This window comes from Labrenzia sp. 5N (assembly GCF_012395805.1).
Classification (GTDB): domain Bacteria; phylum Pseudomonadota; class Alphaproteobacteria; order Rhizobiales; family Stappiaceae; genus Roseibium; species Roseibium algicola.
This window is the reverse complement of record NZ_JAAZTM010000002.1, coordinates 113487-343575: the sequence shown is the minus strand read 5'-3', so window position 1 is coordinate 343575 and position 230089 is coordinate 113487. Positions and strand designations below refer to the sequence as shown.

General features: G+C 59.4%; 207 protein-coding genes, 1 tRNA gene and 1 riboswitch (2 of these 209 only partly in view). Of the genes, 99 read left to right on the top strand and 109 right to left on the bottom strand.

Features of this window, described 5'->3' with window-relative positions; translation table 11 throughout:
• Window positions 1–341, bottom strand: the 5' portion of a protein-coding gene (locus HEP89_RS02375) for an FAD-dependent monooxygenase (RefSeq protein WP_168691266.1). It extends 1267 nt beyond the left edge of the window; 341 of the gene's 1608 nt are visible here — the first part of the coding sequence; its start codon is at window positions 339–341; the stop codon falls past the left edge of the window.
• Window positions 342–432: 91 nt separating this feature from the next.
• On the opposite strand from HEP89_RS02375, the gene HEP89_RS02370 reads away from it, so the two are divergent.
• Both HEP89_RS02370 and HEP89_RS02365 read left to right on the top strand, forming a co-directional pair.
• Window positions 433–1143 (top strand): LuxR family transcriptional regulator, encoded by a 711-nt coding sequence (locus HEP89_RS02370; protein WP_168691265.1) that lies wholly within the window; start codon window positions 433–435, stop codon window positions 1141–1143.
• Between the two features lie 257 nt (window positions 1144–1400).
• Window positions 1401–2126, top strand: a complete 726-nt coding sequence (locus HEP89_RS02365) for a class I SAM-dependent methyltransferase (RefSeq protein WP_168691264.1) — start codon at window positions 1401–1403, stop codon at window positions 2124–2126.
• 18 nt (window positions 2127–2144) lie between these two features.
• Here HEP89_RS02365 and HEP89_RS02360 read toward each other — a convergent pair whose 3' ends face one another.
• Window positions 2145–2963: a helix-turn-helix transcriptional regulator gene (locus HEP89_RS02360; protein WP_168691263.1), complete on the bottom strand. Its 819-nt coding sequence runs from the start codon at window positions 2961–2963 to the stop codon at window positions 2145–2147.
• 133 nt (window positions 2964–3096) lie between these two features.
• Here HEP89_RS02360 and HEP89_RS02355 point away from each other — a divergent pair, with 133 nt between their 5' ends.
• Both HEP89_RS02355 and HEP89_RS02350 read left to right on the top strand, forming a co-directional pair.
• Window positions 3097–3507: a hypothetical protein gene (locus HEP89_RS02355; protein WP_209014392.1), complete on the top strand. Its 411-nt coding sequence runs from the start codon at window positions 3097–3099 to the stop codon at window positions 3505–3507.
• 12 nt (window positions 3508–3519) lie between these two features.
• Window positions 3520–3840 (top strand): DUF1330 domain-containing protein, encoded by a 321-nt coding sequence (locus tag HEP89_RS02350; protein WP_168691261.1) that lies wholly within the window; start codon window positions 3520–3522, stop codon window positions 3838–3840.
• Window positions 3841–3924: 84 nt separating this feature from the next.
• Here the strand turns inward: HEP89_RS02350 and HEP89_RS02345 are convergent, their stop codons facing one another.
• The 8 genes from HEP89_RS02345 to HEP89_RS02310 form a co-directional block, all read right to left on the bottom strand.
• Window positions 3925–4725, bottom strand: a complete 801-nt coding sequence (locus tag HEP89_RS02345; protein ID WP_062490146.1) for a hypothetical protein — start codon at window positions 4723–4725, stop codon at window positions 3925–3927.
• 23 nt (window positions 4726–4748) lie between these two features.
• Window positions 4749–5540 (bottom strand): transporter, encoded by a 792-nt coding sequence (locus tag HEP89_RS02340; RefSeq protein WP_168691260.1) that lies wholly within the window; start codon window positions 5538–5540, stop codon window positions 4749–4751.
• A gap of 133 nt (window positions 5541–5673) precedes the next feature.
• Window positions 5674–7629, bottom strand: a complete 1956-nt coding sequence (locus HEP89_RS02335; protein ID WP_168691259.1) for a multiheme c-type cytochrome — start codon at window positions 7627–7629, stop codon at window positions 5674–5676.
• 146 nt (window positions 7630–7775) lie between these two features.
• The gene (locus tag HEP89_RS02330) at window positions 7776–8144 is read right to left on the bottom strand and encodes a hypothetical protein (protein ID WP_023001895.1); all 369 of its coding nucleotides are present in this window, start codon (window positions 8142–8144) and stop codon (window positions 7776–7778) included.
• Window positions 8141–8494, bottom strand: coding sequence for a hypothetical protein (locus tag HEP89_RS02325; protein WP_145903679.1), 354 nt, complete (start codon window positions 8492–8494; stop codon window positions 8141–8143). Before HEP89_RS02325 ends, HEP89_RS02330 begins: the two co-directional genes overlap by 4 nt.
• Window positions 8495–8600: 106 nt before the next feature.
• Entirely contained in the window at window positions 8601–9569 is a 969-nt protein-coding gene (locus HEP89_RS02320) for an HAD family hydrolase (protein ID WP_168691284.1), read from the bottom strand.
• Between the two features lie 110 nt (window positions 9570–9679).
• Window positions 9680–11287: an arylsulfatase gene (locus tag HEP89_RS02315; RefSeq protein WP_197923126.1), complete on the bottom strand. Its 1608-nt coding sequence runs from the start codon at window positions 11285–11287 to the stop codon at window positions 9680–9682.
• Between the two features lie 41 nt (window positions 11288–11328).
• On the bottom strand, window positions 11329–11607 hold the full coding sequence (locus HEP89_RS02310; protein WP_168691257.1) for a hypothetical protein: 279 nt from the start codon (window positions 11605–11607) through the stop codon (window positions 11329–11331).
• 216 nt (window positions 11608–11823) lie between these two features.
• Here HEP89_RS02310 and HEP89_RS02305 point away from each other — a divergent pair, with 216 nt between their 5' ends.
• Complete coding sequence (locus HEP89_RS02305) at window positions 11824–13629, top strand: hypothetical protein (RefSeq protein ID WP_168691256.1); 1806 nt, start codon at window positions 11824–11826, stop codon at window positions 13627–13629.
• Between the two features lie 126 nt (window positions 13630–13755).
• On the opposite strand, the gene HEP89_RS02300 is transcribed toward HEP89_RS02305, so the two are convergent.
• Window positions 13756–13968, bottom strand: coding sequence for a hypothetical protein (locus HEP89_RS02300; protein ID WP_168691255.1), 213 nt, complete (start codon window positions 13966–13968; stop codon window positions 13756–13758).
• 182 nt (window positions 13969–14150) lie between these two features.
• On the bottom strand, window positions 14151–14840 hold the full coding sequence (locus tag HEP89_RS02295) for a hypothetical protein (RefSeq protein ID WP_152504523.1): 690 nt from the start codon (window positions 14838–14840) through the stop codon (window positions 14151–14153).
• Between the two features lie 211 nt (window positions 14841–15051).
• On the opposite strand from HEP89_RS02295, the gene HEP89_RS02290 reads away from it, so the two are divergent.
• Window positions 15052–15705: a LysE family transporter gene (locus HEP89_RS02290; protein WP_023001887.1), complete on the top strand. Its 654-nt coding sequence runs from the start codon at window positions 15052–15054 to the stop codon at window positions 15703–15705.
• Window positions 15706–15785: 80 nt separating this feature from the next.
• On the opposite strand, the gene HEP89_RS02285 is transcribed toward HEP89_RS02290, so the two are convergent.
• The 4 genes from HEP89_RS02285 to HEP89_RS02270 all read right to left on the bottom strand — a co-directional run bounded on the left by HEP89_RS02285 (window position 15786) and on the right by HEP89_RS02270 (window position 17739).
• On the bottom strand, window positions 15786–16058 hold the full coding sequence (locus HEP89_RS02285) for a hypothetical protein (RefSeq protein WP_006933467.1): 273 nt from the start codon (window positions 16056–16058) through the stop codon (window positions 15786–15788).
• A gap of 191 nt (window positions 16059–16249) precedes the next feature.
• On the bottom strand, window positions 16250–16699 hold the full coding sequence (locus tag HEP89_RS02280) for a TIGR02301 family protein (protein ID WP_055657997.1): 450 nt from the start codon (window positions 16697–16699) through the stop codon (window positions 16250–16252).
• 21 nt (window positions 16700–16720) lie between these two features.
• Window positions 16721–17167: an NUDIX domain-containing protein gene (locus tag HEP89_RS02275; protein ID WP_168691254.1), complete on the bottom strand. Its 447-nt coding sequence runs from the start codon at window positions 17165–17167 to the stop codon at window positions 16721–16723.
• Between the two features lie 59 nt (window positions 17168–17226).
• Window positions 17227–17739, bottom strand: a complete 513-nt coding sequence (locus tag HEP89_RS02270) for a hypothetical protein (protein WP_031269690.1) — start codon at window positions 17737–17739, stop codon at window positions 17227–17229.
• Window positions 17740–17853: 114 nt separating this feature from the next.
• On the opposite strand from HEP89_RS02270, the gene HEP89_RS02265 reads away from it, so the two are divergent.
• Together HEP89_RS02265 and HEP89_RS02260 are read left to right on the top strand one after the other, a co-directional pair.
• Window positions 17854–18612 carry an SOS response-associated peptidase gene (locus HEP89_RS02265; protein WP_077290664.1) on the top strand — a complete coding sequence of 253 codons (759 nt, stop codon included), beginning with the start codon at window positions 17854–17856 and terminating at the stop codon, window positions 18610–18612.
• 78 nt (window positions 18613–18690) lie between these two features.
• On the top strand, window positions 18691–19566 hold the full coding sequence (locus tag HEP89_RS02260) for a methyltransferase (protein ID WP_077290663.1): 876 nt from the start codon (window positions 18691–18693) through the stop codon (window positions 19564–19566).
• A gap of 107 nt (window positions 19567–19673) precedes the next feature.
• Here HEP89_RS02260 and HEP89_RS02255 read toward each other — a convergent pair whose 3' ends face one another.
• The 4 genes from HEP89_RS02255 to HEP89_RS02240 all read right to left on the bottom strand — a co-directional run bounded on the left by HEP89_RS02255 (window position 19674) and on the right by HEP89_RS02240 (window position 25930).
• Window positions 19674–20105, bottom strand: a complete 432-nt coding sequence (locus HEP89_RS02255) for a glyoxalase superfamily protein (RefSeq protein ID WP_023001881.1) — start codon at window positions 20103–20105, stop codon at window positions 19674–19676.
• 418 nt (window positions 20106–20523) lie between these two features.
• Entirely contained in the window at window positions 20524–21987 is a 1464-nt protein-coding gene (dnaA, locus tag HEP89_RS02250; RefSeq protein ID WP_168691253.1) for a chromosomal replication initiator protein DnaA, read from the bottom strand.
• Window positions 21988–22933: 946 nt separating this feature from the next.
• Complete coding sequence (locus HEP89_RS02245) at window positions 22934–24214, bottom strand: hypothetical protein (protein ID WP_168691252.1); 1281 nt, start codon at window positions 24212–24214, stop codon at window positions 22934–22936.
• Between the two features lie 303 nt (window positions 24215–24517).
• Window positions 24518–25930: an FAD-binding oxidoreductase gene (locus HEP89_RS02240; protein ID WP_152511754.1), complete on the bottom strand. Its 1413-nt coding sequence runs from the start codon at window positions 25928–25930 to the stop codon at window positions 24518–24520.
• 169 nt (window positions 25931–26099) lie between these two features.
• Here HEP89_RS02240 and fabI point away from each other — a divergent pair, with 169 nt between their 5' ends.
• Together fabI and HEP89_RS02230 are read left to right on the top strand one after the other, a co-directional pair.
• Window positions 26100–26918: an enoyl-ACP reductase FabI gene (gene fabI, locus HEP89_RS02235; protein ID WP_023001876.1), complete on the top strand. Its 819-nt coding sequence runs from the start codon at window positions 26100–26102 to the stop codon at window positions 26916–26918.
• 87 nt (window positions 26919–27005) lie between these two features.
• Complete coding sequence (locus tag HEP89_RS02230; protein WP_168691251.1) at window positions 27006–27650, top strand: histidine phosphatase family protein; 645 nt, start codon at window positions 27006–27008, stop codon at window positions 27648–27650.
• Between the two features lie 152 nt (window positions 27651–27802).
• Here HEP89_RS02230 and HEP89_RS02225 read toward each other — a convergent pair whose 3' ends face one another.
• Window positions 27803–28456 (bottom strand): hypothetical protein, encoded by a 654-nt coding sequence (locus tag HEP89_RS02225; protein WP_062490119.1) that lies wholly within the window; start codon window positions 28454–28456, stop codon window positions 27803–27805.
• A gap of 213 nt (window positions 28457–28669) precedes the next feature.
• Between HEP89_RS02225 and HEP89_RS02220 the strand changes: the two genes are divergently transcribed.
• A complete protein-coding gene (locus HEP89_RS02220; RefSeq protein ID WP_209014388.1) occupies window positions 28670–29854 on the top strand; it encodes a DUF3095 domain-containing protein in 1185 nt (394 codons plus the stop codon).
• On the opposite strand, the gene HEP89_RS02215 is transcribed toward HEP89_RS02220, so the two are convergent.
• A complete protein-coding gene (locus HEP89_RS02215; RefSeq protein WP_168691250.1) occupies window positions 29845–32118 on the bottom strand; it encodes a bifunctional diguanylate cyclase/phosphodiesterase in 2274 nt (757 codons plus the stop codon). The genes HEP89_RS02220 and HEP89_RS02215 overlap by 10 nt on opposite strands.
• A 312-nt stretch (window positions 32119–32430) precedes the next feature.
• On the opposite strand from HEP89_RS02215, the gene aroC reads away from it, so the two are divergent.
• Window positions 32431–33516, top strand: coding sequence for a chorismate synthase (gene aroC / locus HEP89_RS02210; RefSeq protein WP_168691249.1), 1086 nt, complete (start codon window positions 32431–32433; stop codon window positions 33514–33516).
• Between the two features lie 140 nt (window positions 33517–33656).
• A complete protein-coding gene (gene yghX, locus HEP89_RS02205) occupies window positions 33657–34544 on the top strand; it encodes a YghX family hydrolase (RefSeq protein ID WP_031269684.1) in 888 nt (295 codons plus the stop codon).
• A gap of 133 nt (window positions 34545–34677) precedes the next feature.
• Here yghX and HEP89_RS02200 read toward each other — a convergent pair whose 3' ends face one another.
• From HEP89_RS02200 to HEP89_RS02135, 15 genes are all read right to left on the bottom strand, one after another.
• Complete coding sequence (locus HEP89_RS02200; RefSeq protein WP_023001869.1) at window positions 34678–35232, bottom strand: hypothetical protein; 555 nt, start codon at window positions 35230–35232, stop codon at window positions 34678–34680.
• Window positions 35233–35255: 23 nt separating this feature from the next.
• On the bottom strand, window positions 35256–36575 hold the full coding sequence (gene ribB / locus HEP89_RS02195) for a 3,4-dihydroxy-2-butanone-4-phosphate synthase (protein ID WP_031269683.1): 1320 nt from the start codon (window positions 36573–36575) through the stop codon (window positions 35256–35258).
• A 71-nt stretch (window positions 36576–36646) separates the two neighbouring features.
• Entirely contained in the window at window positions 36647–37756 is a 1110-nt protein-coding gene (locus HEP89_RS02190) for a class I SAM-dependent methyltransferase (protein ID WP_168691248.1), read from the bottom strand.
• Between the two features lie 14 nt (window positions 37757–37770).
• Window positions 37771–39003, bottom strand: coding sequence for a class I SAM-dependent RNA methyltransferase (locus HEP89_RS02185; protein ID WP_168691247.1), 1233 nt, complete (start codon window positions 39001–39003; stop codon window positions 37771–37773).
• 127 nt (window positions 39004–39130) lie between these two features.
• Entirely contained in the window at window positions 39131–39871 is a 741-nt protein-coding gene (locus HEP89_RS02180) for a TlyA family RNA methyltransferase (protein WP_168691246.1), read from the bottom strand.
• Between the two features lie 7 nt (window positions 39872–39878).
• Window positions 39879–40007 (bottom strand): hypothetical protein, encoded by a 129-nt coding sequence (locus tag HEP89_RS29795; RefSeq protein WP_286201017.1) that lies wholly within the window; start codon window positions 40005–40007, stop codon window positions 39879–39881.
• 33 nt (window positions 40008–40040) lie between these two features.
• The gene (locus tag HEP89_RS02175; RefSeq protein WP_168691245.1) at window positions 40041–40667 is read right to left on the bottom strand and encodes an SCO family protein; all 627 of its coding nucleotides are present in this window, start codon (window positions 40665–40667) and stop codon (window positions 40041–40043) included.
• Window positions 40668–40791: 124 nt separating this feature from the next.
• Window positions 40792–41310, bottom strand: coding sequence for a copper chaperone PCu(A)C (locus HEP89_RS02170; protein ID WP_023001863.1), 519 nt, complete (start codon window positions 41308–41310; stop codon window positions 40792–40794).
• A 38-nt stretch (window positions 41311–41348) separates the two neighbouring features.
• On the bottom strand, window positions 41349–41741 hold the full coding sequence (locus HEP89_RS02165; protein WP_168691244.1) for a hypothetical protein: 393 nt from the start codon (window positions 41739–41741) through the stop codon (window positions 41349–41351).
• 92 nt (window positions 41742–41833) lie between these two features.
• Window positions 41834–43231 carry an MFS transporter gene (locus tag HEP89_RS02160; protein WP_062490101.1) on the bottom strand — a complete coding sequence of 466 codons (1398 nt, stop codon included), beginning with the start codon at window positions 43229–43231 and terminating at the stop codon, window positions 41834–41836.
• A gap of 225 nt (window positions 43232–43456) precedes the next feature.
• Window positions 43457–45418 carry a 1-deoxy-D-xylulose-5-phosphate synthase gene (dxs, locus tag HEP89_RS02155; protein WP_051990211.1) on the bottom strand — a complete coding sequence of 654 codons (1962 nt, stop codon included), beginning with the start codon at window positions 45416–45418 and terminating at the stop codon, window positions 43457–43459.
• A gap of 346 nt (window positions 45419–45764) precedes the next feature.
• Complete coding sequence (locus HEP89_RS02150) at window positions 45765–46892, bottom strand: hypothetical protein (RefSeq protein ID WP_168691242.1); 1128 nt, start codon at window positions 46890–46892, stop codon at window positions 45765–45767.
• A 490-nt stretch (window positions 46893–47382) separates the two neighbouring features.
• Window positions 47383–47631, bottom strand: coding sequence for an exodeoxyribonuclease VII small subunit (locus HEP89_RS02145; RefSeq protein ID WP_062490096.1), 249 nt, complete (start codon window positions 47629–47631; stop codon window positions 47383–47385).
• Window positions 47632–47770: 139 nt separating this feature from the next.
• Window positions 47771–48700 (bottom strand): histone deacetylase family protein, encoded by a 930-nt coding sequence (locus HEP89_RS02140; RefSeq protein WP_197923124.1) that lies wholly within the window; start codon window positions 48698–48700, stop codon window positions 47771–47773.
• A gap of 773 nt (window positions 48701–49473) precedes the next feature.
• The gene (locus HEP89_RS02135; RefSeq protein ID WP_168691241.1) at window positions 49474–50469 is read right to left on the bottom strand and encodes an L-threonylcarbamoyladenylate synthase; all 996 of its coding nucleotides are present in this window, start codon (window positions 50467–50469) and stop codon (window positions 49474–49476) included.
• 314 nt (window positions 50470–50783) lie between these two features.
• Between HEP89_RS02135 and HEP89_RS02130 the strand changes: the two genes are divergently transcribed.
• The 3 genes from HEP89_RS02130 to HEP89_RS02120 all read left to right on the top strand — a co-directional run bounded on the left by HEP89_RS02130 (window position 50784) and on the right by HEP89_RS02120 (window position 54267).
• Complete coding sequence (locus HEP89_RS02130; protein ID WP_168691240.1) at window positions 50784–52565, top strand: acyl-CoA dehydrogenase; 1782 nt, start codon at window positions 50784–50786, stop codon at window positions 52563–52565.
• A gap of 21 nt (window positions 52566–52586) precedes the next feature.
• Window positions 52587–53330, top strand: coding sequence for a crotonase/enoyl-CoA hydratase family protein (locus tag HEP89_RS02125; RefSeq protein WP_168691238.1), 744 nt, complete (start codon window positions 52587–52589; stop codon window positions 53328–53330).
• Between the two features lie 73 nt (window positions 53331–53403).
• The gene (locus HEP89_RS02120; RefSeq protein ID WP_168691237.1) at window positions 53404–54267 is read left to right on the top strand and encodes an NAD(P)-dependent oxidoreductase; all 864 of its coding nucleotides are present in this window, start codon (window positions 53404–53406) and stop codon (window positions 54265–54267) included.
• A gap of 67 nt (window positions 54268–54334) precedes the next feature.
• On the opposite strand, the gene HEP89_RS02115 is transcribed toward HEP89_RS02120, so the two are convergent.
• Window positions 54335–54901, bottom strand: coding sequence for an NADPH-dependent FMN reductase (locus tag HEP89_RS02115; RefSeq protein ID WP_168691236.1), 567 nt, complete (start codon window positions 54899–54901; stop codon window positions 54335–54337).
• A 135-nt stretch (window positions 54902–55036) separates the two neighbouring features.
• Between HEP89_RS02115 and HEP89_RS02110 the strand changes: the two genes are divergently transcribed.
• From HEP89_RS02110 to HEP89_RS02100, 3 genes are all read left to right on the top strand, one after another.
• Complete coding sequence (locus HEP89_RS02110; RefSeq protein ID WP_023001852.1) at window positions 55037–55447, top strand: helix-turn-helix domain-containing protein; 411 nt, start codon at window positions 55037–55039, stop codon at window positions 55445–55447.
• 170 nt (window positions 55448–55617) lie between these two features.
• Entirely contained in the window at window positions 55618–57165 is a 1548-nt protein-coding gene (locus HEP89_RS02105; protein WP_168691235.1) for an ankyrin repeat domain-containing protein, read from the top strand.
• A 96-nt stretch (window positions 57166–57261) separates the two neighbouring features.
• Window positions 57262–58068, top strand: coding sequence for a mechanosensitive ion channel domain-containing protein (locus HEP89_RS02100; RefSeq protein WP_168691234.1), 807 nt, complete (start codon window positions 57262–57264; stop codon window positions 58066–58068).
• 60 nt (window positions 58069–58128) lie between these two features.
• Here HEP89_RS02100 and HEP89_RS02095 read toward each other — a convergent pair whose 3' ends face one another.
• From HEP89_RS02095 to HEP89_RS02085, 3 genes are all read right to left on the bottom strand, one after another.
• Window positions 58129–61113, bottom strand: a complete 2985-nt coding sequence (locus HEP89_RS02095; RefSeq protein WP_168691232.1) for a cation:proton antiporter — start codon at window positions 61111–61113, stop codon at window positions 58129–58131.
• 96 nt (window positions 61114–61209) lie between these two features.
• On the bottom strand, window positions 61210–62748 hold the full coding sequence (locus tag HEP89_RS02090) for a hypothetical protein (RefSeq protein ID WP_168691231.1): 1539 nt from the start codon (window positions 62746–62748) through the stop codon (window positions 61210–61212).
• A 109-nt stretch (window positions 62749–62857) separates the two neighbouring features.
• The gene (locus HEP89_RS02085) at window positions 62858–63769 is read right to left on the bottom strand and encodes a DMT family transporter (protein ID WP_197923123.1); all 912 of its coding nucleotides are present in this window, start codon (window positions 63767–63769) and stop codon (window positions 62858–62860) included.
• A gap of 229 nt (window positions 63770–63998) precedes the next feature.
• Between HEP89_RS02085 and HEP89_RS02080 the strand changes: the two genes are divergently transcribed.
• Both HEP89_RS02080 and HEP89_RS02075 read left to right on the top strand, forming a co-directional pair.
• Entirely contained in the window at window positions 63999–66161 is a 2163-nt protein-coding gene (locus HEP89_RS02080; protein ID WP_168691230.1) for a malate synthase G, read from the top strand.
• Window positions 66162–66460: 299 nt separating this feature from the next.
• Window positions 66461–68563, top strand: a complete 2103-nt coding sequence (locus HEP89_RS02075; RefSeq protein WP_168691229.1) for an EAL domain-containing protein — start codon at window positions 66461–66463, stop codon at window positions 68561–68563.
• A gap of 94 nt (window positions 68564–68657) precedes the next feature.
• Here the strand turns inward: HEP89_RS02075 and HEP89_RS02070 are convergent, their stop codons facing one another.
• The 3 genes from HEP89_RS02070 to HEP89_RS02060 are packed head-to-tail and all read right to left on the bottom strand — an operon-like array spanning window position 68658 to window position 72980.
• On the bottom strand, window positions 68658–69869 hold the full coding sequence (locus HEP89_RS02070) for a mandelate racemase/muconate lactonizing enzyme family protein (protein WP_168691228.1): 1212 nt from the start codon (window positions 69867–69869) through the stop codon (window positions 68658–68660).
• Window positions 69870–69879: 10 nt separating this feature from the next.
• Window positions 69880–71367 (bottom strand): aldehyde dehydrogenase family protein, encoded by a 1488-nt coding sequence (locus HEP89_RS02065; RefSeq protein WP_168691227.1) that lies wholly within the window; start codon window positions 71365–71367, stop codon window positions 69880–69882.
• Window positions 71364–72980 carry a GMC family oxidoreductase N-terminal domain-containing protein gene (locus HEP89_RS02060; RefSeq protein WP_168691226.1) on the bottom strand — a complete coding sequence of 539 codons (1617 nt, stop codon included), beginning with the start codon at window positions 72978–72980 and terminating at the stop codon, window positions 71364–71366. The genes HEP89_RS02065 and HEP89_RS02060 overlap by 4 nt, the downstream gene beginning before the upstream one ends.
• Window positions 72981–73159: 179 nt before the next feature.
• Between HEP89_RS02060 and HEP89_RS02055 the strand changes: the two genes are divergently transcribed.
• Complete coding sequence (locus HEP89_RS02055) at window positions 73160–74053, top strand: LysR substrate-binding domain-containing protein (RefSeq protein ID WP_168691225.1); 894 nt, start codon at window positions 73160–73162, stop codon at window positions 74051–74053.
• 357 nt (window positions 74054–74410) lie between these two features.
• Here HEP89_RS02055 and HEP89_RS02050 read toward each other — a convergent pair whose 3' ends face one another.
• Window positions 74411–76783, bottom strand: coding sequence for a fatty acid cis/trans isomerase (locus HEP89_RS02050; RefSeq protein ID WP_168691224.1), 2373 nt, complete (start codon window positions 76781–76783; stop codon window positions 74411–74413).
• Window positions 76773–77003 (bottom strand): hypothetical protein, encoded by a 231-nt coding sequence (locus tag HEP89_RS02045; RefSeq protein WP_208984440.1) that lies wholly within the window; start codon window positions 77001–77003, stop codon window positions 76773–76775. Before HEP89_RS02045 ends, HEP89_RS02050 begins: the two co-directional genes overlap by 11 nt.
• Window positions 77004–77205: 202 nt before the next feature.
• On the opposite strand from HEP89_RS02045, the gene HEP89_RS02040 reads away from it, so the two are divergent.
• The 5 genes from HEP89_RS02040 (at window position 77206) to HEP89_RS02025 (ending at window position 81154) form a co-directional block, all read left to right on the top strand.
• Window positions 77206–78531 (top strand): FAD-binding oxidoreductase, encoded by a 1326-nt coding sequence (locus HEP89_RS02040; RefSeq protein WP_168691223.1) that lies wholly within the window; start codon window positions 77206–77208, stop codon window positions 78529–78531.
• Between the two features lies 1 nt (window position 78532).
• Window positions 78533–79855 (top strand): FAD-binding oxidoreductase, encoded by a 1323-nt coding sequence (locus HEP89_RS02035; protein ID WP_168691222.1) that lies wholly within the window; start codon window positions 78533–78535, stop codon window positions 79853–79855.
• Window positions 79856–79906: 51 nt separating this feature from the next.
• The gene (locus tag HEP89_RS02030; RefSeq protein ID WP_197923122.1) at window positions 79907–80539 is read left to right on the top strand and encodes a GNAT family N-acetyltransferase; all 633 of its coding nucleotides are present in this window, start codon (window positions 79907–79909) and stop codon (window positions 80537–80539) included.
• A gap of 69 nt (window positions 80540–80608) precedes the next feature.
• Window positions 80609–80731, top strand: a complete 123-nt coding sequence (locus HEP89_RS29790) for a hypothetical protein (protein WP_286201016.1) — start codon at window positions 80609–80611, stop codon at window positions 80729–80731.
• 9 nt (window positions 80732–80740) lie between these two features.
• Window positions 80741–81154, top strand: a complete 414-nt coding sequence (locus HEP89_RS02025; protein ID WP_209014411.1) for a ClbS/DfsB family four-helix bundle protein — start codon at window positions 80741–80743, stop codon at window positions 81152–81154.
• Here the strand turns inward: HEP89_RS02025 and HEP89_RS02020 are convergent.
• The 5 genes from HEP89_RS02020 to HEP89_RS02000 form a co-directional block, all read right to left on the bottom strand.
• A complete protein-coding gene (locus HEP89_RS02020) occupies window positions 81136–81864 on the bottom strand; it encodes a GNAT family N-acetyltransferase (RefSeq protein WP_197923121.1) in 729 nt (242 codons plus the stop codon). The two genes, HEP89_RS02025 and HEP89_RS02020, sit on opposite strands and share 19 nt — an antisense overlap.
• On the bottom strand, window positions 81845–82165 hold the full coding sequence (locus tag HEP89_RS29785; protein WP_075281439.1) for an antibiotic biosynthesis monooxygenase: 321 nt from the start codon (window positions 82163–82165) through the stop codon (window positions 81845–81847). Before HEP89_RS29785 ends, HEP89_RS02020 begins: the two co-directional genes overlap by 20 nt.
• The gene (locus HEP89_RS02010) at window positions 82162–82692 is read right to left on the bottom strand and encodes a MarR family transcriptional regulator (protein ID WP_062490054.1); all 531 of its coding nucleotides are present in this window, start codon (window positions 82690–82692) and stop codon (window positions 82162–82164) included. The genes HEP89_RS29785 and HEP89_RS02010 overlap by 4 nt, the downstream gene beginning before the upstream one ends.
• Before the next feature lie 174 nt (window positions 82693–82866).
• Window positions 82867–83844, bottom strand: coding sequence for a J domain-containing protein (locus tag HEP89_RS02005; protein ID WP_023001831.1), 978 nt, complete (start codon window positions 83842–83844; stop codon window positions 82867–82869).
• Window positions 83845–84041: 197 nt separating this feature from the next.
• Window positions 84042–84455, bottom strand: coding sequence for an RT0821/Lpp0805 family surface protein (locus tag HEP89_RS02000; protein ID WP_077290634.1), 414 nt, complete (start codon window positions 84453–84455; stop codon window positions 84042–84044).
• 135 nt (window positions 84456–84590) lie between these two features.
• Here HEP89_RS02000 and pdxH point away from each other — a divergent pair, with 135 nt between their 5' ends.
• Complete coding sequence (gene pdxH, locus HEP89_RS01995; protein ID WP_031269667.1) at window positions 84591–85226, top strand: pyridoxamine 5'-phosphate oxidase; 636 nt, start codon at window positions 84591–84593, stop codon at window positions 85224–85226.
• Between the two features lie 43 nt (window positions 85227–85269).
• On the opposite strand, the gene HEP89_RS01990 is transcribed toward pdxH, so the two are convergent.
• The 3 genes from HEP89_RS01990 to HEP89_RS01980 form a co-directional block, all read right to left on the bottom strand.
• Window positions 85270–86244: a magnesium transporter CorA family protein gene (locus HEP89_RS01990; RefSeq protein ID WP_055658081.1), complete on the bottom strand. Its 975-nt coding sequence runs from the start codon at window positions 86242–86244 to the stop codon at window positions 85270–85272.
• Between the two features lie 276 nt (window positions 86245–86520).
• Complete coding sequence (locus HEP89_RS01985; RefSeq protein WP_023001827.1) at window positions 86521–86664, bottom strand: hypothetical protein; 144 nt, start codon at window positions 86662–86664, stop codon at window positions 86521–86523.
• Window positions 86665–86951: 287 nt separating this feature from the next.
• On the bottom strand, window positions 86952–87389 hold the full coding sequence (locus tag HEP89_RS01980) for a hypothetical protein (RefSeq protein WP_023001825.1): 438 nt from the start codon (window positions 87387–87389) through the stop codon (window positions 86952–86954).
• Window positions 87390–87578: 189 nt separating this feature from the next.
• Between HEP89_RS01980 and HEP89_RS01975 the strand changes: the two genes are divergently transcribed.
• The gene (locus HEP89_RS01975; RefSeq protein ID WP_077290633.1) at window positions 87579–88577 is read left to right on the top strand and encodes a DUF1499 domain-containing protein; all 999 of its coding nucleotides are present in this window, start codon (window positions 87579–87581) and stop codon (window positions 88575–88577) included.
• 12 nt (window positions 88578–88589) lie between these two features.
• Here the strand turns inward: HEP89_RS01975 and HEP89_RS01970 are convergent, their stop codons facing one another.
• Window positions 88590–89492: an MBL fold metallo-hydrolase gene (locus HEP89_RS01970; RefSeq protein ID WP_077290632.1), complete on the bottom strand. Its 903-nt coding sequence runs from the start codon at window positions 89490–89492 to the stop codon at window positions 88590–88592.
• A gap of 170 nt (window positions 89493–89662) precedes the next feature.
• Here HEP89_RS01970 and HEP89_RS01965 point away from each other — a divergent pair, with 170 nt between their 5' ends.
• From HEP89_RS01965 to phoB, 9 genes are all read left to right on the top strand, one after another.
• On the top strand, window positions 89663–90148 hold the full coding sequence (locus tag HEP89_RS01965; RefSeq protein WP_077290631.1) for an SRPBCC family protein: 486 nt from the start codon (window positions 89663–89665) through the stop codon (window positions 90146–90148).
• A gap of 244 nt (window positions 90149–90392) precedes the next feature.
• The gene (locus tag HEP89_RS01960) at window positions 90393–91748 is read left to right on the top strand and encodes an ATP-binding protein (protein WP_077290630.1); all 1356 of its coding nucleotides are present in this window, start codon (window positions 90393–90395) and stop codon (window positions 91746–91748) included.
• Window positions 91749–91951: 203 nt separating this feature from the next.
• Window positions 91952–92902 carry a substrate-binding domain-containing protein gene (locus HEP89_RS01955; protein ID WP_023001819.1) on the top strand — a complete coding sequence of 317 codons (951 nt, stop codon included), beginning with the start codon at window positions 91952–91954 and terminating at the stop codon, window positions 92900–92902.
• A 354-nt stretch (window positions 92903–93256) separates the two neighbouring features.
• Complete coding sequence (locus tag HEP89_RS01950; RefSeq protein ID WP_023001818.1) at window positions 93257–94297, top strand: substrate-binding domain-containing protein; 1041 nt, start codon at window positions 93257–93259, stop codon at window positions 94295–94297.
• A 65-nt stretch (window positions 94298–94362) separates the two neighbouring features.
• Complete coding sequence (pstC, locus tag HEP89_RS01945; RefSeq protein WP_023001817.1) at window positions 94363–95832, top strand: phosphate ABC transporter permease subunit PstC; 1470 nt, start codon at window positions 94363–94365, stop codon at window positions 95830–95832.
• Window positions 95832–97184, top strand: a complete 1353-nt coding sequence (gene pstA, locus HEP89_RS01940; RefSeq protein WP_168691220.1) for a phosphate ABC transporter permease PstA — start codon at window positions 95832–95834, stop codon at window positions 97182–97184. Before pstC ends, pstA begins: the two co-directional genes overlap by 1 nt.
• A 47-nt stretch (window positions 97185–97231) precedes the next feature.
• Entirely contained in the window at window positions 97232–97993 is a 762-nt protein-coding gene (gene pstB, locus HEP89_RS01935) for a phosphate ABC transporter ATP-binding protein PstB (protein WP_228869519.1), read from the top strand.
• 31 nt (window positions 97994–98024) lie between these two features.
• Window positions 98025–98720, top strand: coding sequence for a phosphate signaling complex protein PhoU (phoU, locus tag HEP89_RS01930; protein ID WP_023001814.1), 696 nt, complete (start codon window positions 98025–98027; stop codon window positions 98718–98720).
• Window positions 98721–98800: 80 nt separating this feature from the next.
• Window positions 98801–99502 (top strand): phosphate regulon transcriptional regulator PhoB, encoded by a 702-nt coding sequence (gene phoB, locus HEP89_RS01925; protein WP_023001813.1) that lies wholly within the window; start codon window positions 98801–98803, stop codon window positions 99500–99502.
• Between the two features lie 325 nt (window positions 99503–99827).
• Here phoB and HEP89_RS01920 read toward each other — a convergent pair whose 3' ends face one another.
• Complete coding sequence (locus HEP89_RS01920; RefSeq protein ID WP_023001812.1) at window positions 99828–100364, bottom strand: GcrA family cell cycle regulator; 537 nt, start codon at window positions 100362–100364, stop codon at window positions 99828–99830.
• Between the two features lie 441 nt (window positions 100365–100805).
• Here HEP89_RS01920 and HEP89_RS01915 point away from each other — a divergent pair, with 441 nt between their 5' ends.
• Genes HEP89_RS01915 through HEP89_RS01905 form a run of 3 tightly spaced genes read left to right on the top strand, consistent with a single transcriptional unit; the run spans window position 100806 to window position 103928 of the window.
• Window positions 100806–102002 carry an aspartate aminotransferase family protein gene (locus HEP89_RS01915; protein WP_168691219.1) on the top strand — a complete coding sequence of 399 codons (1197 nt, stop codon included), beginning with the start codon at window positions 100806–100808 and terminating at the stop codon, window positions 102000–102002.
• The gene (argF, locus tag HEP89_RS01910) at window positions 102002–102931 is read left to right on the top strand and encodes an ornithine carbamoyltransferase (RefSeq protein ID WP_023001810.1); all 930 of its coding nucleotides are present in this window, start codon (window positions 102002–102004) and stop codon (window positions 102929–102931) included. The genes HEP89_RS01915 and argF overlap by 1 nt, the downstream gene beginning before the upstream one ends.
• A gap of 10 nt (window positions 102932–102941) precedes the next feature.
• The gene (locus HEP89_RS01905) at window positions 102942–103928 is read left to right on the top strand and encodes an Hsp33 family molecular chaperone (RefSeq protein ID WP_023001809.1); all 987 of its coding nucleotides are present in this window, start codon (window positions 102942–102944) and stop codon (window positions 103926–103928) included.
• Between the two features lie 117 nt (window positions 103929–104045).
• Here the strand turns inward: HEP89_RS01905 and HEP89_RS01900 are convergent, their stop codons facing one another.
• Window positions 104046–104693 carry an alpha/beta family hydrolase gene (locus HEP89_RS01900; RefSeq protein ID WP_168691218.1) on the bottom strand — a complete coding sequence of 216 codons (648 nt, stop codon included), beginning with the start codon at window positions 104691–104693 and terminating at the stop codon, window positions 104046–104048.
• A 115-nt stretch (window positions 104694–104808) separates the two neighbouring features.
• On the opposite strand from HEP89_RS01900, the gene HEP89_RS01895 reads away from it, so the two are divergent.
• On the top strand, window positions 104809–105654 hold the full coding sequence (locus tag HEP89_RS01895) for a sterol desaturase family protein (protein WP_077290626.1): 846 nt from the start codon (window positions 104809–104811) through the stop codon (window positions 105652–105654).
• A 31-nt stretch (window positions 105655–105685) separates the two neighbouring features.
• Here the strand turns inward: HEP89_RS01895 and HEP89_RS01890 are convergent, their stop codons facing one another.
• Both HEP89_RS01890 and HEP89_RS01885 read right to left on the bottom strand, forming a co-directional pair.
• Window positions 105686–106567: a transporter substrate-binding domain-containing protein gene (locus HEP89_RS01890; protein ID WP_208997765.1), complete on the bottom strand. Its 882-nt coding sequence runs from the start codon at window positions 106565–106567 to the stop codon at window positions 105686–105688.
• Window positions 106568–106747: 180 nt separating this feature from the next.
• Window positions 106748–107197 carry an Lrp/AsnC family transcriptional regulator gene (locus HEP89_RS01885; RefSeq protein WP_077290625.1) on the bottom strand — a complete coding sequence of 150 codons (450 nt, stop codon included), beginning with the start codon at window positions 107195–107197 and terminating at the stop codon, window positions 106748–106750.
• A 150-nt stretch (window positions 107198–107347) separates the two neighbouring features.
• Between HEP89_RS01885 and HEP89_RS01880 the strand changes: the two genes are divergently transcribed.
• Window positions 107348–107554 (top strand): DUF1127 domain-containing protein, encoded by a 207-nt coding sequence (locus tag HEP89_RS01880; RefSeq protein WP_055658103.1) that lies wholly within the window; start codon window positions 107348–107350, stop codon window positions 107552–107554.
• A 40-nt stretch (window positions 107555–107594) separates the two neighbouring features.
• Here the strand turns inward: HEP89_RS01880 and HEP89_RS01875 are convergent.
• Window positions 107595–107668 (bottom strand) — tRNA-Gly (locus HEP89_RS01875).
• Between the two features lie 169 nt (window positions 107669–107837).
• On the opposite strand from HEP89_RS01875, the gene HEP89_RS01870 reads away from it, so the two are divergent.
• A complete protein-coding gene (locus HEP89_RS01870) occupies window positions 107838–108638 on the top strand; it encodes an ion transporter (RefSeq protein ID WP_168691217.1) in 801 nt (266 codons plus the stop codon).
• Between the two features lie 232 nt (window positions 108639–108870).
• On the opposite strand, the gene HEP89_RS01865 is transcribed toward HEP89_RS01870, so the two are convergent.
• Together HEP89_RS01865 and HEP89_RS01860 are read right to left on the bottom strand one after the other, a co-directional pair.
• Window positions 108871–109419, bottom strand: a complete 549-nt coding sequence (locus tag HEP89_RS01865; RefSeq protein ID WP_168691216.1) for a YigZ family protein — start codon at window positions 109417–109419, stop codon at window positions 108871–108873.
• A 6-nt stretch (window positions 109420–109425) separates the two neighbouring features.
• The gene (locus HEP89_RS01860) at window positions 109426–110562 is read right to left on the bottom strand and encodes a 2'-deoxycytidine 5'-triphosphate deaminase (RefSeq protein WP_051990224.1); all 1137 of its coding nucleotides are present in this window, start codon (window positions 110560–110562) and stop codon (window positions 109426–109428) included.
• 138 nt (window positions 110563–110700) lie between these two features.
• Window positions 110701–110780: riboswitch (SAM riboswitch) on the top strand.
• A 45-nt stretch (window positions 110781–110825) separates the two neighbouring features.
• On the opposite strand from HEP89_RS01860, the gene HEP89_RS01855 reads away from it, so the two are divergent.
• Window positions 110826–112025: an O-succinylhomoserine sulfhydrylase gene (locus HEP89_RS01855; protein WP_168691215.1), complete on the top strand. Its 1200-nt coding sequence runs from the start codon at window positions 110826–110828 to the stop codon at window positions 112023–112025.
• Here HEP89_RS01855 and HEP89_RS01850 read toward each other — a convergent pair.
• Window positions 112022–112639, bottom strand: a complete 618-nt coding sequence (locus HEP89_RS01850) for a CDP-alcohol phosphatidyltransferase family protein (protein WP_168691214.1) — start codon at window positions 112637–112639, stop codon at window positions 112022–112024. The two genes, HEP89_RS01855 and HEP89_RS01850, sit on opposite strands and share 4 nt — an antisense overlap.
• Before the next feature lie 210 nt (window positions 112640–112849).
• Between HEP89_RS01850 and apaG the strand changes: the two genes are divergently transcribed.
• Window positions 112850–113251 (top strand): Co2+/Mg2+ efflux protein ApaG, encoded by a 402-nt coding sequence (gene apaG, locus HEP89_RS01845; RefSeq protein ID WP_023001798.1) that lies wholly within the window; start codon window positions 112850–112852, stop codon window positions 113249–113251.
• A gap of 13 nt (window positions 113252–113264) precedes the next feature.
• On the opposite strand, the gene HEP89_RS01840 is transcribed toward apaG, so the two are convergent.
• The 3 genes from HEP89_RS01840 to HEP89_RS01830 all read right to left on the bottom strand — a co-directional run bounded on the left by HEP89_RS01840 (window position 113265) and on the right by HEP89_RS01830 (window position 115311).
• Complete coding sequence (locus tag HEP89_RS01840; protein ID WP_168691213.1) at window positions 113265–113669, bottom strand: hypothetical protein; 405 nt, start codon at window positions 113667–113669, stop codon at window positions 113265–113267.
• Window positions 113670–113778: 109 nt separating this feature from the next.
• On the bottom strand, window positions 113779–114879 hold the full coding sequence (locus HEP89_RS01835) for an alpha/beta fold hydrolase (protein WP_168691212.1): 1101 nt from the start codon (window positions 114877–114879) through the stop codon (window positions 113779–113781).
• A gap of 18 nt (window positions 114880–114897) precedes the next feature.
• Window positions 114898–115311 carry a tellurite resistance TerB family protein gene (locus HEP89_RS01830; RefSeq protein ID WP_023001795.1) on the bottom strand — a complete coding sequence of 138 codons (414 nt, stop codon included), beginning with the start codon at window positions 115309–115311 and terminating at the stop codon, window positions 114898–114900.
• A 322-nt stretch (window positions 115312–115633) separates the two neighbouring features.
• On the opposite strand from HEP89_RS01830, the gene HEP89_RS01825 reads away from it, so the two are divergent.
• Window positions 115634–117292 carry a lysine--tRNA ligase gene (locus HEP89_RS01825; RefSeq protein WP_075281420.1) on the top strand — a complete coding sequence of 553 codons (1659 nt, stop codon included), beginning with the start codon at window positions 115634–115636 and terminating at the stop codon, window positions 117290–117292.
• 81 nt (window positions 117293–117373) lie between these two features.
• On the opposite strand, the gene HEP89_RS01820 is transcribed toward HEP89_RS01825, so the two are convergent.
• From HEP89_RS01820 to HEP89_RS01805, 4 genes are all read right to left on the bottom strand, one after another.
• A complete protein-coding gene (locus HEP89_RS01820; protein ID WP_168691211.1) occupies window positions 117374–118177 on the bottom strand; it encodes a pyrroline-5-carboxylate reductase dimerization domain-containing protein in 804 nt (267 codons plus the stop codon).
• A 225-nt stretch (window positions 118178–118402) separates the two neighbouring features.
• Window positions 118403–120379 carry a methyl-accepting chemotaxis protein gene (locus tag HEP89_RS01815; RefSeq protein WP_168691210.1) on the bottom strand — a complete coding sequence of 659 codons (1977 nt, stop codon included), beginning with the start codon at window positions 120377–120379 and terminating at the stop codon, window positions 118403–118405.
• A 227-nt stretch (window positions 120380–120606) separates the two neighbouring features.
• A complete protein-coding gene (locus HEP89_RS01810) occupies window positions 120607–121548 on the bottom strand; it encodes a thermonuclease family protein (protein ID WP_168691209.1) in 942 nt (313 codons plus the stop codon).
• Between the two features lie 18 nt (window positions 121549–121566).
• Window positions 121567–122250: a helix-turn-helix transcriptional regulator gene (locus HEP89_RS01805; RefSeq protein WP_168691208.1), complete on the bottom strand. Its 684-nt coding sequence runs from the start codon at window positions 122248–122250 to the stop codon at window positions 121567–121569.
• A 152-nt stretch (window positions 122251–122402) separates the two neighbouring features.
• On the opposite strand from HEP89_RS01805, the gene HEP89_RS01800 reads away from it, so the two are divergent.
• Both HEP89_RS01800 and HEP89_RS01795 read left to right on the top strand, forming a co-directional pair.
• A complete protein-coding gene (locus HEP89_RS01800) occupies window positions 122403–122747 on the top strand; it encodes a DUF952 domain-containing protein (protein WP_168691207.1) in 345 nt (114 codons plus the stop codon).
• Window positions 122744–123838 carry a quinone-dependent dihydroorotate dehydrogenase gene (locus HEP89_RS01795; protein WP_168691206.1) on the top strand — a complete coding sequence of 365 codons (1095 nt, stop codon included), beginning with the start codon at window positions 122744–122746 and terminating at the stop codon, window positions 123836–123838. Before HEP89_RS01800 ends, HEP89_RS01795 begins: the two co-directional genes overlap by 4 nt.
• 12 nt (window positions 123839–123850) lie before the next feature.
• Here the strand turns inward: HEP89_RS01795 and HEP89_RS01790 are convergent, their stop codons facing one another.
• Window positions 123851–125203 carry an MATE family efflux transporter gene (locus HEP89_RS01790; protein ID WP_168686007.1) on the bottom strand — a complete coding sequence of 451 codons (1353 nt, stop codon included), beginning with the start codon at window positions 125201–125203 and terminating at the stop codon, window positions 123851–123853.
• A gap of 181 nt (window positions 125204–125384) precedes the next feature.
• Here HEP89_RS01790 and HEP89_RS01785 point away from each other — a divergent pair, with 181 nt between their 5' ends.
• Entirely contained in the window at window positions 125385–126332 is a 948-nt protein-coding gene (locus tag HEP89_RS01785) for a histone deacetylase (protein WP_168691205.1), read from the top strand.
• A gap of 11 nt (window positions 126333–126343) precedes the next feature.
• Here HEP89_RS01785 and HEP89_RS01780 read toward each other — a convergent pair whose 3' ends face one another.
• The 9 genes from HEP89_RS01780 to HEP89_RS01740 form a co-directional block, all read right to left on the bottom strand.
• Window positions 126344–127390: a hypothetical protein gene (locus HEP89_RS01780; RefSeq protein WP_168691204.1), complete on the bottom strand. Its 1047-nt coding sequence runs from the start codon at window positions 127388–127390 to the stop codon at window positions 126344–126346.
• 123 nt (window positions 127391–127513) lie between these two features.
• On the bottom strand, window positions 127514–127789 hold the full coding sequence (locus HEP89_RS01775; RefSeq protein ID WP_031269649.1) for a DUF6460 domain-containing protein: 276 nt from the start codon (window positions 127787–127789) through the stop codon (window positions 127514–127516).
• A 561-nt stretch (window positions 127790–128350) separates the two neighbouring features.
• Window positions 128351–129472, bottom strand: coding sequence for an AraC family transcriptional regulator (locus HEP89_RS01770; protein WP_168691203.1), 1122 nt, complete (start codon window positions 129470–129472; stop codon window positions 128351–128353).
• Between the two features lie 149 nt (window positions 129473–129621).
• Window positions 129622–131832 carry a 3-hydroxyacyl-CoA dehydrogenase NAD-binding domain-containing protein gene (locus tag HEP89_RS01765; protein ID WP_168691202.1) on the bottom strand — a complete coding sequence of 737 codons (2211 nt, stop codon included), beginning with the start codon at window positions 131830–131832 and terminating at the stop codon, window positions 129622–129624.
• An 18-nt stretch (window positions 131833–131850) separates the two neighbouring features.
• A complete protein-coding gene (locus tag HEP89_RS01760) occupies window positions 131851–132234 on the bottom strand; it encodes a cupin domain-containing protein (protein WP_168691201.1) in 384 nt (127 codons plus the stop codon).
• 2 nt (window positions 132235–132236) lie between these two features.
• Window positions 132237–133445, bottom strand: a complete 1209-nt coding sequence (locus HEP89_RS01755) for an acetyl-CoA C-acetyltransferase (RefSeq protein WP_023001780.1) — start codon at window positions 133443–133445, stop codon at window positions 132237–132239.
• A gap of 27 nt (window positions 133446–133472) precedes the next feature.
• Window positions 133473–134111: a glutathione S-transferase gene (locus tag HEP89_RS01750; RefSeq protein WP_023001779.1), complete on the bottom strand. Its 639-nt coding sequence runs from the start codon at window positions 134109–134111 to the stop codon at window positions 133473–133475.
• A gap of 104 nt (window positions 134112–134215) precedes the next feature.
• On the bottom strand, window positions 134216–136012 hold the full coding sequence (locus tag HEP89_RS01745) for an acyl-CoA dehydrogenase C-terminal domain-containing protein (RefSeq protein ID WP_055658134.1): 1797 nt from the start codon (window positions 136010–136012) through the stop codon (window positions 134216–134218).
• A gap of 331 nt (window positions 136013–136343) precedes the next feature.
• Window positions 136344–136805, bottom strand: a complete 462-nt coding sequence (locus HEP89_RS01740) for a MerR family DNA-binding transcriptional regulator (protein WP_023001777.1) — start codon at window positions 136803–136805, stop codon at window positions 136344–136346.
• A 422-nt stretch (window positions 136806–137227) separates the two neighbouring features.
• Here HEP89_RS01740 and HEP89_RS01735 point away from each other — a divergent pair, with 422 nt between their 5' ends.
• The 5 genes from HEP89_RS01735 to HEP89_RS01715 all read left to right on the top strand — a co-directional run bounded on the left by HEP89_RS01735 (window position 137228) and on the right by HEP89_RS01715 (window position 144747).
• Window positions 137228–141298, top strand: a complete 4071-nt coding sequence (locus HEP89_RS01735; protein ID WP_168691200.1) for a peptidoglycan-binding protein — start codon at window positions 137228–137230, stop codon at window positions 141296–141298.
• Between the two features lie 72 nt (window positions 141299–141370).
• A complete protein-coding gene (locus HEP89_RS01730; RefSeq protein ID WP_168691199.1) occupies window positions 141371–141640 on the top strand; it encodes a hypothetical protein in 270 nt (89 codons plus the stop codon).
• A gap of 78 nt (window positions 141641–141718) precedes the next feature.
• Window positions 141719–142648: a sulfite exporter TauE/SafE family protein gene (locus HEP89_RS01725; RefSeq protein WP_031269647.1), complete on the top strand. Its 930-nt coding sequence runs from the start codon at window positions 141719–141721 to the stop codon at window positions 142646–142648.
• Window positions 142645–143427 carry a TIGR02186 family protein gene (locus tag HEP89_RS01720; RefSeq protein WP_023001774.1) on the top strand — a complete coding sequence of 261 codons (783 nt, stop codon included), beginning with the start codon at window positions 142645–142647 and terminating at the stop codon, window positions 143425–143427. The genes HEP89_RS01725 and HEP89_RS01720 overlap by 4 nt, the downstream gene beginning before the upstream one ends.
• A 189-nt stretch (window positions 143428–143616) precedes the next feature.
• A complete protein-coding gene (locus HEP89_RS01715; protein ID WP_062489968.1) occupies window positions 143617–144747 on the top strand; it encodes an AI-2E family transporter in 1131 nt (376 codons plus the stop codon).
• Here HEP89_RS01715 and HEP89_RS01710 read toward each other — a convergent pair.
• The 4 genes from HEP89_RS01710 to HEP89_RS01695 form a co-directional block, all read right to left on the bottom strand.
• Window positions 144744–145031 carry an antibiotic biosynthesis monooxygenase family protein gene (locus HEP89_RS01710; RefSeq protein WP_062489967.1) on the bottom strand — a complete coding sequence of 96 codons (288 nt, stop codon included), beginning with the start codon at window positions 145029–145031 and terminating at the stop codon, window positions 144744–144746. The genes HEP89_RS01715 and HEP89_RS01710 overlap by 4 nt on opposite strands.
• A 111-nt stretch (window positions 145032–145142) precedes the next feature.
• The gene (locus HEP89_RS01705) at window positions 145143–146096 is read right to left on the bottom strand and encodes an AraC family transcriptional regulator (RefSeq protein ID WP_077290608.1); all 954 of its coding nucleotides are present in this window, start codon (window positions 146094–146096) and stop codon (window positions 145143–145145) included.
• Window positions 146097–146146: 50 nt separating this feature from the next.
• On the bottom strand, window positions 146147–146884 hold the full coding sequence (gene pdeM / locus HEP89_RS01700) for a ligase-associated DNA damage response endonuclease PdeM (protein ID WP_023001770.1): 738 nt from the start codon (window positions 146882–146884) through the stop codon (window positions 146147–146149).
• The gene (locus HEP89_RS01695; RefSeq protein ID WP_168691198.1) at window positions 146881–149385 is read right to left on the bottom strand and encodes a ligase-associated DNA damage response DEXH box helicase; all 2505 of its coding nucleotides are present in this window, start codon (window positions 149383–149385) and stop codon (window positions 146881–146883) included. The genes pdeM and HEP89_RS01695 overlap by 4 nt, the downstream gene beginning before the upstream one ends.
• 53 nt (window positions 149386–149438) lie before the next feature.
• On the opposite strand from HEP89_RS01695, the gene HEP89_RS01690 reads away from it, so the two are divergent.
• From HEP89_RS01690 to HEP89_RS01675, 4 genes are all read left to right on the top strand, one after another.
• Complete coding sequence (locus tag HEP89_RS01690) at window positions 149439–150428, top strand: DUF4189 domain-containing protein (RefSeq protein WP_168691197.1); 990 nt, start codon at window positions 149439–149441, stop codon at window positions 150426–150428.
• A gap of 92 nt (window positions 150429–150520) precedes the next feature.
• Window positions 150521–151543 (top strand): ligase-associated DNA damage response exonuclease, encoded by a 1023-nt coding sequence (locus HEP89_RS01685; protein ID WP_168691196.1) that lies wholly within the window; start codon window positions 150521–150523, stop codon window positions 151541–151543.
• A 52-nt stretch (window positions 151544–151595) separates the two neighbouring features.
• Window positions 151596–152039, top strand: a complete 444-nt coding sequence (locus HEP89_RS01680) for a DUF4440 domain-containing protein (RefSeq protein ID WP_023001766.1) — start codon at window positions 151596–151598, stop codon at window positions 152037–152039.
• Window positions 152032–153432, top strand: a complete 1401-nt coding sequence (locus tag HEP89_RS01675) for a right-handed parallel beta-helix repeat-containing protein (RefSeq protein WP_168691195.1) — start codon at window positions 152032–152034, stop codon at window positions 153430–153432. Before HEP89_RS01680 ends, HEP89_RS01675 begins: the two co-directional genes overlap by 8 nt.
• A 47-nt stretch (window positions 153433–153479) precedes the next feature.
• On the opposite strand, the gene HEP89_RS01670 is transcribed toward HEP89_RS01675, so the two are convergent.
• Window positions 153480–155597 (bottom strand): DEAD/DEAH box helicase, encoded by a 2118-nt coding sequence (locus tag HEP89_RS01670; RefSeq protein ID WP_075281402.1) that lies wholly within the window; start codon window positions 155595–155597, stop codon window positions 153480–153482.
• Between the two features lie 394 nt (window positions 155598–155991).
• Between HEP89_RS01670 and HEP89_RS01665 the strand changes: the two genes are divergently transcribed.
• Together HEP89_RS01665 and HEP89_RS01660 are read left to right on the top strand one after the other, a co-directional pair.
• A complete protein-coding gene (locus HEP89_RS01665) occupies window positions 155992–157647 on the top strand; it encodes a cisplatin damage response ATP-dependent DNA ligase (RefSeq protein WP_168691194.1) in 1656 nt (551 codons plus the stop codon).
• A gap of 163 nt (window positions 157648–157810) precedes the next feature.
• Window positions 157811–158353 carry a hypothetical protein gene (locus HEP89_RS01660; RefSeq protein WP_168691193.1) on the top strand — a complete coding sequence of 181 codons (543 nt, stop codon included), beginning with the start codon at window positions 157811–157813 and terminating at the stop codon, window positions 158351–158353.
• An 80-nt stretch (window positions 158354–158433) separates the two neighbouring features.
• On the opposite strand, the gene HEP89_RS01655 is transcribed toward HEP89_RS01660, so the two are convergent.
• Window positions 158434–159303: a thioesterase family protein gene (locus HEP89_RS01655; protein WP_023001760.1), complete on the bottom strand. Its 870-nt coding sequence runs from the start codon at window positions 159301–159303 to the stop codon at window positions 158434–158436.
• Window positions 159304–159758: 455 nt separating this feature from the next.
• Here HEP89_RS01655 and HEP89_RS01650 point away from each other — a divergent pair, with 455 nt between their 5' ends.
• Both HEP89_RS01650 and HEP89_RS01645 read left to right on the top strand, forming a co-directional pair.
• A complete protein-coding gene (locus HEP89_RS01650; protein ID WP_023001759.1) occupies window positions 159759–160442 on the top strand; it encodes a response regulator transcription factor in 684 nt (227 codons plus the stop codon).
• A gap of 265 nt (window positions 160443–160707) precedes the next feature.
• Complete coding sequence (locus tag HEP89_RS01645; RefSeq protein ID WP_168691192.1) at window positions 160708–163200, top strand: EAL domain-containing protein; 2493 nt, start codon at window positions 160708–160710, stop codon at window positions 163198–163200.
• 44 nt (window positions 163201–163244) lie between these two features.
• Here the strand turns inward: HEP89_RS01645 and HEP89_RS01640 are convergent, their stop codons facing one another.
• Window positions 163245–166766 (bottom strand): PAS domain-containing hybrid sensor histidine kinase/response regulator, encoded by a 3522-nt coding sequence (locus HEP89_RS01640; RefSeq protein ID WP_031269641.1) that lies wholly within the window; start codon window positions 166764–166766, stop codon window positions 163245–163247.
• Window positions 166767–167040: 274 nt separating this feature from the next.
• Between HEP89_RS01640 and HEP89_RS01635 the strand changes: the two genes are divergently transcribed.
• The 5 genes from HEP89_RS01635 (at window position 167041) to HEP89_RS01615 (ending at window position 171671) form a co-directional block, all read left to right on the top strand.
• Window positions 167041–168213, top strand: a complete 1173-nt coding sequence (locus tag HEP89_RS01635) for a pyridoxal phosphate-dependent aminotransferase (protein ID WP_168691191.1) — start codon at window positions 167041–167043, stop codon at window positions 168211–168213.
• A 77-nt stretch (window positions 168214–168290) separates the two neighbouring features.
• Window positions 168291–169478 (top strand): PAS domain S-box protein, encoded by a 1188-nt coding sequence (locus tag HEP89_RS01630; RefSeq protein WP_168691190.1) that lies wholly within the window; start codon window positions 168291–168293, stop codon window positions 169476–169478.
• 7 nt (window positions 169479–169485) lie between these two features.
• Entirely contained in the window at window positions 169486–170103 is a 618-nt protein-coding gene (locus HEP89_RS01625) for a response regulator (protein ID WP_023001753.1), read from the top strand.
• A gap of 142 nt (window positions 170104–170245) precedes the next feature.
• Complete coding sequence (locus tag HEP89_RS01620) at window positions 170246–170602, top strand: response regulator (protein ID WP_062489950.1); 357 nt, start codon at window positions 170246–170248, stop codon at window positions 170600–170602.
• A gap of 355 nt (window positions 170603–170957) precedes the next feature.
• Window positions 170958–171671: a helix-turn-helix domain-containing protein gene (locus tag HEP89_RS01615; RefSeq protein ID WP_023001751.1), complete on the top strand. Its 714-nt coding sequence runs from the start codon at window positions 170958–170960 to the stop codon at window positions 171669–171671.
• Window positions 171672–171802: 131 nt separating this feature from the next.
• Here HEP89_RS01615 and hemN read toward each other — a convergent pair whose 3' ends face one another.
• Window positions 171803–173176, bottom strand: coding sequence for an oxygen-independent coproporphyrinogen III oxidase (gene hemN, locus HEP89_RS01610; protein ID WP_168691189.1), 1374 nt, complete (start codon window positions 173174–173176; stop codon window positions 171803–171805).
• Between the two features lie 92 nt (window positions 173177–173268).
• Between hemN and HEP89_RS01605 the strand changes: the two genes are divergently transcribed.
• Both HEP89_RS01605 and HEP89_RS01600 read left to right on the top strand, forming a co-directional pair.
• Window positions 173269–174015 (top strand): glutathione S-transferase family protein, encoded by a 747-nt coding sequence (locus HEP89_RS01605; protein WP_209014376.1) that lies wholly within the window; start codon window positions 173269–173271, stop codon window positions 174013–174015.
• Window positions 174016–174115: 100 nt separating this feature from the next.
• Entirely contained in the window at window positions 174116–175165 is a 1050-nt protein-coding gene (locus HEP89_RS01600; RefSeq protein ID WP_075281397.1) for an AbrB family transcriptional regulator, read from the top strand.
• Window positions 175166–175228: 63 nt separating this feature from the next.
• Here HEP89_RS01600 and HEP89_RS01595 read toward each other — a convergent pair whose 3' ends face one another.
• On the bottom strand, window positions 175229–176551 hold the full coding sequence (locus HEP89_RS01595) for an aminotransferase class I/II-fold pyridoxal phosphate-dependent enzyme (protein WP_168691187.1): 1323 nt from the start codon (window positions 176549–176551) through the stop codon (window positions 175229–175231).
• Between the two features lie 101 nt (window positions 176552–176652).
• On the opposite strand from HEP89_RS01595, the gene HEP89_RS01590 reads away from it, so the two are divergent.
• Entirely contained in the window at window positions 176653–177534 is an 882-nt protein-coding gene (locus tag HEP89_RS01590; RefSeq protein WP_077290597.1) for a LysR family transcriptional regulator, read from the top strand.
• 23 nt (window positions 177535–177557) lie between these two features.
• On the opposite strand, the gene HEP89_RS01585 is transcribed toward HEP89_RS01590, so the two are convergent.
• Entirely contained in the window at window positions 177558–178463 is a 906-nt protein-coding gene (locus tag HEP89_RS01585; protein WP_077290596.1) for a DMT family transporter, read from the bottom strand.
• Between the two features lie 393 nt (window positions 178464–178856).
• Here HEP89_RS01585 and ccoN point away from each other — a divergent pair, with 393 nt between their 5' ends.
• From ccoN to HEP89_RS01540, 9 genes are all read left to right on the top strand, one after another.
• Window positions 178857–180512, top strand: a complete 1656-nt coding sequence (gene ccoN / locus HEP89_RS01580) for a cytochrome-c oxidase, cbb3-type subunit I (protein ID WP_075281394.1) — start codon at window positions 178857–178859, stop codon at window positions 180510–180512.
• A gap of 14 nt (window positions 180513–180526) precedes the next feature.
• Entirely contained in the window at window positions 180527–181261 is a 735-nt protein-coding gene (gene ccoO, locus HEP89_RS01575; protein ID WP_077290595.1) for a cytochrome-c oxidase, cbb3-type subunit II, read from the top strand.
• A 5-nt stretch (window positions 181262–181266) separates the two neighbouring features.
• Window positions 181267–181422, top strand: a complete 156-nt coding sequence (locus HEP89_RS01570; RefSeq protein ID WP_006933670.1) for a cbb3-type cytochrome c oxidase subunit 3 — start codon at window positions 181267–181269, stop codon at window positions 181420–181422.
• A 3-nt stretch (window positions 181423–181425) separates the two neighbouring features.
• Window positions 181426–182304 carry a cytochrome-c oxidase, cbb3-type subunit III gene (ccoP, locus tag HEP89_RS01565; protein WP_023001742.1) on the top strand — a complete coding sequence of 293 codons (879 nt, stop codon included), beginning with the start codon at window positions 181426–181428 and terminating at the stop codon, window positions 182302–182304.
• 171 nt (window positions 182305–182475) lie between these two features.
• Window positions 182476–183939 (top strand): cytochrome c oxidase accessory protein CcoG, encoded by a 1464-nt coding sequence (gene ccoG / locus HEP89_RS01560; protein ID WP_075281454.1) that lies wholly within the window; start codon window positions 182476–182478, stop codon window positions 183937–183939.
• Between the two features lie 10 nt (window positions 183940–183949).
• Window positions 183950–184462: a FixH family protein gene (locus tag HEP89_RS01555; protein ID WP_023001740.1), complete on the top strand. Its 513-nt coding sequence runs from the start codon at window positions 183950–183952 to the stop codon at window positions 184460–184462.
• A gap of 10 nt (window positions 184463–184472) precedes the next feature.
• Window positions 184473–186719, top strand: coding sequence for a heavy metal translocating P-type ATPase (locus HEP89_RS01550; protein ID WP_168691186.1), 2247 nt, complete (start codon window positions 184473–184475; stop codon window positions 186717–186719).
• A gap of 7 nt (window positions 186720–186726) precedes the next feature.
• Window positions 186727–186879 carry a cbb3-type cytochrome oxidase assembly protein CcoS gene (gene ccoS / locus HEP89_RS01545; protein WP_023001738.1) on the top strand — a complete coding sequence of 51 codons (153 nt, stop codon included), beginning with the start codon at window positions 186727–186729 and terminating at the stop codon, window positions 186877–186879.
• Window positions 186880–186951: 72 nt separating this feature from the next.
• Window positions 186952–187623 (top strand): class I SAM-dependent methyltransferase, encoded by a 672-nt coding sequence (locus HEP89_RS01540; RefSeq protein ID WP_168691185.1) that lies wholly within the window; start codon window positions 186952–186954, stop codon window positions 187621–187623.
• A gap of 30 nt (window positions 187624–187653) precedes the next feature.
• On the opposite strand, the gene HEP89_RS01535 is transcribed toward HEP89_RS01540, so the two are convergent.
• Window positions 187654–187854, bottom strand: coding sequence for a hypothetical protein (locus HEP89_RS01535; RefSeq protein ID WP_023014640.1), 201 nt, complete (start codon window positions 187852–187854; stop codon window positions 187654–187656).
• 257 nt (window positions 187855–188111) lie between these two features.
• Here HEP89_RS01535 and HEP89_RS01530 point away from each other — a divergent pair, with 257 nt between their 5' ends.
• The gene (locus HEP89_RS01530; protein WP_168691184.1) at window positions 188112–188642 is read left to right on the top strand and encodes a response regulator; all 531 of its coding nucleotides are present in this window, start codon (window positions 188112–188114) and stop codon (window positions 188640–188642) included.
• A 33-nt stretch (window positions 188643–188675) separates the two neighbouring features.
• On the opposite strand, the gene HEP89_RS01525 is transcribed toward HEP89_RS01530, so the two are convergent.
• On the bottom strand, window positions 188676–189116 hold the full coding sequence (locus HEP89_RS01525) for a hypothetical protein (protein WP_139314026.1): 441 nt from the start codon (window positions 189114–189116) through the stop codon (window positions 188676–188678).
• Here HEP89_RS01525 and aroQ point away from each other — a divergent pair.
• Complete coding sequence (gene aroQ / locus HEP89_RS01520; protein WP_055658186.1) at window positions 189103–189546, top strand: type II 3-dehydroquinate dehydratase; 444 nt, start codon at window positions 189103–189105, stop codon at window positions 189544–189546. The two genes, HEP89_RS01525 and aroQ, sit on opposite strands and share 14 nt — an antisense overlap.
• Window positions 189547–189591: 45 nt before the next feature.
• Here the strand turns inward: aroQ and HEP89_RS01515 are convergent, their stop codons facing one another.
• From HEP89_RS01515 to urtA, 8 genes are all read right to left on the bottom strand, one after another.
• On the bottom strand, window positions 189592–190344 hold the full coding sequence (locus HEP89_RS01515; protein WP_023001732.1) for a sugar transferase: 753 nt from the start codon (window positions 190342–190344) through the stop codon (window positions 189592–189594).
• 279 nt (window positions 190345–190623) lie between these two features.
• A complete protein-coding gene (locus HEP89_RS01510) occupies window positions 190624–191931 on the bottom strand; it encodes a UDP-glucose/GDP-mannose dehydrogenase family protein (protein WP_055658191.1) in 1308 nt (435 codons plus the stop codon).
• A 327-nt stretch (window positions 191932–192258) separates the two neighbouring features.
• Window positions 192259–193545 carry an ArgE/DapE family deacylase gene (locus HEP89_RS01505; RefSeq protein ID WP_168691183.1) on the bottom strand — a complete coding sequence of 429 codons (1287 nt, stop codon included), beginning with the start codon at window positions 193543–193545 and terminating at the stop codon, window positions 192259–192261.
• Between the two features lie 175 nt (window positions 193546–193720).
• The gene (gene urtE, locus HEP89_RS01500) at window positions 193721–194416 is read right to left on the bottom strand and encodes an urea ABC transporter ATP-binding subunit UrtE (protein ID WP_168691182.1); all 696 of its coding nucleotides are present in this window, start codon (window positions 194414–194416) and stop codon (window positions 193721–193723) included.
• A 114-nt stretch (window positions 194417–194530) separates the two neighbouring features.
• Complete coding sequence (urtD, locus tag HEP89_RS01495) at window positions 194531–195277, bottom strand: urea ABC transporter ATP-binding protein UrtD (protein WP_023001728.1); 747 nt, start codon at window positions 195275–195277, stop codon at window positions 194531–194533.
• A 4-nt stretch (window positions 195278–195281) separates the two neighbouring features.
• Entirely contained in the window at window positions 195282–196520 is a 1239-nt protein-coding gene (gene urtC / locus HEP89_RS01490; protein WP_062489924.1) for an urea ABC transporter permease subunit UrtC, read from the bottom strand.
• The gene (gene urtB, locus HEP89_RS01485) at window positions 196517–198139 is read right to left on the bottom strand and encodes an urea ABC transporter permease subunit UrtB (protein ID WP_168691181.1); all 1623 of its coding nucleotides are present in this window, start codon (window positions 198137–198139) and stop codon (window positions 196517–196519) included. Before urtB ends, urtC begins: the two co-directional genes overlap by 4 nt.
• A gap of 240 nt (window positions 198140–198379) precedes the next feature.
• A complete protein-coding gene (gene urtA / locus HEP89_RS01480; protein ID WP_031269634.1) occupies window positions 198380–199666 on the bottom strand; it encodes an urea ABC transporter substrate-binding protein in 1287 nt (428 codons plus the stop codon).
• A gap of 299 nt (window positions 199667–199965) precedes the next feature.
• Between urtA and HEP89_RS01475 the strand changes: the two genes are divergently transcribed.
• The 3 genes from HEP89_RS01475 to HEP89_RS01465 all read left to right on the top strand — a co-directional run bounded on the left by HEP89_RS01475 (window position 199966) and on the right by HEP89_RS01465 (window position 205180).
• A complete protein-coding gene (locus HEP89_RS01475) occupies window positions 199966–203355 on the top strand; it encodes an ATP-binding protein (protein WP_168691180.1) in 3390 nt (1129 codons plus the stop codon).
• On the top strand, window positions 203345–204259 hold the full coding sequence (locus HEP89_RS01470; RefSeq protein WP_168691179.1) for a DNA-binding response regulator: 915 nt from the start codon (window positions 203345–203347) through the stop codon (window positions 204257–204259). Before HEP89_RS01475 ends, HEP89_RS01470 begins: the two co-directional genes overlap by 11 nt.
• A gap of 198 nt (window positions 204260–204457) precedes the next feature.
• Window positions 204458–205180, top strand: a complete 723-nt coding sequence (locus HEP89_RS01465; protein WP_168691178.1) for a FadR/GntR family transcriptional regulator — start codon at window positions 204458–204460, stop codon at window positions 205178–205180.
• Between the two features lie 109 nt (window positions 205181–205289).
• On the opposite strand, the gene HEP89_RS01460 is transcribed toward HEP89_RS01465, so the two are convergent.
• From HEP89_RS01460 to HEP89_RS01425, 8 genes are all read right to left on the bottom strand, one after another.
• On the bottom strand, window positions 205290–206096 hold the full coding sequence (locus HEP89_RS01460) for a sulfotransferase family 2 domain-containing protein (RefSeq protein ID WP_286201015.1): 807 nt from the start codon (window positions 206094–206096) through the stop codon (window positions 205290–205292).
• Window positions 206097–206199: 103 nt separating this feature from the next.
• On the bottom strand, window positions 206200–206910 hold the full coding sequence (locus HEP89_RS01455; RefSeq protein ID WP_168691176.1) for a ThuA domain-containing protein: 711 nt from the start codon (window positions 206908–206910) through the stop codon (window positions 206200–206202).
• Window positions 206907–207782: an NAD(P)-dependent oxidoreductase gene (locus tag HEP89_RS01450; RefSeq protein ID WP_168691175.1), complete on the bottom strand. Its 876-nt coding sequence runs from the start codon at window positions 207780–207782 to the stop codon at window positions 206907–206909. The genes HEP89_RS01455 and HEP89_RS01450 overlap by 4 nt, the downstream gene beginning before the upstream one ends.
• On the bottom strand, window positions 207782–209293 hold the full coding sequence (locus HEP89_RS01445) for a sugar ABC transporter ATP-binding protein (protein ID WP_055658210.1): 1512 nt from the start codon (window positions 209291–209293) through the stop codon (window positions 207782–207784). The genes HEP89_RS01450 and HEP89_RS01445 overlap by 1 nt, the downstream gene beginning before the upstream one ends.
• Complete coding sequence (locus HEP89_RS01440; protein WP_023001717.1) at window positions 209290–210291, bottom strand: ABC transporter permease; 1002 nt, start codon at window positions 210289–210291, stop codon at window positions 209290–209292. Before HEP89_RS01440 ends, HEP89_RS01445 begins: the two co-directional genes overlap by 4 nt.
• 11 nt (window positions 210292–210302) lie before the next feature.
• Complete coding sequence (locus HEP89_RS01435; RefSeq protein ID WP_228869438.1) at window positions 210303–211334, bottom strand: ABC transporter permease; 1032 nt, start codon at window positions 211332–211334, stop codon at window positions 210303–210305.
• 29 nt (window positions 211335–211363) lie between these two features.
• Window positions 211364–212161, bottom strand: a complete 798-nt coding sequence (locus tag HEP89_RS01430; protein ID WP_168691174.1) for an SDR family oxidoreductase — start codon at window positions 212159–212161, stop codon at window positions 211364–211366.
• 80 nt (window positions 212162–212241) lie between these two features.
• Window positions 212242–213201, bottom strand: a complete 960-nt coding sequence (locus tag HEP89_RS01425; protein WP_031269629.1) for a sugar ABC transporter substrate-binding protein — start codon at window positions 213199–213201, stop codon at window positions 212242–212244.
• Between the two features lie 300 nt (window positions 213202–213501).
• Between HEP89_RS01425 and HEP89_RS01420 the strand changes: the two genes are divergently transcribed.
• The 8 genes from HEP89_RS01420 (at window position 213502) to HEP89_RS01385 (ending at window position 223195) form a co-directional block, all read left to right on the top strand.
• Complete coding sequence (locus HEP89_RS01420; RefSeq protein WP_228148059.1) at window positions 213502–215256, top strand: extracellular solute-binding protein; 1755 nt, start codon at window positions 213502–213504, stop codon at window positions 215254–215256.
• A 12-nt stretch (window positions 215257–215268) separates the two neighbouring features.
• A complete protein-coding gene (locus tag HEP89_RS01415) occupies window positions 215269–216075 on the top strand; it encodes an SDR family oxidoreductase (RefSeq protein WP_168691173.1) in 807 nt (268 codons plus the stop codon).
• A 66-nt stretch (window positions 216076–216141) separates the two neighbouring features.
• On the top strand, window positions 216142–217440 hold the full coding sequence (locus HEP89_RS01410) for a Xaa-Pro peptidase family protein (protein WP_168691172.1): 1299 nt from the start codon (window positions 216142–216144) through the stop codon (window positions 217438–217440).
• Between the two features lie 54 nt (window positions 217441–217494).
• A complete protein-coding gene (locus HEP89_RS01405; RefSeq protein ID WP_168691171.1) occupies window positions 217495–218490 on the top strand; it encodes a thiamine pyrophosphate-dependent dehydrogenase E1 component subunit alpha in 996 nt (331 codons plus the stop codon).
• A gap of 11 nt (window positions 218491–218501) precedes the next feature.
• Window positions 218502–219500 carry an alpha-ketoacid dehydrogenase subunit beta gene (locus HEP89_RS01400; RefSeq protein WP_168691170.1) on the top strand — a complete coding sequence of 333 codons (999 nt, stop codon included), beginning with the start codon at window positions 218502–218504 and terminating at the stop codon, window positions 219498–219500.
• Window positions 219490–220833, top strand: coding sequence for a biotin/lipoyl-containing protein (locus HEP89_RS01395; RefSeq protein WP_168691169.1), 1344 nt, complete (start codon window positions 219490–219492; stop codon window positions 220831–220833). The genes HEP89_RS01400 and HEP89_RS01395 overlap by 11 nt, the downstream gene beginning before the upstream one ends.
• 16 nt (window positions 220834–220849) lie before the next feature.
• Window positions 220850–222280 (top strand): NAD-dependent succinate-semialdehyde dehydrogenase, encoded by a 1431-nt coding sequence (locus tag HEP89_RS01390; RefSeq protein WP_077290579.1) that lies wholly within the window; start codon window positions 220850–220852, stop codon window positions 222278–222280.
• 9 nt (window positions 222281–222289) lie between these two features.
• Window positions 222290–223195 (top strand): 2-oxo acid dehydrogenase subunit E2, encoded by a 906-nt coding sequence (locus HEP89_RS01385; RefSeq protein WP_168691168.1) that lies wholly within the window; start codon window positions 222290–222292, stop codon window positions 223193–223195.
• Window positions 223196–223462: 267 nt separating this feature from the next.
• Here the strand turns inward: HEP89_RS01385 and HEP89_RS01380 are convergent, their stop codons facing one another.
• Window positions 223463–224101: a TetR/AcrR family transcriptional regulator gene (locus HEP89_RS01380; RefSeq protein ID WP_168691167.1), complete on the bottom strand. Its 639-nt coding sequence runs from the start codon at window positions 224099–224101 to the stop codon at window positions 223463–223465.
• Between the two features lie 145 nt (window positions 224102–224246).
• Here HEP89_RS01380 and HEP89_RS01375 point away from each other — a divergent pair, with 145 nt between their 5' ends.
• The 6 genes from HEP89_RS01375 to HEP89_RS01350 form a co-directional block, all read left to right on the top strand.
• The gene (locus HEP89_RS01375; protein WP_168691166.1) at window positions 224247–225080 is read left to right on the top strand and encodes a xanthine dehydrogenase family protein subunit M; all 834 of its coding nucleotides are present in this window, start codon (window positions 224247–224249) and stop codon (window positions 225078–225080) included.
• The gene (locus tag HEP89_RS01370) at window positions 225077–225577 is read left to right on the top strand and encodes a (2Fe-2S)-binding protein (protein ID WP_168691165.1); all 501 of its coding nucleotides are present in this window, start codon (window positions 225077–225079) and stop codon (window positions 225575–225577) included. Before HEP89_RS01375 ends, HEP89_RS01370 begins: the two co-directional genes overlap by 4 nt.
• Window positions 225574–227955 carry a xanthine dehydrogenase family protein molybdopterin-binding subunit gene (locus HEP89_RS01365; protein ID WP_168691164.1) on the top strand — a complete coding sequence of 794 codons (2382 nt, stop codon included), beginning with the start codon at window positions 225574–225576 and terminating at the stop codon, window positions 227953–227955. Before HEP89_RS01370 ends, HEP89_RS01365 begins: the two co-directional genes overlap by 4 nt.
• A 48-nt stretch (window positions 227956–228003) precedes the next feature.
• Window positions 228004–229059, top strand: a complete 1056-nt coding sequence (locus HEP89_RS01360) for a C4-dicarboxylate TRAP transporter substrate-binding protein (RefSeq protein ID WP_023001700.1) — start codon at window positions 228004–228006, stop codon at window positions 229057–229059.
• 76 nt (window positions 229060–229135) lie between these two features.
• Window positions 229136–229699 (top strand): TRAP transporter small permease, encoded by a 564-nt coding sequence (locus HEP89_RS01355; protein ID WP_023001699.1) that lies wholly within the window; start codon window positions 229136–229138, stop codon window positions 229697–229699.
• On the top strand, window positions 229696–230089 hold the beginning of the coding sequence (locus HEP89_RS01350) for a TRAP transporter large permease subunit (RefSeq protein WP_168691163.1). The gene runs 935 nt beyond the window's last position; only the first 394 of its 1329 coding nucleotides appear in the window; its start codon is at window positions 229696–229698; the stop codon falls past the right edge of the window. The genes HEP89_RS01355 and HEP89_RS01350 overlap by 4 nt, the downstream gene beginning before the upstream one ends.

The following is a 230089-nucleotide window of genomic DNA, read 5'->3' as shown; positions in this document are numbered from 1 at the left end:
AATTCGAGGATCTGCCTGCCGCGATAGAAGCTGCGGCCTGTGGTCCAGCCGAGTGATTTTTCCAGAAAGGGCTCGACTGCGCCAAGCCGGTCGAGAATGTGGTAGCTCTGACGGGCGATACAAATCGCGCGGCTGCCGTCGTTGAAGGTGGACTTCGCATCCAACAGGACGCAAGCAATTCCTTCGCGGGCAGGTGCCAGCGCTGCGGTCATTCCGACCGGCCCCGCTCCGGCAATGGCAACACGTGCAGGCCGGGTCAGATGTGCACGGTCCGTCGGCGCTTCGAAATGCGGATAGGTGAAATAGAGCGAGTCCGTTTCGGCACGTCCGGCTGGCCTCATTTGAGGATCCTCCCTGATTGTTGGCGGAAGATTAGGAGCCTTGCCATCTCGCGTCTGTCCCCTTTCGGGGAGGACATGCTATCAGCATTTCATGAGCACTCCGGACGGACACACCACTGCCTGTCACATTGAAGCCTGCCTCGCGGATCTGGGCACGGATCGGTTTGCCCAGACCTTTGTCTCGTTTGTCGAAACGCTCGGTGTCGACCAGATCATGGTTTTTGCAATCGAGCACGCGCAGGCTCGCTGCCTGCTGTCGTGGCACTTCAGCCGCTCCGTCATGGCCGGAAAACTTGCCGAGACCTATCTCGACGGTTGGTTTCTCAAGGACCCTCTGTTGCCCGATCTGGTGGTGTCACCGCCTCAGTCCGTGACCTTGAGCCGGCTCGCCGAGATCGAGGGCCGGATGAGCGCAGACTACCGGAAGCTCTTTTTCGAAAATCCCGGCATGCTGGCAAAGACGACATTGCTTGCGGTCGGAGAAAGACTGCGCCTTTTCGACAGCCTCTATCAAAGCGATCCTGCCGCTCCCCTGTGTGATCCGGATCTTGCACGCCTTGCAGGCCGTCTGGCTCTGCTCCATTTCGAAAAGGCATCGGACACGGATCTGCCACCGCCTTTGGCGGCGCTCAGCGAGCGGGAGCGTTCGGTGTGTCTGGGCATCCTGTCCGGTCGCAAGGCGGAGGCGATTGCAGCAGATCTCGACGTCGCTCCCTCGACAGTCATCACATACCGCAAACGCGCCTACGCAAAGCTTGGCATTGCCTCCAGAGCCGGCCTCTTCGCAATCTGCGGGAAGTAGCTCCATCTCGCCAGGGCGAGCCGCGTCAGAGACCTGCAACTCGTTGACAGGCACCAAGGGCGCTCCTAATGATGCTCTCATGTGCGAAGAAGATACTCATATCGTTTCCCGGTTCGCTTGCATCCCAATAGGCGGGATGCAGGCTGATTGTGTACGCTGAGTTTCAAGCGTTTCGCGCACCTGCACCCCCGCCGGATCGGGCGGGGCTTTGCCTGTTGCGGTGCGCGCCGTCCATCGGCACTCTGATGGAGAAATAAATGGCACAAAACATCTATGACGAACCGGCCTTTTTTGAAGGCTACAGCCAGCTGCCCAGGTCGCAGTTCGGCCTTGACGGGGCTCCCGAATGGCCCGCTATCCGGGCACTGTTGCCGGAAGCAAATGGGCTGCACGTTGCAGATCTCGGCTGCGGTTTCGGCTGGTTTGCCCGCTGGGTCCGCAGCGCTGGTGCTGCGCATGTACTCGGTTTCGACCTGTCTGAAAAAATGCTTGCCCGTGCGCGGGACGAAACCGAAGACGATGCGATCGTTTACCGGACTGCTGACCTGGAAACCCTGAACCTGCCTCAGGCTGCCTTCGACCTGGTCTACAGCTCGCTCGCCTTTCACTATATCGAGGACTTCAACCGGCTGGCCGGAGAGATCTTCAGATCACTCAAGGCAGGAGGCAGTTTCGTCTTCAGCATCGAACACCCGATCTTCATGGCACCAGCAGAACCTGGATGGATCGAACTGAACGGCCGGAAGTCTTGGCCGGTCAACCAGTATCTTCGCGAAGGAGCACGGGAAACCAGTTGGCTGGCCGATGGCGTCGTCAAATACCACCGTACCATCGGCACCACGCTCAACACGCTGATCGCGGCAGGTTTCACGGTTGATCATGTGCTGGAATGGTTCCCCGGCGAAGAGCAGATCGAAGCCATGCCATCGTTGGCGGAAGAGATGGAGCGCCCGATGATCCTGATCGTCAAGGCACGCGTTTGAGGTCGGAGCGCGGGCGGTTCAGGAACGGCCGCCCGCGCTTCCAGCGCTCAAGGCGCTCATCTGCCTTGCCGTTTCCTCGTCTGCGGGAAAGAACGCCTCGATGGCGATTTCGGACAAGGTAACATCCACGGCCGTGCCGAACACCGTCGTGGTGCTCAGGAAGCTCAAGGTTCCGTTGGGGCCTTGCAGATAAAGCGGAACGGCGATGCGTCCTTTCTGTGACGGTACCTCGGTCCGTGATTTGCGCGACCGGTCCGGAGCCATCTCGGCGAGTTCCTCCCTGAGCGCGGCAAGCTTCGGGTCGGCGGACTGATCTACCTCATGTGCGAGGCGTGCAAGAATATGGGCGTGCCATTCACCGAGGTTGAGGATGCGTTGGGCCAGACCATCAGGGTGCAGGCTGAGGCGAAGCACATTTACCGGTGCTTCCAGCAGGTGCGGCGCGACGCCGTCCAGCAGGGCAAAGATCGCCTGATTGGCGGCCTGCAGCTCCCAATGCCGGTTCACGGCAAGGGCAGGGTGGGGCAGATGTCCGTCGAGGATCTGCCGGACAACAGCGGTTGCCGCGGCAAGTTCAGGCTCATCCAGCCCGTGCTGCGGATATTGCGGGGCATGGCCTGCCGCAACAAGAATGGCATTGCGTTCACGCAAGGGGACATCCAGCTGTTCGGCAAGATGCATCACCATGTCCCGGCTTGGACGAGACCGTCCTGATTCCAGAAAACTTAGGTGGCGCTGAGAGATATCCGCTTCACTGGCCAGTGCAAGCTGGCTCATTCGCCGGTGTTGTCGCCACTGGCGCAGCAGGTCACCCGCCGTTTCCGCTGTTCGTTTCATGAGCATTACCCTGCCGGTGCAGTTTCGAAGATTCAATTACCTGCGAAGTAATCGACTTCAGAACATCGATTGGCAATCCTCTTGTCATCGCCACTTGCAGTGTGCGGGTGGATTTCACGAGTGGAGACAGATGATGACCAAATTGAATTCAGGTGTTCCGTTACAGGTGGTTCTGAGGTTTGACGCGCTGACCTGTGCGGTGATGGGTGTCCTGCTGGTCGGCGCATCCGGATGGATTGCCGGGCTAACGGCACTTCCAGGCGAGCTCCTGTTCTGGGCAGGTCTGGCCTTGTTTCCGGTAGCGGTTTTCATGGGAGTATTCGCATTTGCCGGTCAGGTGCCTGTCTGGGCGTCAAGCCTGGTAGTTGCCGGCAATCTTCTTTGGGTGCTGGCCAGTTTGCTGCTGCCGTTGACGGGCCTGTTTGCGCCCAACGTGCTGGGCTGGGCGTTCCTCTTGGCGCAGGCCGTCGTCGTGCTCTGCTTCACCTGGCTGGAGTGGAAAGCCGCAAGGCTTCAGCTCGCCATTGCGCAACCGCTAGCTTGAAGAGGCCGGACCATGACCTGTTACGCCATCGGCCATCTGCGCGAAATCGAATTGGGGCCCGACATCGTGGCCTATCTGGAAGGGATCGACGCAACGCTGGCACCCTTTGACGGCCGCTTCATCATCCATGGTGGCGAGAAACATCAGCTGGAAGGCGCGTTCCAGGGGGACCTCATCGTGATTGCCTTTCCTGACCGGGTACGGGCCGAGGCCTGGTATGCATCGCCGGCCTACCGGACGATCCTGCCGCTGCGCCTGAACAAGGCGGTGGGCGAGGTGTTCCTGATCGAAGGTGTCGACGCGGATCACAAGGCAACGGACGTGCTTTCGTGATCTTCCGACGAAGTCGCAGCACGAAAAGGAAAGGCCGGTCCCGATGAGGAACCGGCCTTTTGACTTGTTGTCCTTGCCTGCGTCCTAGAAGCTGATGGCAACTCCCATCAACGGGCCGTGTGTGACCGTGTCATAGCTGAAGGCGGATCGGCCGGACTTGTCGTTGTCGTAATCGACGCCGGTTGCCTTGTATTGCAGATGCAGCGCGACACGATCGTTGAAGTGATAGCCGACACCGCTTTGCAGACCCCAGGTGAAGTCCGACACCAGGCCAAAACCACCGACGTTACCGCTGCCGAACAGCGACCATTTGGGTGCCACGAATACCTGCCCGCGAACGCCGATCACCGGATCGATCCATTGTTCGGTGATTGTTCGGGTAAAGGTGTTGGCCGGCGTGTTGGCACTGACCTTCAGCTGATTGTACCACCAGCGACCCCCGGCATAGGCTTCGGCCCAGTTCCGGTCCTGACGCCAGAAGCGGTAGCCGAAGAAGGCTTCGGTCACCAATTGCTTGACGCCAGCATCGATACTGCCGCCGACACGTGGGAAACTCCGGCCCTTGCCAAGGTCCATGTAGGCCACGTCCAGTGTTGCGCCGAAACGATTGTCGTAAAGCGCCTCGAAATGACCCATCGCCCCGAATTGTAGGTTCTCGAAAATGGTTCCGGGGGAAACGTCGAGCGACGTGTCGGGCAATCGGCCGATACGGCTGTTTCCCTGAATGGTCGGGGCAAGCAGGTAAGGCGCGATGACGAACTTCCACGCTCGGTCGACACGCACATCCGGTGTTTCAACCGGAGCAGGCGCTTGTGCCAGATCGGCAGCCTGAGCACCCCCGGTCAGCAGGCTGGCCAAAATCAGTAGAAATGCAGCTCTTTTCATATTACCCCGCCCCTGTTGGGTGCCTATTTCGGGAAAAGAAAGGTCACTGCAGCCCGCGCGCCGAAGCCCTCGGGGCCGTTGTCGGAACTTGCGGCATAATACCGAACACCTGCCTGAAAGCTGATGGGTTGCTTGTCGATGGTCACAAGTTTGGCAACCATGGCGTTGATCGGCACGGACCATTCGTCCGACGTCCAGTCATAGGTGCTTTCCGAGTTCAGCGTGAAGGTCCAGGCGTCGTCGGACGTGTAGGACAGGAACGGCTGCAGGAAGGTCGAATTGACGTCGCTACGATTATCGTCACCTGCGTATGACCAGACGTGGTTAACTAGCCCGCCATAGGTCCATGGGCCGGATTGACGCAGCACAACGCCCGTCGGACCGGCGCCCCATTTGCGGGTGCTCAACAGGTCGTCGATACCTGTGGGCAGCAGCAACACCGGACCAAGGCCCCAGATGATCCCGCCGGACGTTGGCTCCTTTGGCGAAAAGAAGAGGCTCTGCGTCGTGTCGCTGAGACCGAACTGCGTGCCTGAATTTCCGGCAATGTCGTCCTGCCAGACAACGGGCAGGATCGTTCGAGAGATCAGGTTCCAGTCCTCGTTGAGCGAGAACGGCACCACGGGCTGTATGTTGAGCGTGACCTTGTTGCCGTCGGCAGGGCCAAATCCGTGATCGTAATTCCATTGAAACGGGACGCTGATGAGCGACGCCACGGGATTGGAGAGCTTCTTGGCAAGTTCGGAATCCTGAGCGCCCGCCGGTGTCATCTGGAAGAAAAGCGCCAGAGCGCACAAGGTAACCAGCTGTTTCATGGTCTCATGCCTTCCATGCTCAAGAGGACTGCCCTTGCAGGGGCCTGATCATCCATGAAACCCAGAAGCTCCTTCCGGGTTTTGTGGATGTACTTCTGGAAATGGCAATCAGGAGTATAGCATGCTTTTCGTCTTATTGCTGTGAAAGCTGTTGCCTGTAGGATTGCAATGTCGGGTCCGAAGGATTGGCAACCAGGGCCTTTTGCAGACTGAGCTGCGCTCCCGCCATGTCACCGACCGCCATCTTGATGCGTACCTGCATCACCCAGGCATTGATCATTTGCGGATCCAGCAGGGTGACTTCCTCAAAGGCTGCTATGGCTGCAGGGATATTGCGAAGAACGAGCGCGGTTCCACCAAGTACCAGCTGGGTCTCCGGAAAATCCGCCTTGTTCGCGAGTGATTGCTGCCATTCGGTTGTGGCTCTGGAGGCAGCCTCGGCCATTTGGTTCGGCATATGGGCAATGGGGGCGCCGATCATGAGACGGGCCGCGGCAATCCGGACGGCTTTGACCGGATCACTCAAGGAAGGAATGATCCGTGGAAGCCGCTGGGTTGGCGGAACTGGCTGCTGTAATGCCAGCGCTCCGGCGCGGACGATTGGCTCCGGATCTGCCAAGAGGTCGGTGACGGCCTCGGCGATCTCCGGTGTCGCAACAGGCAACAGCAGGTCCAGCGCGCTCGCCCGCACGACCCCGGGGTAACTCGCTTGATGGGCGACCGCCAGAAGGTCTGCGGCGTTCACGCCCGGGTTCTGCCGTGCCGCCGAAAAGATCTCTGCAAAATGCGGCCCACGGTGACGACTGTCCGGAAACCGCTTTTCAAGTTCTCCGGTGGCCCAGGCGGCGGACTTGTCGGTGTGGCAGTCGTTGCAGGCATTCGGCGTGCCGAGCTTTTCCGAAAGATCCGGCCGTGGAACGCGGAAGGAATGATCTCTTCGCCCGTCGATACCCATATAGACGCGCTCGATCATGTGGCAGGATTTGCACTCGGCGCCCGGCGTCTCCGGTTGATGGAAATGATGGGAAGGGTCGTCATAGAGCTTGCCCGTCAGCGACGGAAACGCCTCGTTGCCTGCGGGACTGTGGCATTGTGTGCAAACGGCGTTGCCTTCCGCGCGCAATTCTCCGCTGTGTGGCTCGTGGCAATTGCTGCAGCTCACGCCCTTGGCATACATCTTTGACTGCAGGAACGAACCGTAGACGTAGACCTCGTCAAGGATCTGCCCATCGGCGTGATAAAGGCCTTCGCGAAGTGGCGATAAACGGTACGCGTCATGGAACGGTGTGCCAGGCACCGGATTGCCGTCCTCAAAGGCTTCGCGGCGCGAATGACAACCTGCGCATTGCTGGATTTCCGCTTCCGGCTGGCCTTTCGCAAACACCGGCAGAAGACCGGTCGGTCCGGTTCCGGGGAAGGGGCTTTTACCGTAGGTCTCCGGGTCTTTCGCCCAGGCAAGATGGGCCGCACCTGGTCCGTGGCAGGCTTCGCATCCAACGCCGATTTCCGCCTGCCGGCTGGAATAGGTTCTGGTGCCGGGGTCGTAATTCTTTTCAAAGCCGGTGGCGTGGCACTCGGCGCAGCGGGCATTCCAGTTCTTGTAAGGTCCGGTCCAGTGCAGCCCGTCCTCAGGCGGGGGAGCATCGTCTCCGTAAAGGTGATACCAGCGCTTGTTCTGCTGGTCCCAGACCACGTCGAAAGACTGAACCCGTCCCGGTTCCGTCTCGACAAGATACTGTTGCAGCGGTGCAATTCCGTCGACGCCGATTACCTTGAATGTTTGGGTTTTACCCGGAACGTCGCTCGTCTCGATGAAATAGTCACCGTCACTGGTAAAGAAGCGGCTGGTGCGCCCCTTGTGCGTGAACTGCGAATTGTCGAAGTCAGCGTCGACAGTATCCGGTCCGGGCTCCATCCATGCCTTGGAATGGTGTGAAGCGCGCCAGGCGTCGGCTTCCGCCTCGTGACAACCGGTACAGGTTGCTGTGCCGGCATAGTCCGGGACAGCGGCAGAAAGGTTTTCGGCTGCATGGGCGCTCTGGAACCAGAGCACGGCAAGGAGCGCGACGAGCAATCGGGTGAACAACATTCTGGACGCTCAAACCTTTCCGTCAAATCCGCTGGGTACAACGAGACGTCTGTTTCTGCCGGCACTGCCTGATGCTTGGGCAAGCTCCATGCGGAGGAGCTGCCGTGCTCCGGCTGCTTCTCCGCACGGCTTCGTCTCGCCGATGCCTAGTCGAGGTCTGAACAGGGAACGACGTGTTTCTGGCCGGCAGCATCCGTTACCTGGCAACCATTGTCGCTGTTCGAGCTTGCGATTGCAGATCCGACCAGTGCACCGGTTGCTGCGCCAACGGCCGCTCCGGCCAGGTAGCCGCCAGTCGGGCCGTAATAGGGGCGGCCGTAATAGCCATGGCTGCTGTTGTTTTCCACGACCACGTTGTGGCCGCCATGATATCCGCCGTGATATCCTCCATGGTAGCCCCCGTGATAACCGCCATGGTACCCGCCGCGGACAACGTCATGGGACATTGCAATGCCACTGCTGCCGAGGAGCAGGGCAGCGCCAACACCAAGAAGTCTGATCGTGCGAAGCCTCATTCCTTTTCCTCCAGTTCAAGCGTTTCCTTGACGTCTTCCCAATAGGCGAGCCGCTCTTCACAATTGATGCTCTCAAGATCGCGAGCAGCGCCAAAACCGACAGAGGCTGCATAGTCGTAGGCAGCATCTTCACCGTGGTCGTAAAGGACGTGCACAAACAGGTGGCGGGCCTGGTCTCGGAACGCCTTTTTCTGGTCGTCCGGAGTGCAGGCATAGGCATTGCCGACATCCAGTCCGAGTGTCCGCATGCGCTCTTCCATGCGTTTTTGAATCTTTTGGGGGTCGTGCGCCAGCGCCGGGCCGGCAAATGCCAATCCTGTCATGAGGGCGAGGCAAAAAATTCTTTTCATGATCTATCCTTGCAGCTTGCATCGCCCCGGTCCGGCCATTCAGGCATTTGTCCCGAAAGCGGTGCAATCCAGTTGCTGTTCAATTCATGTGTCTTTTCCGGCAAATCTATTCCGGAAAGATCTGCTTCCAATCGTCTTTCATGCTGATGATATGCCAACCTTCCTTCGGGGCGTCGTCCAGCCCCTTGTTCAGCGACCCGAAATGGGTATCACGATCATAAGCATATTCTCTATCTGCATCATCATGATGGACAAACATGCCGAGGCGCTTGCCGGAGCCTGCGGTCGTGTACTGCAGCATCTGATAATCGCCGTCGGAGTTGCCGAAGGCTGCCAACGGGCGTTTGCCTATGTGGGTCAGGATGCCGACAGGCTTGCCAGCCTTGTCGTCGACAAAGGCAATCTTGGGTGTCCGCATCAAGGTGGGAACGCCGTCAACGACCTTGTATTCGGTGACAATCGATGAGCCGACCACCTGTTCGGTTGGTATCCCGTAAACGCTCTCTGTCCATGGGCGCATGAATTCGATGCCGCCACCGGAAACGATGAAGGTCTTGAAGTCGTTGGCACGCAGATAGGCGAGAAGTTCCAGCATCGGCTGATAGACAAGCTCGGTGTAGGGCTTGTCGAATTTCGGATGCCTGGCAGTTGCGATCCAGTCGGTGACCGTCTTTTCGAACTCGGCGGTGCTCATGCTGGCATGAGTGACAGCGAGGATCTCCATCAATCCCTTTTCACCGGCCTTGCCGAGGGCTTCCATGTCGTTTTCGAGAACGGCCTGAAAAGGCTGGGTCGTCTTCCATTCCGGGTGGTCCGGTGCCATTGCCTTCACCCGGTCGAGCGCGAAAGCAAGCTGGGTGTACATGGGGTGCTCGACCCACAAGGTGCCATCATTGTCGAAGGTTGCGATCCGTTCTCCCGGTGCCACGAAATCCGCGCCACCTTCGCTCGTTACGGCTTCGACGAATTCAACGATCGCCTGCTTGTTTGCACCATCGTTCCACGATGGCAGCGGGTCGGTCTGTGCAAGGGCACCCGATATCCAGACACTCGCTCCCAACAGGCAGGAGACCATTGCGCCGAAGAGGAATTTGACCTTCATAGCTGCACCCTTCCACTTATGTGTTGTTCAAAGCGATGTCCGCCCCGGACCAGGCCGGGGCGGAGACTATTCAGCTTCGAAAATCAGTTGCCGGTCGGCAGGCCGATCGAGAAGCCGTCCTTGGCAAGAGCCTCCTGGACATATTTGAACCGCTGATACTGGCTGAGCGTGATCGGGCCTGTATAGGTTTCCGACTGCAGCTTGCGTGGCGGATATTTGATGTAGGACTTCATGAGTTCCGTCACCTCATTGTTGATCACCGGCAAGTACCAGGTGCGTTCGGTGAAGTTGTTCATGAACATGTCGTAGCGCTCCTGCGGATCGTCCAGCAGGTTGAACACCTGCGGAACAGTAGCAACATAGCTGTCGGGACCCTTCCAGCCAAGGTTGCTGTCGACTGCCAAGCCGCCGGTGGTTGCGCCATCGTCGCCGCGCAGGTTGAACACGGCCTTGTAGTTGCCGACACGCGCTGCCCCGGGGGAAAGCTCGTTCTCGGTGAAATAGAACCAGGCTTTGCGGCCGGAATCTCCGGAACCTTCCCATACAGGTGTCATGTCGTAGCTGTCGAACATGATCGGCTGGCCTTCGCGGTCCTCGGTCGGCAGCGTAATGCCGGCGGCAGAAGCGAAAGTGGCCATCAGGTCGAGACCGCCGACAACAGCGGCACTTTTCGTGTCCGGTTTGACGTGACCAGGCCAGCGGACGATTGCCGGAACGCGGTTGCCGCCTTCACGCACGGTGCCTTTGGTGCCGCGGAACGGCGTATAACCGGCGTCCGGATAAACGTCCTGCCAGGCGCCATTGTCCGTGGTCCAGAAGACGATCGTATTGTCGGATAGGCCGAGCTCGTCGAGTTTATTGACCAGATTGCCGATGCGGCTATCCAGCTCGACGACGGAGTCTGCATATTTGGTCTTGGAGATTGATTTTCCTTCAAACTCCGGCGCCGGCATGTTCGGCTGGTGCACCTTCATGAAGTTGACGTTGATGAAGAACGGCGTGTCCGGTTTCTTGGCGGCTTCTTCGAGAAACTCGAGCCCCGCCTTTTCGACGTAGCCATCGAAATAGGGAATGCCGACCACACCCTTGTCCGGCGTATCGACGTATTGGCCGTTGATCTTGAAGTCTTCTGTCGGCTTTTCACCGGCCTTGCCGGAGAGCGACCCCTTTGTGACCTTCGCAAACATCTCGCGCAGGTCCTTCGGCATGTCCGGGAACCAGGTCGGATCGGCATAGGTGTAGGCGTTGAGGTGATAGAGACCGACGTATTTCATCACGTCGTAGCCCTGCGCATTTGGCAGCGCGTAGTCCGCTTCACCAAGGTGCCACTTGCCGGTGAAATAGGTATCGTAGCCAACGGTTTTCAGAACCGACGCCAATGTCCACTCGGCAGCGGGAAGGCCGCCACCCTGGCCCTGGAAGGCCACCGTCGTCATGCCGGACCGGTTGGGAATACGGCCTGTCTGCATGGCGGCACGTCCCGGCGTGCAGCTGGGCTGGGCGTAGAAATGCGTGAACATCATGCCGTCGTCAGCCAGCTTGTCGATGTTCGGCGTCGGCATGCCGCGGGCTTCACCGCCCAGATACGGGCCAGTGTCGCCGTAGCCGGTGTCGTCCGACACAATGAAGAGGATGTTGGGCTTCTTTGCGTCTTGCGCGAAGGCGACACCTGACAGCGCTGTGCAGGCCATGCCTGCGACCGCCAGTCCGGTTACTATTCTGGTCAACATACCTAATGGCTCCTTTTTGGACCATTCGTGGAGTAGGCCGGGGACGGCCCGTCGATAGGTGCACTTCCAGTCAGGAAGCTTGAAATTTCCCGTTCAAGTTCTTCAATCACGGAGCGATAGTCGGCAGCCTTGGCTTCATCGTTCTGCCAGCGTTCGAGGGCGCAACATGCGGTTGCGTAGTCCTCGCACAGTGACAAGAAGGCAGGATGAGAGTTGCAGAGGCGGCGGACAGCAAGTTCGTCCACGTTGAAACGACGCATGATGAGAGCTGCTGTCGGCATGACGACATTGCCCCGTTGTCGATGGCTCCAGGAAAATTCCTCCAAGATTACGTACGGGATTCAAGCCGGTTACAAGGTATGAACAGGTACGTACAGGAGTCTGAGGTGGTGTGTTCACCAAGATTGTCGGCTATAGTGCTTCTTACGGAAGACAGAACTCATGGCGATGGACTATCGTTCAACTAAATTTATTGTCCGGCACTTTCAGGAGGAAAGATGCGGTCAGGCAGGCAACAATTAGTTGCAACGGGTGACGTGGAGGAGTTCGATTGTCCGGCCCGCGTTCGGGAAGAACTTTCCCGTGTCCTGCAAAGCGATCATTTTCACGCAACGCCCAAGCGCCGCGCCATGCTGACGTTCCTGATAGAGGAGGCGTTGGCCGGGCGCGCGGACACGCTGAAGGGCTATGCTATCGGGTTGGCCGTCTTCGGTCGTGACGAGAACTTTGACCCGCAATCAGACCCGATCGTTCGTCTGGAGGCCCGCCGCCTGCGGCATGATCTGGACAGTTACTACATTGCCGAAGGCGCGCGGAATCCGATCCGCATTTCCATTCCCAAAGGCCAGTATGCGCCGAAGTTTCATGACAATCTGGCCAGTGTGACTGCACGGGACGGCTCGACTACCGGCAACGATGAGACGGCAGGTTCTCATGCGCCGGAAGAGGTCAATGCGTCACCAAGATCTGTGCGAACCTCATCCAGGTTGCCCTGGTTGGTTGCCGGGGGAGCGGTCCTGTTCGCGCTTCTGGTGCTGGGGGCAGCAGTCGTGATGCGCTTTCAGCCGGTACAGCAGGAGCGTCTCGAGGCCTCCCAACCTTCCGTGATGGTTCTTCCATTCAGCGTGACGTCGACGGATCCGGAACAACAGATCCTGGCGGCGGGTATTGCCGAGCAGATCATGACTGCATTGAGCCGGTTTCCGGACTTCCGGATCTTTTGGCCACCATCCGGCAGAAAGGTTGGCGAAACCTTTGATCCGGTTGAAATCGGTCAGCAGGAAAACGTCTCCTTCCTGATTTCCGGGTCTGTCGTCTCGGAAGGCGAGATCGTCCGTGTCGCTGCGAAGCTGGTGCACAGCCCCAGCAAGCGGGTGCTCTGGTCTGGCAGCTACGATCGCAAGCGCAGCCGAACAACCTTGCTGGAAATCGAGAAAAGCATCGCTTCGGAAATTGCGACGGTCGCCGGTCAGCCCTACGGCGTCATCAAGTCGGAACTTGCGAGCAACCTGCCCGCCGGAAGTGAACCGAGCAACGACAGTTTCGAGTGCGTGCTGCGAGGCTACGTTTACCGCAGGAACTTTTCCAGGCAACTGCATGCGAAGGTTCAGGAGTGCCTGAACCGCGCCGTCAAGCGGGATCCGGGTTATGTAGAAGCCTGGGCGATGCTGGGCTGGCTCTATCTGGATTCCGCGCGCTTCGGTCTGGCTGCAGAGGGAGACAAGGAACTTGCCTTCGACCGCGCCCTGGACGCCGCGTCACATGCCCTGAGCCTTGATGGCAACAACATTCTCGCACTCAAGGCGCTTTCCTCGATCAATCATTACATGGGAAATATCGAGGAAGGGGAAAGGCTCGCCAAGAAGGCGCTCGATCTCAATCCCAACGATCCGGACACGCTGGCTCAACTGGGCTGGCGACTGGCCGTGGTGGGCAAGTTCGAGGAAGGCATTCCTTATCTGGAAAAGGCGATCGAACGTACGCGGAACGCGCCTGGATGGTATTTTCACCTGATTGCCATAAACCACATGCTGAACGGCCGCTACGCCGAGATGCTGACAGCAGCGAAGAAGGGTGTTCTGGATGGATCAGGGGTGAGCTGGTGCCTCGTTGCTGTTGCCCAATCGAAACTTGGCAACAAGTCGGCAGCTCGTGCTGCGTTGGAAAAGATGGCGGACGTTTCTCCCGGCCTGGGCCGTGACCCAGGTACTTTCCTGCGCTCCCATCAGGCGAGCGAGCGGATTGTCAGTTCCCTGATGGCAGGACTGAAAGAAGCAGGCTGGACCGCCGCTGCCGGACAGTGAGGTCCGGCGATTTTTTGAAATCAGTCAAGGTCGCCCACCGGCGAAGTAGCTCGGAAGCTTTCCGGAACGTTTGTGCTGTTTGCGGCAGGCGTTCCGGAAAGCGGGTTTTGATCAGGTTCCGGGCGCTTAGCAGCCCGGTGTCATCGAAGTGCCTTCGGACATTTCGCCTGTGCAAGCGTCCGGGTCACCATCCGGGCCCTGGTCCACTGAACTCAGGCCGCCGATCGGAGGTGCTGCGCTACCGTTCTCCAGACCATCGCCGGACTGGTTGCTGGATTGGCAGCCGCCCAGGGCCAGAAGCGAAATCAGAAAGGCAGCAGAGAAAAATCTTACAATCATATTGGTCACTCGCATGCGCCGCAGATGGCGGGAGTTGGAAGGCGGGGCGCAAGTACGTGCTTTTCGCGTAATGAACTTCTTGCGCTCGTATTGATTGTCACGATTTTTTGTTTTGCTGCAATAGCCCCATCGGTACAGGCGCCCGATTTATCTGGCGGTTTGCGTTCTGAGGGGGGCTATTGTCAGTCACCGGCCACGAAGTAATGAAGCGTGCCGTCAGGACCGATGCCGACGCGATAAAACGTCCAGGCGCCGAAATCCTGCATTTCAGCAAAGTCGCCTGCGGTAACGATCCGGAACAACTCCACTTTCTGATCGGGTGTCAGATCGTGAAGGGGGTAACGGGCAAAATACGGCCAGAGATACATTTCCTGGGGTGTGCCTGCATCCACATGCAGGAACCCTGCATCCATGATGTCGGCGAGAATGGCCAGGATCTCGAAGCCTTCGCCGTCACCGGAGATTTCCTTCAGAAAGTCTATCGGGTCGTCGATTTGCCCGAACGAGACCGTAGGCGGCAGTTCGTTGCTCTCGAACACCATGCGCAGCCGTTCCATGTTGCCCGAAAGCGCTGCTTCCTTCAGCTGGGCCTGCATGCGCTGCACAGGCTTCGGCAGATAGGACGTGCTGTAGAGCACCTGAGGCAACTCGGCGCTGGCCGGCGCAGGTGCTTTGGAACCTTCTGCGGCTGCCGGCTCTCCAGCTTCGGGCGCTGCCAGGTCTTCCGCCGGAATTGCAGGTGCATTTTCAGGCTCGGACGGCGCAACCGGAATTGTTTCCACCTGGACAGTCTTGGCGAAACCCGGGGCTGCGAGCGCTGTGCCCGCCAGAAGACCGGCGGCAATAACCGCAGCCTGATAAATCCGACTCATGAAAGTTCCTCGTTTATCCGCACCTGCCGGTCCCCGTCGTATAACACTGGCACAAGCAGGCATCGCCCCGCGCCTTTCCTTAAACAATTCATGCGAGACTGAAAACATCGGGACTGGAATTTCCTCTTGTCTTGTCACGACGCCGCGGGGCCGCTATCGAGAGGTCCGTTCGCTTTAAAAGTAATATCAAGGGTCTAGAAAAGGACCGGCCGTGTCGTTTTTCGAATATGCACTGATCGGGTTTTTTGTTGGCATTATCACAACAGCCCCGGTTGGTCCTGTAAACATCATGGCCATTCAACACGCCGTGCATGGCGGGTTTCGACAGGGTGTCTTCGTGGGGCTGGGGGCTGTCGTTGCCGACACCATCTTTGCGGCTGCTGCGATTTTCGGCATCTCCGCTGTCACCAATTTCATTGAAGGCCAGTTCGACCTCATCGAGATCGTCGGCGGAGCTCTGCTGATCATTTTCGGCATCAAGATCTGGAACACCCATCCGCATCTGACCAGGAACGGTAATCCGAGAGAACATGGATTTTTGGCCGATGCCACCGCAGCCTTTTTCATGGCGATCACCAATCCGGGTGCAGTGCTTGCCTTCGTGGCGATATTTGGCGGTCTCGGAGACTATCGCCCCCAAACGGGGGATCATTTCGGCGCATTGGTGATGGTTGCCGGGGTTACGGCAGGGGCGACCACCTGGTGGGTGCTGGTCTCGGCGTCCGTTTCACACTTCAAGTCGCGCATCGACGATCTCTGGCTGGATCGTGCCAACCATATTGCCGGATTTCTGCTGGTCGTGTTCGGCGCGCTGATCTACCTCAAGCTGGCGCTCGAAGCGGCAGGCGTTGGGCTGATCACGTAGCACGGGCCTGGCGTAAATACACCTGAATCAAAAAGGCCGGGCAACCGGCCTCTTCAGAATGCGTGTCGTGAGCGTGCGTTTTACTGAAGTACGCGGTTCACGGTGTAGTCGCCCTGCAGGATACGATCCGGCAGGCCTTCAGCCAATTTGGCCACGGCATCTTCACCATAGGCAGCAACCAGATCCGCAAGTGCAGTGAACATCGCCGCGTGAGCGACGGCGTCCGCATCTACACCATTGGCGATGGCTTCGGCCCAGGCGTCGGAAATGAAGCCGAGTGCAGCACGTCTGATGTCTTCGTCTTCAGCAAATTCGGCTTCCATTGCCGCGTCGGCGTAATCGTCGTTTATCATTCGCTTCCTTACCGGTCCTTCCCGAACGCAAGAGGGACAACTCCCGCGTGTTCCTGCCCCGAATCTTGAGTAATGATCCTAGCACGGCGAACCGCGCTGATAAGTAACCGTGAACGCAAACTTAACGGCCACCCACAAATTTGATTCAAAAGGTTAACCAACTCGTAACGATTTGAAGATTTCTGCGAAAATTACCGACCATAGCGACTGGTGACGTCGCTGATGATGACCTCGCCTTCGCTCAAGTACTGTCCCATTGCGAGACGGGCAGCCTCTGTGCACTCTCGGTAAGCAACTGAGAAACCACGATAACCCTGGTTAAATCGCTCAATGAACCTTCGGCGGCGATTCTCGTCCAGCGTTTCAGCGTCGAGAAAATCTTCCATGCGGTCACGCCAGCTCGGGTTATCGCTTTCCTTGCACAGCGGTCGCAGGAAATGCAGCGCTCCGAATATCTCCGACAGACGCATGAGCTGCTGTTCGTAAGGGGGCGCGTCGACCGCGGTTTCCTGCGCCGATACAACCTGCACCGGACTCATGGCCCCAAGGGCCAGAACAACAGCAGTCCGGGACAGGAAAACTTGCATTCGGCGTTTGATCATGAGCGGATCATGCTGAACCCGGCGCTGCACCGCAAGCATTATGGCAAGTTGATCCAAAGATTAGAGGTCTGGTTGCTTGGCTGAAGGGATAGCCAGGTGCCGCCGAATGCGGTCCGGCGTACCGGGTGTGGTCAGCAGCCCGTCGAGATCTGCCAGGTCGACCCAGTCGAGCGCGGCGGCATCATCGGCGGCAACTGCGGTTCCCGATACATAAGGCCCACAAAAGACAGTCAGGATGAAGTGAGTGACGACACGGCCGTCATCATCTCTCTGGATGGAATCGAAGGTTTCGACAGGCTCGCCGATTTTAGCAGTGACACCAGTTTCCTCCAGCAGTTCACGCGCGGCCGCTTCCTGAAGGGTCTCGCCAAGCTCGATCACTCCACCAGGCAAACTCCAGTGATCCTTGAAAGGAGGCCTGCCGCGCTTCACCAGCAGGGCACGGCCATCACGATGGCACAGGACACTGACACTGGCGCGTGGTGCTTCCGGATAAAACCTGGACATGGAACCTCGGCGGGCGGAAAGACGGCTGATTCTGTCCGGGCACAATAAGCCGCAAGACGCTATGCGAACAGGGCGTCGATTTCCGCCTGAGCGCCTTCGCCTTCGTGCTGGGTCGCTTCGGGTTCCACATGGCCGTGGATGACGGCGCCGGCAACGGCTATCAGCGGCTTGATTTCGTTCGTGGCCCGGTCGGCAATGTCAGTCGCAATCATTGCGGGATCCGGTGTCTCGCGCAGCTGGTCCTGAATCTTGCCCACGAGCCTGTTTATGCCCGCAACCTGTTTTTCCAGGTGTTCGCGCAAGAAGTTCGGGGCGGCATGATAGGCCATGATGGCCAGGTTCTTGTCTTTGAAACTCGAGTTCTCGAAATGGCCCTCATAGTCGAGCGGCTCCCACTCCAGAACATCTTCGGCGCAATCCGGCATATCCGGCAGCATTTCCAGAAGCATCATGACTTCATTGAAATGGTTGAGATAATCGGTCGCCAAACCGGTTTGGGGATTAATGTTTGCCTGTTCCAGCCTTTCGGCTGCCAGCTCCCCGGCGCCCAAAACTGGATGCAAACATTCCATACCGGTCCCCCTGTTATTGACTTGGGGTCTACGGTACTTCTTTTTTATTTCCAATTGCCTAACTTGGCGGAACCCTGTTTGCCCCGCTTCAGGGGTCCCAACCGGAGAAAAACGATGTGCGGCCGCCTGGCTCTGACGACACCACCGGACGCTGTGCGCAGCTTCTTCGACTATGTCGATCAGCCCAATTTTCCGCCGCGATACAACATTGCGCCAACCCAGCCGCTGGCCATCGTGCGGCAGACGCTCGACGGCACGCGCCGTTTTCATCTTGTGCGTTGGGGCTTGATGCCGCCCTGGGTCAAGGACCCGGCAAGCTTTACGCTTCTGATCAATGCCCGGGCGGAAACAGCGTCGCAAAAACCGTCGTTCCGCAATGCCATGCGTCATCACAGGTGCCTCGTGCCGGCGTCCGGCTTTTACGAGTGGCGTCGCACGCCGGAAGGCAAGCAGCCTTTCTGGATCCGTCCGGCGAAGGGCGACGTCATGGGCTTTGCCGGCCTTTGGGAAACCTGGTCGGATCCCGATGGCGGTGACATCGACACAGGCGCAATCCTGACGATCCAGTCCAACCGGATGATGTCTGCGATCCATCACCGGATGCCGGTGATCCTGAAACGGGAAGATTTCGGAACGTGGCTGGATGTTGCCAACGTCGACAGGCGTGAAGCCGAAAAGCTGCTGCAGCCGGTAGAAGACGATTTTCTGGTCGCGACGCCGGTTTCCAACCGGGTGAACAAGGTGGTCAATGACGATGCTGATGTGCAGCGCGAGATATCGCCGGAGGAAATGTCGGTGCCCTTGAAAAAGGTTGCCAAGCCGTCAGCTGCGGAGAAATCGCAGGAGGACAAGAACCAGCTCGATCTGTTCTGAACCGTCGCAGGCATCAGAATTGCCGTGCAAAAGTCGGCTCATGGCTGTAGGGCAGGGGCTCAGCCGCAAGGATGGATCATGAGCAACGACGACACGCCTGAATTTGAGCTAGACGAGGCCTTGGAAGAGGACGCATCGGAGAACGAAGCGTTGGCCGAAGCCTATAATCGAGGTCTCGCCCTGCAGAAATCGGGCGATCTGGCAGGTGCCGCGCAGGCCTATCGCGAAGCCTTTGCGCTGGATCCGGACGACCCGGGCGGCGTCAGCATTCGTCTGGCGGCAATCGGCGCGGAAGCCGCCCCTCAGAAAATGCCGGATGCCTATGTCGCGACCCTATTCGATCAGCACGCAGATGTGTTCGACGACATTCTGGTCGATGAGCTTGGTTACTGCGTGCCTCTGCTGGTTCGCGATCTCGTCCAGAAGCTTGAGATTGGCCCATTCGATCGATTGCTCGACCTCGGCTGCGGCACGGGCCTTACAGGTATGGCTCTTGCCGATTGCACGGGCCACCGGACCGGCGTCGATCTCTCCGAGCGGATCGTTGAACTTGCCTATGACCGGGAAGTCTATGACGACCTTTATGTGGGCGAGGCCGTCGCATTCCTTGAGGAGTTCGAGGAAGACGATGGCTCTCGTCCCGGCTGGGACATGATCGCGGCAACCGACGTGTTTCCCTATCTGGGGGCGGTTGAACCATTTCTTGCCGGTGCAGTTGACCGTCTGAAACCGCGCGGTTACCTGGCTTTCTCCACCGAGACCCTGTCTGAAGAAGCACTTGAAGGGCGTCCCTACATGGTCGGGCCGAAAAGCCGGTTTGCGCAAGGGGAAGGCTATATTCGCTCATCTCTGGATGCGGCGGGCTTCGACATTCTCGCAATGGACCCCATCACCGTTCGTCTCGAGGACGGAGACCCTGTCCCCGGGCACCTTGTGATTGCGCGGCTGCGCTAGAGCCCATGCGCTGAAGAGCATTTCTTCGGTTCGATATTCAACGGGAAGGCCAGGGATCATCTGCCGTTCCATCGTGGCCGATGGCACGGCAGACTATCGCCTTTCCGCTAGTCAGCCCTTTGCATGCGCAGATAGGGTTCACCGTCGGACGTTCGCTTGACGGCGACACCGTCACCGTTGATCAGAACGACGACCCGACTGCGAAAAGCAGAAAAACTGTCGAAGGTGACCACATCCACGGGCGTGTCGAACTTGATGGTCACCCGGTATTGGCCTGCCGGACCAACCCGTGTCAGCGACAGCACCTCTCCTTCGAAAGGCTGCTTCATATAGGTGCCCGAGACACGGTTGCCGACGGCAAACTGCATCTGGTTTGGTCTGGCGGCTGTCGCGGATACGGTGTTCCAGTCCTTGAAGCCGTATTGGGCGGACAGGAGTTCGAGCGCCTGGCTGTGGGAGATATCCTGCCCCTTGGCAGCTAGCGCGGCGCGCAGGCGCTTGGCCTGTGCTTTGAGATTGGCAACGCTGGGCAGCGTCATGGGATTACCTTTCCAAGAAAGGCAGGCGGTAAGGTGTTCGCCAATTGGCGGCGACCCGTCATGGGGCCCGCGTTGCCATCAGCCTGCACTGTCTCGTGAAGGTCGATCAAAGTTGCAAGATGACTTGCGCAAGGGAATTCACCATGGCCGAAGCCTGCGGGCGGCCGGTTCCCTCAAACCGGCGCAAGGCATACGCCCCGGTTCCAGGTCTGTCAACGCGGCAAAAAGAAAGCCGCTGGCGCGGCTTCAAGGAGAGGGAGGTTAAGATGAAACACCCGGCGGTTCTTGCCGCCTGAGTTCGACCGCGCCCCGTCGGACGCAGAAGGGTGATTGCCCTGAATTGGGGGCAGGGCAATCGCGGAGACGGGCAAGCCCGCCGCCGCAGGTTTTCCGAGGGAGGGGTGTCCCCGGAAACAGATCAGGCGTGGACCAGCCGCTTCAGGAGTTCGACTTCCTGTGCAAGGGCCTTGTCCTTGGACACCATGTCCTCGATCTTGCGGACCGCATGCAACACGGTGGTGTGATCACGGTTGCCGAACCGCCGGCCGATTTCCGGCAGTGAGCGTCCGGTCATCACCTTGGTGATATACATCGCGATCTGGCGCGGACGGACCAATGTGCGCGCCCGGCACGACGAGAGGAGGTCCGCCTTGGTAACGCTGAAATGCTTGCACACCACCTGCTGGATCTCTTCCACCTTGATGGAGCGCGGCTCGCCGATCCGCACCAGGTCGTGCAGGGTCTTTTCCGCCAGGTCCATCGTCACCGGCTGTTTTGTCAGCTGGTTGTGAGCGAACAGGCGATTGAGAGCGCCTTCCAGGTCGCGGGCCGAAGCGATCACGTAGCGCGCGATGTAGTCGGCTACATCTTCGGGAACGGAGAAGCCCGGATGTGTGCGACGCGCTGCGGTGATCCGCTTCTTCAGGATATCGTGGCGCAGCGCATAATCGGTTGACTGGATGCCGACGACTTCACCTTTCTGGATCCGGTAGCGCAGCGCATCGCCAAGCGTATCGAGGTCTTCAGGCGAGCGGTCGGCTGCCATGATGATCTGGGTCGGCGACTCCATGAGCAGTTCCAGCGTCTTGCTGAACTCGTCCGCGGCCTGCTTGCCATGCAGGAACTGGAGATCGTCAACCAGGAGCAGGTCGATGGAGCGCATTGCCTGGCGCAGCACCGGGAAGGCCGGCGTTCTGAGAGCAGGCACCAGGTGGTACATGAAGAATTCAGCCGACAGATAGGCAACCTGCCGTCCCGTCTTGCGAGCTTCGGCCGCCGCTGCCTGCAGCAGGTGGGTCTTGCCGATGCCGGTGGACGAATGGATATAGAGCAAGTCCAGCGTGCCCTGGTGGCCGGCAGCCATCTGGCGCACGGCGGCACAGGCAAGGCTGTTCGAAGCGCCTTCGGCAAAGGTGTCGAAGGTCAGTTTCGGATTGAGAGACGCACCGTTCAGGAAATCCGCCGCCGCATCCTCGTTGCTGTCCGCAAGGCACGGAATGACCGACATGCCATGGGACGCGCCGAATTGGGGCGTGCTGCTGAAGGGGCCGGGACGGCCGCTGATCCGCCGGGCGGAGATCGCCTTGGGGGCAAGACCGACATTGAGTTGACGAGGACGCAGAGCACCGCGAACGGTTAGCTCGATACGGTTGATATCGTCCTGCTCACGTTTCCAGAGTCCGACGAGCTGCTTCTCGTAGTTGTTCTGGATCCAGTTTTTCAGGAAGCGGGTGGGTACCGACAGGCGGACTGCATCGCCCGTGGTTTCTTCGTGGTTTACTCTGCCGAACCAGTTGGAAAATACATCGTCACCGAGCTCGTTTCTCAGTTCCTTTTTCACACGATCCCATTGATCCGAACCAGCTAAGTTCTGAACCTGCATTGTGGCCTCCATTGGAGGGACCGTTTGGAACCGCTCCCCCCCGTGCACTGTCTATGAGCAACGACGTTCCGCCTCGCTGCCCGTTTCTTTCGTTAGGTCTTTTGCCCATTTTGGGTCTCCAGACCGGATGGCTTATTAGCGCCTATGAAACACCATTAACCTTTTGCTTACCATATTTACAAATAGCTTATTTTTATGAGGTCATAGACGTTTCATATTGTAATTTTTGTAGATGACGGGCACTGCGCATGTAAATTTTACATAGCGAATCTTGCGTTTCGTCATCGTCAGGACATGCCGCAAGTCCCGACCCAGTTTTTCTCCTGTCGCTGTTTCCGCTCTGCCTGTGAGCTTGAAGACGATTTTAGGAAAAATTTAACTTTTCAGGATTTTTTCTGCGAGTTTTCAAAAGGACGCTGTCAAATTAAGAAGTTTAGCCAAGGAAAAAGCCGGCTTAAATCGAAAGATAATGTCGTTTATGACAGGGGTGCGTACGCGCCGGTTCACCCGTGACATGGTGACTGAATCGGCTAACGTTCCACCTAACCGGTCTGGCAGGTCCGTATGGTGGTGGAAGCTGGGGAAAATGGGGGGCCTGAAAACAGGCTTTATGACCGGCAAAACCAGAACCCGGACCTGGTTGCCGTTCCCGTAAACTGCTGACAGATCAGGATCCTGACCGTATCAATGCATACGTTGATGGGGCATTCGTATTTGGCAGATCGAACGAACCTTATCCCCAGCACCGAAGAAACTTCGGCAACCTGCCAGTTTTGACAATTGATCCCTTGAGGCTGTTGCGGGCGGGGCAGGCCTCCCCGGCACTAGGTGCTTTTACATAGCTGAGACCTGGCGCTTTCCAAGTAGAGATCAGTAAATCACGAAGTTCGGCTACGCCGACGTGGCAAAACCGGCTTGGGGTGCGCCGGCTCCGCAGCTTGTCAGCTCAAGTTGTCGTCTTGAAAACATTCGCAACAGTCGAGAACAGATTGTTTCTGTTCGTGTGCACATCTATCGGAAACTTTGGGCCGGTGTTTGCCCAGATGGGCGCGTCGTTAGGCAGGCCGGGACCCCGTTGCACCGAAACGAGGCCAAAGCCGTCGTTGTCCCAGTATCCGTTGGGGAAACCGGGCGCAGGCGGACCGCCCCACCAGGTGTAGATGTTGGGGGCTTCAGGCTGGTTCCACAGTTCATCGCAATATTCGAAGTAGTAAAGCCCGATACAAAGCGGATGAGCAAAGGCCTGAGGCAGCATTTTCTGCGCAACTTGCGCCGCCTTGCTGCAGGTCTGATCGTCTGCATAAATGGTTCCGGGGTTGTTCGGGTCCCGGTGACTGGTTGCCGGCATGCCCCACTCGGTGAAGAGAACGGGTTTCAGCGCCTTTGGCGGCAGGCTGCCGTAGTCCTTGAAGATGCTTTCAAAGGTCTCGGTCTGGTAGGTGTTGACGCCCCAGAAGTCGATGCTCGGGCAGTTCTCCATGTAGGAGGACGCCTTCAGGGGAATGTTCGGGTCGTCGTGGGTGGCCATGCCGGCCAGCTTGCCAGGAGCTTCTTCCTTGACGATGGCTGCCATTGTCTCCACCTGGCCCCACCAGAAAGCGGCCCAGTCCGGATTGTTGTAGCAAACGTCGGCGCCGTCCTGTTCGTTCTGAATGGTGAACCCCATCACCGCCGGATGATCTGCTACGGATCTGACGGTCTCCCGCAGGACATTCGTCCAGTAATCAATCTCTGTTTTTGAGGCCTGGTCGTATTGGGTCTTCCAGAACATCGTGGCAGGCAGGGGGACGCCGACCAGGACGGACCGGCGCATCTTTGCTTCTGGTGGAGCAGACTTGTCCCAGGCCAGGTCCAGAAAATTCTTATGCGTGAAATAGTGACCGTTGTTCCAGGGGGAAGGGAAGGTTCCGTTGCCTTCCAGCTGCCGTGACAGCATGCAGTAGACCCGTAGTGCATTGTTGTGGAGGTTTCTGAAATTGGGGAAGTCGCGGGACAGCAAGGGTGACCAGCTGGAAATGAAAGTGGAGCCTGCTTCGAAGTCGTCCCAATACCAGTCACCCAGGGCGGGGGCGTAGGAGTTGGAACCGTTGATTGGGGCCGGGGAATAGCAGACCCCTTTCAATTTGACCTTCTCGGTCGTGGGCTGCTGTCCGTCTTCGGTGAGTTCGCAGTAAAGATTTGCGGTTCCATTGCTGTCGACGGAACATGTCCATTTGGTTGTCGTCATGGTGGGTCGCCTGAAATAAAGGGTTTTTGCGGAAGTCTTGCGCTCAGAAATGAGATACTTTTTCGTGCAATCTAACAATAATGCAACCAAAGAGTGCTGAATAAAGCTTTAAGAATACATCCCTCATTGAAGCGGATTTGGAATGCAGGCCACGCTGGCAAAGCCGCTTTGACTTGAGAGGTTCGGACAGCAAAAAAATGCCGGCGCTTTTGGCACCGGCACTTCTTGTTTGTCGAGATCTGCCGATGACCGGCTTTCAAACCTGCGGACGTGCTGTCTGCCCTCAAGAGCAGGCCAAGCGCCCTAGAGGACGCGGCCCGGGTTCAACAGTCCCTTGGGGTCGAATGCGTCCTTGATCCGCTTCATGAGATCCAGCTCAATCCCCTGCTTGACGTCCTTCAGGAGATCGCGCTTGAGGCGGCCGATGCCATGCTCTGCGGAGATGCTGCCGCCGAACTCGCCGACGATGCCATGAACAATGGTGTTCATCTCATCCCATTTCGCCAGGTAGTCTTCCTTGTCGGCGCCCACCGGCTGGCTGACATTGAAGTGGATGTTGCCGTCGCCGATATGACCGAACGGAACAGGCCGGCATCCGGGCACGAAGTCCTCTACCGCGGCCATGGCCTTGTCCAGGAAGTCCGGGATCGAGGCAACCGGCACGGAAACGTCATGCTTGATCGAGCCACCCTCGGGCTTCTGCACTTCCGACATGCCGTGGCGGATGTGCCAGAAATCCTGAACCTGAGTCAGGTTCTGGGCAAAGGCGGCGTCTTCCACCAGGCCTTCTTCAAATGCTTCGCCGAGAATGCTCTCCATCAGGTCCCGCACCGGAAAGGCTTCAGAACCACTGGACAGCTCCATCAGCACGTACCAGGCATGTTCGCCCTCGAGCGGGTCTCGTGCGCCTTCCAGGTGGCGCAGGCAGAATTCGACGCCAACGCGCGGCATGATTTCAAAGCCGGTCAGAACCGGTCCGGCCTGTGCCTTGGCAAGGGTGAACAGCTTGAGGGCGGCGTGCGGGTCCGGCAGGCCGACAAAAGCGGCCTCCAGCTTCTTGGGCCTGGGGAAAAGTTTCAGCGCTGCGGCTGTAATGATGCCCAGAGTACCTTCACCACCGATAAATAATTGTTTCAAATCATAACCGGTATTGTCCTTGCGCAGGGTTCTGAGACCGTTCCAGATCTCCCCTGTCGGCAGCACCACCTCGAGGCCCAGAACCAGATCGCGCGTGTTGCCATAGGCCAGAACGGCGGTGCCGCCCGCGTTCGTGGAAATGTTGCCGCCGATCTGGCAGGAGCCCTGAGCCCCGAGCGCAAGCGGGAACAACCTGTCGACGTTTTCAGCTTCATTCTGAAGCGTCTCCAGCACGACACCGGCCTCGGCCGTAATGGTGAAGCCGGCCGGATCTACCGCACGAACCTTGTTGAGGCGTGACAGCGAAAGGACGATTTCATCCCCGGTTTCCTGCGGAATCTGGCCACCGACAAGGCCGGTGTTGCCGCCTTGCGGCACGACCTTGAGATCGTTCTGATACGCATAGGTCATGACGGCGCTCACCTCTTCGGTGCTGCCCGGGCGCAGCACCATGGGAGTGACGCCCTGATACAGGTCGCGCCATTCGGTGAGGTAGGGAGCCTGGTCGTCCGGACTTGTCAGAACGTTGGCTGCGCCGATCATCTCGGCGAAGCGGTCGGCATGGGCAGTACGCTCCATGAGCGGGGTCCTCGTGAAGTTTGACAGTAAAATTCGGGCGCCAACATAGTGTCTGAAAGCGCTGGCGTCGACGGTTCATTCCGTCACCGTGTCTCTTGAAGGAACAAACCCCTTGTGCCATAGGAAGCCAGCCCGCTGGGGTGGTATTGGAATTCTTTCGGAGACGACGATGGCGGAAACGCGCGGACTGATGAATGGCAAACGCGGCCTGATCATGGGTGTGGCGAACAACAAGTCAATTGCCTGGGGCATTGCCAAAGCACTGGCCGACGCGGGAGCTGAACTGGCTCTGACCTACCAGGGTGATGCGTTGAAGAAGCGCGTGGAGCCACTGGCAGACCAGTTGAACGCCATTGTTGTCGGCCATTGCGACGTGACCGACGGCGCCTCCATCGATGCGGTCTTCAAGACGCTGGAAGACAAATGGGGCAAGATCGATTTTCTCGTCCATGCCGTTGCCTTCTCCGACAAATCCGAATTGACCGGCCGTTTCGTCGATACGTCTTCCGATAACTTCGCCCGCACCATGGACATTTCCTGCTACTCGCTGACGGCTGTCACCCAGCGCGCCGAGAAGCTGATGCCCGACGGCGGCTCCATTCTGACGCTGACCTATTACGGCGCCGAGAAGGTTATGCCGCATTATAATGTCATGGGCGTTGCCAAGGCCGCGCTGGAAACCAGCGTGAAGTATCTGGCGATGGACCTCGGCCCGCAGAACATTCGCGTCAACGCGATTTCCGCCGGGCCGATCAAGACCCTGGCTGCCTCCGGTATCGGCGACTTCCGCTACATTCTGAAGTGGAACGAATACAACTCTCCTCTGCGCCGCACGGTGACGATCGAGGAAGTCGGCGACAGCGCGTTGTTCCTGGTGTCAGACCTCGGCCGTGGTGTTACCGGCGAGATCCAGCACGTCGACTGCGGCTACAACATTGTCGGCATGAAGGCGGTGGACGCTCCGGACATTTCCGTCGTCAAGGATTGACCGTTTCGAATGGCCGGTTTCGCACCGGCCATTTTCATATTGTCCGGCCCCGCCCGCCAGGGGTGATCCCGCATTCCGGAAACTGAAATGACATCTGTGCTGAGTGCCCCGAAATCCGACCTGCTGCCCAAGCTGCACGATCCGGAGTTCCTGATCTTTGTCCGCCATGGCCAGACGGACTGGAACTTCGAAGGGCGCATGCAGGGGCAAAGGGACATTCCGCTGAACGACACGGGGCGCGGCCAGGCCAGCGGCAATGGCAAGCGTCTCAAAGCGTTTCTGGAGCAGGAGATGATCGATCCCGCCGGTCTGGATTTCGTATCCTCACCGCTCCACCGCACGCGCTCGACAATGGAGTTGCTACGCCAGTCCATGGACCTTCCGGTGGAGGCCTACCGCCTTGAGGCCCAGCTCAAGGAGATCACCTTCGGCGACTGGGAAGGCTTCACGCTGGAAGAACTGGCAGAGGAAGAGCAGGATCTGATCCTGCAGCGCCGCGCCGACAAGTGGGGCTTCGTTCCCCCAAAGGGCGAAAGCTACAAGATGTTGGCCGAGCGCATCGGGCGCTGGCTGGTGACCGTTGATCGGCCTTCGGTCGTCGTGTCGCATGGCGGTGTCTTCCGCGTTCTGCGCGGCCTGATGGAAGGGCTGGATACGGTTTCCGTTCCCAAGCTGGATGTGCCGCAGGACAAGGTCTTTGTCTGGCGTAATGGCGCTTTCGAGATCGTTTGACAGCCCCCTTATCGGCGTTCGATTGTAGCTTGCGACAAGCTGTTGCAGGTCTGCATGCGGGAAAGATCTGTCTGCGGAAATCACCAATCAATCCATAGAATAAGCCGGAACCAATCCGCCATATCAAGGATCTGCGGCATTCCTCCATTGGCTCAGTAGATACCCTGGGCATACAGGGAAATCTTCGCTTTTGCGACAACGCTATTGGCAGCTTGTCCCATGAGGGTGGCGTAATTCCTGAGCGTCGCACGGTCGGCCTTCTGCTTGTTGGTGCAGACAAAGGTCATCACGCTTCCCCATTCCCGTTCCGGCTCGTAGCCGAACTTGCTCAGGCCATAAAGCTCACGCCCTGTCACGATGAAGAAGCCGCGTCCGTAATCGTAAATTTCACCCGGATTGCGGATCTTGGTAACGAGACAGAATTTCTTGTGGGTGTGAATCGCCCCCAGGATCCAGCAGTCGTTGATGCACACCGACCAGCGGGCAAGCTTCTGGACATTGATCGGTAGACCGGGGGTCAGGTTGAAATGCGTCGGATCTTCCAGGTTGAAGCGCCGGTAAAGCTGTTGGGTCTGCGCCAGTCTCCCGACATACATCTCGCCACCGGAACGGGCGACCTTGTCGTAGACGGCCCACGCGGTGTGTCTTGATATGTGTGACAGGCTGATCTTGCTGTTTGCATCGCCAGGTGATTCAAATTGGGTCCGGTTGGTGTCCCAGGGGTTCTGCCTCAGTTCGTTCAGCTCATAGTGATTGTAGGAAAGTGTCAGTAGATCCTGATCGAAAGCGGTTCTTGAATACGTCATTTCGGTTTCCTCTGGTACAACGTGCCATGAGCGTTTGCTGTTCGAAATGTACGCATGTGAAGGCCGCTTTACGTGTGACCTTGGGCACTGCAAAGGAACCCCCGACCATCCGTGCCTCGGGCTTGTTCAGTGACGGTGATCGGGCGAAGCAGCTGCGGCGTAGATGTTTACAGCGATTGCAAGGGAACCTGGAGACAATCCGGGTCAGGTGCCGTGTCCGCCAATGAATTTTATAGCGAACTGCCAAGCTTTTCAGATTTCAGCACGGTCGGGGATCTGGCCGATTACCGGCCGGTGCCGGACGACTGGTACGTTCTTGCTGCCGACATAGTTCGCTCCAGCGATGCGGTCGCACAGGGCCGGTACAAGGAAGTCAACATGGTTGGCGCCGCGGTGATCGCCGCGGTGTTGAACCGGATCGGCAGCGACCGTGTACCGTTTGTCTTCGGTGGAGACGGCGCGATGCTGGTCGTGTCCGAACACGATGTCGTGGCAGCCAGCGACGCGCTGGCCGGTGTTGTCGGTCTGGCACGCCAGGTCATGGAGCTGGAGCTGCGCGCCGCTGCGATTCCGGTCGCTCATCTGCGGGATCTTGGGGGCGACGTCCGCGTGCGCAAGTACCAGCTCAGCCCGGGCAATCACCTGGCCATGATCCTGGGGGATGGCCTGGCCGTCGCGGACAATATTCTGAAAGATCCGGAAAAAGCGCAGCCGTTTGAGATCTCTCTCCCCGATGCCGCGTTACCACCGCTCGATGGGCTTTCCTGCAGATGGGAACCGCTTCCTTCACGAAATGGACACATCGTTTCCCTGATCGTCAAGCCGACCGGACGTATTCCAATGCAGGATGTCCTGCGGGGGCTGGCCGATAAACTCGGCTATGATCCCTCGAGGGATGACAGCCGGATGAGACTTGCGGACAAGACGCGTCTTCGTTTTCGCTTTCCACCAACCGGTACGCGTCATGAGGTGCGCCTGGGATCACCGGGAAAAGACTTCCGCGGATGGGCAAAGGCGTTGCTGGAGGCGATGGTCTTCGTCATCAGCTATCACACGGGCTGGCGCATCGGCCCTTTTGACCCGAAACGATACTTTCCCGAACTTGGCCTCAACACTGACCATCGCAAGGTCGGCGACAGCCTGCAGCTCGTGCTGGATCTGACACCGGAGCAGTTTGCAGGGGTCGAAGACTATCTGAAAGCTGGCTACGCCGCCGGGGATCTGGTGTTCGGGCTGCATGTGTCCACGTCCGCCCTGATGACCTGCTTTGTCGAGGATATCGGCAAAAGCCGGCATATCCATTTCGTCGACGGGGCTGACGGCGGGTTTTCTCTGGCAGCTGCCGAATTCAAGAAACGGCAGGCGAACATGGTGCCGAAGGCGGTCGGTCAGGCCTGACTGCGCAGCGGGCCGTGTCGTTCCAGGGCGGGCATCGGGTGTGCAAAATTCTGTTTCAGGATCATCATCGCAAGGTCGCTGTCGGGAACGGCCTTTGATATGAGGAACCCCTGGATGACGTCGCAACCGTGGCGTTTCAGCCAGTCACGCTCGGCTTCGGTTTCCACACCTTCGGCAAGGACACTGATGTCGAGGCTCTTGGCAAGATTGATCAGCGCACTGGTGAATTTCTGCAGGGCGGGATCGGCATCGACGCCGGAAATGAAGCTCCTGTCGATCTTGACCCGGTCAACCTTCAGATCGCGCAGGCTCGAAATGCTTGAATGGCCGGTTCCAAAGTCGTCCAGTTCGATGAAGAACCCCAGTTCCGACAGGCGGGCGATATTCTGCTTGATGGGGGTGGCCGTGATTTCGTCGATCATCACCGCTTCCAGGATTTCCAGGCTGACATCTGCAGGCTGAAGTCCCAGGTCAAGCACCTGCCTGTGGAGCGCATCCACCGCCTTGGCGCTTGTCAGCAGACTGGCGGTCACGTTCAGGCCCAGATGTATGGCTGGCCTTGTCTTGCCGCTCAGGCTGGCGGCAAATTTCAGCGCCCGGCTGCGCACGGCCTCCTCGATCTCCTCCAGATACCCGACTTCCATTGCGGCGGGCAGGAAAGAGCCTGGATACCGGATCTCGTCGTCATCAATCCACCGGGCGAGGGCTTCTGCACCCACAACTTCGCCCGTGTGAATATTCACCTGCGGTTGGAACCAGGCAACGATATTGCCGTTCTTGAGCGCATTCTGCAGCTCTTTGGCAATCTCGTCGCTTTCCTCGAAGGCAGCGCGCATTGCAGGGGTGAAGCGATCGAACTTGCGCGGCCCCTTTTGCTTGGCCGCTCTCAGGGCCAGAGCCGCATCGGTCAGCAAATGATCGAAGACCTGCTCGCCCGGACTGCTGATGAAAATGCCCGCATTCGCCTCGATCGCCGATCTGTTGTTGCCGATGATCCGGTCGGTCGCAATCTCCTGGAGAAGTGTGAAAGCCAGTTGCTCGAACTGCGCCGCCTTCTTGAGGCGCGGACGCAGAAACAGGAACTCCGTTCCGCCTGTCCGGCACAGGAAGTCTTCCGGTTCCGCGTGCTGGGTCAGCTGTTCGGCCACCTGGCGCAGAAGTGAATCGCCGTTGTGGTCCCCGAACCGGTCGTTCACCTTCTTGAACTGGCGCAGGTCTATCAGGATTGCGCCCGTGCGCGTTCTCGGCTCTGCCGGTGGCAGGTTGCGTATCGTATTCAGAAGGGCGCGGCGGTTCGGCAGTCCGGTCAGGGGGTCGTGAAATCCGAGATTTTCGAATTCCTGCTGCGTCCGGTCGGCAAGTGCGCGCGACAGGGCGATGGCAATTGCAAAGGCCGCTACAATGACCAGTCCGCCGACAAGACCGGCCAGGGCAACAGCAAACAGCGTCTCTGACCGCTGCCTCTGCAGGTCCATCAGGAGATAATCGACGGTGGATTGCCAAAGGTCGAAAGCGGCACTGACCAGAGCTGGCTGCATCTCCACCACAGGCTGGGCGATGACATCCGCCCCCTTTGAGGCTGTGATAGTAGAAGAGAGCAGTTTCGAGCCTGCGGTCTGAAAGGCGACGTTCGTTGTCCGGAAGGCTCTCGCCTGTTTTTGCAAGAGATCGGCTTGCTCACCGGTCAGGTCGTTAAAGTAATCAACCGTGTCCCGCGATGCCCCGTCGGCGGCAATCTTGTACTGGCCTCCCTGCACGGGGATCAGCATCTTGTCCCAGACATTGATCTCGCCCCGGCTGGAAATGCTTTTCGCATTGCTTGCCATGATCGCGGATTCGATCACGACGGTCGGCATGGTGTCGGTGATCAGATGCGGAAGTTTTGCGGTCTCGAAAGATGAAGTCGAACTCAGCCTGGTGACCTGGGAGATCATCGAGGCGAGGATACGGGCCTGCCGAAGCGCGAGCGGAATGTTGCCTTCGTTCAGGAAGGTGTCGAGCGGCTGAACGAGGTCGGCGGAAAGCTCATCTCCCCCGAGTGTTTCCAGGCGTTCGCGCAGTTGGACCGGCGTCTCCCTGATCTTGCCGGTGAGCGCTTTTTCCTGCATCAGCGGCCCGAGTGCCTCGATCAGGTGCAGCCCGGCCAGGCTGTGGTCGATCGAGTTGACCTTCTCGAATTTATTATGAAACCAGAGTGAGGCAAAGAGCAGGCTGGGTGCCAGCAGAAATACGATCAGTCCAGTCAGCCAGCCCCTGATCCGCAACGTTTTGCCTCTTGGTGTTTATTAGATCCCAACGTGTAATAACGGTAGAGGTTTAAGGATTAGCAAATCAAGGGTCGAATTTTTGCGAACGGTTCGCGCGATTTCCTAGGTCGTTAATTCAAGACATCGTGAAACGCGTACCAAGGACGCCAGCTTCCATTCGAAATCTACTTGCCTTTAATTTTGACAAGGGTGGTGGACGAATGGACTTGCCAAAAATACCTGTATTCCCGGCTGCGGGCTTGAGCTTGCGGGCGCGATGGCGTATCGCTCGGCGCCTGACAGTTCAATTGCAAGCCTCGGTCACCGTTCATGTCGCATAACAGTTTTGGTCATCTTTTCCGGGTCACCACCTGGGGCGAAAGCCACGGTCCCGCTATCGGTTGCGTGGTGGACGGCTGCCCGCCGCTCATTCCCCTGACGGAGACCGATATTCAGGGCTTCATGAACAAGCGCAAGCCGGGCCAGTCCCGCTTCACCACGCAGCGGCGCGAGCCGGATGAAGTGAAGATCCTGTCCGGCGTCATGGTTGACGAGGACGGTATCCAGAAAACGACCGGGACGCCGATTTCACTGTTTGTCGAAAACACCGACCAGCGCTCCAAGGACTATTCGGAGATCAAGGACCGGTTCCGTCCCGGCCACGCCGACTTCACCTATGACGCCAAATATGGCATCCGCGACTATCGTGGCGGTGGACGATCCTCGGCGCGCGAAACTGCCATGCGCGTTGCCGCCGGGGCCGTCGCACGCAAGGTATTGCAGGGCGTAACCGTTCGCGGCGCTTTGGTGCAGGTTGGGCCGCACAAGATCGACCGGGCCAACTGGGACTGGGCGGAAGTCGACAACAACGCCTTCTTTTCTCCGGACGCAAAGGCCGCCGCATTCTGGGCAGACTATCTGGACGGTATCCGCAAGGCCGGGTCTTCCGTCGGTGCCGTCATCGAAGTCGTTGCTGAAGGTGTCCCCGCCGGTTGGGGCGCGCCGATCTACGGCAAGCTGGACACGGATCTTGCTGCTGCGATGATGTCGATCAATGCGGTCAAGGGGGTCGAGGTCGGCAACGGGTTCGATGCCGCAAGCCTGACCGGTGAAGACAATGCAGACGAGATCCGCCTTGATGATGTCGGCCGGCCCGTCTTCCTGAGCAACAATTCCGGCGGTGTTCTGGGCGGGATCTCCAACGGCGATCCCTTGGTTGTCCGGTTCGCGGTCAAGCCGACGTCATCGATCCTCACCGAGCGCAAGTCCATCACCAGCAAGGGTGAAGAGGTCAACGTCATGACGAAGGGCCGGCATGACCCTTGCGTCGGCATCCGCGCGGTGCCGGTCGGCGAAGCGATGATGGCTTGCGTTCTGGCGGACCATTTCCTGCGTCATCGCGGCCAGATCGGCTGACGGGCAACTTCGCAGCGTTACAACTCGTTACAATTCCGGAAGGCAAGGGCCATGGACCTTGCCCGTCATCTCTCTAGTTTTATCTCCAGCATGACGTCTCATGCATTTCAGGGAGTAATGACATGAATGAAATGACGCCTGTGCGCCGTATGACGGCAAAGGATTTTCCTCAGGAGCTTCTGGATCTTTATGATTTCTACGCGCATGGAAAGATTACCAAGCGCGAGTTCATGAACGGGGCAGCAAAATTCGCGGTTGGTGGACTGACGGCGGCCATGCTGCTGGATCAGCTGTCGCCCAATTATGCGCTGGCACAACAGGTTGCTCCCGATGATGCGGGGATCGTCACCGAACGCATCACCTACCCGTCACCAAACGGCCATGGCGAGGTCAACGGTTATCTGGTGAAGCCCGCAGGTGCGACCGGCAAGCTGCCGGCGGTGCTGGTCGTGCATGAGAACCGCGGTCTCAATCCTTATATCGAGGATGTCGCGCGCCGCCTCGGCAAGGCCGGGTTCATGGCGCTGGCGCCGGACGGACTGACATCGGTCGGCGGTTATCCGGGCAGCGACGATCAGGGCCGCGAATTGCAGCGTACGGTCGATGGCACCAAGCTGATGAACGATTTCTTCGCCGGTTTCGAGTATCTCCTCAACAGTGACGACAGCACCGGCAAGGTTGGGGCGGTTGGTTTCTGCTACGGCGGCGGTGTGGTCAATGCAATTGCGGTCGCCTATCCGGAGCTTGCCGCGGGCGTGCCTTTCTATGGACGTCAGCCGGATCCTGCAGATGTCTCCAAGATCGAAGCGCCCCTGATGCTGCAATATGCCGAGCTGGACGAGCGTATCAATGCGGGCTGGCCGGCGTATGAGGAAGCTCTGAAGGCCAACGGCAAGACCTACGTGGCGCATATGTACCCGGGCGTGAACCACGGCTTCCATAACGATACAACACCGCGCTACGACGAAGAGGCTGCAAAGCTCGCAGAGCAGAGAACCGTCGACTTCTTCAAGGAAAACCTGATGTAGGGTTGCCTGGGTCTGCTCGTCTCATTTCATCCTGGTTCCGGCTTTGCCCGGCCAGGATGATCACGATGAGCAGGCTTGGTTTGGTCGTCTTCCAATAAATTGCGGCCCGGCTTGGTGCCGGGGCCGCGATATCTCAGACAAACTTGAAGGCGCGGATGCGGCTCAGGATTTCTTCCGGGTCGGCTGCAAGCGTGTGAAGGTTGATCGCAATCAGCTCCCGGCCATGCTCGCGCGGCGTGCGCTTCCAGTTGCGCATCATGAACTTTTTCCAGACCGGAAAGGTCTGTGCCTTGGTGACGGCGTCATCCAGTGAACGGGTCAGGAGGACGTCCAGCCGGACCAGCTCGATGTTGCGGACGGACGTCCGTTTGACGTCCGTCATCCGGATTGCGGCCCAGTCGATGAAACCGATGCGTTCCACATAAAGCCCGTCTTCGTTGGCGCCGAGCTGTGGCTTGCCTTTTTCGATCATCGGATAGTGCCAGAAGGCAATTGCGAGCGGGGCGAGGGCGGCGAGGGCCAGCAAGGGAAGATTGCCGACAATCCCGATCACGGCGAACAGAATGCCGAGGATGAGGCTGCCGTAGACAATGCTTTCGCTCTGACTGCGGTTAAAGCCGACGGTGAAGGGCACCGGTGTCGGCTTCACGTTTTCCTCTTGTTTGACTGCCTCTTTCTTCGCCGCCATGAATGGCCCCTTCCGAAGGATCCTCAGGTGTCGAGGATCTCTGTTTCGTCAATCTTGATGTCGAAGCCTTCCAGCCCAACGTAATGACGCTCACGGGAGGCCAGCAGGCGAATTGAACTGACGCCCAGGTCCTTCAGGATCTGTGCACCAAGCCCGACCTCACGCCATTGTTCCTGTCTAGCTTGTGCGGAGCTGTGTTCCTCGGAATCAGCGGCTTCAAAGTCGGATCTCGGCCGCTTGGACTGACGGGCAACGCCCACCGACCCTTCGCGGAGATAGACGATGACACCCCGACCGCGATCCGCAAAGTGTTTCATGATCTGGTCGAGTGGCTGGACGTCTCCGAAGACATCATCGAGCACGGATTCCAGTTGCAGGCGCACCGGCACGCTGCGGCCGTCCAGAATGTCGCCGTAGACGATGGCCAGATGGTGCATCGGGTCATACGGGGTGGAATAGGTGGTGGCATAGGCCGGGCCGAAAACCGTGTCGACGGGCTGTTCGTTGACCCGTTCCACCAGTTTCTCGGTACGCTGGCGCCAGGCGATCAGGTCCGAAACGGAAACCATCTTCAGGTCGTGTTCGGCTGCAAACTCGGCAACCTGCTGGCCGCGTTTCACGGTGCCATCGTCGTTCACCAGCTCACTGATGACGCCAACCTGCTCCAGTCCGGCGAGACGGCACAGGTCGACGGCAGCTTCCGTATGGCCGGAGCGGATCATGACACCGCCTTCCTTGGCCACCAGCGGGAAGATGTGCCCGGGGCGGACGAAGTCATCAGCGCCGACATTGGGGTTTGCAAGTGCGCGTACGGTAGAGCAGCGCTCTTCGGCCGAAATGCCGGTGGTCAGACCCTGGCGGTAGTCCACGGAAATGGTGAAGGCGGTCGCAAGCGGAGCATCATTTTCGGCAACCATAGGGTCAAGACGCAGGCGCCGTGCATGGGCAACCGTCATCGGCGCACAGATGATGCCTGAGGTGTGACGCACCATAAAGGCCATCTGTTCCGGCGTGACCTTGGCGGCGGCAACAATCAGATCGCCTTCGTTCTCGCGGTCGTCATCGTCAGTCACGACCACCATTTCTCCACGTTCGAATGCGCGGATTGCTTCTGCGACACGGGCCTGGGACACGGGATGCTCCTTGGTTGTAGACAGTCCGAGAAAGTCGTTGGGGGTTACGGCGCCATTGGTGGCAATGGCGATCTTGCGGGCCATATCCCGCGAGACCCAGACATTGGGGTCATTGCATAGGGCGGTTACGGAGGCAGGCGACAGGTTGGCGCGGCGCGCAAAGGCGCTGCGGCTTTCCCCTGTCTGCAAGAGCCATAGATCCAATCTCATGGCGTTCGATATACGCCTGATTGTTTTCAGTCTCAAGAGAAGGAATGAGATTTTTCAGTAATACTGAAAGATCAGTCGCTTTTGATAAACTCCGCGACGCGGGAGACAAAGGCAGGCACCATCCAGCTCTCTTCGAGCCCTGCCGCCTTGGCGATACCCGTCAGGTCTTCGCTGAGATAAGAGGTAAAATAGGGCTCGTGGAAAAGCTGCGGAAAGACCGACAGAAGGCCGTCATATTCCGGCACGTCTCCGGTTTGCAGGCTGTCGACGAAAAGGAAGGAGCCGCCGGGTTTCAGAACGCGTGCGACCTCCGAGATGACCTGACGCCGGATTTTCGGCGGCAGTTCATGGAACAGGAAGACGCAGGATACGACGTCGAGAGAATTGTCCGCAAACGGCAGGGTTTCGGCCAGGCCGCAAATATAGCCGGCACGGCGCGACGGCAGGCGCTCACGGGCAACGTTCAGATAGGGTTCCGACAGATCGAGCCCCGTGCCCTTGAGGCGCGGAAATGCGGCCAGGGCGGGCCGCAAGAGACCGCCGGTGCCGCAGGCGATATCAAGATACGAAACGTGGCGTTGGTCCTTGCGGCGCAAGATCCTGGCGAAGGGTACCAGGGCCCGTCGACGCATGGCGGCAGTGGCACCTGAAAAAAGCACATCCACCTGGAAGTCATAGAGCCTGGCACTCTCCTCCGACAGCCAGCCATCGGTCTGAAAATGAAAGTTCTGCCGGTAATAGCGCGGCAGTGCTGCGGCAAACCCCTCGGTGGAATTGATCTCCTGATGTGCACCGCTTGCGCGACGGCGTGCCACCTCCGGCACGTCCTTGAAGAAGGCACGGCTGGTCGCGATCAGCTCGCCCGGCGTCATGGTGCCATCGGAAGGCAGCGGATAAATCCCGTCCTCGACGGACTTCAGATCATCCGCAAACAGCTTGACGATGTCCGACAGCATGCGCCGCTGGCTCGGCACCGGGCCGGTCGGCACCACCTTCGGCGTTTCCGGAAGCTGTTTCTGGAGATCCCGGTTCATCCGCCGCATGGCTTCGGAATGAAGGGTGTAGAGCGCGACCCGGCTGCCCTGGTAAAGCGCATAGCGCGTTCGCCGGGCAAGGCTCAGGAGCGGCGGCAGGCTGCGGGTTCCTTTGACAGGTCCGAATTCCTCATCCGCCGCGCTCATGGCTCACTCCCCGATCAAGGTCTGGTCAACACCGCCACTGCTTCAATATGGGGCGAATAGTGGAACTGGTCCACCGGTGTGACGCTTTGCAGCACGTAACCGCCGTCGAGCAGGATGCGCAGATCCCGGGCAAGCGTCGCCGGATTGCAGGAGACGGCAACAATCGTCTTGACCTTGGATAGCGCCAGTTGCTCTGCCTGGGCTTGAGCGCCTGCGCGCGGCGGGTCGAAAACCACGGCGTCGTAAGGCTCCAGCTCTTCCTTCACCAGCGGCCTGCGTGACAGGTCTCGCCGTTCAAAGGTTACCTTCTTCAGGCCTTGGGGTTTGCGCAGGGCCTTGTCAAAGGCGGCCAGTGCCGCAGCATCGCCTTCGACCGCATGCACATTTGCCTGTCGGCCGAGCCTGAGCGCGAATGTGCCGACGCCGGAGAAGAGATCTGCAATTGTCTTGGCCTTGCCGACACCGTCAATTACCAGCTTGGAAAGCGCATGTTCCGCTGCCAGCGTCGCCTGGGCAAACCCGCCGGGCGCGGCAACAATGCCGATGCCGCCCATGTCGAGCAGCGGCGGGCGCAACTCCAGAATGACTTCACCGTTGACCGAAAGCCGCGCAAGGTTCTGATCGACGACCTTTTGCGACAGGGCTGGAATCTTGCGCTCGTACCCCTTGTCGGCCTTGTCGAGAGCCACATCCAGACCGGTGGTCGTTACCAGGACGGTCATCCGCAGTTCACCCTTTTTCGGAAGCACTTCCGAGGCAAGGGACTTGAGGCCGGGCAGCGCTTCAACGATGACCGGGTCGAGCACCGGGCATTCGGCGATATCGACCAGCCTGTGGCTGGCCTTTTCATGGTAACCGAGCAAGGTGTGGCGTCCGGCGCGGGTAGCCGTCAGTACAGCCCGGCGGCGACCTCCCATGGTCGCAGCTATCGTTCCGGAAACTTCGGTCTCGTTGCCACGGTCGCGCAAGGCCTTTTCGACCAGCCCGCTTTTCCAGACAAGGTATGGCTCTTCCGCAAGGTGCTGCACGGAACAGCCGCCGCAGGCGGAGTAATGACGGCATACGGGTTCGACCCGGTCCGGTGACGGCTTTTCGATCACAGGCTTTTGGGCGCGCCCGTCCAAGACTTTCGCCCGGACGATTTCCCCGGGCAGGGCCCCTGCCACGTAGATCGGCCCGGTCTCCGTCTCGGCAACGCCGTCGCCGCGGTGACCGAGCGTGGTGATTTCAATCTCTCTCTCGCTCATGGGCGAGCGATAACGCCAAGTAGGGGTTTGGGCAAGTCTTGATCATGGGACGTGCATTCCGCTCCCTTGATGGAAACAGGCTTTTACGCTTTCACCAGACGTCGAAGGAGATGAAAGGCGACAGCCCTCAGTCGGCTTTCTTTCCGTAGAGCAGCCATTCCGCATTGCCGTCACCACCCTTGACCGGCGAGGGGACGAGGTCGCCTGCATGCCAGCCGGGAATGGTGCCCAGCCATGCTTGCAGGGATTTTGCGGTCTCTTCGGCAATTGCCGGATCGACCAGACCGCCTTTGCCGATTTTGTCCTTGCCCGCCTCGAATTGCGGCTTCACCAGAAAGACGCCTTCAGCACCCGGTGCAGCCAGCGCAAGAGCGGGAGGAAGGGCAAGCTTTAGCGAGATGAAGCTGACATCCGAGACAAGCAGAGCCGGGGCGTCTCCTCCAAGGTCCTGTAAGGTCAGGTCCCGGGCGTTGAGGCCGTCGCGTGCGGCCACCTTCGGGTCTGACTTCAGACTGTCGTGCAACTGACCATGCCCGACATCGATGGCGTGAACCTTGTTGGCCCCACGTTCCAGCAGAACCTGGGTAAATCCGCCTGTGGACGCGCCGATATCGAGGCAGATCCGGCCTGCGGGGTCGACCGTGAACCGGTCGAGGCCTTCGATCAGCTTCAGCGCGGCCCGGCTGACATAACCGGAAGCGGGATCTTCAACCGTGATGCTGGCGTCCGCCGAAGTCTTCTGCGCCGGTTTGGTGCATAGATGACCATCGACGCTCACCGTTCCGCGCAGGATTGCGTCACGCGCCCGTGCGCGGCTCGGAAAGACACCCGTATCGACAAGATGCTGATCGAGGCGTTGTTTGGACATGCAGCCTTCAGAAGCAGCCGGCAATCGCCGAGATCAGGCGGTCGGCATAAACCCGCTCACCGGCGTACAGCCACAGAAACGCCGAAAGCGCGACGAGGCCCGCCGCGACGGCGGTCAGTCCCATGAACAGCGGCATGCGCATCGTGTCCGGCTTGCTCCAGCTATCGCCTCAGGAAGAGGCAGGCGCGTTGTCGATCAGCCTGCGCAGCTTCTTCAGGGCATTTTCCTCCGCCTCACCATAGGCAATGGTTCCGACGAACTTGTTGTCGGCGCTCATCAGGTAGACGGCAGCGGAATGGTCCATCGTATAGTCGCCATCGTCAAGTGGCACCTTCTTGGAATAGACCCGATACGCCTTCAGCATCGCATCGATCTGTTCCCGCGAACCGGTCAGCGGAACGATACGCTTGTCGAATGCCCAGACATAGTCACGCATGACTTCGGGCGTATCGCGTTCCGGATCCACAGTGACGAAAGCATAGTTGAGCTTGTCCGCATCCGGTCCGAGTTCGGCCATCCAGCCCTGAAGTTCGGAAAGCGTGGTCGGGCAGACGTCCGGACAGAAGGTGAAGCCGAAGAACATCACCGTCGGCTTGGTGGAGAAGGTCTCGTCGGTCACCGTTTCGCCGGTGCCGCTGACAAGTTCGAACGGGCCGCCAATGGCCGCAAGCGGCTCGATCAAGGCACCGGTGCCATTGTTGCCGGCAGTCTGCTGATAGACCAGAACACCGGACACGACAGCGAGCACGGCAACAGCAGCCCAGGCCACATACCGGAAGAGTTTCAAACCAGACATCGGTTTCGTCCTGCTTTGGCCAGAGCCTTCAGTGCCGGCTTCGAGACGGGCTGGCGGCTCTGACGCTTGAAAAAGAAATTGCCGGGCGTTGTCTCTTCATCGAGACAGCGCCCGCTGACGGGGCTCAGTTCTTGCCGTGATCCATCTTGCTATGGTCCATCGCACCATGCGCAGCTTCGCCATCAGGTGCCTTGGCGCCCATCTTGGCAACAGGAAGTTCAATGGCAACGTCCCCGGCCTTTTCAAAGGTCAGGACAACCGGAATACTGGTGCCTTCTTCGAAGGATTGGTTCAGGCCCATGAACATGATGTGGAAGCCACCCGGTTGAAGCGCAACCGTTTCGCCGGCCGGGATGTCGATGCCATTTTCCATCTTGCGCATTTTCATCACGCCGTCAGTGACTGCCATCTCGTGGATTTCCACCTTGGCGGCAACATCTGAACTGACCGCGACAAGGCGGTCTGTGTCGGTGCCGTTGTTGACGATCTCGACGAAACCGCCACCAGCCTTTGCTTTGGGCGGTGTCGCGCGGGTCCACGGTTGGGTCAGCGTCAGTTCACCAACCTTGTAGTCACTGGCAAGGGCGGACAGGGAGACAAGCGAAAGGGCGGCTGCAGCCGCAACGGATTTCCAGAGTTTCATAATGCTATTCCTTGAGGTCTGAGAAGTTGGATATTCTTTCAGATCAAGGAAGGGGGAGCCCTGATGGCAGTAGCTCGATAAGGAACGGCCAGAACAGCCTGTTGCCCTGCCGGAACACGTTCAGTGGCGGAAATCTCGGGTGACAGGTTCACAGGGGCGAAAGCACTCGCAAGGCAGGGCGCGATAGCGCAGCCATGAGCACAGACCGGGCCGCATTGGCAGGTCAGCGGGTTGTGTGGTCCAGGAAGACTTTGTTCCTGCCCGGAGGGCTGGCAGAGACTGGTAAGGCCCGCTGCAACAGCTGTGTCCGGCGTCAGCGCGCTGGCGAGAACCAGCAGAACAAGCCGCATTGCAAAGGCAAGGGTTGCCAGCGCCACCAGAGGGTGGCGCTCTTGCCTCAGCTGTTGCAGCTTTGTGATGCGCGCATTCATGCTAGCGGCTATAAGCCGGTTGCAATGCCGTGTCGAGGGGCGAAACCGCGCAGGTGCATGGGCTGACGCCTGTCACCCGCGGCGTGGCGGTGTCAGCTCTTTGGCGATGTCTTGTCTGCAGTCGCATCCGGCGCTTCTTCCGTTGCGGCGCCTTCAGCGGACGCGTTGTTTTCTTCTGCCTCTGCATCGGATGACGATTCGAAATTGTAGATGTCGTCTTCGTAGGCGGGGAAATCTTCAGGCGCGATGACGTATTCTTCTGCTGCTGCATCCAGCGGTTCAGCCGAGATAACCGAACCGACCTGTGCCGTGGAGGCGTATTCGAAGTCGGTCTTTTCTTCCGCTGTCGGTGCCTGACGGGTCAGGACGCGGGCAAGGATGAAGATCACCATCAGGATATTCGAACCGATGATCATGATGTAGAGCCCGGACGGGCCGGTGTTGCTCATGATCATCGAGGCGGCCAGCGGCCCGATGATCGATCCGATCCCGAACGACAGCAGCATGCCGGACGAAGTGGCGACAAAGTCTTCCGCTGCCGCGTGGTCGAAGGCGTGTGCAACCGCGATTGCATAAAGCGGTTGGACGACCATGCCCATGGCCACGGCGCTCAGTATGGCAACCGTGAAGTCCTTCGGCGAGAAGAACACGATAGCAGCCGAGACCGCAGCGGTTGCGATCCCCAGCCCTGCGATCACAAGACGCCGGTCAATGCGGTCGGACAAACGCCCAACCGGCCACTGTGCGATAAGCCCGCCGCCGACGATGGCTGCCGCATAAAAGGCGGCTTCCTTGGTCGAGAGGCCGATCTGGGACCCATAGAGCGAAGACAGCGTCAGCAGAGCTCCTTGCGAACTGCCGATAAACAGCACGCCGATGAAGGCGGCAGGGGAGTTCTTGTAGAGCTTGACGGGCTGGAACCGCACCAGCGTGATCGGCGCAGGTTGGGTCGAGGTGGTCAGCGATACGGGCATCACCGCAAGGGACACCATTACCGAGGCAATCGCGAAGGGGATGAAATCGGCAATATTCATCGATGCGATCGAGATCTGGCCCAGCATCAGGGCGCCGAACAGGATGACGATGTAGAACGACATCACCGTGCCGCGGTTCTCGTTGGACGCGCTTTCGTTGAGCCAGCTCTCGACGATCATGTAGAAGCCGGCAAGGCTGAAACCGGAGATCATGCGGATGATCATCCAGGCGTAGGGATCGATGAGCACGGGATGCAGGATTGCGGCGGCCGACATCAGCGAAACAAGTGCGGCAAAGGCACGAATGTGCCCGGCCCGCATGATCACCAGAGGCGCGCCGAGACAGCCAAGCACCATGCCGAAAAAATAGGCCGAAGAGACCAGACCGATTTCGAAGTCGGTGAAGTAAAACCGTTCGGCGGCCAGCGGCAGCAGTGTCGTCTGCAGACCGTGCCCGAATATGAGCAGGGCAACGGACAACAAGAGAGCGGACACGGAAAGAAGGGTCTGAGCCATGGCTGCATCCTGACGATGGATCGCCGCAGCTCCAACAGAAGCGTCGCGGCCGGTATCGTGCTCCAGAAATAAAACAAAAGCGCCGGATTGATCCGACGCGTCTGTTTCTTTCGACCAGCCTTTTCAGGTATGGCGGCCTGTGTCAATCAGGTTTGAAACCCGCTCCCCAATCGACTTTGTCCATTGCAGCATGTCGCGTGCTGGAGCCGGTAGCCTGAAGACCGGTCAGGCGCGTTGCGGCGCGCTGACGGAGGCCGTTCCGAGTGCGGTGAAGACGGTCTTCAGGATGCCGTCGCAGGTGAGGCCTGCCCGGGCATACATCAGGTCCGGCTTGTCGTGGTCGAGATAGGCATCCGGCAAGGCAAGGGCCCGCACTTTCAGTCCGTTGTCCAGCAAACCTTCCTCGGCAAGCCGGGTCAGCACATGGCTGCCGAAACCACCGGCGGAGCCTTCTTCGATCATCACGAGAACTTCATGCTCGCGGGCAAGACGGCGGATCATGTCCATGTCGAGCGGCTTTGCGAAGCGGGCATCTGCGACTGTGGTCGAAAGACCGGCCGCATCCAGTTCGTCCGCAGCCTTGAGGCATTCACTCATGCGGCCACCGAAGTTGAGAAGGGCAACCTTGGTGCCCTCCCTGCGGATGACCCCCTTGCCGATTTCAAGCACGCTGCCGCGTTCCGGCATCTCCAGGCCGACACCTTCGCCGCGCGGATAGCGGAAGGAGATCGGGCCTTCGTCATAGGCAACGGCAGTTGCCACCATGTGGCGCAGCTCCACTTCGTCCGAAGCCGCCATGACGACAAAGCCGGGAAGACAGGTCAGGAAAGCGGTGTCGAAAGCGCCGGCATGGGTCGGGCCATCCGCACCAACGAGGCCTGCACGGTCAATCGGGAAACGCACCGGCAGACCCTGGATCGCCACATCGTGGACAACCTGATCATAGGCGCGCTGCAGGAACGTGGAGTAAATCGCGCAGAAGGGCTTGAAGCCTTCGGTGGCAAGACCCGCAGCAAAAGTGACCGCGTGCTGTTCGGCGATACCAACGTCGAAGGTGCGTTTCGGATAGGCTTCGCCGAACAGATCAAGGCCTGTTCCGTCCGGCATGGCAGCTGTAATCGCGACCACCTTTTCGTCCGTTTCCGCTTCCTTGATCAAGGACGTCGCAAAGACGTTGGTGTAGCTGGGCGCATTGGCCTTCGGCTTGGACTGCTTGCCGGTGACAACATCAAACTTGGCAACGCCGTGATACTTGTCCTTCGCCCCTTCGGCAGGAGCATAACCCTTGCCCTTCTGCGTGACCGCATGGATCAGGATCGGGCCATGGTGGGTGTCGCGGACATTCTTCAGAACAGGCAGCAGGTGTTCCAGGTTATGACCGTCCACCGGACCGACATAATAGAAACCGAGTTCCTCGAACAGCGTGCCGCCCGTCCAGAACCCTCGGGCATATTCTTCAGCCCGAGCCGCTTTTTCGAACATGGGTTTGGGCAGGTTCTTCACCAGGTTCTTGGCCGCATCGCGCAAGGTCTGGTAGGTCGGGCCCGAAACGAGCCTGGCCAGATAGGCGGACATGGCGCCGACCGGCGGCGCAATGGACATGTCGTTGTCGTTCAGGATGACGATGAGGCGCGAGCCGAGATGGCCGGCGTTGTTCATCGCCTCGTAGGCCATGCCGGCGGACATGGCGCCGTCACCGATCACCGCTATGACGTTATTGTTTCCGCCTTTCAGATCCCGTCCGGCGGCCATGCCAAGGCCTGCCGAGATCGACGTCGAGGAATGGGCTGCACCAAACGGGTCAAAGTCGCTTTCGGCGCGTTTCGTGAAGCCGGACAGGCCATCGCCTTGGCGAAGCGTGCGAATGCGGTCGCGGCGTTCCGTCAGGATCTTGTGCGGATAGCACTGGTGGCCGACGTCCCAGATGAGCTTGTCTTCCGGCGTGTTGAACACGTAGTGCAGCGCGACAGTAAGTTCCACGACGCCAAGCCCGGCGCCCAAGTGTCCGCCAGTAATCGACACGGCGTCAATCGTTTCCGCACGCAACTCTTCGGCGAGCTGCTTGAGTTCGCTTTCATCGAGCAGGCGCAGATCGGCCGGGGACTTGACCTTGTCAAGAAGCGGGGTATCGAGCTTGGAAGTCACTCTGGAGATAGCTCCACGATTTGAAACATGGCGGGCAGGCATACACCAACCGGATATAGGGCGCAAATCGGGCAGGGGGTATGCGCCAAATTGGCCTCATGATTTCGGTCGAAAATTTACCACGTCTTCGCCCCAAAAGACTTAAGACGGTGTTTGGCAGAAACCGTGCAATTTTTAGTGAAAATACGCGCAATCACCCCTTTGGGTGATGCAAAAAAATCAGAACTGGCCTACGGATTGGGTGTGGTCGATGGGGCCACGTGCACAGTGATCAACTGGGAGTCGTAATCCACGGCTCCATTTTTTTGTGCGTTGGCCGCATTCCGGTTGCTGAAACAATAATGATAGCAAGTGGCTTCAACACAAAAATCTGCGTTCCTGAATACTTTCAAAACAGGCGGGCGATCCGGTGGACGAGCCGTGCGAGTTGAAGTTGTGTGTGCGCTCCGGTCTTTTCGTAGATCCGTCGCAGGTGTGTTTTTGCAGTGTTCTGCGTGATGCCGAGATCCTGGATCGTGGTGCTCAGTGCGCCGGTCATGGTCAGATGCCAGGCCAGACGTGCTTCGGAATGTGAAAGTTCGTAGTGATCCTGAAGGCAAATTTCGACCTCTTCCGGAGGGTCTTTTGATGTTGTCGTGCGGATCAAAAACAAAGGTTGTGCGCAGGCGTCCGGCGGCAGGCTCGGGCACGAAACGGTCTCCAGCGATACCCGGCAGACAAGCCCGCTCTCCGGTGCGGGGCAAAAAAGGACACTTGTCGGGTCTGCGATGCCGCCGTCTTCGTAAGTCGCCAGTTGTTCCTGAAGGGCAATCTCAAGGCGTCTGCTGTTGATCGCCAGCTGCCATTGCCGACGGACGGCGATATCCAGTTCGTTCAACCTTTCCAACCCTTCTGAAGTTTCGGCAAGTATCACCCGGTTGGCGTCGACAAGAACCGCAGCGCTCTCCTGTTCCAAAAGCATCAATTCCTGGAGCTGGTTTTCGAGCCGTTGTTTTTCCAGTTGGAAATGCAGATCGAGTGCGGGCAGCAGCGCACTGACGAGGGTGTGAAAGGTCGCGCTGGCCCGGTCCGCGTCAATCCTTTCGGTGCTGTATCCTCTGAAAAGGCAGCCAAACAGGACGGAAGAGTGTGCAGTGCGCCTGACTGGGGTAACCAGCCCGGGAGCATTTTTCAGCCAGTTGCCTGCCATATTCGCATCGCCGTGCGAAGTTTCCTGCGATCCGGTGGCGGGGGCGGATGCCGTCTGTCGATGGTTCGCCAGGGATGTCTTTGAATAGGGGTAGAGCGGGGCGGCTTCGGTGAGCAGGAACTCGAATGCGGAGTTGCCGCTCACCGTTTCAATGCGGCTAAAAAGGGTCGCGAGCTCTCTGGCCTGGTCTTCGCCGCCAAGGGACCTTAACGGTGTCCCGTCTCCATCGTATTCGGCAAGAAAGGTTCTGCAGTTCAGTTTGCCGTCGATGAAGTTCAGTACCGGATTCCAACCTTCAGATTGCAACGGACGCTTGAGCATCCGCATAAGTAGTTCTACGTGATCGCGTTGGCTGAGTGCCGGCATGCTCTGCTGCGTCTATTAATGATTACATTGTCAGGATTCTGTTTTGACAATATTTTTATCAACTTATCGAATAAATGGCAATAAAACCGGAGATAGTAACCTAGGGTACGGGTGATTGCCTGGTCGTTGAATAGTGGAGAAATTGTTGCGTCAGGGTCGTGATGGAACTCGAACTTACTTCAAAATGAATAAAGGTGAATGCTGGCTGGTGCTGGTAGATTGACCGCAGTCGACTTCATTGTCTCGGTAAAGGTGGCCGACACATCAACGAGGCGGCGCGCTCGCAAAGCCGGCGACATTCCGGTTGGCGATTGAGCAGCCGCAAGCCGGTCAAGACGATGAGGGATGACGTAAGCTAAAAGCGTCCGCCGGCTGAACAAGCCACGTATAAGGGGGCTGATCGCGATTTGACGGTATGCGTCTGGTCGGACTGGAAAATGACCTTGTCGGATTATTGCGGGTCGAGTGCTTCGGTGCCGCTGGCTTCGCCATTTTGACCCAGTTGGATCTTCTCGACCTTGGCTTCCGCCGATTTCAGGAGTGTGTCGCAATGTTTGCGCAGCGCATCACCGCGCTCGTACATGTCGATGCTTCGCTCCAGCGGCACGTTCCCTTGCTCGAGTTCCCGCACAATGGTTTCCAACTGCTTCAGCGCTTCTTCAAAGGAAAGGCTGGCAATATCGTTGGCAGCATCGGTCATCGGTCGGATCCCGTTTGTCTGGATGGCATCTGGTCTTGAGGGAAACTTGCGGTCTGAGGGCCGAAGGTCAAGGTTTCATTTGGGCCTTCAGACGGTCATCCCCGTGCTTTTCGGTCTTGCTGCGCCGAAGCGGGATCGCTTAACCCGTCATCAACGTCATGACATGGGCTGCGACCGATCGCGCCAGGCCCTCGAGATCGTATCCGCCTTCAAGGATGGAGATCAGGTGACCGTTGCTGTGGGCATCGGCAACGTCCATCAGCGCCCGCGTTGCCCAGGCAAAGTCGGCTTCGACCAGATTAAGGCCCCCAAGCGGGTCGCGCATGTGCGCATCGAAACCTGCGGAAACGATGACCAACTCCGGTGCGAAGTGATTGAGGCGAGGCAGCAACAGGACTTCGAACGCTTCCTTGAAGCCGGTTCCATCCTCCCCCGGGGCCAGAGGTGCATTCACGATCGTGTTGGCTTCTCCGGTCTCCGAGGCGGCCCCCGAGCCCGGATAGAGCGGCATCTGGTGGGTGGAGCAATACATTACCGTGGGATCGTCCCAGAAAATGTCCTGCGTGCCGTTGCCGTGGTGAACGTCGAAATCGACGATGGCCACCCGCTCCAGTCCGAACTTTGCCTGCGCATAACGCGCGGCGACCGCTGCATTGTTGAAAAAGCAGAAGCCCATGGCGCGGTCTTTTTCCGCGTGGTGGCCCGGCGGGCGTGAGGCGGAAAAGGCGTTGTTGACCTTTTTCGTCAAGACCTCGTCGACAGCACGGCATGCACCGCCAACGCCGCGAAGCGCTGCTTCCCAGGTGCCGGGCGACATGGTGGTGTCCGCATCAACCCGGGCTGTTCCTTCCGCCGGCGCCAGCCGGTGGATCTGGTCGACGTAGCTCATCGGGTGGGCGCGGGCGATGTCCTCAACGGTTCCCATGGGGGCAAGATCGCGTTCCACGGACTGGAATTTTTCGTGCTCCAGGATCCTGTCGATCGCCCGGATCCGGTCCGGTCGCTCCGGGTGCCCCACAGGTGTCAGGTGGTCGAGATAGGACGAATGATGCAGAAGCAAGGTAGACAAGGGGGCGTTTCCGGAAGGTGGATTGTTATCTTTTGTCGGCTCTGTATCAGAACGGTTGCCGGACAGGCTGTCAATTCCCGCATTGGAATAACGACTGCGGCAAAATTGGTGAGCCGCGGAAAGGAAAGCCGGGAGTTCGGGCGGGGCATTGAGCAAGTCAGATCGGACCCAACTCGAACCCCGATACCGGTTCCACCTCGGCTTGTCTCGCATCGAGGGAGGCGCATTGAGCGCGTTTGAGGCAAGTGACCTACATGAGGCAGCAGACTGGGCCAGTGTCGCACGCTTCCTGGTGTACCGGCTTCCGCTTCGGCTGGTCGGACTTGGGTCATGGAAAGGGAAGGTCAAAAAAAGGGGCCGGCTCTTTGCCGGCCCTTACCGAGGTGCGAGCACCGCAATGCCCGAGGGGAGGTCCGCTGCATCTCAAATCTGATTCTTAAACTACGTGATTCCAGTAAGGGAATGCGAGCTTTTTACCGTAATCCATTTGGGGCATGGTGTTGATAAGTTTGCAGTAGAGGGTCGTATCTCGATAGATATTGTATGATTTGCTTAACCAAAATCGAGTTGCGACGGCGACGGTTGCTTGTCCGTTAAAGCGGAAACTTGCGTCTCTTTTCGGTTAACTTAAGGCGATCCGGATTCAGCTTGAATTTTAGCGCCTGCTTCCGAGTTGCTGTTTTTTAAGGCCTTTTGTTTTGGTGCCGAAGAATGCGCCAAAACATTGCCGGATGAATTTAGCCGGCTCATTCCATCGCAAGTGTTGATCGGGGTCAGTCGCGCGGTGCTGCCGCACGGCGCAGCCGATCGTTGATCGCTTCGCCCAATCCAAAGCTGGGGATAAACTGCACCTTGATGACGCGGACACCCTTGGCGTCCAGAAATCGCATGGCGCGAAACAGATTTGCGGCAGCTTCAGCAAGGTCACCGGCCGGGCTCAGGTTGAATTCAGCCTGTGCACGATCTGCCCCTGGCAAACGATCAGCCCCGAAGGAGAGCAGTCCGTCTGCGGCGTTCACCTCGCTGGCGTTCAGTATCATCGCAGCGTCGGGGGCATAGTGAGACGTCAACATGCCGGGGGCCGCGGGAGCGTCCGGCCGCATGTCGGGGCTGGCGCCTTGCAGCGATTGGCCAAGTACGCGTTCGATGTCCTCGCGAGCAAGGCCGCCTGGCCGCAACAGGCGCGGTGTGCCGTCAACCAGGCCGACAATGGTGGATTCTATACCGACGGCACAAGCGCCCGCATCAATGACGAAGCTGAGCGAAGGGCCGAGATCGGCAACGACGTCCTCTGCGCGCGTCGGACTGATCTTGCCCGAGCGGTTTGCGCTTGGCGCGGCGAGAGGCCTGCCGGTCTTTTCTGCCAGAAATCGCATCACCGGACCGACCGGCACCCGAAGCGCAACAGTCTGAAGTCCGGCAGTGGCCAGATCGGAAATCGGGGAGGCCGGGCGTTTGGGAACGACCAGCGTCAAGGGGCCGGGCCAGAAGGCTTCAGCCAGTGCAAGTGCGCGTTCGTCGAAAACACCATGTTCCAGTGCTGCATCCAGCGTCTGGACGTGGGAGATGAGCGGATTGAACTGGGGCCTGCCCTTGGCGGCAAAAATCTTCGCACAAGCCGTGCCGTTGGTGGCATCGGCGGCAAGGCCATAAACGGTTTCGGTCGGCACCGCCACAAGGTCACCCGCCATCAGCGCAGCGCACACCGCATCTGCTTCAGGTGCTTCCTTCCAGTCAGGTGCCGCGATGTCGAGCGTCCAAGTCCGCATGTGCCTCACTCGCTTGCGTACCCGGCAGCCGAGAGCTGCCCGGATGTGCGAAGATTTCGGTTCCGACAGTGACGGTACAATGAGTTCCGGAAGGGCTCGAGCCGACCGGACATGTCATTTCCGCAATTGACCAAAAAGACGATGACCTGCCGCTGCGATACGGGTTGACGTTAACGTCAACGGGTCTATTGTCCTTTCAAACCGCTGTCGATAGCGCCTTTTGCGGAGTAGCCTTGCCGCCGTCAAGCTCGGAACAGCGAAAACCGCCATCCGGCGGCAAGAAACGAAAGCCAATTGGTTTTGGGAGGACCTGAATGTATCGCGCACCCGTCGATGAGATTGCCTTCACTCTGAAACATGTCTGCGGTCTGTCCGACTTGCAAAAGAGTGCCCGTCATGCCGAACTCGGCGACGATCTTGTCGATGCCATCCTGACCGAGGCGGGCCGGTTCGCCGCCGAGGAAATCGCGCCTCTCAATGCAGTTGCCGACAAACACGGCACACCGCTTGCCGATGGCAAGGTGTCTACTCCTCCGGGGTGGCGCGAAGCGTATCACGCATGGATCGAGGGAGGCTGGAACAGCCTGACTGCCGATCCGGAGTCCGGCGGCCAGGGCCTGCCGGTCATGATGTCGGCGGCGGCTCTGGAAATGTGGAACTCCGGTTCAATGGCATTCGCCATCGGACCGACCCTGACCATCGGCGCTATCGAGGCGATGGAAAAACACGCTTCGGAAGAGCTCAAGGAAAAATACCTGGAGAAGCTGGTTTCCGGCGAGTGGATGGGCACCATGAACCTGACCGAACCGCAGGCAGGTTCGGATCTGAACGCGCTCAAGGCAAAGGCCGAGCGTCGGGACGACGGCACCTACCGCATCTTCGGCCAGAAGATTTTCATTACCTATGGCGACCACGATCTTACCGACAACATCGTTCACATGGTGCTGGCACGCCTGCCGGATGCGCCCGCAGGCACCAAGGGCATTTCGCTGTTCCTTGTGCCGAAGTTCCTGGTCAACGACGACGGTTCCTTGGGCGAGCGCAACGACGTGAAAGTGGCCGGTGTCGAACACAAGATGGGCATTCACGGTTCGCCCACCTGCACCATGGTCTATGGCGACGAGGGCGGTGCCATCGGCTGGCTGGTCGGTGAGGAAAATCGCGGTCTGGCCTGCATGTTCACGATGATGAACAACGCTCGCCTTGCAGTCGGTATTCAGGGGCTTGGCGTGGCCGAGCGCGCCTATCAGCATGCGCTTGCCTACGCGCTGGAGCGCAAGCAGGGCAGGGCTCCCGGCGAGACCGGCGAAGGCATGAGCCCGATTGCCCGCCATCCGGATATCAAACGCATGCTGCTGGGCATGAAGGCGCGCACGCAGGTTGCCCGCGCCATCTGTTACGCCTGCGCCCACGCCATCGACATGTCGAAGATTGCTGAAGACGAAGCTGGTAAGACCTTCTGGAACGAGCGTGCAAGCCTGCTGACGCCGATCGCCAAGGCGCTGCCGACCGACTTCGGCGTCGAGGTTGCTTCACTGGGTATTCAGATACATGGCGGCATGGGCTTCATCGAGGAAACCGGCGCCGCACAACATCTGCGCGACGCCCGCATCGCCCCGATTTATGAAGGCACCAACGGAATCCAGTCCATCGACCTGGTCATGCGCAAGTTGCCGCTGTCCGGCGGTGAGCACATCAAGGGCTTTATCGCGGAACTGCAAACGGTGGCCGACGAGGTTGCTGCCTCCAACCGCCCGGAATTCGGTGCCGCCGCGGATCGGCTCTCGGCCAGTATCCGGGATCTCGAGGACGCAACGAGCTTCATGCTGAGCGCGCAGGCGGATGGCAGGGTCGGCGATGCTCTGGCCGGGGCGACACCCTATCTGCGGTTGGCCGGACTGACCCTGGGCGGCGCGTTGCTTGCCAAGGGGGCGCTTGCCTCGACAGGTGAACCGGCACAGCGGCTGTCAGAACGTACGCTGCTTGCCCGCAGTTTCTGTGAAACCACAATGGGGGAAACCGCCGGTTTGAAGTCGGATATTCTTCTGTCCGCCGAAGCCATTCAGGCGTTCGACGCCGAAGCCCTGGCGTCCTGAACCGCCTGATCGGAGTAGATGATGATCCGCAAGTCCCTTGAAGACGGTGTCCAGACCCTGCGTCTGGACCGGCCGGAAAAGAAGAACGCCCTGACCGGGCAGATGTACAGTGATCTCGCCGAAGCTCTGGAAACAGGCAACACGGATGCGGATATTCGCTGTCATCTGATCTGCGGCCTGCCGGAAGTTTTTACCGCCGGCAACGATATTGGCGACTTCCTGCAATACGCCGGCAAGACCGGACTTGGTGAAACACCGGTCGTCCGGTTCCTGAGGGCTCTGGTTCGCAACGAAAAGCCTTTGGTTGCCTCGATAGACGGTATCGCCATCGGTGTCGGCACGACCTTGCTGATGCATTGCGACATGGTGTTTGCCAGCCCGCGCGCCCTCATCCGTTCCCCCTTCGTCGATCTTGGGCTTGTTCCGGAGGCGGGGTCCAGCCTTCTCGGACCACAGATCATGGGGCCGGCCCGGGCCTTTGAGCTGCTCTGCCTCGGCAACGCCTTTTCGGCCGAAAAGGCGGCACAGGCCGGACTGGTAAACGAGGTTGTCGAAGGTGACGTTGACGCGGCAGCACTTGTCTGTGCGAAGGAAATCGCCGCAAAGCCGCCCGAAGCAATGGCGCTTTCCAGAAAGCTTCTGCGCGGCGACACAGCTCAGCTGTCCGAGCGCGTAGAGGAAGAAATCAGGATCTTCGCCAGCCGGCTGAGTGCGCCGGAAACGATAGCTGCCTTCCAGGCTTTCATGACGAAAAAGAAGGCCTGAGCCACGTTTGCTCGGATGAGAGAATTTCAGACCGCAAGGTTGTCGCCGGAGAGCGGCATACGGAGGAACCACCATGTCCCTGAAGGGCAAGACACTTTTCATCACTGGCGCGTCGCGCGGGATCGGCAAGGCAATTGCGCTGCGGGCCGCGCGTGACGGAGCCAACGTTGCGGTTGCCGCCAAAACCGCCGAGCCACATCCCAAACTGGAAGGCACGATCTATTCCGCTGCCGAAGAGATCGAGGCGGCAGGCGGCAAGGCACTGCCGGTGCTGCTCGACGTGCGCGACGACGAAGCGATCAAGGAAGCAATGGACAAGACCGCGGCGCATTTCGGCGGGCTCGACATTCTGGTCAACAACGCCAGTGCCATTCAACTGACCCCGCTGCAGCAGACCGACATGAAGCGGTTCGATCTGATGCACCAGATCAACACCCGTGGAACGCTTGCCTGTTCCAAGCATGCCATCGAACATCTGAAACAGTCCGACAACCCGCATATCCTGATGCTGTCGCCCCCTCTGGACATGCAGGAGAAATGGTTCGCGCCCTTCACACCCTATTCGATCGCCAAATACGGAATGAGCCTGGTGGTGCTGGGGCTGGCGGGCGAGCTGCGTTCCAAGGGGATTGCGGTCAACGCGCTATGGCCACGCACGACCATTGCGACGGCGGCGATCAAGAACATCATCGGTGGTGACAAGATGATGCAGCAGAGCCGGACGCCGGACATTCTGGCCGATGCAGCCTATGAGATCTTCACCACACCGTCGAAGGAATTTACCGGACAGTTCGTCATTGACGACACGTTCCTGGCCAGTCGCGGTGTCACCGATTTCGACAAGTATCGGGTGGACCCGAGCCTGGCACTGGCACCTGATTTCTTCGTACCTGACGAGAGCAAGGCGCCGTGCGATCTGGGGCCGGTCAAGAAGTAGAACCTGGTCTTCCAGACTGTTCAGAAGATCTAGGGGCCGCCGGATGTCGATCCGGCGGCCTTGTCATTTAACCGCGCATGGTTTTCAGGGCGGTCGCCCACTTGGTCAGCTCGCCCAGAAGCTGGGTGGCGCCTTCGCTCATCTTGTCGTTCGGCGTGAAAACGCTTTCGTCGTTGATGAATTCGGGGAAGAAGGGAACCGGAACCACCTGCGGCAGAGCCATCACGTTGACGTTGCCAAGCAGCTCGCGCAGCGTCTGCGACGCGCGCAGGCCACCGGAAATGCCGCCGTAGCTGATGATGCCGGCCGGCTTGTAGTTCCATTCGCGGTAAAGCACCTGCACGGCATTCACCAACGATGCCGGCGCGAAATAGTCGTATTCCGGGGTCAGGAACAGGAACGCGTCTGCGTCGGCGACAATGCTGCTCCAGCGCTTGGTGTGGTCGTGGGTGTATTGCTGGGCGGCTGGATGCGCCGGCTCGTCCAGAAGCGGCAGGTTGATGTCGGCGAGATCGATGCTTTCCACCTCGAAGCCGCCATGCGCTTCGGCGGCACTGGCTGCCCATTTCGCGATCGTCGGCCCGACGCGGCCAGGCCGGGTCGACCCGGAGATGATCTTCAGTTTCAGCGACATGATGAATTCCTTAAGAAACAAAAGCTTGGGAGGAGTATCCAGACGATACCTCGGTATACGTTGGATACTGGTATGAAATGATGTAAGACTGAGCCGACCGCAAGACGGCACTTTTTGGAAACCGAGGTATCCTTGATGAAACCGCTGGCGAAACCCGTCGAAGAGCTGCCGCGCGAACAGCTGCCGCACCACGAGGATCCGCGCTGCGTGCCGGTACGAAGACTGCTGCAAACTGTCGGCAGCAAATGGTGCAGCCTGGTGGTTGCCCATCTTGAATATGAGCCGCGCCGGTTTTCCGATCTCAAGCGGTCGATTGGCGGCGTGACCCAGAAATCGCTGACAGCGACCTTGCGGGAACTTGAAAAGGACGGCCTGGTCAACCGCGTCGTGACCCCCAGCATTCCCCCGCGTGTCGACTATTCGCTGACGCCGCTCGGCAGGACGCTTCTGGTGCCGCTGAAAGCGCTCACCAACTGGGCGATCGAGAACGAAGCGGCTGTCTCCTCGGCTCGAGAACGGTTCGAGAGGGAGAACGGTCCGGACTGACCTCCGGGGTTGCAATCCGTTGTGTCCTCATGCAATTTGGCGTTGCCGACGAGGGCGGCTGCCGGATCCGCGGAAAGCGAAAGCACCCTGACTTCTGACGACATATGCCGGTTTTTCACCTGCGCCCGACACCAGCGGATCGCCCGGGCTTTCGACACAGGAGAAAAGCCATGTCCGCAGGACCTGCAACTTCCCTCGACGACTTCAAGAAATCCGCACGCCGTCTCAGAAAAGCCTTTCTGAAAGGCGAGGCGGGAGCCACTGACCGTGTATCCGCCCACGTAGACCCGGCAAAGCCCCTTCGCCATGCGGATTTTCTTCATGTCATTGCCCGTGAAGCCGGTCATGACAGCTGGCCGAAGCTGAAATTCACCCTCGAAGCAGCATCCCTGAGCAGGGAAGAGCGGGCAGAGCGTTTGAAACAGGCGCTCTATTTCGGCCAGCATTGGGTTACGGAAAAACTGCTTGCCGATGACCCGACGCTGAAGGACGACAATTTCGGTCTTCAGGTTGCTCTGTACGACCTCGACGCCGTTCGCGGGGTGGTGGCAGCGGACTCTGCAGCCGCCACGCGCCTGGTCGGTGTGCGCTCGCCGATCCTGCATCTGGCATTTTCGAAGGAAATACATCGGCGTCCGGAACGGGCGGCAGACATGATCGCCATTGCCGAACTGCTGGTCGCCAACGGAGCGGATGTGAATGACGGTTACCCGGAAAGGCCGGGCGACAAACACATGCTGTCCGCACTCTACGGCGCGTTGTGTCACGCGGATAATTTCGAACTTGGACGTTGGTTGCTGGACCAGGGAGCCAGTCCCAACGACAACGAAAGCCTCTACCACGCCACCGAGCTTGAGCATCCGCGTGCACTCGAACTCCTCCTGAAGCATGGCGCGCAGCCGGATGGGACCAATGCCTTGCCGCGCGCACTCGACTTTGACGATGAAATCAAGGTCCGTCTGCTTCTGGAAGCCGGAGCCGATCCGAACATCACCGTACCGGACCATCCGAGCGGCCAGCCCATGAACACGATTCCTTCCCTGCATCAGGCAGCCCGGCGCGGTTGCTCGGTGAAGATTGTCGAGCTGTTGCTTGCCCATGGCGCTGATCCGGACACGGTTTGGGACGGCCATACCGGATACGCCATGGCATTGATTTACGGCAATCTGCCGGTCGCCAAATACCTGGCGGAGAAAGGTCATGCGCACAAGCTGGACCGGAACGAACAGGTTCTGGCCTCCTGCGCCGAGGGAAAGGCAAATCCGGGTAGTCTCGATATTGCGCGTCTGAGCAAGGAAGACAAAAGCCTGCTGACGCGGCTCGCCTTCATTCCAGGCAAGCTGGAACACATGAAGGCGCTGATTGCGGCCGGGTTGGACCCGAATGAGCCCGACGACATGGGGCTGCCACCATTGCAGGTGGCAGGCTGGAACGGCCTTGCAGATGAAATGGCCTATTTCCTCTCGCTTGGACCAGATCTTACCCGCAAGAACCGCTTTGGCGGTGATGCTCTCGACACTGTCGTCCACGGTTCGGAATTTGCCCCGAAACGCCGTGAAGCCGATCACATCGCCTGTGCACGCCTGCTGCTTGAGGCCGGCAGCTTGCTTGATCCGCGCTACATCAGCGGATGCGGCAACGAGGAAATGGCACAGTTTCTCGAGGAGTGGCTTGCTGGTTCAGCCGATGAAGCCGGCTCCCCGGCAATATTCCGGTAAGTTACAGCAATCTCAGGGTGCATTGCTGGTCAGTGCCCAAAACTGCTGTTAGTACTTCCACGTATTCAAGTGATTGTACGGGAACGGAGGGACTTCATGGAAAGCGCAATCGACCAGGTGAGCGTCTATACGCCACTGATCATCAACGCAGTGAAAGCCATCATCGTTCTGGTGATCGGCTGGTTTTTGGCCGGCTTCCTGTCGAGCATCGTCAAGAGCAGGATCGTGGCTCATCCGCGCATCGACGACACGATCGGCAGCTTTGCTGCATCCATCGTTCGCTGGCTGATCCTGCTCATCACGGTTATCGCGGTTCTGCAGCTCTTCGGTATTCAGGCCACCAGTCTCGTTGCCGTGCTGGGCGCCGGTACACTGGCCATCGGCCTGGCGTTGCAGGGAACATTGAGCGACATCGCCGCAGGCGTGATGCTGATCATCTTCCGGCCCTACAAGATAGGCCAATATGTTGATATCGGCGGAACGTCTGGAACGGTGAAGGATCTCAACATCTTCGTCACCGAGCTTGTGACGCCGGACAACGTTCAGATCATCATGCCGAACGGCAAGGCCTGGGGCACGGTCATCACCAATTTCTCGGCGCATTCCACCCGGCGTCTCGATCTGACCTTCGGCATCGACTATGGCGACGATATCGACAAGGCGGTGCAGATCATTCTCGATGTCGCCAACGCAGACGAGCGCGTTCACAATGATCCGGAGCCCTGGGTCCGGTTGACCAATCTGGGAGACAGTTCGGTCGATCTTGGCGTCAGGCTGTGGTGTGATGCCGGAAACTACTGGGAACTGAAGTTCCACATGCTGAAGTCGGTCAAGGAAGCGTTTGATGCCGGTGGCATCTCCATTCCCTATCCGCATTCTGTCGAAATTCAGAAAGCTGGATAATACGGCGTACCATCGCCGCAGGGGAACGTCCGCTGCGGCGATTGTGTTCCGATCAGAGGCCTATGCCGTCTCGCGGGTCTTGGTCTTAGGCTTTCGAGTTTCCTCAGGCTCGCTCGTGGCGGCGGCCTCTTCAGTTGCTTCCGACTTGCCCTGGTTCGGCGTTGATGCGTCCGCTGCAGAAGCTTCGAAGCCTTTCGAGTGTGGCTGCGTGCCTTCAGCGCCACCCTTTTCCGGTTCCGCATCGGCAGAGCCGGCGTCGCTCTTGGCGACTTCCTGTACTTCTTCGTCGTGGCTGTCTTTGTCCGTCTCCAACTGAGACGGCTCTTCGGGCGTCGCAGTGACGGTATCCGCCGCGCTCAACTTCTCCATGAGCGACGGGTCATTCTGCGCGTCCGCCTCATCGAAGGTGAGAATTTCGGTTTCTGTTTCTCCTGCATCAGGCTCCGCAAGAACGGTCTCCGGGGACAGCTCCTCACCGGTCTGGTTACTGGTTCTGATCTCGGTGAAAATGGGAAAGACAGGGTCTTCCATTTCCGTTTCACCGTCGTCCAGGTTCATCAGCTGACGCCGTTTGGTCAGCATGGCAACGTGGTTGCGCAAGTCCTCGTTTTCGGCCAGCAGCGCCTTGAAGTCCTGCGCCCTGAGGCTGAGCAACTGGCAATACCCGAGTGCGACGACATCCGCGCTGCGGCGGCCGCCGGTCATCAGCGCGATTTCACCAAACACGTCACCGCGGCCAAGACGGATGTTGTGGCTGGGTGCACGCACTTCCACAGCGCCGGACGCAATGAAATAGGCAGCATCACCGCGGTCGCCCTTGCGGATCAGTTTCTCGCCCGGTGTGGCGAACTGCGGCCGCATCATCCGGCGAATGGCCTTTTGCTGCTTGCGGGTGAGGTCCGCAAACAGCGGATGCGCGCTGACGAGTTCGCGGGTCTTCAGGCCAAGATCGAGTTTAGGCCGCGTGTGACAGGCTTTTCGGGTCCGCTCGACATCCCGCAGAAGGTCGCGATGCAGTTCGGTGCCGATCAGCATCTGCTCCTTGGCTTCGTCATAGGCGGTTTCTTCCAGCCGGACGCCGGCCTTGCGCAGGAACTGTCCTTCCAGGGCGTCGGCGTAGTCCGGATACTGCAGGCGCAGGGCATCGATGGCTGCAAGGGTCTCGTCCTGCCGGATCGCCAGAGTGTCCTGCAGAATGTCGGCAACACGGTCACCGAGCAGGGGGCGTATCCGCTTGTTGTTGAAGTCGACAAGCTCGTCGGCAAGGATCCGGTAGACCAGCAGGAATTCGAACCGGTCGGCAAGACGGATGGCCAGTGGCCGGGCAATCCTGAGCCGCCGCTGCAGTGTCTGGGCGAGGCGGAAGCCGAGGCCGAATTTCAACGGCTGACGCGCAGCCTGATTATAGCCGGACCGGCCGTCGCTTCGTGTCAGGTCGCCGGTACGTCCGGTCAGGGCCAGGAACCGCGAAACAGACCGTCCGGAGATGGTCTTTTCGTGGAAGTGCTCCAGCACGAGCTGCTGTTCCCGGTCGGCCAGGGCGATCAGGCCAATGCGGACGCGGTCCCAGTCCTTCAGTTCTTCCAGCTTGTTGGTTTCCGCAGCTGCGGCTTCCGCACGGCTCTCGTAGTCTTTCAGCACATCGTCCGTGACGCGCGGTGCAATGTGATAGTTGCGGGCGGCGGTTTCCAGCTCGTGCCGGACGTCTGACAAAGCCAGGGCCAGGAACTGTGTTCGCAAGGCCTCGTCGCGGGCATTCAGCTTGTCGAGACCGAGCAGCCGGATCAGCGGCTTCAGACTGGTGCCGTAAACCAGCAGCGTGAACAGGACGAAGCCCGTCGCCAGTTTGGTGACGAAGACCGACACTTCGTCCGAGAGCATCGCATGCTCGGACACGCTGAGCGCCAGCGTCAGCGTGACCGCTCCGCGCATGCCGCCCCACAGGATCACTGTCTTGTAGCGGTCGTTGACCGCCTGTCCCATCCGGAAAACGCTGAGCACTGGCAGCAGTCCGAAGATGACGACCGCACGGGCGGCCAATGCGGCGACGATGACGACGAACAGCAACAGGATGTCGACAGGCGTGAAGCCTTCCACGAAACGCGGGATCAGGATGGCGGACAGGAGGAAGATGAGCGAAGCAGCCCAGAAGGAGATCTGCTCCCAGACCGCATGGAGAAATTGCCAGCTGGCCGGCTGAATGCGGGCCGGGCCGTAAAGGTTGAACACAGTGCCCGCACAGACGACGGCAACAACGGCGGAAACATCAACGAACTGGTCGCTGAGCACATAGGTGCCATAGGGCAGTGCCAGGCTCAGGGTCACCTGTGCCAGCGGAATGTCGCGCATGATCGGCAGAAGGGAAACCGCGATCCGGCCGAGCAGCGCACCTACGATGATGCCACCGGCGAAAGAGCGGCAGAAGGCAATGGCGGCTTCGCCGACGGTCATGGTCTCGTGACCGGCCAGCATGTGCAGCAGGATGACGAAGATCACGATGGCGGCAGCATCGTTCAGCAGGCTCTCGCCTTCCACGATGCGGCCGAGCCGCGCGGGCGCGCCAATGTCCCGGAAGATGGCGACAACGGCAACCGGGTCCGTCGTGGCGACAATCGAGCCCAGCAGCAGGCAGGCGATCAGCGTGATGTCGGTGAGCGAAAACAGCGTTGCCAGCGGATAAAGGGCAAAGCCGATGAAGGCTGTTGCGACGAAGACGGCGACAACCGCCATCAGCAGGATCGGGGCAATGTCCTCGACGATCCGTCGAACTTCCAGGGTGAGGGCGGTTTGAAACAGAAGGATGGGCAGAAAAATGTAGAGGATCATCTCCGAATCCAGCGGGGGATTGATGAAGACGTCCGCAATAGCGTTGAAGGCATTCGTTTCGGCAGTGTAGCGCAGATAGATCGCCAGAATGCCGATCATGGTGCCGACCGTGGCCAGCAAAACGCTGGGCGCCAGCCCAAGCCGTCTGGCAAGGGGCTGCAGCAGGGAAATCGTAATCAGGAGCAGCGCGAAAGCGCCTGTAATTAATGGAGTTTCCATGTCGTTATGGTGCACCGCGATTGCGGCAATTTCAAATTGGCCATCCAAAATTATTGCCGCCACGGGCAATAGGGCACAGGATTACGCGCAAATGCGTTAACGTCCGAATGCTTTTCGGAACGGCCATGTAAGAAATCTCACCCAGTCGCCGATAAAGAGCCAGATCATCGCCGGAACCAGCATGATCAGTGCAAACGGCAGGAAGAAGACGATCTTCACGAGCTTGAGCGGCAAAGAGGGAGCATCGGCGGCAGCCCGGTTCCCCAGCACGAAACGCCAGAAGCGGTTCCACCAGCGCCAGAGATACCAGCTCATGAACAGCGTTACGACGGAAAGGACCGAGAGCAGGATCAGATCGAAATTTGATATCCAGGGTATCCAGCGACTTTCGACTTCTTCCGTGTGCTCGGGGTCCTCGCCATTGCGGTGAATGGTCCTGACACTTGTGCGCAAGCTTGCGTCCAGCAACCAGCCTGCGAGCGAATAGTCGTCTCCGGCAGTGGCAGACACCTGAGGCGAGGTCGTTACGGGGGTCGCCTCCGGGCTGAAACGGCTTGCGGTAACAAGGCGGAAGTTTCGTTCATCGGCAGCGTGGATCAGCGTCGTGCTGTTCGGAGGCGAAAGTGCCTTGAGGAGCTCCGCCTGTGTCATTGCCGACTGCGCGACCTCGAAGCGTTTTTCGAGCGCTGTTCTTGAAAACCAGCTTTTGCCGGGCTGCACCAGTGACTTGCTTTCCACAAGCATCAGGTTGACCCGCTGGCTTTCAGCCGCCTTCTGAAATGCGTCGAGGTCGATTTCCCGCACGGACTTGCCGTCACGCACGCTGAGCTGAGGCCGACCGGTTTGCGGGTGCGGTGTGATGCGGCCGGTGACAACCAGCGTCCTGTTTTTGTACTTCGCCAGGCTGGAGGCCAGAATGTCGGCATTCAGATCGGCAATCATGTCTCCAAGACCTGAAGCATTGACTGCTTCGGAACTGTTGAACCGCGCCATCTTGAGATCCGCGCGTTTAACCGGCCGGGACAGGAACCTGATGTTTCCGTCGAGCGCCCTTGCAGTTGCCGGGTTGATCAGGACGTCTGGAGAAAGCGCAACCGCAAGCCGTGTGCCATTTGAAGTGCTGATCGGTTTCAGGTGGTAGGTCTTGCCATTTGGCCTCACCATCACCGCCCGGGCTTTGGGGGGGAGGCTATCCAGTTGGTCCCGAAGTTTGAAAAAATCGGTTTCCCGAATCGCAAGTTGCAGGGCGTCGGGCACAGGAGCCTTGCCCGGGAGATCACCCGCCAGTGGCCGGTGGGTCTGTCTGGCGGCATCATCCAGGGCATTCGGCAAGTCGTGCAGGGAGGCGAGCTGAAGGCTTTTCCCGTCAGGCGTGACAAGCTGCCAGGCGTTGCCTGGTGCCGGCATCAGGGCAAGGGATGCAGCACCAGTGACCTTGGGCAACCGCTTTGCAAGGGAAGCGCCTTCATCGAGAAGATGCTTGGGCGTGTCGATATGCTTGCCTGCGGACCCGGCCGCATCGCCTGCTTCCCGCGCAAGCCGCGACAACAGCCCGGCGTCGGCGGTCGAGACAACACACAAGGTGGCTGCCACGAGGGCAAGCACGCGGAGAGAACCTTTGAAACTGCGCAACACGCCTGAAATCCCGGTCAGATAGAAAAGGTGTTTCCAAAAAACTCAAAACGGCAGCAAGGATAATGGGCCTTGACCCGGTTGCAACTGGGTCGGCACTGTGCCGATCCGCTTAACCTGCCTTGCGCTCCGACAGCCAGATGCCGCCGATCACCAGCGTCAGAGCGGTGCCGTGGTACCATTTGAACGGTTCTCCGAGGATGGAGACCGCCAGTATGGCGGCGAAGATCGGCACGAGGTTGATAAAGACCCCCGCGCGCGCCGGTCCGATCAGTTCAACACCTCGCATGAAGAAGATCTGCGCGAGGCAGGAGGGAAACAGCGCGATATAAAGGACCACGAGCCAGCCCTGGAGTGACGGCCACTGAACGGTGCCGGCAGCGATGTCGTATGCAAGTCCGGGCAGAGATGTGATGGCCGCAATGCCGGACAGAACCGCAAAGAAGGCCAGTGGTGAGACCTGGGGCCGGTCACGCAGGGCAAGCGTATAGCCGGAATAGAGCACACAGGCGATCAGCATGACGCCATCGCCCGGATTGACGGCAAGCGCCAGCAGTACGTCCAGGCTGCCCTGGGCGGCAATCAGCGTCACCCCGGCAAGTGTCAGCAGAATGCCGATCACCTGCAGGGCTCGGATCCTGCTGCCGAAGGCAATCATGGAACCGATCAGAACAAGAATCGGGACGGATCCCTGGATAATGCCAAGGTTGACGGCCGTGGTTTCCGTCGCGGCGATGTAGAACAGGGTGTTGAACCCGATGAACCCGAAGACCGCCATCAGCACCATGCGGAAGGAATAGGGCCGCATCAGGGGCCACTCCGCACGTATGTGCCGCCATTGCAGCGGGACCAGGATGCCGGCAACGATCACCCAACGCAGGAACACCACCACCATCGGAGACACTTCCCCCACCGCAAGGCGACCGGCGACGGTATTGCCGCCCCAGAACAGCGTGGTCAGGGCCAGCATCAACAGGGCGTTGCCGTAGGTCAGGTCGCCTACACGTTTAACCAGCGAAAACATGAAAACCATTGCGTGGAAGATGGATTGGAAACCCATCGGTAACGGATTGGCGGGCGCAGGCAAAGGGCTATCTTTTTGTATACCGACTTATACTGTTGGAGATAATGATCTGGATCTTTTCCAAAATGGAAAAAGTCATCCAATCGACCCGGCAATTGACGATTGCGTGTTAAGACCCCAAAACACGGGCTAATATCAGACATTCAAGTTCGTTTAGGGGAGCTGACAGATGACAGGCCGCGTCGATGCCCATGGATTGCAAGTTGCCAGGGTTCTTTATGACTTCGTCAATGAAAAGGCCCTTCCGGATACCGGCGTCGATCAGGACCATTTCTGGAAAAGCCTGTCCAGCCTGATCCACGATCTGGCACCGAAGAACCGGGCACTGCTGGCAAAGCGCGACAGCCTGCAGGAAAAGATCGATATCTGGCACAAGGCCAACCCCGGTACTCCAGACATGGACGGCTACAAGACCTTCCTGACGGAAATTGGTTACCTGGTGCCGGAAGGTGCGGACTTTGCCGTTGGTACCGCCAACATCGATCCGGAAATCGGCTCTGTCGCGGGCCCGCAGCTTGTCGTTCCGGTGATGAACGCGCGCTATGCGCTGAATGCCGCCAACGCCCGCTGGGGCTCTCTTTACGATGCACTTTACGGCACCGATGCGATGGGCTCTTTGCCGGCAGGCAAGGGATTTGATCCGGCACGCGGTGCCGAGGTGATCGCCTATGCACGTAAGGTCCTGGATGAGGCTGCACCGCTGGCTGATGGAAGCTGGTCCGACGTGACCGGATTTGCCGTTGAAGGCGAAGCTCTGGTTCTTTCCACCAACACAGGCTCAACGAGCCTTGCCGACGGTTCGCAGTTTGCCGGCTATTCCGGGGACAACGCGGCTCCCTACAAGGTCCTGCTGGTCAGAAACGGTCTGCACCTTGAAATCGACATTGATGCGCAGCATCCGATCGGCAAGACCGATGCCGCCCACATCGCCGACGTGATCCTGGAATCGGCCATGTCGACGATCATGGACTGCGAGGATTCCGTTGCCGCTGTCGACGCGGAAGACAAGGTCGTCGTCTACACCAACTGGCTTGGCCTGATGAAGGGCGACCTGGAAGAAACCTTCGTGAAAGGCGGCGAAACCGTTACCCGCCGCATGAATGGCGATCGCAATTACACCGCTCCCGACGGCTCCGCGCTGTCGCTGCACGGTCGCTCGCTGCTGCTGATCCGCAACGTCGGCCACCTGATGACCAACGATGCCGTGCTCGACAAGGACGGCAACGAGGTGCCGGAAGGCCTCCTCGACGGCATGATCACTTCCCTGATTGCGCTGCACGACATTGGCCCGAATGGCCGGGAGCTCAACAGCCGTGCGGGTTCGGTCTATATCGTCAAGCCGAAGATGCACGGACCGGAAGAAGTGGCATTCGCCTGCGAGATCTTCAACCGCGTTGAAGATGCGCTGGGCCTCGAGCGCAACACGCTCAAGATGGGCATCATGGACGAGGAACGCCGCACCACGGTGAACCTGAAGGAGTGTATCCGCCAGGCCAAGGACAGGGTGTTCTTCATCAACACCGGCTTCCTCGACCGGACCGGCGATGAAATGCACACGTCCATGGAAGCCGGCCCGATGATCCGCAAGGGCGACATGAAGGCCGCGACCTGGATTAGCGCCTACGAGAACAACAACGTCGATGTCGGACTTGCCTGCGGCTTGCCGGGCCACGCGCAGATCGGCAAGGGCATGTGGGCGATGCCGGACCTGATGCATGCCATGCTGGAGCAGAAGATCGGTCATCCGATGTCCGGAGCGAATACGGCCTGGGTTCCGTCACCGACCGCTGCAACGCTCCACGCGCTGCATTATCACAAGGTCGCCGTGAAGGATCGTCAGAACGAGCTGAAGAGCCGCGCTTCCGCCAAGCTGGAAGACATTCTCTCCATTCCTGTTGCCGAACGTCCCAACTGGGCTCCGGAAGACATTCAGGCAGAACTCGACAACAACGCCCAGGGCATTCTGGGCTACGTCGTCCGCTGGGTAGAACAGGGCGTTGGCTGTTCGAAGGTGCCGGACATCAACGATGTTGGCCTGATGGAAGACCGCGCAACGCTGCGCATTTCTTCGCAGCACATCGCCAACTGGTTGCACCATGGCGTTGTCGGCCGAGAGCAGGTTCTGGAGACCATGAAACGCATGGCCGCTGTCGTTGACGGCCAGAATGAAGGTGACCCGCTCTACCGGCCGATGGCGGCGGATTTCGACGGTTCGGTCGCCTTCCAGGCAGCTTGCGAACTGGTGTTCGAAGGCACCAGCCAGCCAAATGGTTACACCGAGCCGGTGCTGCATCGCCGCAGGATCGAGTTCAAGGCGAAAACCGCAGCCTGACATTTGTCACCAGGTCTTGAAGTTTCGGCCGCCGGGAACGATCCCGGCGGCCGAAATCGTTATGATCCCCTGTTCCCGCAGAGCGTGTTTCTTCGTTTTGTGCTGCGCAATACGGGAATGGTAAACGGGTAAAAATCGAAGCAAACTGTCGACGATCGAAGAGACGCAGTCATCTCAAAAAATCTCAAGCATTTACAATCGGTTAAAGCGATTTACCAACCGTTATCCATATTGCGGGGGATATAGGTGTTTTTACGACTTTAGAGCAGAAAAACGGTACCTTGCATCATCTGGAGTTGATGATGCTAACCGTCCTGTCTTGCATAGCTTTCGAGCACGACCCGTTGTTTGTTGCCCTAGCGGTAATAATCCTGACGGTCGGTGCCGTTTTGACTATGCGGCTGTTCGCGCGTGTCCGGCGGACACAGGGCGATCTCAAGTATCTCTGGCTGCTGTTGTCCGGCCTGATCGCCGGCGGTACGATCTGGAGCACGCACTTCGTTGCCATGATCGCCTATAAGAGCCCGTTCATTCTGGGTTACGATCTCAAACTGACGGCCTTCTCGCTGGTTATCGCCATTGCCGGCACGACAGCAGGACTTCTCGTCAGTAGCATCTCCCAGCGCTCGGCACTTATCGAGGTCGGGGGTGTCATCTTTGGCGCCTCTATTGCGGCGATGCATTTCATCGGAATCAAGGCGCTTCAGATATCCGGCATCATGATGTTGTCGACGCCTTTCGTGGTGGTTTCCGTCGTTTTGGCCTGCGTCTTCTGCCTCATTGCCACAAGCCGTGTCGCCCGCCCGGTGACACGCTACTGCAAATACGGGGCTGTACTCAGCCTGATCCTGGCAGTAGCCAGCCTGCACTTTGTTGCGATGGCTGGTGTCGAAATTCTGCCCCTGCGGCTGGATGGCAGCGTCAAGGACCTTGTCTCCAACCAGTTGATCGGCATCTCGGTGGCCTTCACCATGAGCGTCCTGTTGCTGTCGGCGATGATCACCTATTCGATCGACAGTGCAAACTCCCAGGTTGCCGAAAGCAGGGTCAACCACATTACCCATCACGACCCGCTGACCGGTCTGCCGAATCGCCGGGCACTCGACCGCCATCTCGATAGTTTCCTGACAAGGTATGCTGCCGACAATGCCCGGGTCGTCGTGCTCAACTGCAGTCTGAGCCGGTTCAAGGAAGTCAACGAAGTTCATGGCCATGCGTGCGGAGATGCTCTGCTGCGGCACGTTGCCAAGCATCTGTCGGAGAACCTGGAGGCCGACGAATACATCGCCAGGAACGGCGGCGTCGAATTCGTGATCGTCGGCAAGCCGGTCTATTACCGGGGCTACATCCTTGACCTTTGCAAGCGCATCCAGAAGCTGGTCGCTCAGCCACTGCTATGGCAGGGCGAAGAAATCCGCGTCAGTTGCAGTGTCGGCTACGCGAACTATCCCGATCACGCGTCGTCGGGTGCGCAGCTGATCGAAGCCGCGGAGCGGGCCATGCACCGTGCCAAGGCTGCCGGCGGCAATGCCGCGCTTTGTTATGACGTCGAGCTGGATCAACAGACCCGCGAGCGCAGCGCCCTTGCCATGGACCTGCGCAATGCCCTGAAGAACGGCGAGTTCGAGCTTTATTATCAGCTTCAGAACGATGTCATGACCCGGGAAGTCACCGGCACGGAAGTTCTGCTGCGCTGGAACCATCCGCAGCGCGGCATGATCCCGCCGTTCGAGTTCATCCCGATTGCGGAAGAGACCGGCCAGATCCGTGAAATCGGCGCCTGGATCATTCGCACCGCCTGCCGTGAGGCAGCGTCCTGGGACAACCGGGTCAAGATTGCGGTCAACGTGGCGCCAGTGCAGCTTGCCGACAGCAGCTTTCCGGATGTCGTTGCCCACGCCTTGAAGGAAAGCGGCCTGTCACCGGAGCGTCTCGAACTGGAGATCACCGAGACCGGCATCATCGCCGACACATCGCACGCGCTTCAGATCATCCACCAGCTGAAACGTCTCGGTATTCGCATCGCCATGGACGACTTCGGCACCGGCTATTCGTCGCTCGCCACACTGCAGGCCTTTCCGTTCGACAAGATCAAGATCGACCGGGAGTTCGTCAAGGATCTCGGGGGCAACAAGCAGTCAGAAGCGATCGTCAAGGCAACGATCATCCTGGGTGAAAGTCTCAATATTCCGGTGCTGGCCGAAGGTGTGGAAACGGAAGACCATCTCGGCTTTCTTGCTTCGCAAGGGTGCAACGAGGTTCAGGGCTTCCTGTTTGGCAGGCCCATGCCGGTGGCCGACGTCCGCCGTGCCTTGATGGCATCAACCGCCATCCGGGTCGAAGAACCGGTTCCGCCCGCTGAGCCCGCGCAGGACATGACCCTGATCAGCAAGGTGGCCTGAGGCAACCTTTTTTCCCGTCACCCCATGGCTTGACCATGAGATGACAAAGGCAAGGGCCGGGCAAAGGAATACCGCCTTGCCGGCCCTGATCCCATTAGAGCGGCAAAGCCGGGCTTTCCTGAAACCCGAGATGCAGTTCGTTGCCGGTATAGGGATGGGCCCGCGCGACGTCTTCGTTCAGATCATGACCGAGACCCGGTTCGCTTGACGGAATGACATAGCCGTCTTCCCATCGAATAGGCGTCTTCAAGAGGTCGGCATAGAACCCGTCGAAGGTCCGGATGGATTCCAGCAACAGGAAATTCGGGCTGCAGGTTGCCAGCTGGATGTTTGCGAGCGCCACCAGCGGTCCGCAATAAAGGTGAGGGGCGATCTGCGCTGACCGGCATTCCGCCATGGCGGCAATCTTCTTGGCTTCCAGAAGGCCGCCGACGCGGCCGAGGTTCATCTGCAGGATACTGGCCGCACCGGTTTCAAGCACGCGGGCGAATTCATACTTGGTACACAGACGCTCACCCGTCGCAATTGGCATGGATGTAAACCGCGCAACCTCGGCCATGTCTTCCGGCTTTTCGGGCGGGATCGGTTCTTCAAACCAGAGCGGATCATAGCCCTCTATCCGACGTGCAAGCCGCTTGGCTCCGGAAACGGTGAACTGTCCGTGGGTACCGAAAAGAAGGTCGGCCCTCGTGCCGACGGCATTGCGGATCTGCCGGCAGAAGGCTTCCGAGCGTTCCAGATCGTCAAGGCTCGGCTGGTGGCCATCGTAGATCGTATAGGCTCCAGCCGGATCGAACTTCACCGCCGTGAAACCCTGGCCGACGGCCTTGACCGCCGCTTCGGCCGCCATGTCCGGATCGTTGTAGACATTGGGTTTCGCGGGGTCCGGATAGACATCGCCATCGGAGGGATAAAGGTAGGTGTAGGAGCGCAGGCGCTCATGCACCCTACCGCCCAGAAGCTGATAGGCCGGCTTGCCGGCGGCTTTGCCGATGATGTCCCAGCAAGCCATTTCCAGACCTGACAAAACGCCCATCACGGTCACATCAGGTCGTTGCGTATATCCGGCACCATAGGTCTTGTGCCACAGCTTCTCGATATGATGCGGATCTTCGCCCTCGAACTGGCGCTGGAACACGTCCTTCGCCATCTCGGCCACCAGGTGCGGGCCGAAGGTGGCGTTGTAGATCTCGCCATAGCCTGTGATGCCGCAAGCGGTCACCAGCTTGACGAAGATGAAGTAGCGCCCGCCATGGCGCGGCGGGGCGTTTTCGACGACGAAGGTCTCGATTTGGTCGAGTTTCATGGTGGTCCGCTTAGCTCGCGTTGCTGATCGTGATGGACTTTACCTTGGTATAGGCGTCGAGGCCTTCCCAGCCCTTTTCGCGGCCGTAACCTGATTTCTTGTTGCCGCCGAAAGGCAGCTCAAGCCCACCGGCCCAGTAATCGTTGACCGACACCTGGCCGCAATCCATTGCGCCGGCAACCCGCATCGCCCGCCCGACATCATTGGTATAGACGCTGGCAATCAGTCCGAAGTCCGTGCCGTTGGCAAGGGCGACGGCTTCTTCCTCGCTTTCGAACAGTTGCACCGACAGGACCGGGCCGAAGATCTCTTCTTGGATTGCCGGATCGTTCGGTGCGAGGTCTGCAATTACCGTTGGCTGGAAGAACCAGCCTTTGCCCGTCTCTGCGTCGCCGGTCGAGTCGCCGCCGGTCATGATGTTGGCACCGCGCGCCTTTGCGGCATCCACATGGGCCTTGATACGGGACAGGTGCAGCTCGGAATTGATGGCGCCCATGTCCGGAGCCGTCAGTCCGTGACCGGTCCTGATCTTGGCGGCTCGTTCGGCAAGGATGGAAAGCACTTCGTCGCGGATCGACTTGTGCAGGATCAGCCGGGATCCGGCCGAACAGATCTGACCGGCGTTCGAGAAGATTGCCCAGTAGGCTCCGTCGGCGACCTTTTCCGGATCGGCGTCGGCAAAGGCGATCAGCGGTGACTTGCCGCCAAGTTCCAGCGTCAGGCGGGTCACATTCGGGGCAGCCATCTGTGCAACATTGATACCGGTGGTGACGGAGCCAGTGAAGGTCAGCTGCTTGATGCGTGGATCGCGCGCCATCTGCGCGCCGACGTCACTGCCCAGGCCGGTGACCACATTCACCAGCCCTTCCGGCACCCCGGCCTCGCAAAGCAGTTCCGCCATGACCAGCGCGGTAAAGGGCGTGGTCTCGGCCGGCTTGGCAACAACGGAACAGCCCGCGGCAAGGGCAGGGGCGACACCGCGCGCGAAGGTCGAGGTGGGATAGTTCCAGGGAATGATGTGTCCTGTAACGCCGACCGGTTCGCGCACGGTGAAGGCGGTATAGGCCGGACCAAGATTGACCGATCGGCCATCGAGCTTGTCGGCAGCGCCGGCGTAATATTCGAAAAGGCGTGCGGAGGACTGAACGTCACCTTGGGCCTCCGCCAGCGTCTTGCCGCTGTCGACCACCTCTATCACGGCCAGCCGGTCTGCGTTGTCGCGGAAGACCCGGGCAACATTGTTGAGGATACGGCAGCGCTCTGCCGGTGAGACTTGCCGCCAATGCAGGGCTGCTTTCTCGGCAGCGTCGATGGCGTTATCCATATCGGTGTCGGACCCGAGAGAAAATTCGGCAAAGGCTTCTGCCCGGCCCGGATCGAAGCTTTCCATCTTCTTGTTCGAGGCCGGAGTGCGTTTGCCGGCTATGAAATGCCCGTCGGGCAAGGCATCCAGCTTGCCGGTGGTCAGATAGTCTTGGGCGATGTCCTGAACGGTCATGAGAGGGCTCGCTTCTGGTCTTCTAGAATGAGATCGGCTCCCTTGAGAGCCAGCATCATGGTCGGGGCGTTGGTGTTGCCGGAGGTTATGTTCGGAAAGGCGGAGGCGTCGGCAACGCGAAGCCCTTCAATTCCGTGCACCTGCAGCCGGCTGTTGACGACGGTTGTCTCGCGGTTCTCGCCCATGCGGCAAGTCGATACCGGATGGAAGACGGTGCTGGCCCGGGTGCGGAAGTCCGCCAGGATGCCGTCGCCGTCGAGTTCTCCGAGGTTCGGAGCGATGGGGTGCTCGACAAGCGCGCTCAAGGCCTGGCTTGCCATCAGCTTCTGGCAGAGCTTGCCGCCGTCGATCACGGTCTGGCGGTCTTCCTCGGTCGCCAGCGAATTGGGCTGGATCGAAGGCGCCGCACTGGCATCGGCACTTTTGATGTCGATGCGGCCGCGGCTCGTCGGGCGGGCCGGCTGTGCGCAAATGATGAAGCCGTTGAACGGATCGATGCTCAGCCGTGTCTTGTCCTTGTAAGGCCTCAGGCGATAGCTGATCGGATTGAAATAGAGCTGCTGGTCCGGCCGGTTCAGCTCGGGACGCGAGCGCAGGAATCCGCCGCACTGGTTGACGGATAGAGCCAGAGGACCCTTGCGGGTTGCTGCATATTGCATGGCGGACAGGGCCTGGCCCAGCAAGGGACGCAGGATCGCATTGAGTGTCGGTTCCTTGGCCCGGAAGGTGAAGTTCGCAGCCAGATGATCCTGCAGATTGCCGCCGACATTGTCATTGGCCCGGATCACCGGAATGCCGAGCTCATTCAGCAACCTTCCCGGGCCGATGCCGGAAACCTGAAGCAGTTGCGGCGAACCGATTGCGCCCGCCGCCAGGATGACCTCTCGGCTGGCAAGCAGGGTTTCCCCGCTCAGGAGTTCGACGCCGACAGCCGTTCTTCCTTCAAACAGGATGCGGGCAACCTGGGCCTGTGTCCGGACGCTTAGGTTCTTGCGGGCAAGGGCAGGATGGAGATAGGCGCGTGCGGACGAACACCGGCGGCCATCTTGCGTGTTGATCTGGTAAATGCCGCCACCTTCGGGAGCATCACCGTTGAAGTCGTCACTCCAGGGCAGGCCCACTTCGCGGATCGCGGCAAAGAAGTGCCGGTTCACCCTGTGGATCTGGTCGGACACATTCTGGATATGGATCGGTCCCTCGCCTTGCTTCACACCCTCGCAGGTCACCCGGGTTTCAAGGCGCTCGTAAGTTGCCTTTACATTCGCCCAGCCCCAACCTGCCGCGCCGGAGGCCTCCCAGTCTTCGAAATCGCCAGGCAGACCTCGGCAATAGACCATGGCGTTGATCGAGCCGGAGCCACCCAGCAATCGACCGCGGGGCCAGTAGACACTGCGCCCGCCGAGGCCTTCGTCTGGTTCGGTCATGAAGCGCCACGTGCGTTTTGGGTCGGAATTCAGCTTGCCATAGCCGAGTGGCAGCGACACCCAGGGTGAGGCATCGGACCCACCGGCCTCCAGCAGCAGAACACGCGTCTGCGGATCTGCGCTCAGGCGTTCCGCCAGGATACATCCGGACGAGCCGGCTCCCACGATGATGTAATCGACCTTGTCCATGATGCGCTGCCGGTTGACCGCTGTTTCGGAGAAGTGTCTGCGAGGATGGAAAATTCCTGAAACGAAAAAATATTTGGTATAGCTTTGAAAAAATTTGAAGGAGACGCTTGTTGCACAGGTGCGAATTCGTTTCAGAAAATGAAAACAGTTTCCGCATCTGATGATGGAAGGAAGACGAAATGGCCTACAGCCTGCCACCACTCATATGGCTGCGCGCCTTCGAGGCGGCTGCGCGCCTGGGGAACTTCACCCGGGCGGCGGAGGAGCTGCTGATCACTCCGGCTGCTGTCAGCTACCAGGTTCGCCAGCTGGAACAGCTCCTCGGTTACCCGCTGTTCGACCGTGTTCACAGGGAACTGGCCCTGACCAGACTGGGGCAGACTTACCTGCCGACGGTCGAGAAGGCGTTTTCGGATCTTTCCATCGCCACCGTCTCGGTGTTTGGCGAGCGGGACAGGCAGCCGGTTCGTTTTCGCTGCCTCAACAGCTTCGGCCAGCTCTGGATGATCCCGCGTCTGCGCGCTTTTCAGGAGGCACACCCGGGCATCGACCTGCAGATGATCTCGGCCTCCTGGGCGGAAACTCTCAGCCCGGAACTGTTCGACATCGATATCCGCTTCGGCGACGGCAGCTGGACTGACGGAGTGGTGGCGTTTCTGTTGAACGACCCGATCATTCCGGTCTGTCATCCGGATCTGGCGCTTGACCCTGGCAAGCGTGAAATCGAGGCGCTGGCGGAAGCAACCCGGCTCGACATCATGGGCGTGATCGACACCTGGGAGAGCTTCTTCCGCAGCCACGGGCATGCGGTTCCAAAACGCAACGGCCTGCAGGTCGACCAGACCCTCTCGGCCCTGGAACTGGCTGCTCTCGGCCATGGACACGCTCTGGTTCTGGAAACGCTGGCCCAGCCGTATCTCGACAGCGGCCGGCTGATCCGTTCATCGGACAAGAAGATAAAGAGCCGGCACAGCTACTATCTCGTCACCGACGGCTCGCGTCAGGCACTCGGCCCCGACGCCCAGATCTTTTGCGACTGGATGTTCCGGGAACTTGGCGGCGAAGCGGGATGAGGAACTTGTCCAGGGACACGAACTGCTTGCCTGGTTGATCGCAACGAACTCCGGTTCATTCTTCGAGACGCCGCTCCTCAGAGTTTGGTTTGAAAGTATCAGAGGACGCAGTTGACGTGGGTCGTGCAACGATCTTGCGCCCTTCTCAGTTGTCATCCCCGCGAAAGCGGGGATCCAGTAACCTCATGAATTTGCTTTGGAAACTTAATTTTTACCTCATGGCGTGCTGGTTTCCCGATTTCGCGGGAATGACAAATGTGGTTGTGGCAGTCGCCGCGGGAACCACTTTCGGATCAGACACTCAGGATGAGGAAGAGAGTTTGGCTGAGCAAAAGCTCATCCGCTCAAGCTGCAAGATTAATCCAGCGAGAAGGTGAACTCGAACAACCGGTCAATCGGGTCGAGCGGTTTGGGGTCGCGGTATCGATTGAGGTCCAGCAGGCCCGCCTGAAGGGTGTCCTGGTCTTTCAGGGCGGTCTGGATCCGGTCGAAGTCGGTCCAGAATTCCGGGTCGGTTCTGCGGACGCCAAAACGGTCGACAAGCTTGAGGAAATCATCTTGTGACCTGATCTCCCGAACCGTCTCCACGAAGGCCGGCAGCTGATCCTGTTTCACCTTGAACATGAAATTCGGATAGCTGCTGAACTGGCCGGGCACGACCGTCACGCTGTCGTTCTGGGGTTCGCGGCGCAGATCCTCGTTGAAGATGAAGGCAACGTTGCTGTGGGCCATGTCATGCACCAGGGTAAAGACCTGCGTGTCCCGTTCCGTTTCCACGAGCAGAACAGAGATATCAGGCAGGAACTTTGCATATGGCGCAGGTTTCTGGGCAAGCGGGCGTAGTTGCCCGGCAGGCGTGTCACTGGACGCACAGGCATTGCCGGTGCAGCGGTTGATAGAGTCTTGTTCAGCCCACAGGCCAGCAGGTTCGCGCAGCAGCTCGGTGAGGAACTCCTCCTTGGGATCGCTGGTGGAAAAGTCGATACCTGTTGGAGACCTGGTGTCGAGCGCGCTTTCCTTCCAGAGATCGACCATGCTGACAAGCGGACCCTGATACCAGCTTTCGTGCAAGGGTTTGCGCACTTGTGGCGGCAGGAACGACAGGAAGGTTCGCTCTCCTTCACGGCGCAGGCTGTCCATATAAAGGCGTGTCGTGAGTTGGTGTTCCACGTTGCCGAAGACATCGAACCCGGCAACGAGATTGTAGTAGATCCGCTCGAACAGCGGGAAATCGATTACCCAGGCGGTTTCGGGCACCGCGCCGACGAAGCCTGTCACCACTGAGGCGGAAGAGAAATTACGGTAGACGGTCAGACGGGCATCGACTTCGGAACCGTCACCTTGCCAGATGTCACCGTAGTCGGGGCCGCCTTCCGCCAGGAACTTGCGTTCATACCGCCCCTTGCGAAACTCCTGATACTTGACCGGTCCGAGCGACAGGAAGCCTTCCAGACGCTTGGACAGTTTTCCCTTTGACTGGGCGACCGGCAGTTCGAGGATCGGGGTCGCGGCTTCCAAGAAGCTCGGGTCGGTGACGGAGAGATCGGCGTCGGGTGTCAGGAAGGAGACCCAGAAACGGTCCTCGATCACGTTCACCGCGACCTGGCCGTAGCAGACCGGACCACGAATGAAAGAGCGGACAAAATAAAGCGCTTCGTCCAGCAGGAACTGGTAGCGGCTGCGGGCAGGAATGGCGCGGAAGGTCGACAGCGGGTTGCCGCCTGCAGCCGTTGAATAGGGCGGCAGGCTCGCAATCTCCCAGTCGCTTTTCAGGAACAGGTCTTCATAGCGCTTCAGGCGTTTGGCGCCGATCTCATAGACCATGTGCTCCTTGTGCAGGATGGTGCCGTCAATCGGGATGAGCCTGTAATGAAAGGGGCCACCTGGATCGTCAAAGGGGCGGCGCGAGGCAATCTCATCTGGAGGCGAGCCGGTCGCGGTTCTGGAACGGATTACGCGGAAGAAACGGTTCTGGTCATCGCCTTCCAGGTGCAGATGGGCCAGGAACAGATGTTCATAGATATAGCGCGCGACAAGTTTCGACCGTTTGTCGCCGCGGTTGAAGAACGTTTCGACGGTGCGCACCGACTGTTCGACACTCTGTGGCAATCCTTTGCCGGCGTCCGGCGCAGGTGCCCCATCCCTGGCCCAGGACAGCAGGGTCTCGTAGTCACCATCTGCAAGCGGCGCCATGGCAAAGGGCATGCCGCCCTGCGGGTGTTCCTTGAGATAGTCCTTCACCTTGCCGGGTATGGCGCAGGTGTTTGCACGCAGCGTCGAAATGTCGATGTCGTCAGGAAGCGGCGCTCCGAGCTTGAACGAATTCTTGCGGCCGGCCAGCAGCAGTTGTTCCAGAACGGATGGCCCGTCCTGTGCACCGACAACGTCGAAGAAACCCTTGGCGCGCCAGCCCGGAACAGACTTTGCATCGATCCCGAGGCGTGTCATCGGAGCATCTTCCAGACGCGAGGAATCGTAGACCTTCTGCTTGCTTGCTCCGCGCATCCAGCCCGCGGCGGATGACAGCTTGAGCTGACAGGGCGCGTCATAGCAGCCGTGGCAGACGACGCAGCGCTTGTTGAGGACATCGAGAGCTGACGTATCCTCCTGCGCCGATGCAGCACCAGCACAGCAAATCAGAAGTATGGCGCGAAACGCCTGTTTCAGGATCCGAGGCCAGAGAGCCTGAAGGCGGCCGGCCGCAATCATGCCGGAGACATCAACCTTCATCGTCTTCCATCCGTGGACGGGTCACCCGGCTCGGGTCGTCAGGCCCCTTGTAGTTGAACAGGTACGCCCAGGCGGCATAGGCGGTGATTGCCGCCATGATGTAGACCCAGGTGATATTGCCGAATGCATATTCCACACCGGTCCAGCCGGCGCAAAAAGCGACCAGAACAATTCTGCGCCAAAGCGCATCAAACCAGGGATGTTCTACGGGACCAAACACAGTTTTGCCTTCCTTTTGCGTCATCTGAGCCGAGCTGCCCGGGCTTGCTGACGTAGCGGGAGCCTCAAGAGCTTGCAAAATCAGGCAAAACTTGCCTGCCATCACCTGATTACACCTTGAAACTGGCTGCTGAACAAGGGAATGTGGCGTACCACTCCCGGCCACGGAAATTCATGTTGATAAGAGGAGCCTGGCTTCCGACATGCTGACTGCGCTTGATCTCCTGACAGCTAATGACACGCCAGGTCAACACCCACCTTCCTATTACGCTGCAACTGCCAACAGGCAAACGGCTCACCCGGTTCTCGATGGCTCACACACCTGCACGGTCTGCGTCATCGGTGGCGGTTATACGGGGCTATCGGCTGCATTGCATCTGGCTGAACGGGGTGTTGACGTCATCCTCCTGGAAGCCAACCGGATCGGGTGGGGCGCCTCGGGCCGCAATGGCGGCCAGGTCGGTTCCGGCCAGCGCATGGACCAGACGGTTCTGGAAGAACGCCATGGCAAGTCTCACGCCAGATTGCTGTGGGACCTTGCCGAGGATTCCAAGGTGCTGGTCAAGGACCTGATCATCAGGCACCAGATCGCCTGCGACTACACGCCGGGGATACTGCATGCCGATCACCGCAAGAGTTTTGTCGAGGAAAGCCGGGACTATGTCGAGCATCTCAGGCTCGTCTACGGCTATGAGGACATTCGCTTTGTCGGTCCGGATGAAATCGGCGAACAGGTCGGCAGTCCCCGGTATTACGGCGGCTCTCTGGACACGGGCGCAGGCCATCTGCATCCGCTCAATTTCGCACTGGGTCTCGGGCAGGCAGCCGAAGCGGCAGGGGCCAGGATTTTCGAGGAAACCAAGGTCACCGGCATTGACGGCCAGGGCACGGGACGGATCACCGTGAGGACGGGGCAGGGCGACGTTCGTGCAGAGCACGTCATTCTGGCGTGCAACGGTTATCTCGGCCGCCTTGACCGGCAGACCGCCGCGCACGTCATGCCGATCAACAATTTCATCGTCGCAACGGAGCCCTTTTCGGAAGACGAGGCGCAAAAGATCATCCGCAACAATGTCGCCGTGGCCGACAGCAAGTTCGTCATCAACTACTTCCGTCTGTCGGCAGACCGCCGGCTGCTTTTCGGTGGCGGTGAGAATTACGGCTATCGCTTTCCGGAAGACATCAAGGCCTTCGTGCGCGAACCGATGCTGGAAATCTTCCCCCAGCTCAGCGACGTGGCCATCGATTACGGCTGGGGCGGTACGCTGGCGATTACGCCCAAGCGCATGCCCTATTTCGCAAGGATTGCACCCAACATGCTGACCGCAGGTGGGTACTCCGGCCACGGGGTTGCCATGGCAACCCTTGGTGGTCAGGTGCTGGCGGAAGCCGTGACGGGAACTGCGGGTCGCTTCGACGTCTTTGAGAAACTGAACGTACCGGCTTTCCCCGGCGGTGACCGGCTCCGCTTCCCGCTTCTGGTACTTGCCATGACGTGGTTCTCTCTGCGGGACAGGCTCGGGTTCTGAGATGCCGCAGAGCCGTACAGAAGCGCGCCGGACGATCGGCAGTTACTGGGAAGCCAGCGTTCCGCAGGTCAAGCTGGACCGGCAGCTCATCGGCAACGCGCTTTTCGATGTTGCGATTATCGGCGCCGGGTTCGCCGGGCTGAGCGCAGCGCTACGGCTCGCGCAGGCAGGCGTTTCCGTGTGCGTTCTGGAAGCGGAACACGTTGGTTACGGCGCTTCGGGCCGCAACGGCGGATTTTGTTGCCTGGGTGGTACCAAACTCGATGAACGCCGCCTCATCAAGAAATTCGGCCTCGAGGAAGCGCGCCGTTTCGTTGCCTATCAGGTCGCGGGCGTCAATCTGGTTGCCCAGAGGCTCGACAGCTGGGGTGTTGACGCCGACCGCCATTCCAATGGGGAAATCTATCTTGCCCACCGGCGGAAGGATTACGCCGGCTTTCAGGCGGAAGCAGTGTTCCTGAAGGAGAACTTCGGCATCAAGGCCCGGGTGCTTTCCAAGACGGACCTGGACGCGGAAGGCTATGGCGGGCCAACATTCCACGGCGGACTGCAAGTACCCTACGGCTTTGCACTCAATCCGATGGCCTATGTCCAGGCTCTGGCGGATCAGGTGCGCCGAGCCGGCGGCAAGATCTTCGGCAAGTCGCCGGTGACTGGGATGACCCGGGACAATGACCGCTGGCAACTGGAGACCGAACACGGCTTCATTCGGGCCCGGAAGGTTGTCCTGGCGGGTAATGGTTATGCACGCGAGGATGCGCCCAAATGGCTGCACGGGCGTACACTGCCGGTCATGTCGTCAATCCTGGTGACCCGCCCCCTGAGCGAGGGTGAACTCGCCGCACAGGGCTGGACCTCCGACACCATGGCTGCCGACACTCGTAACCTTTTGCATTATTTCCGCCTGTTGCCCGACCGGCGGTTCCTGTTCGGAACGCGCGGCGGCATCTTCGAAAATGCCCAGTCGCTCGCGGCGATGTACAAGCGTGCAAGGTTGGATTTCGACGAGATGTTTCCTGCCTGGGCGGGCATTGAGGCCGAACACAGCTGGTATGGACATGTGTGCCTGGCGCGAAATCTGACCCCCTTCGTTGGGGAAGTGCCCGGTCTCGGCGGCGTCTATGCCGCAATGGGGTGGCACGGCAGCGGTATAGCAATGGCATCGATCTCGGGGGAGAAAGTCGCCGGTCTGATCCTGGGCAAACTTCAGCCGGAAGATCTGCCGGTTGCCCTGCGCCGGCCTTTTGCAAGGTTTCCCCTACCGTCACTGCGCAAACTCTATCTTCAGGGCGCTTACTGGTGGTACGGCTGGCAGGACAGGTAAACCGCAGATCTGCATTCGCCATGATCCGGGACCATTGAAGACAGAAATCGGATGCTTATGACTGATACCATGATCGTTCGGCAGGCCGAGCTTCGGGACCTGGAAGCCGTTTACGATATCTGCCTGAAAACCGGCCAGGCCGGGCGCGACGCGACGGATCTTTATTCTGACCCCGCATTGATCGGCCATATCTACGCAGGGCCCTATGTGGCTTTGAAAGGTCCCATCAGCTTTGTCGCTGAAGATGATCTCGGCGTATTCGGTTATGCCGTCGGCGTCAGCGATACACGGGCTTTCGAGCGCGAACTGGAGCGGGAATGGTGGCCGGCTTTGCGGGAACGTTACCCGGAACCGGTGCAGCAGGAAACCGAGCAGTCAGCAGATGATCAGCGGATCCGCACGATCCACAATCCGTCGCCCGTGCCACAGGCCGTCATCGATGAATATCCGGCGCATATTCACATGAACCTCTTGCCGCGTGCGCGCGGGAGGGGAGTTGGCACCAGGCTGCTGGACGCCTGGATTGCCGCTGCAAAACTGAAGGGTGTATCGGCTGTTCATGCCGGGGTGAGCGCAGCCAACGAAGCCGGGCTCGCTTTCTGGACAGCACGGGAGTTCCGTCCGGTTCTGACAGTCAGCAACAGCGGATCTCATGGCACCATCTGGTGCGGGCGAAGCTTGTAGTCGCCACGGGCCAACAAAGCTTTAGCTCCGCATAGTTCGCACTGAATGTTGTGGTCACGGGAGAGCGGAATGCCTGCAACCACGAAAACGGAATTGCTCGCCGCAAGCGAGAGCGAGTTTTCAAAGCTGCAAACGCTCCTCGATGACCTGCCCGCGATGCTGCGCCTTGAAAAGGATGCGGACGGCATATAGCCAAAGGATATCGTCGGTCACCGGGCCCACTGGATAGACCTGTTTCTGGGCTGGTACCGGGACGGCCAGGCCGGCAGGCCGGTCTGGTTTCCGGCCAAAGGCTACAAGTGGAACGAGACACCCAGATACAATGCCGACTTGCGGCAAAAGCAATCCGGTCTTTCCTGGCGATCGGTGCGATCCCTTCTGGAGGGAAACCACGCCGAACTGCTCGCCCTCGTGGAAAGTCTGGAGAATGGCGAACTCTACGGCGAACCGATGAAAGGCTCCAACAACAAGTGGACGACGGGACGCTGGGCGGAAGCCGCCGGTCCAAGCCATTACCGGTCGGCTTCGAAATATCTTCGCCAACGTCTCGCTCAGTTTCAGGAGGAAAGAGACCGGCGCAATTCCGATGTGAGGGATCAGTCCGGGTCGATCTGAGCCTTGCGTCTGACAACGGCTACGTTGACCTCCCGCCATATCTCGAAACCCAGCTTGCGGTAGAGGGCAATTGCTCCGTGATTGTCCGCGTAGGCGTGAAGGAACGGAATGTCGCCGCGGCTTCTGATGACTTCAGTCACATGAAGAGAGAGCTCGGATGCCAGGCCTCTGCCTCGGAAATCGGGATGAGTGCAGATCCCGCTGACTTCCGTATAGCCGTCGAGGTTGATCCTGCTACCCGCCATTGCAGCCAGACGGCCGTCCAGCCTGATGCCGAAGAAAGTGCCCAGCTCCGGCGTGCGAGCGGTGAACGGACCCGGTTTTGTAAGCGTTGCAAGCTCGACCATCTCCGGGACATCGGTTTCGTCCAGCTGCACGATTGAAGTCGATCGGGATGGGCCTGCTGACGGGGAAACTTCGACCATGAGAACACCCAGCGCGGTGATCTCTGCCTCAAGTTCATGGGGCAGGGCGATGTCGTCCGCCTGCAGTATGAAAGCCAGGTCGTCACCCGGTTGAATCAGTTCCGCCAGCGCGGCCAGAGCTTCGGGCGAGTTGTTCGCCGCTGCCGCAAAGGGGGAGATGGCCGGATCGAAACGGCGGGCAAGGTCGCCCCCCTGGCTGAATTGCGCATGCCGGGAAGTCAGGGCTGACCAGACAACCCGCTTCAGAAGGCTGTCCCGGCTCGGTTCATTCGTAACTGCGTGCATCTTCGAGCTCATAGTGTTGTGAAATCAGATCCCATCGCTTCAACACGTCCCGGGCGGCATCGGGCACATAACAGCGCTCGTAATCCGGGCCTTGAAACGCGATGATGTCGTCAAGCGAGCGGAAACTCATGATGGTGATGAACTCCACCTCGGTTTCCAGGTTCCTTCGAAGGACCTCGATGCCGAGATAGCCGGGAATGGCTTTCGCCTCGATGCCCGGAATGACCTGTGTCGTGAGAACATGGGCATAGGTGTCGGCCATGCCGGGGTCCGTCCAGCCATGCCAGATGCGCTTGATCATCGTTCAAGCTCTGGGGGCGTTTGCAGAGAGTTCCAGTCCTGCAACGGCCTGTCCTTGCAGCGGACGGAAAGCGGCCTCGTGCAAAGGGCATCCTCCAGACCTGCAAGCTGGTCAAGCAAAGGACCTTCCAGACTGTTGCAGGCATCGGCAACTGCCAGTGTGATCGCGGGCCAGAGCGTTTCTTTCAGATGGGCGACGAGGGCTACTCCCTTGTCGGTCAGGCCGATTGTCGTCACGCGACGGTCCTGTTGCGAGGCAACGGATTCAACCAGTCCATCCGACTTCATCTTGTTGATCGTTCTGGTAACGCCCGGTTGGCTCTGGCCAAGGGTCTTCGCCAGATCGCCGATACTCAGCGGGCCTTGCCGGTCAAGTGCGGCAAGAACGGGGTTGTGCGGCGTCGGCAGACTGGTGTCGGCAAGCTCGGCCGCAACGATCTGCGTTTGTGCCTGCAGCATTTCCCCGATCCGTTTCAGCCGGCTGCCCAGGGTGGCATAGCCAAGCGCGCGGACGACATCTTCGCTCATGGGTCACTCCATTTACATAACTTGATATATAACTAGTTATATAAATTCGCAAGACCTGGTGGGTGAAGAACTTGGAGACTGACCTAAGGCGGAGATGTGGAAGGTTGAAAAACCTCGCCCTACCAGTAGCACTGGCGGGGCGAGGTGATGGTCAACAGTTGACGAAGAAGCAGCCTAGTCGAATTCCGGTCCGCGTGCGCGGTACGGAGTGATTTCCTTCCAGGCCCGCATCAGCGTGTCCAACTCGTCGTCGCCGTGCGGCGGCATTACGATCTGCAGCTTGACCAGAAGGTCGCCATGACCACCGGTCTTGGTCGGAAGGCCTTTGCCCTTCAACCGCATGGACTTGCCGCTGGAGGCATTGGCCGGAATGGTCAGGTTGACGGCACCGGACAGGGTCGGCGTACGCACCTTTGCGCCCAGGACAGCTTCATAAAGTGTCAGAGGCAGGTCGAGGTGGAGGTCGGATCCCTTCACTTCGAAAAGCTTGTGAGGCTTGAAACGGATCTCGACCAGGGCGTCGCCTGCAGGGCCGCCGTTTTCCCCGGGGTGCCCCTGGCCCTTGAGCCGAATCTTTTCGCCTTCGACCACCCCCTTGGGCAGGGTAACATTCACCGTCTTGCCGCTTGGAAGCGTTACCTGGGTCTTGCCGGAGTTGACGATGTCCTCCAGCGAGGCGCGGGCGACGATTTCCGCATTGGCGCCTTTTGTCTTGGGCGGCGCCTTCGCACGGGCGCCTCCGCCGAAACCTGCGCCGGGTCCAGCGCCTGCACCTGCGCCGGCGCGTGCACGGCCACCACCGAAACTGCCGAAAATGTCGTTCAGAATATCGTCGAAACTGCCGCCGCCACCAGATGTCTTCTGGGTGCGTGCACCGCCGAAGTCTTCATATCCGGAAAAGCCGTCAAAACCATGCGCCTGATAGCGCTGCTTGCCCTCCGCATCGATTTCTCCGCGGTCGAACTTGGCACGTTTTTCCTTGTCGCCGACAATTTCATAGGCCTGATTTGCTTCGGAAAAACGCTGTGCGGCCGTCGGATCATCCTTGTTCTGATCCGGATGGTATTTTTTGGCCAGCTTCCGAAAGGCCTTCTTGATTTCGCTCTCGCTGGCAGATTTTGCCACCCCGAGAACGCTATAGGGATCACGCATTCGTCTCACCAGGTTCCTAAGATTTTCCGGCAGGCTGCCCCGCGCACTGCTCCGTTCGGCGAGCCGAACACAAGCGTGCAAGTTTAGCAGGTCATGCTTGACCGGACTTGTCCTCTATATCGGGATGGATAGGAAAAAATTCCAGACCCCGAATTCGTCTTGAGGACCTTCCGGTTTTAGCGGTTTTTTGACGGGGTTCAAGCTTCGGCGACAGTCAGGCTGGTGACCGCGAATTTTTGCGTGATGTCCCGGCAGGCCGTGCCGGAGTACAGCTTGATGCCGACGATGGTATTCGCCGTCGTCTGAAAGCCGAGACAGCCTGTCTCGCTGTAGGTGGAGGCATTGATGTTCGACAATGTGCCGGAATTGCCGCTGATCGCGTTGAGCCACGTCAGTGACAAGGCCTGCGTCGGCGTTCCGGCGGCAAGGTCCTGGCTGATAGTGTCGAGGTTCTGCGCGATCACAGACCGGTCGTCCTCGTTGATATCGGCATAGGCGACGTCGGATGCGGACGGAATGGAGCCGGTCAGGACTGTCGGGGAATCGATGTTGTTGCTGCCCACCGGAACGGACAACTGGCTACAGCCGCCAAGTGCGGTTGCAATGGCCATGCAAAGTGCGGCTAAGGGTTGGATCTTTATGTGCCCGGCAGTATATGAACGCATACGATACATTTTTCAGGCAGCCCCCCGGTCCGGCTTATTCGAGCCGCACTAAAGGCTGTCGTTTCCTTCGACAGGTTACCGATGACAGACCTTAAAGATCCCCCTGAAGAGTTAACAAAAGGTGACTTTACAGAGGTAGTGAAGCCATTTGAGCTTTTTGCAGAATGGCTTGAGGACGCCAGGGCTTCGGAGCCCAACGATCCCAACGCACTGGCGCTATCGACCGTCGACCCAGACGGCCTGCCGAATGTGCGGATGGTTCTGCTGAAGGACTTCGACGAACGCGGCTTTGTTTTTTACACAAATTTCGAAAGCGCCAAGGGGCAGGAGCTGCTCTCCGCCGGCAAGGCTGCCATGTGCTTCCACTGGAAGTCCTTGCGCCGGCAGGTTCGCATTCGTGGCCTTGTCGAACAGGTTTCGAACGAGGAAGCGGACGAGTACTACCGCTCCCGGCCGCGCGGCAGCCGGATCGGTGCCTGGGCGTCCAGGCAATCGCGGCCGCTGGAAAGCCGTTTCGCGCTGGAAAAGGAAGTGGCGAAATATACCGCCAAGTTCGGTATCGGCGACATTCCGCGGCCCGACCACTGGTCAGGCATGCGCCTGGTGCCGGTTTCCATCGAATTCTGGCACGACCGGCCGTTCCGGCTTCATGACCGCGTGCAGTTCACCCGAACTGGCGCGGATCAGCCATGGTCCAAGGCGCGCCTTTATCCGTAACGCGCCTGCGACAGGGGCTGAAAGTTTCAAGATGCCGGACCGGTTAAAGCAGGCGTTTCCAGCGGAAGAACAGGAACGTCAGCCCGACTGACGACACCATCAGGCCCAACGAGAACAGGAACCCGAGCTGCCAGTTCAGCTCGGGCATGTTGGCAAAGTTCATGCCGTAGATCGATGCGATCAAGGTCGGTGGCAGGAAGATCACGCTGACGACCGTAAAGATCTTCGAGATCTGGTTCTGCTCCAGCGTGACAAGGCCGACCGTTGCGTCCAGCAGGAAGGACAGCTTGTTGTCCAGTGCGTCGCCGTGTTCCTTGATGGAATGGATGTCCCTGCCGAACATCTTGCAGTCGGCTTCCTGCTCTTCGTTCAGGTTCAGACGTTTGGCATGTGTGCTGAGGTAAAGCATCATCCGCGACAGGCTGGTGCAGACATCGTGCATCTTGGACACATGCAGTCCGATCTGCCCCAGTTGCTTGATGGCGATCTGATAGCTTGCGGTCTTGCGCATGTTGAGGCCGTCGCCGAACACCTGCACTGCCAGTTTGTCATACCGTGCTGACGCGCTTTCCATTTCATCGGCACACCGGTCGACGATGATGTCGAGCATCGTGAAGAGAACAGCCGGCCCCTTGTGGGCGATAGTCGAATCAGCCTGAACCTTGCGCGACAGAAGGGCGATGGATTTCGGTTCGCCATAGCGCACAGTCACCAGCCGCTTGGCATTGACGACAAATGTGACAGACGAAAGCGCCGGGTCGATCATCTGCGTGGCGATCGGAAGCTGCGCGGTCATCACCACGGCGCCGGGTTCCAGGTAAAGGCGTTCGGAGGTTTCGATGGAGGCGATCTCGTCCCGTGTCGGGATTTCCGCGCCCATCAGCTTTTCTGCTGCCTTTTGCTCTTCCTGCGTCGGGGCGATCAGGTCGATCCATACAGACGTGGTCGGAAGGGGGGCGCCGGAGGCAAGCTCAAGACGCTCCAGACCTTTGACGGTCGGGCAGTAGGCAATGATCATGCAGGCAATCTCCGCCGAAGGACACGGAGCGTGCCCTGTTCGGCGGCAGTTTGCCCAACAGATCGGAAGACGGCAACCGTCTGAAGAAAGTGATTTTGCGGCACCCCGGCGGGGCTTGGCCGCTTCAGGATGGCGGACATTCAATCGTCACCGATTGTATGTCCGAACGCTATCCTGGACCGGTCACGCCGGCCGTCAAACAGCGTCTCGAAACAACATGGCAAGCTGGCCGTCACCAGCGGCTTGCCGCGTCTTCGGACGCTATAGCGCAGCGGCTCAGTTCTTCTTTTTGGCCACCGTGCCCGAATTCTTGCAAAGGGCAGCTGCATTGAGGGCTGCGATGCCGACGGGCTTGTAGAGGTTCACCAGTTTCGCATCGGCGCTTTGCTTCGGGGCAGGGCGGGCAGATTGCTCAGACATTTGTCTCGTCCGTTGTCTTTTCCAGTGCCCGCTCTCTGGGTTAAAGTTTACTTGGCTCGCGGGCGGTGTGCATGTCGTATCCAATTGCGGCAAACGGAAGGCAGAAAACACGCCTTTCAGCCGGTTTTCGCAATGAATGTGAAAAAGCATGCGCTTATTGGCGGAAATCGGCCAGTCAAAAACAATAACAAGATGTAACGAATCCCGGCCGGATTTGAAGTAATACAGTAAGGATTTATTTACGAATTAGGCCTGCCAGTCATTTGAGCAAGTATATGACTGCCCATTCATATGAAATAGCTTCTGTGATTCCGTAGTGGAGAGCCCCGCAAGGCACTGCAGAATCCTAGCAGCGATCGCGCGTAGCTGAGCAGTACCGTCGTGGCACAAAGGCCCAGTCCGGCCAGCATCAATGCAGAAGAGATCGAAGCTCCCAGAAGGATCATCAGGCCTCCTGTGCCGAGGCCTATGACCAAGAGGGCAATGGTTGTCCGCAGGTAATGATAGTGGGCTTGCAGCCAGCGTCCGCCCGGTTCGGCATAGAGGATCGCAAATGCCAGGGCGATGGGCGACAGGAGTATCGTCAGAACCAGCAGGTGGCACAGGCAGATATTGGCAGAGCCTGGCCGAAACAAGCCAAATGGTGAAAACGCCTTTTGTTTTCCGTCACCGGCAGCGCGGTGTTCCTGTTCGCTCGCCGTATGACGGGACCGCAATCCGGTCATGCCTTACCCCGATTTGCAACTGTATTTCCGGCGTGTCTTGCTTGCACGTTTATCGTTTGCCCAGAAGGAATGTATGATGTGTTCGCTGTCGAAGTGAAGTTCATTTTTGACAAATTGGCTGTAAACGAAGAAACAATCAGGTGGACACCTTGCCGCGCCGATGCGGCAAGCCAGGCGAGATAGGATCTCATGAAGCGCTACGCCGTCTATAAAACAGCTTCGGCACCGGCCAGTCGCACGACCGGCTCCGTGGCGCTGGCGCTTGCGGCAATTGCTTTTCTGGCAAAGCGGTTCGGCCTGATCGACGCGGATGTGTTTGTCCTGTCTCTGATTGCAGCGGCTACGATTGCGCTCGCTGCCATCCTGCTTGCCCTGTTCGGCTTCCACCGGATCTGGACTTATGGCGGACCCGGCGTGCCGGCGGCGCTCACAGGTTTGTTCCTGGGGCTGCTGGCGCTTGCGACGCCCGTGCTTGTGGTCGGAATGCTGGTCATGCACGCGGGAGCGAGCGACCTGGCCACCAACCGAGCCGATCCACCCGAACTTGAAACAAATGTGGCTTCAAGCGAACAACCTTTTCTCGACTGGCTGAACATCGCGCTTGTTGAAGACGTCTGGCCGGCCGTTGCCGCTTATACGGGTGCCGCGCCGGGCATGACTGCTATGGCCAATTCGGCGGAAGACCGTCTTTACCCCGATATCGTTCCGCGCCGATACCGCATTTCTATCGCTCAACTGCATGCGGCGAGTGTCAAGGCGCTTGAAGGTCTGAACTGGCAGGTCGTTGATGAATTGCCGCCCGATCTCCTCGATGCACCGACCTATCTGCAGGCTGAGGGCACTTCGCAGATCCTGGGATTGAAACACGATATCGTACTGCGCGTCCGGCCGGATTCGGTGGGGGCCCTGCTTGACGTTCGTTCGCGTTCGCGCACACCGCTGAAGGACCTGACCGACAATGCGGACCGCATCCGTCTTGTCTTCAGCGAGATCGACCGTGTGCTTCTGGAAACATACGGCGATCTGGCGCGGCTTTCGGTCGACGAGACAGAGCTGGAAGAAGACCTGCCGGCCGAACCGGTTGAAGACTTGCGCGAAACCATTCCGTTGCCGAGCTTCAAACCCTATTTCGAGGACGAGGATGCGCCGGTTGCCGAAGGTCTGGATGCGGTCGATCTGGAAGGCTGATCGCTTGCAGGCTCAGCCGGTGAGGCGATAGCGGGCGGCAAGAGACAGCTCCGGACTGGCCTCGACGCGGCCTCTGTCCGCAAGGTCCTCCAGGTGCGCGAATACGGACAGACCTGCTGCCGGGTGCAACGCCGGATCAACCGCTGCATAGAGCACCGATACGATTTCCGGAATCGATCTTTCGCCTTTTGCCAGTTCATGAAGGATAGAGGCTTCCCGGTCGTGCCTGTGCCGCTTCAGGTCGCGGACGTAGTCGATGGCATTGCGAACAATACCGCCGTGTCCGGGTAGATAGACGGTTTCGGAACGGGCCAGCAGTTTGTCGATCGAGGCCATGTAGTCCCGCATGCTGCCGTCGGGTGGGGCGACGACCGATGTTGACCAGCCCATGACGTGATCGGCGGACAGCAGAACCGGTTCCCCGGCAAGAGCAAAACACAGATGGTTGGACGTGTGGCCGGGCGTGGCGACGGCTTCAAGCGAAATGCCTGCGGCCTCGAACATCTCGCCGTCTTCCAGCAACCTGTCGGGCGCGTAGTCCTTGTCGCCGCTGGCGTCGAGTGGATTGACCTCGTTTTCAAGAAGCGCTCGTGCCGGCCGGTGCGGCCCGCACCCGATGATCTCGGCACCGGTTCTTTCTTTCAACAGCCGTGCGCCCGGCGAATGATCCACATGCGTGTGGGTGATCAGGATCGCCTCGATGACTGCGCCTTGTGCAGCCTTCAAGATGGTGTCGACCTGGCCTTCCAGGGCAGGCCCGGGGTCAACGCAGATCAGCCGACTGGTCCCCAGCAGATAGCTGTTGGTGCCATGAAAGGTGAAAGGCCCCGGGTTGTTTACCGTTAGCCGGCGCACGCCCGGCATCAGCTCGACGGCAGTTCCATATTGCGGATCGAACGTGCGATCGTGCTTCATGATGTCTCCAGTTGGTTCCGCCAGGGGCGACAGTTTCGGCAGGTTCTGCCTCGGTCTTTACGTCATGTATCTGACGTTTGAATCGGCTAGGGAAGCGGTACTTTGCCAAGCCGGGTCCAAATGTGAAACAGTGCGTTTTGGGTTGGAAAGAACGAATTTGACGGAAAATCATGACACATGACACCGAGTGCCGGGTTGAAGGCATGTTGAATCTGCCGCGGAGCCAGGCGTTTTCACTGTTTGTCGACCGGCTTGATCTGTGGTGGACATCGCCTTTCAAGGATGCGGGCGACGGCAAGGTTCAGGCGGGTATCGATCCCTACGCGGGTGGTAGCTGTTATGAGATCGACAGTGAAGGCCAGCACAGGGTCTGGGGAACCGTCCTCTCGCTGGAACCGCCGCTTTACATTCGTCTGGCCTGGCAGGTCAGCCGGGATGGCGAGGAAGTTGCGGATCCTGCGACGGCAAGCCGTGTCATGGTGAACTTCCGCGAGGCCGGGGACAGCACGCGCCTTGAAATCGTTCACAGTGAGTTTCTGAGACATGGCGAAGCGGGAGCGGAATATCTGGAACGCATGCGCCAGCCTGATGGCTGGCCGCGTATTCTGGACAACCTGAAATCCGCCGCCAGACATCCCTTGCCTCAAAATCGGTGATTGGTGCGGGTATTTAGCGCCGGTTCGGAAGTTTCGGTTCACCTGACGCGAACAGCGTTGGTGGGTCGGAGCCCATTTTCAGGGGTGTATTTGATTGTCGCTTGGCTGACATGCTTTCCGTGTTAGGGGAGTGGTCCGATGCTGCCCCGATCTCCCTATTCCGGCCTTGCACATTTACTGAGACGTCGAAATAGTGTCTGCACTCGGGACACCTAACCGCTGAAACGAATTCGCTCGACCGTCCATGACCCAACCGCCTTCGCCAATCGAAGAACCTGCTGAAGACCGGCAGGCCGCATCGCCGCTGACCCGACTTGGCGAAGCCCGCTGGATTCTGCTGTTCGCGTTTGCTGCAGCCGCAGGCGCGGTCATCGTCCATGAAGTGCCGTTGACGACGGCGCTGCTCGCCATGGCGGCAATTGTTGTTGTGGCCTGTTTCGTGCCGCGCAAGTCTTCGAGCCGCAGGGTCAAGCTGAATGCCCAGCGGGAAATCCGCAGGATGTGGCCGGGTACGGGCATGAAGGTCACTGTTGATGCGTTGCCGACACCCTGCTTCGTTGCCGACGGGCGGGGCATCACCCGCTATGTCAACAAGCAGGCGCTGTCGATTTACGAAGGCGTGAAACCGGGGGATCCTCTGTCCTTCTCGCTCCGGGCTCCTTCGCTGCTGGAAGCGTTCGACCGTGTCTGCACAACGGGTGAGGCCGAGAAGATCAGCTGGATCGAGAAGGTGCCGACCGAAACCTGGTACGAGGCTCATATCTCGCCGATCTACATGCCCGGAAGCGCAGGCCTGGAAAAGATGCCGAGCTTGCCGGACTTCATTCTGGTGGTCATTCAGGACCTGACAGAAAATCGCCGGCTTGAACGCATGCGCACGGATTTCGTCGCCAATGCCAGCCATGAACTGCGCACGCCTCTGGCCTCGCTCACCGGATTTATCGAGACCTTGCAAGGTCCTGCGCGCAACGATCCGGAGGCGAGAGACAGGTTTCTGTCGATCATGCTGGACCAGGCGGGGCGTATGCGCCGGTTGATCGACGATATCCTGTCGCTGTCGCGGATCGAGCTGAAGGCGCACGTCCGGCCCGCAAATGCTGTCGATCTGTCAGAAATCGTCCGGCATACGACCGATGCGCTGTCTCCACTGGCCTCCGACATGGGCGTCGAGATCCGGCTTCAGCTCCCGGACACTCCCGTGCGGATCAGGGGCGACAGGGACGAGCTCATCCAGGTGACGGAAAACCTGATCGAGAACGCGCTGAAATACGGCCATGACGGCAAGTTCGTCGACGTCGGTCTTGAAAGACCGCAGGCGCCGCAGGATGCACTGACCTGGCAACTTTCGGTACGCGACTACGGCGAGGGCATCCCGCGTGAGCATCTGCCGCGCCTGACGGAGAGGTTCTACCGGGTCGATGTCGAATCGAGCCGGGCGATGAAGGGGACGGGCCTCGGGCTTGCCATCGTGAAGCACATCCTGACACGCCACAGGGGCCGGCTGGAGGTGGAAAGCGAGCCGGGGCAGGGGGCGACGTTCAAGGTCAGTTTGCCTGCCATGGAGAACGTTGAAGGTCTGCCCGAGAAGATCTCCGCCTGATGCCGGATTGGCGACTGTCGTATTCCTGAGACGCGAGACTGCTAGAGACTTGCCACTGCAAGATCGGAAAAGTCTTTTGTGACCGGTCAGGCGATCCGCCGGAAGGAAGGCCTGTCTTGCCGGATCGCGCCAGCATTTTGTCCAGGAGTTTTAACGTGCCGATGTATTTTTCAGCCCGCGCTGTGTTGTGTGGCGTTTTTTGTTTGGCATCCCTGACCGCCGAAGCCCGTGACCGGTTGCTTATCGTCGGCTCGTCAACGGTATTTCCGTTTGCGACCGCGGTCGCAGAAGCAGTCGGCAGCAACGGCGTAAAGTTCCCGATTGTCGAATCCACGGGCTCAGGCGCCGGTTTCAACCTGTTCTGCAAGGGCGTTGGTGAACACACGCCGGACATCACCAATGCATCCAGGCGCATGAAGCCTTCGGAACTGGACACCTGTCTCGCAAACGGCGTCACGCCGGTCGAAGTGGAAATCGGTTATGACGGCATCGTGCTGGCCAATTCGCGCAATGGCCCGAAATTCACCCTGACCGTGGAGCAGATTTTCGAGGCGCTGGCCGAGAAACTTCCGAAGGACGGACAGCTTGTCGACAACGGCAACCTCGCCTGGTCTGACATTGATGCGGACTTGCCGAATGAGGAAATCGAGGTGCTTGGACCGCCTCCGACCTCCGGCACCCGTGATGCGTTCGAGGAACTTGTCATGGAAGAAGGCTGCAAGTCGGTCAAGGATCTGGAAAAGGACGGTTGCACCCGCATTCGCCGGGACGGCAGCTTTGTCGAAGCGGGCGAGAACGACGACCTGATTGTCGGTGCTCTGGAGGCCAATCCCGTGACGGTCGGCATCTTCGGCTATTCCTTCCTGATGCAGAACCGGGACAAGATCCAGAGCGTTGGCGTCAACGGGGTCGAGCCGACGTTCGAAAAGATTGCCTCCGGGGAATACCCGGTGTCCCGCCCGCTGTTTTTCTACATCAAGAAGGAACATGTCGGCCTTATTCCTGGCATGGAGGAGTATGTGGCTGCCTTTACCAGCGAAGAGGCCTGGGGCGACGATGGGTATCTGGCGAGCAAGGGACTGATTCCCCTGTCTGCCGAAAAACGCAGGCAAGAGGCGACCGACGCAATGGCGTTGCCGGCCTTGCAACTCTGATCGAGCCGAACCGGGCAATGCAAAACCCCATTCGGCCGCTGCGGCAGGTGCCTGAAAGCTTCCCTGATCAGGCATGACGCTCGCCAGATGGATAAAAGGGATGCCTGTCAGCTTTGCCGAGGCAAGCGAGAGCTGCACCATGTGCACCTCGAGACGGGTTTTTGTGACCCTTTGCGACATAAAACCGTCAAGGAACAGGTTTTCTTGAGTAATTTCAGCATCTTAAATTGTCACAAAACTGAAAAGGAACTGTCATAGAACTCTCATCCGTGGAGCCTAGGTTCCCCGCATCGCTCGTGCACATCCAAGCGCGGTGATCATCTAGAAACCTTGACATTCAAAGGGAGTGGTCAAGTGAAATTTACGACCCTCGTTAGCGCAACTGCTCTTGCCGTTGCTTCCACTGCATTCGTTGGTTCGGCTCAGGCTCGCGACCAGGTGCAGATTGCTGGTTCCTCCACGGTTCTTCCCTATGCTTCCATCGTTGCTGAAGCATTCGGCGAAAACACCGATTTCCCGACACCGGTCGTTGAATCCGGTGGCTCCTCTGCTGGTCTGAAGAAGTTCTGCACCGGCGTTGGCGAAAACACCATCGACATCGCAAACGCTTCCCGCGCTATCCGCGAGAAGGAAATCAAGGCTTGTGCCGAAGCTGGCGTGAAAGACATCATCGAAGTCCGCATCGGCTACGATGGCATCGTCTTCGCTTCCCAGAAAGACGGCCCGGCTTTCAACGAATTCACCCAGGTTCAGTGGTTCAACGCTCTGTCCCCGAAAGTCCTGAAGGACGGTCAGATCGTCGACAACCCGTACACCAAGTGGTCCGAAGTTGACGCTTCCCTGCCGGACGCGGAAATCGCTGCTTTCATCCCGGGCACCAAGCACGGCACCCGTGAAGTGTTCGAAGAAAAAGTTCTGGCTGTTGGCTGCGAAGAATCCGGCGCTCTGAAAGCCATGATCGACGGCGGCATGTCCGAAGACGACGCTGAAGACGCCTGCATCGCAGTTCGCACGGACGGCAAGTCGGTCGACATCGACGGCGACTACACCGAGACCCTGGCTCGCATCGACTCCAACCCGAACGGCGTTGGCGTTTTCGGCCTGGCGTTCTACGAAAACAACACCGACAAACTCAAAGTGGCAACGATGGCCGGTATCGCTCCGTCCACCGAAACCATCGCCAAGGGTGAGTACCCGGTTTCCCGTCCGCTGTTCTTCTACATCAAGAAGGCACACATCGGCGTTATCCCGGGCCTGAAAGAATACGCTCAGTTCTTCGTTTCTGACGAAATCGCTGGCCCGGACGGCCCGCTGGCCCAGTATGGCCTGGTTTCCGATCCGGAGCTTGCAGCTACGCAGGCTTCCATCGAAGCCGAAGAAACGATGGGCAACTAAGCACATCTTTCCGGAAGGGCGGCTTCGGCCGCCCTTTCTTTCTTCTTTGCCGGTTGGGTCGCCCTATGTCACTTCCATATATTCTTATTGCGCTGCTGGTTCTGGCTGTCGCCGGATACATAGTCGGCCGCGGAAAAGCCTTAAGTTCTGCCGGAGGGGATGTGCGAGAGCTCCATTCCCTGCCTGGTTATTACGGCTGGAACGTCGTTGTTTCGATATTGGTTCCTGCCCTCCTGCTGCTCATTGCGTGGCTGATCTTCCAGCCCATCATTCTTGACAGTCAGGTTTCCTCCAAGATTTCCGAAGAGACCATTGCCGCAAGTTCACTCGACCTCGTCATGAGCGACGTCGTACGTGTTGCCGAGGGTCTCGACCTTGCCGTTTCTCAGGGCGCCATGTCGGCCGACATGGCGTCTTCCATCCGCACCGATCTGACCGACGTGCGCAGCCGTCTCGGCGAGATAGGTGTCGCGCTCGGTTCCGAAGTGACCGCCGAAACGTTGCGGGCCGCGCAGACATACCGCAGCATCTCGGGTACAGGCCTGCTGTTGCGGACAATCGGCGTTCTGGCGGTCGGCCTGATCGGTTTCGCTGTCGGTGTTCTGCGCACCAACAAGGATTTCCGTGCCCGCAACGTCGTGGAAACGGTCGTCCGCTATATCCTGATTGCAGCAGCCTCGATCGCCATCCTGACGACTGTCGGCATCGTGCTGTCGCTGATCTTCAACACGGTTGAGTTCTTCCGGCTCTATCCGGCCGCGGATTTCTTCTTCGGCCTGACCTGGGCGCCGAGCTTCGGCGGCGGATCGGAGCTGGGGATCGTGCCGCTGATCTGGGCGACCATGTATATCTCCCTGATCGCACTCGCCGTTGCCGTACCGATCGGTCTGTTCGCTGCCATCTACCTGTCTGAGTATGCAACGCCGCACGTACGCGCGGTCGCCAAGCCGCTGCTCGAGATCCTGGCCGGTATTCCAACCATCGTTTACGGTCTCTTCGCGCTGCTGACAGTCGGGCCGCTTCTGATGAACGTCTTCGGCTCCGGCGGTGCGCTTGGCGTAAGCTGGATGTCCGGTGCTTCCTCGGTGTTCACCGCCGGCGCTGTCATGGGCATCATGCTGATCCCTTTCGTCAGCTCGCTCTCCGACGACATCATCAACGCTGTGCCTCAGGCCATGCGTGACGGTTCGCTCGGGCTTGGTGCCACCCATTCGGAAACCGTGAAGCAGGTCATACTGCCGGCGGCCCTGCCGGGGATCGTCGGGGCCATCCTGCTCGCGGCCTCTCGCGCCATCGGTGAAACCATGATCGTTGTTCTGGGGGCCGGCGCGGCTGCCCGCCTCAGCATGAACCCGCTCGAAGCGATGACCACCGTGACCGCGAAGATCGTCAGCCAGCTCACCGGCGACGCCGACTTTGCCTCCCCGGAAGCCCTTGTCGCCTTCGCACTCGGCATGACCCTGTTCGTCGTGACCCTGGGGCTCAACATCGTCGCGCTCTACATCGTGCGCAAATATCGGGAGCAGTACGACTAATGACCGACACGACCCTTACGCCACCGTCGGGCAAGACCAGTGCTCCGACCCCGCACAAGACCACGTCGATCCTCGAACTCGATCCGCTGACCAGAAAGCGCAACGCCGCTGAAGCGCGCTTCAAGCTCTACGGCATCATTGCCATCGGCATCGGCCTGTTCTTCCTCGTTGCGCTGTTGTGGGCAATCCTGTCCAACGGCCTTGGCGCCTTCAGCCAGACCTTCCTGAAGGTGGATGTCCCGCTCAATCAGGAGCAGATTGCCGAAGCGGAAAAGTCGGTGGTCAAGACGTCCAAGTACCGGGCCATCATCGATGACGCCTTTGCCAAGGAACTCGCCGGTGCAAACATCACCACAGACATGTCGGCAAAAGACCTGCAGAAGCTGTTCTCGTCGGGTGCTGCCGCCACGGTCCGTGACTTTGCGCTTGCCAACCCGGACAAGATCGGTTCGACGGTAACCTTCGAGCTGATCGCCTCATCCCGTGTCGACGGCTACCTGAAGGGCCGCGTCAAGCGCGAGGATCTTGCCGAAGACAAGAACCTGGATGCCGCACACCTGGATCTGGCTGACCAGATGCAGTCCGCCGGCATTCTGGAGAAACGCTTCAACTGGGCCTTCATCACCGGAACCGATGCTTCCGACAGCCGTCCGGAGCAGGCCGGCATCGGGGCGTCCATGATCGGGTCGCTGTTCATGATGCTGGTGGTGCTGTTCCTGTCGCTGCCGATCGGCGTGGCCGCTTCCATCTACCTGGAAGAGTTCGCTCCGCAGAACAAGTTCACAGATCTGATCGAGGTGAATATCTCCAACCTGGCCGCCGTTCCGTCCATCGTGTTCGGTATTCTCGGTCTGGCGGTGTTCATCCAGTTCATGCATCTGCCGCAATCCGCACCGCTGGTCGGTGGCCTGGTGCTGACGCTGATGACACTTCCGACGATCATCATCTCCACCCGCGCCTCCTTGAAGGCCGTTCCGCCGAGCATCCGCGATGCGGCCCTTGGCATTGGCGCCTCCAAGATGCAGTCGATCTTCCACCATGTCCTGCCGCTGGCAATGCCGGGCATTCTGACCGGCACGATCATCGGTCTGGCACAGGCGCTTGGGGAAACCGCTCCGCTGCTCCTGATCGGGATGGTCGGCTTCATCGCCTCCAATTTCCCGGACGGTGTGGCTGCCGGTTTCTTCTCTCCGAACTCGGCCATGCCGGCCCAGATCTACGAGTGGGCGAAACGCGCCGACCCGGCTTTCTATGAACGCGCTTGGGGCGGGATCATCGTGCTGCTGGTCTTCCTCATGACCATGAACATTATCGCTATCATCCTGCGCCGCAGGTTTGAACGCCGCTGGTAAGGATTGCTCCGATGAACGAGATGCCGAATTTTGAACAGGCGAAAACCATGACCGACAGCAAAATTTCCGCGAACAAGGTGCAGGTCTATTATGGCGATACCCACGCCATCAAGGACGTGGACATCGAGATCCAGCCGCGGTCCGTGACTGCCTTCATCGGTCCGTCCGGATGTGGCAAGTCGACGTTCCTGCGGACGATCAACCGCATGAACGACACCATCGACATCTGCCGTGTGGAAGGGTCGATCAAGATCGACGGTGAAGACATCTACGATCCCAAGGTCGATCCCGTACAGCTGCGTGCCAAGGTCGGCATGGTTTTCCAGAAGCCGAACCCGTTTCCCAAGTCGATCTACGACAACATTGCGTACGGTCCGCGGATCCATGGTCTGGCCCGCAACAAGTCCGAGCTTGATGAAATCGTTGCCTCCAGCCTGCAGAAGGCCGGGCTTTGGGAAGAAGTCAAGAACCGTCTGGACGAGCCGGGCACCGGCATGTCGGGCGGTCAGCAGCAGCGTCTGTGCATTGCCCGTGCGATTGCCGTCAGCCCGGAAGTGATCCTTATGGACGAACCGTGCTCGGCGCTCGACCCCATCGCGACCGCGAAGGTGGAAGAGCTGATCGACGAACTGCGGGAAAACTTCACCATCGTGATCGTGACCCACTCGATGCAGCAGGCTGCCCGTGTGTCTCAGCGTACCGCGTTCTTCCACCTGGGTATTTTGGTGGAGGAAGGTCTGACGGAGGACATCTTTACCAATCCGAAGGACAAGCGTACGCAGGACTATATTACGGGCCGCTTCGGCTAAGCATTTTTTAGGTTTCTGAAGGGGACACAGGATGTCTGAACATACAGTCTCGGCTTACGATGACGAACTGACGGCCATGGCCGGCAAGGTTGCCGAAATGGGTGGTATTGCCGAAAAGGCTTTCGCCGATGCGGTGTCCGCGCTGGTGTCGCAGGATCTGGAGCTTGCCAAGGCGACGATCAAGGGCGATGTCCGGCTGGACAGCCTTTACAACGAACTTGAAGTGAAGCTGATCGAGCTGATCGTCCGCCGCCAGCCGATGGGGCAGGACCTGCGTGAAATCACCGCCGCAACGCGCATTGCCAATGACCTGGAGCGTGTTGGCGATCTTGCAAAGAACGTTGCCAAGCGCGTCATCGCCATCGACAGCGACTTGCAGTCGAAGAAGCTTGCGATCGGTGTGGAGCACATGACGGAACTCGCTCTTTCGCAGCTCAAGCAGGTGCTGGATGCCTACGCCCGGAAGGATGCGGAAGCCGCCCGCCGGGTTCAGGAAGCCGACGCCGAGGTCGACGCGATCTACACGTCGATCTTTCGCGAACTCCTGACTTACATGATGGAAGACCCGCGGGTCATTACCCAGTGCGTCCATCTCTTGTTCTGCGCAAAGAACATCGAGCGCATCGGCGATCACGCGACGAATATCGCCGAGAACGTCTACTACATGGTCACTGGCGAGCGTTTGCCGGAAGACCGGGCAAAGGTCGACGAAACAGGCGCGGTCTGACCCGCTGGTAATCGTCGGATTTGCAGAAGATCTTAACGGCCGGCGCTTCGGCGCCGGTTGCGGTAATTGGAGCGAGATGTATGCCGAAGGTGCTCATCGTTGAAGACGAAGAACCGCTCAGCCTTCTTTTGAGATACAATTTGGAAGCGGAAGGGTACTCGGTCGAGTCCTGTGTCCGGGGTGACGAGGCGGAAATCCGCCTGCGGGAAAGCCTGCCGGATCTGTTGCTGCTCGACTGGATGCTGCCGGGCCTGTCCGGAATTGAACTGTGCCGCCGCCTGCGGGCGCGCGAGGATACCGAGCGCCTGCCGGTCATCATGCTGACGGCACGCGGTGAGGAAGCAGAGCGCATCCGCGGCCTGTCGACCGGTGCCGACGACTACGTGGTCAAGCCTTTCTCGGTACCGGAATTGATGGCCCGCGTGCGCGCCATCCTGCGCCGGGCAAGCCCGGAAGTGGTGTCCAGCATGTTGCGGTCTGGCGATATCGAACTGGATCGCGAAACGCACCGTGTTCGCCGCAACACCAAGGAAATACACCTGGGGCCGACGGAATTCCGCCTGCTGGAATTCCTGATGACATCGCCTGGCCGTGTCTTCTCCCGTGAACAACTGCTGGATGGGGTCTGGGGTCACGATGTCTACGTGGACGAACGCACTGTCGATGTTCACGTCGGTCGCTTGCGCAAGGCTCTGAACAAGGGCAAGGCGAAGGATCCTATCCGTACCGTCCGTGGTGCCGGATACGCCTTCAATGACCAGTTCACCTCTGCCACTGCCTGAGCGCAACTTGCAGAATGGAATTAAGGAGCCCGCTTTCAAGCGGGCTTTTTGTTTCTCAGCGGTTATGTGCCTTTCGCGGAGCAAGGTTCTCTTCTGCGACCACCCCATCAGTTGTGTCGGTGTCGGGGCTGATCCTGCAGTCACTGTCGTGGCGGAGCGGTCAAACAAGGTTTGATTTGATGGAACGGAAACTGCATGGATCGGTGCCGTGATTAAGCCGTGGGAGGTCACTGTTCGGGGTCGGGCATCTGGTCAATGGAAGGCCCAAACAAAAAAAGCCCGCCAGATGGCGGGCTTTCTCATGAATTGCTTCGGTGCGCGGTTATCAGCCTGCCTGAGCCATCGTCTTGCGGTCGCGGCGGCGGTCGGCGACCGGCTGATACGCGATCTTGCAGTGATGAGCGCAGTAGGGGACGCCGGCATCGGACTGGCGGCCGCAGAAGTAGAAGTCGTCGGTTGCCGGGTCGCCAATCGGCCATTTGCAGGTCCGCTCGGTCAGCGTCAGGATGGTTGCCCGCTGCGAGATCGGAACGAGCTCTGCAATCGGCTCTACGCGTGGCTTGGCGGCCACCACTGGTGCAGGCGAGATGTCTGCTTTCAGGGCCGTCGCGCCGATCGACTGCGGATGTGACGTCGTCGGTTTCTTCGGCGCTGCACCCGTTGCAGGAGCTGCGGTGCGCGGCCGGCGCGGCTTGGCGCTTGAAGAGGTGGACTTGGCGCGGCCGGACAGGCCAAGGCGGTGCACCTTGCCGATCACGGCGTTACGGGTAACACCACCCAGTTCGCCTGCGATCTGGCTTGCGCTCAAGCCGTCGCCCCAAAGCTTTTTGAGAAGCTCAACTCGTTCGTTTGTCCAACTCATTGCCGCACCCTTTAGTTTGACCGTCCTGCGGCCATTAACCCCGTGTTAAGCATGCGCAAGCACGCTTAATGCTGGCAGATCTAGTGCCTCTTGGTGATTTGCCTCACGAGATCTCGTGTCTGATTGCTGAGAGGTTACAATAACGTTAATTTGTCAGGCAACCACTCGACCCAAACCAGTTGGGGATGAAACGACTTTTCCCCAATTATGGCGAGGTCATTGAGAATTTTATGAAATCCGCCCTCCGCAGCACATGAAATGTCTTGTGCGCCATTTCCATTGACAGTGCATGGTACCGGCAGTGTATAAGAAAGCCGCTGCGTGCCGCCTCATCGGGGCGGCACGTTGCGTTTTGGCCCTTCGGCATCTTTTCAAGGTGACGGCCCGGCGTCGGGGCGACGCAGGGGACAGCAGGGGCGTTTAAAGGAGACAAACGAGGTTATGTCCGCGACTGCACTATTCGGAAATTACGCAAGATCGAACCTTTCTTTCGATCATGGGGAAGGCGTCTGGCTGGTTACCACCGATGGCCGACGATTCCTCGATTGCGGTTCCGGCATCGCGGTCAACGCACTCGGTCATGCCCATCCGCATCTGGTCAAGGCATTGCAGGATCAGGCAGCCAAGCTGTGGCATACCTCCAACCTACACCAGATCCCGGATGGCGAACGACTGGCGCAGCGCCTGTGCGCGGAAACCTTTGCCGACAAGGTGCTGTTCGTGAATTCCGGTGCGGAAGCGATGGAAGCTGCCATCAAATGCGCGCGCCGTTATCATTATGACAACGGCAACCCCGAGCGGTTCCACATCGTGACCTTCGAAGGCGCTTTCCATGGCCGGACCATCGCGACCATCGCGGCTGGCGGCCAGGCGAAATATCTTGAAGGCTTTGGCCCGAAGGCTCCCGGTTTCGACCAGGTGCCGGCAGGAGACCTGGATGCGCTGAAAGATGCCATCGGTCCGCAAACGGCCGCGATCGCCATCGAGCCCGTGCAGGGCGAAGGCGGGATCCGCGAAATTCCGGCCGATTTCCTGCGTGCGCTGCGCAAGATCTGTGATGACAACGGCATTCTGCTGATCTTCGACGAGATCCAGACCGGTGTCGGACGGACCGGCAAGCTGTTCGCTCACCAGTGGGCGGGCGTGGAACCGGACCTGATGGCAATCGCCAAGGGTATCGGCGGCGGGTTCCCGATGGGCGCATGTCTTGCAACGGCAGAAACGGCAGCGGCGCTGTCCCCCGGGACCCACGGCACCACCTTTGGCGGCAATCCGCTGGCCATGGCAGTCGGCAATGCCGTTCTGGACGTCGTTCTGGAAGACGGGTTCCTGGAAGGTGTCCGTCAGAAGGGGCTCAGCTTCAAGCAGAAGCTGGCCGGACTGGTGGATAGCCATCCGGACGTTCTGGCCGAAGTACGCGGCAACGGCCTGATGCTCGGTCTGAAATGCGTGGTGCCGGTGGCAGATTATGTGCTTGCAGCCCGTGAAGCCGGTCTGCTGGCAGTTCCTGCCGGCGATAACGTGGTGCGCATCATGCCGCCGCTGACCATGAGCGAAGAGGAAATTTCCATTGCTGTCGAGCGCCTGGAACAGGCTGCTGTCGCCATGGAAGCGAAATTGGCGGAAGGAGCGGCCTGATGACCGCAAACGGAACCTACCGGAACTTTCTGGATCTGACGGACTTCGAAGGCGACGAATTGCGCGCCATCCTGGACACCAGCCGGAAGATCAAGTCGAGCCGCAACGGCGTGCATCGCGGCCAGGGTCCTCTGGCCGGCAAGGTGCTGGCCATGATCTTCGAACAACCGTCGACCCGTACGCGCATTTCCTTTGACGTCGGCATGCGCGAGCTTGGCGGCGAGACCTTGATGCTGACCGGTGCGGAAATGCAGCTCGGCCGCGGAGAGACAATCGCCGATACGGCGCAGGTGCTGTCGCGCTTCGTCGACGCGATCATGATCCGCATCCTCGATCACAACGACCTGCGTGAACTTGCAGAAAATGCGACAGTGCCGGTGATCAACGGCCTGACCAAGCTCTCGCATCCCTGTCAGATCATGGCGGATCTGTTGACCTTTGAAGAGCATCGCGGTTCGATCAAGGGCAAGAGCGTTGCCTGGACCGGTGACAGCAACAACGTGCTGGCTTCCTGGATTCATGCCGCGCCGCGCTTCGATTTCGAATTGCGCATCGCGACGCCGGGCGAACTGGCGCCGCCGATGGACCTGATTGAAACTGCTCGTGCCAAGGGTGGTTCCATTCAGGTCACGACGGACCCATATGAGGCAGTCAAGGGGACCGACTGTGTCGTGACCGACTGCTGGGTGTCCATGGGTGATGACGATGCGGAATCGCGTCACAACCTCCTCAGCGCCTATCAGGTCAACAAACGCCTGATGGCTGAGGCAAACCAGGACGCCCTGTTCATGCATTGCCTGCCGGCCCACCGGGGTGAGGAAGTCACCTCGGACGTCATGGACGGTCCCAACTCCGTTGTGTTTGACGAAGCCGAAAACCGGCTCCATGCCCAAAAGGGCATTCTGGCCTGGTGCTTCGGCGCAGCATAAGGCAAGCCAAGTGGCACTTAATCTTGATGAACTGGGCATTACGCCTGCAGGGCTGGACGCTGTCCGGCCCTTTGCCGTGGAAGGGCTCGACGTGCGCGGCCGTGCGGTCGCGCTTGGTCCTGTCCTGGAAAAAATTCTTGACCGGCATGCCTATCCGGAACCGGTCTCGCGCCTGCTGGCGGAAGCGATCGTTCTGACCAGCCTCTTGGGCACGTCGCTGAAATTCGACGGCCGCTTCACGCTGCAGACGCAGACGAAGGGACCGGTGTCCATGCTGGTCGTCGACTTCAAGTCACCCGACGCAATCCGCGCCTGCGCAACCTTCGATGCTGCTGAAGTCGCAGCGCTGATGGCTGATGGCAAGGCAACGCAGGAGGCCCTTCTCGGGCACGGACATCTGGCGATGACCATCGACCAGGGAATGCACATGCAGCGCTACCAGGGACTGGTGGAGCTGGATGGTGTGTCGCTGGAAGAAGTCGCACGCCGGTACTTCGAGCGATCCGAGCAGATCCCGACAGAAGTTCGTCTTGGTGTCGGTGAACTGTTCACCCGCCAGGAAGGCGAGGGTCACGTGAAAACCTGGACAGCCGGCGGGATCCTGATCCAGTTCCTGCCCGAAGCGCCGGAACGCATGCGCCAGGCTGACATTGATCCGGGCAATGCCCCGGAAGGCACGAGCCCGCACGAGATTGACGAGGACGATGCCTGGGTGGAAGCCAAGGTACTGGTCGAGACGGTCAAGGATGTCGAATTGACTGATCCGGAAGTCAGCGTGGAAATGCTGCTCTTCCGGCTGTTTCACGAACGCGGCGTCCGCCTTTTCGAGCCGCAGCCGCTGGTCGACAAGTGCAGCTGCTCTCGCGAGAAGATCGAGAATGTTCTCGCCGGGTTCAGCGACGACGACGTCGACCACATGACTGTCGACGGCAAGATCATCGTCACCTGCGAGTTCTGCAGCACCAGCTACGAATTCGACGGCAAGCCCGGCCAGTAAGCCGGACTGTCATCAAATTCAAAAAGCCCGGATCGGAAACGGTCCGGGCTTTTTTCCTTGCTGCCTTGCGCGAGAGCCCTGGACTTGCGCTGCGCTTGTCCGGGTACGTAGTGGGCCCTAACTCGTGAGCCGATCCACGAATGCCCTGACTGCTTCGGCTGCCAGTTTGATGTTGCCGTCGAGTGTCGCCGGCGACTTGCCGCGCGGTCCGAAGTCGTGGTTGCCGTCTTCCAGATAAGTCAGGCTGACATGAGCTGGCAAGGTGACTTCATCGAGTTCCGCCTTCGAGCCGAACGGATCCCGGTCGCCCTGGAGAACCAGAACCGGCCGTTTGGCGTCCTGCAGCGGCTGGAGCCGCCACTCGGCATCGGCCTTGCCGGTCGGGTGGAAAGGGTAGCCGAAACAGGAAACGCCCTTGGCGCGGCCAGGCAGCGAGCCGCCGCCTGCCAGCATCGCGGCGACCCTACCACCCATCGATTTGCCGCCGATCAGCAGAGGACCGTCGCTCTGGCTGAGGACTGATTGCAGGGCGGTCTGGAACTCGGCAATCAGCTTGTCGGCGCGGGGCGGCGGTTTTTTCGGGCCTCCCGTCCGGCGACCGGCCATATAGGCAAATTCAAAACGTGCGGCCGCAATGCCTTGGCTCGCGAGGGCTGCCGCGAGCTTGTTCATGAAGGTTGAGTCCATGGCTGCGCCAGCACCATGGGCCAGCAGCAGTGTTGCCACAGGTGGCGTTTCGGGGCGGTTCCAGAGAAAGTCGGTCATGATGATGTGATCTGTCGCAGCGGCAAGGAATGATATCAGGAGTATTGTCGTATCGCCCTATCGTGCCATCGGGACCGTGGCAAGCAGCATTAGTCAGGACGTTTCAAAAGACCCCATGTTTGACCAGATCGACATCAACCAGGTTCGCATGGCCTGTTTCGGCGGCATCTTTCTGATAATGGCGCTGTTGGAGGCGGGCTTGCCACGGCGGCGCCTGAAGAGCAGCCGTTTGAAGCGCTGGCCGACCAACTGGGGCATTGTTCTGCTTGATGCCCTTCTGGTGCGGCTGTTCTTCCCCATCGGCGGCGTCGGCCTTGCAATGCTGGCACAGGAAAAGGGTTGGGGCCTCTTTGCATTTCTCGGCTGGTCGGGTGTTGTGGCCGGTCTGATCACCTTTGTCGTGCTTGATCTTGCGGTGTGGTTTCAACACCTGGTGTCGCACAAGGTTCCCCTGTTCTGGCGCATTCACCGCATGCACCACGCAGATAGTGAGGTGGACGCTACAACCGCGCTCAGGTTCCACCCGATCGAAATTCTGCTGTCCTTCCTCTGGAAAGGGGTGGTCATCATCGCCCTCGGCGGTCCTGTTGAAGCCGTGCTGATCTTCGAGATCGTTCTCAACGGCTCTGCGGTTTTCAGCCACGCCAATGTCCGCTTGCCGCTTTGGCTGGACCGCCCCTTGCGGTTTCTGATCGTCACTCCGGACATGCACCGCATTCATCACTCGGTGCTACCGCACGAGACGGATTCCAACTACGGGTTCTATCTTTCGGTCTGGGACCGTCTGTTCGGAACCTACGTGGAAGATCCCGAGCAAGGACAAGAGACGATGGAAATCGGGCTCGGTGCCGCGCTCACGCCGCGTGCGCATTCGTTTCCCTTCAGCCTGGCGATCCCGTTCCTGAAAAATCCGGACCGCCGGAAGGAGGCGCGTGTCGAGGACGCGAAAGGCAAAAGCTGACCTGGTTCTTTGTCGGGAATGGCCGGAAAGGTCAGAAGAAGCTCATGGGAAAATAGCGCAGGTAAAGCTCGCGGTAGATGCCCTTCTGGTGAAGCTGGCGCAAGGCGTAGGTGAGGGCCGCAGCCCGTTCCGGATCGTCCTGGCGGGTCGCAATGGCCATGCCTTCATCAAAATAGCCCGGCTCCAGCCACGGGCCGCCGGCAAAGGCACAGCAGCCATCTGCAGCTTCGCTCGGCAGCCAGAAGGACAGGTTCAGGCCGTCGCCGAACAGAGCATCGGCCGAACCGCCCTTGACCGCCTCGCGTGTCGCCTCTGCGGTTTCCAGACTGATGATCTCGGCATCGGGAAAGAAGCGCTTGGCAAACGCCTCGTAGCGGGACCCTGCTTCAACGGCTATCCGCTTGCCGGTGAGAGCCTGCTCGTTGAAATCGGACGCGTTATACGCCCGAACCACAAACCGCGCCGGCAGCTTCAGATAGTCCTCGGTGAAGTTGAGGCGGCGCGTGGAGGGGAGGCTGCGCGACAGGCCGGAGATAATCGCGTCACCTTCTTCTTCGTCCAGTGCAGGCAGAAGAACCTCGAAGTCCTTGATGCGCAAGGCGCAGGAACTTCCAAGCTCCTGGCAGAGAGCCCGTGCGAGATCGACATTGAAGCCGGTAAGACGGCCATGCTGGTCACGGAACACGAAGGGCGGATATCCGTCGGTTGCCAGAAACTGGATCTTGTCCGGAATGGCATTTGGCCGGTCGTGGACGGCTTTCGGATCCCAGAAATTGGGAACGCGGACCGAAGCCTCCTGGGCTGAAACCGACAGGACGCCGAGCGCCAAAGTACCAAGCGCCAAAGTGCCAAGCGTCAGCAGCCCGGCTGCAACGCGGCAGATAATCTTGAGAAGTGGCAGTGAAGCTGGCACGCGGACGTCTCGTTCCGTATCAAGTCATGGTCGGCAATACGCGCCGGGAATCGCGCAGACAGAATATCGCGAACCGGCAGCGCTTGTCAGCCCGCTCCGTCGAAGATGTCACGAGGCACTCCGAAAACAAACGCGAGAACTCTGACAGGCACAGCGTTGGCTGAATTCCGCGGAGTGCAGTCAAGTCCCCGATTCCGGATCGTAGGAGCGCAGGACGACGATCGTATCGAAGCCCTTGATGTCGTCTTCATAGAAATGCGCCTCGGTGAAAGTTGAATAGGCTTCCATGGAAGAGCACTGCACGGTGAGTACCAGATCGGCCGGACCCGTGACGTGGTAGATCTTTTTCACTTCCCGAAGCTTCAGCAACTTCTGCCGCAACTTCGCCATACGTTCCGGCTGTCCACGCGACAGCATCAGCATCACTAGCAAGGTAACGGAGGCGCCCGTTGCCTCCGGTGACACGATGGCCACTTCCCGCTCGATAGCCCCGACTTCTCTCAGGCGTTGCACCCTGCGCAGGCAGGCGGCAGAAGACAGGCCAACTTTCTCGGAAAGCTCCTTGCCGGTCTGGCGGGCATCGAGACTGAGCAGATGCAGCAGCTGATGATCGAAATCGTCCAGATCCATGTTGAAAAGTCCTGTTCGGCGTAATTGTGCGGTAGTTTATCTCAAAATCGGAATTTTTGCGAATTTATCGCTCAATTTTGAGAATTTTGCGCACTGTCCGTAGAGGCTTTTTCTAAACTTACTCCTGTCCGTTGGAAAGGAGCAAAACAGATGACCGATCACCTTGTACCTCTGCACCTGGCGCGCGTCCGTAGAGCCGGTCTCGTTGCTGCCGTCTTGCATTTCGCGCTGAAGTGCCTGCGCCGTCGGCGCGACATGGCGCACTTGGCGGATCTGCCCGACTATCTCTTGAAGGATGTTGGCCTCAGCCGCGCAGATGTCCGGAAAACCCCGCAGGTCGGCGAAACGCTGCGCTGAAGAAAAGCCACTGGGAAATTCAGGAATTGGATTGGTTGTTTGGAGCGGGTGAGGGGAATCGAACCCCCGTCTTAAGCTTGGGAAGCTTCTGCTCTACCATTGAGCTACACCCGCCGAACCTGATGAGCTTTCTGCGCCGACTTGCCCGACCTGTCAAGCACGCTTGTCTGATGGTTCGATGCTTTTCCAGAGCGCTGCGATCTTGCGCTGCGACGCTGAAATCGCCATGTTCCGGCCCGGGCAGTGCGGTACGCACGAAAAGACATCAAACCGGGTCATATATATGCGAAATCAGGTCAGGGCGCTGGTCACCTCACGCAACTGGGAAGTCTGCATCATCGGCGTTATCGTTTTGAATGCGTTGACGCTCGGTCTGGAGACCAGTCCTGCTGTCATGGCAGAGGTAGGCAGTTTCCTCAGGCTGGTCGATCAGGTGATCCTGGGCATTTTCGTCGTTGAACTGGCTCTGCGGCTCTATGCCCATGGCCTGAAGTTCTTCAAGGACCCCTGGAGCCTCTTCGACTTCAGCATCGTTGCAATCTCGCTGATGCCGGCAACAGGCAACCTGTCCGTTCTGCGGTCGCTGCGAATTTTGAGGGCTCTGCGCCTCATTTCCGTCGTACCGTCCCTGCGCCGTGTTATCGGCGGGCTGGTGGCCGCCCTGCCGGGCATGGGCTCCATCGTCGTGTTGATGGCGCTGGTCTTTTACGTCTTCGCCGTCATGGCGACCAAGCTCTATGGCGAAGCCTTTCCGGAATGGTTCGGCAACCTCGGCGCATCGCTCTACACGCTGTTCCAGGTCATGACCCTGGAAAGCTGGTCCATGGGCATCGTGCGTCCGGTCATGGATGTCTATCCCTATTCCTGGCTGTTCTTTGTCCCCTTCATCCTGTGCACGGCCTTCACGGTGCTGAACCTCTTTATCGGTATCATCGTCTCCGCCATGCAGGAGGAACACGAGGCTGAAGCCGACGCCAACCGCCAGGCCATTCATGACGACACAGGGCTGATCCTGGAAGAGGTCAGGGCGCTTCGAGCAGAACTGAAAGAGCTGAAGGCGGAAGCCGGCAAGACGCGGACGTAAGGCGGCGCGGTGGACTGAAGCAGAGGCATCAGCCGATGAACCGAGAGCTATCCACGATCCGAGGCGTCGTCCCTTGGCTGAACCGTGGGAACCAAGACACTCCGTCTCCTGAACCAATTGTCTCTTTGTGACCAAGATCCCCGTATGGATTGCCGGATCAAGTCCAGCAATGACGACCGGGGGAGGGGCTGGCCCTAGTGACTTGGAAGGAGTGACGGGACGTCGACGCTCTCTAAAGTTCAGCCAGAACCTCTTCCGGCCCTTCGACGGTCAGCGTCACTCCGTCTTCGGTGTAGTCGCGCGCCATGACGGTGAGGCCGAGGGTCTCGATCCGCCGTTCCAGTTCCGATCCGGACGCAAAGTCTGCGCGAACTGTTTTCGACAGTATCTTTTGAAACAGTACCAAGTCGGCGTTGTTGATCGCATCCTGCGCTGCGCCGGAATAGGCCCGGGCCAGGCCCCCACCGCCGAGTTTCGTACCGCCGAAATAACGCACGATCAGAACAGCGCAGTTGATCAGGTCTGCCCCTTGCAGCACGCGCAATGTCGGCATGCCGGAGGTGCCAGCCGGTTCACCGTCGTCCTTGCCGCTCTCCTCAATCCGGTCGTCTTCCAGAAGTCTCCGGTGCGCCGTGACGATGTGATTGGCCTTCTTGTGTTCCTTGCGCAGCTCTTCCATCCGCCGGTCGAACATGTCCACCGGCACCAGATGCGCCAGAAAGCGGGACTTCCGGTCTTCCAGAAATCCTTCAAACTCACGGGTGACGGTTTTCAAGGCCATCGGCGGTCAGGCGGGTGCCTTGAAGTGCTTGGACAGCTTGAGTGCCTGGCCCTGATAGTTGGAGCCGATGCCTTCACCGTAGAGTGTCGCCGGGCGCTCCGCCATGTGTTCATAGACCAGACGCCCGATGGTCTGGCCGTGTTCCACGATGAACGGGACATCATGTGAGCGGACTTCAAGAACCGCGCGCGAGCCGACACCACCGGCACTGGCGTGGCCAAAACCGGGATCGAAGAAGCCTGCATAATGGACGCGGAATTCGCCGACGAGTGGATCGAACGGCACCATTTCGGCCGCATAGTCCGGCGGTACATGCACAGCTTCCTGGCTGACCAGAATATAGAATGCATCCGGATCGAGGATAAGTTCCGCCCGTTGGCGGCGATAGATAGGTTCCCAGAAATCCAGGACGTCCTGCGCGCCGACGACATCGACATCGATCAGTCCGGAGTGTTGCTTGGCGCGATATCCGATCAGGCTGTTGGGTCCGGTCCCTTCCAGATCGATGGAGAGCTGCACACCGTTGCCGATGCGCTCGTTGCCGCCGCTCATCAATGTGTGGGCCTTGTGCACCTCTTCCAGTTCCGCATCGGGAATGAGCGATTGACCGCGCCTGAAACGGATCTGGCTGAGGCGGGACCCGGACCGCACGAGGATCGGAAAGGTCAGAGGCGAGATTTCGGCATAAAGCGGACCGGTGTAGCCGGCCGGAATGGTGTCGAAGGCAAGGCCGTTGTCTGTGATGACGCGGGTGAAGACATCCAGGCGGCCAGTCGAGCTTTTCGGGTTGGCAGTTGCCGAAATATCGGGAGCCAGGGCGAGGCTTTCCTGCAGCGGCACGATATAGACGCAGCCTGTTTCAAGGACGGCACCTTCGCTCAGGTCGACCGTGTGCAGTTTCATCTGCTCAAGCCGAGCCGCGACCTGGATGTCGGGGCCCGGCAGGAAGCTGGCACGCACCCGGTAGGCTTCCTTGCCCAGACGCAGGTCGAGGCTGGCAGGCTGTATCTGACCGGTGACAGGCGGCGCGTCCGCTGAAATCTCTCCGGCGGCGAACATGGCCTGGATTACCCGTTCCGGCAGAATGCCGTTTGCTGTGAGAAGTGCGCTTCCGTTCAAGACCTGACCCGCTGTGACGTTCATGAAGATGTTCCGCATTATGCTGGTCTATGGTCATTAAAGGATCGGGCCGCCCGCGCCAACAGGCATTCTGGCAGAACGGGGCTTTTGAGAGGATCGTGCGCAAGACAATTGACCTGTGCCTGCTTTTCCCGTAGGACAGGCTCACTTCGTGGTGATTTGGGCCGGCCGGCTTGCAGCCACGTTAAACAAGTTGCTAAAAAGGCCGGAGGTGAGAACCCCGGTCTTGAGGCTGGGGTTTTTTGCGTTTGGAGCGAATGAAAGACATGACTGAGACCACCAAGACCGGAAACAAGAACTGGCGCCCTGCAACCACTCTGGTTCATGGCGGCACCATGCGGTCACCGTTTGGTGAGACCTCGGAGACCATCTACCTGACCCAGGGCTTCACCTACAGCGGTGCCGAAGCTGCCGAGGCCAGGTTCAATGGCGAGGACCCGGGTTATGTCTATTCCCGCTATGCCAACCCGACCGTCACCATGTTCGAGGACCGTATCAAGGCGCTTGAAGGGGCCGAGGCCGCGCGGGCAACCGCCAGCGGCATGGCGGCCGTCAATCTGGCGCTGATGGCAGCGGTAAGGGCAGGCGATCACGTGATTGCCGCCAAGGCCCTGTTCGGCTCCTGCCGCTATATTTGCGAAACACTGCTGCCGCGCTTCGGCGTTGAAAGCACGCTGGTAGACGGAACGGACATCGAGCAGTGGAAGGCGGCTGTTCGGCCGAACACCAAGGCCCTGTTCCTGGAAAGCCCGACCAACCCGACGCTGGAAGTCATCGACATCGAGGCCGTGGCACAGATCGCCAAGGAAGCCGGTGCCCGTCTGATCGTCGACAACGTGTTTGCGACCCCGCTGTATCAGTCGCCGTTTCAGCTCGGTGCCGATGTGGTCGTCTATTCGGCCACCAAGCACATCGATGGCCAGGGCCGGTGCCTCGGCGGTGTGATCCTGTCGGACGAGGAATGGATCAACGACGAGGTCATGCCTTTCATCAAGCATACCGGTCCGCACATGAGCCCGTTCAGTGCCTGGGTCCTGTTGAAGGGCCTGGAAACGCTGCCGCTGCGCGTTGCGCGCCAGACGGAAACGGCGGGCAGGATTGCCGACTATCTGGCAAGCCAGTCCAGGGTCGCGCGGCTGATCTATCCGGGCCGGGACGACCACCCGCAGGCCGATGTTGCCAAACGCCAGATGAGCGGCGGATCCACTATGCTGGCGATGGAAATCGAGGGCGGCAAGGAAGCCGCGTTCCGTTTCACAAACGCGCTGGAAATCGTCAAGATCTCCAACAACCTGGGCGACGCCAAGAGCCTGATCACCCATCCGGCGACGACCACGCACCAGTCGATTGGCGAGGAAGCGCGCGCGGAACTCGGTATCACCGATGGTATCCTGCGGCTTTCAATCGGTCTGGAGGATCCGCAGGATCTGCTGGAAGATATCGAGAAGGCGCTCCAGGCGATCTAACGGCCTGTCTGCCGCAGCGCCTTCACGCCAATGAGCACCCGGGCGCCGGCGGACACGACGCATATCGCGGCAAAACCGTAGGCAAGCGCAGGAAACCAGGCGGGGACCAGGGCCATCAGCAGGAATAGCGCGATGGTCTCGGTGCCTTCGGCCAGCCCGCCTATGTAATAGAGCGATTTGGAGCCCTGAGCGTCGGTGGTCAGCTTGTTCTTCTCCGCCATGATGGCAAAGGCCAGAAAGGCCGAGCCGTTCGCGTAGAAGCTGGCAAGAAGTGCCACCGCCGGCAAAGCGTTGCGGGCCGGGTCCTGTATGGCAAAGGCCAGAGGGATTGCGCTGTAGAAGAAGAAATCCAGTGTGATGTCGAGGTAGCCGCCGAGATCCGTCTTGGCCGTTGCCCGGGCCAACGCGCCATCGAGACCGTCTGCAAATCGGTTGACCGCGATCAGGAACAAGCCGATCAGGGTATGACCCGTTGCGATAGCGATGGCTGCCCCCATACCGGCGGCAAAGCCCGCCAGCGTCACGCTGTTGGCGGTAAGCCCCGTGCCGGCAAGGATCAGGCCCAGCCGGTTCAGCGGCGGATCGATCAGCGGGCGCAGGTGGGCATCGAACATGAAGAGATCACTGCTTTGGGTCTGACAGATGGTGTTCTTGCAAAATCCGGCCTCAAATCTCAAGCAATTCCGGCCTCATATGTCACAACCCTCTTTCACGCTTGCGTCATTCGCCCTATAAGCCCCTCCTGAACGAGCGGGCACCACCCGTGGAAGTCGCTTCGGACCGGTCTATTTCAAGGTTCGCAGTTCTGAAATTAAGGAAAAGCCGTGTCTGGCAGTTACACCGCCATCACCCAAGGGATCGAAGTCTCCGTCGAGCCGTTTTATCTGGACGATGAATCGCGTCCGGAAGAGAGCGAATATATCTGGGCGTATATGGTCGAGATCCACAACGGTGGCAGCGAACCGGTGCAGCTGAAGACGCGTTACTGGCAGATAACCGATGCCAGAGGGCGCCAGGAAGAAGTCAGCGGCGAGGGCGTGGTCGGCGAACAGCCGGTGATAGAGCCTGGCGAGACCTATGAGTATTCGTCGCACTGCCCGCTTTCGACCGACAGCGGCATCATGGCCGGGTCCTACTCGATGGAACGTCCGGACGGCTCCATGTTCGACGTCGTCATTCCGGCGTTTTCACTCGATCTGCCGGATGCGATCCACAGCCTGAATTGAGGCTATCAGCCGATCAGATACTCAGCAGTCCGCCGACAAAGCCGATCAGCAGCCACAAGATCCACTTGCGGCGGTTGAAGGCCGTCAGCAACGTGACCGCTAGTATTCCGAAGATCAGATAGAGGATATGGCCGGCAAAGCCGGTGCCGAGCACCCATGCGAAAAGATCCGGATCCCGGTTCTTTGCCAGATGGAAATGGTCTTCGGCAAACATCACCAGCGCGTCGGCTGCAAGGCCGCAGACAAAGCCTGCAAAGGCAAGCATCATTCGCGTGCCCCAGTTCGCCTGCTTTGGAGCGGTGCGAACCTGCACGTACCGGACAGCATAAGGCATGGGGCGCTGTACGCGCAGCCTCTGGCGGCGTCGCCTCAGTGGATAGCGCACACTTGTCCGCTCTCCGATTGCCTGATTGCTCATGTCCCCGTCTCCGCACTGAAGGACCCGCAGGTCCCGGCAGCCCACAAGCGTGCTGTCCCCGCTCCGGTGATAAGGTGCTGCGGATTGAAGGACCGAAAACAAAAAGGGTTCAATTTGATCGATTTGGTGAAGTTGAAAGGCTGTTTGCTGTTGAGGCCTGTTCCTTGATCCAGATTGTTATGGTGTCCAGTGCGCCCGGTGCGTAGGCACGGCGTCCCAGGACCATGAACAAGGCCTTCGACCAGGAAGGCATTTGCCCCTTGAGCTGGTAGTTGAAGGCTTCCGCCCGCAACAGCGCATGGGTTGCTTCCGGGACGATCACGAAGCGGTTGGCGGGATTGTTGTCCGTCAGCATCTTTCGATAGATGCCGGAATTGAAATGAGGATCCACGTTGAGGTCCTCTGCTCCGTGCAGTGTCAGAACGGGCGAGGAGATACGGGCAAGGGAGGCGGTGGAGTCGGAGGCCGCATTCTGGCGCGCGAAGGTGAAGCGATCTTCCGGCATCGGAACCCTGTCCATGCCGCTGTCGAGATAGTCCTGATAGGAAAAATCCCGGTCTAGAAACTTTTGTCCGTCTTTTGCGTCCTGCGCCAAGGCCTTGTCGATCGCCTTGCTGTCTGCACCTGCAAGCTCCAGCCTGCGCCGGGTATAATAACCAGCCTGCCGCAACCAGTTGACAGCTCCGCCGACAATCACGAAGAAATCGCCCTGTGCTGGCTCTTCCGCCAGAATGGGCAAAACCCACCCCGCCTGGGAAAAGCCGAGAAATCCGGCTGGAGACGTCTTCAATTCGGGCTGTTCTTTGGCGGCCGCAAGGGCCGTTGCCGCGAGGCGGGCTCGCTCTTCCATGGAAAAGGAAAGCCAGTTGCCCTGGCTTTCGCCGACGCCAGGCTTGTCCCAGGAATAGACGGCAAGACCGCTGTCCAGAAGACGGCTGATGAGAGGCATGTACCCACCGCCGGAATAGCGGTCCGCTGGCCCGTCCCCGTGAACGATCAGGACCAGAGGCGGGTTTGCGTGCCCAGGATCTTGCAGGTGGGGCAGATGCAACGTTCCGGCAACGGAATGTCCGTCGAAGGAAAAGGCAATCGGCCGGCTTTCGTATTCAGAAAGATCGAAATCCTGAAGGCCCTGGAAGATCAGGAAAACACCTGCCAGGACGGCTATCGATACCGCCCCGGCCCAGGCGAGGGCCTTCGTTGCTTTCAAATACCTGCTCCGTGAGGATCAGATGGTCCGATGACGGGCAATCGCACCACGCTCGATTGCGGCAACGGTGAGTTTGTCGAGTTTGAAGCGGTCACGCAGAAGCTGAAGGATGCGCAATTCTTCCTTCTCGACGTGGAGATCGGCAGCCGCGACTTCAACCCCAAGCGCATATGCAGTGTCGTAAAGCTTTGCCGGCAGGACGTCGCCAACCAGCTCCAGCACCAGCTGCAAGCCGTTGTCTTCCTGCAGGATGTCGCCGCAGCGCTGGGCTGCCGGGATGATCCGGTTGCCGTCATAGCCATTGAAAACGGGCAGCATCTTGATCATGTCGCCGATGGTGGCCAGTTCGTTGTCGGTCATCTGGTTGTCCGACGCCGAGACGATAACCATCACGTAGATAAGGGCTTCCTGTACGCTGATCGGCTCGTTCATAGACACTATTCATTCTCCCGTAGCGCCAAAAGACGGAAAATTTCTTCTTGATCGTGCGCCCGATGTAACGGGTTGGAAGACAAGCTTCAAGTCACCGGTATGAGACAATCGATTGACCGGCGTGATCCGCTTTTTTCCGGCGCGATATGTCCTCAGGCGGAAAGAGTGCGCAAAGCCCGAGATTTCGGTCAACTTAGCTGTGTTCATGTGATTGCACATAGAGGCGCGTTGATCTAGTGTCGCGCCGCAGCAACCGGCCGAAAAGTCAAAAAAACGACCGGGTTGCATTCCATCCATTCTCATGAACAGAACGACTTGAAAAATGACCGATCAATCCCTGCCTCCGCTTGACCTTTCGCAAGAGTTTGTCGAGGCGGCCACGAAATCGAAAGCGTGGCCGTTCGAAGAAGCGCGAAAACTGGTCAAACGGATCGAGAAACGGGGAACGGACAAACCGGTTCTGTTCGAAACGGGCTATGGCCCGTCCGGTCTCCCGCACATCGGCACCTTCGGCGAAGTTCTGCGCACCACCATGGTGCGCACGGCGTTTCGGCTGCTGACCGAAGACAAGATCCCGACGCGGTTGCTTTGCTTCTCCGACGACATGGACGGCATGCGCAAGATCCCGGAAAACGTGCCGGACCGCGCAGCGCTTGAGCCATATCTGCAGATGCCTCTGACGGCGGTGCCGAACCCCTTCGGCGGCGACTATGAAAGCTTTGCCGAGCACAACAACGCCATGCTGCGCCGGTTCCTGGATACCTTCGGCTTCGATTATGAATTTGCCAGCGCGACCGAATACTACAAAGCCGGCAAGTTCGATGACGTGCTGATCCGGGCGACCGAGAAGTACCAGAAGATCATGGACGTGATGCTGCCGACGCTCGGCGCGGAACGTCAGGCGACCTATTCGCCCTTCCTGCCGATCTCGCCGACGTCCGGCCGCGTGCTCTATGTGCCCATGAAGGACGTCAATTCGAAGGACGGCACCATCACCTTTGCGGACGAGACGGGCGAGGACATCACGCTGCCGGTCACCGGCGGCAAGGTGAAGCTGCAGTGGAAGCCCGACTTCGGCATGCGCTGGGCTGCGCTTGACGTCGATTTCGAGATGTTCGGCAAGGATCATATGACCAATGCGCCGATCTACGACAAGATCTGCAACATCCTGGGCGGGACCGCTCCGGAACACTTCGTCTACGAACTGTTCCTGGACGAAAAGGGCGAGAAGATCTCCAAGTCCAAGGGCAACGGTCTGACCATTGACGAGTGGTTGACCTACGCTGCACCGGAGAGCCTTGCGCTCTACAATTTCCAGAAGCCGAAGACGGCCAAGAAGCTCTATTTCGACGTCATTCCGAAGGCGGTCGACGAATATTACACCTTCGTCCAGAAGTACGAGCAGATGCCGGTGGAGCAGAAGCTTCAGAACCCGGTCTGGCACATCCATTCGGGCAACATTCCGAAGATCGACATGCCGGTGCCCTTTGCCATGCTGCTGAACCTTGTGTCCGCCTCCAACGCGGAAAACAAGGACGTGCTGTGGGCGTTCATCTCCCGCTACGCTCCGGGCGTGACGGCGTCGACCCATCCGGAACTGGATGCGCTTGTCGGCTATGCGATCCGCTACTTCGACGATTTCGTCAAACCAACCAAGTCGTTCAAGGTGCCGGACGATGTCGAGCGCACTGCGCTGGAAAAACTGGACGAAACACTGGCCGCCCTGCCGGCCGGTGCGGATGGCGGTGCCATCCAGGATGCGGTGCTGGACGTCGCCCGGTCCATCGAGCGTTATCAGGACCCGTCCAAAAAGGGTCCCGATGGTGGTCCTGGCGTGTCCGTCGTCTGGTTCTCTGCGCTTTACCAGCTTCTGCTCGGGCAGGAAAAGGGACCGCGCTTCGGGTCTTTCGTTGCTCTTTACGGCATTGCCGAAACGCGTGAGATGATCCGCAAGGCACTGGCTGGCGAACTGACAGCCTGATTATCAGACTTCAGGAAAAGCGGCGCACCAGCGCCGCTTTTTTTGTTTTCAGCTGTGCTCTCCGGCGGAAGAAGCGCGGTATCAGTCTTTGCCGGCAATAGTTCTGACGCGCTCCGTACTGGCGTCCAGCCCTTCACTGATCAGATCCGAAACACCCAGTTCCTTCAGCTTGACGAGACCGGCGGCAGTCGTTCCTGCGTAGTCGATCATCTCCTGAACATGTTCCGCCGGAGATCTGGTGTCACCGGCCATGATTTGCCCAGCCGACAGGATCAGCTGTTTTGCGGCGCGTTCGGCAATATGCCTGTCGACACCGTTTGACCTTGCATAGTCAACAATGCAGTCGGCGAAGAAGGCCGCAAATCCCGGTACCGGACCGGTTATGGCGGTGAAGACCTCGATCTGCTGTTCGTCCTGGACTTCATCACTCGGGCCGCAGGCCGACAACAACGACTGGACGAGGTCCCTGTCTTCCTGCGAAAGCGACGAAGCCGCACACCAGGGGGAGTAGGCCAGCTGCTTGCCCGCCGCCGGGCTCGACATGGCACGAACGACCTTTTCCGAGCCTGTGAGGGCTTTGAGCCTCTCACGTGAGACACCCGCCATGACCGAGAGCACCAGTTTGCCGGGCGCCGAAATGCTGACCGTTTCGACAAGCGCTGGCGGAACGGACAGAAGGATGACCTCACAGGTGTCAGCCAGAAGCTGATTGGATGCGGTGAAGGTGATCTCCGGCCAGCTTTCGAAGCCTGTGGCGGTTCCGGATCGATTGGATATCCAGAGCTGACGAGGTTTGACACAGCCGCTTTCCAGCCAAGCCGTTGCGATGGCGCTGCCGAGTTGCCCGGTTCCACCAACGATGCCGACCTTGATTTCTCCAGTCATGAATACTCCAGATCCGGGACTTCCGAAGTCCGGAGCCTAATACCAATCAGGAAAAATAAGAAACCGACGGATCGCAATTGAGCAGAGGTTTGTCAGCAAGTCTGCCTGCATCCAGTGGTGTGAATGGCTGTAGCAGCCGTTCATTCAAACGTGCATGGCGATAAAGCTGGATAAGGTGCCCATGGGCACCTTATCAGGGTTGTCTGCAGGCGTTTCCCGCGAAGATCATTTGTTTTCGTCGAAGAACTGGACGCCTGCCCTGGTGCCATCCACCCAGATGATATGGCCAAGCCGTTCCTTGCCATCGCATCGGATGCAAACGGTCTTGCCCGCCTTGGCATCCCTTATGCCCTTCAAGCCCACACCGGTCACGGACACGTTTTCCAGCTCCACTGTCTGGGTTCCCCCGTCCAGCAGAACTTCGGCCTTCTTGCCGACGTCCTGTCTTGGCGACTTGCGGGGTTCTGCATCCGCCAGATCGGTTTCCATGGCGGCGGCAAGAACTGTAAGGCCCTTGAGAACTTCCTTGCTGGCCTTGTCCAGGTCAACGAGTGCCGCGAAAGCTTCCGTGGAATTGCCTTGTTCAGTGGCATGCAGCGCCCGGTGACCCGCTTCGTGAACCGCCTTATGAGGAGCGATCAGGTTGCGGAACGCTGGATGTGATTTGATCTTCTCGTTCTTGATCGAGTCGTACCATTTGCCAAGACGGCAATGATGATGGTCGGGCATGCCGGAAGTCGCCCAGTCGTCGTGGCCGGTCACCGTATCGACGACACGTTTCTTGAAAAGGACGTGGTCGATCCGAGCCATTTCCAGCAAGGACTTGTCAGAGTTGGCATCAAAGAAGTTTTTTGCTGCTCCGCTGAAACTGTCGTTGCTTTGTTTCAGAACGCGCTGCATGGCACCGAGTTGCTGATCCGTATTCCGGTTCGATTCAGCGACATTGGCGACGTTGCGAGCGATTTCGTGGCTGGCTTCTTTCTGCTGGTGCAGGATGCCCGTTATCTGGGTGACCCGTTCGGAGACATTGCCAACCATCCCGTCGATGGATTGCATGAGTTCATTGGCGGCCGCAATGGCATCCTCGCCATTCTGGATGGCGCCTTCGGAGCTCTGGATGGCTGTCTGGATCGTTTCCATGCCGGCAGTCAGTGCTTCGATCCGCTGCGCGATGTCTTCCGTCGCCTTGCCGGTCTGCGAGGCGAGGGTTTTGACTTCCGAAGCAACGACGGCAAAGCCTTTGCCGGCTTCCCCTGCACGGGCGGCTTCAATGGTGGCATTCAGCGCCAGAAGATTGGTCTGGTCTGCGATGGATTGAATGACCGATAGGAATTCGCCGATCTGCGATGCAGCTTCGCTGAGGTCTGACAGGCTCTGCGCGGTTTGCCGGGACGTTGAGGAAATATCGCCGATAGCACTCGACACGGCCGACATCTTGTCCAGGCCATCCTTGGCGGCGTTGTTTGTTTGCACGGCTTCGTTGGCCGCGCCTTCGCTGTTTTCGGAAATCTGGCCGATGGAGGCGACAAGCTGGTCCGCCGCGGCGGAAATCGACTGGCCGTTCGCGTTGGCTTCCTGGGTATTGCGCGACAACAACGCCATCGACATCACGATTTCGTTCAGCTCGCTGATGGTGTTTGCGGTCGTGCGCAGGTTCTCCAGCCCGATCGTATCCCGCATTTCAGCGTCTTCAATGCGGCGCTGTTCCGTTTCGAACGCACGTTGTGCAAGGATCATGTCCAGAAAGAACCGTGTCACCACGGCCTGCATCTCGGCAATCATCGCCTTTTGCGAAAACCGGTGCTTCTTGACAATGACAGGAAGGATTTCGTTCAACAGCCGGCCAAATGCGGACATCAGCCATTCGGCCTTCAGCCCGATCTTTACGTGAGCCTGACCGATACGCGCAGCCTGTCCGATGAACTCCAGGTCCGGGTCGTGATTGAAGATATATTCCCAGTGTTTGGTTTGCGCGTTTTTGAGAGGAACGGTGTTCTTCTCATGCGTTCCCATTTTCTGGCGCAGCTCTTCTTGCGAAAGGAGCTCTACGTAAAAGCGATCCAGAATGGCCGGAAGGTGTTTTTGAAGGGTGTTCCAAGCCGTCTGCGCAGAAGCTGTATTGCTTCCGGAACTGGACATGAACTTGATATATTTTGTGATATTGTCAGTTTCGACAGTGTTCTTGGGGGCAGGTGTGCTCATATTTCTTTGGTCCTCGTCACGGACTGATAATGTTTGAGCCACTTTCCCTTAAGGGCGTAAATATTGAACTAATTGTACTGATTGATTTGTCTATGTATTAACCCTATTCGCCGAAGGTATGAGCTGCTTCGAGGCGCTCGCAAGGATTTTTCAGCAGCAGTGAGAGGCGGTCGGTTGAGGAGGAGAAACTAAGGCTTGCTTCAACGCGAAGCGGTGCCGCTCCAGCCCTACTGCACCGGCCGTTCTACTTGCGGGTAATCCTCGATTGCCAGTTGACCGTCCCCCGGCTGTTCCGGTTCGGTTCTCAGGCTCCATTCGACGATTTCCGGGGCAAGTTCCTCAAGGCCTGGCAAGGCAGACGGCACTTCTGTTTCCAGTTCGCTCGTCGGCAACTCGTTCAGCCATTCCGATTGCCACTTGCCGACTTTTCTGTCTCTGGCCTTTTCGGCAAGTTCCATGAAATCGGCAGGTGCGTCCGGCGCCGGATCCGCCCAGCCATAGCGGACAAGACGCTTGCTGAGGTCCATCGATCCGCGGGTGCAGGTTGCCAGAATCTGTTGCGGTCCGGTCTCCTCGATCTTTTCGCATACCACCTTCAATTGCCGCACCAGTCCTCTTAAGAAAGTGCGCGCCCTGGCACCGCAGGGCCAGGTGCCACCGAGACGGGAAACACAGGTTTCGTCCGATTTCAGCGGAACGATATGGGCAAGCGTCACTGTCAACCGGTCCGACTTGATGCGTCCGCCGTCGAGAACCTGCACGCGCATCAGCTCCAGTGGGCCATCCGGAACCGGTTCAATCGGTGGATCCTTCAGTTCCAGGTAGCGTTTGGAAGGTTCGATACGTTTGAGGTCACCCTGTACCTGCGGTGCCGATACCCCCTCCGGCGAAACGTTGCGAATGTCGTTCGGCAAAGGCGCAGCGGCGACGACGACGGGTTCACTTTGTGTCTGTGCCGGTTTCTGCGTCTGAGCTTGGGGAGGGGACGACTGCGGTGCGGGCTCGGGCGTCTTTGCCGGCTCGCTTGTTTCCTTGGCGGCGCTGGTGATGCTGCCTGCCGCTACCTGCTCGTCCTGTACGGACGGCGGGTCTGCCAGGAGCAGCCAGGCGAGCAGACCACCTGCGGTGGTCAGCACGATTGCTGGCGTTATGAGAGGCCGAAGCTTCATCAAATGTGTGCTCGCAGGTTATTGGCTCGCCCAGATAATACGGGCAGTCCACTCGATTGCCGAGTGCTGAAAGCGCACTGACTGTGAATTGTCCCCGATTGTGCAAACCGCCAGGTCTTCGTCGCCTGTCTCCTGCAACGTGTAAAGCGACAACCGGCCACTGTTGAGCTTGATGGCAAGCCTGTCACCGGTGCGAAGGGGGGCGCCGGGAGCAACCACGACGATATCGCCGTTTCTGTAAAGGGGATGGAAGTCTTCGGTGCTGACCTGCAGCGCAAAAGCAGCGCCGATTTGGGGAAAGCTGAGACTTTGCCACGTCGCGCCAGCTGGCCGGCCGGCACTGTCGAAGGCATTTCGGTCCGAGGCAGCATCAAACCCTGCAAGGGGCACCAAAGCTGGCGCAGCGTCGGTTGGCCCGCCCGGGGTTTCGACCCTGGCGGCAAACGTGTTCAAGGCTTCGCCGGTGGCGGCCAGCACCTTGGCAAGCGACTCTGTCGATGGCCACCGTGGGCGTCCGTCGCCCGCAACGCGTTTCGACGGGTTGAAAGCGGTCGGATCCAGTCCGGCACGCCGAGCCAGGCCGGACGGCGAAAGCCCGTTCTGCGAGGCGAGGGCATCAATGGCCGCCCAGACCTTTTCATGTGAGAGCACGGCTGCCGTTTCTCCGTATTGGCGCGACAGGAATAAATACCTTTCGCTCATATGGGTTTTCCCGACCAAAATTCAAAAGAAACAGGCTGGAGTCCCTTGTGCCGCTTGTTCGCTACGGTTCGGATGAGTAGTGTCCCGACCGGCTGAGCATGCGCCGGGCCTTTGCCTGCCATGCCATCCCCGGCAAGAGGCAAGGCAGACAGATGAACCTGATTTTCAAGATCGTCCCGAAATCCATGTGGCAGGAGGCAACCGACCAAGGCGTCTTCAAGGGCGCGCCGGTGGACCTTCAGGACGGCTTCATTCATTTTTCCGCCGAGGATCAGGTCCGGGAAACCGCTGCAAAGCATTTCGCGGGCCAGCAGGATCTGTTGCTGGCCGCCTTTGATGCTGATGGGTTTGGCGACTTGTTGAAATGGGAAACTTCCCGGGGCGGGGCCCTGTTTCCCCATCTCTATGGCTCGCTGGACCCGAAGGTCGCACTCTGGGTGAAGGAACTGCCGCTTTCACCGGACGGGTCACATGACTTTCCGGAGCTGGATCAATGATACCGCCTTTCCTTGAAAACGTTGCGCTGAGAGGCCTGCAGTGCCTGGACGCCGAAACCGCGCACCGTGCGACTGTTGTGGCTTTGAAATCCGGTCTGATGCCGCCGCGCCGGAAGGTGTCTGACCCGCGCCTTGCAGTGAAGCTCTGGGATCTGACCTTTCCCAATCCGCTCGGAATGGCTGCAGGGTTCGACAAGAACGGCGAAGTGCCCGATGCGCTGCTGAAGCTGGGGTTCGGATATACCGAGGCAGGGTCGGTTACCCCGAAGCCGCAACCCGGCAATCCGCGGCCGAGGGTGTTCCGCTTGCCCGCAGACGAAGGCGTGATCAACCGCTATGGATTCAACAACGAAGGCCACGCAGCCTTGCGCCAGCGGCTTGAAGCCCGCCGGCGGTTGACAGGAATTGTCGGCATCAATGTTGGTGCCAACAAGGACGCAACCGACCGGATTGCCGACTACGTCGCCGGCATCACCGCATTCGCCGACTTGGCGTCTTATTTTACCGTCAACATTTCTTCACCCAACACACCGGGACTGCGCGACCTGCAGGCCCGGTCCGCACTTGCCGATCTGCTGACCGCCGTGATCACGGCGCGGGACGAATGCACGCAGACGTTTGGGCGCAAGGTTCCTGTGCTCTTGAAGATCGCGCCGGACGTTGCTGATGAGGACCTGCAGGATATCGTCGTGGAAGTGCTCGCCAAGAGCGTCGACGGCCTGATCGTCTCCAACACGACGATCGGACGAGACGGCCTGAGCGGCAAGGGGCCGGCACAGGAAACCGGAGGCTTGTCGGGCAAGCCCCTGTTCCGGAAATCGACCATCATGCTGGCGCGCGCACGCAAACTGGCCGGACCGGACCTGCCGATCATCGGTGTCGGCGGTATCGACAGTGCGGAAACCGCCTGGACCAAGATCACGGCGGGGGCTGACCTCTTGCAGCTCTATTCGGCCCTTGTGTTCAAGGGTGCGGGGCTGATTGACGAGATCCTGAGCGGCCTTTCTGCAAAACTGGACCAGCACGGGATTGCGTCGCTGCGCGACGCGCGGGATGCCAATGTCGATGCCTGGGCATCGGAAACGGCCTAGATACAGCTGTTCTTATGCGTTGCCGAACGTCTCGGCTGCCCGCTTTCTGCAGGCGGCCAGCAATGTCAGGCCACGCGTTCCGAAGAACAGCAGGAAGGCGAGCCAAAGACCGTGGTTCCCCAGGATGGGGAACAGAAGGTAATAGGCAGCCAGGTAAACGACGAGCGACAACAGCATCATGTTGCGCATGGTCGATGACCATGTGGCGCCGATAAAGACCCCGTCCATCTGGAATGCCAGCACTCCGAAGACCGGGGTCAGTATCGCCCACACAAGATAGGTCGACGTTACCTGACGGACATCTTCTGCCGTCGTCATGAAATCGATCATGTACTGCCCGAAAAACCAGAACAGCGTCGACAGGATCCCCGCCAGGGCAAAGCTCCACAGTGCTGTCAGTTTCAATGCGCGGTCGAAGGCGGGCCGGTATCTTGCCCCGACCGCGCGGCCCGCAAGCTGTTCCGCCGCAGTTGCCAGACCATCCAGAAAGAACGCAGCCAGCATGATGAACTTCTCAAGCAAAGCGTTTGCGGCCAATACGGTGTCACCCTGGTCTGCCGAACGCGCCGTGAAAAACGCGAAGGCGAAGAGAAGGGTGAAGGAGCGGATCATGATGTCCCGGTTGACGGCCATCATGCGCACCAGCAGGCGGCGGTCGAAAATCACCTGAAGAGCCGGCCAAGACGTCTTGCCGGTGGTGAAGACGACCAGGCAGACGCCCAGTGCCGTTGCCGCGATTTCACTCAGGACAGTTGCCAGCGCGACACCTTCCACGCTCCAGCCGAAACCGATGACGAACCAGACACTGAGGCCGATGTTGAGCCCGTTCAGAACGAGCTGAAGCACCAGCCCTGTTCCTGCGCGCCCGAGGCCGATGAACCAGCCGAGCATGGCATAGTTGGCAAGGAGAAAAGGGGCACTGTAGACGCGGATGTCAAAGTAGCGGCTCGTTGCGGCCTGCACATCCGCACTGCCCCCCAGGAACCAGAGCCCGATTTCCCGCAAGGGAGCTTGCAAGAGGATGACCAGCAGACCGCCGATGGCCGCAATCACGAAGGCGCGCAGCAGTGTCGCCCTGACTTCTTCCTCGTTCTGGGCGCCGAAAGCCTGGGCTGTCAGGCCTGTCGTCCCGGACCTCAAGAAGTTGAAGGTCGTAAACACCAGGTCGAAGATGATCCCGCCTATGGCGATCCCGCCAAGCAGGGCCGGGTCGCCAAGGCGGCCGATCACGGCCATGTCGACGATGCCGAGCAGGGGCGTCGACAGATAGGCGAGTGTCATCGGAATGGCGATGGCAAGAACAGTGCGGTGGGTAACCGCAAACGCCAGTTTCGGCCGCTCGCCGGTTGCTGAAAGTTGGGACATCGATGGCTCGCTTCGAGAGGAAGACCTTCATGTCTGCCTTGCCTCGGCACGTCAATTCATTTCGGCACATACCGGGTATTCACGGACATGGCTGCCGAATTTGCACTGAGCCGTAAAATTCGGATCTGCTGTGTCGTTCAAAGGGTGCCCGTAGCGCCGGCGCGCCTTATATTGCGCACAGATGACCCTGCCTATCGTTCACCATCCGGCCTACTGCGCCGACCTTCCCGCCAATCACCGGTTTCCGATGGACAAGTTCCGTGCCGTCGCCGAGTTGATACGGCAGGAAGGGCTTCTCGGCGACAGCGCCTTTTTCAGGCCTCGTCCCGCCCCCTTCGAGTGGGTCGCACTCGCACATGATCCTGCCTATGTGGATCAGGTCTTCAATGCCCGGGTGCCGGAAAAGGTGGCGCGGGAAATCGGTTTTCCGATGCGCGAGGACATCGCCCTGCGGGCGCGCTGTGCAACGGGCGGGACTGTGTTGACGGGATATCTGGCGCTGGAACACGGCATTGCCTGCAACACCGCCGGCGGCAGTCATCATGCCCGGCGTGCACACGGAGCCGGGTTCTGCGTCTTCAATGACGTCGCAGTTGCCATCAAGGTGTTGCAGGCGGACGGCGCCATCCGCAAGGCGCTGGTGGTCGACCTGGACGTGCATCAGGGAGACGGCACCGCGGACATCTTTCAGGGCGACCCGGATGTCTTCACTTTCTCGCTTCACTCGGAAAAGAACTACCCCGTGCGCAAGGTCCCCTCCCATCTCGATATAGGTCTTGCCGATGGGACGAGTGACGAAGTCTATCTTGCTGTTCTGGAAGAGGTTCTGCCTGATCTGCTGCGCCAGGGGCCCTGGGACATCGTTTTCTTCAATGCCGGCGTCGATCCGTATTCTGGTGATCGTCTCGGCAGACTGTCGCTGTCACGCGACGGTCTTTGCAGGCGTGACCGCTATGTCATCGAAACGGTGCGAAAGGCGGGCGTGCCGCTGGCAGGAGTTCTGGGTGGAGGCTATTCGACGGATATCGACGAATTGGCCGATCGCCATGTGACACTGCATCGAACAGCCAAGGCTGTGATGGCTGAAGATTTCACTATGGTTGCGGCGCATGAACAGGTGGCCGGCTAAAGCCAGCCGGTTCATACCAGGATATCGGACACCTGCGGGGAGACCGATGTCGAACCGGTTGCGGTCGAAACCCCGTCCGTACCCGCAGGGCTCGCGGTGGAAGCCGGGTCTGGCTGCGCGCTGAAATTTGAGGCCCTCAGTGCCTTGACGCCGTCCTTGAGATCGGCACGGACGTCTTTCAGATCTTTTTTTGTGTCGCGCTCATCGCGCTTGAGCAGGCGTTCTATCTGTTGGGCAAGAGATTTGATGTCCTCAGCCATCTTGGCGAGGGCTTCCTTGTCGCCCTGCAGCCCGGACCTGCGGCTTGCGGCGAGTGCCTTGTTCGTTTCCTGTTGCTGTTCTGTGTAGGTCAGGACAGCCGCTTTCAGGTCTTCCCGCCAGCTGTCCGGTTCCTGTGCGCCTGCGGAAGAACCATCCTGCTCCACTCCGGTCTGAGCCTGACCCGTCGCCTGGCTCTCCGGTCCCGAAGTCGCAGCACTCGTTTCAGATCCGGATACCGGAATTTGTGTCTCGGGACTGCTCGCTGCCGCAGACACAGTCTCGACCAATGCGGAGGTTGCATTAACCTGCGTCCCGGCACCGGTTATGATATCTGCTGTGGCGGCGATGTTTGAAGCACCTGAAAGAACACCCGTGCCGACGCCTCCACCGCTCAAGCCCTGACCTGCCGACTTGAGGTCCTGGGAGGCGGACTTGAACTCCTTGGAGATCTGTTTCAGCTCCTTGAGCAGACGCTTGGCCTGCTCCGGCGTTGCGAACCGCAGCATTTCCTTGAGCCGTTCGATGCGCTTCTGGACCATCTCGATCTTTTGCCTGCGCATCGCATCCTTGTTGTTCTCTACCGAGCGGGCGAGGCCGTCGCTGAGTTCAACAGAATCCTTGTAGGTTTCGAAGAGGGATTTTGCCTTGTCCTCGTCGTCGGCCGAACCGTTGGCCCCCAGAAACGTGGTGAGCGTTTGTGCGGCAGCAAGCGAACCTGAGCGATTGCCCGCACCAGAACCCGCGCGGGCGTAGGCCTGGTAGGAGGCAGCAAATTTCGATGTTGCGATGGCGGACATGCAAGGGCCCCTTAAGGCTCGGGGAAGTTCCGCCAGTTTCAGTTAATTATGATTAAGAAAAGGTTAATTTCCCGCAAGGGTTGCGTGCTTGCCTTAAGTGACAAACGCAGGCCTCTGCCGGGACTAGCGGTTCCGACCCATGGCCAGAATGCGAGTAACCAGCCAGATCGGGACAACCACCATTGCACCGATAACCAGATACTTGCCCAGGCGTCCAAGGGCGTTGAAGCCCATGTTCCACAGGCGTTCGACAAAATCGATCGACATGGTGATCAGGTCGAGCGGGTCGAGGTTCAGCGCGGACAGGATAATGCCGACAACAAAGGACAGGAACACAAGCCGCAAAAGCACCTGGGCTGGTGAACCTCCCAGAAAACGGCTCAGGCCGGTGTCGGACATATGTGTCTCCTGCATGACGTTGCTAGTATTCCTAGCCCAGAAGTTAGGAATATTCGGTGTCGATTACAATGAGGCCTGGCAAGCACGGCGGCAACTCCAGCTCGTGCGACGGCCGTTTGTAAAATTTCTTATTAATTAAGTTTGGTGTCGTAATTCGTAAAGTTCTGTTCGCTTCCTGCCAAAGACGCAGCGGCCCTGTTGGCGTATTAAACTTTCAGGAATGTGCATCTAGATCGTTTGCGGCCACCCACAACCGCGACGGTCTGCCTTCCTCTACCTGCGGTGAAAGACAGCCGCCGGACCGGCACAAGTGCTGAACCGGCAAAAAAGGCGCGCACACTGCAGGATGGGCCAGCCGCCATCGACCCGTCCTGTTCTTCATGCAAATGAAAGACCAGCCGATAGCGGTATTGGTGGGTTTAGTCGAGTGTTCTCGACGGAACCGCCGGCAACAAGAATGATCTCTGGCACGGTGGTGACAAGCCCGTAACCGCCGTGCCGCAATTCTCAAGCCATCACAGCCTCGCGGTGACCAAGCCCTGTGCAGGGCTGGAAACAAAATCATTTTGTGGCAGCGGATTGCCGAACAGCGGAGGGTGTCGCCACCGTGACCCTGGAGCGCTGCAGCGGTTGCTTGCGCTCTGTCGTGGATTTAGCAGATGCAGGAGATCTGGAGCGGGGTGCATCCCGAACCTTCTTGGGGGAGACGCCAAACCATGTCTTCACGGCGCGCGAAAAGGTACTCAGTTCCGAAAAGCCGAGGAGATAGGCGATCTCCTTCATCGGAAGGTCCGTTCCCAGAAGATATCGTTCGGCTGCGGAACGCCGAACTTCCTCGCTTAGCTGACGGAAGCTGGTGCCTTCCTTTTCCAGAAGCCTCTGCACCGCCCTCTGCGACATGCCAAGTTTCGCTGAAATGAGCGGCAGGGTGCATGTCCCGGTCGACAGGCTGGCGGAAACTTCATTGGCAATGCGCGACAGCGGAGATTCAAACTGGCCGAACCTTTCCAGTTCCGAATTCGCAGACGTCAGGATGATCTCGTAAAGGTGGGCGTCGTGGCGCCGGAGCGGGCGGGAGAGCAACGTTTTCGGAAACGAAATCCTGTTGCGGGTCGCGCCGAACTTGATCCGGCCCTGATATTTCTTCTGAAAATTGGACGTGCAATTTGGTTGTGAGGTCGCGAGCTCGATAAGGATTGGCGGCGCTTTCATGTCGAGTGCATGTTCAATCTGCTGGGTCGCCCAGCCGATGCGTCCGAACACGTTCTGTCGCCATTCACCGCGTCCTTCAAGAATAGGCCATTCCACGAAGCCGCCGGTTTCGTCTTCCTCGAAAATTACCCGATAGGCATTGGTTCTGATCGGACTGAACTTCGCCCAGGCCTGACAGGCTTCCCTGAGTGACGGAGCGCAGGCAAACAGATAGTCGAAGATTGAAAAGCAGCCGATGTCGATCGTGTTGAACAGATCGAACATGACGGCGTCATCGCCCAGAACATTGGCGATATGTTCAAAAACGGCATGCCAGGCGGCTATCGGCACGGTACCTTGCGGATCGTCCAGGCTGGCGAGATCGAATTCATAGTCCCTGGCCATTTGAGGCCAGTCCAGATTGGCGTTCGAACAAATGTCGCGCAGAACGCGGAAGACATCCGAGCGCGCCCATTCGCCATCTAGCGGCATTCGTATCTCCAGCCTGCCCATGCTTAATTCCAAGCAGAACTGTGCATGACAAGTCACGCCGGATCAAGTTTTGTCGTAAAATGCTAACAATTGCTGGCGAATGCGATAGGCCGATGCCGCTCCCGTTCGGAAGCGGCATCGGTTGTCGATCAGGCTGCGTCCTTGACCTTCGCTTCGGCTTTCGGCGGGAATTTGCCGTAGAACGTCTCATTTTCTTTGGCCATATCCTTCAGCAGCTTGTTCGGCTTGAAGCGCGGTCCCCACTTGCGGGTGAACTTCTTGCACAAGTCGACAAAGGCCGGCGTGCCCATCATGTCGATATAGCTGAGCGTACCGCCGGTATAGGGTGCGAAGCCGAAACCAAGGATGGAGCCGACATCGGCTTCACGCACATCCGTCAGGCACTTTTCCTCGAAGATGCGGGCGGTTTCGAGCGCCTGCATCACCAGGAGACGCTGCTTGAGTTCTTCGATGTTGAAGCTCTCTGCAGGTTTCGGCTGACCGGTGACTTCCGGAATGCCGGGCCACAGGCTCTTGTCCTTGCCCTTGTAGTCGTAGAAGCCCTTGCCGTTCTTGCGGCCAAAACGCTCCTGCTTCACCACCATCTCTTCCAGGATGTTGTCGAGTGGGCCTTCGACATATTTGACGCCGAGGTCCTTGCGAGTTGCGGAAACGATCTTCCAGGCAAGATCCAGCGCCACTTCATCGCCAAGCGACAGCGGTCCGACCGGCATGCCGGCCATCTTGCCAGCATTCTCGATCATCGCCGCCGGAACGCCGTCCGCCAGCATCATCAGGCCTTCGCGGATATAGGTCATGACGACGCGCGAGGTGTAGAAGCCGCGGCTGTCATTGACGACGATCGGGGTCTTCTTGATGGCCTTGATATAGTCGAGCGCCATGGCAAGCGCGCGATCGGAAGTGCGCTTGCCGAGGATCACTTCCACCAGCATCATCTTGTCGACCGGCGAGAAGAAGTGGATGCCGATGAAGTTCTTCGGCCGCTTGGACGCCTGCGCCAGGGAGGTGATCGGCAGGGTCGAGGTGTTGGAAGCATAGATGGCACGAGACTTCATCACCGCCTCGGCCTTCTCCGTCACCGCCTTCTTGATCTCGCGATCTTCGAAGACGGCTTCGATCACCAGATCGCAATCTGCCAGGGCTTCATAATCGACGGTGGCGGTGATCTTCGACAGAAGCTTATCCTTCTGTTCTTCGCTCGCCCGGCCACGCTTGATCGCCTTGGTGATCAGCTCTTCGGAATGAGCCTTGCCCTTGTCGGCGGCTTCCTGGTCGCGGTCGATCAGGACGACGTCGATGCCCGCCTGTGCCGTGACATAGGCAATGCCTGCACCCATGAAGCCTGCGCCGAGAATGCCGATCTTGCGGATCTTGTTCGGACGCTGGTCCACCGGGCGGCGGGCCAGCTTGTTCAGCTCCTGCATGGAGACGAACAGCGAGCGGATCATGTTGGCGGCTTCCGGGGCCTGCAGCACCTTGGCGAAGTAGCGGCTTTCCACTTGAAGCGCGAGATCCATCGGCAGCTGCAGACCTTCGACGACGGAGCGCAGCAGGTAGCGGGCACCCGGATAGTTGTCATAGGTCTCACGGCGGTAGATCGCATTGGCGGCCGGCCAGAACTGGAAACCGGCGGGAGAATAGACCTTGCCGTTCGGCAGCTTGTAACCCTTCTTGTCCCAGTCCTTGACCGGGTCGAGGCCTGCCTTCAGCATCTTCTTGGCGGCGGCGACCAGTTTCCTGGTCGGGGCGACTTCATCCACCAGTTTCATCTGCTTGGCCTGCGGGGCACGCAAGGTGCGGCCCTGCAGCAGGAACTGCATGCCCTGCTGGCCATCGGTCATGCGCATGACGCGCTGCGTGCCGCCGGCGCCCGGGAAGAGGCCAACCTTGACTTCCGGCAGACCCATTTTCAGGCCTTCGTCAACGACGCGGCCATGACAGGCCAGCGCCAGTTCGGTACCGCCGCCCATGCAGGTGCCGGCAACGGCGGCGACGAAGGGTTTGCCGCAGGTTTCCAGCTTGCGGTAGACCTGAGACAGCTTGCGCGATCCTTCGAACAGAGCCTTGGCCGCAGCTTCCGCGTCGTTACCGCGCTTGATGTGGAAGTCCTTCAGAAGCCCTTCCAGCATGGTCAGGTCGGCACCACCGGAAAAGGCGGACTTGCCGGACGTGATCACGGCCCCCTTGATGGCGTCGTCACTTGCCACCTGGTCGACAATCGCATCCAGCTCGTCCATGACCGACAGATCGATGACGTTCATCGATTTTTCCGGCATGTCCCAGGTGATCAGGGCAAAACCGTCCTCATCGGTTTCAACGGTGAAATTCTTGTAGCTCATTTGATGGTCCTCCTCGGGTCAGGCGCCGGTCGACTGCAGATGGGCGCGCTGTTGCGCAGCCGTCTTCGTGCCGTCGACGACAACGTCGCCGGTGTGTTTGGTCTCTGCGGGTTCGAACAGCATCACCCAGCATTCGTCTTCTGCGAGCGGATTGTGCTCGACGCCCTTGGGCACGACGTGCACGTCGCCGGCGTTCAGGACGACATCGTCCCGGTCGCGGTAGCGGATGGTGAGGCTGCCCTTGATGATGAAGAAGAGCTCGTCCTCGTCCTGGTGGTCGTGCCAGACGAACTCGCCTTTCAGCTTCGCAAGCTTGACGCTCTGGTCGTTGACGTCGGCCACCACACGCGGCGACCAGTAGTCAGTGATCTGGGCGAATTCCCTGTCGATGTTGCTGATCATGATCAGACCCGCTCGATGATGGTCGCTGTTCCCATGCCCGCGCCGATACACAGCGTGACGAGGGCGGTGTTGAGATCGCGGCGTTCCAGTTCGTCGAGCACGGTGCCAAGGATCATGGCGCCGGTGGCGCCGAGAGGATGGCCCATGGCAATCGCACCGCCGTTGACGTTGACCGTTGCCGGATCAAGATCGAAGGCTTGCTGGTAACGCAGGACGACGGAGGCAAAGGCTTCGTTGATCTCGATGAGATCAATGTCCTTGATGTCCATCTTGGCGTTTTTCAGAAGCTTTTCGGTAACATCCACCGGACCGGTCAACATCAGGGCCGGTTCGGAACCGATATTGGCGAAAGCCTTGATGCGGGCACGCGGCTTCAGGCCGGAGGAACGGCCTGCGGTGCTGGAACCGATCAGAACGGCGGCAGCTCCATCGACAATGCCGGAGGAGTTGCCGGCGTGGTGCACATGGGTGATTTTTTCGATTTCCGGATGGGCCTGGATGCCGACCGCATCGAAACCGCCCATGTTGCCCATCATTTCGAAGGAGGGGTTGAGCGAGGCGAGCGACTGCATGTCGGTTTCCGGCCGCATGTGCTCGTCCCGGTCAAGAATGGTGATGCCGTTGACGTCCTTCACCGGCACGACGGATCCGGAGAACCGGCCATCTTCCCAGGACTTGCCGGCGCGCTTCTGGCTTTCCACCGCATAGGCATCGCAGTCATCGCGCGAAAAACCGTATTTGGTGGCAATCAGATCAGCCGAGACGCCCTGGGGCATGAAATAGGAGGGGATGGCCACCTGCGGCTCGATCGGCCAGGCACCGCCGGAAGCGCCAAGGCCGACACGGCTCATGCTTTCCACGCCGCCGGCGATTACCAGCTTGTGCTGGCCTGCCATGACCTGGGCCGAAGCCATGTTGACCGCGTCGAGACCGGAGGCGCAGAAGCGGTTGATCTGCATGCCCGGAACCGACTTGTCGTAACCGGCCGCAAACACCGCCGCACGGGCAATGTCGCCTCCGGCTTCCCCGACCGGGTCGACACAGCCCAGGACGACGTCGTCCACCCGGGTCGTGTCGAGACCGTTCCGGTCGCGGATCGCTTCCAGCGCGGTGGCCGCAAGCCGGACGGCGGGCACTTCGTGCAGCGAACCGTCCTTCTTGCCGCGTCCGCGCGGAGTGCGCACGTGGTCGTAGATATAGGCTTCGGGCATCAGATCCTCCTCTAGATCGGATTGGCCTCAGGTCTTATCCGGCAAGGGATGGCCGGGCATGAGGTCGTAAGGATGTTTCCAGCCGGGCAGAGCCTTGATCCGCCCCAGCCACTTGGTGACATTCGGATAAGCCTCGAGATCGATCCCGAGCTCACCTTCGTAAAAGAGGTAGCTGCACAGCGAGAAGTCCGCGCTTGTCGGCTTCTTGCCGATGGCGAAGTCATTCTTCGCGAAATGCTTGTCCAGGATGGCAAGGGCGGATTTCGACCGCCCGTCGAGCCATTTGACCACGTCCGTCTCGCCGGTCTTCATCAGCGTGCGCAGGAAGCGCAACGGACCGAGCAAGCCAGAAACCTTCTGGTTGTCGAAAATCGTCCAGCGCAGGATTTCCCGCCGCTCTTCATCGTTTTCCCAGCCAAAGGCGCCGAACTTCTCGGACAGGTCGTCCATGATGACGGCGGACTGGGTCAGGATGTCATCACCATGCACAAGCACCGGCACTTCACCCATCTCGTTCAGCGTGTCCCGGAATTCTTCGGTTCGGGTGGCCCCGTTGAAGAAGTCGACCCACTCCGGCTTCCAGTCGGCGCCGCACAGCTCCAGCATCAGGGCCACCTTGTAGGAGTGTCCCGACTGGGCCATGCAGTGAAGAACGTATTCAGCCATAACTTGAAATTCCCCTCGCAAATCAAATTGGAACGCGACTATAGCCGCCGGTTTCGATTTGCGGGCTCAAATTTCCGCCATCAGCGAGCTGGCTCCCGGACGCTTTAAAAAGCGTCCGCGGCAACCGACATCATGGTTTCGGACCCGGACGAGATTCGGGCAAGATGCGCGCCCGTTTCCGGCAAGGTGCGTTCCATGAAGAAACGCCCGAAGGTCAGCTTGGTTTCCAGCCATTCGGCCTTTTCGCCTGCGCCTTCCGCGACCTTTTCCTGAATGGCCTTTGCGATCTTCGCCCACATGTACCCAAGGGCAACAAGCCCGAAGAGGTGCATGTAGTCGACGGAGCCGGCGCCGGCGTTGTCCGGGTTCTTCATGGCGTTGTTCATGAACCACATGGTCGCGGCCTGAAGATCGTCCATGCCCTTCTTCAATGGCCCGGTGAAGGCGGCAAGGGCTTCGTTGTCCTTGTTCTCCTTCAGGAAGGTATTGACCTCGTTGAAGAAGCTCATGACAGCCCGACCGCCGTTCGCGGGCAGCTTGCGGCCGACGAGGTCCAGTGCCTGGATGCCGTTGGCACCTTCGTAGATCATGGCAATACGGGCATCGCGAACGAACTGCTCCATGCCCCACTCGCTGATGTAGCCATGGCCACCGTAAAGCTGCTGGGCATTGACCGCATTGGCAAATCCGGTGTCGGTCAGAACGCCTTTGAGCACAGGTGTCATCAGCCCCATCATGTCGTCGGAGAACTGCTTGGACTTTTCGTCGTCCGACCTGTGCGAGACATCGCCATGAAGCGCGGTCCAGATGACGAGAGCACGGGCGGCCTCGTTGAACGAGCGGATTTGCATCAGGGTACGGCGTACGTCCGGATGCACGATGATCGGGTCGGCGGGCTTGTCCGGGTTTTTCGGTCCGGTGAGGGCGCGGCCCTGGATGCGATCCTTGGCGTAGATGACGGCATTCTGATAGGCGACCTCCGACTGGGAGAGCCCCTGAACCGCAACGCCGAGGCGGGCCTCGTTCATCATGGTGAACATGGCGCGTAAGCCCTTGTTCTCTTCGCCAACCAGCCAGCCGGTGGCATCGTCGTAGTTCATCACGCAGGTGGCGTTGCCGTGAATGCCCATCTTGTGCTCGATCGAGCCGCAGGAAACGCCATTGTTGTCTCCCACCGAGCCATCGTCGCCGATCGCGTTACGGGGCACGACAAACAGCGAAATGCCCTTGGTGCCTTCCGGGGCGCCCTCGATGCGGGCCAGCACCAGGTGGATGATGTTTTCCGCCATGTCGTGCTGACCGGCTGAGATAAAGATCTTGGTACCGGTAATCTTGTAGGAGCCGTCGGCTTGCGGCACCGCCTTGGTGCGGATGAGGCCGAGATCCGTTCCGCAGTGCGGTTCGGTCAGGTTCATGGTGCCGGTCCAGGTTCCGGCAATCATGTTGGGAAGGTATGTCTGCTTCTGATCATCCGTGCCGTGGATCGTCAGGGCTGCAACGGCCCCTGCGGTCAGGCCCGGGTACATGGAAAAGGCCATGTTTGCCGAAGAGGCAAATTCATTGAAGACGGTGGTCAGAGTATGTGGCAGGCCCTGTCCGCCGTAATTCGCGTCCGCCGACAAGGTACCCCAGCCGTTTTCGCAAAACGCCTTGTAGGCTTTCAGAAAGCCTTTTGGTGTCGTGACCGTGCCGTCGTCGTTGCGCGTGCAGCCTTCGCTGTCGCCGGTCTGGTTCAACGGCTGGAGAACTTCTTCCGCGAACTTGCCACCTTCGCGCAAGATCGCTTCCACAAGGTCGAGAGGTGCATCGGAAAAACCTGGCAGGTTGGAATATCGGTCATAGCCGAACACGTCCTTCAACAGGAAAAGCGTGTCATCGACGGGAGCGGTATAGCTCGGCATGGAAATCCTCCCAGATCTGCCGTTTATGTCTCGACCTTACGTTTCCGTAAACGTCACCTTGTGGCCTATATACGCGTGTTGTTATTGCCCGGCAAGTGGTGTCCCAACGGAAGGGTTGTCAAAAAAATACGCCTAAAACATGCTGATGGGAATGATTTCCGAAGGTTCCGTACGCGAAATCGTGTTGCGACTTGTCGTTTTTGGGGAATTTCACAGTTTTGGAAAAAGGGCGTCAATTCTCGCAAAAATTGCAAGTTGGTGGACGCACAAACAAAAACCGCCGGCGTTGCCGCCAGCGGTTTCAAAACTCTGAGGTCGAAAGGAAAGGGACTTATGCCTCTTCCGCTTCCTTGTGCTTCAGCATGCCGGAAACGATCTCGACAGTGCGTGACAATTCCTCGATGGCCTGTTCGATGTCCTTGCGCTGATCTTCCAGAACGGCGATCTGCTCGTTGAACTTGGACAGCGCGACGCGGAGCTGCGTCACCTGACCGTCGCGCAGGTCGTAAAGGTCGAGCATGTCGCGGATCTCGGACAGGGAGAAGCCAACGCGTTTGCCCATCAGTACCAGTTTCAGGCGGGCACGGTCGCGGCGGTTATAGACGCGGTTCAGGCCGTCGCGCTTGGGGTTGAGCAACCCCTTGTCTTCGTAAAAGCGCAGCGTGCGCAGGGTGCAGTCGAATTCTTTCGCCAGGTCGCCGATTGTGAACTGGGTTTTCTTTGTGCTGTCGTCGTTTGCGGACACAACGTCCACAAGATCGTCTTCATTGAGGATCGAAAGCGCTTCGCTCATAGCAGTTTGTTCTCGTTTTTCAGCCGTTGTCCGGCTCATCGTTGATGTTTTGCAGTTTTCGAAACCCGCTCCGAAGACATGATCTCCAGTGCGTTCTCAGGCGATGCGGTTGTGTGCACAGTGGCTCAGCCGGTTTCTTGCGCACTGTTTAGCTTACGTTTGCGTTAAGGTCCAGTCACGTAAGGTCGCAGGGGAAAAATTCGTTAACGCAGCGTTTGCCGATTCGCGTCACCCTGATCGCGTGAACATCGGATTTTCATTCGAAAACAGTCTGTTTTCGCATTTAGCAAGGCCAATTAACGGCCTGTTTACCCTAAAACGACAAAGTCTTTCAAAACGCTGTGCCTGTCCCGTCCTCGACGGAATCATGGCGCAGCCTGTTTCATCAGCGGTCTGAATGACCGTCAGCCCAGGGTCAAGAGATGCCGGCTTGGAAGAAAAACGAGGCAGGACGCCGCGGCCGTGATGCGTATGAAGGCGACGACTTTTACGATGCACCACGCCGCGAGCCGGCGCGAAACCGCATAGAACGGTTGACGCGCACTGCAACGGCGCTTGGCAAAAATGACCGTTATCCCTCCGAGGAACGTGACGAGGATCTCGACGCCGTGGCCGACGAGCTGGACCGGCTACTGGCCGACCAGGCGGAACCACGCCGGCCCGAAGTGCGTCGGCCGGAGCCTCACCAGTCTGCGCCGCGCCGCAGGGTGCCTCGCCGCGAGCCGGGCATTGATGAAGTCATGGGTGCGCTCGACCGATTGGACGAACAGGTGCAGGGGCTTGCGAGACCGGACCCGCGGGAAGACTATCGTCAGGAGCATCGCGCGGACTACCGGGATGAGCCGCTTCGGCCGGCGCCGAAGCCACGTCCTCGCCCGGGAAGCTATGCCATCGACAATCTGCCGGCTGACGAACCCTATTATGACGAGGACGATGCCTACGAAGCGCACTATGCACCGCAGCCCTCTCGCCAGCGCGACCGGGACGTACGCTCCAGAAGCGAAGCGTCCATGCATATCTACAAGGATCTTGGCCGCCGCATCGACGCATTGAGAGCGCCGCAGGAACAGGCCTTCAATCAGGTTCGCGATGAGCTTGGTTCGCTGCGCGAGGCACTTGGCGGCCTGTCGCGCGGCACCAACGAAACCGTGAGCCGGCAGAATGCGGAACTGCGTCGCCTGTCCGACATGGTCGAGCGTCTGCGTGCCGACAAGAAGAACGACCAGCTTGCCCGAGAGATCCGCAAGGAAGTCGCTGACCTGAAGGACATGGTCGGCCGCACGAACGTGGAAGGGGCACTCCAGACCCTGGAGCACGGATATGCCCATATCCTGCAGCGCCTTGATGAATTGTCCCGTGCGTCTGTGGATCCCCGCGTCCTGCGCGGTGTGACCGCGCGCCTCAACGAAATCGAGGACGCCTTCGCCGCCCTGCCGCGGTCCGAGCACATGATGGTGCTGGAAGACCGGGTCGTCAGCATTGCCGAACGTATGGAAGAGCTCCTGCAGCGCAAGGGCCATGCCGATATCGAACCGCTTCGCGCGGAACTGCGTGAAGTGCGCGGCTTTGTCGAACAGATCGATATCAAGGGTCTTGTCGAGGGTATCGATGACCGGATGAAATTCGTGTCCGGCCGCCTCGACGATCTGGAAGTCCTGGCACGGGAACAGCGCGGCCTGGACAGCCGTCTGTCCGCCATGGAACAACGCATGCCCGAGCCGGAAACGATCTCCAGGCTGCAGGGCCGCCTGGAAGACATCGTCGGCATGATGGCCGACGACCGTGCAGCTCCGGTGGACACTCAGCATCTGGGTCAGGTTGACCGGCGCCTCGACGAAATCGTTGACCGTCTCGAGAGGATGGAGCAAGCAGGTCCGCTTCCGTCGACCGACACGGGCGCCTTTGCAGCGCTGGAACAGCGTCTGGAAACGATCTCCGGCAAGATCGACGCGATCGAAAAGAAATCTGCGCGCCCGGTGCCGGTTCTGGATGCAGCCGCGATGCGGTCCGGCGGCAATGCGCCGGACACCAAGTTCATGGCCCAGCTTCAGGAGCGGTTGAACGATCTGACTGCTCGTCTGGATCAGCCGAAAGACACGGTCACGACATCGGACCTCGACAAGCTGCGCGCGGAGATCGGATCCATGCGTGCCAGCGTGTCGGCACCGGCATCGACAGAAGCGCTCGAACAGCGGATTGCCGATCTGGCACAGATCGTGTCGAAGGGTGCCGAAGTTACCGACGACAGCCGCTTCGAACAGCTTGGAGCCAAGGTTGCCGCGCTCGCGGAACAGATCGAAAGCACGTCCACTCAGGCGTTCAGCATGGAGCAGTTCTCGCCGTTCCTGGAGCGGATCGAGAAGGGCCTGGAAAAAACCCGCTCAGACGTTGTGGGCATCGCCCGCGAAGCGGCAAGGGAAGCGATCGAAAGCGCACCGGCACCGAGAAACGGCCAGTACGATCAGGCCATCACGGAGCTTCAGTCCGATCTGAAGCGGTTGCTTGACGCTGCTGAAGGTACTGACGAACGGACGCGGAACACTTTTGACGGGGTCAAGTCCGTGCTGGGCTCGCTGACCGAGCGCCTGGACAACCTGGAACGTGCCGACCACTTCGGTGAAACGCCGGCCTCCAGCTTCTCCCCGATCAAGGTTGATGAACCGGCCCCGTTGTTCTCCAAGGCCCCACAGGCCAGGAAGACGGAAGGCGAGCAGCAGCCCGCTGATGCATCGCAGGCACCGCGAGCCGATGACCGGACCCGTGATCGCAAGGCAGACTTCATCGCAGCTGCCCGCCGCGCAGCACAGGCAGCTTCGGCGGAAGCTGCCCAGCTGGAAAAGCGGCAGAAGGTAACGGAAGAACCTGAAGCTGCCGACGAGGAACGCGGCAAGGCCCGTGTCGGCTGGCTGCGCAACGTTCTCAAGCGCGACAAGTCCGCTGCGAAGGAAGACAAGGCCGAACCGGTCGGAGATCTGGAGCTGAATGCCGAGGACGTTGCCGATCAGGCGTTTGAAACCCAGGATTCTGCCGTTCTGCCGGGTGATCGCCCGGCGCCGGAAGCTCCGCAGGCCTCCAGCGGCCGGCGTCGGGCCATTCTCTATACAGCTGCCGCCGTTGTCCTGTTGATCGGAACACTGCAGGTGTTCCGCCTGGCAACCGGTAGCCCGGAAGAGGCCGATCAGCTTGCCGCGAACACGCCGGAAACCGTTGAAGCGGTTCCTGCGCCGGAAATGGCAGACGCTGCTCCGGTACAAGCCGACGTTCAGCCGGACGTTGAGGTTACTAGCGAGGTTGCTCTGGCAGAAAGCCGCGGCGTCGGATCTGCGGCCGAAGGCGCAGAATCCGTGCCTGTCAGCGCGATGCCGGACGAGACAGCCGACACGATGTCAGAACAGGCCCCGGCTGTTGCATCAGCGCAGTCCGCGCCGCCGCAAACGACACCGGTCACCGAAAGCAACAATGTTGAGGCTGCTTCCGCGTCCGGTCCGCTTGCCCCTGAAACCGAACTGGCGTTCGCGCCGCCCGCAGGCGTTGCAAGCAGCTTCGGCGAAGCAGGTGAAAGCACTGTGTCCGGGTTCCAACCGGCAAGCGAAGCCGGCGCTCCGGCAAGCCTCCTTGCAAACCTGCCGCCGGAAGGCGTTGGCCCGATGGCGCTGCGTAGCGCTGCTGCCAGTGGCAATGCGGCCGCAGAATTCCTGGTGGGTGTGAAATTCACCGAAGGCAGCGGTGTATCGGCGGATCTGTCCAAGGCAGCAGTCTGGTATCAGAAAGCGGCCGACAAGGGTCTCGCACCTGCCCAGTACAGGCTCGCAAGCCTCTACGAAAAAGGCCGTGGTGTCGACAAGGACCTGCCGAAGGCAAAGGCCTGGTATTCCAAGGCGGCCGAGGCCGGTAATGCGAAGGCCATGCATAACCTCGCGGTTCTTTATGCCGAGGGAGGTGGTGAACAGCCTGACTATGCAGCTGCTGCCAAGTGGTTCGAAGAAGCCGCCAATTTCGGCGTCAAGGACAGCCTGTTCAACCTGGGCATCCTCTATGCCGGAGGCATCGGCGTCGATAAGGACCTGGTCGCCAGCTACAAATGGTTCGCGATTGCGGCTGATCAGGGCGACCCGGAAGCAGCCAAGCGCCGCGACGATGTCGCCAACATGATGGACCAGGAAACCCTGGCCAATGCTCGGCTCGCGGTCGAAAACTTCAAGCTGAAGACGCCGAACGCAGCGGCCAACAAGGTGACGATGGAGCCGGGTTGGGTGGACAGCGCTACATTGCCGGCGGAAAAGGTGTCGATCCAGGCGCCCGACAACACGGCCATGGTCAAGGAAGCCCAGGACAAGCTCAACTACCTTGGTTTTGACACCGGTACCCCGGACGGCCAGATGGGTCCGCGCACCCGCAGCGCGATCCGCGCCTTCCAGCGGAGCATCGGAATGCCGGAAACCGGAGAAGTCGACAACCGTCTGCTGGACGAGTTGAAGAGCCAGGCGATCTAGACCATCCCTTGGTGTATCCGGGGTGGGCGCGACAAACGGCGACCTGATGAAACGAACACCCAGCCAGGCCAGATGCCCGGCTGGGTGTTTTCACTTTGCGGCCCGCATTGTTTTTTCACGGTGACACGAAATGGAATTTTCTTCGGTAACGGCGCTACAGGCAATTTGCCGATGGAAAAGGCAGAGCCCGAATGCGGTCAGATATTCGAACGTGAAGCCCTATGGGCGTGGTTTCAAAAACAGACCGGAACGCGGGATATTTGCGCAACGCAATGGTCGAATTCCGCCTGGCACTTGTCTAAAATCGGCGAACCGAACCAAACCGACCTGCTGGCCGGTTGACATGCCGGACTGTACAGGTCTTTAACCATTTCATCGTAATCTTTACGCAGTCATTTCTGCAGTTTTCCGGTTGATCCCGTGCAATTATACCTGCCCATAGCCGAGATTCCGGTGAATATCTTCGTGATATTCGGCATGGGCGGCGCCGTGGGTTTTCTGTCGGGGCTGTTCGGTATTGGCGGTGGCTTCCTGCTGACACCGCTTTTGATCTTCTCCGGTATCCCGCCCGCGGTTTCCGTTGCCACTGTCACCACGCAGGTGGTTGCCTCTTCGTCATCGGCCGTCGTCACCTATTGGCGACGAAAGGCCATCGACCTGAAACTTGGCACAATCCTGCTCTGCGGCGGTGTCATAGGGTCGTTTATCGGCGTCATATTGTTTGAGGTTCTTCAGTCCATCGGTCAGCTGGATGTCGTGATTTCGCTGTCCTATGTGACGTTCCTGGGCGCCATTGGCGGCCTGATGCTGTTCGAATCCATCCGTGCCATCCGTCGGCGCAAGTCCGGCGTTGCGCCCAAAGCCCGCAAACCCGGTCAGCATAACTGGATCCACGGGTTGCCGCTGAAGGTCCGTTTCCGGCGCTCCAAGCTTTATGTGAGCATCATCCCGGTTGTCGGCCTTGGCGCGATCATCGGCTTTCTCGGCACGATCCTGGGGATCGGCGGCGGCTTCATGATGGTGCCTGCGCTGATTTACCTGCTGCGCGTGCCCACCAGCATCGTCATCGGCACATCCCTGTTCCAGATCCTTTTCACAATGGCAGCTGCAACCGTGTTCCATGCCATGGGCACGAAGACTGTCGACATCGTTCTGGCCATGACGCTGATGGTCGGCGGGGTGATCGGAGCCCAGTTCGGAGCTCGCATGGGCCAGAACCTGCGCGGCGATCAATTGCGTCTGCTGCTTGCGCTTCTGGTCCTGGCTGTCGGCTTGCGCTTTGCGGTCGACCTGCTGCTGACACCGGACGATTTCTATTCCATCGCGATCCGGAAGGGGGCAGGGGCATGAGCCGGCTGATCCTGCTTCTGTCGATTGTCGTTGGCCTGGTAACCGGCGCTGCTGCCCAGAGCCGGCCGAACCAGGAACTGGTGACGTCCCTGTCCTCGGATCTGATTTCGATCCAGTCCAATTTCACGGGCACGGAAATCGTCATCTTCGGGCAGGCAAGCAACATCGAGCGCCAACCCAACGATCCGAGCGGCTATGAACTGGCCATCGTCGTGGAAGGACCACCGCAGGACATCACCACGCGGCGCAAGGGCCGTTTTCTGGGCGTTTGGGTGAACCGGGAGGCCGAGCGGTTCCAGAACGTCCCTTCCTACTACGCGGTCGCCAGCACCATCAATATCGGCAACCTTGCGAACCGCACGGTTCTTGACGACCTTGGCATCGGCCTCAACCACATCAACCTGGCTGTCTCGGGCGTTTCCAATGTCGCTCTGTCAGACAGGGATGATTTTCGCCGCGCCTTCGTCCGGCTGCGGGAGCAGATGGGTCTTTACTCGGAACAGCAGACCTCGATCACCTTTCTGACCGACACAATGTTCCGAACAAATATCCCCCTGCCAGCCAACATCCCCGTGGGCGACTACAAGGTCAAAAGCTTCCTCTTCCTCCACGGCGAGGTGGTGGCCCAGACGGAGCAGACGCTGGCTGTTGCCAAAAGCGGTTTCGAACAGGTCACCTTTGAATTGGCGCAGTCCTATCCGTTCTTCTATGGCCTCCTCGCGGTGTCACTGGCCATTTTCACAGGCTGGCTCGCCGGTGTGATCTTCCGCAAGGACTAGGCAGACCCGATCTCGGCCCGCCCGATTTCGTCTTCTCGAGCCGATTGTGTCCTACCGGGCTTACCCATCTGACTGAACGCCGAATGTTATCGTCGGAAACCGCATGTTCGCGCACTTTCCGCTGGCGCTTGCCGCCGCCGCGGCTATTCTCGAGTCCAAAGATTTTTCAGGCTGTTGGGGCAGGCGGACATGACAGAAGAACCCTCATCCACACCACGGGTGGAAACAGTTGTGAAACCTGACCCGACACTGGATGCAAAGGTCATCGATATCGCCATCCGCCTGGGCGTTCTGGGGCTCTTTGCCTATTTTTCACTTCAGCTCGTCGCGCCGTTCTTTCTGTTCCTGGTCTGGGCGGTTGTGCTGACGGTCGCACTCTATCCGGTGTTTGACTGGCTCGTCGCCAGGCTTGGTGGACGAAAGGTTCTTGCAGCAGTCCTGATCACGCTCTGCTGTCTTGCAATCGTGATCGGTCCCGTTGCCGTGTTGATCGTCAGTCTCGTGGACACGCTTCAGGGCTGGTACCACGGCATGGCGAACGGCGTCCTCAAGCTGCCGCCCCTGCCTGAGAAACTCGCCGGGTTGCCGGTCGTCGGTGCCAAGATTTCCGAGATCTGGCAACTCGCCGGTCAGGGGCTGGAACAACTCCTGGCCAAGGTCGGGCCGACGCTGGTTCCGGCCGGCAGCCGCATCCTCGGTGTTCTGGCTTCGCTCAGTGGCAGCGTGCTGTTCTTCATCGTCTCCATCGTACTCGCAGGCTGCCTGTTTGTGCCGGCCCCGTCTCTGGCAAAGGGCAGCAAGCTGTTTGCCGACCGCATCATCGCGCCGCGCGGATCGGAATTTGTCGATCTGGCCGGTGCCACCATCCGCAACGTCTCGCGCGGTGTCATTGGTGTTGCTGTCGTCCAGGGGCTGCTGACGGGGATCGTGCTGATATCGTTTTCCGTGCCGCTTGCCGGCGTCCTGACCTTCGTGGCGCTGATCCTGTGCATCATCCAGATTGGTCCGGCACTGGTGATTATTCCCACGATCATCTGGGCCTGGAGCTCCTGGGAACTGGTGCCGGCACTCCTGTTCACCGTGCTGATGGTTCCGGTGATGCTCATCGACAATGTCTTGCGGCCAATCCTGATGTCCCGTGGCCTCAACGTGCCGATGCTGGTGATCCTGATCGGCGTTCTCGGCGGCACCATTGCCTATGGCTTGATCGGTCTCTTCCTCGGGCCCGTCATCCTGGCGGTGTTTTACGAACTGATCATTGCTTGGGTGAAGGCAGGCGAGAAAAGGCCGCCTGAAGTGACGACCTTGCCCGATCGCTAGAGCGTCTGAAAATAGCCACTTACCGGATCTTCGGCGAGATGACCGGAAATCATGGCCCAGGTTCCATCAGCAATGAGTCCGTCGATATGTGCCTTGTGGATTGCTTCGTTTTCCCAGCTTTCGACAAGCGTGAAGCGGCATGCATCGTCCAGGTCCTTCAGAACCTCGACACCCTGACATCCGGACACGCCCGGAAGCTCGGCCGAAACCGAGTGCATGATGGTTTCAAACGCCTCTTGCCGGTCCTTGAGAGCCTTGAATTGAACGACAACTTTGATGGCCATGGGGGATCCTTTCCGCGTCGGCTGTATGTTGCCGGCATGGGATAAACAGCCAAGGTAGCTGGCGACAGATCCATTCCTGCTGAACGGCTGCCCGATCCTGCGGAACTTTCCTCAAGTACCGTTCTGGCGAGGCGGGTCCAGAGTTTCGGCATATTGGCGCGGAGCCAAACCGAAAGCCGATTTGAAATCACGCGTGAAGTGAGACGTGCTTGCATAGCCGGCAGCCTCGGCTGCACGAGCCACGCTGGCGTTTGACGTCAGTAGGTGTTGCCGGGCGCGGTCGAGACGTACCTGCTTGCGGTATTGAAGCGGGGACTGACCGAACAGAGCAGTGAAACCATGTGCGAAATGGGAGGGGCTCATGGCAACTTCGGCTGCGATTTCGGCAATCGTCAGCTCCGGTTGTGCCGCATGGGTCTCGATATAGCGCAAGGCCTTGACCAGCCTTTCATCCCTTGCACTAACCAGGGTCCTCAAGACGCCAAAGGCGTCGGACCGCAGGATCCGGTAACAGATTTCCTGCAGGCACAGCGGTGCCAGCACATGGCAGTCGGCCGGATCCCGAAAAGAGGTGACGAGGCGCAGCAGCGAACCGGCAAGTTCATCGTCCAGCGGTTCACAGGAGATAAGCGCGCCTTTGGCCGGGGAAGACGCATGGGCATCGGTTTCGGCAAGGCGAACCAGTGTTTGAGCAATCAGCTCAGGTGACAATTGCAGTTTGAGGGCCAGATAGGGCTTTGCCGGTGTGCCCTCGACAACTGCGCTGTAAGAAGCGTCACCATGAAACGCGATCACGTGGCCGGGGTCATTGACGATCTGCTTGTCACCCAGGCAAACGCGTTTCAGCCCGGATACGGCAACGGCGACCGAAAGTCCCTTGTTCCGGCCACGGTGATAGGGAAGGCATTCCGACAGTTTCAAAGCCCAGACGGAGCCGAGTGGGGACGGAGCGACCCCTTCCGTTTTCGCAAACTTCCGAACGGCATCACTCAGTGCAGCGATTGCTGGCGAAGCACTGTCGGTATGGACGGAGTGGCAAGCTTGTACGGGAGAATTCGTCAGCATAGCTCTGGCTTAGCCAACGGCAGCCATGAGCACAAGCGGCAGATGAAGTGTCAGTCCCCGACCAGACGGCTGGCAGTAAAGGGGAACAGGCGGTCATTACCGAGCATGAAAACGGAAAACTGCCGTCGCCGGAAGAGCATGCCATAGGCTTCATCGGTGACATTGAGGCCGCCGGTCAACGCGCCAAAGGCGGGCAGGACAAGACGGGTGCCGTCGGTAACGAAGCAGGCCCGCCGGATCGAGCGGCCGAAGCGGCGCACGCGGGCGGCCGGATGCAGATGTCCGCAGATTTCTCCTGCGGTCGACGTGGAACCGACCTTCTCGATTGGTTCGTGCCGGAAGGTCAGCGGGCCGATGGTGATTTCGTCAACCGTTACACCGCACAGGCGCACCGGTGCAATCGGATCGTGGTTTCCCGTGACCCAGATCCATTCACGGCCGAGCTGAAGGGTCGTCAGCATCGCGCGGTAGGGCGCTGGCAACCGGTCGGAGCCGTCGGGATCGTGGAAACTGTCGCCGAGGCAAATGACGCAAGCCGGATCGAAGGCATCGATTACGCCGGCAAGTTTCTCCAGCGTTGCTCCGGTGTCATAGGGCGGCAGCATCACGCCGCGCCGGGCGTAGCTGGACCCTTTTTCAAGATGGAGATCCGCGACGATCAGGGTGGACTCGTCCGGCCACCACAAGATCCCGCTGTCGTGCAGACCGACCAACTGGCCGTTGATCTGAATGTCATGACATACCGGCGCAGCAGCATATTTGCGCAAATGGGATGTCAGGGCACTCATTCCATAGCCTCCAGTACGAGTTCTTCGGCGGCCTCTGCCAACAGCGTGTCCATGGCCTCCCCGTAGACCGGTTCCTTCCCTATTTCCAGGAGAATTGGCACGGCAAGGGGAGAGACGTGCGGGAGTTCAGTATGCGTGATTCGTCCGCGGATCCGGGCAAGAAGTTCCCCCAAACGCGAGATATCCAAAAGTCCTTCGGCGGCGTCGTTCCAGGTTGCCTTGAGTAATATGTGGTCTGGTTCATGGGCTCGCAGCACGTCATAGATCAGGTCCGAGGATACGGTTACCTGCCGGCCTGACTTCTCCAGCCCCGGATGGCGGCGTTCGATCAGACCGGCAATGACGGCACAATTACGAAACGTACGTTTCATGAGGCTGGATTCGGCAAGCCAGGCATCCAGATCGTCGCCGAGGATGTCTTCCTCGAACAATCGGTCGAGAGGAATTCTGCCGGAAGAAAACAGCAGAGACAGGTCTCCGAGGCCCCATATGGCAAGCGCATAGTCGTTGGCGACGAAGCCGAGCGGGTTCGCACCCAGCCGCTCCAGACGCTTGGTCAGCAGCATGCCAAGTGTCTGGTGCGCCAGTCGTCCCTCGAACGGATAACAGACCATGTAGTGCTTGTTGGCGCGCGGAAACGTCTCCACCAGCAAGCCGTCCCTTGCAGGCAGGACGGATTTCTCCCTCTGGATGTTCAGCCAGTCGCGCACTTGTTCGGGCAGCGCCTTCCAGCTCTCGGGTGTCGCCAGCATCGTGCGGACGCCTTCAGCGAGATAGGTGGAGAGCGGAAATTTTCCGCCCATGTAGGACGGGATCATCGGATTGTCCGATGTGGTGCGCGAGACATAGGCCTCGTTTTCGCGGATGCCCTCGAAACGCACCACCTCGCCGCCGAAAAGAAACGTGTCGCCCGGCGCCATCTGCTCCAGAAAATACTCTTCCATCTCGCCCAGAACCCGGCCGCCCCGGCCAACGGGCGTCCTTCGTCCGGAAGCCTTGGAGCGCACCAGCCGCACCTTCAGCATCGGGGCTTCGACAATGGTGCCGACATTAAGCCGGTATTGCTGCGCGATCTTCGGGTGGGAAATCCGCCAAAGCCCGTCCTGGCCTTTCCGCAGCTTGGCATATTGATCGTAGCTTTTCAGTGCGTAGCCGCCGGTGGCGACGAAATCGAGCACCCGCTCGAACGTCTCCCAGTCGAGATGCCTGTAGGTTTCAGAGGAACGTATTTCATTAAAGACATCCAACGCATCCAACGGGTCTGCGCAGGCAAGGCCGAGCAGATGCTGGGCAAGCACATCGAGTGCGCCCTGGCGCAGCGGCGGCGTGTCCTGATCACCGCGCATCGACGCGGCAAGGGCGGCCTGACACTCGAGCACCTCGAACCGGTTGGAGGGGATGAGGATCGCCTTTGACGGTTCGTCCATGCGGTGGTTGGCGCGGCCGATCCGCTGGGCAAGGCGGCTGGCCCCTTTCGGCGCGCCGATGTTGACCACCAGATCGATATCGCCCCAGTCGATGCCCATATCCAGCGAAGAGGTGGCAACCACGGCCTTCAGCGCACCGGAGGCCATGGCCGTTTCGACTTTCCGCCGCTGGCCGACATCAAGCGAGCCATGATGCAGCGCGATCGGCAGCGTGTCTTCGTTTATGCGCCAGAGTTCCTGAAACACCATTTCGGCCTGGCTGCGCGTGTTGACGAACAGCAGCGATACGTTGTGTGCCTTGATCAGCTTGTAGATGTCGGCAATGGCATAACGCGACGAGTGGCCGGACCAGGGAACGCGTTCTTCGCTCTCCAGGATCGAGATGTCGGGCTTGGCGCCACCGGCAACCTCAACGACATGAGACAGCGCCCGGCCATTCGGGTCGGGCTGATCGACAAGATAGGCGCGCAGGTCATCCGGTTCGGCGACAGTTGCCGAAAGCCCGATGGTCCTGAGGTTCGGGACAAGACGCCTCAGCCGTGCCAGGCCAAGTGCCAAGAGGTCGCCACGCTTGGAGGTCACCAGCGCATGCAACTCGTCCAGAATGACGGTTCGAAGCGAGGCAAACATCCGTGCCGAGGCTGGATCCGACAGAAGCAGGGCAATCTGTTCCGGCGTGGTCAGCAGAATGTCCGGTGGATTGAGCTTTTGCCGCTGGCGCTTGTGAGAGGGCGTGTCACCGGTGCGGGTTTCCAGCCGGACGGCAAGATCCATTTCCGAAACCGGAGCCTCCAGGTTGCGGGCAATATCGACCGCAAGTGCCTTCAGCGGCGAGATGTAAAGTGTGTGGATGCCATTGCCCGCGGAACCGGGTTTGCGCTTTCCCCGCGCTTCCAGTTCCACCAGGCTGGGCAGAAAGCCTGCCAGGGTCTTCCCGGCGCCCGTTGGCGCAATCAGCAGGGTGGAATGGCCCTGTTGCAGATGATCGATCAGTTGCAGCTGATGGGGCCTTGGAGCCCATCCCCGCGAGGCAAACCAGCTTTGGAATCTGTTTGGTAGCAACTGCACGTCCATGGCTTTGGTTTTAGGCCAGGGATGGGTGAAAGGCGAGGGGGAATGTTCCTTGATTGTTCAGCTTGTGTTCAGGTGACCTATGGTCAATTCTGCGCGAATATGACCTAAGGGAGGTTCTTTTGAAAGCATTGGTATTTATGGGACTTTTGTCAGTAACCGTTCTTTGTGCAGGTGAAAGCGCAAATGCTTCGGAAAGCCTCAATTATCGTTGCAAACTCGGCAATGAGTTCGTCTTCATTGAAACGATCCCGGAAGAGGGACGCGCAATTCTCGAGGATATCAACGGCAAGACAATCCTGGTGCCGGACGGGCGGGGTGGTTACTTCAACGATGACGAGGAAATCTCTTTTGAGCAGGCTAAAGCCGTTCCTGAACTCTGGCTTGGCGATGTGTCGCATAACTGCGAAATAGCGGCGCCAGATTCCATCGGCCAGAGCCAGGCAAGCAACGCTGTTGGAAAAAATGAAACGCAATTGAATCTCCAGGGCCAATCTCGGGGGGGCAAGTTGCGCGCAGGTCCGGGAACGAATTTCGCGCAGGTCGGCAGCCTTTCGGAGGGGACCTGGGTCACCATCCTGAAAAACAGTGGTGTTCGAATGGACGGCTACGACTGGTTTGAAGTTGTGGCCGACAGCGGATTGCGCGGTTTCCAGTGGGGCGGAATCATGTGCTCCAACGGCTCGAAGATTGCCGGTGTCTATCAAGCTTGTGGTGCGCAGGCGTCTGCGCAGCCGGCCACGAAAGTGGCTCAGCAACTCGGTAGTGGCTGGATGGCGTTTGCCCTGGCTCCTGGCGGAGCCTTTGGTCATGGTGCTGCCCCCACCAGGGCAGCCGCGGAACAATTCGCCATGCAATATTGCGGCAACAATCAATGCCGGATTGCGGACGCCACCCAGGCAAGGTGCCATGCATTGGCCGTTTCACCTTCCAGCAATGGCATTGGCGCTGGCGACAGCGAACAGGCAGCGATGAACTTTGCCATGGGCTGGTGCTCGAACAGCGGCGCAAGCGGCTGCCGTATCGAGTATTCCTATTGTCAGTGAGCCACTTGCCAGTGAACCACGACGCCATGGCCATGCGACCTTTTCGCCGAATGGCCATGGCACATCCGCAAATCAGACCTATCTAGCGACGGATGTCCGATCTTCTGACGCTGACACCCGAAGGCCTCTATTGTCCTGAAGCAGGTGTCCATATCGACCCCGTCCGCCCGGTCGAAAGGGCGGTCATCACGCATGGCCACGCAGATCATGCGCGTTCGGGTCATGGCGCGGTGCTGGCAACGGGCCAGACCCTCGACATCATGGCAATCCGGTATGGCGAGAACTTCTGCGGATCGGCGCAAGCGATCGGATATGGCGAGACGTTGAAACTTCGGGATGTCGAGATCTCGCTGCACCCTGCAGGTCATGTACTTGGCTCTGCCCAGGTCCTGCTGTCATCTGCCGGGCGGCGAACCGTCGTATCGGGAGACTACAAACGGCAGGCAGACCCGACCTGCGCGCCTTTCGAAGTGGTGCCCTGCGATACCTTCGTTACCGAGGCGACCTTCGGTCTGCCGGTGTTTCGTCATCCCCCGGCGCGAGAGGAGATTGCCAAGCTGCTGTCGTCGCTGGAGCTGTTTCCGGAGCAGACCCATCTGGTCGGTGCCTATGCGCTCGGCAAGGCGCAACGTGTTCTCGCAGAATTGCGGGCGGCCGGTTACCAAAAGACGGTCTACCTTCACGGCGCATTGGAGAAGCTGACGGCCTATTACCGAAGCCAGGGGATCGAACTTGGCGATGTCGAACCTGTCGGCCAGCGCGGCAAGGAGCTTGCCGGTGAAATCGTTTTGTGTCCGCCCGGCCAGCTTTCGGACCGTTGGTCCCGCCGGTTCGGCGACCCGGTCGCGGCAATGGCCTCGGGGTGGATGCGCGTTCGGGCGCGGGCGCGTCAAAGAGGGGCAGAGTTGCCTCTGATCCTGTCCGACCATGCCGACTGGGACGACCTTTGCCGCACCATTCTGGAAACGGGTGCCGAGCAGATCTGGGTGACCCATGGCGCGGAGGAGGCACTTGTCCACTGGTGCGAATTGAATGGACGAAACGCCCGCCCGCTCAATATGATAGGCTATGACGACGGCGAGGACGCCGACGTTGCGCGGGCCGCACAAGGCTGATCCGGCCCACGCGAAATTGCGGCATTTATTTCCTTTTGGGGGAGAGGCAGTCATGGCGGACGACGGTGAATTTGCAGGTGCCGGCAACGGCCAGACAAACGGCGCCGGAGCTGGTGCCAACGGCGAAGCCGAAGAGGCGATTGCACAGCTCTTTGACGACTATCAGGCCGGCTTCAACGATTATGACATCGACAGGATCTGCGACTGCTTCGCCCTGCCGACCATCATCTGGCAGCACGAGAAGGGGCATGTCTTCAACGACGACGAAGAGTTGATCGAGAACATCGAAGCGCTCCTTCAGGCATTGGAGAAGGAAGGCGTGTCCCATTCGGACTTTCACGTCGTATCCAGCCACGTGAGCGGCTCGGTCGCACTGGTGACCCTCGACTGGAGCCAGGAAACGGCGGACGGCGAAGCCGTGTTCGAGTTCACCTGCCATTATCAGCTTATCCAGGACGGAGCGGATTGGGTTATTGCCTGCATCGTCAATGAATAGAACGACGGGCCGGAGGGCAGGGTGCCTTGCCCTGCCGATCCTTTGCCTGCTTTCGGTCCTGTCGGGAACCGCAGCGGGCGAAACGCAGGCTATCTATGGGGCATTGACGCCAGCATCGGAAACCTTGCGAGCCTGCACACTTCCGGAGATGACGCCTGGCAAGGTGTTGCTGGAGACCGATTGCCGTTATACGGAACCGGTCGTCATCTCCTCCGACAACATCCTGCTGGATTGCCGCGGTGGCACCATCACGGGCATGCACCGGCGCGGCATTACCATTCGGCCAGGCCTGAAAAACATCACCATTCGCGATTGTCGCCTCGACGATACCGGCGGCATCCTGATTGAAGGTCAAACGCCGTCGGATGACGCGGCGGCGCGGGACGAGGCGCGGGCAAATTCGTCTCAAGGGGTTGTTCTCGACCATCTGACCATCACCAAGTCCTACATGACAGGCGTCTTTGTCGATCACTACGTCGTCGGCGCGACGATCCGTAATTCCATCGTTGCCGATGGTCACCATGTTGGCATCTATTTGGAGCATGGTTCGCAGAAGAACGTCGTTTCCGGCAATCTGATCCGCAACAATGGCCTCTTCACCAACAAGGGCATCCGGCGCATCGGCCCGACCCGCCGAGAAGGCCTGTCCGTGGATGGATCCGCGTACAATCTGATCGAAAACAACATCTTCGACAGCAACGCTTTCGGTGGCATCTTTCACTACAAGAACTGTTGGGAGTTCCACACCACCAACCCGGAAAGCCGACCGCGCCTGCAAGGATCGGACGGCAACGTCATCCGCGGCAATGTCTTTCGGAATATGGACATCGGCATCTGGGTTGCCTCGCGCCAGGCGCGCGATCTGGTGATGTGGGACTGCGGCGACAAGAGCCCTTACGACAGTCCGGTTTCACTGGCCCCGATGATGGGCGACCGCCCATGGGGGCAGTCCGACACTTTTCTGGGGTATCACTTCAACCCGGAACTCATCGCCGGTTTTGTCGACAAGAACGCGCTTGCTCCCAGATGGCCGTTTCCGATGGAGCTGCACCTTTACGAGGATTTCGCCGAAGACAACACGTATCAGGACAACTGCTTCGAGAACCTTGTCACGGGCATCCGGATCGAGGACGATGGCAACACGGTCCGGGACAATCTGTTTGTGGGAGACTTCGAATACCTTTATCTCGGCAGTCCGTTCCGGGCAAATATGCTGAACCGGCCGATAGAGGGAACAGTGATAGAAGGCAACAAGAATGCCTCGCCCTCGTCGCGAAGCTTCCTGCAGAACAGCTTTCTGGCCGCTGACGAGCACAAGGACACTGTCATCGTCCAGCCCGATGCTGGTTCATCCGTGCCTGCGCCGGATACCTGCAAGACAGGACAGACCTAGACCGGTTCAAATGAAAAAAGCCGGTGACAGGGGTCACCGGCTTTCTGTCAGGGCTTTGTTTTCGAGGCCTTGCGCTCGGCGCGCGACGGCTTGTTTTTCTTTGCGGCCTTTTTCTTTGGCGGCGCGGAGTTGGCCGCCGACCGGGTCCGCGGCTTGCGCCGGTCGCCGTCCGGGCCATCCGCGGCACGTTCCTTGCGCTTGGGAGCGCGGTCGCCGCCGTCGAGGTCGCGCGCCAGTTCCTTGGTGTTCAGAGGCTCGTAGGCAGGGTGGTGCGGCACGAAATCGTCGTCACCGGACCGGCGGCGGGATTTGCCACGAGGTCCGTCAAACTTGCCGCGCGGCCCGTCGAATTTGCCTTTGGGACCGTCGAACTTGCCTCTGCCTTCGCGCTTCGGCCGGCCGGATTTCATGCTGTCTTCGGCACCGAGGCTTTCATAATCCGGTGCATCTGCACCACGCGGACGGCGCTTGGGCGGGCCGGAACGGTCGGACCGGTCACGGCGGAAGCCGTCTTCCTTCGGTGGGGCAGGGATCTTGCCGCCACGTGCATCAAGCAGTGTGATGGTGGCATTTTCCTCGCCAGTGCCTTCGCGCTTGACCACATCGGCGAAGCGCTGGCCATGACTGCCGGCGATTTCGAAGTAGAGCTCGTTCTGGAAGATCTTGATTGCGCCGACTTCCTTCTTGGTGACGTGACCGGCACGGCAGATCATCGGAAGGATCCAGCGCGGTTCTGCGCGTTGGCGGTGGCCGAGCGACAGCGAGAACCAGATGCCGTCTTCGAACTTGCCGGTGATTTCCGCGTTGCGACCGCCGCGCGAGCCGGCGTCCCTGCCTCGAAGCGAGGTCTCATCGAGATCGGAAACTTCTTCCGGAGCGGGCAGACGCGACTGACGCAGCTTGACGAAGGCGGCAGCAAGCTGTTCCGGGCTGTGCAGCGCAAGCAGCTCGTTCGCGATCGCCAGTTCTTCTTCTTCCAGTTCCACCTTGAGTGCGGGATCGGCCAGAAGCCGTTCCTTGTCCTTGGCACGAATGTCGTCTGCAGTTGGAGCACCCTTCCAGGTCGCCGTGATGCCGGCAAAATGCAGCACGCGCTCTGCCTGGCGGCGGCGCGGGAAGGGAACCATGAGCACACAGGTGCCCTTGCGGCCGGCACGGCCCGTACGGCCGGAGCGGTGCAGCAGGGCGGCCTTGCCTGTCGGCAGGTCGGCGTGGATCACCAGATCGAGGTTCGGCAGGTCGATACCGCGTGCAGCAACGTCAGTTGCCACACACACACGGGCGCGGCCGTCCTTCATTGCGGCCAGTGCGCTGGAGCGCTGTTCCTGGCTGAGTTCACCGGAAAGGGACACGATGGAGAAACCGCGGTTCGCAAGGCGCGATGTCAGCCGGCTGACAGCTTCACGCGTCGAGCAGAAGACGATTGCCTTTTCCGCTTCATGCTGGCGCAGCACGTTGATGATGGCGTTTTCGCGCTCGTTCGGGGCAACCGGATGCGCGACGTAGTCGATATCGCCGTGCTGTTCGCGAGCGTTGATGGTCGACAGTCGAACGGCATCTTTCTGGAAGCGCTTGGCGAGTTCTGCAATCGGCTTTGGAACCGTTGCTGAGAACATCAGCGTGCGCCGGTCCTGCGGCGCGGTGTCCAGGATGAATTCCAGGTCTTCACGGAAGCCCATGTCGAGCATCTCGTCGGCTTCGTCGAGCACGACAGCCTTGATCTCCGACAGGTCCAGTGCGCCACGTTCGATATGGTCGCGCAGGCGGCCAGGCGTGCCGACGACAATATGAACACCACGTTCCAGCGTCCGCCGTTCGGTGCGCGGGTCCATGCCGCCGACACAAGAGGCGGTTACGGCGCCGGCTTCATTATAAAGCCAGGTCAGTTCTTCCTTCACCTGAAGGGCAAGTTCGCGGGTCGGTGCAATGGCCAGCGCGATGGGAGCGCCTGCCTGGCCGAGACTGTCCTGTCCGTCAAGCAGCGTCGGGGCGAGTGCGAGGCCAAAGGCAACGGTCTTGCCGGACCCGGTCTGCGCAGATACCAGAAGGTCGGCTTCCGGCGGAGCGTCGCTTAGAACGCTTTCCTGCACGGAGGTGAGGTTTTCATAGCCACGTTTCGCCAGCGCGGCCTTCAGCGCCGGGGCGAGAGAAGTCAAATCGGTCATAGAAATCTTTCAACTGCTCCGGATCTTCTGCATGCCAGTCAGCAGTCTACCGGATAGGGCCATCCAGTTATCGGCCCATTGATGGCCGCGGCTTATACAGGCATTTTTCCTTGCCGTCCATCCCGCATTTTTCAGGCGTGAAAGTGGTGCACTGGCAAAAACTGCAGTGATTTTACACAGTGCGCCAGGTACCGAGCGATGACACAAGCGCACTATTGTTCCTCGTACCCGGTCATCTTGTGGGGCATTGACCAATTATCTTATGCCGTTGCTAAATTGAACTGGGCCCAGAGCCGGTCTTAGCTTTCAGCCCGCATTGAGCTGGTAAGCTGAATTTTTTGTCTTTGACGTAAGGGCTTGCAGTCCGGGCGCTTTCGCGGTTCGTATAGCGCTTATGCTGGCTTTTTCCCATCTGCTCGACCGGCTTTCGCTGGAACCCAGGCGCCTCGCCAAGGAAGCGCTCCTGATCCGTTATTTCCGGGAAGTCGCGGATCCGGACCGGGGCTTTGCCCTGGCCGCACTGACAGGCGGGCTGAGTTTCAAACACGCCAAACCGGCCCTGCTCAGGGCTTTGATCGGCGAGCGGACGGACCCGGAGCTGTTCGCGCTTTCCTATGATTTTGTTGGTGACCTGTCCGAGACCATTGCGCTGATGTGGCCGCAGGCAGCAAACGGAGAGGTTGCCCTGAAAGAAGCTGCCCCCAGCCTGTCCGAAGTGGTCAAGCGGCTGGAAGGGGCCGGAAAGAGCGAAGTGCCCGGTTTGCTGACCGACTGGCTGGACACGCTGGATGAGACCGGCAGATGGGCCCTTTTGAAACTGGTGACGGGCGGTTTGCGCGTCGGGGTATCTGCGCGCCTTGCGAAAACGGCAGTGGCAAAGCTCGGTGGACTGGACGTTGCTTCCGTAGAGGAGGTCTGGCACGGGTTGGGGCCCCCCTATGAAGCACTGTTCGCCTGGGCGGAAGGACTGGCCGGACAACCGCAAACATCCGATCCCGCACCATTCCGGCCGGTGATGCTGGCGCACCCCCTGGACGAGGACAGGGACACGGAGCTGCTGAACGCGGAGGACTTTGCGGTCGAGTGGAAGTGGGACGGCATTCGCGTTCAGGCGGCAGCCGGTCTGACAGAGCGTGGCGACCGCGTACGCCGCCTGTTCAGCCGGACCGGTGAAGACATATCCAGGGCCTTTCCCGATATTCTGGATTTGCTGACATTCGACGCCTGCATTGATGGCGAATTGCTTGTGGTATCGGACGGTCAGGTGCGTCCTTTTGCAGATCTGCAAAAACGCCTCAACCGCAAGACCGCCGGGCCAAAGCTGATCCGTGAATTCCCGGCAGCGATCCGTGCCTACGACCTGCTCAGTGTCGGCGGAACCGATTTGAGGGAGCAGCCGTTTGCAGAACGGCGCAAGGCGCTTGAAACTTTTATCACCGGATTGCCGGAGGGAAGCATCGATCTGTCGCCCATGGTGAAGGTAACCGGATGGGAGGAAATCACCTCCGCGCGCGCCGATCCCCATGCCCATCTGCCTCCTGCCGACGCCGATGCCGTTGAAGGCTTGATGCTGAAGCGGTGGGATGCGCCCTATGTCACCGGCCGGCCGAAGGGATTGTGGTTCAAGTGGAAACGGGAACCCTACCTGATCGATGCCGTGCTGATGTATGCGCAGCGCGGCCACGGCAAACGCTCATCCTTTTATTCCGACTATACCTTCGGCGTCTGGCGTGACGGGGAGGCGGGAGCCGAGCTGGTTCCGGTCGGCAAGGCGTATTTCGGCTTTACCGATGAGGAATTGCGTGAAATCGACCGCTATGTGCGCAACAACACCATCAACCGGTTCGGACCGGTGCGGGAAGTCGTTCATAGCGCTGAAAAGGGGCTTGTGCTGGAGGTCGCCTTTGAAGGGCTCAACCGGTCCACCCGGCACAAGTCCGGCATTGCCATGCGATTTCCTCGCATTTCCAGGCTGCGTTGGGACAAGCCGGCAGCCGAGGCCGACAGGCTGGAAACGCTTCAGGCAATGTTGCCAGGTGAAGAAGGGTAATTCGGTGTTCGACAACTCGCTTTTGAAAACCCGCCCTTAAGTCGTGCTTTGGCCATGGAAATATGGCACCCATGGCAAGATACAAACGGCCAGACGCTTGTGCCCCTGTTTCAACTGAAATGCTTGGGGCCAATAGCGCGAGGCCGGCAACCGGAGAGGCAATATGACGATCCGCAACAAATATCTGGCTCCCGTGTTCAGCGGGCTGGCCGTGGCCATTCTTCTGGCTCCAGCAGCTGTCGCCCAGGACAGTGTCGCCCCTGAAACCGCAGACGCAGTGACAAAGGGACAGTCGGACCGCTTTTCCCTGGTCAGGGTGGATGAGGATATCCTCAGGGTGGACCGGCAGAACGGGACCGTCTCCATTTGCAAGGAGCAGAGCGACGCCTGGCGCTGCAATCCGGTGCCGCTGGCAGAAGATGCCTATCTTGCTGAAATCAACGAGCTGGCCGGTGAGGTGGATCGCCTGACAGCCCGTGTGGAGGAGCTGGAAGGCAATGGCGTAAAGTCCGACAAGCAATTGCCGCCCGGTTCCGCACTTGATCGCCCAAAAGCACCCGGCTCCAGTCAGGGTGGACGCAGCCCATCGACAACCGAGGAAGATGAGGAACTGGAAAAGGTTCTGACTTTCACAGAAAGCGCCATGCGTCGTTTCTTTGGCATGGTTCGCGATCTGCAGAAGGACTTCGAAGGCGAAGCCAACTGATCGCCTGAAGTCGGGATAAAAAACAGCGTGTCCCTGCCAGGGGCACGCTGTGTCCGGCAAAGTTCCTTGGCCGGGAGACGTCAGTCGATCAGCATCTTGTTGATGCTCTGATAGGCTTCATCCGGCTGTTCCACGGCAACACGCCTGGTCAGATCCATCGTTAGCGCGACAACATCCAGGACGGCGGCGAGACGGTTCGTCCGTGTTTCAAACAGGTGATGGCGCATCGAGAAGGTCTTTGGATTGACGCCGGTAAAGCCGGAAACCACCAGCATTGCGTCGCCGGTCTTCAGCGGTGTGATCCATGTCAGCTTCATTTCAACGGCCACCCGGCCGAAACCGTTTTCCGTCAGATAGGCGTGTGTCATCGGCGTACGCTGCCAGACATGGGCTACGCCGTCCGTGCAGCAGGACAGCGCAAATCTGTCGTCGGCCTTGCCGTCCGGACCGATATCGCGGGGCAAAACGGTCCCCCGGTAGACGATCTGGGCACCTTTCGACTGCAGGGCCGCAAGCGTCGCGCGCGCATTTGCCGGTCCGGCGGAAATCCCCCTTGGTCCAGCCTCTGCAATCATTGGCGTCTGGAAGTCGCGGAAGCGCTGGCGCAAGGTCTTCGCGGCGCTGGCGCTCGGCTCATATCCGTCGAGAGCTGTTGCCGAAAGCGTTCCCGTGGCGGCGTCGCGCATTTCGTGAATGACAGTGAGCATATGCGGGCCGTCAAAGGCGATGCTGGAGTGAACCGTGATCAGGTCTCCCGTGCGCATCTCCTTGTGGTAGCGCACGTGGCGCACCCGGCGAGCCCCCACCACGGTTTCGCTCAAGCCGGTCATTAGCCGGAACTGGCGATCTGCTTCCTCGAAGCGGCTGAAGTAGAACTGGACGTTCAGATGATCGTTTTCGTCACATTCCCAACGGTTCACAAATGAAAACAGCGTTGCCTGAATTGTCATAATTGCTTCGTGCACTCAGTGATTTTTGATTATGTGATGTGTATTGGACAGGTCATTTGTTGCTGTCTTTGCATTGATTATCAACAAGAAATGTAGATTCTGGAAAATTAGTTCAGGCAACGTTGAGGAAGTGGGTAAAATGAAAAGATCAACTGCGGCGGCGTGATTTAAACTTTAGGTTGTTTTTGTTGGTGGTTCTAACTTGACTATTTTTATTGCGCGTAAAGGCAGCCTATTTGCCGTGCCAACAGCGAATGCGCAGCGCGTGAACATGGAGTGTTGGTCAAAAGCATGGTTTGACTTGCGCGTAACCCATGTTGCAAACATACTTCACAATGGCCGCAACAACGGGGCTTCGCCACAAAATCAAGAAGCGAGCGGGTGCAGGATGACTGCGACGCATGGCTCTGGCGGAACCTGCGGGCCAAACGGACCGTTGAGGGAGGAATAACAACGTGTCGGCGACATCGTATCGGTTCATCATCGCGGATGATCATCCCCTGTTCCGGGGTGCTCTGCGTCAAACGCTCGAAACACAATACCCCGATGCTGTGATCGAGGAAGCCGGTGCGTTGGAGGACGTTACGGCCAAGCTGGAACAGGATGGCGAAGTCGATCTCATCCTGCTTGATCTGTCCATGCCCGGCATGCGCGGTTTTTCCGGGCTTATGTACTTGCGGGCCCAATATTCCGGCGTTCCTGTGGTGGTGGTCTCGGCCAATGAAGATCCGCAGGCCATCCGGCGCGCGGTTGAATTCGGAGCTTCCGGCTTCATTCCGAAGTCTCACGGGATCGATGTCATCCGTGAGGCGATTTCGGAGGTCATGTCCGGCAACATGTGGACCCCGCCGGATGTCGACCTTGCCGCCGACGATGGCAGCGGTGATCTGGTCCAGCGCCTTGCAACGCTTACCCCCCAGCAGGTTCGTGTCCTGATGATGCTGTCCGAAGGTCTTCTGAACAAGCAGATTGCCTACGAACTGTCCGTTTCGGAAGCGACCGTAAAGGCCCATGTATCCGCGATCCTGCAAAAGCTTGGCGTGGAAAGCAGAACCCAGGCCGTTATTGCAGCGTCCAAGATCGAGGCCGGGCAGTGGCAGGTTGGCGGCGAAACCGCCGAGGCTGCCCAGGCTCAGTAACGCCTGGCACACGCGCCACGTTACTTTCTGGCTGCTCCACCTGGAAACGGTCTCCAATGCGGGAGACCGTTTTCTGCTTTGCGTGCTGAGATCGACCTGCCCGGATGCAATTTCTGTAGGCCTTCAGGGCGAGCTTTCCAGTCAGGATTGCAAAAACATAGCGGAATCCGGACCACCGTTTTTACCGTAATTTCAGGGAATGGCTGTAACCGTCATTGCTGCGGGGCGCTGCCACGCAGAGTGCGAGTAGCCACCCGGAGAGAAAATGCGGTCCAGCTTCAATTGGCGACTGATCTTCAAGACGATCGGCATGGCCTTCGTGTTGCCCGGTCGTCAGCTCAAGGTGGACTTCCAGTCTGACGCGGACACGCAGACCGGACAGCAGGAAAGCAATCCTGTTCGCGCCTTCATGCTCGCGTTCGGTCACCCGGTGGTCGACGAACTCCTCGCCCGCAAGGTACGTGCAGCGCAGATCGCAAGTATCGCGCGCCTGACACCCTTTATCGTGCTGGCAAACGTCGTCAACGTAATCGTCATTACGCTCGCGTTTCAGCACTTCATGCCGTTCAGCGTCATTGCCGTCTGGATTGCGGCCATTGGAGCTTTTCTTGCCTACACCCTGTACAAGTGGCTGAAAGCGAACAGGTCGCCAATTCATCTTGCCTCGCGGCGATCTCTGAACAAGGCGGTCTTGCACGCGACGATTTTCAGTGGCCTTTGGGCGGTCGTTCCAGTTGCCGCATTCGGCTATGGCGATCCGGACGGCATCTGGATTGCCTCCTGCGTCACCACCGGCATGCTGTGCGGTGGCGGTTTTACGCTGGCAACCGTGCCGCAGGCAGCCTTTCGCTGGGTCGCAATCCTTTTCCTTGCATCGCTTGTATCGTTTGCAATCGGACGCAGCGCGGAGCTGTGGCCGCTGGTCTTCCTGTTGAGCAGCTACACGCTGGTGGTGGTCGGCAGCGTTGCTTCGGCAGGCTGGCTGTTTGCCTCCCATTTCCTTGCCGAAGCCGAGCTGGAACAACGCGGTGAACTGATCGCTCTGCTGCTGAACGAGTTCGAGGAAAAGTCCAGCGACTGGCTCTGGAAATCGGATAGCCACGGCAATCTGCATTCCATTTCCGACCGGTTCTTACATGCCAGTGGCCGGGACCGGGCGGAACTGGAAACCATGCGCATGGTCGATCTGGCCTATTCCCTGGACGAGAACGATGCGCGGTCAGCCGTGACCAGGCTGGAAAATGCCATGAAGCGTCAGCAGGCCTTCCGCGAAATCGTCATCGGGGTGGACGTGAACGGCGAGGAGCGCTGGTGGTCCCTGGCAGCACGTCCGGTCTACGACGACCATGGTTCCTTTACCGGTTACCGCGGTGTTGCTTCCGACATCACCGAAGCCCGCAGGGCAAGCGCCCTTGTTTCTCACCTGGCCGAGCACGATTCCCTGACGGGGATCGGCAATCGGAGCTGGTTCCTGAAACAGGCCGAGGCGCAACTGGAAGAGCAAAACCAGAATGGCCAGAACACACTGACTCTCTTCCTCATTGACCTCGACAATTTCAAGGTCGTGAACGACACCAGCGGTCACCCGGCAGGGGATGAACTTCTGCGGCAGGTCGCAAGCCGGTTTACCGCCCTTGGCGAAGGCAGGACGATGCTCGCGCGTTTCGGTGGCGACGAATTCGCCGCGCTCGGCCGTTTCGTCAGCGATCAGGCAGCTCTTGCATTTGCCGAGGAACTGGTTGCCGTGACACGCAAGCCTTTCCGGATTGGCCGTCGCGACTTCGCCATTGGTGCCACCGTCGGGTTCACCCGTCTGTGCGACAGCAAGGACACTGTCGACGATCTGATGCGCAAGGCTGACATTGCGCTTTACAAGGCAAAGGAAGGCGGCCGGGGACGGTCGCTCGCCTTCGAGCAGGACATGGAGCGTGAGGTCCGCGAGCGCCGCGAACTGGAATCGGATCTGCGCGAAGCATTCGAATACGGCAAGCTCAATGTCGATTTTCAGCCAATCGTGGACGCCCGGTCCGGCAAGGTGGTGTCCAGCGAGGTCCTGCTCCGCTGGCTGCATCCCGAGCGTGGTGAGGTGCCGCCGGACGTGTTCATTCCGATTGCCGAACACGCCGGTCTGATACTGCCGCTCGGCAGCTGGGTTCTGAGGAAAGCCTGTGCAGCAGCAGCCCAATGTCCCGAGCTGGAGAGCGTTGCGGTCAACCTGTCGCCGGTCCAGTTCATGGATCCAAATCTGGTGGAACAGATCCTGACCGTGCTGCAGGAAACGGGGTTCCCGCCGGAACGCCTTGTCCTGGAAATCACCGAATCCGTGTTCCTGCGCGACTTCGGCACAGCATCGATCAAGCTTCAGAAATTGCGTGACCTTGGTATCCGCATCGCGCTGGACGACTTCGGCACGGGCTATTCGTCTCTTTCGTATCTGCGGCACTACAAGTTCGACAAGATCAAGATCGACAAATCCTTCGTCGATGAGATCGGCGAACGCAGCGACGGTCTGGCGATCATCTCTGCAGTCATTGCGCTTGCGCATAACCTTGGTCTGGAAGTCACGGCAGAAGGCGTGGAGCGCCAGTTTCAGGTGGATGCTTTGCGCACGCTCGGCTGCGACACCATGCAAGGCTATTACTTCGGCAAGCCGGATCCCAATCCGATGCGGGTTGCCCAGATTCGCAGGGAAGACTGGCAGGACCGTTCGCCGAGCACCGCGCCGAAGAACCCTGGAGCGCTCCGCTCCGCTTCCTGATGCATTTGTGCCGACAACGTCCGGATCCCGGGCTCCAACCCGGCTTATTCGGCCGCCTGTCCTGCCTGGCAGCGGGCCAGATGGGCACGCAGGGCAGCCGGTTTCAGCGGCTTGTTGAAGAAGGCGATGTCCTTTTCCTCGGCTTCCGTGCGCACAGGGCGGCTCCGGTCCGCGGTGATCAGGATCGCGGGGATCTGGCGACCGAATTTCCATCTCAGTTTCAAGATCGCCTCGATACCCGTGCCATTGTCGAGGTGATAGTCCGCCAGTATGACGTCCGGCGTTAGGCCGGCTTTGCTGAGCTCGTTTGCCGCCTCCACGTCATCGGCAGCTGCAATCACCTTGCAGTTCCAGTTCGTCAGCAGGTGGCGCATGCCGCTCAGGATGTCCGGCTCGTTGTCGATGGCCACAACGCAAAGACCATCAAGCTGGCCAGCCATGGTTGGGGCCTGCGGAATGGGAACGAGATCGGGCATGTCCGCGGAACGAGGCAGTTCGACCGAGAAGCACGAGCCCTTGTTGGCTTCCGAGCGGAGTTCAACCGGGTGGTTCAGAACGTGGCTGATGCGCTCGACGATGGACAAGCCTAGCCCCAGCCCCTTGGCAACGCGCATGCCGTCATCCAGCCGGTGAAACTCCTGGAAAATCGCCTTCTGCTTGCTTTTCGGGATGCCCATGCCGGTGTCGTGAATTTCCACTATCACCCGATTGCCGCGTCGGCGGCACCCCACAAGGACGCGGCCTGACTGAGTGTATTTCAAGGCGTTCGAAACGAGGTTCTGCAGCAGGCGCCGCATAAGGCGTCTGTCTGTCCGCACCGAAAGGGACGTCGGCACGATCCGCAGTTCCAGCCCCTTTTCCTTGGCGACAGGCTGGAAATCGAGATCGATTCCGCGCAGCAGTTCGTCCAGCCGGAAGACCGTCGGTTCCGGTTTCAGGGCGCCGGTGTCGAGCCTGGAGATATCGAGGACAGCGCCGAGAATGTCCTCGACCGATTCCAGTGCCATTTCCACATTGCGGACTAGCGAGCCGTCGTCGCCGTCCTTAAGCTTGTCGACCAGAACCGAGGCGTAAAGACGGGCGGCATTCAGAGGCTGCAGGATGTCATGCCCGGCTGCTGCCAGGAAACGGGTCTTGCCGATATTGGCTTCTTCCGCGGCGTGGGTGGCCTCCACCAGGCGCTCGTTGACGTGGGTGAGTTCTTCAGTGCGTTCCCTGACCCGGCGTTCCAGCGTCTCGTTGGCGCGGGCGAGCGCTTCTTCCGCCAGAACCCGTTCGGTGATGTCTGTATAGGTGGTCACGATGCCGCCGTCGGGCATAGGACTGATGCGGACTTCGAACACCGCTCCGCTTGATTCCAGTTTTTCCTGAAAGGTTTCCTGGATCAGCACCAGCTTCTCGATCCGGTCGGCGACGATCGCCTCCACAGGCCCGGGGCCATGCTCGCCCCGTTCCGCGTTGAAACGCAGGATCGCATCCAGTGTCGTGCCGACCTGACCATATTCGGCAGGCAGTCCCAGCAGGTCGCGGAACTGCCTGTTCCAGCAGATCAGACGCAGATCCCGGTCGAACACTCCGATGCCCTGGCGCACCTGATCGAGTGCCGTCTGCAGCAGGTCGCGGTTGTACTGAATGGCGATGGAGGCGTCGTCGAGCAGCTTCACTGCGCCCTTGGTCGACGGGTCGTGCCGCTTGAGCATCAAGGTCAGCACAAGGCGCGACGAGGCCGCGCCAATGGCACTTGCCAGAAGCTGCTCGGAAAAGCGCAGCAGGTTGGCGTCCGCCAAAGTTTTTGGATCGAGTTCGATACCTCGTTCGCTCGCAAACCGCCGGAACGAACGGGCCGTCCGTTCTTCGCCGAGATAGCGCGCGACGGTTGCCTGCAAGTCTCCGGCGGTAACGGACGTACGCCAGTAACGCAGGCTGGGGGAGGGCGCGAACTCGGCCGGTACGAAGACGTTTGCCTGAAGGGTTTCCGCAGGCAGAGGCTTTCTCAGGAAGGAGCCGCCTACAAACAGGACGATGTTGACGAATAGGCTCCACAGGGTGCCATGGATAAACGGATCCATGGTGATCCCGAGCAGGGCTTGGGGGTTCAGTTCGCTAATGCCGAACGGGCCGGTTTCCAGGAAGCCGTCGGAAATCAGGCCGGATTTGGCGAAGGTCGGCAGAAGCAGCGTATAGGCCCAGAAGACAAACCCGCCGCTCAGCCCGGCGATGGCCCCCAGAGACGTGGCCCGGCGCCAGAAGAGGGCGCCGACGAAAGCGGGAGCGAATTGCGCGATTGCGGCGAAGGACAGAAGCCCGATGGAAACGAGCGCCGCGGTATTGCCGGCCGCCTTGTAGTAGGCATAGGCCAGCAGAAGGATGCCGAAGATGGCGAGGCGGCGGATCGTCAGCAGCCGGTCGCTCATGTCCTGGCCGCCGATGTTGACGATGTCGTCCTCGCTGTGCCGGCGCAGCAGGAGCGGCACAACGATGTCGTTGGAAATCATGATGGCCAGCGCAACCGTCGCCACGATGACCATGGCCGTTGCCGCCGAAAGGCCTCCTATGAAGGCAAAGAGGGCAAGCCACGGGTGTCCGGCGTCTATGGGCAGGGCCAGAACGAAGGTATCCGGATTGACGTCCTGTCCGAAGCGCAGCAGGCCGGCAGCTGCAATCGGGATCACGAACAGGTTGATCAGCACCAGATAGAGCGGAAACATCCAGGTCGCGCGGCGCAGCTCGGCGTCTGAATTGTTCTCCGTCACCGTGACGTGGAACTGGCGCGGCAACAAGAGCACCGCAAAGGCCGACAGGCACGACATGACGAGCCAGTTGCCGATGTTCAGCGGTTTTTCGAAAATCTGCGCGACTTCAGGCGCTTCCGAGATGGAACGGATCAGGTCGACCGGGCCGTCGAAAAGCGAGTAGGTGACCCAGAAGCCGACCGCGAGAAAGGCAATAAGCTTGACCACCGCCTCGGCTGCGATCGCCAGCATCAGCCCTTCCTGGTGCTCCGTCGCGTCAATGTGTCTTGTCCCGAACGCCCAGCTGAAGATGGCCATGCCGAGGGCAATCAGCAGGGTGACGTCATCGAACACCGGCGTGAAGATGTCACCGGGGGAAATCAGCGGGCCGATCATGGTGGTGATCGACAGCGACACGGCTTTCAGCTGCAGGGCGATGTAGGGAATGACGCCAATGACCGCAATCAGTGTGGCAAGTGCTGCGACCGATTGGCTCTTGCCGTACCGCGCACCGATGAAATCGGCGATCGACGTGATGCTTTCTGTCTTGGAGATCTGGATGATCCGCTGCAGCAGCGGGTATCCGAGCGCGAAAACAATCAAGGGGCCGATATAGATGGTCAGGAATTCGATGCCCGTCCGGCTGGCATTGCCGACTGAGCCGTAGAAGGTCCAGGAGGTACAATAGACCGAAAGCGACAGGGCGTAGATGAAGGGGCGGCCGCCCGTACGCGACGAATACCGGCGCGGCATCCGGTCGCCGAAGCTGGCGATGGCGAACAAGCACAGGATGTAGGCCGTTGCGGCCAGTATCACGAGCCATCCATGCAGCATGATCTGGTAACCGTCCTCCCGAGCGGCATGGGGTCCGTCGGCCTCTTGTCGGGCCGGCTCGAACCTGTTTCCCGGCAACCCCTTACGCTGCCTTGTCCGATCCGACCACAGCCAAATCGATCTGTCTATTCGCCTTGCGACTGATCTGCTTTCAAGGCTTTCCCAAGGTATGTGAATTGATCACCTTCGGTGAAGTCTTCTTCACATCCTTTCATGGAACATTGGCAAGCAAACCCGATAAGGTGGCGCCAATTGACAATGAAGGATCTGCCACGTGACCAGCCTGATCGAGCGATTGAGCCCGGAAGCCAGAACCGCACCTGAAAGCGGTATCGTCGAAGTTTTCAATGCCGGACGTGACCGGAAAGATCTGATCCCGCTCTGGGCAGGCGAAGGCGATCTGCCGACGCCCGAGTTCATCCGCGCAGCCGCAAAAGCGTCGCTCGACCGGGGCGAGACGTTCTACACCTACCAGCGCGGCATCCCGCAGCTGCGCGAGGCACTGGCGGCCTATCATCAGGATCTTTACGGCAAGCCTTTCTCGCCGGAACGATTCTATGTGACCGGATCGGGCATGCAGTCCATTCAGCTGGCCGTGCAGGCGGTTGCAGGAGCCGGGCGCGAAGTGATCGTGCCGACGCCGTCCTGGCCGAACATATCGGCTGCCATCGAAATTCACGGGGCGCGTTCGGTCAGTGTGCCGATGCGGGAGGAAGATGACGGCTGGCGGCTGGCCATCGAGGACGTCGAAGCAGCGATCACACCGCAGACGACCGCTCTCTTCCTGAACTCGCCCTGCAACCCGACCGGATGGGTTGCAAGCGAAGACCTCTTGAAGGCTTTTCTTGAGCTTGCGCGAAAGCATGACCTTTGGATCATCGCGGACGAAATCTATGCGCTGTTCTATTACGGGGAAGGGGAGCGTTCGCCCTCCTTCTACGATATCGCCGAAGAAGACGACCGCATCATCTTCGTGAATTCCATGTCCAAGAACTGGGCAATGACCGGGTGGCGGGTCGGCTGGATCTCGGCGCCGCCGGAACTCGGCCAGGTGTTTGAAAACCTGATCCAGTATTCCACGTCGGGTGTTCCGTCTTTTTCGCAGTGGGGGGCCGTTGCCGACCTGACCGAAGGGCGCACGTTCCTGCAGGAGCAGGTCGCACGAGCTCGCAAGGGGCGTGACTGTGTTCTCAAGGGATTGCAGGGCCTTAACCGCGTGAAGGTGCTGCCGCCCGACGGCGCGTTCTATCTCTTCTTTTCCATTGAGGGCGTCACGGACACACGCAACTTTGCGCTGGACCTTGTTCGCCAGACAGGTGTGGGTCTCGCACCGGGCACTGCGTTCGGCAAGGGCGGTGAACATCACCTAAGGTTATGCTATGCCCGGCGCGAGGATCACCTGGAGGAAGCAGTGCGTCGAATTAGCACTTGGATACCAGAGATTTAGAGCCCTGACGGGTTGCTGGCCTACGGGAAAACCCTTAAACCTAGACGGGACGAGAATTCCATTTGGGTGCGGGGACGGTGGGCGACGACGTTTTAGATCACGATGATGACAATGCAGCCGTAACGGAAGCGCGTCTTGCCAGTGTTTTCGATACCGCGGCCGACGGCATTGTCGTGATCAATGATCGTGCGCAGGTGCTGGCCTTCAACAAGGCCTGCGAACGGCTTTTCGGCTATGAAGCCGCCGACCTTCTGGGGCGCAATGTCAACAGGATCATGCCTGCAGAATATGCCAACGCGCATGATCACTACGTGAACAACTATCTCACCACCGGTCATAAGAAGATCATCGGTATCGGCCGCGAGGTCCAGGCCCGCCACAAGGACGGCACGGTCTTTCCCATCGAGCTGTCTGTCGGTGAGGCATGGACACCGGCCGGACGACAATTCATCGGCATCCTGCGCGACCTGCGCTCGCGCCGACAGATGGAAGACCGGTTGGCCAAGACCCAGGCACAGCTTCTCCACATGACCCGGATCAGCGCACTGGACGAAATGGGCGCGGCGATTGCGCATGAGCTCAACCAGCCGCTGACCGCTGTACTGCTTTACCTGCAATCCGTATCGCGCAAAACCCGTGCCGATAAATCCCTGGATCCCTTCATCATCGAGGTTATCGACAAGGCGGTACGCGAAGCCGAGCGGGCGGGAGAAATCATCCAGCGCATGCGTCAACTGGTGGAAAAGAAAACGCCCAATCGCCAGTCGATCGAAGTGCGGGACTTTGTCACCAGCTGCCTGGAAATGGCGGAACTCGGCAGCGGCAATGGCAGATCGATCATGAAGGCCGAGATCGCAAGAGGGCTGCCGCCACTGATGGCCGACCCGGTGCAGATTCGGCAGATTCTCATCAACCTGCTGCGCAATGCGCGCGAAGCGGTCTGCGATCAGGCCGACCGCAAGGTGGTGCTGGCCGTATGCCGGAATGGAGATCGCCTGGAATTTCGGGTTACGGACAACGGCCCGGGCGTTCCCGAAGAGCTGGTTGACAACCTGTTCCGGGCCTTTACGGGTGCCAAGCACAAGGGGGTTGGTCTGGGCTTGGCGATATCCCGTTCGATTGCTCAAAACCATGGTGGTGATTTGCGTCTGGAAAAGGGGGCAAACGGACGAGGAGCCTCCTTCGTGTTGTCCCTGCCAATAGACCCGCCCGAAGAAGATATTGCAGAAAGAGCCGAAACGAACGGTTCGAAAGAAATGAGCTGAGGAAGTGATGGACATGAAAGCTGACGCGGAGGCCATATACATCGTTGATGATGATCCGGCGGTGCGCGACGCCCTGTCGGTGCTTTTCAATATGGAAGGCTATGTGGTCGAAACCTTCTCGGATGGCGACACTTTCGTGCAGTCTGCAAGCAAGGCTGTTCCTGCCTGTGTCATGCTGGATGTCCACATGCCTGGGCGCTCTGGTATCGAGATTCTCAAGGCGCTGAATGCCGAACACTATCCGGCGCCGATCTTCATCATTTCCGGCCAGGGCGACATTCCGATGGCTGTTGAAGCCATCCGCAATGGCGCCTTTGACTTCGTCGAGAAACCGTTTTCCGCTGAAACCGTGCTGGAGCGGGTGAAGGAAAGCATCGCCATCACCAAGCAGCGTCAGGACGAGGTCGTCACGGCCTCCTTCCAGGGAGCGGATCTGCTGACCCGCCGTGAGTTGGAAGTCCTGAAGGAAATCACCGACGGAGCTTCCAACAAGGAAGCCGGCCGCACTCTTGGAATCAGTCCGAGAACGGTGGAAGTGCACCGGGCGCGGATCATGGAAAAACTGGGTGCACGCAATGCGGCGGATCTCGTTCGCATTGTTTTGGGCCACTCCGCCTCGGGATAAGCCGGGTTCAGGTGAACGGCTGGAATGCATTTCCGGATGACCGGCATGCCGAAACGTATTTCTGCGTACATCCGGCAAGCAAAATATCGCGTATGTATGATTGATCGTCTGCGTTGGGGGCAGGCTTTGAGGATCTACATTCGTGGTTGTTCACATTGTTGAAGATGATGAAGCAGTCGCCGATGCATTGGCGATTGCGCTCGAAGATCTCGATCATCATCCGATAACTTACAAAGATGCGGAGAGTTTTTTCGCCGGCGGTATTCCTTCGTCGGACGATTGGGTGATCGTGGACATCGGCCTTCCCGACAGATGCGGCACGGATGTCGTTCGTGAACTCATGGGCCTGCCAACACCTCCGAGCATCCTTGCCATTTCCGGCAAGTCGCGAGTGAACCTGTTGCAGCAAATTCGTGAGCTTCCGGGGCTCAAGGTCCTGAGGAAACCGCTGTCGATAGACATGCTGACGGCGGCCATGGCTCAGAAGGCGATCATCTGACCTCTCCGCCTGCTTGACCCAATTTCAGAAAATTGAGTGTGCGAGATTGAGCGCTGCCGATTTTGGCGGCCGTTGGCTTCACGCGCCTGGAACGCGCAGGCGGTCCCGGCCTGATTAGACCTTAGTCGGCTGCGGCGTTACGGCTCATATGTAGTTTATCTTACGCAGTCGACCGAATTACGTTGTGTGCACTCCGCGTTTTAGAGTGCATCCTGCAAGCTGCGGGGTGTCGGACGGGACACCTGCAAGCAGTGGTCGATTTTTCGAGCGGTGCGGAAATGGAAGCACCAAGGAATGGAGATCACCCGCTGACGTAGCAAATGAAGGCCGTGCCACAGGCACGAAGGAGGGACATATGGCTTATTTCGACGCGGGTACCCCCGGCCAGGGCGCAGCACCAAGAATGACAGGTGCTCCCATCTGCACACCCAGCAAGACATCGTTTTCGGAATTTGGCGGCAAGGCTGTCCAATACGACACCCATGCGGTGATCTATTACGAAGGCGATCCCGCAAAGCGGCTCTATGAGTTGGTGAAGGGCTCGGTGATGCTTTACAAGCTGCTGCCGGACGGACGCCGCCAGGTTGTCGAAGTCCTTCGTCCCGGTGACATTTTCGGTCTCGCCGGCAGTGACGAGAACGACTGCACCGCCGAAACACTCACCAATGCCGAAATTCAGGAAATCGATCTGAAGCAGGTCGAACGTTCCGATGCGCTTCAGCGCACGCTCACCAGATGCCTGACCAACCAGATGCGCGTGCTGCACGAGCATGCGGTTCTGCTTGGCCGCAAGTCCGCCGTCGAACGGGTTGCAAGCTTTCTGATGCATCTCGTTCCGGATCGCGGTGGTGTCGGCTGCGTTGGGCCGATTGACGACAGCGACGACGGGTTCGACCTGAGACTGCACATGACCCGGCAGGAAATCGCCGACTATCTGGGTCTGACCATCGAGACTGTCAGCCGCGTTGTGTCCGATCTGAAACGCCGGGGCGTTATCCGCGTCGACCGCGCCGACCAGATCCATCTCAACAAGGTCTGCAGCCTCTGTCAGATGACAGGTATGCACTGACCCGTTGTTTAATAGTCGACCTGGAAAGGGCTGCGATTTTCGCGGCCCTTTTTTTGTTGTCGATCTTCGGCGATCCGTAAGCTGGCAAGTTCGGTAGTCAGCCCCGAGGTCTCGCCTCGGGGCCATTTTCTTCAAACCGCGGCAGAATGCCGAGCCTTGCCACTTGCCTGGCTCGCCGCCAGGTAGGCGTCAAAGGCGGCGGCTGCGAGACGTACGTAAGGCCGTCCGGCCTCAGTTACCTCAACCCTGGCAGTTTCATTGCCCACTTCCAGATGGACCAGGCCGTCGGCGGCCAGGTCCTGCAAGGCATCGAAAGCATCGTTCAAGTGACTTGTCGGCAGGCCGAAAGCACGGCAGGCCGGCACGAGATCGCAGGCATAGTTGGTCATCAGCTCTTCGATGATCCGTGCCCGCAAACGGTCGTCGGCAGAAAGCGCCAAGCCCTTGGATACCGGCAGTTCGCTCGCCATGATTGCCCGGCGCCAGTTGCCGACATCAGACATGTTCTGAACATAGCCGGCAGACAGACGTCCGATGGAGGAGACGCCGAAGCCAACGAGTTGTTCGCCCTGATCCGTCGTATAGCCCTGGAAATTGCGCTTCAGGGAGCCGTCCGAAAGGGCGATGGCCATGCTGTCGTCCGGCCGGGCAAAATGATCTAGCCCGATGGCGACATAACCGGCCTTGAGCAGTTCCGCGCGGGCGAGGTCCGCAAGGGCCAGCCGTTCGGCGGCATTCGGCAAGGTGCTTTCGTCAATCAGGCGCTGGTGCTTGCGCATCCAGGGCACATGGGCATAGCCGAACAGGGCAATGCGCCCGGGTGCCAGCGAGAGCGTCTTTTCCACCGTATCGAGTATCGTTTCCGGCGACTGGCCGGGCAATCCGTACATCAGGTCGAAATTGAGCGCGGTGACATCGGCTGCTGTCAGAAACTCTACGGCCTGTTTGACGACCCTGTAGGGCTGAAGACGGCCGATGGCCTTTTGAACGTCGGGATCAAAGTCCTGAACGCCAAGGCTGGCACGGTTTACTCCGATGATGGCCAGCGTCTCGGCGAGCTGTTCCGTAACAAGCCTCGGATCGAGTTCGATGGCATGTTCCAGGTCCGGTGCAAGATCGAAATTGACACGCATCAGGCCGGTGAGGTCGATCAGGCTCTGCCGTGGCAGAAGGCTGGGTGTGCCGCCGCCCCAGTGAATGTGCCGGACAGGACCGGCATTCGGCATGTGCCCGGCAACCAGATTGATTTCCTGGCCGAGTGTCGCTGCGTAGGCCTTGAGCGGCGCATCCTGACGGGTCGCCTTGGTATGGCAGCCGCAATAATGGCAGAGCTCACGGCAATAGGGGACATGCAGGTACAGCGAAAGCGAGTCCTGCGGCGAAAGCGCCTTGAGCCAGTCCGCGTAAACGCCGGCCGTTACGCCGTCATGAAAATGCGGTGCTGTCGGATAACTTGTATAGCGCGGTACGTTGCGCATGGCGTAGGAGAGCGGATCTTTCATCATGTGTCGATCTATCCGCCCTTCCCCCGGTCGTGCCTTGATATCGCTCAAGTCCAGCCGTTTGAAAGACACGCAATTCGATGGAGAGCTTTGGGGTGACCGATTTGCTTGTCGCAACTGAACCGACCCGGAAACCTGAGGGTCTGGAGCGCTATCGCCTGCACGGTTCGCCTGACAGCGCCAATTTCATTGTCAGGATGATATTGGAAGAACTGGGCCTGCCCTATGACTACGTGGCTGTTGACAGGTTGATCTCCGAACAGAATTCGGAAGCATATCGGCGGCTCAATCCTCAAGGTTTGATCCCGGTTCTGGAAGTGCCGGGTCAGGATGCCCCCATGTTCGAAACCGCCGCGATCGCCCTGCATCTGGCAGACGCGCACGGCTGTCTGGCCCCGGAGCCGGCCTCTCCACAGCGCGGCCGCTTCCTGAAATTGCTGTTTTTTCTCTCAAACACCCTGCATTCCGACCTTCGGATCTCCTTCAAGCCGGAAAGATATGTTCGCGAACCGGAGACGGCCTTGAGCCTTCACGCCGGGCTGACCCGCCGGATTGCCGGCAGTTTCGCGCATCTGGAAACTGAACTTGCCACTTGGAATGGACCATTTCTCATGGGGCAGGACATTTCCATCCTCGACCACTATCTTGCTGCCTGTGCCAGGTGGGCGCAGATCTATCGTAATGATGGCAAGTGGTCCCTGGCGGCGACGCCGCACCTGCGCGCCCTGTGCGAACGGCTGGAAATGCGCCCGGCGATACACAGGGCCTGTGAACTGGAAGGAATTGAGGGTAAACCTTTCACGGAGCCCCGTCCTGTACAGTTGCCGGGGACAACCGCCTGATAAAATACAGGCCGTACATGTTGATCCATGCAATCAACCATGCGCTGGCCGATCAATCCATTTATAGCTCAAGGAGCCATTCCAAGCTCAACGGTTCCCGATGCCTGCCAATTCGTTTCAATCTGCCGCCGGAAGACTTGCGGTCACACTTCTCATTGCCGCTGCCGGAGGAGCAACATTCAACCTGTTCGGGCTTCCCGCGGCATGGCTGTCGGGAGCCATGGTCTTTGTTGCCATCGCAACGCTTGCGCAAGTGCCGACGCTCATGCCGGTCCCGCTGCGAGATGCGCTCTTCGTCATGATCGGCATCTCCATGGGGGCGGGTGTTCATCCCGATATCGTTGACCGGGTAGCGGAGTGGCCGGTGTCCATGGCCATGCTGATCGCTGTCATGGTGGCGGTCACGTTCGCGGGCTACGCGGTTCTGCACTACGGGGCAAAATGGTCCAGGGAAACGGCCTATTTCGGCGCCATTCCCGGTGCACTTTCCTATGTCATAGCCCTTGCCACCGAACGAGGGGCGGACCTTCCCCGCATCGCTTCCAGCCAGTCCTTGCGTCTGTTCGTTCTGGTGGCGGTGCTGCCTTTCGCCGTTGTGTCCTCAGCAGAACCGGCGGGCGGTGGCAGCGGCACGATTTATGTCTCCGGTCTCAAGGACTTCCTGATCGGGATACCGCTCTGCCTCGCGGCAAGCTGGCTTGCCATCAAGGCCAGAGTTCCGGGGGGCGGTCTAACGGGTGCGTTTTTCATGAGTGCCGGCCTCAATGCATCCGGTCTCTTGGTCCTTGTCCTGCCGGGTTACATCGTGCTGCCGTGTTTTGTCATGATGGGCGCTCACATCGGTTGCCGCTTTGCCTCCATGACACTGCGCCAGTTTCTCAGCGTGCTCGGCGCATCCATGGCCGCCTTTGCGGCGGCGTTCCTGACCTCGCTTGCCGGGGCGTGGATCGTTGCCGAACTGGTGGACATTCCCTTTGGTCAGGCCCTGCTTGCCTATGCGCCGGGCGGACTTGAGGTGATGACGCTGCTCGCATTCATGCTGGATCTCGATCCCGCCTTTGTGGCTGCGCACCAGATCGCCCGCTTTACCGGAATGGTCCTGCTGCTGCCTTTCATCACCGGACTTGTTCTGGGGCGTCGAAGCAACTGATCCTGCTTGGCGGTCCTGAGTGCGGAACAAAGAACCGCCGATCTGCAGGTTGAGTGACGCTTCTCAAGGGTGGATGAAGTGGAGCGTGTTGAAACTCTGGCGCCATTTGGCCACGCGTCCTGACATCGCTGCCGGATCGTTCGACCGCAGCGCTTCGGCTATCAGTTTGGCCAGCTCTGGCATGTCGACCGTCGTCATGCCCCAGCGGACCAGTTCCGGTGTTCCGAACCTCAGGCCGTTCATGTCACCGGCGACGGGAGCTATCGGCAGTCCGATTCCGCATGCCAGAAACCCTGCCTGGCGAAGCTTCTTCGAAGCTGCCTGACCGCCGCCGAGGGCTGCCGCTTCCAGGGCAAACTGATGTGAAGCGGTTGTCCCCTTGGCGGTAGTGAACACCGGCATTCCCTCTGCTTCGAGACCAGCGGCGAGCGCACCGGCGCTGGCGGCCATTTCGGCAGCGTAGGCCTTGCCGAAATCGCGCCAATCCAGAAGGGTGATGGCGAGCGCGGCAGACTTTGCAACGTCAAAGTTGGCTGTCAGCCCTGGAAAGGCAATCTTGTCGAGCTTGTGGGCAAGATCCTGATCATTGCTGACGATCAGCCCGCCAGCGGGACCCCCCAGGCTCTTGTAAGTGCTCATGGTCATGAGATGTGCGCCTTCCGACAGCGGGTCGGAAAAGACGCCACCGGCAATCATGCCACACTGATGGGCTGCATCGAACAGGACAAAGGCGCCGACTTCATCGGCGATGGCCCGAATTTCTTTTACCGGGTGCGGGAACAGGTTGAGGCTCATGCCGATGGTAATCAGCTTCGGCCGAACCTTCAGGGCCAGGGCGCGCAGACCTTCCAGATCGATCGTGTAGCCGCCGGCATCGACCGGTGCTTCGTGGATATCCAGGCCATAAAGACCGGCACAGCCCGGCGCATGGTGAGTGACGTGGCCACCGACGGACGCAGGCGGTGCGATGATGGCGTCGCCCGGCTTTGTGGTTGCCATGAATGCATAAAGATTTGCCAGCGCGCCCGAGGCGACCCGGATTTCCGCATAAGCCGACTGGAAGATTTCGCAGGCAAGGTTCGCTGCGATCACCTCGATTTCCTCGATGGCTTCGAGGCCCATCTCATATTTGTCACCCGGGTAGCCGAGCGAGGGACGGGACCCCATGCCGCTTGCCAGCAAGGCTTCGGCGCGCGGGTTCATCACGTTGGTCGCGGGGTTGAGATTGAAGCAGTCTTTCTCGTGGATGGTCCTGTTGGCCTCGGCCAGCGCTTCGATGCGCGCGGCAATTGCTTCGGATCCGAGAGGCGAAGTTGCCTGGGTGATCTCGTCGATACGGGTGGCAGCCACAGCGGGGAGCCAGGGGCATTTGTCTTGCGCGGTCATGTCGGAACTCCGGTTCTATTTGGACAAAGTGTCCATCTCCGCTTGTGTTCGCGCAAATCAGATTTTAGAAATTCAAGGGCTAGAAAAAATAGGCCTTGCAGATGTCGGTAGCTCCTCCCGTCCCCAGACTGCCTTCGCTGAACGCACTGAGAGCGTTCGAAGCGTCCGCGCGCCTCGGTGGGTTTGCACAGGCCGCGGCGGAACTGCAGGTTACACCCGGAGCCGTAGCAGCGCAGATCAAGGCGCTGGAGCAGGAGATCGGGGCGGCCCTGTTCGTGCGGCATGCCAAGGGGGTCCGCCTGACGGCCGCTGGTCAGCGGGCACTGCCGGGTTTTGTCGCCGCATTCGACCAGCTTGGAACTGCGGTGCGCGACCTGAGGCGTGATGCTGCGCCCGGCAGGATACACATCGCGGCCCTGCCGGCGCTGGCGCAGCTTTGGCTGGCCCCCAGACTGCCGCAGCTACGCGAGAAGTTGCCGGAGATCGACATTTCGGTCACAGCCCTTGAAACACCGCCGAACCTGAAGCGGGTGCCATTCGATCTCTGCCTGTTCTACTGCGACAGCCTTCCGGACAACGGGATCGCGTTTTCGGGAGACGAATTGCTGCCGGTCTGCACACCGGCGCTTGCAAAGGCGCTCAAGCAGCCTGGTGATCTGAAAGAGGCGGTTTGTCTGACGGACACGGCCTGGGCAGACGATTGGCGGATATGGGCGGATGAAGCTATGCCGGGCGAGGGGTTTGCGCCACGCGGACCTGTCTTCTCGCTTTATGCTCTTGCGGTCGAAGAAGCACTGAACGGCGCAGGCGTTCTGATGGCGCATCGCTCACTTGTCGCAGATCAGCTTGCCGCCGGCACCCTGGTGGCGCCTCTTGCAGCAGTTGTCCCGCTACAGCGTCAGATCTGCCTGTGGGCCCTTCCGGCAAGCCGGGGCAAAGGTGCGGCCGGTCAGGTGCTGCAGGCCTTGCGCCAGATGGGCTAGGTGCCTGAAAGGCTGTTCCTGTTTCAAGTGCGCCGGGTCTTCGCCTTGTTGCCGCGCCACAGGATGAACAGTCCCGATCCGACGATGACGGTGCAGCCAACCAGCATCTGCGCGTCGATCCGCTCGTTGAACCAGACGGCACCGAGCAGGACGCCGAACAGGAGCCGCGAATAGCGGAACGGTGTGACGGTGGCGATTTCTCCGGTGCGCATGGCCTTCATCAGGGCGCTATAGGCAAAGACACCACAGAAGACTGCGGTTCCAAGGGCGAGAAGGGCGGTTGTGTCAGGCACCACGAAAGCGGACCTGTCCCAAAGACCATAGACAAGACCGGCGATTATGATCGTCAGGAAACCGTAGAACCCGAGGATATTGGTGCTGAGGGTCGCCGGCGCAGCGCGGCTGGCAAGGTCGCGGCCGGAGAAGCCAAGCATGCCGATGACGGCCAGGACCGAAAGCAAAGAAAAGCTTTCGCTGGTCGGTCGGAGCACGATCAGGACGCCCACAAGGCCGATAAAGATTGCTGTCCACCTGCGCCAGCCGACCTTTTCGCCAAAGAACAGGGAAGCGCCCAGCACAACGAATATCGGTGTTGCCTGGAGAATGGCAGTGGTCGAGGAGAGCGGCGTCAGGGCCAACGCCAGAACATAGAACAACCGGCCGACCAGTTCGAAGGCGAAGCGAACTCGCATGACAGGCGAGAAAACGTCCCGGTTGAGAACTTTCTCGCCTGTGACAGTGGCAAGTCCGAAGAAGGTAATGGTTCCACCGACGCCGAACAGCACCAGGATTTCCGCCACGGGCAACTGTGCCGCAGCCTGCTTCACGAAGGCATCTTCCAATGCGAAGGCGGCCATCGCAGCCACCATCCAGAGGCTGCCGATGATATTGGGATGGAGGCTTGCGCCATTTTGAGATGCAGCGTTCAAGGGAGGGGTCCCGTGTCGAGGTGGAAGGTCGTCAGCGGCAGATCAGGGGCTATCGGACGCGCCAGAAAGCATCGCCCTTCAGCGGAAGGAAGAACGGCGTAACACGTTTCCCGGTCCTTGGCTTCGGAAAACCGCAAGACCGGCAGATGAGCAAGGGTGCCAGGACATTGCCGCAAACCGGCCAATGCCCCTCAGGCCGGCGTCACATCCCTTTCACGGCGTGCCTTCATCTTGCCCGCGACAATTTACGCAATGCAATCTGACCTTTGGAGGCTGTTCCGACATCGCCAATTGCTGGCATGTTGATATGAATCAACGCGGCATTTTCAGAGTCGTGTGCATGGTCGTGCCATCGTTGGCACCTTGTAACGATTTCAAGACTGGGGCGCTAAAATGGCACAAAACAAGGCCAAAATGATCTCGCTCGAGGAAGGCGGCTTCGCCATCTTCCTTGTGCTGCTTGCGTTTGCCTGCATCATCGTGGCAGGCAAGACATTCGATCAGGTCATGGCATTCCACGCTGGCATAGGCGCATTGTTCGCCGCCGTCAGCGTGTTTCTGATTTTCAAGAACTACTTCGATGACGGCGGGGAAGTGATTCCGGCCGAAATCGACGGCAAACCAAACTACAACATCGGACCGATCAAATTCGGTGCGGTCGCGGCAATGTTCTGGGGCATTGCCGGTTTCACGGTCGGTTTGATCATCGCTCTTCAGCTGGCCTGGCCTGCGCTGAACTTTGATTTGCCGTGGACCAATTTCGGGCGCCTGCGCCCGCTGCACACCTCCGCGGTGATTTTCGCCTTCGGCGGCAACGTGCTGCTGGCAACATCCATGTATGTGGTCCAGCGTACCTGCCGCGTACGCATGCCCGGCAAGATCCTGCCCTGGTTCGTGATCCTGGGTTACAACGCCTTCATCGTGATCGCGGGAACGGGTTATCTGCTCGGCGCGACACAGAGCAAGGAATATGCCGAGCCGGAATGGTATGCCGACCTGTGGCTGACCATCGTCTGGGTGGCCTACCTGCTGCTGTTCTTGGGTACGCTCTGGAAGCGCAAGGAACCGCATATCTACGTGGCCAACTGGTTTTATCTGGCGTTCATCGTCACGATTGCCATGCTGCACATCACCAACAACCTGACCATTCCGGTCTCGATCTACTCGACCAAGTCCTACATCGTCTGGTCGGGCGTTCAGGACGCCATGGTGCAGTGGTGGTACGGCCATAACGCGGTGGGCTTCTTCCTGACCGCCGGCTTCCTTGCCATCATGTACTACTTCATCCCGAAGCGCGCGGAGCGGCCGGTCTATTCCTACCGTCTTTCCATCGTGCACTTCTGGGCGCTGATCTTCATCTACATCTGGGCAGGTCCGCACCACCTTCACTACACGGCTCTGCCGCAGTGGGCGTCTACGCTGGGTGCAACCTTCTCCATCATCCTGTGGATGCCGTCCTGGGGTGGCATGATCAACGGCCTGATGACGCTTTCGGGTGCATGGGACAAGTTGCGGACCGACCCGGTTCTGCGCATGATGGTGGTTTCGGTCGCCTTCTACGGCATGTCCACCTTTGAAGGTCCGCTGATGTCGCTGCGCTCGGTCAACTCCCTGTCGCACTACACCGACTGGACCATCGGTCACGTGCACTCCGGTGCTCTGGGCTGGGTTGGCTACATCTCGTTCGGCGCGATCTACTGCCTGATCCCGTGGCTCTGGAACAAGCGTCAGCTGTATTCGCTGAAGCTCGTGAACCTGCACTTCTGGCTGTCCACGATCGGTATCGTTCTCTACATCACCGCGATGTGGGTGTCCGGTATCATGCAGGGCCTGATGTGGCGCGCCTACGACCAGCTCGGCTTCCTGGAGTACTCCTTCGTGGAAACCGTCGAGGCGATGCATCCCTTCTACATCATCCGTGCTCTTGGCGGTGCGCTCTTCGTGCTCGGCGCTGTGATCATGGCCTACAATCTCTGGATGACCGTCCGTCACGGCGAGGCTGAAGAAGCCGATGCCACGCCGGCTGGCTCCCTGGCTCCGGCCGAATAAGGGAGGGACAGACTATGTCTGCATGGAAAAAACACGAAGTCTTTGAAAAGAACTCCTTCGTTCTCTTGATCGGCATTCTGGTCATGGTCGCCATCGGCGGCCTGGTCGAGATCGCTCCGCTCTTCTATCTGAAGAGCACGATCGAAAAGACCGAAGGCGTGCGGCCCTATACGCCGCTCGAACTGGCCGGACGCAATATCTACATCCGCGAAGGCTGCTATCTGTGCCACTCGCAGATGGTGCGTCCGATGCGCGATGAAATGGAACGCTACGGTCATTTCTCGCTGGCTGCGGAATCGATGTACGATCATCCGTTCCAGTGGGGGTCCAAGCGTACCGGTCCAGATCTGGCCCGCGTCGGTGGCAAATACTCCGACGACTGGCATGTGGAGCACCTGAAGGACCCGCGCTCGCTGGTTCCAGCGTCCATCATGCCCGGCTATCCGTTCCTGGCTGAAAACCGCCTCAACACCCGGGACATCGAGTCTCACCTGACGGTCAACACCGTGATCGGCGTGCCTTATACCGAAGAGCAGATCGCAAATGCCGCATCTGACATCCTCGGTCAGGCGAGACCGGATACGGAAGCGGCCGATGGCTTCGAGGAACGCTGGCCGAATGCCACGATCCGCGATTTCGACGGCAACCCGAGGGAAGTGACCGAGATGGACGCGCTTGTCGCCTATCTCCAGGTTCTGGGTACCATGGTCGATTTCTCGATCTATGACGACAAGGCAAACGCGAGGTAAGGGCGATGAACGAGACATACTCAGCATTCGCAGGCTTCGCACAAACCTGGGGCCTACTCTACTTCATGATCCTGTTTGGCGTCGTTCTGGCCTACGCATTGTGGCCGAAGAACCGGAAAAAGTTCGACGACGCTGCTCAAATCCCGTTTCGGGAGGACTGATCCATGGCAGACACACATAACAAGGAAGTCGACCAGATCTCCGGGGTCGAAACCACCGGCCACGAATGGGACGGTCTGAAAGAACTGAACAATCCTCTGCCGAAATGGTGGCTGTATCTGTTCTACGCCTGCATTGTCTGGGCGGTGATCTACTGGGTTCTCTACCCGTCCTGGCCGCTGGTCTCCAGCTATACCACCGGTGTACTGGGTGCCAACCAGCGGACCGAGGCGATTGCTGCCTACGACAAGGGTATCTCCGACCGGTCGGTCTTTGCCGACAAGATCGTGGCAGCCTCGCTTGAGGACATCTCCACTGATCAGGAGTTGCTGCAATTTGCCCGGGCCAACGGCCAGGCAGCTTTCGGTGACAACTGTGCACCGTGCCACGGTTCCGGCGGCACGGGTGCGGAAGGTTATCCGAACCTGCAGGACGACACCTGGATCTGGGGTGGCACGCTGGATAACATCCACACCACGCTGGAATTCGGTATCAGGTCCGGTCATGACGAAGCACGCATCGGCGAAATGCCAGCCTTCGGCCGTGATGAGCTGTTGAGCCGCGAGGAGATCAATCAGGTTGCCAACTTCGTCGCATCCCGCGCGGGACTTGAGACCGACGAAGGCGTCGATCTGGCAGCGGGGCAGACCGTCTATGACGACAACTGCGCAGCCTGCCACGGCGAAGACCTGAAGGGCATTCAGGATGTCGGTGCGCCGAGCCTGCTGTCTGCCAATTACCTCTATGGCAAGTCGCTGGACGCCATCAAGGCGCAGATCAACAATCCGCGCAACGGCGTGATGCCGGCCTGGGTCGATCGTCTCGATCCGGCGACCATCAAGTCGCTGACGGTCTACGTCCACTCCTTCGGGGGCGGGCAGTAGAACCTGCGGATCTGGTGCGACAAATGCGCCAGATAGCCTGAACGATTTGATCCGGCGCAAAGTGTGACGCTTTGCGCCGGTTTATTTTGAGCACTCGCTGCTAATGGTGGGTGGCGAATGATTTTCCAAAGATCCTATTGGGGCAGGATCGCGTTGAAGAGGACGGACGGTATGTCTACGGACACCGAGACGCATGAGGGCGCGCAATCCGATGAATGGTTTGCATCAGCCAAAAAGATCTATCCCATGGCGACGCACGGCCTGTTCCGCAGGATCAAGTGGGCGCTGCTGTTCATCACGCTGGGCATCTATTATTTCCTGCCTTTCATCCGGTATGACCGCGGCCCGGATGCTCCAAGCCAGGCTGTTCTTGTCGATATGGAAGGCAGCAGGGCCTATTTCTTTTTCATCGAGATCTGGCCGCAGGAAGTTTACTACCTTACCGGTCTCCTGATTCTTGCAGCGCTGGTACTGTTCCTGATGAACGCGGTCGCAGGACGCGTCTGGTGCGGCTATCTGTGCCCGCAGACGGTCTGGACGGACCTGTTCCTCTGGGTCGAGCGCAAGGTGGAAGGCGACCGGCGCGAGCGCATCGTGCTGGACAAGGACCCCTGGACCTTCGACAAGGTCCGCAAGCGCGTGACAAAGCATTTCCTGTGGCTGATGATCGCCTGGTGGACGGGCGGTGCGTGGGTGCTTTACTTCAACGACGCACCGACCTTGGTATGGGAACTCCTGACCTTCCAGGCACCGATGATTGCCTATGTCTGGATCGCCATCCTGACCACGACGACCTATCTCCTCGCAGGCTTCATGCGGGAGCAGGTGTGCATCTACATGTGCCCGTGGCCGCGCATCCAGGCTGCCATGACCGACGAGAAGGCCCTCAACGTCACCTATCGCTGGGACAGGGGCGAGCCGCGCGGTTCCCTGAAGCAAAACAAGAAACTTGCCGATCAGGGCATGCCTGCTGGCGATTGCGTGGACTGCTACCAGTGCTTCCAGGTCTGCCCGACCGGTGTCGACATCCGCAAGGGCATGCAGCTCGACTGCATCCAGTGCGGCCTGTGTATCGATGCCTGCGACAACGTCATGGAAAAGATCGGCAAGCCGAAGGGACTGATCGGCTACGATACGGACGAAAACATCCAGCGCCGCCTGGAAGGCAAGGAATCGGTCTACGAGATCGTCCGCGTCCGAACGGTCATTTATGTCGGCATCATCGCCGTGGTCTGCGGTATCATGCTGTTCGCACTGCTCAATCGTGATTTCGCCGATATCAGCGTTCTGCATGACAGAAACCCGGTGTTCGTCGAGCAGTCTGACGGGTCCGTGCGCAACGGCTATACCGTGCGTCTGTCGAACAAACGCCGCCACGAGCGCCATTTCATGCTGCATGTGGAAGGCATGCCGGCCAACACGATGGTGGAAGCCGTCGGTACGGAGGACACCTTCGCCGGCCGTCCGATCATCTCTGTCGGTCCTGACACGACCCGGGAAGTCCGTATTCTTGTGACATCGCCGCCCTGGGCAAAGATGCCACATTCGACGCCGGTTACCTTCCGGATCACCGAAAGCGTCATGGGCGAAGTGGTCACAGCCAAAGACACGTTCAAGGCACCGGAAAAACCTTGAGGAGCAAAGAATGACGATGGTTCAATCGAACATGAAAGATCCCAAGGCGATCACCGGAAAGACGGTCCTGGTCTGGCTTCTTGCCTTCTTTGGGGTGATCTTTACCGCCAACGCCGTGTTCATCTATCTCGCGCTCGGGTCTTTCCCGGGCGTGGTGGTGGAAAGTTCCTATGAAGCCGGACAGGCCTACAACCAGGAAATCGCGGCCGCCAAGGCTCAGGCAGACCTGAACTGGCAGGTCTCGACCGAATTTACCCGCACCAGCAGTGCGGATGGCAAGCTGGTCGTCACGGCCAACGACGCGCAGGGAACGCCGCTTTACGGGGTGGTCCTTCATGCCCTTTTGCGCAATCCGGTTCATGACGACGCCGACGTGAAGGTCGATTTCACGGCTGACGGCGGTGGGCGCTATGTCGGAACAGTCGAGAACCTTGCCGACGGCAACTGGACACTCATCCTGGAAATCGAACAGGATGGCGAACGGAAATTCCGGTCCGAGAACCGGATTTTCGTCAAGAACTGAGGCACGTACCGTGACGGTCCATCAGCGTGATTGGCAGGCATTCGTGACGCCGGGCGAAGACGGTGCGGTCCACATGGACCTTGCCGTCGACGGCATCACCTGCGCTGCCTGCATGGGAGACATCGAGCGAGGTCTGAAACGGCTTCCGGGCATCCGGATGGCACGCGTCAACCTGACCAGCCAGCGGCTCGCCGTCGACTGGTCGGAAGACCAGACCGGGGCTGACGAGATCGTCGCCGAGCTGGAACGTCTCGGATACAAGGCCCACCCCTTTGATCCGGCAAGCCAGAAGGAGCGTCAGGACAAGACCGGCAAACAATTGCTGCGCTGTCTGGCGGTTTCCGGCTTTGCCGGCATGAACATCATGCTGCTGTCCGTTTCCGTGTGGTCGGGCAATGCCACGGACATCACCCCGGAAACCCGGGATTTCTTCCACTGGCTGTCTGCGCTGATCGCCTTGCCGACGGTTGCCTACTCCGGGCGGCCGTTCTTTCGCAGCGCCTTCAACGCCCTGGCTGCCGGCCGGTTGAACATGGATGTGCCGATCGTGATCGGCGTGACACTGGCGGTCGCCCTGTCGGTCGTCCAGACCATCCAGCACCAGCATCATGCCTATTTCGAATCCGCCGTCATGCTGTTGTTCTTCCTCCTTGTCGGGCGGTATCTCGACCACAACATGCGGGGGCGGACGCGGTCCTTTGCAGAGAACATCGCCGCGCTGAAGGCGGAAGTTGCCGCGCTGATCCATCCCGATGGTGCTGTCCGCGAAGTTCCGCTTTCAAAAATCGCCGCGGGCGACCTGGTTCTGGTATCGGGCGGCGAGCGGGTGCCGGTGGATGGTGTGGTTGAAACCGGTGTTTCCGAGATCGACCAGAGCCTCGTGACCGGTGAAAGCGTGCTGGTGCCGGTTGCGGCCGGTCAGCGGGTCTATGCCGGTACCTTGAACGGAGCGGGGGTGTTGCAGGTCCGGGTTCAGGCTGCTTCCGGCGCGACGTTGCTGGATGAGGTCAACCGCCTGCTGGAAGCTGCATCCCAGGCCAAATCCAAATACGTGCGCATTGCAGACCGAGCCGCCCGCCTATATGCGCCCCTGGTGCATGGCGCGGCTGCGCTGACATTTCTTGGCTGGTTGCTGGCCGGGCTCGACTGGCAGCCAGCCCTGATCATCGCCATTTCCGTCTTGATCATCACCTGTCCCTGCGCGCTCGGTTTGGCGGTTCCTGCTGTGCAGGTGGTGGCATCCGGGCAGCTCTTCCGGTGTGGAATCCTGCTCAATTCGGGCGATGCCATCGAACGGTTGTCGGATATCGACACCATCCTGTTCGACAAGACCGGTACGCTGACGCTTACCGAGCCGGATCTGTGTAGCTCCATCGATCCAGATGACGAAACGCTTGCACTGGCCGGACGCCTTGCCCTGGCAAGTCGGCATCCCTTATCGGCAGCCCTGGTCAAGGCAACAGGAGCGCTGCAGCCTCTGCCGGACGTCAGCGAGATATCCGGGGCGGGTCTTGAAACCCTCGTTGCCGGACGGCGTCTGCGGCTTGGCAGCCCGCTGTTCTGCGAAGCATCCGACGAACAGGTCGAGGCCGCACTGCAGTCGAACCCGGGTGCCTCTCTGCTTGCTATCCGCTTTGGCGCGGATCCTGCCCGCCTGTTGGCCTTCCGGCAACGGCTGCGGCCGGATGCCAGGGCGGTGATCGATCAGTTGAAATCAGCCGGCTACGCGCTTGAAATTGTCTCCGGGGATACGAAACCTGCTGTGGCCGATTGCGCGGCTGTGCTGGGTGTATCGGACTGGCGCTCGGGCATGAAGCCCGCCCAGAAAATTGCACGTCTCGAAGAACTCCAGGCCAGTGGCCGCAAGGTCCTGATGGTTGGCGATGGCCTGAATGATGCTCCGGCGCTGGCCGGGGCGCATGTCTCGTTGTCGCCTGTCTCGGCCGTGCATCTCAGTCAGGCCGCTGCAGACGCCGTTTTTCTCGGTGACAAATTGCAGCCGGTGGCCGATGCGCTCAGGCTGTCGAAACGGGCAAGGACGGCAATCGAGCAGAACCTCTGGATTTCGGTCGTCTACAACATCATTGCCGTGCCCATTGCCGTGGCCGGTTTCGTCACACCTTTGATGGCGGCGGCAGCGATGTCCGCTTCCTCGCTGGCAGTTACCGCAAACGCGCTCAAGCTGCGCTGGGGAGAGGGCGGCAGGAACGCGGGAGCGAACGCCCCCACAGTGCGACAGCAACAGGCCGCTGAATGAGATCAACATGGACGTTCTGATCTATCTGATACCGATTGCACTGCTCCTGGGTGCGCTAGGGCTTGGGGCTTTCCTCTGGTCCTTGAAAAGCGGCCAGTATGACGATCTCGAAGGTGCCAAATGGCGCATCCTTGACGACGACGACCTGCCAGACAAGTAGTTGCCGGCAATCTTGACTTTGTGTTCCCGTGCGCCTAGCCCCATGCATTCCTTTAGGTAACTGGAGCTATGCATGGATTCGTTTCCGGACGCGCACAAACCGGGCTACGCCGTTTATTCCAGAACGTCGCTGGCCATCTACGATGCCCTGGTGCTGGGTTTGTCGAACCGCTGGATCTGGCGTTGTCCGAGCTCTCATCTGGTCGCGCTCTATGACCAGCATGTTTCCGCCAATCACCTGGATATCGGCGTGGGCACCGGTTACTTCCTGGACAAGACCAGGTTTCCCGTTTCAGATCCAAGGGTGACGTTGCTCGATCCCAACCGGGAGTGCCTCGACAAGGCTGCCGCCAGGATTGCCCGTTTGAACCCCGTCACCGTTCAGGCAGATGCACTCGTGCCGTGGCCAAAAGATATCGGCAGTTTCAAGACCATCGGCCTCAACTACGTGCTTCATTGCCTTCCGGGAACCATGACTGAAAAGGCAGTGATTTTCGATCATGCGGTACCGCATCTCGAAGAAGGGGCAACGGTCTTTGGCTCCACCATCCTGCAAGGCGATGCGCCGCGGTCCGGTGCCGCCCGCAAGCTGATGCAGATCTATAACCGCAAGGGTGTCTTTTCGAACGAAGCCGACACGCAGGACACTTTGCGAGCGGAACTTGAAAAACGCTTTGCCGAGGTGAAGATTGAAAGGATCGGGTGCGTGGCACTCTTCAGTGCCCGGAAGCCGCGCCTTGCCTGAGCCCTGTCGCGGCAAGGCACAACGGGCGGCTTAGGAGAGGACGTTGGACAGGGCCATGCCTGTGGCAAGCAGGACGAGCCCTATGCCGGCAAGCAGAAGGAGATTGTCTCTCAGTCTTGCATTTGTGCCGAGGTCGGACGGTTCATGCTCCATAGGGAGCGGATCGTCTTCCCCGAACGTTTCAGGATCCCGGGACATGGTTCTTACAATCGTTTGCAAAAGGCTGCTCATTCAGTTCGATTTCTTGCCTGAAAGATGGGGGCGTACAATTGAAAGTCCCGTTAATATCGAACCGGCCAAAAGATTAATTGAGCGCAATATTACCAATAGGTGAAATCCCTCAGTGTATTGCGAGTAATTTCTCAGCCTTTCCGAAACTATTCAAAGTCGATGCCGCGTCGGCGGATGATTGTGGGCCCCTCGCGGCCGGAGACTAACTCATTGTTCAGACTTTCATGGCAAAGGTTAAGTCAAACAAGGAGGACTAGGTGAGCCTGGATCTTGCCTCTCTGACATTCTTGCTGGTCGAAGACAGTGCTTACATGCGGACCATCCTGCGCACCATGCTGCAGGGGTTCGGTGCGCGGCGCATTGTCGAGGCTGAAGACGGCGCGTCCGGCCTTGAAGCCATGGACCGGGCGAACCCTGACATCCTTATTCTGGATTGGGTCATGCCGATCCTGGACGGGGCGGACATGGTGCGCATGATCCGCAGTCCGAACAATCCCTTCGCCTATATCCCGATTATCATGGTGACCGCTCACACCGAGCGTAGCCGGATCGTGGAAGCGCGCCGACTCGGCGTACACGAGCTGCTTTCCAAGCCGATCTCGGCAAAGGCACTGTATCAGCGCGTTTCCAGCGTGATCCTGCACCCGCGCGATTTCATCAAGACGGCCACCTATTTCGGCCCTGCTCCGCGCGAAATCCGGAACCGCCAGAAGATCTGGCAAGGTGGCCCCGGCCAGCCGCAACCGCAGGGCGGCGAAGGCGACGGTAACCTCACCGCGATCGGTTAAGCGTAAAATTCAGCTGAATGTGATGTGGGCGCGTCAGGCGGCCGACTGTGCTGCCGCGCGATTTTCCGCTGCCGCATAAGACGATGCGCCTTGAGCTTGGGCACTTTCTGCCGCTTCGGCAAACTGCGCCAGAACGTCAAGATCAACCGTGTAGTGGTCGAGCAGGAACTGGGAAAGAACATCGATAGGGAGATGATGATAGCCTTCGATGGCGGCCATCAAAGCTTCAAGTGTGTCCAACCGTTCGCGGAGTTTAATCATGGTTACCCGATGAGCCGATTTTTTCTCACACTGGAGTTTTATAGTTAATAATGCGTAAAACCGAGCGTCGCAAGGATGCGGGACCGCGGTATCACCTCCGATAACAATCGTCCACAAACTTTTGCCGGAAATCTTCGAATTTCTTGGTAAAAATCGCCAGTGCGGGGCAAGTTGTCGACGAAGGTCTAGGGAAAATTCAATGGCAAAAATCATCTATGTTCTGAACGGTCCGAATCTCAATCTGCTCGGCAAGCGGGAACCGGAGATCTACGGGGCTCAGACCCTGGATGACGTCCGTGCGATGTGTGAGGCCGCCGCTGCGCCCAAGGGGCTGGAGATTGCATTCCATCAGAGCAATGCCGAACACGTGCTGATCGACTGGATCCATGAGGCGAGGGAAGCGGCCGCGGGTATCATCATCAACCCAGCGGCCTATACGCACACGTCGATCGCAATTCTGGACGCATTGAATACCTGCACCTGCCCGGTGATCGAGGTTCATGTCTCCAACATCCACAAACGGGAAAGCTTCCGGCACCATTCCTACGTTTCAGCCCGGGCGGATGCGGTGATTGCTGGCTGCGGTGTGGAGGGTTACCTGCTTGCCCTGCAGCGCATGGCGACTTTGTGCGCAGACGCATGATCCTGAGTCTCCGCCAGTGACACTGCTTGAGGATTTGCCGGCGGTTCAGTAGCCGTTGCCGTTGAAGAATTCCCTGGCGACCGTCGTCGCGAGGATTTTGACATCAAGGATAACCGACTGACGCTCGATGTAGGCAAGATCATAGGCCAGCCGCATACGGGCCGCATGAGGGTTTTTGGTTTCCCCGCGAAAACCGTTGACCTGTGCCAGGCCTGTGATGCCCGGAAGCACCTTGTGGCGGTCCATATACCTGGGGTGGAAGTCCTCATAAGGCATTCCGGCGGCCAGCATGCCGGGCACATGCGGTCGGGGACCTACCAGGGACATCTCTCCCCGCAACACGTTGATGAGCTGCGGCAATTCATCGAAGTTGCTCTTGCGCAGGAAGGCGCCGATCAATGTGACGCGCGGATCGTTGGCAACGGTTTGCGAAATCCCGGAGCTGTCGCACTGGTTGGCATGCATCGTCCGGAACTTGAGAACGGCAAACTTCTTGCCATTCAAACCGTAGCGCCACTGACGGAAAAATACCGGTCCGCGGCTTGTCAGTTTTATTGCAACCGCGAGTGCAACAAATAAGGGAAAAAGCAGTAGAAGGCCGGCACTTGCACCGGTCAGGTCAATACATTTCTTCAGTCCGGATTGAATCACTCCGCGTGCCGGGCGGAGGTCGCGGGAGGCACGGTTTGTCGCATCGAGCAGGTCGGGGTGCGGATAGCCCCACGTCGCGAAGCCGGCAATATTCATTGCTTCGCGGCCGTGATCATCTGCTTCGTAAGATACTGTTTCGTCTGCCAAGATATGCCAGCCTCAACCCGATTTACGAGACCACTTGATGTGCGCCAGCAACCTGTCTGGAGGCAGTCGCAATCACGATCGTATCGTTAAAATTTGGGTAACAAGATCGGGAAAATTGTTATCCATTAAGGGTTTGGTTACCATAGTGACGCGACGGGAGCAATGTTCCGACGTCAAAAGTGATGTGAAATTTAATTAATTTTTAAAAAATTGAACGCCGGGCTAGGGTTAGCCCGACATTCGCATTGAATATTAAATTCTGAGGTGGGAACCGGCCGCTTAGTAGCTGCGGCCGACGCTGGTGTACTCGAAGCCACGGGCTTCCATGTAGTCCGGCTTGTAGATATTTCGCAGGTCGACAACCTTGGGTGCAGAGACCAGAGTTTTGACGCGGTCGAGGTCAAGCGCGCGGAACTGATCCCACTCCGTAACGATTACAACCACGTCTGCGTTCTCGATGGCATGATAGGGGCCATCGCAGAACATCACACCCGACATGACCTTCTCGGCTTCTTCCATGCTGGCCGGGTCGTAGGCACGGATCTTGGCACCGGCAGCCTGCAGTTTTTCCACGATGTCGATGCTCGGAGCTTCGCGCATGTCGTCCGTATTGGGCTTGAAGGCGAGGCCAAGCAGCGCGATCGTCTTGCCGCTTACGTCGCCGCCCATGAATTCGATCACCTTGTCGGCCATCTTCTTCTTGCGGGCCGCGTTCACCTCGATGACGGAATCGACGATCTTCAGATCGGACTGTGCATCCGCGGCGATCCGCGAGAGGGCAAGAGTGTCCTTCGGAAAGCAAGAGCCGCCGTAGCCAGGGCCGGCATGCAGGAACTTGCCGCCGATGCGGTTGTCGAGGCCGATACCGCGCGAGACTTCCTGGACGTTTGCCCCGACTTTCTCACACAGGTCTGCAATTTCGTTGATGAAGGTGATCTTGACCGCGAGAAACGCATTGGCCGCGTATTTGGTGAGTTCCGATGTGCGGCGGCGGGTCACGATGATCGGGGTTTCGTTGAGATACAGCGGGCGGTAAAGCTCACGCATCACTTCGACCGCGCGCTCGTCATCGGTCCCGACCACCACCCGGTCGGGGCGTTTGAAGTCGCTGATGGCGGCGCCTTCGCGCAGGAATTCCGGATTTGAAACGACGGCGAATTCTGCGTCAGGGTTGGTCTTGCGGATGATCGCTTCCACTTCGTCTCCCGTGCCGACCGGAACGGTCGATTTGGTGACGATCACGGTGAAGCCCTCGATCAGCCGTGCGATTTCCTCTGCCGCGGCATAAACATAGGAGAGATCGGCATGGCCATCGCCTCGGCGGGTCGGCGTGCCGACGGCAATGAAAACGGCATCCGCTTTGCGGATCGCTTCTTCAGGAGCAGTGGTAAAGAAAAGGCGTTCTTCGGCAACGTTCTTTGCAACGAGTTCCTGCAAGCCAGGTTCATAGATCGGGATCTGTCCGTTGTTCAGGGCGTCGATCTTGCTTGCATCCTTGTCGATGCAGGTCACGACATGTCCGAAATCGGCAAAACAGGTTCCGGACACCAGACCGACATAGCCGGTCCCAATCATTGCAACACGCATTTTAAATTTTCCTGCTTCTGGGTGGTCTTCAGGCGTTAGTCAATCACCATAAGCCCGCTAGGTGCTGCCCGAATTACATGGACCGACAGCAAAAGACCAGTTCGTTGAAATCGTATTGTTTGAAATTTTGAAATTCTGCTCCGTACACTACTCTGAACAGGGACAGGATGAGGCGTCTGCAATTGCCTGAACGCGTCCCGGTCATGAAGACTAACGGAACGACACAAAAAACGGGAGCATTTTTCTGGCTAAAGAGGGGATGTGCTCCTCCGGAAGGAAGGCCCTGTGCGAAGAAGGGCCTCCTCATTTCGGTGCAACTGAACTGGCCTACGTCGGTGCGATCCCGCACCAGGCAGCGGTAAACAGGGCGATCGTCTTCGTCACTCTTTTCAGCGACGGCAGGTTCACGCATTCGTCTATGCCGTGAATGTTCTTTGTCAGCGGGCCATAGGTGAGGGCGGGAATGCCGCAATGGTTCACGTAAAGAGCCGCATCCAGATAGCAGGCCATGATCGACCGTTTGAGCGCAGTTCCGGACGTGATCTTGTGTGCGGCGGCGAGCGCATTTTCCGCATCGCTGCCTTCGGCAAGAAGATATCCTGCCTGACATGTCCCGATCCATTCGAGCTTTGGATTGGCTTTTTCAAGCCGGGGATCCTTCGTACCAAGCGTTTTCAGCATCTGTTCCAGGCTGGCCATCCGGTCTTGCGGGGCGTCACCCGGATAAAATCCGATCCGGCCTTCGAAACGGCATTCAAACGGGATGGACGCCGGCCATTCGCCGCCGTTGATGGTGCCGATGTTGAGGCTTGCAGGATTGCGCAGGTCGTCGAAGCCGGGATGGCTGGTCTTTTCCTCATTCCAGTGAGCTTCCAGCGCCTTCAACTCGTTGATGACGAGGAACGCCGCCTCGATTGCGCTGAGGCCTGACTCCGGCTCGCGTGGGTGAGCTGGCACGCCCTGGACGGAGATCCGGAACTTGATGACACCGGAATTTGCATAGGTGAGCTCTTCGTCTGTCGGCTCGGGAATGAGAACCGCGTCCGCTGTCGCACCATTTATGATCGCAGCTGCGGTGCCATTGCCCGTCACCTCTTCGTCGATGACGGACTGGAACTCGAGCGGTCCTTTCAAGCTGAACCCGGCAGCCTCGATGGCATCGACTGCAAAGAGATTGGCTGCGAGGCCTGCTTTCATGTCCCCCGCGCCCCGTCCGAAAAGCCAATCGCCCTCGCGCACGGCTGCAAACGGCGGATGGGTCCAGTTTGCCGGATTGGCAGTGGGAACAACATCAACGTGTGCATTCAGGATCAACGAACGTCCGCCATGGCCAGACTTCTTGCGACCACTGACGTTGAACGTGTCGGTGTAGTCGATAGTGGCTGGAGAATAGGCCGGATGGGACTGCAGTTGCGCCACATCAAGTTCATAGGTCTCGACGTCATAGGCACGGTCACGGAGAGCGTCTGCAATGATCTTCTGGACACCGGCCTCCTCACCGCGAAGGGATCTTGCCCGCACGATATCCTGCAGGAAGGCGATCTCGTCCTCGAATGCGGCGTCAACGGCAGCGGTGATTGCGGAAATGGCTTCGTTGGAAAGTGGTTCTGACATGACGATCCGGCTGGGAAGGATGATGAGGTGGGCGATTTGCCTGCACCCTATCAACTGCACTGCCTGCGTCAAATGTGGGTAACAGCACACCTAACCCCATCATCCTTCGCGGCGCCTCCGAAGCGGCTCCCCACGATGAGGAGGAAAAGTGAGCTTTGGGAGACGTGCCCCTGGCCTAAACAGTCAGATACCGACGGACTTCCGTTTCAGAAAGGTCGGCACCCGTGCCCGAGAGTACCACTTCGCCGCGGTCCATGACGGCATAATCGTCGGCCAGATCACGGGCGAACTCGAAATATTGTTCCACCAGCACGATGGCCATCGTGCGCTGGTCGCGCAGCCACGAGATTGCCCGGCCAATGTCCTTGATGATTGAAGGCTGGATGCCTTCCGTCGGTTCATCAAGCACCAGAAGTTTCGGACGGGTGACCAGGGCTCGTGCAATCGCGAGCTGCTGCTGCTGTCCGCCGGACAGATCACCGCCACGGCGTGACAGCATGTCCTTGAGCACCGGGAAAAGTTCGAAGATCGTATCGGGAATGAACCGTTCCTTGCGCGGGATCGGGGCATAGCCGGTCTCAAGATTTTCCTTTACCGATAAAAGGGGGAAGATCTCACGTCCCTGCGGCACAATTGCGATGCCTTTCTTGGCGCGGGCGTGGGCTGCCAGCGAGGAGATATCCTCGCCGTCCCACAGGATCTTGCCGGCGCTGATGCCGTGTTGGCCGGCCACGGCACGCAAGGTGGACGTCTTGCCAACACCATTGCGCCCCATCAGACAGGTTACCTTGCCGGTCTCGGCCTTCAGCGAAACCTTCTTCAGCGCCTGGGCGGCGCCATAATGAAGATCGATGTTTTCAACTTGCAGCATGAGCTGACTTCCCTTGGCTGATCGCGATGCGCCTTGTGGCCGTTGGTTCGTTCGTTGTCGGTATCGCCGTATTGCTTCCGCGAGCGACCAGACGCGAATGACAAAGCCTACTCCTCATCGTCCGAGATAAACTTCCACGACACGTTCGTCGGCTGAGACATGGTCGAGTGAGCCTTCAGCCAGGACCGAGCCTTCGTGGAGAACGGTGACTTTGACACCCAGGGAGCGCACAAACACCATGTCGTGCTCGACCACGACGACCGAGTGATCATTGGCGATATCCTTCAGAAGTTCAGCGGTTTCGGCGGTTTCGGCATCCGTCATGCCGGCAGCAGGCTCGTCGACGAGAAGCAGCTTCGGATCCTGGGCCAGCAGCATGCCGATCTCCAGCCACTGCTTCTGGCCGTGGCTGAGGTTGGCTGCCAGCTCGCTTCTCTTCGAACCAAGCCGGATCAGATCGAGCAGATATTCAACCCGCTTCTTCTCACCACCCGAAATGACATGAAACAGGGTCGCAAATGGACCGCGCGGTGCCTTCAGGGCCAGTTCCAGGTTGTCCCAGACGGTATGGCTCTCAAAAACGGTCGGTTTTTGAAACTTGCGGCCGATCCCGAGTTCGGCGATCGAAGCTTCGTCCTCGCCGGTAAGGTCCACGGTGCCGTTGAAAAAGACCTCGCCACTGTCCGGTCGGGTCTTGCCGGTAATGACGTCCATCATCGTGGTCTTGCCTGCCCCGTTGGGACCGATGATGGCCCGCATTTCACCCGGGGCAATCGTCAGCGACAATTCGTTCAATGCCTTGAAACCGTCAAAGGAAACCGACACGCCGTCGAGATAAAGAAGACTGGAAGATCGTGCCATGGCTTTACTCCGCGGGCTGGGGTTCGGCATCCGCCGGAACGGTCGAGGCAGATTTTTTCGGGCTGACGTTGGCCGGGGATGCGGGCGACTGCGGCGCCTGGCTCGGAGGTTGGTCCGACCCGGCTTCGAAGTCTTTGGAGACTTTCCGTTGCCGCAAGGCCGTCCAGCCCTGGGAAAGGGTGCCGACGATGCCCTTCGGCAGGAACAGGGTCACGACCACGAAGAGGCCACCGAGCGCAAAGAGCCAGATGTCGGGCAGGGCGGCGGTGAACCAGGTCTTGGCGAAGTTGACCAGAACGGCGCCGAGAACGGCCCCGACCAGCGTTCCGCGCCCGCCGACGGCAACCCAGATCACCACCTCGATGGAGTTGGCAGGTGCAAATTCACCCGGGTTGATGATGCCGACCTGCGGCACGTAAAGGGCACCGGCGATACCGGCCATCATGGCCGACAGGGTCCAGACGAACAGCTTGTAGTGTTCCACACGGTAGCCCAGGAAGCGTGTCCGGCTCTCCGCGTCGCGCACGGCCACCAGCACCTTGCCGAGTTTCGATCGGGTGATCGCCCGGCAGATGAGGAAACACAGGACCAGCGCCAGGCCTGAGGCTGCAAACAGGCCCGCGCGGGTCGTGTCGGCTTGAATATCAAAGCCGAGAATGTCCTTGAAGTCGGTCAGGCCGTTGTTGCCGCCAAAACCCATGTCGTTCCGGAAGAAGGCAAGCAGCAGCGCGTAGGTGAGGGCCTGCGTGATGATTGACAGGTAAACGCCGGTGACGCGTGAGCGGAAGGCGAACCAGCCGAAGACGAAGGCCAGCACGCCCGGCACCAGCAGCACCATGAGCGCCGCAAACCAGAACATGTCGAAGCCGTACCAGTACCAGGGCAGTTCTCCCCAGTTCAGGAACACCATGAAATCCGGCAGGATCGGGTCGCCATAAACGCCGCGGGTTCCGATCTGACGCATCAGGTACATGCCCATGGCATAGCCGCCGAGCGCGAAGAAGGCCGCATGACCGAGCGAGAGAATGCCGCAATAGCCCCAGACCAGATCTACCGCCAACGCCAACAACGCGTAAGTCAGGTATTTGCCCATCAGCGTGACCGCGTAGGTCGGTACATGGAAGGCAGAGCCTTCCGGGACAAGCAGGTTGCCGGCAGGAACCAGGACAATCACGGCCGCCATGATGGCGAGGAAGATCCCTGCTCGGGCGTCCATGGCGCGGAAGAGGAAAGAGGTCATCATGCTTCAACTGCCCGGCCCTTGAGGGCGAACAGGCCCCTTGGACGCTTCTGGATAAAGAGAATGATAAAGATGAGCACGAAGATCTTGCCGAGCACGGCGCCGGCATAGGGCTCCAGGAACTTGTTCACGACACCGAGGGTCATGGCGCCTACCAGCGTGCCCCACAGATTGCCGACCCCACCGAAGACCACGACCATGAAGCTGTCGATGATGTAGCCCTGGCCCAGGTTCGGCGAAACGTTGTCGATCTGGCTGAGCGCGACGCCCGCGATCCCGGCAATGCCAGAGCCGAGCCCGAAGGTGAGGGCATCGATCCAGGGAGTGCGGATGCCCATCGAGGCGGCCATGCGCCGGTTCTGGGTCACGGCCCGGGTATAGAGCCCGAACGGGGTCTTCTTGAGGACAAGCATCAGTCCGGCGAAGACCAGCATCGCGAAGACGATGATCCACATGCGGTTATAGGTGATCGTCATCTGGCCGATTTCGAAGGCGCCGGACATCCAGTCGGGGTTGCCAACCTCACGGTTGGTCGGGCCGAAGATCGAGCGCACCGCCTGCTGCAGCACCAGCGAGATACCCCAGGTCGCGAGCAGTGTTTCCAGCGGGCGTCCGTACAGCCAGCGGATGACGCCACGTTCGATGGCAACCCCCACCAGTCCCGATGTGAGGAAGGCAAGCGGCAGGGCAATGAACAGGGAATAATCGAAAAGACCAGGTGCGGAGGAGCGAATGAATTCCTGAACCACGAATGTGACGTAAGCCCCGATCATCACCATCTCGCCGTGCGCCATGTTGATGACGCCCATGACGCCGAAGGTGATGGCAAGACCAATGGCAGCGAGCAGCAGCACGGATCCAAGCGACAGGCCGTACCAGACATTCTGTGCTGCATCCCAGGCGGCGATGGATTTCTCGATCTTGGTGATTTCCGTGGTTGCCGCTTCGCGCAAGGCGCCTTCGGAGGAAGATTGCACGGCGATCAGAAGCGACAGAGCATCGCGATTGCCCATCGTGCCGAGCGTCGAAACCGCCTGGAGTTTCGCTGCCTCGTCCATATCTGAGTTCAGAACAGCCGCGGCCCGGGCTTCTTCCATCAGCTTGCGCACGCCATCGTCCGTTTCAGCGGCAATGGTGGCATCCAGGGCTTCGATACTGTCCGGATCCTTCGCCTTGAACACGGCTTCGGCAGCCGCCATCCGCACCTTCGGATCGGGCGCCATCAGGGTCAGCGACCCGAGCGCGGACCGGATCACCCGGCGCAGCTTGTTGTTGACCTTGATCTTGTCGATTTCGCCCTTGGCCGCTTCGCCGGTCGTTTCCATGGTCAGCGGGTCGATCAGGGCAAAGTTCTTGCCGGCCTTCCTGGTGATGAAGACTTCGCCATCGGCCTTGCGCACGTAGAGGTCGCCATCGCTCAGGGCCTCGAGAGCAGGAGCCACCTGCGGGTCACCGGTCGCGACAAGGGCACCGATCTGCTTTTCGGTTTCGGAATATTTGCCCTTGGCCAGGTCGTTGATCAGCGGACGGAGTGCCTCTGGATCGCTTTGGGCCAGTGCCGGTGCGGCAAGGAGGCTGGCAGCGAGGCTGAGGAGGAGTAGGAAGGATCTCATCAAGGACATCGTGTCCACCGGTGTTTAGAACTTTCACCTGACGACCTCATCCTGGGGAGTCGCATTGCGGCGTCTCGAAGGATGGGTCACTTGCTTCCGGGGTTGCCGCCCATCCTTCGAGACGGACCTTGTGGTCCTCCTCAGGATGAGGGGAGAGCTAAGAGCGACTCTCCAGGCAAACCTTTCCGGTTGGAAAACCGGGGAAAGAGGACGGGTCTCGTAAGACCCGCCCGAGCTCCGTCTCCTCCCTTAAGACCCGGAGCCGCCGCACTTGCCGGTGGCAGTGTTGAAGTTGCCGCAGGAAAGCGGTGCGCGCCAATCGGAGATCAGGTCCTTGGAGCCGTCCAGATAGTCGGACCATGCGTCGCCGACGACGAGACCGGAGGTTTCCCAGACGGTTTCGAACTGGCCGTCTTCCTGGATTTCACCAATCAGCACCGGCTTGGTGATGTGGTGGTTCGGCATCATCGCGGAGTAGCCGCCGGTCAGGTTCGGAACGCTGACACCGACGATGGCGTCGATCACGGCATCCGGCTCGGTGCTGCCCGCCTTCTTGACTGCTTCAACCCACATGTTGAAGCCGATGAAGTGCGCTTCCATCGGGTCGTTGGTCACGCGCTTGTCGTCGCCGATGTAGGCGTGCCAGGCATCGATGAATTCGGCGTTGGCTTCGGTATCTGCGGACTGGAAGTAGTTCCAGGCAGCCAGGTGGCCGACGAGCGGAGCGGTGTCGAGACCGGCGAGCTCTTCTTCACCAACGGAGAAGGCGACAACCGGAATGTCTTCAGCCTTGATGCCCGCGTTGCCCAGTTCCTTGTAGAACGGCACGTTGGCATCGCCGTTGATAGTGGAAACCACGGCGGTTTTCTTGCCGGCAGAGCCGAAGGTCTTGATGTCGGACACGATCGTCTGCCAGTCGGAATGTCCGAACGGCGTGTAGTTGATCATGATGTCTTCTTCAGCCACGCCCTTGGACTTCAGGTAGGCTTCAAGGATCTTGTTGGTCGTGCGCGGATAGACATAGTCGGTGCCGGCCAGAACCCAGCGCTCGACGCCTTCCTCGTTCATCAGGTAATCGACGGCCGGAATGGCCTGCTGGTTCGGTGCAGCGCCCGTGTAGAAGACATTGCGCTGGGATTCTTCACCTTCGTACTGAACCGGATAGAACAGCAGCGAGTTGAGTTCTTCGAAGACCGGCAGAACGGACTTGCGCGAAACGGACGTCCAGCAGCCGAACACGGCGTCGACGCCGTTGACTTCGATCAGCTCACGCGCCTTTTCAGCAAACAGCGGCCAGTCGGAAGCCGGGTCGACGACGACCGCTTCCAGTTTCTTGCCAAGCAGGCCACCCTTCTTGTTCTGCTCTTCGATGAGCATCAGCATGGCGTCTTTCAGAGTGGTTTCCGAAATGGCCATGGTGCCGGAAAGCGAATGCAGGATGCCGACCTTGATCGTGTCTTCCTGGGCGGATGCGCCGCCGATCATCGTGGAGGCCATCAGGCCTGCCAATGCGAGTTTGGTGAATGTGTTTTTCATGGATGTTCCCCTTTGCTTGACGTCACCGGTTCCCACGCCGGCGATTGGCGGCTGGAAGGTGTGCCGCTGTCAGGAAGGGATCGTGCACTGGCACCACTGCACCGCAACATACGTCAATTGACGTAACCGGCTTGAGCGCCTGCCACGGCGTTCCAGAAGCAAAGACGGCATGAAATGTGCTGAAGAGAGGAGCTGAATAAAAAACGGGGCGGAAAGCGGGCGATGAAGAACGGCATTTGCCGAATAAATAGTCATATGTCCAGTTATTGGGCATTCGGTGCCGGTGTGGAGGCGGACGCGTGAGGGCGCGCCAACGCATTCTGCCTGTTCGGCGCCAGTACAACAAATGGGTCAACAACCAGACCCTGGAAGACTATGCGCTCAGGTTCACCGCCAAGAGCGCACGCCGCTTTTCCTCCCGGGCGATTTCCCAGACGGCGATCGGGGCCATCTCCTTTCTGGCTCTGGAGGCGATCGGTGGTGCGATAACCCTGTCCCACGGAACAGCCAACGCGTTTCTCGCCATACTGGTCGGCAGCCTGGTGCTGTTGGTCGTCGGTCTGCCGATCAGCCGCTATGCCATGCGCTACGGCGTCGACATAGACCTGCTCACGCGTGGCGCCGGGTTCGGCTACATCGGTTCGACGGTCACTTCGCTGATCTATGCCAGCTTCACCTTCATTCTTTTTGCGATTGAAGCCTCCATCATGTCGAGCGCGCTGGAATTCGCTTTCGGTGTGCCGCTCTGGCTGGGGTATGTCATCAGCGCGGTTGCGGTCATTCCGCTGGTGACCCACGGCATTACCTGGATCAGCCGCTTTCAGCTCGCAACCCAACCCTTCTGGATCATCCTGAACATCCTGCCGTTCCTCTTCATTGCCTTCACCGACTGGCAGGCCGTCGGCGAATGGTTGACGTTTTCCGGCATCGACCCGGTAACACAGGCGCCGCGTACGACAGCTGGCGGCTGGGACAGCATCAACCTGGTCAGCTTCGGCGCAGCCTCCGCAGTCATTCTGGCGCTGATGGCACAGATCGGTGAACAGGTGGACTTTCTGCGGTTTCTTCCGGCGCAGGATTATGCCCGCCGCCGGCACCGGCTTGCCCTGTTTCTGGCCGGGCCCGGCTGGGTTGTTCTTGGTGCTCCCAAGATGATTGCAGGCTCCTTTCTGGCAGTCCTCGTGTTGTCGCACGGTGTTCCGGTTGATCATGCCGACGAACCCTCGCGCATGTATGCGGTCGCTTTCGGCTACATGATCCCGAACGAAACCGTCGTCCTCTTGCTGATGGCGGCATTCGTGGTGGTGGCGCAGCTCAAGATCAACGTCATGAATGCCTACGCCGGGTCGCTTGCCTGGTCGAATTTCTTCTCGCGCCTCACACACTCCCATCCCGGCCGGGTCGTCTGGCTCGTCTTCAATGTCGGCATCGCTCTGCTGTTGATGGAACTCGGCATCTATCGGTTGCTGGAAGAAACTCTTGGCGTCTTTTCCATCATTGCGATGGCCTGGCTTTCCGCCATTTCGGCTGACCTCTTCATCAACAAGCCGCTCGGGCTGTCGCCTCCGGGAATCGAATTCAAACGCGCGCATCTTTATGACATCAATCCGGTTGGTACCGGCGCAATGCTTCTGGCCGCCGGTCTCGCATTGGCCGCGCACTTCGGCGAGTTCGGCAAGACAGCGGAGGCCCTCGCCACATTTCTGGCCATGGCCATTGCCTTTGTTGCCGCGCCCCTGATCGCTTATGCGACCAGGGGACGGTTCTACCTGGCTCGCAAGCCGCGCCAGAGCTGGCAGACGAAGGAACACATCGCCTGTTCGATCTGCGAAAACCCGTTCGAACCGGAAGACATGGCCTATTGTCCGGCCTATCAGTCGCCGATCTGTTCGCTGTGCTGCTCACTCGATGCCCGCTGCCACGACAGCTGCAAGCCGAAGGCACGTTTGTCCTATCAGGTCGGCACCGTCGCGGGCCGCATTCTGCCGGAAAACGCGATGGCGTTCCTGCAGTCCCGGCTGGGGCGCTATGCGTTCATCTCTGTTCTGTCGAATGCTGCAATCGGCCTGGTGCTCTGGATCATTTATGCCCAGGCGGAAAACCGTCTGGGAGATCCGACCGGCATCATCGGCCAGACGGTGCTGTTGATTTTCTTTGTTTTTGCCATCGTCGTCGGTATTGCCTGCTGGTTCCTGGTGCTTGCTCATGACACCCGGCGGGTCGCCGAAGAGGAATCCATGCGCCAGAACGCGCTGCTTCAGAAGGAAATCGACGCTCACGGTGTTACCGACGCGGCTCTGCAGAAGGCCAAGGAAGATGCCGAGGCCGCCAACCTTGCCAAGAGCCGCTACGTGGTCGGCCTCAGTCACGAACTCAGAACACCCTTGAACGCGGTCATGGGCTATGCCCAGGTGCTGGAGCGGGACGACAGCGTGCCGACAGCCCGCAGGCCTGCGATCAGCACAATCCGGCGCAGTGCCGAGCATCTGTCAGGGCTGATCGACGGCCTCCTGGATATTTCGCGGATCGAGGCGGGAAGGCTGCAGATCTATTCCAACGAGATCAACATTCACGAGTTTCTGGATCAGATCGTCGACATGTTCCGCATGCAGGCGGCTGCCAAGGGGCTCGGCTTCAATTATGCGCGCGCACCCAACCTGCCGGTGTTTGTACGAACCGACGAAAAACGTCTGCGGCAGATCCTGGTGAACCTTCTGTCGAATGCGATCAAGTTCACCTCTGAGGGCATTGTTTCGTTTTCGGTCAGTTACCGGTCACAGGTGGCCAGCTTTGTCGTGTCGGACAGCGGGCCGGGCATCGCGCTTGACGAACAGGTCAAGATTTTCGAACCATTCGGCCGCAGCAAGACCGCGGACGGGGCGAAGACACCGGGGTTGGGGCTCGGGCTGACCATCACCAAGCTTCTGACGGAAACCATGGGCGGAGCCATCGCGCTGTCCAGCGAACCGGGGAAGGGCGCTTCCTTCGAAGTGCGGCTGATGCTGGCGGCTGTCGACCGGCCGGTCGATACCATCCGCCTGGAAAGACAGGTGCGAGGCTACGAAGGCGAGCGGAAGACGGTTGCTGTGATCGATGACAATCCGGATCATCGTGCGCTTGCCTGCGATATCCTGAAACCGATCGGATTTGCCGTCGTCGAGGCGGATACGGGCAGGGCCTGCCTGGAGACGGTCGAGCCGCTGCGGCCGGATCTCTACCTTATCGATATCCTGATGCCGGGAATGAACGGTTGGGAGTTGGCCGAGGACCTGAGGGACAGAGGCGTCAGCGCGCCGATCATCATGCTGTCGGCCAACATCGGTGACAAGGCTTTGCGCCCGGACGGTCCGGCTCACCATTCGGCAACCCTTGCAAAGCCCTTCGGCATCGGCCAGCTTTACGACCTGCTGCAAAAACACATGGGTGTTGTCTGGACCGAACAGCCGGTCGAGCGAAACCAGGAACCTGCCCGAAAGGATCCCTTGAAATCGCCCGGTGCCGATCACGTCGCCGATCTCATCTCGCTTGCGGAGATCGGTTATGTGGAAGGCATCGAGGCCAAATTGAACGAGCTGGCGAAAATGCCGGAAAATCTGCCTCTGATCGATGCATTGAATGTCCATCTCGCCCGGTTCGATTTCGATGCCTACAAAAACGTCTTGAGTGAATTGGAAACACATGACGGATGATCGTCGCGATACGGTCCTTGTGGTCGACGACAGCCCGGAAACGCTCGGCTTCGTCACCGAAGCCCTGAAAAAGACCGGCGTAGCCGTTCTGGTGGCGACCAGCGGCGAAACCGCTCTCAACATCTGCAACAAGGTGACACCGGATACGATCCTGATGGATGCGATCATGCCCGGCCTCGACGGTTTTGAGACCTGCCGGCAGATCAAGGAAAATCCGGCGCTCCTGCACGTACCGGTGATTTTCATGACCGGGCTGTCCGAAACGGAACATGTGGTAAAGGCGCTGGAATCCGGCGGGGTCGATTTCCTTACCAAGCCGATCGATGTCGACGAACTGAAGGCGCGGATCAAGGTGCATCTGAAGAATGCCCGGTCGGTTCAAAGCGCGCATGTGGCGCTGGATGCAGCCGGGCGCCATCTGGTGGCCGTGTCTCAGGAGGGTACAGTGCTTTGGTCGACACCGCAAATTCACAACCTGCTGGCAAAGACAGGGGCTGCCGAAACCAGCCTTTTCCGGCTGGGCCGAGCACTGGGGGACTGGCTGGACGGGCCGAATTCCTCCGGTGAGCGTCGCAAGAGTTTCATGCTCGGCTTGTCTGAAAACCTGGCAGTGCAACTTCACCCGCTTGGCCGTGTCGGCCCTGATGAAAACCTGTTCCGCGTCACCGCAGAAGACGAAGCCGGGCAGGTCCAGGCGCTGCAGGGAAGTTTTGAACTGACACAGCGCGAGGCGGAAGTCCTGATCTGGATCGCCAAGGGCAAGTCCAACAAGGATATCGGCGAAATTCTGGGTCTGTCGCCGCGCACCGTGAACAAGCATCTGGAGCAGATCTTCGTCAAACTTGGTGTTGAGAACAGGGCCTCCGCTGCCGTTCGCGCAGCAGAGGTGATCTACGCGCTTTAGAACTTCAGGGGAAACGGGTCCTTCGGCTCGATCTGCAATCTGCTTCCGTAATCGCGTTCGATCCGTGAGAATGGCGGGTTTCGGCCATCTGACCTCGAGGTGGCGACCGGCTCGACAAGCACCCGAGCTTGGCCTATGGATGCATTAAGCCGTTGAAGAACACGAATAACCCACCGGCAATGCGAAGAGGAGCCCGGCATGGCTGAGTTTCGGGAAGTGCGTCGGTCATCGCTGTTACCGGACCGCATCGCAGCAGACATCATGGCGAAAATTCAGGATGGTGAACTGAACCCCGGCGATACGTTGCCGACCGAACATGCACTCGCCGGAACCTTTGGTGTCAGCCGCAATGTGGTGCGCGAAGCCATTGCCAGGCTGCGGTCTGACGGCGTCATTGAATCACGCCAGGGGCGCGGGGCCATCGTCAAACCTGTTTCGGAGCGCGAAACCTTCCGGGTCGATATCCGCTCACTCGACAAGTCCGGCAACCTTGCGGACTTGTTCGAGTTGCGTGGTCTCCTGGAAATCGAAGCTGCGGGACTTGCCGCGATGCGTCGCACAGGGGCAGATCTCAGGGAGATGCGGGCGGCAGTCGCCATTCTGGAAGGGCACAAGCGGTTCGACGAACAGCGGCTGGAAGCCGACGCCGTCTTTCACCGCGCAATCGGCAAGGCTGCCGGCAACTCCTATCTCTTCGGCATCATCTGCTACATCTCCTCCAGGCTGAAGGAAACCACGCGGGTGACATCCGACATCTACGCCAAGGACGACTTGGTGGAGATCACTTTGGGTGAACATTGCAGGGTGCTTGAGGCCATCGAGGCAGGTGACAGGACAGGCGCCCGGGAAGCCATGGCGGCTCATGTTCAGGGCGCTGCGTCCCGTCTCAACGTTCAGGTCAAGCTGGGCGCCAGGGTTTAGCGCCTCCGGCCCATTTGCCTGCAACTGGATTGTTCGTGCGGTTGATTTCCACGTCCGCAAGCCGACGGTCTCTAGTGGGGGCTCTGGCAGACAGGGGCGTAGCAGCGGATCAGGTTCGGTACAGTCCTGTTCTTTTTAAGAGCCGTGTCAACTTGTTGGAAGTGCGCTCTGCTCGCATAGCCTGATAGAGCTGCAGATCGAGTTGATTGTGTCTCCTGACGGTGTCGAGCTGACGGTCTGAAAGCGAAAGCGCAGGATAGCGGCTCGGATTGTCCTGCCGCATTGTCAGGGGCAGGCCGGTTTCTTGCGAGATCTTTTCGTAGAGATCCGGCATTTTATCGGTAAATCCCATGATATCCACCGAGCGACCGGTCGAAAGGGCACGTTTGAAAAGGCTGTCGTGATAGTCGATCGGATCAATTCTGGAGGCAAGGAAGCGGTCGGACAGCTCTTGTCCTACTGCTTTTATTGGCGTTCCACCGAGATATCTGCACATTGTATTGTCGGGAATTGGTAATCTTCCCTGATCAAGGCTTTCGAACGCATCTGCCTCTGTAATTCGTCCGTCTGCTAGAAAATGTCGAATGTGGGAAAGGACACGCTCCACCGGATCACGCAGAACTACGATCGTCAGCGTATCTTTTGGAAGATATTTCCGGACCCAGAAGCCGTAGTGTCCCCGAAACAGGCGATAGTTCGGTTTCTCCTGAAGTTCCTGCAGGGCCTCGTGAAGCGGCGGATAGCGGCCACCATGATGGGAAATCAGCGCTTGAGAGGGAACAACGGCTGCGTCTCCGACAGCCTGTTCCAGCGACAGGCGCAATGACGTGCCGGCTGTTTTCGGGATATGGCAGAAGAAGATCTTTTTATCAAACTTCAAAAACGTCTCCCTGTTCCTGCAGTGTATTAACCGCATTCGCGCAGATCAGCGCAGTCACAGGTGCGCCAGACGATCGTGAAAGTTTGAATATCCTATTGCAAAGCTGACGGTTCTTGAAGGGTGCGTTCTTTGCGGGCCACTAAGCGGATTTGCCTTCTGCTGCCCAGAGTGCACCGCGACGGATGATTTCCGTCACCTGGGGAACCTTCAGGTCATCCAGTTCGTGTCCGATGGAGCAGTAGAACACTCGGCCTTTGTCCCAGCGCCGTTTCCAGACAACGGGAATGACGGTGCCCTCGATCCACCACAGATGATCGCCTGAGAAGGTCGTGGTGGCCAGCACGTCGTTGGAGGGATCGACCAGCATGTAGTATTGCTCGGACCTGAGGCGGAAACTCCTGATGCCCTTGACGATCGGATCGTCCGGTTTGCAAATCGTCACGTCGTAGTCGATGTAGTCCTCCCTGGGCTGCAGGTTGTCCGGCCAACCGGGAGGATGGGCGACGAATTGGCCTCCAATCAGGAAGTGGTAGGTCGGCCGGTCGCGGAAGGCATCTCCCATATGTCCGTGCCACCCGGCAATGCCGCAGCCGTTGGCGACGAGCTTCAGCAGCCCGTCCTCCTGCGGCTTGGACATGTTGCCGAATTCCTGCTGGTGACCCGACCGGGCCGAGGACCAGATAGGCGTGATCAGGTCGACATCGGCAAGGTCCTCCGGGCGTTCCAGCGGTTCCATCGTATCGTAGACGGTAACGCTGAAACCATTGTCGCGAAGCAAGGCCTCATACCAGTCGCTGAAATGGGTTGGTGTGTGGCCTTCCCAGCCACCGACAAACAGAACTGCTTTCATTTCAGACCCTTGTTCACGAAAGAAAGAATGGAAGCCATGTCGCGGTCGTCATATCCGGCTGATCCGGCGGCCTTCAAAACCGCATGATTGAGTTCCGCCTGCGGCATGATCACACCGCAAGTGGATGCAAGTTCCAGCGCCAGCCCGACATCCTTGCGGGCAAGTGCGACCGTGAAGCTGACGTCGTGCGCAGTCTCATCCAGATAAAGCCCCTTGCGATAGGCGAGAACCGGAGCGGCAGCCGCCGAATTTTCCACGACCTCATAGGCTTGTTCTTTTGGGATGCCGGCTGCCGTGGTCAGGGTAAGGGCTTCTGCCAATGTCTGGTTGAGGCCATGAATGAGCATGTTGACGCCGAGTTTCATGGCAGCGCCAGCGCCGGATTTGCCAAGCCAGACGGTTTTCCGGCCGAGAACCTCGAAGAGGCGGGCCAGATCAGGCACATCCGTTTTTTTTGCTCCTGCCATGATAAGCAGCTTGGCATCCGCCGCCGCTTGTGTGGCTCCGGAAACCGGCGCATCGACGAAGCGTCGGCCTTTCTCCCGTGCCAATAGCGCCAGACGTTCTGCCATGGGTACGGAAATGGTACCCATTTCGGCCAGAACCCGACTGCCCCCTGACGCCTCGAGCAAGCCATCCGGCCCGAGATAGACTGCCTCAGCAGCAGCATCGTCGGCGAGCATGGTGATCACCACATCCGACCGCTCCGCCAGGTCTTTTGGGTTGGCTGCCGAAAAGGCGTTGTGGGCGGCGGCGAAGGCCTGTGCAGTTCCTGCTGTCCGGTTCCAGACGCTCACATTCAGACCGGCAGCAGCCAGATTGGCAGCCATGCGCACGCCCATCCGGCCAAGCCCTGCAATTCCGACCTGCATCAGGCGGCCTTGTCCGGCCGAATGCCGGAAATGGCCTGGATGAGATTGTCTTCGGTGACTTCCTCGGAGGTGAAAGTCCGGATGATTTCGCCGCTGTACATGGCGACGATCCGGTCACTTACATGCAGGACTTCCGGCATTTCCGAACTGATCACGATGACCGCATAGCCCTGGCTGGCCAGGTCGCGGATGAGGTTGTGGATCTCGGACTTGCTGCCGACATCGATCCCGCGAGTCGGTTCATCGACGATCAGAACGCTCGGGTGCATCGAAAGCCATTTGCCGATCACGATCTTCTGCTGGTTACCGCCGGAAAGGTTGCCGGCAAGCTGCTTCCAGCCGGGCGTGCGAATGTCGAGCCGGTCCCGGTACTGGTCGAAAATCGCGATCTCCGCGCCTTCGGCAACGAATGGGCCGGCTTTCAAGTCGTCTACTTGAGGCAGGGTCATGTTGTCCCGGCAGTTCATGCCCAGAACGAGGCCCTGCGTCTTGCGGTCCTCAGGCACCAGCGAGATACCCTTGGCGATGGCATCGGCCGGCGAGTGAATCGCAGTTTCTTCTCCGTTCAGGAAAATAGCGCCGCTGCTGGGTTCTCTGAGACCGAACAGCGTTTCGGCGATTTCCGTGCGGCCGGCCCCGACCAGGCCATAAAAGCCGACAACCTCGCCCTTGCGCACTTCGAAGCTGATGTCACGGAAAAGCGAACCACAGGAGAGCCCCCGCACCTCCAGCGCCACATCACCCAGTTCGTGATGGACTGCGTTGCGTGACAGGTCGAGCTTGCGGCCGATCATGAGCTGCGTGATCTCGTCCTCGCTGGTTTCGGCGGTGTTCAGTGTGCCGCGGTACTGTCCGTCCCGCAGCACGCTGATGCGGTCGGTGATCCTGAAGATCTCTTCCATCCGGTGCGAGATGTAGATGATGCCGACGCCTTCGGCTTTCAGGTTGTCGATGACATCGAACAGAACCACCTTTTCCGCATCGGTCAGCGAGGCGGTTGGCTCATCAAAGATGACCGCCTTGGCTTCCACTGTCAGCGCACGTGCGATTTCCACCATCTGCTGGTTGGCGATGGAGAGATCGCCGACACGCGTGCGGGCGTCGAAGCCGACTTTGAGCATCTCCAGAATGCGGTTGGTCTGCTCATGCAGCTTTTGCCAGTCGACCCGGCCGAAGCTCTTTCGCGGCAGTTCGCCGAGATAGATGTTTTCGGCAACTGTCAGTTCCTCGGCGAGGCTCAGTTCCTGATGGATGAAGACGATGCCCTTGCTTTTCGCCTGTAGCGGCGACGTCATGACAACCGGTTGCTCGCTGACGATGATCTTGCCTTCATCAGGCTGATAGATGCCGCCAAGCACTTTCATGAGGGTCGATTTTCCGGCGCCGTTTTCGCCCATCAGGGCATGCACTTCACCGGGCAGGACGGAAAAGGATACACCGTCGAGCGCGCGCACGCCGGGGAAGGTCTTGACGATGCCTTCCAGGCGCAAGGCTGGGGTGGTGCCGGTCATATTCTCAGCTCCTGTTTGCCTTTCAGGTTCAATTGACGGTCGAGGAACAGGACGGCAATCAGGATCAGGCCGATAACCAGATTGACCGTTTCCGTGTCGGCGCCGATGTGTCCCAGGCCTTTTCGCAGAAGCTGGATGGCCAGAACGCCGCCGAGCGTCGAAAGCACGGATCCGGCGCCTCCGGTAAGTTTGGTGCCACCCAGAACCACGGCGGTGATGACCCACAGCTCATAGAGTTCGCCGTCGTTGGGATTGACCGAGCCGGATTCCGAATAGAACACCACGGCAGACAGGGAGGCGAGAAAGCCGATGATCATGAAGTTGATCATCATGTGTGGCCCGACGCGGATACCCGCATTGATGGCCGCAGAACGGTTGTCGCCGATGGCATAGGCGTTGCGCCCGTGGATCGTGCGGTTCATCACGAACCAGATCACGGCGGTCACGACGATCAGGAACCAGGTGGCGGTGTGCAGTCCCAGGAAATGGGCTTCGGCGAAATCAACCAGCGTCCAGTTGAGATGAGATGTGGGCTGTTCGCCATTGTACATGAACACAAGGCCGCGATAGCCGAGCATGGAACCGAGCGTGACGATGAAGGCATCGACACCGGTCTTCCAGACGATCAGCCCGTTCAGAGCGCCCAGAACGATCCCTGTCAGCAATGCCAGTCCCCAGGCAATGGGAATGACGCCGTCGCCGAGGCCGGCGAAAACCGGCCAGGTCATGCTGTCGAGCAGGACGACGGCGCTCAGGGCAAAGGTCGCTCCGACGCTGAGGTCGATATTGCCGTTGATCATGATGATCGTCATGCCGATGGCGATGATCCCGATGGGGGCTGACTGCTTGAACAAAAGCAGCATGTTGTCCACGTCCATGAAGGCCTTGTCACTGAGCGACAGGAATTCGCCCGCGACCGAGAAGAAGACCAGCTCGACGAGAATGAAGCCCCAGATCGCGCCGCGTTTCAGAAAAGTGCTCAAGGTTCCCGGTTCCATCAATCCCTCCCTCACGCGATCGGCGACCAGAGCTTGCCGCGTTTGGCGGCAATATCCAGCCACACGGCAAGAATGATGATGATCCAGGTCACCACATACTGGACATAGAACTGCAGTCCGACGAGCAAGAGGCCGTTCTGGATAAAGCCGAGGATCAGGACACCGATAACGGTCTTGAAGATCGTTCCGGAGCCGCCCATCAGCGATGCTCCGCCGAGGATGACTGCAGCCAGAACTTCAAGCTCAAGCCCCTGACCAACCGTGTTCTGGCTTCCCAGTGACCGGCTGGCCTGGATGAGACCGGCAGTACCGACGCAGAAAGCGGACATGAGGTAGCAGGTGAAGACGACACGGGCTCTGCGAATGCCCGAGAAGGTTGCCGCGGTGCCGTTGCCTCCAACCGCGTAGACCTTGCGGCCGAATGGTGTCTTGGCAAGGACGATCCCCAGAACAGAGGCGACAAGGGCAAACAGCAGGATCGGTACCGGAATGCCGAGGACGGTCGACTGGCCGAACACGCTGAACCAGGTGCCTTCCTTGTCGGCAATATCCATGTTCTTGCCGCCGGAATAGGTGAGGGTCAGTCCGTGGATCGCTGACAACATGCCAAGGGTCACGATCAGGGAATTCAGCTTCAGATATCCGACGAGGAAGCCAATGAAGGCGCCCAGGCACAGTACCATGGCGTACATGGACGGGATGGCGAGCAAAGGCCCCAGCTTGTCGTGCAGATCGAGGACGACGATGGTGGCAAACGACATCATCGACCCGACGGACAGGTCGAGATTGCCGCTGATGACGACAAAGGTGACGCCGAGGGCCATCACGCCCAGGATTGCAGAGGAGCGGACAACGCCCATGATGTTGTCTGGGTCGAGAAAGCGCTGGTTGGCGATCGTGAAGCCGATCATGAAGACGGCGAAGGCGATCAGAATGCCCTGTTTCGCCAGAAATCCCCCAACGCCCGACAGACTGAAGGGCTTCATGGATTTTTCCTTGGAACTGCCGGGACGGCTGGCAGCCTTGCTTGATATGTCGGACAACAGACCCTCCCTCATCCTGTTGTAAAGTTTCAAACGAGCGTCATGCCACCATCGATCATCACCACCTGACCGGTCATGTAATCGCTTTCTGGTGACGCCAGGAACGTGGTCGTTCCCGTGATGTCGGACGGTGTCGCCACCCGGCCGCGCAGGATCTCGGAGGAGAATTCCTCCATCGCCTGTCCGGGCCGTTCGGCAGCGCCGATATCCAGAAGATCCCGGTCCACCTGTTCCCACATTTCGGTAGCCACGACACCCGGCGCAAAGCCTGTGACGGTGATGTTGTGTCTGGCAAGGTCTCTTGCGCCGGATTGCGTCAGCGAGACCACGGCCCATTTCGAGGCGCAATAGGGCGCGACATTGTCGAACCCCTGTCGACTGGCGATCGACGCGGTGTTGATGATCTTGCCGCCGGTGCCCTGGCCAATCATCTGGCGGGCGGCCTCCTGCATGCCGATCAGGCACCCAAGGCCGTTCACTCCCATGATGAAGTTCCAGTTGTCCTCCGTGACATCGAGAAAGTTCATGGGCTTGTTGACGCCGGCATTGTTGAACTTGACGTCCAGCTTGCCGAAAGCCGCGACGGTTTTCGCGATCATGGCACGAACCTGCTCACGATCGGTCACATCGACCTGGGCCCATGTCACCCCGGCGCCGGTTTCGGCAGCACGGTCGCGGTTGGCTTCGGCAACGGCACTTGCCTGTTCGCCGTTGATGTCCGCAAAGCAGACATCCGCTCCCTCGTTGATAAGGGCTTCGCCAATGGCACGTCCGATCCCTCGGGCAGCACCGGTGACGATACAGGAACGCCCGGACACTCGGCCCATGGTTTCCTCCCGGTCAATATATTGGGAAAAAATGGGGCGCAAGGCTTGGCTCGCGCCCCAGTCGGGCTTGACCTTCAGGTTCAGAAGACAGGCTTGTCGAATTCGGCCATGTTGTCCTGGGTGATCTTCGGTGTGTCGAAGTAGTTCAGGAAAGGGACATCCTTGCCGGACAGGATATCGATTGCCGTCTGCAGGGCAGCTTCGGCATCGTCAACGGGCGACTGGTAGATCGAACCCCAGTATTCGCCGCGCTCCATCGCCTCGTAACCGACGGAGAAATTGGTCGCGCCGACGAAGATGATGCCCTCACGACCGGCGGCCTTGGCGGCATTCAGCGCGCCGACACCCATGTTGTCGTCTCCAGCGTAAACGCCGTCGATGTCGTCATACTTGACCAGGAACGCTTCCATGACCTTCTGGGACTTTTCGCGGTTCCAGTCGCCCGGCTGGGTCTCCACCAGCGTCACATTCGGGCAGACTTCCGGCAGGCGGTCTTCGAAGCCCTTGGCGCGCTCGATCGCCGTCGTGTAGCCCGGCTGGCCGGAAATCTGAACGATCTGGGCTTCGTTCTCGATGCCCATGGCCTTGAACTTGTCGCACATGATCTCGGCGGAACGGGAGCCCTGGGTGATGTTGTCCGGGCCGGAGAAGGACTTCACGAACTCGAAGCCCTGTTCGGCGATGTTCGAGTTGGTCACAATCACCGGAATGTCAGCCTTGAAGGCCTTGCGGACGGCCGGGATGACGGCTTCACCGTTCGTCGGCCAGATGATGATCGCGTCCACTTCCTGCTGGATCAGGTCTTCCATCTGGGCGATTTGCCGGGCGACGTCGCCGCCGGCGTCCAGAACGACGGTTTCGACATCCGCATTGGCGTCGGCTGCCGCGATGAAGGCCTTTTCATAGGTGGTCTGGTAACTGTCGACGCCGACGTTGTTCTGCGTGATGCCGATCTTCATCGTTTCTGCACCGGCTGCACCAGACAAGGTCAGACCTGCGACGGCCGTCGTGGCGACAAGCAGCGAACGGAAAGTGTTCATTGTTTCATTTCCTCCCTGAGAGACCATTTCGAATGGTCTGAATTCTGAACCGTGCCTCCTCCTGACACGGATATGCGCCCACCGTGAGCGTCACTCAAAAGCCTGCACGCCTCGGCAGAACGACGCCCCCTCGAAAATATCCAAAATGGATGTTCTTATATCCAAAATGGATTTTTTGGCCGTTTTTCTAATCGGCCACGTCGCTCACGCTTAGGAGGACATTCAATGTCGATCCAAAAAATATCCAAAACGAGGAAACGCAGCAGTGGTTCATCCCGTCCGGAAAACTGGAGCCGAGCGATGAACCAGCAAGAGGGAGAGTTGGTTCGCGAAAAGACTTATCTGACGCAACAGGCCAAGACGGAAATCCTCCAGGTTCTCAGCTTTCTGGAGAACTTTGAAGAAGAGATGGATGGTCTGTTGGAGATATCTGCTCCGAACCCCTATGTCAAAATGTCGACCTATCTGGTGAAAAGGCATCTGGAAGCGAAGGCGGTGACCCCGACCTCGCTCATTGGCGCGTCGGGCGTTCCCTACGCGACAGCCAGCCGCCGCATGCGCGAGATGATCGACAACGGCCTGATCGAGCAAAGGCCGAGGACGTCTTCCGGCAGAAGCTACTCCCTCCATCCGAGCGCCGACATGCTGGAGGCATGGACCCAGTTCAGCAGCCGTGTCCGCAGGATGGCGGCACAATCGTTCGGGTCTGCCGATCTGCGCTCCGGCACACAGGACTATTATTTCGGCGGGTCCTATCTGGAAGCCCAGACAATCCAGCCGCCCCAGGTCCTGCTTGAACCCTTGAAACTGTCTGGCGATCTTCGTGTCCTGGTTCATGGCGATCCCACCTTCATGGTGATGCACGGCCTCAAGCGCCAGTTTGAGCAGGTGGTCGGGTGTTCCATTCAGCAGCGGGCCTTTTCCATCGACCGGCTTCACGAAGAAGCGGTCAAGAACGCCCACAGGGCGACAAGCCGCTATGACCTGATTGCCCTGGACCTGCCGTGGCTGGGCGAGTTTGCCGAGAACGGGTATCTCCTGCCGCTGGACGAAGTGCTGGATGTCGAGCGGCTTCAGCCGAGCGATTTTCACACTGCCGGCTGGCAGGCAGCTCACTGGGGAGGCAAGCCATACGGTGTGCCCTCGCAGACCACGCCGGAACTGCTGTTTTACCGGAAGGATCTGCTGGCGGAAGCAGGGCTTGAACCGCCCCTCACGACGGACGCGCTGCTCAAGGCCGCCGCCCGGCTCAACGACCCGGTTCAGGGCAGATACGGAATTGCCTGGAACGCGGCACGCGGGACAGCGCTTGGCCATACATTCATGATGACTTGTGCGGACTTCGGTCAGCCTATTCTGGATTTGCCCAAACAGGCTGGTGGTTACGACGCCTCACGACTGGCAGACGGCGGCTACCGGCCGGTCATCTATTCCGAACGTGCACTCGATGCCGCCGAATACCTGATGGCGCTGTTGCAATATTCGCCGCCAGATATCCTGTCGATGTCCTGGTACGAGCGCGTCCGTCCGTTCGCCAGCGGACGTGTAGCGATGGCCTACGGCTATACTTTGCTCGCTCCATACTTCGAACAGAATCCGGCCTGCGCGGCTCACGGCAAGGTTGGTTTCCTGCCGCATCCTTCCGGCCCCAATGCGCAGAATATCGCCCCGGTCGGCGGCTATCTGCTCGGCATTCCGGCCAATATCGCGCCGGAACGGCTGGAGGCGGCAGCCGAAGCGCTGATCGTCTTCACGTCGCCTGAAGCGCAAAAGCTCTACGTCGAACACGGCAGCCGCACCAATCCGCGCTATTCGGTTGGCGCGGACCCGGAAGTCCGGCGCCTGTCTCCGATCTTTGAAGCGGTGGACGCCATGTCCTGGCGGGACGAACTGCAGTTCTGGCCACGACCGCCGATCCCGGAAATCAACGACATCATCCGCATCTGCGGGGAGGAATGCCACGACATGTTGCGTGGCGTGAAGACGCCAAAAGCCGCGTTGCAGATGGCTCAAGATCGTGCCGACCGACTTCTGCGGGAGGCTGGAAAACTTTAATGGGAGGAATTCATGGACCCCAATCGGCTCAAGGGAAAAAACGTTCTGATTACCGGTGCCGCACGCGGCATGGGCGCAACCAACGCCGAGCATTTTGCAGCTCAGGGCGCCAACGTCTGTCTTGGTGATTTGGACCTCGACGAAGCCCAGGCCGTCGCGGATCGCATTAATGCGGCCGGTAACGGCAAGGCGGTTGCGGTCAAGATGGACGTGACGCGCCGCGAGGACAATGCCGCGGCGGTGGCGGCAACTGTCGAAGCCTTCGGTAGCATCAATGTGGGCCTCTTCAACGCCGGCCTCAACAAGCCCCGTTTCTTCATGGATATCGATGAGGACAACTGGGATCTCATCATGGGCGTCAACACCAAGGCAATGTGGCTGGGTATGCAGGAAACCGCCCGGCAGATGATTGCGCAAGGGCCACAGGATTTTCCCTACAAGCTGATCAATGTCGGCTCCATCGCCTCGCGCAAGCCGCTGGTGGATGTGACCGTCTATTGCACGTCCAAATATGGCTGCCTGGCTCTGACCCATTGCGGGGCCGTTGCGCTCGGCGAACACAACATCACCGTCAACGGCTATGCCCCCGGCGTGGTGGTGACACCGCTTTGGGAACAGCTCGACAAGGACCTTGTCGAAATAGGGTTCAAGGAACGGGCCGGACAAGCCTACGAAGACATCGCCAACAACGAACTGGTGATCAAGCGTGTGTCCTATCCGGATGACATCAAGGGCACCGCGTCGTTTCTCGCCAGCCACGACAGCGATTACATGACCGGCCAGATGATCCACATCGATGGCGGCTGGTGCATCCAGTAACACTCTGAAAAACAATATTCTTTTTCACATGACGGATGTGCGTAGTTGCATCCGAAGGAGAGAGCCATGTCTCGCGCACTGTTCCCCAACCTCCTGACGCCACAGGATCTCGAGCCGCATTGGCGCTGGGAGGGGCGTTTGCCTGCCTGGGGGCACACATCCGTCGATTTCGAACGCCGTATCGACCATGATCGGCTGCGCCGGTATCGCCTTGCCAGAACACGGGAGGCGCTGAAGGCCTCTCCCGCCGGTACGCTGCTGCTGTTTGACGTCAACAACATCCGCTACGTCTCGGCCACCAAGATCGGCGAATGGGAGCGGGACAAGATGTGCCGCTTCTGCCTGCTGACGGGCGATGATGCCCCTTACGTGTGGGACTTCGGTTCAGCCGCCGTCCACCACAAGAAGTTCTCCGACTGGCTGGTGCCGGATCATTGCCGGGCAGGTGTGGTCGGCATGCGCGGCACCATCCCGCCGGAATTCGGCCTGATGCGCAAATATGCCCGCGAAATTGCCGGGCTGATCCGGGACGCCGGCATGGCGGACATGCCGGTCGGTGTCGACTATGCCGAAACCGCCATGTTCCATGCGCTTCAGGCAGAGGGACTTAACGTGGTGGACGGTCAGCAGATCATGCTGGCGGCGCGCGAGATCAAGAACTGGGACGAGATCCAGCTTCTGACGCAGGCGGCTTCCATGGTCGATGGCGTCTATCACATGATCTACGAGGAACTGAAGCCGGGCGTGCGCGAGAACGACATTGTCGCCCTGTCCAACAAGATGCTCTACGAGATGGGATCGGATGATGTCGAGGCGATCAACGCCATTTCCGGCGAGCGCTGCAATCCGCATCCGCACAATTTCACCGACCGCTATTTCCGTCCGGGCGATCAGGCGTTCTTCGACATCTTGCAGTCCTATCAGGGCTATCGGACCTGCTACTACCGCACCTTCAACATTGGCCGGGCAACCCCGGCGCAGCGTGATGCCTACGTCAAGGCGCGCGAATGGATCGATGCCTCCATCGCCATGATCAAACCCGGCGTCTCCACCGACAAGGTGGCGGAAGTCTGGCCGAAGGCGGAGGAGTTCGGCTTCCCCAACGAGGAGACAGCCTTCGGCCTGCAATTCGGCCACGGCCTGGGTCTGGCCCTGCACGAGCGGCCGATCATCTCGCGTGCGGTCTCGCTCGACCATCCGATGGAAATCAAGACGGGCATGGTGTTCGCGCTGGAAACCTACTGCCCGGCCGCCGACGGCTATTCCGCCGCCCGGATCGAGGAGGAAGTCGTGGTGACGGATACGGGCGTCGAGGTCATCAGCCTGTTCCCGGCCGAAGAACTTCCGATCGCCAACCGGTACTGACCTGCCCATCGTGCCCGGCCGCGCGGCGGCCGGGCCCAGTCAAGGGACAACAAGATGAGCGCTGCGAAGAAAAAGAAACACAACACGGAAGAGTATCTGCGCATGTACACGCAGATGGTGCGCATCCGTGCCTTCGAGGACAACGCCAACCAGCTTTACCTGTCGGCGAAGATGCCGGGCCTGACCCACATGTATTCCGGTCAGGAAGCCGTGGCCGTCGGCATCTGCGAAGCGCTGACGCCCGAAGACAAGATCACGTCGACGCACAGGGGGCACGGTCACTGTGTCGCCAAGGGCGCGCATTTCAAGGAAATGTTCTGCGAGCTTCTGGGCAAGGAAGAGGGCTATTGCCGGGGCAAGGGTGGGTCGATGCATATCGCCGATCAGGCCAACGGCAACCTTGGCGCCAACGCCATTGTCGGCGGTTCCATGGGCATTGCCACCGGATCGGCACTCACCGCTAAGCGTCTGGGCACCGGGCACGTCACCGTGTGTTTCTTCGGAGATGGCGCGACGGCACAGGGGCTCTGGTACGAGGTCATGAACATGGCCGCGCTCTGGAAGCTTCCTGTCATCTATGCCTGCGAGAACAACGGCTACAGCGAATACACCAGGACCGAGGAAATCGCGGCCGGTTCGCTCACCGCCCGGGCGGAAGCCTTCAGCATCGAGAGCTTCAAGGTCGATGGCCAGGATGTGCTGGCGGTGAACAAGCTGGCGGGAGAGCTCGCCGCCAGATGCCGAAAGGGCGAAGGCCCGTTCTTCATCGAACTCGACACCTATCGCTATCACGGCCACCACGTCGGCGACATCAACCGCGACTACTACCGCGCCAAGGATGAAGAGACGGAGTGGAAGTCTGCGCGCGACCCGATCACCAACTTCGGCAAGTGGCTGATCGACCAGAAGATCATGACCGCCGACGAACTGGTGGCAATCGATAATGAAATCGCCGCCGATGCGGAAGCTGCCGTCAAATATGCGCTCGACGCGAAATATCCGGATGTGCGGGAAGTGGACATGCATGTCTACGCCGACACCGCCGCCTGAGGAGGGACGCCATGACACGTGAAATCACCCTGTCCAGGGCCGTCAACGAAGCCATCGCGGAAGAAATGCGCCGGGATCCGTCGATCATTCTCCTGGGCGAAGATGTCGCTGAGGCCGGAACGCCGTTCAAGGTGCTGTCCGGTCTGGTGGAGGAGTTCGGAACGGACAGGATCATCGACACGCCGATATCCGAACCCGGGTTCATGGGCATAGCCGTTGGTGCGGCGATGACCGGACTGAGGCCGATCGTCGATCTGATGTTCGGCGACTTTCTCTATCTGGTCATGGATCAGCTCTGCAATCAGGCCGCCAAGACCCACTATATGTCCGGCGGCAAGCTGAACGTGCCGCTGGTCCTGCGCACCAACATGGGCGCGACCCGCCGCTCCGCCGCCCAGCACAGCCAGTCCCTGCAGGCGCTTGTCGCCCACATTCCGGGGCTCAAGGTCGCCATGCCTTCTTCTGCTTACGAGGCCAAGGGCCTGATGAAGACCGCAATCCGGGACAACAATCCGGTGGTCATCTTCGAAGACAAGCTGATGTACAACGACAAGGCCCCGGTGCCGGAGGAAGAATACCTGATCCCCTTCGGCCAGGCGCACATCAAGCGCGAGGGTCGGGATGTCACGCTGGTGGCGACCTCCTCCATGGTGCAGGTAGCCGAGGAAGCAGCGGAAACGTTGTCGCGCGAGGGCATCAGCGCGGAGATAATCGACCCGCGCACGATCGTGCCGCTGGATGAGGAAACCATCCTGCGTTCAGTCCGCAAGACGTCGCGCGCCATTGTCATCGACGAAGGCCACCAGAGCTACGGCGTAACGGCGGAAATTGCCGCACGCATCAGCGAGAAAGCTTTCTACCACCTCGACGCGCCAGTCATCCGCATGGGCGCCATGGACGTGCCGGTGCCGTTTTCGCCCGCCCTAGAAGACATCACCGTGCCGAATGCCGCAGGAGTTGCCGACAACGCGCGCAAGATCTGCCGCGGGGAGCTGATCCATGCCGCATGAGGTGATCATGCCCGCGCTCGGCATGGCCCAGGACAGCGGCCAGTTGCTGGCCTGGCACAAGAAACCGGGAGAGGCGGTCGCCGCTGGCGATGTGCTTTTCGAGGTGGAAACCGACAAGGCCGCCATGGAAGTGGAGGCGCAGAAGGAAGGCTATCTGACCGACGTCTCCGTGGAAGCAGGCAGCGATGTTCCGGTCGGCCAGGTGATCGCGATGATCTCTGAAACTCCGGAAGGGGCTGGAGAAGCAGGCAATGCGCCTTCACCGGAGAAGATCGCCGATACGGCAGAACCCGCACCGGGCGGCGCGGAGACCGGGGAGGATGAGCTGCCAGACGGACATCAGGTGATCATGCCGACGCTCGGCATGGCTCAGGACATGGGCCTTTTGGTTACTTGGTGCAAACAGCCCGGAGAAGCCGTTGCGGCTGACGACATTCTCTTCGAAGTGGAAACGGACAAGAGCACGGTTGAGGTTAATGCTGGCCGCGACGGTTTCGTGGCCGCGCTTCTGGCGGAAGCGGGAGAGGAAGTGCCCGTCGGCCAGGCGATCGCGGTGATTTCGGAGCAAAAACCGGACAAGGCAGTGTCGCGCAAGGCGGCTGGAGCACCAATCTCCGCAGCCGGTGAAACAGCGCCGGAGCGGCAGGAAAAGACGGAACCTGTTAACACGCCTGCACCTTCTCCTGAAAAACGGATGACGGCCAAGACAGCGCCCGGGGTGGCCGGGAGAGTTCTTGCGTCCCCCAAGGCACGGCGGCTTGCGCAGGAACAAGGGCTGGACCTGCAGCGTCTGGCCGATGCCGGCCACCCCCAGCCGTTTCACGTCAAGGATCTGGAGACCCTCAAGACCCTGCACGCGGAAACGCCGGCGGCAAGTGCCACGGCGCAGCGCTTCGAACTCAGGGCAGAGGTATCGGGTACAGGATTTGCAGACTTCGTGGCCTGGGCGAAGGAAAACGGCGGGCAAGCCGATCAGGCAGCTCTGCTAGCCGGGTTTGCGGCTGCCAGTTTCGGGAACTTTCCCGCCAAAGTCCGCGTTGAGAATATGTGGCAGTCGCAAGCCTACTCCGCTGCTTCGCTCTGGCTTGGTCAGGTCAAACCGGCAGACGACGATCTAGAAGTGGATCTGCTGGTGCGTGACCTGAGAGCAAGCCGCATCTCGGCGCTTCAGCTTAATGCAGGCAAATGCCCTGTCATCAGCATCCTGCGCCAGGGGGAGGATCTCGCTCTCGTGCTGGAATGGACCGGTGACCGAGTGACCACGCCTCAGGCGATTGACCTGCTTTCCAATTTCGCGGGTCGGATGGAGCAACCGCTCCGCCACCTGCTTTGAACCCAAGGGGACCATTATGGACCATACAGATCTTTACATTAACGGCACCTGGTGCGCGGGAGCGAGCGGCGAAAGGTTCGACGTTCTGAACCCGGCAACCGAAGAGGTGCTTGCCTCCGTCGCGTCCGCAGATATCAAGGACGCGGATGCCGCGCTGGATGCCGCAGAAGCCGCGATGGCAAAATGGGCCGCCAAAACGCCGCGCGAACGTTCTGAAGTGCTCCGCAAGGCGTGGGAATTGATGACGGCGCGGCTGGAAGACTTTGCCCGCATGATCACGCTGGAAAACGGCAAGGCGCGCAGTGACGCCATGGGCGAGGCGACCTATGCCGCCGAATTCTTCCGCTGGTTTGCCGAAGAAGCCGTACGCGCCGACGGCCTCATCACCCATGCGCCTGCCTCTGGCGCGCGCATCATCGTGCAGCACAAGCCTGCCGGCCTTGCGGTTCTTGTCACGCCATGGAACTATCCTGCGGCGATGGGCACCCGCAAGATCGCTCCGGCTCTGGCCGCCGGCTGCGGGGTGATCATCAAACCGGCTTCCGAAACACCGCTGACCATGCTGGCGCTCATGCCCCTCCTGGAAGAAGCCGGCGTTCCGGCAGGCCTCGTCAATGTGCTGCCTTCCAAGCGCACCGGCGCGCTTGTCGACCACATGCTGCACGACCCGCGCGTGCGCGTCGTCTCCTTCACCGGTTCCACGGCGGTTGGCCGCAAGCTGCTGCATTCTGCGGCCGATCAGGTTCTCAAACCGGCGATGGAACTTGGCGGCAACGCACCGCTGATCGTCTTTGACGATGCCGACCTTGATGAGGCGGTGCAGGGCACGATGCTGGCCAAGATGCGCAACCTCGGTGAAGCCTGCACGGCGGCCAACCGTATCTATGTACACGAAGCCGTTGCCGACGACTTTACCCGCCGACTTGTCGAGGCCATGAAAAAACTGAAGGTTGGTGACGGATCTGACCCGGATGTGGACGTCGGCCCGCTGGTCAATGCGGAAACCCGCGACAAGGTTGCGGTTTTCGTTCGTGATGCCGTTGAGAAGGGGGCGAAGATCGAAGTCGGTGGCGACCTGCCGGGCGGAAAGGGCTTTTTCTATCCGCCCACGGTTCTGTCGGGTGTGCCCGAGACGGCCGACTGCGTGCACGACGAAATCTTCGGGCCCGTCGCCGCCCTCCAGACCTTCACCGATCAGGACGACGTGATCCGCAGAGCCAACGACACGGAATACGGTCTGGTTGCCTATGTCTTCACGAAGGACATGAAACGCGGCCTGCAGGTCTGCGAAAAGCTGGACTATGGCATGGTCGGCTTCAACCGCGGCCTCGTCTCCGATCCGGCGGCTCCCTTCGGCGGCACCAAGCAGTCCGGCCTTGGCCGTGAAGGCGGTCATGAAGGCATGCTGGAGTTCATGGAAACCCAGTATATTTCGGCAAGCTGGTAGGAGGTGGAGATGTCCGACGTGATCGCACCGCCTTCGGTCAGGGCGCTGGCCCGGCAGAAGGGCATAGACATAGAGAAACTCGCGCGCGACATCGGACGCACGTCCATCGCCCGCGAGGATGTGGAGGGCGAAGGCGATACTGGGATGTCGCCTTCGGTCTCAGCTTCTCCAGTTGAAACAGGAGACCGCGGGTACTGGGACGTCGACCACGCGCTTTCCGGCCCCATAACGGAAGAATCGGTTTCAAGGTTCGCGCAGGTTGCTGCGCAGAACATGGCCGCCGCCCAGCGGCTCATTCCCGCCGTCACCCATCACGACCGCGCGGAGATGACGGCGATTGAAGCCCTGCGCAAGGAATTGCGAACGGAAGCCGGCGAGCGCGGCGTGAAGCTGACGGCGCTGGCTTTCCATGCCAAGGCCTTGTCGAAGGCCTTGCGGGAGTTCCCGAAGTTCAACGCTTCTCTCAGTCCGGACGGCAAGACGCTGTTCCTGAAGGACTATGTGCACCTTGGTATCGCGGTCGACACCGCCCACGGCCTGATGGTGCCGGTGATCCGGGACGTTGACCGGAAAGGCCTCTGGCAGATCGCGGCGGAAATCGCCGACCTTGCCTCCAGAGCACAAGAGCGCAAGGTGCGCCCTGATGAAATGGGCGGTGCATCCATGACCATCACCAACCTCGGCGGGATCGGCGGCACCGCCTTCACACCCATCGTCAACCCACCCGAAGTCGCCATACTCGGCATCACTCGCACGGAAGTGGCCCCCGTCTGGGACGGGGAGGCTTTCAAACCCGTCCAGATGGTGCCCCTCGATCTCAGCTACGACCACAGGGTCATCAACGGCGCCGACGCTGCGCGCTTTCTGAGCTATTACGCGGGTCTTTTGAAAGAGCCTCGGCGGATGTTGATCTGACGGGGTGTCCGCTGGATTTACCTCACTGCAAGATAGAGGTTCCTGGAATGTGTGTCGCTGCCTGGGAGCTTGTGGACGCTATGCGGTCCTTGAAAAACCTGAGGAATAGCCGGAACGACGTTATCTCTGTTCTCCACGAAGTTACCGAAATCGCGTTTCCGACTGTCCAGCTGCGCTTCGAACAGGATTGGAGCCTTGTCCCGCGTGTGCCCTTCCGGGGGTGGTGAATGAGCCGCTGGAACAGCGGACAACCTCTTCAGCACCAGCTCAAGGGCAGGGACTGATTCCGAACGACAGCAGGAAACGGTCGATCGCTCTTGATATGGCCTCGGACGGATCGTCCGGGCAGGGGGTTCGGTAGATGTGCTGTCGGATGCCGATGTAGACGATGCCGCCGTGCAGGTTCCAGATATCTTCCATGACCGGTGTGACGCCGGAACTGACCTCATGCTCGATCTCGCCCAGGAGCGGCAGCAGGATGACGTCACCCAGATGTTTGAGATAGCGTCGGTTGAGTTCTGCGCCATAAAGGCCGGAAAACATGAAAATCCGCATCCACTCGTACTGGAAGATGAGTGTGCTGTATTCAGTGTAGAAATCGAGCAGGCGCCGACGCAGCGGCACTTCCCGGTCGGTCAACCGCTCCGGCCAGTCGGGAGAAAGTCGACCGAGGTACACCTTTTCGTAGACCGCCTCTATGAGGTCGTCCTTGGTGGCGAAATAGTTGAAAAGCAGCGATTGCGTGACGCCAATACGCTTGGCGAGATCGCGTGTGTTGCCGTCAAGGCCGACCTCGGCGAAGAAGGCGACGGCACCTTCAACGATCTGCAGGCGGCGTTCGGAAGGGGGCAGCCTGCGACGGCTGGAAGTGTCCCCCGTTTCGGCGACATCGGTCATTCCATTCATGTTCCTTTTCCTGCCTCCCTCATACGGCACGCAATAATCTACTTGCAATCTTCCGATTTTTATAGATCATCTGATCAATAAAGTTGAGCAGATGCTCAATAAGCGATGCTGGAGGGCGTCGCGATGAAATCGGGAGGGAGACGCCATGAAGGCATCGGCGGGCGGTTATGCCCGGGCATCCAGTTTGCGCAACGCGCTGGAAATGCTGGCCGCGAGCGACGGCAACGGCCGCGTGCTTGCAGGTGGCCAGAGCCTGGTTGCGGCCTTGAACCTGCGTCTCTCCGCAGGCGACGTCCTAATCGACATTTCCCGCCTGAGCGAGCTTTCCCGGGTAACCGAAACGCAGGATGGTCTGCGGATAGGTGCGCTGACTTCGCATGCGGAGATTGGTCGCAACCCGCTGATCCGGCAGTCTGCTCCGCTTCTTTCACAGGCAGTGGAATTCATCGCCCATGCTGCGATCCGCAACCGCGGCACCATAGGTGGTGCGCTGGCTCATGCCGATCCGGCTGCGGAGTTTCCAGCCTGCGTTCTGGCCCTTGGCGCCACGCTACATGTGGAGGGCCTCAACGGCTCGCGGGACATCCCGGTGGAAGATTTCTTTCAGGACATATTCGAAACGGCCATCGAGGAGGGTGAAATCCTGACCGGCCTCTCGGTCCCGAAGGCAGAGCCCGGCGAAAAGCAGGTCATCGTCGAGGTTGCCAGGAGATCCGGCGACTATGCCCTTGCCGGAGTGTGCCTCGTCAAGCGCGCCGATGGACACCGGCTGTCGCTTTTTTCCGTCGGGCCCAAGCCGGTCCTTGCCGAAGGGGCCATGGCCGCTCTCGACCAGGGCAACATTAATGGCGCCGTTCAGGCTCTTCAGGCGGAAATCGACCCACCGTCGGACACCCAGGCAAGTGCCGCTTACCGCCGCCACCTTGCCGGTGTCCTCTTACGCCGCGCCGCCGCCAGGATCGAGGGAGGAAACGCATGACGGAGATGTTCCGCGACAAGATCGACATCAGCCTGACCGTGAACGGGGAGCCCGTTGAGGCGCGTGTTCCGGCAGGTCAGCATCTCGTTGATTTCCTGCGCGGCGAGCTTGGCCTTACCGGCGCCCATGCAAGCTGCGAACACGGTGTCTGCGGTGCCTGTACGCTGAAGGTCGACGGCAAAGCCGTGCGTGGCTGCCTGATGCTGGCCGCCCAGGCGGACGGTGCCGACGTCTGGACAGTGGAAGGCCTGTCGGACCAGGGCGCGATAAAGGATCTTCAGGACGTCTTTGTCGAGCGCAATGCGCTCCAGTGCGGCTTCTGCACGCCCGGTATGCTGGTTGCCATTAACGAGCTGCTGGAGGCCGGCGGCATGCCGTCACGCGATCAGATCCGCGAGCATCTGTCGGGCAATTACTGCCGCTGCACCGGCTACGAAGCCATCGTGGATGCAGTTGAATCGGTAGCGCGCGTCCGCGCACGGAAGGGGGCCGCATGACCATTCAATTCGGTAATCCGGACCGGCCCAATTCCTATATCGGCAAGACGGTCCCGCGGCCCAACGCCCGGCGTCTGGTCCAGGGGCGCGGCGTCTATGTGGACGACATCGTGCTGCCGCGCATGGTCCATGTCGCTTTTGTGCGTTCGCCCTTCGCGCACGCGAAGATCAACCGTATCGACGCCGAGGATGCAAAATCGGTGAAGGGTGTGCTCCGGGTCTTCACGGGCCAGGACATTGCCGAGGTCTGCAAGCCGTGGGTCGCTGTGCTCGCCCATCTGAAAGGCCTGAAATCCCCGCCGGAGCATGCGATTGCCGTTGACCGAGCCTGCTGGGTCGGCGAACCGGTGGCAGCCGTTGTCGCGACCTCTCGCGCTGCTGCCGAGGATGGCGCGGCTCTTGTCGATGTTGACTACGAGCAACTGGACGTCGTCACCGACATGATGACCGCGCTCGATCCTGAAACGCCGGTGCTGCATCCGGATATGGGCGACAACCTCGCCTTCCGGCGCCTGCACGAACAGGGGGACGTGGACGAAACCTTCCGGACCGCGCACAAGGTCGTCTCGGCGCGGTTCGTCACCGGACGGCACACGGGCGTGACGCTGGAGCCGCGCTCGATCCTGGTCGACTGGAACCCGGCCGAGGAACAGATGACCGCCTGGCATGCGACGCAAGCGCCCCACATGATCCAGACAGTTCTGGCCACTCATCTCGACCTGCCGGAAAGCCGGGTCCGTGTCATCTGCGAGGATGTCGGCGGCTCCTACGGCATCAAGGTGCATGTCTATCCGGACGAAATGGCGACGGCTGCAATCGCCAAGATCATGAAACGGCCGGTGAAATTCATTGCCGACCGGCTGGAAAGTTTCTCCAGCGACATCCACGCCCGCGATCATCAGATCGAGGCGAGGATTGCAGTTGGAGAAGACGGCCGGATCCTCGCCATGGATGTCGATGACTGGACGGCGATCGGCCCATATTCGGTCTATCCGCGCACCTCCGCCATCGAAGGCAACCAGGTGGTGAACCTCTGCGGTGGCCCCTATGACTTCCAGAATTACCGGGCCAGGACCACGGTCGTCTTCCAGAACAAGACGCCGACCTGCCAGTACCGGGCAGTCGGCCATCCGATCGCGGTTGCGATCACCGAAGGCCTGGTGGATATGGCGGCCGCCGAAATCGGCATGGACCCGGTCGAGATCCGCCGGCGCAACATGTTCAGGGATGATGCCTATCCGGTGACATCTCCCGCGAACATGCGTTTCGAGGGGCTGTCGCATCACGCCTCCATGGACAAGCTTCTGGAGCTGATGGACTACGACGGCTTGCGAGCCGAACAGGCAGAGCTCCGCAAGAAGGGCATCTACAGGGGCATCGGTATTGCAAGCTTCATCGAGCTGACCAATCCCTCGCCCTTCATGTACGGTATCGGCGGCGCGCGCATTTCGGCACAAGACGGTTGCACGGTGCGGATGGATCCGGACGGATCGATCGTTGCGCTGTCCGGCGTAACCGAACAGGGGCAGGGCACCGAGGCGATGCTGAGCCAGGTGGTTGCCGAGGGGCTTGGCGTGTCCCCTGCGCGTGTGCGCGTCATTACCGGTGATACACAAGTGACGCCCTATGGTGGCGGCACCTGGGCGTCGCGCGGAGCCGGTATCGGCGGCGAGGCTGCGCTGCAGGCGGCGCGGGCGCTGCGCGATTCCATCCTTGAAGTGGCCGCTTCCATGCTCCAGGCCGATCAGGCGCAGCTCGACATCCGCGACGGCGCTGTGGTTGACAGCACTTCGGGCGAAGCCCGCATGCCGCTCGAGGAGCTCGGCCGGATCGTCTACTTCCGCGGCGACACATTACCGAAGGGCCTGCCGCGGGAACTCGTCCAGACACGGCACTTCATCACGTCCGAATATCCCTTTGCCTTCACCAACGGCGTCCAGGCCTCCTACCTCGAGGTCGATACGGAGACCGGCATCGTGAAGCTGCTGAAGCATTGGTGCGTCGAGGATTGCGGGCGGGTGATCAACCCGCTTCTCGTGGACGAGCAGATCCGGGGTGGGATCGTTCAGGGACTCGGCGGAGCGCTCTTTGAGGAAATCCACTATGACGCGGAAGGCCAGCTCCTGAACGGCTCGATGGCAGACTACCTCGTGCCGATGGCAGCTGAAATGCCCGACATGATCATCGGGCACGTTGAAACGCCGACGGGGGAGAGTTTGCTCGGGGCCAAGGGCGCGGGCGAGGCGGGCACTGCCGGTTCTCCGGCCGCCGTCATGAATGCGATCAACGACGCCCTGCGGCCCATGGGCGCGCAAGTGACAGAAATGCCGTTCACGCCTGAACGGATCGTGAGAGCACTTGGAACCTTGAATGACTGAACCAGAGGAGCCTGGGAGGATAAGGCTCCGAATGCAGGGAGGAAAATCATGAAGTTCGTAACATTGGCAACCGCAACGGCCATGCTGGCCAGTTCTGCCGGCCTCGCCGCCGCGCAACAGGCGATCACGGTCAATATCGGTTCGTCGCATCCGGAACAGAACATCTGGGTCTATGCGATGAAGAACACCTTCCAGCCGGAAGTGAACCGGATCCTGGAAGCCGCCGGCGAATACAAGGTCGACTGGGTGGAGTCCTATGCCGGCACGCTCTACAAATTCACCGACACGCGTGAAGCCGTCATGGACGGCATCGTCGATGTAGGCATGGTCGGCACCGTCTGGGAAGGTGCGAACATGCCGCTCCAGAACGTGACCTATTTCACGCCGTTTGCCACGGAAGACCACAAGATGATCATCGAGATCTTCGATGATCTTTCGGCAAACCTACCGGAGCTGCGTGACAGCTGGGCGGAAAACGGCATGGTTCATCTGTCATCGCTCATCACCGACAGCTACGACATCTATGCCACCTTCCCGGTCAACTCCATGAAGGATCTTGAAAACCGCAAGCTCAACGCCCCGGGAACCTCGGCCAACTGGTTGCGCGGGACGGGGGCAACGCCGGTCGATGGTGCACTGACGACCTATTACACCAACATCCAGACCGGCGTGACCGAAGGTACGCTGTCCTTCGCGTCGGGCATTCTGCCGACCCGCGTCTATGAAGTCGCGCCGGAACTCACCCGCGTGGGCATCGGCTCGATGTATTTCGGCGGCATCGCGGCCAACAAGGACTTCTTCGACGGTCTGCCGGAACCGGTCCAGGCCGCCTTCCGGGAAGCTGCGAAGGCAACTTCCGCGGCACACGGTCAATATGTCGAGGATCTTGCCACGCGAGCACTCAAGGAAATGCAGGAAGCGGGTCTGACGATCCACGAACTGCCGGAAGCAGAAAAAACCGCCTGGGTGAACGGACTGCCGAATATCGTGGAACCGTGGCTGGAACAGACCGGCGATGCCGGCCGTGTCGTGCTGAAGGCCTATTTCGACGCCCTGCGCGCACGCGGTGCGGAACCGCTGAGGTCCTGGGACGAAGGGCTCTGAGAGCGGCCTTGCCTCACACCTCTCCCGCCCGGCATCTTGTCCGGGCGGGTTTATTGAGAGCGAACTGGACGTAACGATGACGGATGAGACCAGAACCGAGGCCGACGACGCCTATGTCCCGGCTTTCTCGGAAGCGCCTTTCGGCGCAATGCTCGGCGGCACGGCCGCCATCATGTCATCGGTCGGTACACTTTCCATCGGCGCGCTCATGATACTGATCGTCGCTGATGTCCTTGGTCGAAACTTCTTCAACGCGCCGATTACCGGCGTTGCGGAAATCGCTGCGCGCACCGTTGTTGCCATCGTCTTCCTGCAGGTTGCCGCTGCCATCTTGCAAAAGCGCCTGACCCGGGCCGATTTTCTCGTCCGGCGTCTTGAAAGCGTGTCGCCGAAAGGTGTCTGCCTGATCGAGGCCCTGTTCTCCCTCTGCGGCGTCATCGTGTTCGGTCTCATTCTCTGGGCTTCCTGGCCGAAATTCGCCAGTGCCTGGGCGACGTCCGAATTTTTCGGCGTCCAGGGCGTCTTTACCATTCCGACCTGGCCCTTCCGGGGCATAACGGTCCTGGGCTCGGCGGTGGCTGTTTTGGCCGCGTTCTACCGGGCGCACACAGAAATTCGCATGTTCCGGAGCTTTTCATGACGACGTTGACCATTGGCTTCCTGCTTGTCGGCGCGTTGATCGTTCTGGTTCTGCTCGGCATGCAAATAGCCTATGCGCTGTTCCTGGTGGCCTTTGCCGGGATATGGATCATCCGCAATAACATCGACCTTGCCTTCAGGATGCTGGAGCTGACCGTCTACAGCGGCATTGCCGATTATCTGTTCGCGACCATTCCCCTCTTCGTCCTGATGGGGCTGCTGGTGAGCGTTTCCAACGTCGGGCGGGACACCTTCGAAGTTGCAGAGGAACTGCTGCGCCGGGTCATCTGCGGTCTCGGGGTCGCGACTGTCGCGGCCAACACGATCTTCGCTGCGGTCACCGGCGTCTCCATCGCCTCGGCGGCGGTATTCACCCGTGTCGCAGTCCCTG

Excerpts from the sequence above, each read along its gene's own strand:
- HEP89_RS02370 (WP_168691265.1), top strand. The coding sequence starts at position 433 with ATGAGCACTCCGGACGGACACACCACTGCCTGTCACATTGAAGCCTGC.
- HEP89_RS02365 (WP_168691264.1), top strand. The coding sequence starts at position 1,401 with ATGGCACAAAACATCTATGACGAACCGGCCTTTTTTGAAGGCTACAGC.
- HEP89_RS02360 (WP_168691263.1), bottom strand. The coding sequence starts at position 2,963 with ATGAAACGAACAGCGGAAACGGCGGGTGACCTGCTGCGCCAGTGGCGA.
- HEP89_RS02355 (WP_209014392.1), top strand. The coding sequence starts at position 3,097 with ATGACCAAATTGAATTCAGGTGTTCCGTTACAGGTGGTTCTGAGGTTT.
- HEP89_RS02350 (WP_168691261.1), top strand. The coding sequence starts at position 3,520 with ATGACCTGTTACGCCATCGGCCATCTGCGCGAAATCGAATTGGGGCCC.
- HEP89_RS02345 (WP_062490146.1), bottom strand. The coding sequence starts at position 4,725 with ATGAAAAGAGCTGCATTTCTACTGATTTTGGCCAGCCTGCTGACCGGG.
- HEP89_RS02340 (WP_168691260.1), bottom strand. The coding sequence starts at position 5,540 with ATGAAACAGCTGGTTACCTTGTGCGCTCTGGCGCTTTTCTTCCAGATG.
- HEP89_RS02335 (WP_168691259.1), bottom strand. The coding sequence starts at position 7,629 with ATGTTGTTCACCCGATTGCTCGTCGCGCTCCTTGCCGTGCTCTGGTTC.
- HEP89_RS02330 (WP_023001895.1), bottom strand. The coding sequence starts at position 8,144 with ATGAGGCTTCGCACGATCAGACTTCTTGGTGTTGGCGCTGCCCTGCTC.
- HEP89_RS02325 (WP_145903679.1), bottom strand. The coding sequence starts at position 8,494 with ATGAAAAGAATTTTTTGCCTCGCCCTCATGACAGGATTGGCATTTGCC.
- HEP89_RS02320 (WP_168691284.1), bottom strand. The coding sequence starts at position 9,569 with ATGGTCTCCTGCCTGTTGGGAGCGAGTGTCTGGATATCGGGTGCCCTT.
- HEP89_RS02315 (WP_197923126.1), bottom strand. The coding sequence starts at position 11,287 with ATGGCCTGCACAGCGCTGTCAGGTGTCGCCTTCGCGCAAGACGCAAAG.
- HEP89_RS02310 (WP_168691257.1), bottom strand. The coding sequence starts at position 11,607 with ATGCCGACAGCAGCTCTCATCATGCGTCGTTTCAACGTGGACGAACTT.
- HEP89_RS02305 (WP_168691256.1), top strand. The coding sequence starts at position 11,824 with ATGCGGTCAGGCAGGCAACAATTAGTTGCAACGGGTGACGTGGAGGAG.
- HEP89_RS02300 (WP_168691255.1), bottom strand. The coding sequence starts at position 13,968 with ATGATTGTAAGATTTTTCTCTGCTGCCTTTCTGATTTCGCTTCTGGCC.
- HEP89_RS02295 (WP_152504523.1), bottom strand. The coding sequence starts at position 14,840 with ATGAGTCGGATTTATCAGGCTGCGGTTATTGCCGCCGGTCTTCTGGCG.
- HEP89_RS02285 (WP_006933467.1), bottom strand. The coding sequence starts at position 16,058 with ATGATAAACGACGATTACGCCGACGCGGCAATGGAAGCCGAATTTGCT.
- HEP89_RS02280 (WP_055657997.1), bottom strand. The coding sequence starts at position 16,699 with ATGCTTGCGGTGCAGCGCCGGGTTCAGCATGATCCGCTCATGATCAAA.
- HEP89_RS02275 (WP_168691254.1), bottom strand. The coding sequence starts at position 17,167 with ATGTCCAGGTTTTATCCGGAAGCACCACGCGCCAGTGTCAGTGTCCTG.
- HEP89_RS02270 (WP_031269690.1), bottom strand. The coding sequence starts at position 17,739 with ATGGAATGTTTGCATCCAGTTTTGGGCGCCGGGGAGCTGGCAGCCGAA.
- HEP89_RS02265 (WP_077290664.1), top strand. The coding sequence starts at position 17,854 with ATGTGCGGCCGCCTGGCTCTGACGACACCACCGGACGCTGTGCGCAGC.
- HEP89_RS02260 (WP_077290663.1), top strand. The coding sequence starts at position 18,691 with ATGAGCAACGACGACACGCCTGAATTTGAGCTAGACGAGGCCTTGGAA.
- HEP89_RS02255 (WP_023001881.1), bottom strand. The coding sequence starts at position 20,105 with ATGACGCTGCCCAGCGTTGCCAATCTCAAAGCACAGGCCAAGCGCCTG.
- dnaA (WP_168691253.1), bottom strand. The coding sequence starts at position 21,987 with ATGCAGGTTCAGAACTTAGCTGGTTCGGATCAATGGGATCGTGTGAAA.
- HEP89_RS02245 (WP_168691252.1), bottom strand. The coding sequence starts at position 24,214 with ATGACGACAACCAAATGGACATGTTCCGTCGACAGCAATGGAACCGCA.
- HEP89_RS02240 (WP_152511754.1), bottom strand. The coding sequence starts at position 25,930 with ATGGAGCGTACTGCCCATGCCGACCGCTTCGCCGAGATGATCGGCGCA.
- fabI (WP_023001876.1), top strand. The coding sequence starts at position 26,100 with ATGGCGGAAACGCGCGGACTGATGAATGGCAAACGCGGCCTGATCATG.
- HEP89_RS02230 (WP_168691251.1), top strand. The coding sequence starts at position 27,006 with ATGACATCTGTGCTGAGTGCCCCGAAATCCGACCTGCTGCCCAAGCTG.
- HEP89_RS02225 (WP_062490119.1), bottom strand. The coding sequence starts at position 28,456 with ATGACGTATTCAAGAACCGCTTTCGATCAGGATCTACTGACACTTTCC.
- aroC (WP_168691249.1), top strand. The coding sequence starts at position 32,431 with ATGTCGCATAACAGTTTTGGTCATCTTTTCCGGGTCACCACCTGGGGC.
- HEP89_RS02200 (WP_023001869.1), bottom strand. The coding sequence starts at position 35,232 with ATGGCGGCGAAGAAAGAGGCAGTCAAACAAGAGGAAAACGTGAAGCCG.
- ribB (WP_031269683.1), bottom strand. The coding sequence starts at position 36,575 with ATGAGATTGGATCTATGGCTCTTGCAGACAGGGGAAAGCCGCAGCGCC.
- HEP89_RS02190 (WP_168691248.1), bottom strand. The coding sequence starts at position 37,756 with ATGAGCGCGGCGGATGAGGAATTCGGACCTGTCAAAGGAACCCGCAGC.
- HEP89_RS02185 (WP_168691247.1), bottom strand. The coding sequence starts at position 39,003 with ATGAGCGAGAGAGAGATTGAAATCACCACGCTCGGTCACCGCGGCGAC.
- HEP89_RS02180 (WP_168691246.1), bottom strand. The coding sequence starts at position 39,871 with ATGTCCAAACAACGCCTCGATCAGCATCTTGTCGATACGGGTGTCTTT.
- HEP89_RS29795 (WP_286201017.1), bottom strand. The coding sequence starts at position 40,007 with ATGCCGCTGTTCATGGGACTGACCGCCGTCGCGGCGGGCCTCGTCGCG.
- HEP89_RS02175 (WP_168691245.1), bottom strand. The coding sequence starts at position 40,667 with ATGTCTGGTTTGAAACTCTTCCGGTATGTGGCCTGGGCTGCTGTTGCC.
- HEP89_RS02170 (WP_023001863.1), bottom strand. The coding sequence starts at position 41,310 with ATGAAACTCTGGAAATCCGTTGCGGCTGCAGCCGCCCTTTCGCTTGTC.
- HEP89_RS02165 (WP_168691244.1), bottom strand. The coding sequence starts at position 41,741 with ATGAATGCGCGCATCACAAAGCTGCAACAGCTGAGGCAAGAGCGCCAC.
- HEP89_RS02160 (WP_062490101.1), bottom strand. The coding sequence starts at position 43,231 with ATGGCTCAGACCCTTCTTTCCGTGTCCGCTCTCTTGTTGTCCGTTGCC.
- dxs (WP_051990211.1), bottom strand. The coding sequence starts at position 45,418 with ATGCCTGCCCGCCATGTTTCAAATCGTGGAGCTATCTCCAGAGTGACT.
- HEP89_RS02150 (WP_168691242.1), bottom strand. The coding sequence starts at position 46,892 with ATGCGGATGCTCAAGCGTCCGTTGCAATCTGAAGGTTGGAATCCGGTA.
- HEP89_RS02145 (WP_062490096.1), bottom strand. The coding sequence starts at position 47,631 with ATGACCGATGCTGCCAACGATATTGCCAGCCTTTCCTTTGAAGAAGCG.
- HEP89_RS02135 (WP_168691241.1), bottom strand. The coding sequence starts at position 50,469 with ATGCGGACTTGGACGCTCGACATCGCGGCACCTGACTGGAAGGAAGCA.
- HEP89_RS02130 (WP_168691240.1), top strand. The coding sequence starts at position 50,784 with ATGTATCGCGCACCCGTCGATGAGATTGCCTTCACTCTGAAACATGTC.
- HEP89_RS02125 (WP_168691238.1), top strand. The coding sequence starts at position 52,587 with ATGATCCGCAAGTCCCTTGAAGACGGTGTCCAGACCCTGCGTCTGGAC.
- HEP89_RS02120 (WP_168691237.1), top strand. The coding sequence starts at position 53,404 with ATGTCCCTGAAGGGCAAGACACTTTTCATCACTGGCGCGTCGCGCGGG.
- HEP89_RS02115 (WP_168691236.1), bottom strand. The coding sequence starts at position 54,901 with ATGTCGCTGAAACTGAAGATCATCTCCGGGTCGACCCGGCCTGGCCGC.
- HEP89_RS02110 (WP_023001852.1), top strand. The coding sequence starts at position 55,037 with ATGAAACCGCTGGCGAAACCCGTCGAAGAGCTGCCGCGCGAACAGCTG.
- HEP89_RS02105 (WP_168691235.1), top strand. The coding sequence starts at position 55,618 with ATGTCCGCAGGACCTGCAACTTCCCTCGACGACTTCAAGAAATCCGCA.
- HEP89_RS02100 (WP_168691234.1), top strand. The coding sequence starts at position 57,262 with ATGGAAAGCGCAATCGACCAGGTGAGCGTCTATACGCCACTGATCATC.
- HEP89_RS02095 (WP_168691232.1), bottom strand. The coding sequence starts at position 61,113 with ATGGAAACTCCATTAATTACAGGCGCTTTCGCGCTGCTCCTGATTACG.
- HEP89_RS02085 (WP_197923123.1), bottom strand. The coding sequence starts at position 63,769 with ATGTTTTCGCTGGTTAAACGTGTAGGCGACCTGACCTACGGCAACGCC.
- HEP89_RS02080 (WP_168691230.1), top strand. The coding sequence starts at position 63,999 with ATGACAGGCCGCGTCGATGCCCATGGATTGCAAGTTGCCAGGGTTCTT.
- HEP89_RS02075 (WP_168691229.1), top strand. The coding sequence starts at position 66,461 with ATGATGCTAACCGTCCTGTCTTGCATAGCTTTCGAGCACGACCCGTTG.
- HEP89_RS02070 (WP_168691228.1), bottom strand. The coding sequence starts at position 69,869 with ATGAAACTCGACCAAATCGAGACCTTCGTCGTCGAAAACGCCCCGCCG.
- HEP89_RS02065 (WP_168691227.1), bottom strand. The coding sequence starts at position 71,367 with ATGACCGTTCAGGACATCGCCCAAGACTATCTGACCACCGGCAAGCTG.
- HEP89_RS02060 (WP_168691226.1), bottom strand. The coding sequence starts at position 72,980 with ATGGACAAGGTCGATTACATCATCGTGGGAGCCGGCTCGTCCGGATGT.
- HEP89_RS02055 (WP_168691225.1), top strand. The coding sequence starts at position 73,160 with ATGGCCTACAGCCTGCCACCACTCATATGGCTGCGCGCCTTCGAGGCG.
- HEP89_RS02050 (WP_168691224.1), bottom strand. The coding sequence starts at position 76,783 with ATGAAGGTTGATGTCTCCGGCATGATTGCGGCCGGCCGCCTTCAGGCT.
- HEP89_RS02040 (WP_168691223.1), top strand. The coding sequence starts at position 77,206 with ATGCTGACTGCGCTTGATCTCCTGACAGCTAATGACACGCCAGGTCAA.
- HEP89_RS02035 (WP_168691222.1), top strand. The coding sequence starts at position 78,533 with ATGCCGCAGAGCCGTACAGAAGCGCGCCGGACGATCGGCAGTTACTGG.
- HEP89_RS02030 (WP_197923122.1), top strand. The coding sequence starts at position 79,907 with ATGCTTATGACTGATACCATGATCGTTCGGCAGGCCGAGCTTCGGGAC.
- HEP89_RS29790 (WP_286201016.1), top strand. The coding sequence starts at position 80,609 with ATGCCTGCAACCACGAAAACGGAATTGCTCGCCGCAAGCGAGAGCGAG.
- HEP89_RS02020 (WP_197923121.1), bottom strand. The coding sequence starts at position 81,864 with ATGCACGCAGTTACGAATGAACCGAGCCGGGACAGCCTTCTGAAGCGG.
- HEP89_RS29785 (WP_075281439.1), bottom strand. The coding sequence starts at position 82,165 with ATGATCAAGCGCATCTGGCATGGCTGGACGGACCCCGGCATGGCCGAC.
- HEP89_RS02010 (WP_062490054.1), bottom strand. The coding sequence starts at position 82,692 with ATGAGCGAAGATGTCGTCCGCGCGCTTGGCTATGCCACCCTGGGCAGC.
- HEP89_RS02005 (WP_023001831.1), bottom strand. The coding sequence starts at position 83,844 with ATGCGTGATCCCTATAGCGTTCTCGGGGTGGCAAAATCTGCCAGCGAG.
- HEP89_RS02000 (WP_077290634.1), bottom strand. The coding sequence starts at position 84,455 with ATGGCCATTGCAACCGCACTTGGCGGCTGTAGCCAGTTGTCCGTTCCG.
- pdxH (WP_031269667.1), top strand. The coding sequence starts at position 84,591 with ATGACAGACCTTAAAGATCCCCCTGAAGAGTTAACAAAAGGTGACTTT.
- HEP89_RS01990 (WP_055658081.1), bottom strand. The coding sequence starts at position 86,244 with ATGATCATTGCCTACTGCCCGACCGTCAAAGGTCTGGAGCGTCTTGAG.
- HEP89_RS01985 (WP_023001827.1), bottom strand. The coding sequence starts at position 86,664 with ATGTCTGAGCAATCTGCCCGCCCTGCCCCGAAGCAAAGCGCCGATGCG.
- HEP89_RS01980 (WP_023001825.1), bottom strand. The coding sequence starts at position 87,389 with ATGACCGGATTGCGGTCCCGTCATACGGCGAGCGAACAGGAACACCGC.
- HEP89_RS01975 (WP_077290633.1), top strand. The coding sequence starts at position 87,579 with ATGAAGCGCTACGCCGTCTATAAAACAGCTTCGGCACCGGCCAGTCGC.
- HEP89_RS01970 (WP_077290632.1), bottom strand. The coding sequence starts at position 89,492 with ATGAAGCACGATCGCACGTTCGATCCGCAATATGGAACTGCCGTCGAG.
- HEP89_RS01965 (WP_077290631.1), top strand. The coding sequence starts at position 89,663 with ATGACACATGACACCGAGTGCCGGGTTGAAGGCATGTTGAATCTGCCG.
- HEP89_RS01960 (WP_077290630.1), top strand. The coding sequence starts at position 90,393 with ATGACCCAACCGCCTTCGCCAATCGAAGAACCTGCTGAAGACCGGCAG.
- pstC (WP_023001817.1), top strand. The coding sequence starts at position 94,363 with ATGTCACTTCCATATATTCTTATTGCGCTGCTGGTTCTGGCTGTCGCC.
- pstA (WP_168691220.1), top strand. The coding sequence starts at position 95,832 with ATGACCGACACGACCCTTACGCCACCGTCGGGCAAGACCAGTGCTCCG.
- pstB (WP_228869519.1), top strand. The coding sequence starts at position 97,232 with ATGACCGACAGCAAAATTTCCGCGAACAAGGTGCAGGTCTATTATGGC.
- phoU (WP_023001814.1), top strand. The coding sequence starts at position 98,025 with ATGTCTGAACATACAGTCTCGGCTTACGATGACGAACTGACGGCCATG.
- phoB (WP_023001813.1), top strand. The coding sequence starts at position 98,801 with ATGCCGAAGGTGCTCATCGTTGAAGACGAAGAACCGCTCAGCCTTCTT.
- HEP89_RS01920 (WP_023001812.1), bottom strand. The coding sequence starts at position 100,364 with ATGAGTTGGACAAACGAACGAGTTGAGCTTCTCAAAAAGCTTTGGGGC.
- HEP89_RS01915 (WP_168691219.1), top strand. The coding sequence starts at position 100,806 with ATGTCCGCGACTGCACTATTCGGAAATTACGCAAGATCGAACCTTTCT.
- argF (WP_023001810.1), top strand. The coding sequence starts at position 102,002 with ATGACCGCAAACGGAACCTACCGGAACTTTCTGGATCTGACGGACTTC.
- HEP89_RS01900 (WP_168691218.1), bottom strand. The coding sequence starts at position 104,693 with ATGACCGACTTTCTCTGGAACCGCCCCGAAACGCCACCTGTGGCAACA.
- HEP89_RS01895 (WP_077290626.1), top strand. The coding sequence starts at position 104,809 with ATGTTTGACCAGATCGACATCAACCAGGTTCGCATGGCCTGTTTCGGC.
- HEP89_RS01885 (WP_077290625.1), bottom strand. The coding sequence starts at position 107,197 with ATGGATCTGGACGATTTCGATCATCAGCTGCTGCATCTGCTCAGTCTC.
- HEP89_RS01880 (WP_055658103.1), top strand. The coding sequence starts at position 107,348 with ATGACCGATCACCTTGTACCTCTGCACCTGGCGCGCGTCCGTAGAGCC.
- HEP89_RS01870 (WP_168691217.1), top strand. The coding sequence starts at position 107,838 with ATGCGAAATCAGGTCAGGGCGCTGGTCACCTCACGCAACTGGGAAGTC.
- HEP89_RS01865 (WP_168691216.1), bottom strand. The coding sequence starts at position 109,419 with ATGGCCTTGAAAACCGTCACCCGTGAGTTTGAAGGATTTCTGGAAGAC.
- HEP89_RS01860 (WP_051990224.1), bottom strand. The coding sequence starts at position 110,562 with ATGAACGTCACAGCGGGTCAGGTCTTGAACGGAAGCGCACTTCTCACA.
- HEP89_RS01855 (WP_168691215.1), top strand. The coding sequence starts at position 110,826 with ATGACTGAGACCACCAAGACCGGAAACAAGAACTGGCGCCCTGCAACC.
- HEP89_RS01850 (WP_168691214.1), bottom strand. The coding sequence starts at position 112,639 with ATGTTCGATGCCCACCTGCGCCCGCTGATCGATCCGCCGCTGAACCGG.
- HEP89_RS01840 (WP_168691213.1), bottom strand. The coding sequence starts at position 113,669 with ATGAGCAATCAGGCAATCGGAGAGCGGACAAGTGTGCGCTATCCACTG.
- HEP89_RS01830 (WP_023001795.1), bottom strand. The coding sequence starts at position 115,311 with ATGAACGAGCCGATCAGCGTACAGGAAGCCCTTATCTACGTGATGGTT.
- HEP89_RS01825 (WP_075281420.1), top strand. The coding sequence starts at position 115,634 with ATGACCGATCAATCCCTGCCTCCGCTTGACCTTTCGCAAGAGTTTGTC.
- HEP89_RS01820 (WP_168691211.1), bottom strand. The coding sequence starts at position 118,177 with ATGACTGGAGAAATCAAGGTCGGCATCGTTGGTGGAACCGGGCAACTC.
- HEP89_RS01815 (WP_168691210.1), bottom strand. The coding sequence starts at position 120,379 with ATGAGCACACCTGCCCCCAAGAACACTGTCGAAACTGACAATATCACA.
- HEP89_RS01810 (WP_168691209.1), bottom strand. The coding sequence starts at position 121,548 with ATGAAGCTTCGGCCTCTCATAACGCCAGCAATCGTGCTGACCACCGCA.
- HEP89_RS01805 (WP_168691208.1), bottom strand. The coding sequence starts at position 122,250 with ATGAGCGAAAGGTATTTATTCCTGTCGCGCCAATACGGAGAAACGGCA.
- HEP89_RS01800 (WP_168691207.1), top strand. The coding sequence starts at position 122,403 with ATGAACCTGATTTTCAAGATCGTCCCGAAATCCATGTGGCAGGAGGCA.
- HEP89_RS01795 (WP_168691206.1), top strand. The coding sequence starts at position 122,744 with ATGATACCGCCTTTCCTTGAAAACGTTGCGCTGAGAGGCCTGCAGTGC.
- HEP89_RS01790 (WP_168686007.1), bottom strand. The coding sequence starts at position 125,203 with ATGTCCCAACTTTCAGCAACCGGCGAGCGGCCGAAACTGGCGTTTGCG.
- HEP89_RS01785 (WP_168691205.1), top strand. The coding sequence starts at position 125,385 with ATGACCCTGCCTATCGTTCACCATCCGGCCTACTGCGCCGACCTTCCC.
- HEP89_RS01780 (WP_168691204.1), bottom strand. The coding sequence starts at position 127,390 with ATGTCCGCCATCGCAACATCGAAATTTGCTGCCTCCTACCAGGCCTAC.
- HEP89_RS01775 (WP_031269649.1), bottom strand. The coding sequence starts at position 127,789 with ATGTCCGACACCGGCCTGAGCCGTTTTCTGGGAGGTTCACCAGCCCAG.
- HEP89_RS01770 (WP_168691203.1), bottom strand. The coding sequence starts at position 129,472 with ATGCCGCTAGATGGCGAATGGGCGCGCTCGGATGTCTTCCGCGTTCTG.
- HEP89_RS01765 (WP_168691202.1), bottom strand. The coding sequence starts at position 131,832 with ATGAGCTACAAGAATTTCACCGTTGAAACCGATGAGGACGGTTTTGCC.
- HEP89_RS01760 (WP_168691201.1), bottom strand. The coding sequence starts at position 132,234 with ATGATCAGCAACATCGACAGGGAATTCGCCCAGATCACTGACTACTGG.
- HEP89_RS01755 (WP_023001780.1), bottom strand. The coding sequence starts at position 133,445 with ATGCCCGAAGCCTATATCTACGACCACGTGCGCACTCCGCGCGGACGC.
- HEP89_RS01750 (WP_023001779.1), bottom strand. The coding sequence starts at position 134,111 with ATGGCTGAATACGTTCTTCACTGCATGGCCCAGTCGGGACACTCCTAC.
- HEP89_RS01745 (WP_055658134.1), bottom strand. The coding sequence starts at position 136,012 with ATGCCGAGCTATACCGCTCCCGTCGATGACACGCTTTTCCTGTTGAAG.
- HEP89_RS01740 (WP_023001777.1), bottom strand. The coding sequence starts at position 136,805 with ATGAGCGAAGCGCTTTCGATCCTCAATGAAGACGATCTTGTGGACGTT.
- HEP89_RS01735 (WP_168691200.1), top strand. The coding sequence starts at position 137,228 with ATGCCGGCTTGGAAGAAAAACGAGGCAGGACGCCGCGGCCGTGATGCG.
- HEP89_RS01730 (WP_168691199.1), top strand. The coding sequence starts at position 141,371 with ATGCCCGGCTGGGTGTTTTCACTTTGCGGCCCGCATTGTTTTTTCACG.
- HEP89_RS01720 (WP_023001774.1), top strand. The coding sequence starts at position 142,645 with ATGAGCCGGCTGATCCTGCTTCTGTCGATTGTCGTTGGCCTGGTAACC.
- HEP89_RS01715 (WP_062489968.1), top strand. The coding sequence starts at position 143,617 with ATGACAGAAGAACCCTCATCCACACCACGGGTGGAAACAGTTGTGAAA.
- HEP89_RS01710 (WP_062489967.1), bottom strand. The coding sequence starts at position 145,031 with ATGGCCATCAAAGTTGTCGTTCAATTCAAGGCTCTCAAGGACCGGCAA.
- HEP89_RS01705 (WP_077290608.1), bottom strand. The coding sequence starts at position 146,096 with ATGCTGACGAATTCTCCCGTACAAGCTTGCCACTCCGTCCATACCGAC.
- pdeM (WP_023001770.1), bottom strand. The coding sequence starts at position 146,884 with ATGAGTGCCCTGACATCCCATTTGCGCAAATATGCTGCTGCGCCGGTA.
- HEP89_RS01695 (WP_168691198.1), bottom strand. The coding sequence starts at position 149,385 with ATGGACGTGCAGTTGCTACCAAACAGATTCCAAAGCTGGTTTGCCTCG.
- HEP89_RS01685 (WP_168691196.1), top strand. The coding sequence starts at position 150,521 with ATGTCCGATCTTCTGACGCTGACACCCGAAGGCCTCTATTGTCCTGAA.
- HEP89_RS01680 (WP_023001766.1), top strand. The coding sequence starts at position 151,596 with ATGGCGGACGACGGTGAATTTGCAGGTGCCGGCAACGGCCAGACAAAC.
- HEP89_RS01675 (WP_168691195.1), top strand. The coding sequence starts at position 152,032 with ATGAATAGAACGACGGGCCGGAGGGCAGGGTGCCTTGCCCTGCCGATC.
- HEP89_RS01670 (WP_075281402.1), bottom strand. The coding sequence starts at position 155,597 with ATGACCGATTTGACTTCTCTCGCCCCGGCGCTGAAGGCCGCGCTGGCG.
- HEP89_RS01665 (WP_168691194.1), top strand. The coding sequence starts at position 155,992 with ATGCTGGCTTTTTCCCATCTGCTCGACCGGCTTTCGCTGGAACCCAGG.
- HEP89_RS01660 (WP_168691193.1), top strand. The coding sequence starts at position 157,811 with ATGACGATCCGCAACAAATATCTGGCTCCCGTGTTCAGCGGGCTGGCC.
- HEP89_RS01655 (WP_023001760.1), bottom strand. The coding sequence starts at position 159,303 with ATGACAATTCAGGCAACGCTGTTTTCATTTGTGAACCGTTGGGAATGT.
- HEP89_RS01645 (WP_168691192.1), top strand. The coding sequence starts at position 160,708 with ATGCGGTCCAGCTTCAATTGGCGACTGATCTTCAAGACGATCGGCATG.
- HEP89_RS01640 (WP_031269641.1), bottom strand. The coding sequence starts at position 166,766 with ATGCTGCATGGATGGCTCGTGATACTGGCCGCAACGGCCTACATCCTG.
- HEP89_RS01625 (WP_023001753.1), top strand. The coding sequence starts at position 169,486 with ATGGACATGAAAGCTGACGCGGAGGCCATATACATCGTTGATGATGAT.
- HEP89_RS01615 (WP_023001751.1), top strand. The coding sequence starts at position 170,958 with ATGGCTTATTTCGACGCGGGTACCCCCGGCCAGGGCGCAGCACCAAGA.
- hemN (WP_168691189.1), bottom strand. The coding sequence starts at position 173,176 with ATGATGAAAGATCCGCTCTCCTACGCCATGCGCAACGTACCGCGCTAT.
- HEP89_RS01600 (WP_075281397.1), top strand. The coding sequence starts at position 174,116 with ATGCCTGCCAATTCGTTTCAATCTGCCGCCGGAAGACTTGCGGTCACA.
- HEP89_RS01595 (WP_168691187.1), bottom strand. The coding sequence starts at position 176,551 with ATGACCGCGCAAGACAAATGCCCCTGGCTCCCCGCTGTGGCTGCCACC.
- HEP89_RS01590 (WP_077290597.1), top strand. The coding sequence starts at position 176,653 with ATGTCGGTAGCTCCTCCCGTCCCCAGACTGCCTTCGCTGAACGCACTG.
- ccoN (WP_075281394.1), top strand. The coding sequence starts at position 178,857 with ATGGCACAAAACAAGGCCAAAATGATCTCGCTCGAGGAAGGCGGCTTC.
- ccoO (WP_077290595.1), top strand. The coding sequence starts at position 180,527 with ATGTCTGCATGGAAAAAACACGAAGTCTTTGAAAAGAACTCCTTCGTT.
- HEP89_RS01570 (WP_006933670.1), top strand. The coding sequence starts at position 181,267 with ATGAACGAGACATACTCAGCATTCGCAGGCTTCGCACAAACCTGGGGC.
- ccoP (WP_023001742.1), top strand. The coding sequence starts at position 181,426 with ATGGCAGACACACATAACAAGGAAGTCGACCAGATCTCCGGGGTCGAA.
- ccoG (WP_075281454.1), top strand. The coding sequence starts at position 182,476 with ATGTCTACGGACACCGAGACGCATGAGGGCGCGCAATCCGATGAATGG.
- HEP89_RS01555 (WP_023001740.1), top strand. The coding sequence starts at position 183,950 with ATGACGATGGTTCAATCGAACATGAAAGATCCCAAGGCGATCACCGGA.
- ccoS (WP_023001738.1), top strand. The coding sequence starts at position 186,727 with ATGGACGTTCTGATCTATCTGATACCGATTGCACTGCTCCTGGGTGCG.
- HEP89_RS01540 (WP_168691185.1), top strand. The coding sequence starts at position 186,952 with ATGGATTCGTTTCCGGACGCGCACAAACCGGGCTACGCCGTTTATTCC.
- HEP89_RS01535 (WP_023014640.1), bottom strand. The coding sequence starts at position 187,854 with ATGAGCAGCCTTTTGCAAACGATTGTAAGAACCATGTCCCGGGATCCT.
- aroQ (WP_055658186.1), top strand. The coding sequence starts at position 189,103 with ATGGCAAAAATCATCTATGTTCTGAACGGTCCGAATCTCAATCTGCTC.
- HEP89_RS01525 (WP_139314026.1), bottom strand. The coding sequence starts at position 189,116 with ATGATTTTTGCCATTGAATTTTCCCTAGACCTTCGTCGACAACTTGCC.
- HEP89_RS01510 (WP_055658191.1), bottom strand. The coding sequence starts at position 191,931 with ATGCGTGTTGCAATGATTGGGACCGGCTATGTCGGTCTGGTGTCCGGA.
- HEP89_RS01505 (WP_168691183.1), bottom strand. The coding sequence starts at position 193,545 with ATGTCAGAACCACTTTCCAACGAAGCCATTTCCGCAATCACCGCTGCC.
- urtE (WP_168691182.1), bottom strand. The coding sequence starts at position 194,416 with ATGCTGCAAGTTGAAAACATCGATCTTCATTATGGCGCCGCCCAGGCG.
- urtD (WP_023001728.1), bottom strand. The coding sequence starts at position 195,277 with ATGGCACGATCTTCCAGTCTTCTTTATCTCGACGGCGTGTCGGTTTCC.
- urtC (WP_062489924.1), bottom strand. The coding sequence starts at position 196,520 with ATGATGACCTCTTTCCTCTTCCGCGCCATGGACGCCCGAGCAGGGATC.
- urtB (WP_168691181.1), bottom strand. The coding sequence starts at position 198,139 with ATGTCCTTGATGAGATCCTTCCTACTCCTCCTCAGCCTCGCTGCCAGC.
- urtA (WP_031269634.1), bottom strand. The coding sequence starts at position 199,666 with ATGAAAAACACATTCACCAAACTCGCATTGGCAGGCCTGATGGCCTCC.
- HEP89_RS01470 (WP_168691179.1), top strand. The coding sequence starts at position 203,345 with ATGACGGATGATCGTCGCGATACGGTCCTTGTGGTCGACGACAGCCCG.
- HEP89_RS01465 (WP_168691178.1), top strand. The coding sequence starts at position 204,458 with ATGGCTGAGTTTCGGGAAGTGCGTCGGTCATCGCTGTTACCGGACCGC.
- HEP89_RS01460 (WP_286201015.1), bottom strand. The coding sequence starts at position 206,096 with ATGCGGTTAATACACTGCAGGAACAGGGAGACGTTTTTGAAGTTTGAT.
- HEP89_RS01455 (WP_168691176.1), bottom strand. The coding sequence starts at position 206,910 with ATGAAAGCAGTTCTGTTTGTCGGTGGCTGGGAAGGCCACACACCAACC.
- HEP89_RS01450 (WP_168691175.1), bottom strand. The coding sequence starts at position 207,782 with ATGCAGGTCGGAATTGCAGGGCTTGGCCGGATGGGCGTGCGCATGGCT.
- HEP89_RS01445 (WP_055658210.1), bottom strand. The coding sequence starts at position 209,293 with ATGACCGGCACCACCCCAGCCTTGCGCCTGGAAGGCATCGTCAAGACC.
- HEP89_RS01440 (WP_023001717.1), bottom strand. The coding sequence starts at position 210,291 with ATGGAACCGGGAACCTTGAGCACTTTTCTGAAACGCGGCGCGATCTGG.
- HEP89_RS01430 (WP_168691174.1), bottom strand. The coding sequence starts at position 212,161 with ATGGGCCGAGTGTCCGGGCGTTCCTGTATCGTCACCGGTGCTGCCCGA.
- HEP89_RS01425 (WP_031269629.1), bottom strand. The coding sequence starts at position 213,201 with ATGAACACTTTCCGTTCGCTGCTTGTCGCCACGACGGCCGTCGCAGGT.
- HEP89_RS01420 (WP_228148059.1), top strand. The coding sequence starts at position 213,502 with ATGAACCAGCAAGAGGGAGAGTTGGTTCGCGAAAAGACTTATCTGACG.
- HEP89_RS01415 (WP_168691173.1), top strand. The coding sequence starts at position 215,269 with ATGGACCCCAATCGGCTCAAGGGAAAAAACGTTCTGATTACCGGTGCC.
- HEP89_RS01410 (WP_168691172.1), top strand. The coding sequence starts at position 216,142 with ATGTCTCGCGCACTGTTCCCCAACCTCCTGACGCCACAGGATCTCGAG.
- HEP89_RS01405 (WP_168691171.1), top strand. The coding sequence starts at position 217,495 with ATGAGCGCTGCGAAGAAAAAGAAACACAACACGGAAGAGTATCTGCGC.
- HEP89_RS01400 (WP_168691170.1), top strand. The coding sequence starts at position 218,502 with ATGACACGTGAAATCACCCTGTCCAGGGCCGTCAACGAAGCCATCGCG.
- HEP89_RS01395 (WP_168691169.1), top strand. The coding sequence starts at position 219,490 with ATGCCGCATGAGGTGATCATGCCCGCGCTCGGCATGGCCCAGGACAGC.
- HEP89_RS01390 (WP_077290579.1), top strand. The coding sequence starts at position 220,850 with ATGGACCATACAGATCTTTACATTAACGGCACCTGGTGCGCGGGAGCG.
- HEP89_RS01385 (WP_168691168.1), top strand. The coding sequence starts at position 222,290 with ATGTCCGACGTGATCGCACCGCCTTCGGTCAGGGCGCTGGCCCGGCAG.
- HEP89_RS01380 (WP_168691167.1), bottom strand. The coding sequence starts at position 224,101 with ATGAATGGAATGACCGATGTCGCCGAAACGGGGGACACTTCCAGCCGT.
- HEP89_RS01375 (WP_168691166.1), top strand. The coding sequence starts at position 224,247 with ATGAAGGCATCGGCGGGCGGTTATGCCCGGGCATCCAGTTTGCGCAAC.
- HEP89_RS01370 (WP_168691165.1), top strand. The coding sequence starts at position 225,077 with ATGACGGAGATGTTCCGCGACAAGATCGACATCAGCCTGACCGTGAAC.
- HEP89_RS01365 (WP_168691164.1), top strand. The coding sequence starts at position 225,574 with ATGACCATTCAATTCGGTAATCCGGACCGGCCCAATTCCTATATCGGC.
- HEP89_RS01360 (WP_023001700.1), top strand. The coding sequence starts at position 228,004 with ATGAAGTTCGTAACATTGGCAACCGCAACGGCCATGCTGGCCAGTTCT.
- HEP89_RS01355 (WP_023001699.1), top strand. The coding sequence starts at position 229,136 with ATGACGGATGAGACCAGAACCGAGGCCGACGACGCCTATGTCCCGGCT.